This is a genomic window from Ancylobacter sp. Lp-2, assembly GCF_020523795.1.
Classification (GTDB): domain Bacteria; phylum Pseudomonadota; class Alphaproteobacteria; order Rhizobiales; family Xanthobacteraceae; genus Ancylobacter.
Genome location: NZ_JAJALI010000005.1, coordinates 55,522 through 285,640, shown reverse-complemented (window position 1 = coordinate 285,640; position 230,119 = coordinate 55,522). Strand labels below are relative to the sequence as shown.

The following is a 230,119-nucleotide window of genomic DNA, read 5'->3' as shown; positions in this document are numbered from 1 at the left end:
CCTCGGCTTCTGCCTCAACCGCTGGTTCGGCCGCCTGCCGGCGCAGCCGCGCCCGGCCGATGTGCCGCGCGGGCTGTTCTGGGGCACGCTGACCGGCTTCACCAGCTTCGTCACCCATGCCGGGGCGCCGCCCTACCAGACCTACGTGCTGCCGCAGCGCCTGCCGAAGATGGTGTTCGCCGGCACCTCGACGCTGCTTTTCGCGGCGCTCAACGCCATGAAGCTGGTGCCCTACTGGGCGCTGGGGCAGCTGAGCCTGTCCAACCTCACCGTCACGCTGGCGCTCACCCCGGTGGCGGTGGCCGGCACCCTCGCCGGGGTGAAGCTGACCCGGATCCTTCCTGAGAAGCTGTTCTTCCGCCTGGTGATCGGGGCGCTGTTCCTGTTGTCGCTGAAGCTGGTGATGGACGGCGTGGTCCATTACGCCCAGGCCGCCGCCGCCGTCGCGTGGTGAGGGCGGTGGTGAGGCCGTTGCGTCTCAGCCCGCCGGCGCCAGCAGGCGGTGTACCAGATTGACCCAGTAGGACGCGCCGACCGGCAGCAGCGCGTCGTTGAAGTCGTACTGGGCATTGTGCAGGTTCGGCCCCGGGCCGCTGGCGAGGCACAGATAGGCGCCGGGCACCTTCTCCAGCATGTAGGCGAAGTCCTCCGCCGCCATGATCGGAGGGAAATCGGTGACGACGTTCGCGTCCCCGCTGGTGGCGCGCGCGGCGGCGAAAGCCTCCTCGAGCTCGGCGCGGTGATTGACCATCGCGGGGTAGCGGCGCTGGTAGTTGATGGTGATCCCGGTTCCCGTCGCCGCGCCGATGCCGGCGCAGATCGCCTTGAAGCGGGTCTCGACCAGATCGCGTACCTCGCGGGTGAAGGTGCGCGCCGTGCCGCGCAGCACCACCTCGTCGGGGATGACGTTCCAGGTGTCGCCGCCATGGATCTGGGTGACGGTGACCACCGCCGCCTCCGCCGGGTCGACGCTGCGCGAGACGATGGATTGCAGCGCACCGACCAGCTGGGCAGCCGCCAGCACCGGATCGATGCCGCGATGCGGCATCGCCGCATGGGCGCCGCGCCCGCCGACCTTCACCTCGAAGATGTCGAAGGCGGCGAACATCGGCCCCGGCCGGCCGAGGAAGCTGCCGAATTCGGCATTCGGCCAGTTGTGCAGGCCGTAGACCGCCTGCATCGGGAACCGCTCGAACAGGCCCTCCTCGACCATCACCTTGCCGCCGCCCTCGTTCTCCTCCGCCGGCTGGAAGATGAAATGCACCGTGCCGGCGAAATCGGGATCGGCGGCGAGGTGCCGGGCGGCGCCGAGCAGCATGGTCATGTGGCCGTCATGGCCGCAGGCGTGCATCTTGCCGGGGGTGGTCGAGCGCCAGGGCAGGTTGGTGGCCTCGGTGATGTCGAGGGCGTCGATATCGGCGCGCAGGCCGATGGCGGGGCCCGGCCCGCGGCGCCCGTGCAGCGTAGCGACCAGCCCGGTGCCGGCGAGGCCGCGATGCGGCTCGAGCCCGAAATCCTGCAGCCGGGCGGCGAGGAAGTCGCTGGTGCGGTGCTCCTCGAAGGCGGTTTCGGGGAAGCTGTGCAACGCGCGCCGCCAGGCCGTCATCTCGTGGCGGCGGGCCGCCAGGGCCGGAATGATGCCGTCGCTCATGCGCGTCGTCCTTTTTCTTGCCATTCTGATCGCTAGTTTGGCCGCGTGGCTTATGGCACGGACGCCGGGGTTCGCACGAGGGCGGAACCCGGCACTGCGCCTCGCCGGAACAGTGGTATTGCGCGGTGGACCGCGCGCTGGTGGAATACCGGCTCTGCGTTTCACGTTTGCATTGCCGGCGGATATCAATAAATTGCTTACCAAGTTTCGCTATGGATTCACGCCCAGTAAGCCTGCCTCGTCAGAAGGTGGGAGCGTGATCGATCGATGCGGCGACGTCATTCGCAACGCATCGGCGGTGTGAATGTGGGTTTTGGGGAGTTATGGGCAGAAAAGCTCGCACCCGTGGTTTCGGCACGCGCGCGCCGGTGGCGCCGAAGCCTGTCCGTCCTCGCTGGCACTTCGTCACCGCGCTGATCATCGGCGCGGGCGGTGCTGCCGCGACCGCGGCCGTGTCGTTCGGCGCCGCCTGGGTGCCGTCCTCCACCTCTTCCTCTGAGCTGCGCGTGATCGAGGCGAGCGCCGTGGCCGGCTTGTCCGGCATCGGCCGCGCGCCGGTCAATCTTCCGCCGCCCATGCCGGAGGACACTCCGTTCGAAATGGCGGCGCCGCCGATGAAGATGGAGGCGAGCGTCCGCGAGATCCGCAATTTCCAGTCCTCCGGTATCGTCGCGCTGGCGCCGAACTGGATTTTCGGGACGGAGATGCAGATGCCGCAGCGCGCGCCCGGCCAGAGCGTGGCGAGCGCGGCGCTACCGGACGCTTCCGACCTCGCCGGCAGCGCGACGCCGAAGGGCGCGGTGGTGGCGATGGCCCATGCGGTGCCGTTGCCGACCTCCGATCCGCGTGGCGCCGGCCGCAGCAAGACCGCCGCCGTGCCGGCGGACGATGCCCCGGACGCGATGGCCTCCGGCGACCTCGCCGCCGAGATGCCGAAGCCGGAGAAGAACCCGCTCGCCCGCAAGGTGCGCCTCGCCTCGCTGTCGACCGGCGAAGGTGAGCTCGATCTCGGGCCGACCGAGCCGCCGCAGGTGACGCCGGAAGAGGCGAACACCATCCCGATGTCCAGCGCCGAGGTGCGTCTGCCCAGGTCCGGCGATCGCTTCGCCGTCTACGACATCGTCGGCCAGACCGTGTACATGCCGGATGGCACCAAGTTCGAGGCGCATTCGGGCTATGGCGACAAGTTCGACGACCCGCGCCACATCTCGGTGAAGATGCTCGGGCCGACGCCGCCCAACACCTACCGCCTGACCATGCGCGAATCGCTGTTCCACGGCGTCGAGGCGCTCCGGATGACGCCGGTCGGCAAGGAGCCGATGTATGGCCGTAACGGCATCCTGACCCACACCTATCTGCTGGGCGCGCGCGGCGATTCCAACGGCTGCATCTCGTTCAAGAACTACGAGGCGTTCCTCGCCCACTGGAAGAAGGGCAAGGTCGACCACATGGTGGTGGTGGCCCGCCTGCCCAACGACCTGAAGCCGAACAAGGGCGTCGGCTCCATGTTTGCCTGGCTGAAGCCGAAGAGCGCGCGCACCGACTAAGCACCGGGGGCGACGCGCGCCGGGAGAAGAATAAAGGGCACCGCCGCGGCGGTGCCCTTTTCGTTTGCACGGAGGGTGTCGGGCGCGGAGGCGCCCACCCGCCTCAGGCGGTGCCCATCTCGTCGAGCGCCATCGGCGATTCCGGCAGGATCTGCCCGCCATCGATGGAGAGCCCTTGCCCGGTGATGTAGCCGGCCTCCTCGGAGGCGAAGAACAGCGCGGCATTGGCGATGTCGAACACGCTGCCGAGCTTCTTCATCGGCACGCAGGCGGCGGTGGAGGCGATATAGGCCTCGCCCATGCCGTCCATGCCCTCGGTGTGGATGTTGCCGGGCATCACCGCGTTGACGGTGATGTTCCACGGCGCCAGCTCGATCGCCGCCGTGCGCATGAAGCCGAGCTGCCCGGCCTTGGAGGCGCCGTAATGCGACCAGCCCGGGAAGCCGGTGATCGGCCCGGTGATCGACGAGGTCAGCACGATGCGGCCCTGCTTCTGCGCCTTCATCTGCGGCAGCACCGCCGAGACCGACAGGAAGGTGCCCTTGAGGTTGGTGCCGATCACGTGGTCGAAGTCGGCCTCGGTCATCTCGCCGAGCTTGGCGGCGGGAAAGATGCCGGCATTGGCGCAGAGCACGTCGATGGAGCCGTAGCGGGCGACGGCGGTGGCGGCCATGGCGTCGCAATCCCCGACGCGGGTGACGTCGGCGGCAAAGCCGGAGGCGTTGGGGCCGATCTCGGCGGCGACCTTCTCGGCCTCGGCGAGCGAGCGGCTGACCACCAGCACATTGAGGCCGGCCTGACCGAAACGCAGCGCGATGCCGCGCCCGATTCCCTTGCTGGCGCCGGTGACGATGACCGTCTTGCCTGCGAGCGGCGTGAACATGTGACGTAAGTTCCCTTGGAAAATTAAGTGTTTTCAATCGATTGAAAGAACGTGGCGCAGGCCTGCGGCGCTCGGTGCCGAAAGTCTGCGCTGCCTGTCTTTTGATCAGGGTGCGATGCAAAATTGATGTTGTAAAGCCCAAATCGAGATGTTTAGGATCTCACAAACTCCAACATCAGAACCACATTCTCGCGGTTCCGATGCGGCACGGCTTGCGCGGCCGGACGAGGTTCGCGCCACCATAAAGAGGGGACTTCGAGATGGCAGGCAATTCGGCGGGCATTTCCAGAAGGTCGATGCTGCAGGGCATAGCGGCCGGCGCCGGCGCGCTGGCGGCGGGGCCGCTGCTCGGCACCGGCAGCGCGTGGGCGGCGCGCGAGAAGGAGCTGAACATCCTGTGCTGGGAGGGCTACAACTCCGCCCAGGTGCTGGATCCGTTCCGCTCCAAGACCGGCGCCACGGTGAAGGCCGAGAGCCTGACCAACGACCCGACCATGATCAACCGGCTGCGCGCCGGCGAGATCAACACCTGGGACCTGATCAACGTCAACAATCCCTGGGCGCGCAAGGTGATGCTACCCGAGAAGCTGATCAAGCCGCTGCCGAAGGCGGAGTTCGAGCCGTTCTTCGCCAAGATGCTCCCCGAGTTCAAATGGCCCTATAAGTGGGCGATGAGCGAGGATGGCAACGACCTGCTCGGCATGGTGCAGCGCTTCGGGCCCTACAGCTTCGTCGTCAACACCGACAAGGTCAGCCGCAAGACCGCCGAGGAGACCGGCTGGGACCTGTTCAACGACCCTGCGCTGGCCGGCAAATACGGCATCCTGGAATCCGACGACTGGAACGTGTTCAACATCTTCGTCGTCGCCGGCATCGACCCGTTCAAGGTCCACACGCCGGAGGAGATGACCAAGTTCGAGGAAACCGCCAAGCGGGTGTTCAAGGGCGCCAAGCTGATCGGCGACATCGCCTCGATGAACCAGGCGCTGATCTCCGGCGAGATCGACCTGCACCTCACCGGCGGCACCTATTCGGTCTCGCCGGCGCGCGCCGACGGCCATCCGAACCTGCGCGCCATCACCCCGCTGAAGGGGCCGCTGGCCGGAGGCAAGGGCGGCATCTCCTGGATCGAGGTGACCTCGACGGTCAACAACCCGAACCTGTCGCCGCTGGCGCTGGACTTCCTGAAATATGTGCAGGCGCCGGAAGTGGCGCACACCGTGGCCTTCGCCGAGGGCACCTTCAACCCGGTGGCGCAGATGGGCAACAAGGCCTGCTTCGACCTGTTCACCAAGGAGGAGCTCGACGCCATCCAGTGGGACAGCCTGGAGGAAGAGATGGCGCGCTCGGTCGAGTACGACATCGTGCCGGACTACGACAAGGCGCTCGACATCATGAACGCCGCCAAGCGGTTGAGGGGGTGAGCCTGCGCGGGGAGCTGGAAGGCATCCCCGCTTCGGCCGCTCGCTCTCCCGTCAAGGTCGGAGGTGTCCGACGTTGATCCTTCGCGAGAATCGAATGCGACTCCGGTCGCATTCGGGGAGAGGGGTCGGTGAGGGGCTTTCGACGTCCCGCAACGTCGTCGCCCCTCACCGACCCGCTTCTCAGCCCACCTCTCCGTCGAAACCGGATGTTTCCGGCTTCGACCTCGCCGGAACGGCACCCGGCAACGGCCGGGCGGCGGTGGGGAGAGGATAAGACAGGGAGGCGCGCAGGCGGCTCCCGCCCTGCCGCCGTCGCTCCTGCCTGCGGCCCGGCATCCATGATTTCACGCCCGCGGCGGCGCTCCCGCCGCCGGCCCAGCCTTGGAAGACCCCATGCTTCAGACCCTGCCCGCCGCCGCCGCCACCGACGAGGCCCCGTCGCGGCCGATCCTCCAGCTGGTCGGCGTGCGAAAAGTGTTCGGCGGCTTCGCGGCGGTGGAGGGCATCGACCTCGACGTGCGCGAGGGCGAGTTCCTCACCATCGTCGGCCCGTCCGGCTCCGGCAAGACCACGCTGCTGCGCATGCTCGCCGGCATGGACCAGCCGAGCGAGGGCAACATCACCCTGCGCGGCGAGCTGATCAACGACATGCCGCCGAACAAGCGGCCGACCTGCCTGGTCTTCCAGTCGCTCGCCCTGTTCCCGCACAAGAGCGTGGGCGAGAACATCGCCTTCGCGCTCAAGGTGAAGGGCGTCGATGCCGCCACGCGCAAGAAGCGGGCGCTGGAGCTGATGCGCATCGTTCGTTTGCCGGATAACTACCACGACAAGAACGTGATGAAGTGCTCGGGCGGCGAGCGCCAGCGCGTCGCGCTGGCCCGCGCCTTCGCCTATGACCCCGAGGTGCTGTTCTTCGACGAGCCGCTCTCTGCCCTCGACTACAAGCTGAAGAAGGCACTGGAGAAGGAGCTGAAGGACCTGCACCGGGAGACCGGCAAGACCTTCATCTACATCACCCATTCGCTGGAGGAGGCGATGGTGATGAGCGACCGCATCGGCGTGATGCGCGCCGGCAAGCTGGTGCAGGTCGGCACGCCGGAGGAGATTTACGGCGCCCCGGTCGACCGCTTCGTGTCGGAATTCGTCGGCGAGGTGAACACGCTGAAGATGAAGCGCGCCGGTGCCGAGTGGCACGGCGTCGACGTGCCCGGCACCTTCACGCTGAGCCCGCCGAAGGACGGCGCGAGCCTGGACGAGGCCTTCGTGGTGATCCGGCCGGAATATATGCGCTTCCTCGCCCCCGGCGAGCGGGCCGATAACCAGCTCACCGGCACGGTCTACAACGAATACTCGCTCGGCTCGCGCATCCAGTACCAGATCCGCGTTGGCGAGAAGGTGATGCTCGCCGAGCTGTCGCGCGCCCGCGCGCTCGCCCCCGGCGCCTCGTCCGAGGTGACGATCGGCTGGGACGCCGCCGACGCCTTCACGCTGGGCAGCTGAGGAGGAGACGATGGCCGACATCGCACTCGCCCACGCTCCCGAGACCGCCCGAGAGCTCCGCCACGCCCGCCGCCTCTCGGTCGGCGCGCGCTGCGCGCTGCCCGTCGCGGTGCTGCTCGCCATCGGCTTCCTGGCGCCGATGGTGGCGATCCTCGCCTATTCCTTCGCGACGCCGCGCAGCTTCGACGTGTTCCGCTCCTTCACGCTGGAGAACTTCGCCAGCCTGTTCGATCCGACCAATACGGTGTGGCTGTCCTTCGCCTGGTCGGTCGGCTTCGCGCTGTTCACCGTCGCCATCCTGGCGGTGATCGCCTACCCGATCGCCTATGGGCTGAACGCGGTGTTCGGCCGCTGGGCGGGCTTCGTCAGCGTGCTGTTCGTATTCCCGCTCTTCGTGTCGGAGAATGTGCGGCTCTATGGCTGGGTGCTGTTCTTCATCAAGAACGGTGTGCTCGACGGCACGCTGAAATGGCTGGGCTTTTCCGGCGGGCCGGAGGTGCTGTACACGCCGGGTGTCACCCTGTTCGGCATGGCCTACACCTATCTGCCCTTCATGCTGTTCCCGATGACGCTGGGCCTCGCCCTGGTGCCGCGCGACCTCGTGGATGCGGCGCGGGATCTGGGCGCCGGGCGGCTGTTCATCTGGCGCGAGATCGAATTGCCGCTGGCCATGCCCGGCATCCTCATCGGCATGCTGCTCACCTTCGTGCTGGCGGTGGGCGCCACGGCGGAGGCGAAGATCCTCGGCGGCCAGTCGATCATCGTGATCTCGCACGACATCGAGATTGCCTTCACCTATTCGCAGAACTGGCCGCTCGGCTCGGCGCTGGCCGTGGTGGTGAGCGTGTTCATCGCGGCGCTGACCCTCGTCGCGCTGTCGAAGCTCGATCTCGACCGCATGCTGGGGAGGCGCTGAGCCATGGCAACCACACCGGCGGTCGCCCGCAGGCGCACCAACACGCTGATCTGGATCTGGACGGTGTTCGTCCTGGTCGCCGTCTACCTGCCCATCGTCTGCGGCGCGCTGGCGAGCTTCAACAAGAGCCGCTATTTCGGCTTTCCGATCAAGGTCTACGCCACCGAGTGGTGGCAGAAGACCCTCGATTCCATCGAGATCGGCATGCTGGTGCGCAACTCCATTGCCATCGCCCTGCTGGTCACGGTGATCTCGGTGGTGATCGCCACCTTCGGCGCGCTGGCCTTCGCCCGCTACGACTGGAAGGGACGGCGGCTCTACCAGAAGCTGATCGTGCTGCCGATCTTCTTCCCGCAGCCGGTGCTCGGCCTCGCGCTGCTGCTCGGCTTCAACGCGGTGGGCATCCAGACCTCCTGGCTGACGGCGGTGTTCGCGCATCTGGTCTGGATCGTGCCGGTGGTGACGCTGGTCATCGCCATCCAGGTGTATGGCTTCGACCCGTCGCTGGAGGAGGCGGCCTACGACCTCGGCTGCACGCGCACGCAGGTGTTCCGCGAGGTGACGCTGCCGCTGCTGTGGCCGGGCATCTGGTCGGGCATGCTGTTCGCGTTCCTCCTGTCGTGGAGCAACTTCCCGCTGTCGCTCTACACGGCGGGTGCCGACAGCACGATCCCGAAATGGCTCTACGCCAAGATGGTGGCCGGCTACACGCCGATGGTGCCGGCGCTCGGCACCATGGCGACGCTGGGCGCGGCGAGCCTGCTGCTCGGCGGCGGACTGGTGATGCTGCTCCTGCGCAGGCGGCAACCGGCATGAGCGACGCGTCCGACACGCTAGGCGATCGCCGCCGGCCGCGCCTCGACAAGGCGGCGCGGCAGGAACGCATCCTCGCCGAGATGCGGGCCACCGCGACGCTGCGGGTCGGCGACCTCGCCGCCGACCTCGCCGTCTCCACCGAGACCATACGCCGCGACCTGTTCGAATTGCAGGAGCGCGGGCTGATCAACCGCACCTATGGCGGCGCGGTGCGCCCGCTCGGCGCCGAGGCGGCGGTGACCGAGCGCCACCGCATGATGGTGGAGGAGCGCGAGGCGATCGCGGCGCGGGCGGTGAAGTTCATCAAGCCGCAGGAGGTGATCGCCATTGGCGCCGGCGCCACCACCACCCATGTCGCCCGCCGCATGGCCGCCGAGTGCCGCGACCTCACGGTGATCACCCATTCCTTCTCGGTGGCCACCGTGTTGGCCGCCAACCCGACCATCGACGTCATCCTCTGCCCCGGCCACTACAACGGCCGCGAGGGCATGATGGTGGGGGTGGAGACCATCGAGTTCCTGCAGAGCTACAACGTCAACCGGGCGATCCTCGGCGTCTCCGGCATCACCCCGGAAGGCCTCGCCGATGCCGAGGCGCCGGCCGCCTGGGTCTACAAGGCGATGATGAACCGGGCGGAGGAGACCATCATCGTCTCCGATCACCAGAAATTCGACGTGCCCTCGCTCGCCATCTGGGCGCGGGTGCCGGACGTGCAGCGCCTCGTCACCGATCGGGCGCCGGACGGCGCGCTCGCCCGCGCGCTCGCCCGCGCCGGCGTCGAGGTCTCGGTGGCCGGAAAGTAGGGATCATGTGGCAGCAGAAGCCCGCCGATGAGCGGATCGAGATCACGGTCGACGGCCATAAGGTCGTCGCCTACAGCTATGGCGCCGGCGAGGAGGTCGTCTTCCTGTTGAACGGTGGGCCGGGCCTGCCCTGCGACTATCTGCGCGACGCGCATTCCTTCCTCGCCGATCACGGCTATCGCGTCGTCGCCTTCGACCAGCTCGGCTGCGGCGCCTCCGACAAGCCGGACGACGCCTCGCTGTGGCGCATCGAGCGCTATGTCGAGGAAGTCGAGACGGTGCGCACCACGCTCGGGCTCGGCCGGGTGCATCTCCTCGGCCATAGTTGGGGCGGCTGGCTCGCCATCGACTATGCGCTGGCCTATCCGCAGGTCTTGAAGACGCTGATCCTCGAGGACACCGCCGCCGACCTGCCGCATCTGATGGCTGAGATGCACCGTTTGCGCGCCGCGCTGGGACCGGAAACGGTGGAGATGCTGCTCGCCCATGAGGCGGACGGTTCCTATGACCACCCCGAATACCAGGCGGCGATCACGCTGCTGAACTACCGCCACGTGTGCCGGTTGCAGGAGTGGCCGGCGCCGCTGATGGCCTCGCTCTCCGACTGGAACATGGCGCCCTACATGGCGATGCAGGGGCCGAACGAATTCCTCTATATCGGCAACCTCAAGGACTGGAACCGCACGGCGGACCTCCACAAGATTGCCTGCCCGGCGCTGATCACCGTCGGCCGGCACGACGAGATCACCCCCGCCTGCGCGCTGCGCATGAAGCAGAACCTCACCCAGGCCGAGATGGCGGTGTTCGCCAATTCCAGCCACATGCCGTTCTACGAGGAGCCGGCCGCCTACGATGCGCGCCTGCTCGCCTTCCTCGGCAAGCACCGGGGAGGCGCCGCGTGAGCACCTCATCGAGCTGGCACACTGGGCTCCCTGCCGCCTTTGCCGTCCCGTGCATCCTGATGAAGCATGACCATGACCGATACCATGTATAGCGACGACTTCCTCGGCCGGCTCGAGGCGAGCCTGCGCGCCGCGCTGCCGCGCTGGGACCTGTCGCCGGCGAGCGACGTGAAGCTGCTCACCATCTCCGAGAACGCCACCTTCCGCGCCCGCGATGCCGCCAGCGGCCGCGAGCTGGTGCTGCGGGTGCACCGGCCCGGCTACCATTCGCGCGCCGAGATCGCTTCCGAGCTCGCCTGGCTGGGCGCGCTCGGCGGCGAGGGCGTGGTGGCGACGCTCACCCCGGTGCCGCTCGCCGACGGCACGCTGATCGCCGATCTCGACGATGGCGGCGTGACCCGGCACGCGGTGGCCTTCGAACTGGTCGCGGGCAAGGAGCCGGCCGAGGGCGAGGACCTGCCGCGCTGGTTCCACGAGCTTGGCGCCATCAATGCCCGGCTGCACGCCCATGCCAAGGGCTGGGCTCGGCCGGACGGCTTCGTGCGTAAGCGCTGGGACTATGACGCCATGCTCGGCGAGGTGCTGCTCTGGGGCGACTGGCGTGCCGGCCTCGGCCTCGATGCCGAGGGGCGGGCGGTGCTTGAAGACGTCGCGGCGCTCTTGAAGCAGAAGGTCGACGCCTACGGCACCGGCGAGGACCGCTTCGGCCTCGTCCATGCCGATATGCGGGTCGCCAATCTGCTGGTCGACGGCGATACGCTGTCGGTGATCGATTTCGACGATTGCGGCTTCTCCTGGTACCTCTACGACTTCGCCGCCGCCATCAGCTTCACCGAGCACGAGCCTTATATCCCCGAGCTGCAACGCGCCTGGATCGCCGGCTACCGCACCGTGGCGCCGCTGTCGGACGAGGAGTGCGCCATCCTGCCGGTGTTCATCATGCTCCGGCGCATGTTGCTCACCGCCTGGGTCGCCTCGCATGCGGAGACCCCGACCGCGCAGGCGATGGGCGAGGCTTATACGCACGGCACGGTGGCGCTTGGCCGCGCCTTCCTCGAAACCCATGGGAGGGCGGCCTCGTGACGAGCCCGATGAAGAAGAGTCCGGAACTGCAGATCCTGTCGCTCAACGCCTTTTCCGGCGAGGGCGCGGCGCTGCCGCCGGACATCGCGGCGCTGGTCGCGCGGCGCCAGCGTGCCTTCGGCGCTGGTTCGGTACTGTTCTACGACGTGCCGCTGAAGGTGGTGAAGGCGGAGGGGCCGTATCTCCACGCTTCCGACGGGCGGGCCTATCTCGATTTCTACAACAACGTGCCGACCGTCGGGCATTGCCATCCCAAGGTGGTGGAGGCGGTGCGCAAGCAGGTCGCCGAGTTCAACATCCACTCGCGCTACCTGTTCGATGTCTCGCACGACTATGCCGAGAAGCTGCTCGCCACCTTTCCGCAAGCGCTGTCGAACCTGGTGCTCACCTGCACGGGGAGCGAGAGCAACGACCTCGCGCTGCGCATCGCCCGGCGGGCGACCGGCGGTGCCGGCTTCGTGGTGACGCAGACCGCTTATCACGGCAACACGTCGGCGGTGACCGAGGTCTCGCCCTCCTCCTATCGCAACGGCACGCCGCCGCCGCATGTACGCATGGTGCCGCCGCCCGATCCGGCGGTGTTCGGCAACGATGTCGGGCGTGGCTTCGCCGAGGCGGTGGCCGGTGCCATCGCCGCCATGGAGGCGGACGGCATCCGCTTCGCCGGCCTGCTGGTCGATACGATCTTCTCCTCCGACGGCGTGTTCGCCGATCCGTCCGGCTTCCTCAAGGAGGCCGTCGAGGTGACGCGCAAGGCGGGCGGCCTGTTCATCGCCGACGAGGTGCAGCCCGGCTTCGGGCGCACCGGGGCGGGCATGTGGGGCTTTTCCCGTCACGGCGTCGAGCCGGACATCGTCACCATGGGCAAGCCGATGGGCAATGGCTACCCGGTGGCGGGGCTGGTGACGCGGCCGCAGCTGCTCGCCGATTTCTGCGCCGATTTTGGCTATTTCAACACCTTCGCCGCCAGCCCAGTGGCCGCCGCCGCCGCGCTCGCGGTGCTGGAGGCCATCGAGGAGGACGGGCTGATCGCCAATGCCGACCGCGTCGGCCGCCACCTCAAGGCGCGGCTGACGCATCTGATGGGCAAGACGCCGATCACCGCGGTGCGCGGGGCCGGGCTCTATCTCGGCGTCGCCTTCGGCGACGAGAGCGGGCCGCGCGCGGACATCGCCAAGGCGCTGATCAACGGGCTGAAGCAGAAGGGCATCCTGATCGGCGCTGCCGGCCAGTTCGGCAATGTCTTGAAGATCCGCCCGCCGCTCTGCGTTGGCATAGAGCATGCCGACCGGCTGGCCGACGCGCTCACGGAGCTGCTGGCCGCCGCCTGATCAGCCGCGCGCGGCGATCCAGTCGGCGACGGCGAGGCGGGTCGCTTCCTCGACGCAGGCGCCGATCGCCTCGCCGATGGCGGTGTGCATGCCGGCATAGGCCTGCGGCACGCCATCGAGCGGTGCCGCCATGACGATGCAGTCGGTGCCGGTGCCGGTGACCGCCTGCCGGCCGCCGGGACGGCGATAGCCGGCCTCGAGGATCGCCACGGTGCGCGCCTGCGCCACCAGCGAGGCGGCCTCCAGCAGCGCCGCGTCGGTCAGTGGCACCGAGGCGCGGCAGAAGATGTTGACGGTGCCGACCAGTGCCGGCGCCGCCGGATGCCGGGTGCCGACCCGCTCTCCATTGTTCAGCCCGGCGGTCACCACGCATTCGGCCCGCGCGCCGTCCACCTCCGCGCCGCAACGGACATAGGAGGCGACGTCGCGGGCGGTGAGCAGGCCGACCGCGCCGTGGAGCTTTGCGGCGTCGAGCGCATCGGCGAACCACGCCGCCGGATCGAGATCGGCGGTCAGCTCGTCCCGTCCCACCTGTCGCCAGGCGACGAGAGCGGCGTCCACCAGCCCCGGCCGGTTGAGTGACCAGCTCACCATGCGGTGCGGCCCCGGCAGGCGCAGCACCAGCCAGGGGGGATCGCAGCCTATGTCGAGCGTCGCGGTCATCTCTCCTGCGCTGTAGCAGCGCCGGCCGGCTCTGGCGAGGGCGTCGCCAACCGCCGGCCGGGCGGAACCGGTCGCCGCCGCGACCGTTGACGCAGGCGATCATCCGCAACTCATCCACCGATGGAGGGGCCGTCTGCCATGCTCGACTGCGTCCAGGATTTTTCGCTCGCGCCCCGAAGCGAGGCGCCCCCGGCGCCGCTGCTGCGCGAGGGCGAGAATGTCTGGCGCGTCGAGAGCGCGGCGCGGGCGGCGATGCTGGTCGACGGCGCCGCCTATTTCGGCGCGCTGCGTGCGGCGCTCCTTCACGCGCAGGACAGCGTGCTCATCGCCGGCTGGGACCTTGACAGCCGGATGCGGCTGGTGGGGTCGAGCGGGCGCGCCGAGGATGGTCTGCCCGAGACGCTAGCGGACTTCCTCACCGCGCTGGTGACGCGCCGGCCGCAGCTGCGCATCCGCCTGCTGTTATGGGACTATTCCATGGTCTTCGCCTTCGAGCGGGAGCTAATGCCGCTCTATTCCTTCCTGTGGAACACCCCGCCGCAGATCGAGATCTGCCTCGACGACGCGCTGCCCTTCGGCGCCTCGCATCACCAGAAGATCGTGGTGATCGACGACCGCGTCGCCTTCTCCGGCGGGCTCGACCTGACCGGCCGGCGCTGGGACACGCCCGAGCATTTGCCGGCGGACGAGCGGCGGGTCGATCCCTCCGGCACCGCCTATGGCGCCTTCCACGATGTGCAGATGCTGGTCGAGGGGCCGGCGGCCGCCGCGCTCGGCGACATGCTGCGCGAGCGCTGGCGCCGCGCCGCCTGCGAGCGGCTGGTCCCGCCGCGCGGCAATCCGGATGGTCCTTCCGCGCCTTCGCTCTGGCCGGACGGGGTGGAGCCGGACTTCGAGCACATCGCGGTCGGCATCGCCCGCACCCTGCCGGCGCATGATCGCGAGCCGAGCGTGCGCGAGGTCGAGGCGCTGTTCTTCGACATGATCGAGGCCGCCGAGCGCTTCATCTATATCGAGAACCAGTTCTTCACCTGCCGGCGCACCACCGAGCGGCTGATCGCCCGAATGCGGGCGCGCCCGCATCTGGAGGCGGTGGTGGCGATGCCGCGGGGCTACCGCTCCTGGTTCGAGCATCGCGCCATGGGCGTCGGTCGCGACCGGGTGATGGCCATGGTGGCGGACGCCGGGCTCTCTGATCGCCTGCGCTTCGTCTATCCCGAGGTCGGCCCCGAGGGTGCCGCCGGCCGGGTGATGGTGCATTCCAAGGTGCTGATCGTCGACGACCGGCTGATGCGCATCGGCTCGGCCAATCTGTGCAACCGCTCCATGGGCTTCGACAGCGAATGCGACCTCGCGGTGGAAGCGCGCGACGCGGCGGAGCGGGACGGCATCGCCCGGCTGCGCAACCGCCTGCTCGGCGAGCATCTCGGCCGCACTCCAGAGGAGGTCGGCGCCGCGCTGGCGCAAGGCGGTGTGGCGGAACTGCTGGATGCCCCCTCTCCGGATCGCCGTCTCGCCCCGGTACCCTATGAGCCGGAGGCCGCCGACCTGCCGCTGCCGATGATCGACGCGCTCGCCGACCCGGTCGAGCCGCTCTACGAGGAATCCGGCGTCGCCGTGCCAACCCCGCGCCGCTGGCGCATGGTGCTCGGCGTGCTGGCGGGGCTGGCGGTGATCGGCGGCCTCGCGCTGGCCTGGAGCTATTCGCCCTTCGCCGAGCCGGAGCGGCTGATGCAGGCGTTTTCCCGCCTCGCCGAGGCGCCCTGGGCGCCGCTGGCGGTGATTGTCGCCTTCGTGGTCGGCGGCTTCGTCGCCTTCCCGGTCACGCTGCTCATCGTCGCCACGGTGGCGGTGTATGGCGGCTGGGCCGGCGCGGTGCTGGCCGGCACCGGGGCGGTGGCCAGCGCGCTCGCCACCTATGCGGTGGGCCGCACGCTGGGCGCCCGGTTGGTGCGGCGCTTCATCGGCCCGCGCATCAACCGCATTCGCCGCCGCCTCGCCAATCGGGGCGTGCTGGCGGTGACCACGGTGCGGCTGGTGCCGGCGGCGCCGTTCAGCTTCGTCAATCTGGTGGCCGGCGCGGTCGGCATTCCCTTCACGGACTATCTCGCCGGCACCGTGCTCGGCCTGATGCCGGGGCTGATCGTGATGACGGCGCTCGGCCGGCAGGTGGTCGACATCCTCGTCGCCCCATCGGTGGGGGCGGTCGCGCTGCTGGTCGGCTTCCTCGCGCTGTGGATCGTGCTGTCGCTCAGCTTCCAGCTGCTGGTGAACCGCCTGCGGCCGGCCGGCTGACCGGACGGCGGGAGTTATGCACGACGTCATCCGGCTGATGAGCTGGAACATCCATGGCGGTATCGGTCCGGACCGGCGCTTCGATCTCGAACGCATCGCCGCGCTGATCGCCCGCCACAAGCCGGATATCGTCGCCTTGCAGGAGATCGACACCCGCGGGCGCGACGTCGATTGCCTCGCCCCGCTGCGCGGCCTGCGCGCGGGGTATTTCGCCGAAGCCCGCACCATCGTCGCGCCGGACGGGCATTACGGCCACGCGCTGTTCAGCCGCTGGGAGACCGCCGGGGTGGAACTGCACGACCTCTCGGTGCGCAGGCGCGAGCCGCGCTTCGCCATTTCGGCGCGCATCGCCACCGATTTCGGCGTGCTCAACGTGGTGGCGGTGCATCTCGGCCTCGCCATGGGCGAGCGGCTCGGGCAGGTGCGGGCGCTGGCGCGGCTGGGGGCGCGCCGCGGTGAGGAGCCGACGCTGATGCTCGGCGACTTCAACGACTGGGCGTCGTTCGGCGCGGTGCGCCGGCGGCTGGCGGCGGTGTTCGGCTGGCGCAGCCGCTTGCGCACCTTCCCCGCCCGCCGGCCGACGCTGCGGCTCGACCGGCTCTACTGCAATGACGGACTGGCGGTGCTGACCTGCTTCACCGATCCGGAGGCGGCGCGGGCCTCCGATCACCTGCCGGTGATCGCCGATGTGCGGTTGACGTCGGAGGGGAGGCCCGCACGGAACCGTGACGTGCCGCCATACATTGTCCCGCCGTGAGGCGGCCGCTCGCCGCCGATGCCGGAGGCCAGCCGTCCATGCTTGCGAAAATGTCGGCCGTTTCTCACCCCAAAGCGCCTGAACCAACCAGGTCCGGGCTGGACAAGCCCAAGCGCTCGGCCTTCACCCGCTTCGCCCAGAAGGTCGCGCACTGGACCGGCCAGCCGGCGACCTTCATCGTCGCGGTGGGGATCATCGTGCTGTGGGCCGTGACCGGGCCGTTCGTCGGCTTCAACGACACCTGGCAGCTGATCATCAACACATCGACCACGATCATCACGTTCCTGATGGTGTTCGTGATCCAGAACAGCCAGAACCGCGACACCACGGCGCTGCATATCAAGCTCGACGAGCTGATTTCCCGCCTCGAGGGGCCGCGTGAGAAGCTGATGGACCTCGAGGAACTGGACGAGGAGGAGCTGGAGCGCATCCGGGCCGAATTCGAGCAGCGGGCCTGTCGCAGCCGCGCGGCGAAGGATGAGGGCAGCGCCGCTGCCGGGGGAGACACAGCGGGCAAGGACGCGACGGAAAAGGAAGTGGTTCGCAAATCGCCGGGGCGGCGGAAGGTGGCGGCGAAGCCGGCAGGCGCCGCCCGGATCCCGGGCCGGCAGGCCTGATGCCCGCCGGCCGCGATGGCGTGGTTCGAGCGCCGAGACTCAGGCGAGGAAGCGCGAGCGCGGCTCGGTGCGCTCCAGCGCCGGAGTACGCGTGGTCAGCGGCGAGAAGCGCCAGCCGATCAGTTCGCAGGTGACGAGCCGGCCCTGGTCGTCGCGGACCTCCACCGGCTTCAGCTTGCCCTCCCGCTTCATTTCCAGCGCCCGGTCGACGGCATCGGGAATCGTGGAAAACCGCAGGCGCTTCATCGGTTGCAACGGGTCGTCGGCATAGGAGCCGGTGAAATACAGCGTGTAGGGGGTCGGAAGGTGGGGGGTGGGAGTGTTCGGGGGTACGGTCGACATATCGGCGATCCTCCTTGCATGCTCGCCTGTCCCGCGACGGGCGATATCGCCGCTTCGTGCGTCCTGTAGGCCTTGAATCGCCCGCATACCGACAACCCGCGATCGTCGAGATGCGGGGTGATCGGAGACGAGCAAGAAGTGATTCGGCCCGCGAGGATCGGCGCGAAGCTCTATTAAGGACGCGAAAAGAAACCAGATTGCGCGGCGCGTCAATCGACAAATTAGCGAGGAGGGGCGGAACCTTTTGCCGGCGGCAGTTTTGGGCTGCCCATATTACCACTGCGCAAACATTGTTTTGATTTATTGGGAATACAGCCTGTCATAATTCTGAAACGATTACATTTCGACTTGCTGCAACTGCGAAGGCGCCGTCGGTAACATCAGGACGGCGTTGGGTTTCCAGCCCCGCCGCAGCACGGAAGGCCGATCAGGCGTCGGCCTCCGGCGCGGGCCCCTTCGGCACCACGAGAATGTCGCACGGCACCTCGGCGAGGATGGAGGTGTCGGTGCTGCCGGCGAGCAGCCGATGCAGGAAGCCCTTCTCGCCGCTGCCGATCACCACGAGGTCGATGTCGCGCGCCTCGACATGCGCGGTGAGCACCGCCGGGGCGCTGCCGGGCTCCAGCACCACCTCCAGCCGGTCGCGGGTCAGCGGGGTGGTGGCGAGGAAGGCGTCGGCCTCCTTCGCCGCCACCGCGCGGTATTCCTCCTCATAGGTGGCGCGGTCGGCGGTCATGCCGGCGAAGGGCGGGTCATAGGCGTGCAGCAGCGCCAGCCGCGAGGTGGGAAACCAGGCGGCGGCGGTGACGAGCGGCGCCGCCGAGCCGTCGCTGAAGTCGCTGGCGACCACGACGCGCAGATAGGCGCCGCGCGGCCGGTCGCGCACGATCAGCAGCGGCAGGCGGGCCTCGTGCACCAGGGCGGCGACGCTGCGGCCGAGGGTGCGCCGGCCGAGCAGCTCGTCGCGGGCGACGCCGGTGACGACGAGCCCGGCGTCGCGGGCGCGCGCCACGCCGCTCACCACCACCTCGCATTCGCCCGTGGCCACCAGCACCTCGATGCCGTCGCTGGCCTCGCCGAGCCGGCGCCGCACTCGCAGGGCGTCGAGGCCGGGCAGGGCGGAGCCCTCGGGGTCGGTCGGCAGCGCGCCGGAGGTCCAGTGGCCGGTGTCGGCCGGCTCGATGGCATGCACGGCGATGAGCTGCGCCCGCCACTGCTCGGCAAGCTGCCGGGCGCGGTCGAGCGCCCGGTCGCAGCGCGGGCTGAGATCGGTGGCAAGCACCAATCGGCTCGGCGTCGCGGTGGCGGTGGCTTCGGGCGTCGTCGGCTGTTGCAATGTGGGCGTCATGGCTCAGATTTTCTCGGCGGCGAAGAGTCCAAGCCGGCGCAACACCAGCTTCTCGATTTCCAGCACGATCATCAATGCCACGCCGACCCCGACGATCAGGATGCCGTCGGGCAGGCTCACCGGACGCGTGGCGAAGATTTCCTGCAGCAGCGGCAGATAGGTGAAGGCGAACTGCGCCACCACCACGGCGGCGAGCGCGGCGATCACCGCCCTCGTGCCGACCACGCCGACGAGGGTCAGCGAGCTGCCGCGAATGTAGCGTACGTTGAACAGGTAGAAGATTTCCATCACCACGATGGCGTTGACCACGATGGTGCGTGCCATTTCGACATCGTCGCCGCGCGCCAGCGACCATTCGAACAGCCCGAGCACCGCGACGAGGAACAGCAGCGACACGAAGACGATCCGCCACAGCATGAAGGGCGAGAGCAGCCCGGCGCCCGGCGGGCGTGGCGGGCGCTTCATGATGCCCGGCTCGGTCGGCTCGAAGGCCAGCGCCAGCCCGAGCGTCGCCGACAGCACGAGGTTGATCCACAGGATCTGCGCCGGCGACATCGGCATGGTCAGCCCGGCGAGAATGGCGACGATGACGCACAATACCTCGCCGCCATTGGTCGGCAGCGTCCAGGCGATCATCTTGCGGATGTTGTCGTAGACCGTGCGGCCCTCGCGCACCGCCGCGACGATGGAGGCGAAATTGTCGTCGACCAGCACGATCTCGGCGGCCTGCTTGGCGGCCTCCGTGCCCTTGCGGCCCATGGCGATGCCGACATCGGCCTGCCGCAGCGAGGGGGCGTCGTTCACCCCGTCGCCGGTCATCGCCACCACGGCGCCGGTCGATTGCAGCGCGCGCACGATGCGCAGCTTGTTCTCCGGGCTGGTGCGGGCGAACACCGAGGTGCGCCGGGCGATGCCGACCAGTTCCTCGTCATCCGCCGCGTCGACCTCGGCGCCGGTGACTGCCAGCGGGTTCTCGGCGATGCCGAGCTGGCGGGCGATCGCCGCCGCGGTGGCGGCGTGGTCGCCGGTGATCATCTTCACGCCGATGCCGGCGGTGCGGCACTCCGCGATGGCGGCGACCGCCTCCGGGCGCGGCGGGTCGATGAAGCCGACGAGGCCGAGGAAGTCGAAACCCTCCCGCACATCGTCGAAGGAGAGCCGCTCCGGCAGCTGCGCCACGCGCTTGGCCGCGAAGCCGAGCACGCGCTCGCCATGTCCCGCCGCCGCCTCGACATGCGCCCCCCACCGCGCCGGATCGGCGCTACACAGCGGCAGCAGTGCCTCCGGCGCGCCCTTGACGAAGATCGCCGTCTCGCCGCCCGGTCCCTCATGCGCGGTCGCCATGAAGCGGTAGGCGGCGTCGAAGGGGATCTCGTCGCGCCGCACCCAGGCGCCGCGCTCGGCGGCCGGGTCCAGCCCGGCCTTCACCGCCAGCGCCACCAGCGCGCCTTCCATCGGATCGCCCTCGACGCTCCAGTGCCCGGCCTCGTGCCGCAGCTGCGCGTCGTTGCACAGCAGGCCGGCGCGCACCAGCGGCAGCGCCGCCGAAACCGCATCCTCGGCTGCATCCGTGCCCGTCGCCCAGCCGATGGCGCCTTCCGGCCGGTAGCCGCCGCCCTCCACCTCGATCTCGCCCGAGGGTACGAACAGCCGGCGGGCGGTCATCTCGTTGCGGGTGAGGGTGCCGGTCTTGTCGGAGCAGATCACCGAGGTCGCGCCCAGCGTCTCCACCGCCGGCAACAGGCGGATCACCGCGTTGCGCGCCGCCATGCGACGCACACCGATGGCCAGCGTGATGGTGATCACCGCCGGCAGCCCCTCCGGCACCACGCCGACCGCCAGCGCCACCACGGCGATCAGCGCATCTGCCCAGTCATAGTTGCGGAAGGCGACGGCGAAGACGAACAGCAGCGCCGCGCCGCCGAACGCCACCCAGGTGAAGCGCCGCGCGAAGCCGTCGATCTGCCGCAGCAGCGGCGTCGCCATCGGCTCGACCTCGGCCATCAGCGTGCCGATGCGGCCGATCTCGGTGTGGGTGCCGGTGGCCACCACCACGGCGGCGCCTTGTCCGGCCGCCACGGTGGTGCCGGAGAACGCCATGGAATGACGATCGCCCAGCGACGCGGCCTCCGGCGCCACGCCCTCATGCTTCTCGGCGGCGACGGATTCGCCGGTGAGCGCCGATTCGTCGATGCGCATGCCACGGGCGCGCATCAGCCGGGCATCGGCGGGCACGCGGTCGCCGGCCTCGATGACGATGACGTCGCCGGGCACCAGCTCATGCGCGCCGATGCTGGTGCGCTGCCCGTCGCGGATGACGTTGGCATGCGGGGAGATCATCTCGCGGATGGCGCGCAGCGCCTCCTCCGCCTTGCCTTCCTGCACATAGCCGATGATGGCGTTGGCCAGCACCACCGCCAGGATCACCCCGGCGTCGATGCCATGGCCGATCAGCGAGGCCGCTAGCGCGCCGGCCAGCAGGAAATAGATCAGCATGTTGTTGAACTGCGCCAGGAAGCGCAGCAGCGGGTGCCGGCGCGGCGGCTCGGGCAGGCGGTTGGGGCCGTGGCGGGCGAGGCGGGCGCTCGCCTCGGCGGCGGTGAGGCCGTCGGCGGTGACGTCGAGATGGCGGGCGACCTCGGCATGCGGCAGCGCGTGCCAGAAGCGCTCGACGGTTCCTGGGGCCGGCCCGACCGCCGGAGGCGCCACGGCGCGCTCCGGCAGGGTCGCGTTCGCCATCCGGTCCCCCGCCCCGTGTGCCGCCATGCCCCGTGCCCCCTTTCCGCTGCTCCATTCGTCCGGCCGTCGGGCCAGACTACCTCCGCAACGGCAGGCGACAAGCTACCCCATGGAGCGATGGACCCCCGGCGGGTTTTTGCGTATGGGGAATGACAATCGCGTCAGGGCGGCGATGGAGCCGTCCCGCCGACATCCCCTTGCAGGATCGGTCCGGCCTTGAAAAAGAGAAGCCGTGCGTCGCGGCGGCGGGCCAGGCGGCGGGTCAGGCGTCAGGCCCGTTGCCGGGCACTGTGACGGGCCAAATGGCGATCCGGCGGGGGCATATGACGACCCATGCGTCGGCGGCGTCGCCGGAGTGAGTGATGATCAAGGCCTTTTTTTCCTATTACCGCCCGTATTTGCATCTCTTCATCCTCGATTTCGGCTGTGCCGTGCTCTCGGGCGTGCTGGAACTCGGCTTTCCCATCGCGATGAAGCTGTTCGTCGACCGGCTGCTGCCGGGCGGCGACCTGCAGCTCGTCGTGCTGGCGGCGGTGGGGCTGCTGGCGATCTACGCCGTCAATAGCGGGCTGATGGCGATCGTCACCTATTGGGGGCACGTGCTCGGCATCAACATCGAGACCGAGATGCGCGCCCGCGCCTTCGAGCATCTGCAGAAGCTGTCCTTCCGCTTCTTCGACAATGTGAAGACCGGCCACCTGCTCGCCCGTGTCACCAAGGACCTCGAGGAGATCGGCGAGATCGCCCATCACGGGCCGGAGGACATGTTCATCGCGGTGATGACCTTCATCGGCGCCTTCCTGCTGATGCTCTGGGTGCATCCGCCGCTCGCCTTCCTCACCGCGCTGATCGTGCCGGTCACCGTGTTCCTGGTGGCGCGCTATGGCGGCCGCATGACCAAGAACTGGCAGGCGCAGTTCGGCCGCGTCGGGGCGTTCAACGTGCGGCTGGAGGAGAACATCGGCGGCATCCGCGTGGTGCAGGCCTTCGCCAACGAGGCGCATGAGCGCGACCTCTTCGCGCTCGACAACGCCAACTACCGCGCTACCAAGCTCGATGCCTACCGCGTCATGGCGGTGGGGCAGGCGCTGAACTACATGGCGATGCGCCTCGTCCAACTCGCCGTCATGCTGGCCGGCGCCTGGTATGTGGTGCAGGGCGAATTGTCGATCGGCGGCTTCGTCGGCTTCCTCCTGCTGGTCGGGGTGTTCTACCGCCCGCTCGACAAGATCGCCGCGGTGATGGAGACCTATCCCAAGGGGATCGCCGGCTTCCGCCGCTATCAGGAACTGCTGGCGACCGCGCCCGACATCGCCGACCGGCCGGGCGCGGTCGAGGTTGGGTCGCTCCGCGGCGACATCCGCTTCGAGAAGGTCAGCTTCGGCTACACCGCGGACCGGCCGGTGCTCTCCGGCATCGATCTGTCGGTGCGCGCCGGCGAGACCGTGGCCTTTGTCGGCCCGTCCGGCGCCGGCAAGACCACGCTTTTGTCGCTGGTGCCGCGCTTCTACGAGCCGACCGGCGGGCGCATCGCCATCGACGGCATCGACATCGCCGACATGACGCTGACCTCGCTCCGGCGCAATATCGGCATCGTGCAGCAGGACATCTTCCTGTTCGGCGGCACCATGCGCGAGAACATCGCCTATGGAAGGCTCGACGCCTCGGAGGCGGAGATCGCCGAGGCAGCGCGGCGCGCCCGGCTCGACGGGCTGCTCGCCAGCCTGCCGGAGGGGCTCGACACCGTGGTCGGCGAGCGCGGGGTGAAGCTGTCGGGCGGGCAGAAGCAGCGCCTCGCCATCGCCCGCATCTTCCTCAAGAACCCGCCGATCCTGATCCTCGACGAGGCGACCTCGGCGCTGGACACCCAGACCGAGCGGGAGATCCAGCTGTCGCTCGACGAGCTGTCGCAGGGGCGCACCACGCTGGTCATCGCCCACCGCCTCGCCACCATCCGCCATGCCGACCGCATCGTGGTGGTCACGCCCGAGGGCATCGCCGAGGACGGCCCGCATGACGAACTCGTCCAGCATGACGGCCTCTATCGCCGGCTGCACCTCGCGCAGACGCAGGGCATGGGAATGGACGAGGTGGCGCCCTGAGCGGGGCACCACAAAAAAAGAGGGCCGGCGCGAGCCGGCCCAGTGAGGGAACGTTGGTCTTGAGCAACCAACGCCGGGGGAAATGGGCGCGCGACTAGATCTCGTCGCTGCCGCCGAAGAAGTCGTCGAAGAAGCCGCCGCCATCGGAGGCGCCGAGATCGTCGGCCGGGCTCGGATCGTCGGCCGGGGCGTTGTCCGCCGCCGAATTGTCCGCCGCTGACGTGTCGGCCGCCGGGGTTTCTGCCGGCGGGGTGGCCGGCGCCGCATGCGCCTCGTTGCCGCCGAACATGCCGGCGATGGCGTTGCCGAGCAGCACGCCGCCGGCGACGCCCATCGCGGTCTGCGCCGCGCCGGCCAGGAAGCCGCCGCCGCCGAAGCCGCCGCGTCCCATCGCGCCGGGCGCCATGCCCTGCGGAGGTATGCCCTGCTGCCCCATACCCTGCTGCCCGCCCCAGGGCGAGCCGGCCGGTGCCTGCGGTGCGCCATAGGGCTGGGAGCCGTAGGGCGGCTGCTGCGTGTTCGCCGGGCTGCGCGGCACCGAGGGCACCGAGCCGCCGCGCGGGGCGGGGGCCTGCGAGGAGCCGAATAGTCCGCCGAGGAAGCCGCCGCCGGAGGCCGGACGGGAGGCCTGCGCCTCCTCCAGCTCGGCATTGCGCTGCTCCAGCTCGGCGATGCGGCTCTGCGCCTGTTGCATCGCGTAGTCCTGCATCACGATGGTCTGCGCCATGTAGTAGGGCGCACCCGGCTGGCGGGCGATCTCCTGCCCGATGAAGCCTTCCGCGCCGGCGTCGCGCGGCGCCGCGTTGCGCTCCACCTCGGCGAGGCGGGCGAACAATCCCTGGATGGTCTGGCGATCCTGCTCGTTCATCTCTCATCTCCTCGTCCGAGTGGCGCGAGCATGCCCGTGGCGGAGCGCGATGGCTTTCCCGCCCGAACGATGCCCGGCCTCCCGAAGCTAGATCACGTTCTTGTCGATCCGGTGTTCGGCGCGAACGGACCCGGCCGTGACGATCACTCGCGCTCGCCGGTGAGGTTGAGCAGCAGCTGGAAGATGTTGACGAAGTTCAGGTAGAGCGAGAACGCGCCGAACACCGCCAGCTTCTGCTGCGATTCCGCGTCGAAATTGTCGGCGTACTGCTCCTTGATCGACTGGGTGTCCCAGGCGGTCAGGCCGACGAACACCAGGATGCCGACCACCGAGACGATGAACTGCAGCATGGTCGAGCCGAGGAAGATGTTGACCAGGCTGGCGATCACCACGCCGATCAGGCCCATGATCAGGAACGAGCCGAACTGCGACAGGTCGCGCTTGGTCGTGTAGCCGTACAGGCTCGTCGCGCCGAACATGGTGGCGGCGATGAAGAAGGTGCGGGCGATCGAGGTGCCGGTGAACACCAGGAAGATCGAGGCCATCGACAGGCCCATCACGCCGCAGAACGCCCAGAACATGGTCTGCGCGCCTGAGGCCGACATCGTCTGCATGCGGAACGAGAAAAACAGCACGAAGGCGAGCGGAGCCAGCATCACCACCCATTTCAGCGGGGTGGAGAAGATCGGCACATAGAGCGCCGGCGTGGTGCCGACGATGAAGGCCACAGTGCCGGTCAGCACGAGGCCGAGCGCCATGTAGTTATAGATGCGCAGCATGTGGCGGCGCAGGCCCTCGTCATAGACAGCCTGGTCGACGCTGCGGGCGCTGGCGCCCCATTGGAAGCCGGAATTCGGCGGGTTCATCTGCTTTCTCCTTGAAGAAGCGGTATCTCGAAAACTCAGTAGAGCGACCGGGCCAGCCGGGATGCGACCTGGTCGAGCTGCCTGGCGTCGGTCTCGGCCACCAGCGCATAGGCGACCTCGCCGACCTGCCAGTAGGCGGCGTTGAACGTGTCCTTCATCGCCACCGTCGCCGGCACCACGTCGAAGCTGCCCGGCCGTACCGCGAACAGCGACGCCTTGCCGAGGCCTTCCGCCTCCAGCGCCAGCTCGACGCTGGGCCCGAAGCTGGAGGGGAACACCTGCACGTCGGTCACCGACCAGCCCTTGGGCAGCTCCGGCATGACGATGGCGGTGGCGGCGCGGATGTCGGCCGGGTCATAGGCGCCCGAGCCGGCCTGCGAGGGCATCGCGGCGCGCAGATGCGCGGTGCGATGCGCCATCACGGCGGCATCGACATAGGCGGGGGCGAGATCGGAGGCCACCACCTCGCTGACCCCGAGCGGGCCGAGGCGGGCATGGGCGAACCAGCCGGCGCCGACCAGCAGCGCCACCGCCGCCGCGACTCGCAGCTGCCGCCACACCCGCACCCGGCCGAGCGCCCGCTCCAGCCGGCGCGCCGCCTCGACGGTGGCGACCCGGGCCGGGGCGTTCATCACCGAGCGCGGCGTGTCGGCGAGGGCGAGCCGCAGCTCGTCGCGGATGCGCAGATCGGCCATCACCCGCGAGGCGGCTTCCGGCCGTTCGCTGAGATAGGCCTCGACATCGATGCGCCGGGCGACGTCGAGCTGGTCGTCGACATAGGCGGAGAGGTCGTCGTCGGACACGGGATCAACGGGACGGTTCATCCGAGCCTCCTACGATCTTGAGCTGCGGGCGGGTCGCCACCCCACCGTCCTCGATGGCGCGCAGGGCGCCGCGGGCGCGGGACAGGCGCGACATCAGCGTGCCCTGGGGAATGCCCAGCGCCGCGGCGGCCTCCGCATAGCCGAGGCCTTCTATCGCCACGAGATGCAGCGCGGCGCGCTGCTCCTCGGGCAGGCCCATGAAGGCGTCGCGGATCTGTGCGAGCCGCATATGGTGTTCCTGTGCCGGCTCGCCGGACACCGGGGCGATCTCGGCGAGGCGGCGCTCGCGCTCCGCCTCGGCGCGACGGGCACGCCGGCGGTCGACGAACACATTGTGCAGGACGGCGAACAGCCAGCCGCGCAATCCCTGCGCGGCGTCGCCGCGTTCCGGGTCGAAGCCGGCGCGATTCTCATAGGCGCGCAGCAGCGCGTCCTGCACCAGGTCTTCGGCGTCGGCCTCGTCGCGCGTCAGCGCCCGCGCATAGCGCCGGAGCGCCGCGAGCTGGCCGAGCACGTCGAAGGTCGAGCTTTTCCGCATCATGATCAATATACGGAGTCGTTGCTGCGGTTATTCCACCCCGAATGCACGAAATTTGCGCGACCGGCCGCCCGGCACCGGCGAGGCCGGCGCACGCCGGTAGCGAGCCGGCGTCTCGGATGGTCATTCGCCTGTAATCTTAACTGGATAGCGGGTTTGGATGCCGCCCGCCGGTCCGAAGGCCCCGACAGGGTGTCCCGCCTGCCGATGTTTGACGGGCGTGGGACTGTTACGGTATTCCAGACGTGTCGAGGATACGGAATTTTTTGGTTGAGCCATTGTATTCCGGCCGAGAACATTTGTTCGGAATTTGCAGAGATTTGGTTGCCATAAACAGCCCACAGGAACTGGATTTATGAAGATTGCAGTAGTCGGATCGGGTTATGTTGGTTTGGTTTCCGGCGCGTGTTTCGCCGATTTCGGTCACCAGGTCGTCTGTATCGACAAGGACCCCAAGCGCATCGAGGCGCTGAAGCAGAATATCATCCCGATTTACGAGCCCGGGCTCGATGATCTGGTGTCCTCCAATGTGAAGCAGAACCGGCTCTCCTTCACCACTTCGCTGCCCGAGGGCATCGAGGGCGCCGAGGCGATCTTCATCGCGGTCGGCACGCCGTCCCGTCGTGGCGACGGCCACGCCGATCTGCAATATGTCTATGCGGTCGCCCGCGAGATCGCCCAGGCGGTGAAGGGCTTCGCGGTGGTGGTCGACAAGTCGACCGTGCCGGTGGGCACCGCCGACGAGGTGGCGCGCATCATCCGCGAGACCAACCCGGACGCCGACGTCGCCGTCGCCTCGAACCCGGAATTCCTGCGCGAAGGCGCGGCGATCTCCGACTTCAAGAAGCCGGACCGCATCGTGGTCGGCATCAATGACGAGCGCGCCCGCGCGGTGATGACCGAGGTCTACCGCCCGCTCTATCTCAACGCCTCGCCGCTGCTGTTCACCGACACCCGCACCGCCGAGCTGATCAAATACGCCGCCAACGCCTTCCTGGCGATGAAGATCACCTTCATCAACGAAGTCGCCGACCTCTGCGAGAAGGTCGGCGCCGACGTGCAGCAGGTGTCGCGCGGCATCGGCATGGACGGGCGCATCGGCTCGAAGTTCCTGCATGCCGGTCCCGGCTATGGCGGCTCCTGCTTCCCGAAGGACACGCTCGCCCTCGTCAAGATCGCCCAGGACAATGACAGCCCGATCCGGCTGATCGAGACCACGGTGGCGGTCAACGACCAGCGCAAGCGCTCCATGGCCCGCAAGGTCGAGAAGGCGGTCGGTGGCAGCCTGCGCGGCAAGACGGTGGCGGTGCTCGGCCTCACCTTCAAGCCCAACACCGACGACATGCGCGAGGCGCCCGCCATTTCCATCGTGCAGGCGCTGCTCGATGCCGGCGCGGTGGTCAAGGCCTACGACCCGGTGGGCACCGAGCAGGCCAAGCTGGTCATGCCGTCGGGCATCACCTATTGCGCGGATCCCTACGAAGCGTCCGAGGGCGCGTCCAGCATCGTCATCGTGACGGAGTGGGACCAGTTCCGCGCGCTTGATTTCGGGCGGCTCAAGAGTATTGTCGCCGAGCCGATCCTGGTGGATCTGCGCAACGTGTACAACCCGGAAGAAATCACCCGGCACGGCTTCCAGTACAGCTCCATCGGCCGGCCGGGCTCGGAAGCCATCTGATACATGCGCATACTGATGACGGGTTCCGCCGGGTTCGTGGGGTTCCACCTCGCCCGGCGGCTGATCGACGAAGGTCATACCGTCATCGGTTTCGATGCCATGACCGACTACTATGACAGGCGTCTCAAGGACGCCCGTCATGCCATTCTCGGCAAGTCGAACCGCTTCACGCCGGTCGTCGCCCGCCTCGAGGACATGGATGCCCTCGACCGGGCGGCCGATCTGGCGGCGCCAGACATCATCATCCACCTCGCCGCCCAGGCCGGGGTGCGCTATTCGATCGAGGCGCCGCGCGCCTATGTCGAATCCAACCTCGTCGGCTCGTTCAACGTGCTCGAGGTCGCGCGGCGGACGCGGCCGTCGCATTTCCTGCTCGCCTCGACCAGTTCGGTCTATGGCGACAATTTCGACGTGCCGTTCCCCGAGGTCGCCTCGACCGACGCGCCGCTCAGCCTCTATGCCGCGACCAAGAAGGGCATGGAGGTGATGTCGCATTCCTATGCGCATCTGTGGAACCTGCCCACCACCTGCTTCCGCTTCTTCACCGGCTACGGCCCGTGGGGGCGGCCGGACATGGCGCTGTTCAAGTTCGTCCGCGCCATCGAGCGCGGCGAGCCGATCGAGATCTACGGCCGGGGCGCGATGCGCCGCGACTTCACCTATATCGACGACCTGGTGGAAGCGGTGATGCGGCTGATGGATCGCCCGCCGGTGGTCGGCGAGCCGGTGCATGTGCCGGACGCCGTCGACACGCTGTCGGCGGTGGCGCCGTGGCGGGTGGTGAACATCGCCGGCGGCACGCCGGTGGAGCTGTTGAATTTCGTCGAGGAGATCGAGCGCGCGGTCGGCAAGCCGGCGCGCAAGAAGTTCCTGCCCATGCAGCCGGGCGACGTCACCGAGACCTTCGCCGATCACCGGCTGCTGCAGGCGATCACCGGCTACCGGCCCTCGACGCCGCTCAACGAGGGCATTGCCGCCTTCGTCAGCTGGTTCCGCACCTACTACACCGAGGCGACCGTCTAGAGCACTTCCGGTGAACTCCGGTTCACCGGAAGTGCTCTAGGGCCTTGTTTGGACACGTTTTCTTCACGCGAACCGGATTCCGCTTCGCTCGAAAACGCTCTGGGACGGTCGCGCCGGCGCCGGTCTCAGCCGTTGCGGGCGGCTTCCTGCAGCACCCGGCGCAGATAGCCGCCATAGGAGCTCTTGCCGATCCGCGTGGCGAGCCGCTCCAGCTGCGCCACGTCGATCAGGCCGCGGCGGAAGGCGATCTCCTCCGGCGAGGCGATCTTGAAGCCCTGCCGCTTTTCCAGCGTGCGCACGAACTCGCCGGCCTCGAGCAGGCTGTCCGGCGTGCCGGTGTCGAGCCAGGCATAGCCGCGGCCCATCTTGGAGACGCGCAGGTCGCCGCGCTCGAGATAGGCGCGGTTGACGTCGGTGATCTCCAGTTCGCCGCGCGCCGAGGGCTTCAGCCCGGCGGCGATCTCCACCACCGAGGCGTCGTAGTAATAGAGCCCGGTCACCGCCCAGTTCGACTTCGGCTCCTCCGGCTTCTCCTCGATGGAGAGGGCGTTGAAATTCCTGTCGAATTCGACGACGCCGTACCGCTCCGGGTCCACCACGTGGTAGGCGAACACGGTGGCGCCGTGGGAGAACTCGCTGGCCGAGGTCAAAAGGCGCGGCAAAGCGTGGCCGTAGAAGATGTTGTCGCCGAGGATCAGCCAGGACGGCTGGCCGTCGATGAAGTCGGCGCCGATCACATAGGCCTGGGCGAGGCCGTCCGGCGAGGGCTGCACGGCATAGCTGATCTTGATGCCCCATTGCGTGCCGTCGCCGAGCAGGCGCTGGAACAGCGGGGTGTCGCTGGGCGTCGAGATGACGAGGATGTCGCGGCAGCCGGCGAGCAGCAGCGTCGATAGCGGGTAGTAAATCATCGGCTTGTCGTAGACCGGCATCAGCTGCTTGCTGACGACCAGCGTCATCGGATGCAGCCGCGTGCCGGAGCCGCCTGCCAGAATGATGCCCTTCATGCCGTCCTCTATCCTCCCGCGTCACCGCCGCGTGGCCTCGGCCTCGCGGACGGCGCGCTCCGCCCCATTCTTCGTTCGCCGCTCAGCGGCCCGCCGTGCTTCCGGCGAGAGCCGGAACGATTTCCGCGACCCTGCTGCGCCACTCCTGCGCGCGATAGCCGAAATCCTGCGCGAAGGCACCGGAATCGAGCTGCGAATTGGCCGGTCGCCGCGCCGGCGTCGGATAGTCGGCGGTGCCGATGGCCACGACGCGCGGATGTCGCCCGGTCAGCGGCGCGGCGGCGCTCACGATGGCGTCGGCGAAGCCGTGCCAGCTCGTCGTGCCGGTGCCGGCGAAATGATAGGTGCCCCATGGGGCGGTTCCGGCCGCCACGCGGGCGGTGACGGTAAGGATCGCCTCGGCGAGGTCGCGCGTCGCGGTCGGGTTGCCGGTCTGGTCGGCGACCACGCGCAGCTCGTCGCGCTCGGCGGCGAGCCGCAGCATGGTCTTGAGGAAGTTGTTGCCGTGCCGGCCATAGACCCAGGCGGTGCGCAGGATGATGTGGCGCTCGGCGGCCCGGCGGATCGCCTCCTCGCCCTCCAGCTTGGTGCGACCGTAGACGCCGAGCGGCGCCACCGGGTCGCTTTCCACATAGGCGCCGGTCTTGGTGCCGTCGAACACATAGTCGGTGGAGAGGTGCAGTAGCGGGATGCCGGCTTCTTCCGCCGCGGCGGCGAGCGCCGCCGGGCCCGCGGCATTGTCGCGCCGGGCGGCCTCCGGCTCGGTTTCCGCCTTGTCGACCTTGGTGTAGGCGGCGGCATTGACCAGCAGCGAGGCCGGGCCCGTCGCCAGCAGGCGCCGCAGCGCGTCGGCGTCGGCGATGTCGACGGCGCTGCGCTCGAAGCCCCGCGCGGCGATGCCCCGCGTCGCGGCGAGGTCCAGCAACTCGCGCCCGACCTGGCCGCCGGCGCCGAAGACGAAGATGGGGTCGGTCATGTCGCGTGTCCTGACGGCTGGCGAATCCGGGCGATCCGCCAGCTGCCATGCCTGCTACAGGATGCGGCCGGTGTCGAGGCCCGTATCGAGGCCTCGGGCACGGCGGTGAGGCCGCGCCCGCATGGCTCAGAGCGGCAGGAGGGGCTGGCCGTCATAGGCGAAGGGGCTGTCGAACGCGCTCAGCTGGGGCAGAACCCGGTCCTTGTCCGACAGGATCGCCTCGGCCCCCGGCGGCAGCGGCCAGTCGATGCCGATCTCCGGATCGTTCCAGGCGATGCCGCCGTCGCATTGCGGGGCGTAGATGTCCGACACCTTGTAGGCGACCTCGACATCCGGCTCCAGCGTCAGGAAGCCGTGGGCGAAACCCTCGGGAATGAACAGCTGCTCGCCGCCTTCCGCCGTCAGGCGGGTGGCGATGTAGTGACCATAGGTCGGCGAGCCCCGGCGCACGTCGACCGCATAGTCCATCACCGAGCCGCGCAGGCAGCGCACCAGCTTGGCCTGCGCATGCGGCGGCCGCTGGAAATGCAGGCCGCGTATCGTGCCGGCCTGTGCCGAATAGGACTGGTTGTCCTGCACGAAGCGCACGGTGATGCCTGCTGCTGCTGCTGCCGCTTCCGAATAGGTCTCGGTAAACCAGCCGCGAGCATCCCCGAAGCGGCGCGGCTTCAGCAGCGTGACGACATTGATACGTTGTGGCGGCGAGCGTCGCGCCGCCGATTCCGATGACATGCTTTCGTAGTCCGTCTCAAAGGCTCCCAATCTTCATCCATAGCATTTTGGCGACAGTGAGGGGAGCCGAAGATGATCCGACTTTGCAGCCTTTTTACCGCCTTTGTCGATCAAATGGACTGGTTGTAGGCCCCGACTTCCGGGTGGCTGCGCAGCACGTCGTCGACGAGCCGGAACATGTCCCGCATGCGGGCCTCGGAGACCGGACTCTCAACGACGACGACGAGTTCCGGCTTGTTGGAGGAGGCGCGCACCAGCCCCCAGGAGCCGTCCTCGACGGTGACGCGCACGCCGTTCACGGTGACGAGATCACGGATCTTCTGGCCGTCGATCGTGTCGCCGTGCGCGGCCATCGCCTCGAAATGCCGCACCACCGCGTCGACGACGCCGTATTTCGTCTCGTCGGCGCAGTGCGGCGACATGGTCAGCGAGGACCAGGTCTTCGGCAGCGCGTCCTTCAGTTCGGCGAGCGTGCGGCCGGGATTGCGGTCGAGCATGTCGAGAATGGCGATCGCCGAGACGAGGCCGTCATCGTAGCCGCGCCCGATCGGCGCGTTGAAGAAATAGTGGCCGGACTTCTCGAAGCCGGCGAGGGCGCCGCTCTGGCTCACCGGCCGCTTCATGTAGGAATGGCCGGTCTTCCAGTAGTCGGCCTTGGCGCCGTTGGCGACCAGCACCGGATCGGTGAGGAACAGGCCGGTGGACTTCACGTCGACCACGAAGGTGGCGCCGGGATGCAGCGTCGAGAGGTCGCGCGCCAGCAGCACCCCGACCTTGTCGGCGAAGATCTCCTCGCCGTGATTGTCGACGACGCCGCAGCGGTCGCCGTCGCCGTCGAAGCCGAGCCCGACATCGGCGCCCGACGCCAGCACCGCGTCGCGCATGGCGTGCAGCATGTCGAGGTCTTCCGGGTTCGGGTTGTAGTTCGGGAAGGTGTAGTCGAGCGCGCAGTCGAGCGGCACCACCTCAACGCCGAGCGCCTCCAGGATGCGCGGGGCGAAGGCGCCGGCGGTGCCGTTGCCGCAGGCGACCACCGCCTTGATACGGTTCCTGAAGCGCGGCCGGTCGGTAAGGTCCTTGCTGTAGGCCTCCGGGAAATCCGGCACGTAACGGTAGCCGCCGCCGTCGCGCCCGCGCCCGGCGCCGTCGAGCACGATCCGCTTCAGCCGGCCCATCTCGTCCGGGCCGAAGGTCAGCGGGCGGTCGACGCCCATCTTCACCCCGGTCCAGCCATTGTCGTTATGCGAGGCGGTGACCATGGCGACGCAGGGCACGTCGAGCGCGAACTGGGCGAAATAGGCCATGGGTGACAGAGCGAGGCCGATATCGTGCACCCGCACGCCGGCCGCCATCAGCCCGTTGGCGAGCGCCTGCTTGATCGAGGCGGAGTAGGCGCGGAAATCGTGGCCGACGACGATGTCCGGCGTGACGCCGAGCTCGTGGATCAGCGTGCCCAGCCCGAGGCCGAGCGCCTGCACGCCCATCAGGTTGATCTCGCTGCCGAACAGCCAGCGCGCGTCATATTCGCGAAAGCCGGTCGGCTTCACCAGCGGCTGCGTCTCATAGGCAAGGCTGTTGGGCGCAAGCGCCGGCTGGGGCGGGGGAAACATCGCGGATCCTGCGATCACGGGTTCTTGCACGGGCTCTGGCGTCGGCGGCACGCAAGGCGGCGATAAGACCGGCCGCGCCGCTGCCCGTCAATGCGCCGCGCGCCGCCGGCGGGAGCGCCCGGTCGGCATGTTGCACGCAAGGCGGTTGACATCGGCGGCGATCGATTATGTAATTCAACGGTTGGTTACTTAAGGCGACGCAGAGCGCCGAAGGATAACGATCAGGGAGATACGCCATGCCGTCGTCCTCGCGAGGTGAGGGCTCCGCGCGCGCATCCATTGGCGCGCGGTTCATCAATTCCCGCCTGCTCAATTCGCCCTGGGTGCGGCCGCTGGCGCTGCTGGCACTGATCATCGTCGGCTGGGACCTGGCGGTGCGGCTGTTCCACATCCCCGCCTATCTGATCCCGACGCCGTGGGACGTGATCCAGGCCTTCCGCACCGAAGGCGCGATGCTGCTGCGCGAGGCGGTGCCGACCACCATCGCCACGGTGTCCGGCTTCCTGCTCTCGGCGCTGATCGGCATTCCGCTCGCCATGCTGATCGCCGGCTCGAAGACGGTGGAATCCTATCTCTACCCGCTGCTCGTCTTCTCGCAGTCGATCCCCAAGGTCGCCATCGCGCCGCTCTTCGTGGTGTGGTTCGGCTTCGGCATGATGCCGAAGGTGATCGCCGCCTTCCTGCTCGGGGTGTTCCCGGTCATCGTCGCCGGCGTGCAGGGCTTCAAGTCGGTCGAGGGCGACATGCACGACCTCGCCCGCGCCATGAAAGCGACGCGGCTGCAGACCTTCGCCATGATCGGCCTGCCGCACGCCATGCCGGCCATCTTCGCCGGGCTGAAGGTCTCGGTGACGCTGGCGGTGGTCGGTGCGGTGGTCGGCGAGTTCGTCGGCGCCAATTCCGGCATCGGCTACGTGCTGCAGCGCTCCATCGGCAATTTCGAGCTGCCGACCATGTTCGCGGCGCTCATCATCCTCGCGATGATCGGCGTGATCCTGTTCTGGATCGTCGATCTCGTCGAGCGTTTCATGCTGCCCTGGCATGCGAGCCAGCGGCACGAGGTCCTCGTGACCACCTGACGCCCCGCGTTCCGTGCGGGCGCGTTCCGCACGCCACTGATCCGAAACCTGATCCGCGAGCCGATGGGGACCAAGCCTTCGCAGAAGGGCGCCCCGTTCCGCGACACATCCAAGGGAGGACGTGCACATGGTGTTTCGTAACAGCCTGAAGGCCGCGCTCATCGCCGCGGCGGCGCTTGTCCCGCTCGCCTCGGCGCAGGCGGCCGACAAGGTGACGCTGATGCTGAACTGGTACGTGTATGGCGAGCACGCGCCGTTCTTCTATGGCAAGGCCAAGGGCTTCTACCAGGCCGAGGGCATCGACCTCGACATCCAGGAAGGCCGCGGCTCGGCGGTGACCATCCAGGCGGCGGCCGCCGGCACGGTGGACTTCGCCTATGCCGACGTGCCGACCATGATCCGCGCCGCCGTGAAGGGCGCTCCGGTCACCGCGGTCGGCGTCGCGCTGCAGACCAGCCCGATGTCGGTGATGGGCTTCACCGACAAGAACATCGCCAAGCCGGAGGACATCAAGGGCAAGACGGTCGCCACCACGCCGGGCGATTCCATGTCGCAGATCTGGCCGCTGTTCCTCAAGCGCGCCGGGCTGAAGGAGAGCGACTTCCGCACTGTTTCCGGCGACGCCACCACCAAGCTCAACGCGGTGATCAACGGCCAGGCCGACCTCTTGCTCGGCTATTCCATGGACCAGTCCATGAAGATCAAGGACGCCACCGGCAAGGACGTCCACCCGATCATGTTCGCCGATTACGGCATTCACCTCGTCTCGTCCGGCATCATCGTCAACAAGGAGTTCCTGGCGAAGAACCCGGATCTGGTCCGCCGCTTCATGGCGGCGACGACGAAGAGCTTCGAGGAGGCCGAGAAGAACCCCGAGGGCGCGGTCGACGCCGTGCTCGCCGCGCTGCCCAAGGCCGGCCAGCGGCCGACGCTGCTGGAGGGCTTCCAGCTCACCATCCCGCTCTACCGCACCGCCGAGACCAAGAACCGCCGGCCGTTCCAGGTCACCGACGCCAACATGAAGGATTCGGTCGGGCTGCTGGTCGAATATGGCGGTGTCGCCGCCTCGGCCAAGGACGATCCCAAGGCCTTCTACACCCGCGACTATCTCCCCGCCGATCCGAGCAACTGAGGAGCACGGGCATGTCGTCGACGTCCCTTCGCATCGTCGCCCGCGAGGAGGCTCCCCAAAAGGATGCGCTCTCGCGCCAGCGCCTCATCGAAATCCGCGGCCTGTCCAAGACCTACCGGACCCGCGACGGCGACGTGTCCTCCCTGCGGCCGATCGACCTCGACATCCACGACGGCGAGTTCGTCGCCGTCGTGGGCCCCTCCGGCTGCGGCAAGTCCACCCTGCTCAAGTTGGTGGCCGGCCTGATCCCGCCCTCGCAGGGCGAGATCGTCATCGACGGCAAGCGCGTCGTCGAGCCGCCTGATGATGTCGGTATCGTGTTCCAGAGCCCGGTGTTGCTCGCCTGGCGCTCGGTGCTGCGCAACATCATGCTCCCCGTCGAGGTGCGCGGGCTCGACCGCGCCAGCCATCTCGAACGGGCGAAGAAGCTCATTGCCACGGCGGGGCTGTCGGGGTTCGAGAACAAGTACCCCTGGCAGCTCTCCGGCGGCATGCAGCAGCGCGCCTCGATCTGCCGGGCCCTCGTTCATGATCCGAAGATCGTGCTGATGGACGAGCCGTTCGGCGCGCTCGACGCCATGACCCGCGAGCGCATGAACCTCGAATTGCAGCGCATCCATTTCGAAACCGGCAAGACCATCCTGCTCATCACCCATTCCATTCCCGAGGCAGTGTTCCTCGCCGACCGGGTGGTGGTGATGAGTGAGCGGCCCGGCTCGGTGGCTGCCATCTACGACGTCGACCTGCCGCGCCCGCGCCGGCTGGAGATGATGGGCGAGCCCGCCTTCGCCGCGCTGGCGCGGCAGATACGCGGCCATTTCTACGCCCAGGGTCAATTGGACTGAAACGGCCAGCTGGACGGAACCGATGGCACCCTGCTTCACCATAGCCCGTATCGACGCCTTCGAGCGGATGATGCCCTTCGCCCACCCGTTCCGCTTCGGCGCGGTGGCGGTGGAGGCGGCGCCGCAGGCCTTCGTCCGGGTGATCATCGATCTGCCCGGCATCGGGCGGGTCGAGGGCGTGGCGGCCGAGATGATGATGCCGAAATGGTTCGACAAGGACCCGGCCAAGTCGCCGGCCCGGACCATCGACGATCTGCGCGCCAGCCTCAAAGCCGCTGCCGCGACCTTCACCACGCGCGGCGACGCCGACACCGCCTTCGGCCACCACGCCGTCGCGCTGGCCCGCCAGGGCCGGTGGGCGGACGAGCGCGGCATTGCCCGCCTCGCCGGCAATTTCGGTGTGGCGCTGGTCGACAAGGCGGTGCTGGACGCGCTCTTGAAGGGCCTCGGCATCGGCCTCGCGGAGGCGCTGCGCCGCAACGAGCCCGGACTCGACGCCCGGCTGACCCCGGATCTCGATGCCGCCGAGATCGAGGATTTCCTCGCCGCCCTCGCGCCGGTGGATCGGGTCGCGCTGCGCCATACCGTCGGGCTCGCCGATGCCATCGAGGGCCCGGACAGCCTTGCCGAGACGATCGCCGCCACGCCGCTCGCCTTCTTCAAGATCAAGATCGGCGGCGACGTCATCGGCGATCTCGAACGGCTGCGCGCCATCGCCGCGCTGCTGGACGCACGGGTCCCGCTCTATCGCGCCAGCCTCGATGCCAACGAGCAATACGACCCGGCGCGCCTTGCCCTGCTCGCCGCGACGCTACGCGACGACCCGGCGCTGGCGCGGTTCCATAGCCGGCTCATCTATATTGAGCAGCCCTTCGACCGTCGCACCACCTTCCAGACGCCGCTCGACGCCGCTGCCATCGGCGTGCCCGTCATCATCGACGAGGCCGACGACAGCTACGACGCCTTCCCCCGCGCGGTGGCACGCGGCTATCGCGGCGTGTCGTCGAAGTGCTGCAAGGGCCTCTACAAGGCGGTGCTCAATGCCGTCCGCGTTGCCCGGCTGAAGGCGCGGAATGGTGAGGACTACCTCATCACCGGCGAGGATCTCACCTGTCAGGCGGGCCTCGGCGTGCAGCAGGACACCGCGCTGGTCGCCGCGCTCGGGCTGACCCATGTCGAGCGCAACGGACACCATTACGTCGCCGGCTTCGGCCCGGCGCCGGCTGCGGAGGCGCAGGCCTTCGCCCGCGCTTTCCGCGAGCTTTACGAGGCCGGGCCGGACGGCCTGCGCCTCGCCACAGGCACCGCAACCCTTCCCGCCGCCCGGCTTCTCGCCGGTCCCGGCTTCGCCAGCGGCGCCGCGCCCGATTGGGACGCGCTGGCGCCTCTCACCCCGACATCCGCCTCACAGGAGATCTTCGCATGAGCGCGCACCCCCGCCGCCTCGGCATCGTCATGAACGGCATCACCGGCCGCATGGGCATGAACCAGCACCTCATCCGCTCCGTGGTGGCGATCCGCGCGCAGGGCGGCGTGACCCTCTCCGACGGCTCGAAGGTGCAGCTCGACCCGATCCTCGTCGGCCGCAACGAAGAGAAGATCGCTGGGCTGGCCAAGCAGTACGGCATCGAGCGCTGGACCACCGACCTCGACGCCGCCTTGGCCGACCCGAACAACGAGATCTTCTTCGACGCCGCCACCACCCAGATGCGCCCGGCGCTCTTGGAGAAGGCGATCCGCGCCGGCAAGCACGTCTATTGCGAGAAGCCGATCGCCACCAACCTCCCGGAGGCGGTGCGCATCTGCAAGCTGGCCGAGGACGCCGGGGTGAAGAACGGCGCGGTGCAGGACAAGCTGTTCCTGCCCGGCCTGCAGAAGCTGCAATTCCTGCGCGACTCGGGCTTCTTCGGCCGCATCCTCTCGGTGCGCGGCGAGTTCGGCTACTGGGTGTTCGAGGGCGATTGGGGCCAGCCGGCGCAGCGCCCGTCGTGGAACTACCGCAATGAGGACGGCGGCGGCATGATCCTCGACATGGTCTGCCACTGGCGCTACGTGCTCGACAATTGCTTCGGCGAGGTGAAGTCGGTGTCCTGCCTCGGCACCACCCACATTCTGAGCCGTGTCGACGAGGCGGGCAAGCCCTATGAGGCGACCGCCGACGACGCCGCCTATGCCACCTTCGAGCTGGAAGGCGGCGCCATCGCCCATATCAACATGTCCTGGGCGACCCGCGTCTATCGCGACGATCTCGTCACCTTCCAGGTCGACGGCACCCATGGCTCGGCGGTGGCCGGCCTGTCGGATTGCGTGATGCAGCCGCGCACCGCCACGCCGCGCCCGGTGTGGAACCCCGACCAGAAGCAGACCATGGACTTCTACGCCGACTGGCAGAAGGTTCCGGACAACGTCGTCTACGATAACGGCTTCAAGGTGCAGTGGGAGATGTTCGTCCGCCACATCGTGGAGGACGCGCCCTACAAGTACACGCTGCGCGAGGGAGCCAAGGGCGTGCAGCTGGTCGAATGCGCGCTGCAGAGCTGGCGCGAGCGCCGCTGGATCGACGTGCCCAGCCTGGAAGAGTCCGAACACGCCGTGCTTCGGGCCGCCGAGTGAGCGGGCAGGGGATCACGCGATGAACTCCATCGACCGCACGCTCACCGCCCTTTCCGTCACGCTGCCGCTCGCCGGCGGCGGGGTGGAGAACTTCCGCCTATCAGTGCCGCGCGATTTCCCCGATCGTCCGGCCGGCCCGATGAACCGCGTCGCCTTCTCGGCCGGCCATGTGGTGGCCGACCCGCTCGCCGATGTCGACCCGTGGCTGACGGCGGCGGTGGACTGGGACCGTACCATTGCCTTCCGCGAGCATCTGTGGGACCTCGGCCTCGGCGTCGCCGAAGCCATGGATACCGCCCAGCGCGGCATGGGGCTGGACTGGCCGACCTCGCTGGAGCTGATCCGCCGCTCGGTCGAGGCCTCGAAGGCGCGCGCCGAGCCCGGCCTCGTCTCCTCCGGCGCCGGCACCGACCATCTCGCCCCGGAAAACGCCAAAAGCCTCGACGACGTCATCCGCGCCTATGAAGAGCAGGTCGCGGCGGTGGAGGGCGTCGGCGGGCGCATCATCCTCATGGCCTCGCGGGCGCTGGCGAAGGTAGCAACCTCGCCGGACGACTATATCCGCGTCTACGACCGCATCCTCTCGCAGGTGGCCGAGCCGGTGATCATCCACTGGCTGGGCGACATGTTCGACCCGGCGCTGGCCGGCTATTGGGGCGATGCCGACGCCGACCGCGCCATGGACACAGCGGTCGCGGTGATCAACGCCCATGCCGCCAAGGTCGACGGCGTGAAGATCTCCCTGCTCGACAAGGACAAGGAGATCGCCATGCGCCGGCGCCTCGCGCCCGGCGTGCGCATGTATACCGGCGACGACTTCAACTATGCCGAACTCATCGCCGGCGACGATCACGGCCATTCCGACGCGCTGCTCGGCATCTTCGACGCCATCGCCCCGGCGGCCTCGGCGGCGCTGGTGGCGCTGGCGGCCGGCGACCGGGCGAGCTTCGACGACATATTGGAGCCGACCGTGCCGCTGTCGCGGCATATCTTCAGGGCGCCGACCCGCTTCTACAAGACCGGGGTGGTGTTCATGGCCTATCTCGCCGGCCATCAGGACCATTTCACCATGGTCGGCGGGCAGGAGAGCACCCGCTCGACGCTGCACCTCGCCGAGCTGTTCCGCCTCGCCGACCGCGCCGGCCTGCTCGCCGACCCGGACCTCGCGGCCGCGCGAATGCGTGCCGTGCTGGCGGTGCGCGGCGTGGAGGGGTGAGAGGGCGGACGGAGCCGCGCCCTTCCGGGCGCTGCCGGTGATCAGAGATCTGCATTGGGCGCGGCAGGCTCCCTCTCCCCGCACTGAACTCGGCTGTTGCCGAATTCAGCATCTGGCATGGCCAAGTTCGGGTGCCCTCTCTCCTCGTGGGGGAGAGGGGTGGGGTGAGGGGGCTCGACGCTTCCCGATGTAGCCGCCTCACCGACCCGCTTCGCGGCCACCTCTCCCCACTGGGGAGAGGACAAGAAAGAGGGAGTCTCCCAGCCACCGTCGTCCGCGAGGGGCTTCATAGCCATCCAATTCTAGAGGAGCCCCATATGGGCCAGCACACCTCTCCCGCCGCCGCCGCTCCGGTGCTGCGCGATTTCTCCGCCGATCACCGCCATCTCTCGATCAACACCGCGACGGTGCGCCGGCAGGGCGACCTCCTCGCCATCATCGAGGCCTGCGCCCGCGCGGAGATCCCGGCCATCTCGCCCTGGCGCGACCAGGTGGCGGGCGTCGGGCTCGACCGCGCGGTGCGGGCGGTGCGCGATACCGGGCTGAAGCTGTCCGGCTATTGCCGGGGCGGCATGTTCCCCACCGATCCCGCCCGCCTGCCCGAGGTGCAGGAGGACAACCGCCGCGCCGTCGACGAAGCCGCCGCCCTCGGCGCGCCCTGCCTGGTGCTGGTGGTGGGCGGCCTGCCGCAATTCTCCCGTCCCGGCTCGGCGCCGTCGAAGGATATCGGCGGCGCCCGCGCCATGGTGGAGGACGGCATCGGCGCGCTCATGGACTATGCCGCCAAGGCCGGCATGAAGCTCGCCATCGAGCCGCTGCACCCGATGTACGCCGCCGACCGCGCCTGCGTGAACACCACCTCCCAGGCGCTCGATATCTGCGACCGGCTCGATCCGTCCCGCACCGGCCGGCTCGGCGTGGCGCTCGACCTGTTCCATGTCTGGTGGGATCCCGAGCTCTCCGCCCAGATCGTCCGCTGCGGCCGCGACCGGCTGCTCGCCTATCATGTCTGCGACTGGCTGGTGCCGATGGCCGACATGCTGAACGACCGCGGCATGATGGGCGACGGCGTGATCGACCTGAAGGGCATCCGCGCGCAGGTGGAGGCGGTCGGCTATGCCGGCTTCAGCGAGGTGGAGATCTTCTCCGAGCGCTGGTGGGGCCTGCCGATGGACGAGGTGCTGTCCACCTGTATCGCCCGTCATCGCGCCGTCGTATAGGAAGGCCGGAGACCTTCCGGGCGGGAAAACGGGAGGCGGGGACGTGAACGAGATGGCAGCCGGCAGCAAGCTTCGTCCCGCCGGGGACGGGACGACGGATGCGCCGCGCGAGGTACGCGCGCGCGATCCCGAGCGCACCCGCGCCAGCATCCTCGCCGCCGCCACGGTGGAATTTTCCGCCCGCGGCTTCGCCGGGGCCGGCATCGACGCCATCGCCTCGCGCTCCGGCGCCAACCGGCGGATGATCTACCATTATTTCGGCTCCAAGCGCGGCCTGTGGCTGGCGGTGCTGGAAGGCGCCTATGAGCGGGCCCGCATGTCCGAGGTGGCGCTGCATCTCGACGAGCTGGCGCCGGAGGCGGCGATGCGGGCGCTGGTGACCTTCACCTTCGACAGCTTCATCGGCGACCGCACCTTCATCAACCTCCTGAACAGCGAGAACCTGCATCAGGCACGGCACCTGAAGGAATCCGCGCGGGTGAAGGGGCTGCATTCGCCGCTGATCGGCCTGTTGCAGGGCATCCTAAATCGCGGCATCGCCGCCGGGGTGTTCCGCACCGGGGTCGACCCGGCGCAGTTGTGGATCTCCATCGCCGGCCTGTCCTATTTCTACTTCTCCAACCAGTTCACCCTGTCGGTGATTCTCGACCGCAATCTGCAGAGCAAGGCCGAGCTCGACGAGCGCCGCGCCCATGTCGCCGACCTCATCGTCCACGCGCTGCTGGCCTGATCACGCAAATCGCGCCGGATCGGCCGCATCGTCCACCGCACCATACTGACGCGACAGCCGCGTCGCGGCCTCTGGCGGCGCGCGCGTGAAGCCGTTATTGTCAGCCCTATATTGTCTCGAATGTATGGGTTCTGTCGGAGGGGCCATGGCGAAGAGCGGGGCGATCCTGCCGTGGCTGCGGCGCTTCTCCGAGGCGGCGGGCCCGCGCTATCTCCAGATCGTGGCGATGATCGAGGAGGCGGTGCGCGCCGGCGGGTTGCGGCCGGGCGAGCGGCTGCCGCCGCAGCGCGATCTCGCCGCTCGCCTCGGCGTCGACCTCACCACGGTGACGCGGGCCTATAACGAGGCGCGCCATCGCGGCCTCGTCGACGCCGTCACCGGGCGCGGCTCCTTTGTCGCGGCGCGGCCGGAAGCCTCCGCCTTCCTGCTCGACCTGTCGATGAACATCCCGCCGCCGCCCAAGGGCGTGCGGCTCGCCGACAAATTGCAGGACGGCCTGTCTGAGGTGCTGCGGCGCTCCGATGTCGACCTGCTGATGAGCTATCACGTCGGCGCCGGCTCGCTGGCCGACCGCTCGGCCGGCTGCCTGTGGCTGCAACCGCTGCTTGGCGGCGTCGACCCGCAGCGGCTGATCGTGGCCCCCGGCGCCCAGTCGGCGCTGGCGGCGCTGCTCGGCCTGCTGGCGCGGCCGGGCGAGGCGGTGGTGGCGGACCGGCTCACCTATCCCGGCCTGCGCACGGCGGCACGGCAACTGGGCCTGCGCCTTCAGGTGGCGGAAGGCGATGAGGAGGGCATGTTGCCCGACGCGCTGGAGGCGGCGCTGGCCGCCAGCGGCGCCCGGCTGCTCTATCTCACGCCGACCATCCAGAACCCCACCGCCGTCACCCTCTCCGCCGCCCGCCGGGAGGCGATCGCCCGCATCGCGCGGCAGCGCGGCGTCGAGATCATCGAGGACGATCCCTATGGACGCCTCGCCGGAGATGCGCCGCCGCCGCTCGCCGCGCTGGCGCCGGAGCAGACCTATTACGTCGCCACCCTGTCCAAGACGCTGACGCCGGGCCTGCGCACCGCCTTCGTGGTGGCGCCGTCGGCGCGGCAGAGCGAGGCGCTGGTGACGGCGCTGCGGGGGCTGATCCTGATGCCGTCGCCGCTGATGACGGCGCTGGCGGTGCACTGGATCCGCCTCGGCGTGGCGGAGGAACTGCTCGGCGGTATCCGTCGCGAGGCGGCGGAGCGCCAGCGCGCGGCGGCGGAGATCATGCCGGTGCCGGGTCGGGCGCATCCGCATGGGCTGCATGTCTGGCTGCCGCTGCCGCCGCACTGGGACCGCCATCGCCTCATCGAGGCGGCGCGGCAGGAGGGGCTGGGCGTCACGCCGTCGGATGCCTTCTGCATCGAGGGACCGGCGCCCGACGCCGTGCGGCTGTCGCTCGGCGGCATTCCGGATCGGGCGCGGCTGCTGGCGGCGCTGCGCACGCTCGCCGGCATCCTGGCGGACCGGCCTGTCGCCGATCCGATGATCGTCTAGGGAGTTTTCCGGCGAGGTGGTGCCGGTTCGCGTGAAGAAAATGCGTGTTGACAAACACTTATAGAAATTCCGGCGAGCTGGCGTTCGCCGGAATTGCTTTAGGGCGCGGGCCCGGGGCGGGCGCGGCTCAGGCCGCCGGCCCGCTTTCCTGCGGCCGCACGAGGCGCCCTTCCTCCGCCTTGTAGAAATACTGCGCCGCGACCAGCCAGCCCTTCAGCGGGCGCAGCGGCGGAATGCAGGTGAGCAGGATCAGCGGCAGGCTGGTGGCGAGATGCACCCACCAGGCCGGCTGATAGGCGATCTCCAGCCACAGGCCGAAGATCACCGCCGGCACGCACAGGAACATCATCACGAAGAAGGCCGGCCCGTCGGCGGGATCGGCATAGGAATAATCGAGCCCGCAGACCTCGCAGCGCGGCTTCAGCTTCAGGAAGCCCTCGAACATGTGCCCCTGGCCGCAGCGCGGACACAGGCCACGCACACCGGTCCGGTACGGCGACAAGGGAGGCCACTGCACGTTGGACATGGGATTGTGAGGCATGACGCTCTCCTTCCGGCTGTTAACACCAGATAAGACCGCATGCGTACAATGTCAATATTGTATGTATCTAGGTCTTGTCGGCGAATCCGGCCGCGAAGGTCTCGGCGATAGCGAGGATCGCCGCATGCACCGGGCCGGAGGTGATGGAAGGAATCACTGACGCATCAACGACATAGAGCCCCTCGAATCCCCGCAACTTCAGCCCCGCGTCCACCACGCTCTCCGCATCCTTCCCCATGCGGCAGGTGCCGACCGGGTGATGGTGGGTAATGACCGCGCGGGCGAGGAAATCGTCGATCTCCGCCTCACTGCGGACGTCGATGCCCGGAAAGATTTCCGTTTCTTTCCAGTCACTTAGCGCCTCGCCGTGGCCGATCTCGCGCGCCAGCTCCAATGCCCGCCGAGCGAGGCGGCGGTCATGTTCGGTGGAGAGATAGGCGGGATCGATGCGCGGCGGCGCCTCAAGGTCGGGTCCGGTGACGGTGAGGCGGCCGCGGCTGGTCGGGTGGGTGACGCCGGAAAGGATTGTGTAAGCCGAGCCATAGGCCGGCGCGGCGAAGCCCTCCGAAACGCTGGGTGCCGCCACGCAGCCGAGCACCACGTCGGGCGGCCCGTCCGGCCGCGTCGGGTCTTCAGCATTGAGATACATGAGAGATTCGGAATGTTGCAGCCGCGACGGCGGCACCTCGCGGCGGGCGCGATAGACGTTTCCGGCGGTCAGCAAATGGTCGTGCAGATTGCCGCCGACCTCCTTGCGGTCGGCGAGGCAGGCGATGCCGGCGGCCTTGAGCTCCTCCGCCGGTCCGATCCCCGAGCGCATCAGCAAAAGCGGCGAGGCGATGGCGCCGGCGCACAGGCAGATACGTTCGGCGAAAAGCTGCTGCGGCTGCCCGTCGATCTCGGCGAGCACCCCGGTCACCCGGTCGCCGTTGAGGATCAGCCGGTGCACCCGGACGCCGGTGAGCAGTTCGAGATTGGGCCGGCCGAGAATCGGCATGAGATAGGCATCGGCGGCGCTGACCCTTCTGCCGTTGCGTATGGTCAGCGAGTTGGGCGCGACGCCGTTGAGCGGGCCGGCATTGTGGTCGCCGATGGCCGGCACGCCGCGCGCGAGGCCCGCCGCCATATAGGCGCGCACCACCGGGCTCAGTTCCTCGTCGGGCAGGTAGACGGTGAGCGGTCCGCTGCCGCCATGGACGGCGCTCTCGCCACCGGAAAAGCTCTCGCTGCGGCGGAAAGCCGGCAGCAGTCCTTCATAGGACCAGCGCGCGTCGCCGGTCGCCTCGGCCCAGGCGGCGAAATCCGCCGCGTGGCCGCGCACATGCGCCATGGCATGCAGGCAGCTCGACCCGCCGACGATGCGCCCGCGCGGCCAGGGATGCACCCGCCCGGCGGTGCCGGCCTGCGGCACGGTGCGGTAGGCCCAGTCATAGGGACGGTCCTGAAGGCTGGGCCATTTCTGCGGAATGGCGATATCGGGATCGGTTGGTTGCTCGCCGGCTTCGATGAGGCCGATCTTGAGGTCGGGATTCTCCGACAGCCGGGCGGCGAGAACGCTGCCGGCCGAGCCGGCGCCGATAATCAGCACATCGAAGGTCTTCATTGCATCGTCTCCGCGAGGCGTCAGGCAAGGAAAGGGCGTTTCCGCGAGCGAGGGCGCGCGGAGCGGGCAGGTCTCGGTCGGCGAGAAGTGCGAGCTGGGCCTAGGTCAGCCCGCCGGGCGCCAGCCGCCCGACGATCTTCTGCTGGAGGGTGGCGAGGTGCTGCCACATGCCGCGCTCGGCCGCCTCGGGATCGCGCGCGGCGATGGCCTCGGCGATCTGCCGGTGCTCGGCGTCGCGCAGCTTCACGCGCTCGGGCAACAGGGTGGCATCGCTGTCGGTGAAGCGCAGCCGGCCGTCGCTGGCCACCCGGTGCAGCAGCACATAGAGCTCGGAGGCGAGGGCGTTGCGCGCGCCCGCCGCGATCGCCTTGTGGAACACCATGTCGGCGCCGATCGGGTCGGCATCCGGGTCGGTGGTCGCCGCGCGCAGGATGCGGTCGATCTCCACCGGGCTGGCGCGCAGCGCCGCCAGCCGTGCCAGCGCCGGCTCCAGCATCAGGCGCAGTTCCATCACCTCCAGCGGATTGGTGGAGTTGATCAGGTTGCGGCTGCTGTCGAGGCCGGAGGAGGTCGAGGCGCGGCGGCCGGCGCGGGCCGGCTCCAGTTCGCCGCGGGCGCGCAGCACGCCGAGCGCCCGGCGCAGCGTGTGGCGCTTGACGTTGAGCTCCTCGGCGACGGCACGTTCCGGCGGCATGCTGCCGGTGCGGGCGATGATGCCGCGGATCGATTCCACCAGTTCCTCGATCCCGCCCGGCTCGCGGCCTTCCGCGCCGGAGCGGTTCTGGGCTCCGGACGGCCTGCGCGCCTTGCGCCCGGTCTTGTCCGCTATCGCGTCCATCGAGGTTACATCCGTTCTCGTGTGGGGGCCGCCGGCCGCGCATCGATCCGCTGATGGCGCGGCGATTGCCGATCCCGCCACCAAATGTACGAGCGGGACCGCCCAGTTACAATATTGGTTGCCATCTGGTCGAGACCAAAACGTTCTGTCGCGGCAATCCCCCGTTGTGGGGCACTTGCTTCCCTGTTGGAAGAGCGCCCCTGAAAAGCTCGAAAAACGTTGCGGAAACGTAGATCGGTCGATCCTTCCAGCCCACACGCAATCGCAGTTGCCCCAGAGCGCGGCTGGTGCCAATGTTGAACCATTGTGGCGAATTCGGTCGAATTTTGGTTGGACATCGTCTCCGCCGAACGACCGGATCTCCCGCGAACCCGCCAACGATCCAGAGCGAAGCCATGCGTTACGCCCCGTCCGATCTGCCGGTCTTCACCTTGACCACCGGTCCCGTCGACGCCTATCCCGCCGTGCTGCGCGGCCTCGCCGCCACCGTGCTCTATGACTACGATCCCGCCTTCCAGGCGACGTATCAGCGGGTGGCCGAGAAGCTCGCCACCGTGGTGAAGGCCGAGACCATGCCGGTCGTCCTGCAGGGCGAGCCGGTGCTCGGGCTGGAGGCGGCGGCCGCCTCGCTGCTCGGGCGCGGTGACGTGCTGCTCAACCTGGTGTCCGGTGTCTATTCCAAGGGCTTCGCGGGGTGGGCGGCTCGCTCGGGGGCCGAGATCGTCGAGCTGGCGGTGCCCTATGACCGCGTCATCGATCCCGCCGAGGTGGCCCGCGTGCTCGCCGAGCGGCCGGACATCACCGTCGTCGCGGCCTGCCACCACGATACCCCGTCCGGCACCGTCAATCCGGTAGCCGAGATCGGTGCCGTCGTGAGACGCCATGGCGCGCTGTTCCTGGTCGATGCGGTGTCGTCCTTCGGCGGCATGGCGGTCGATGCCGAATCGGCCGCCATCGACCTTCTCGTCGCCGGCCCGAACAAGTGCCTGGGCTGCCCGCCCGGGCTGACCATTCTCGGCGTGTCCAACCGTGCCTGGGCGAAGATGAAGGCCAATCCGCAGGCGCCGCGCGCGTCCATCCTGTCGATACTCGACTGGGAGGATGCCTGGCGCGCCGACCGGCCGTTCCCCTTCACCCCCTCGGTGGCGGAGATCAACGGGCTGGAGGCGGCCATCGACCTCTATCTGGCCGAGGGACCGGAAAAGGTCTGGGCGCGCCATGCGCTCACCGCCCGCGCCTGCCGGGCCGGCATTGCCGCCATGGGGCTGGCGATCTGGCCGGCGGAGGAGAGGTTCGCCTCGCCGACCTGCACCGCGGTGAAGACACCGGACGGCATCGACGAGGCGCAGCTCCGGGCGGAGATCCGCGCTCGCTACGGCGTCGTGCTGTCCTCCGGCCGTGGCGAGACGCTCGGCAAGCTGACCCGCATCGGCCATATGGGCCCGACCGCGCAGCCGCTCCATGCCGTCGTCGCGTTGACCGCGTTCGGCGGCGCGCTGAACGCCCTCGGCCACAAGGTGGATGTCGGGGCGGGCGTCGCGGCGGCGCTCGCCACTATCGACGCCGGCTGAGATGGGCTTGCGGGGCGCCATCATCGCGCGCCCCGCACATAATGGGTGCCGAGAGCCGGCGGCAGGCTGGCGCGGCGACCGAACAGCACGAGCACCATCAGCACCGCCGCGAAGGGCAGCATCTGGATCACGTCGGTCGGGATGCTCACCCCGGCGACCTGCAGCGCGGTGGTAGCCGACAGGCAGGCGCCGAACAGCAGCGCGCCGCAGAGCACCCACAGCGGGCGGCCGCGCGCCTGCATGGCCAGCACGATGCCGATGAAGCCGGCGCCATTGGTCATGAACGGGACGAAGATGCCGGCGCCGACCTGCGACATGAAGGCGCCGCCGATGCCGGCGAGGAAGCCGGTGATCAGCACGGCGCAGGTCCGCACCCGCGCCACGTCGACCCCGGCCGCGTCGAGTGCCGCCGGTTTGTCGCCCGCCGCCTGCAACGAGAGGCCGAACTGGGTCGAGCGGAAGACATAGGCGGTCACCGCCACCGCCAGCACCGCGAGATAGGCGATGGGCGGGCGGTCGAACAGCGCCGGCCCGATCACCGGGATCGCCGACAGGCCGGGAATCGCCAGCGTCGGCACCGCCGGCAGGCGGGGATAGCTCTGGGCGAACTGGAAGTGATGCAGCAGCGCCGTGAGCCCTTCGGCGCCCAGCGTCAAGGCGATGCCGATGACGATCTGGCTGAGCCCCATGCGGATGCAGAACAGCGCCATCGGCGCCGCCACCAGCACGCCGCCGAGCCCGCCGCCGAGAAAGCCTAGCCACACCGAGCCGGTATAGTAGGCGACGACGAAGCCGAGATAGGCGCCGAACAGCATCATGCCCTCGATGCCGATATTCAGCACGCCGGCCTTCTCGGAGATCTGCTCGCCGAGCCCGGCCAGCATCAAAGGCAGGCCGGCGGTGAGCGCGCCGAGCACCAGCGAGGTGAGGAAAGCTTCAGTGAACAGCCCGGACATGGTCGCCTCCGCTCACTTGCCGGCCGCGCGGCGGCGCTGGTCGAGATATTCGGTGATGCCGAGCATGATCAGTAGGATCGCCACCACCACGAGGGTGAAGAAGTTCGGCACCCCGGTGCGCCGCGCCGCGCTCTCGCCACCGATCGACAGCACCGAGAACAGGAACACGAAGGCGATGGAGGCGAAGCCGTTGAATCGCGCCAGGAACACCAGCGGCACCACGGTGAGGCTGTAGGCCGGGTTCCAGTCGGCGCGCACATTGCCCTGCACGCCCATGATCTCGACCGCCCCGGCGAGCCCGGCCAGCGCCGCCGAGAGGGCGAAGGTCGCCATGGTCAGCAGCGGTACGTTGAGCCCGGCATGAACAGCCGCGCGCGGATTGGCGCCGACGATGCGCAGCTTCAGCCCGAAGGCGGTGCGGGTCATCAGCAGGTGCACCGCGACGATGGCGACGAGGCCGATGATCAGCCCGCTCGACACGGTGGTGTCGAACAGGCGCGGCAGCCGGTCGGCGACGATCAGCGTGCGCGTCTGCGGCACGGTGGTGGCGGGATCGCGAAAGGCGAGCTTCACCAGCACATTGGCGAAGGACACGCCGAGAAAGGTCATCATCAGCGTGGTGATGATCTCGTTGACGCCCTGATAGGCCTTCAGCAGCGCCGGCAGCAGCGACCACACCGCCCCGACCATGGCGCCGACCGCAAGGCCGACCAGCAGCACCAGCCAGACCGGAAGATACGGCACCAGCAGCGGGCCGAGCGCGGCGACGATCACCGCCGAGAGCAGGAACTGGCCGTCGCCGCCGAGATTCCAGATGCCGGCCCGGAAGGCGACGATCAGCCCCGCCGCGATCAGCAGCAGCGGCCCCATGCGGGTCAGCGTCGCCTGCAGGCCATAGGGGTTGATCAGCCCGCGATCGACGACATAGCCATAATAGGCGATGGGGTCGACGCCGAGTGCCAGCAGGACGAGGCCGGACAGCACGATGGCGCCGAGAACCGGGCCGAGCGCCATGGCGACGAGGCGGAGACGCTCGCGCCAGGCGCCGCTGCGCCGGGCGAGGAGGGCGTCGCCGCCGATCTGTGTGGTTTCGCTCATGCCGTCACGCCGCTCATCAGTTCGCCGACCCGGTTGCGGGCGCCGGCATCGTTGTCGACCACCCCGACGATGTGCCCGCGCGACATCACCGCCACGCGGTCGGACAGTTCGAGCACCTCCTCGAGGTCGGTGGAGATCAGGATCACCGCCAGTCCGCGATCGGCCGCCTCGCGGATGCGCTGGCGGGTGGCGCGGATGTTCTGCACGTCGAGCCCGTAGGTCGGCTTGGCGAAGATCACCGCCCGCGTCGGCCCGGACAACTCGCGCGCCAGCAGCGCCTTCTGGATATTGCCGCCGGACAATTTGCCGATGGCGGTCTCGATGCCCGGCGTGCGCACGTCGAACTCGCTGACCAGCCGCCGCGCATGGTCGGCGATCGCCTCGGGCTGCTCGATGCCGCGCCGCCAGAACGGCGCCTCGCCCACCTGCTTGAGCAGCAGGTTGAGCGAGATGGGGAAGGAGCCGACCGTGCCCTCGCCGAGGCGGTCGTCGGTGACGTAGCGCAGGCCGCGCTGCCGGCGTCCGCCGACGTCGAGCCTCTCGATCGTCTCGCCGCCGAGGCGGATGCGGCCGGCGGCGAGGCGCCGCTGGCCGGCCAGCGCCTCGGCGAACTGCTTCTGGCCGTTGCCGTCGATGCCGGCGAGCCCGACGATCTCGCCGGGCGCCACGGAGAGGTCGATGCCGGCGACCGGCACCGACGGATCGTCGACCGCGAGGCCCTCGATCTCCAGCACCGGCGCGCCGTTCGGTCGCGTGCGGACCGTCGTGGCGACGGCCTCAGTGGCAGTGGCGCCGGTGCCGAACATCAGGCGGACGATTTCCGCCGTGGCGGCGGCGGGGCCGAGCGCGGCGAGCCGTTCCGGCGCGATCTCGCCCACCTTGCGGCCGAGCCGCAGCACGGTGATGCGGTGCCCGAAGGCCAGCGCCTCGTTGAGCTTGTGGGTGATGAACACCACGGCGATGCCGAGCTTCACCAGCCGGCCCATCAAGGCGCCGAGGTCGTCGGCCCCCTTGGGCGTCAGCATGGCGGTCGCTTCGTCGAGGATCAGCACGCGCGAGCCGCGCATCAGCGCCCGCACGATCTCCACCTGCTGCTGCTCGCCGAGCGACAGCGAGCCGACCTTGGCGTGCGGATCGATGGTCACGCCGATATCGGCGCAGACGGCCGCCATCTTGCGGGCGACGCCGTCGCGATCCGGCCGGGACCACCAACTGCCGCCGAGCGCCATGTTGTCGACGACGCTGAGCGAGGGCACCAGCATCGAGTGCTGGAACACCGTGCCGATGCCGAGCTCCAGCGCGCGGGCGGGTGAGGCGATGCGCACCTCGCGCCCCTCGACGAGGACGCCGCCCTCGTCCGGCAGTTGCAGGCCGGAGAGCATGCCGACCAGCGTCGACTTGCCGGCGCCGTTCTCGCCGAGCAGCACATGCACCTCGCCCGGCCAGAGGTCGAACGAGACGCGGTCATTCGCCACCACGCCGGGAAAGCGCTTGGTGACGTGATCGAGCGAGACGACCGGCCGGGCATCGGCCAATGGCTCTGAGGGACTGAGGGTCTGGGTCATGATCCGAACAGGGGACGGCCGCCGGCGCACGGGCGCCAGACGCCGTCGGAACAGGAGGCGACACAACGCGTCGCTGGGCATGTCGCGGGCGCCGCTGGCGGCACCCGCGACGATCCGGAGGTCACTGCGGCAGCTGCGACACCAGCTTGTGCACGCTGTCGGCGTCGTACTTCGCCGTCACCTTGATCTTGCCGTCGATGATATCCTTTTTCAGCGCCTCGATCTGCGCCCAGACGTCATCGGGAATGTGCTTGGTCTTCAGCAGCTTGACCGAGCCGTCCTTGAGGTTGATGTCGTAATTGTGCGAGCCGTAGGTGCCGGCCTTGAGGTCGGCGATCATCCCCGCATAGACCGGCTCCAGGTTCCACACCACCGAGGAGAGCAGATTGCCCTTGTCGATGGCGGTCTTGTCGCCGATCACGTCGATGAAATAGACCGGGCCGCCATTGGTCGCCTTGTTGGTCTCCACCGCCTGCAGCATGCCGAAGGACGAGCCGTTGCCCTGGCCGAAGATGATGTCGGCGCCGGCGGCGATCAGCGCCTCGGTGACGCGCTTGCCGCCCGCCGCGTCGGAATAGGCCGCCGGGCCGATCACCGCGTAGCGCACATTGATGCCGGCCTTCTCGGCCTTCGCCCCTTCCGCGAAGGCGGCGGACTGCGAGTTCCACGACGGCGGCTCGCCGGACACCACGATGCCGACCGTCCCGGTCTTGCTCGTCTTGGCGGCGAGGCGGCCGGCGAGATAGGCGCCCTCATGGCCGCTGGCGGTGTAGTCGGCGACCGCGCCGGCCTTCTTGGCGTCGGGGCGGTCGACGATAGCGACCGGCACCTTCATTTCCTCGCCGATTTCCGGGGCGGAGGTGTTGTAGCCGCTGGCATGGGCGATCAGCAGGCCGGCGCCGTCCTGCGCCATTTCGCGCAGCGTCGGGCGCACGTCGCCATAGCCGAGATTGTCGGCGACCAGTACCTCGACGCCGGCCGCCTTGCCGGCCGCCTTGGCGGCATCGATGCCCTGCTGATTCCAGCCGTAATCGGTGCCGGGCTCCGGCGTCAGGATGGCGATCGACTTCAGCTCGGCCGCGTGAGCGAAAGAAGCCGCACCGAGCAGCAGGGCAACCGCCATGCCGTGCAGAATGGTCTTTTTCATGGAAGGTCCTCTTTATGGTCCGCTGGAAATTTATATTCCATGCTTGGACATTTTATACTATTTCAGGGACATTAATGTTTGGAGTCACGTGGGTATGCTAAGAATTTTTGTTATTCTATGCTTATTGTCTTCTGCGGCTGCTTCGTCGGCGAAGGCCGAGGAGGCCCTCGTGGTCGAACGGGGCGTGGAAGGGCTCGTCGCCGTCACCTTCCACATCGAGAACGCGACGCGCCGGCCCGTCACCTGCTCGGCCGCCATCGCGCACTGGTATTCGGCCAAGATCGGCATGCTGTCGCCGGGCGGCCGCTTCGATGCGAAATTCTGGTCGAAGCCGGCGACCGGCGAGGTGTTCCTGCTCAACGACAAGCAGGACCGCATGCCGATCCAGCGTCTGTGGTGCGGTTTTGCCGGCGCCGATGTCTCGACGCGCAGCGAAATCGCGCTCGCCCGTCGTGCCGGTGCCGCCGAGCCGGCCATCGATCTGGTCTGCGCGTCCAAGGATGGCGAACGCGCGCTGGACTGCCGCCGGCGTGGGGGCGAATGATCGGTCGGGTCCTGGTCCGGGGCTCGGCATGCCGGATTCTCCCGCAATGGCGCTGACCGCGCCGACATGTCCGTCGTTCTCAACCAAAAAGCCAGAACCACGAGATTTGGTCAAGCGAAACGGTGCCGCATATGGTCGGATAAAATTGGTCGAGATAGTTGGCGCAGTTTGTTGTGGTCAATTTTTGAGCAGAATTTTCTCGCGATTCCCTTGATGATATGCACAATTTTCGCCATTTCTAGTCTGTGTATGGATAATAATATTCCAAATTCCTGAAGTCGGGCTGAATTTTGTGCGGTCGAATGGCACAGTGAGGGGTCTTGACCATTTCGGTCATTCAATGGTTGGATCGTGTCAGCCCGAGCCCGATGGCGAGGTCGATGCGGCGGTACCCCGCGCAGTGTCGTCTCGCCGACAGCTGCGACCAGGTCGATCAAGACGGCGTCCGGGAAACGGGTTCTTCAGAGGAGAGCGGACGATGAACGCGCAGACGGCGAAGCGGGAACTCCCGGGCGAACTTCCGGCCGGCCACAAGCTCAAGACCGGTGAGGAGTTCAAGGCCTCGCTCGACGACGGCCGCGCGCTGTGGGTCGGCGGCAAGCGCATCGCCAAGGTGTTCGACGATCCGGCGCTGTCGGCCGGCGTCGACCTCGTCGCCTCGATGTTCGACGACCAGTTCAAGCCGGAATTCGCCGAGGCGACGACCTATGTCGACGAGACCGGCGCGGTGGCGAGCCGCGCCTGGCAGGTGCCGCGCACCAAGGAAGACCTCGCCGCCCGCCGCAAGATGATCGAGTACACCAGCCTGAAGACCGCCGGCACCTTCGGCCGCCCGCCGGATCTGGCGCCCGCCATCGCGGTGGGCCTGCTCGCCTATCTCCCGACCTTCAAGGCGAAGAAGTCGCTGATCGACGGCTGTTCGCCGGACTTCGGCGAGAATATCGAGCGCTATGTCGCCTATGGCCGCGACAACAACCTCACTGCCTCGGAGAGCCTGACCGGCCCGCAGAACGACCGCTCCTCCCCCAAGGGCGCCGAGGCCTCGCTGCTCAAGGTGAAAAGCGTCGAGAAGGGCGGCATCCGCGTCTCCGGCGCCAAGACGGTGGGCTCGATCTCGGCGCAGGCCAACGAGATCTTCTTCACCAATCTCGGCGGCATCCGCGACACCCCGGCGGAAGCCTGCATCTGGGCCTCGGTGCCGATCAACGCCGAAGGCATCAAGCTGATCTCGCGCGAGATGGTGTCGCATCCCGGCGCCGACCCGTTCGACCATCCGGTCGCCCGCCTTGGCGAGGAAGCCGACCAGCTCATCATCTTCGACAATGTCTTCGTGCCGACGGATCGCATCTTCAATCTCGGCGACCCGACCGCCATGTCCTATTATGGGCCGGTCTGCGTGTTCGCCCACTGGCACGTGCTGACCCGCCTCGCGGTGAAGGCGGAGCTGTTCGTCGGCGCCGGCCAGTTGGTGCTGGACGTGCTCGGTACCGCCCACATCCCGGCGGTGCAGGGCATGCTGGGCGAGATCATCCAGTACGCCCAGACGCTGCGGGCCTTCATCACCGCCGCCGAGGCGCTGGCCAGGCCCACCGAGGGCGAGGTGATGGCCCCCGACGTCGGCATGCTGACCGCCGGCCGGCTCTACTCGATCGAGGAGTACCCGCGCATCATCCACATCCTGCAGGAACTGTGCGGGCAGGGCCTGGTGATGCGCTTCGGCAAGGCGGCGTTCGACAACCCGGAGATCGGCCATCACCTGCACGACCTCTTGCCGGGCAAGGGCGTCAGCGCCGAGGTGAAGGAACTGCTGATGAACTTCATCTGGGACATGACCTCCTCGTCGCTCGCGGGCCGTGTCGCCCTGTTCGAGAACGTCAATGCGAGCCCGGCGCCGCGCCTGCGCGAGCGTCTCTACAACGAGGTGAAGCGCGACGCCTTCATCGCGCAGGTGAAGACCCTCGCCGGCATGCCCTGAGCGGCCGTTCCGATCTCCCGGACCGCCGGCAGCGGCGGTCCGGCCCTCTCAAGCCCGCGATGCATGACCGGAGGCCCGGCATGGCCCAGCCAGCTGCCGACCCGTCCCGCCCCGCCGTCGATCCGGTCGAGGCCTTCTACGCCGCCTACAACGCCCATGACGCCGTTGCCGCCGCTGCGCTCTATACCGAGGATGGTTGGCACGAGGAGGCGCATAATGGTGCCCGTCGCGAGGGCCGCGAGGCGCTGAAGGCGGGTCTCGACCGCTTCTTCGGCTTCATCGTCGATGCGCACTGGCAGCCGCGCGAGCGGATCGATGCCGGCCCGCGCGTCGCCGTAGTCTATACGCTGACCGGCCGGCTTGGCGTCGACATCAAGGGCCGGCCGACCCGTGGGCTCGCCATCGAGCTCAAGGGCGCGCATCTCTTCGACATCGCCGATGGCCGCCTGCTCGGCACGTGCGACTATTGGGACCCGGCAATGTTCCAGCGTCAGATCGAGGCCGCAGCATGAGCGCCGACGCCGACACGCCCTGCCACGCCGGCTTCGCCGACTACGAGGCCCATGACGCCACCGGCCTCGCGGCGCTGGTGCGCGCCGGCGAGGTGACGCCGGACGAATTGCTCGACGCCGCCCTGTCGCGCATCGCGGCGCATGAGCCGCGCCTGCACGCGCTGGTGCATCGCTTCGAGGAGAAGGGGCGGCAGGCGATCGCCGCCGGCCTGCCGGATGGGCCGTTCACCGGCGTGCCGTTCCTGGTGAAGAACACCGGCTTCGAGATGGACGGGACGATCCTGTCCACCGGCTCCAATCTGTTCCGCGACGTAGTGTCGAGCCGCGATTCGACGCTGGTGGCACGCTACAAGGCGGCCGGCCTGGTCATCATCGCCAAGACGAACACCCCGGAATTCGCGCTGAGCTTCACCACCGAGCCGGATGCCTTCGGCCCGACGCGCAACCCGTGGAATCCCGCGCTCAGCCCCGGCGGTTCCTCGGGCGGCTCTACCGCCGCCATCGCCGCCGGCTATGTGCCGATGGCCAACACCTCGGACGGCGCCGGCTCCACCCGCCTGCCAGCCTCGCATTGCGGCCTGTTCGGCTTCAAGCCGAGCCGCATGGTCAATCCGCTCGGCCCGGTGGTGGTCGAAGCGATTGCCGGCATGTCGACTCCGCATGCCGCCAGCTGGAGCGTGCGCGACAACGCCGCGCTGCTCGACGCCAGCGGCGGGCCGGATATCGGTGACCCCTATCTCTCGCCGGTCGGGACAGAAAGCTACCTCTCGCAGCTCGAGCGCGACCCGCCGCCGCTGCGCATCGGCTTCACGCCGGAATCGCCGCTCGGCACTCCGGTCGATCCGGAATGCCGGAGGGTGGCGGAGGAGGCGGCGGCACTGTGCGCCGAGCTCGGCCATCATGTCGAGATCTGCGACGCCGGCTATGACGCCCATGCGCTGAAGGCGGCATGGCGTATCATCGTCGGCGTCAACATCACGCCGGCGGTGGAGATGCGCGGCCGGGCGCTCGGTCTCTCCGATCCGCTCGGCCATATCGAGCCGGTCAATGCCGAATGGGTGCGCGAGGCGCGGGCGCTGCCGGCGACTGCCTATCTCGGCGCGGTCAACATGCTGCACCAGACCGCCCGCTCGCTCGGCCGCTTCTTCCAGAAATACGACGTGCTGCTGTCGCCGACCGCCGGCGAATTGCCGCCGCCGCTCGGCAAGCTCGCCGGCGCCGGCAAGGGTCTCGACGATTTCTATGACGCCTTCTGGACGCATGCGCCGTTCACCTGCGCCTTCAACGCGTCGGGTTGCCCGGCGATGAGCGTGCCGCTCGGCATGTCGGCGAGCGGATTGCCAGTGGGCGCGCATTTCGGCGCCGGCTTCGGCAAGGACGGGCTGCTGTTCGCCTTGGCCGGGCAGCTGGAGCGGGCGCGCCCGTGGTTCGGCCGCCGGCCGTCGCTAGCCAGCCGATGAGGTCACCGATGAACGAGACGACGCCTTCTTCCCTGGTTGCCCTATCGGCACGCGAGGCGGCCGCGCGGGTCGCCGCCAACACCCTTGCCGCCGAGGCGGTGGCCGCCGCCTTCGCCGAGCGGATCGCCGCCCGCGAGCCGGTCGTGCAGGCCTGGGCGCATTTCGACCGCGACCGCGCGCTGGCCGAGGCGCTGGCCGCCCCGGCCGGGCCGCTGGCGGGCGTCACCTTCGGCGTCAAGGACGTGATCGACACCGTCGACATGCCGACCGGCTACGGCTCGTCCGTCTATGCCGGCTACCGGCCGGCCTGGGACGCGCCCATCGTGGCGCTCACCCGCCGGCTCGGCGGCGTGGTGCTTGGCAAGACGGTGTCGACCGAGTTCGCCATGTCGAGCCCGGGCAAGACCCGCAACCCGCACAATCCCGACCATACGCCGGGCGGCTCGTCGAGCGGCTCCTGCGCGGCGGTGGCCGCCGGCATGGCGCATGTCGCCTTCGGCACCCAGACCGCCGGCTCCATTGTGCGGCCGGCGAGCTATTGCGGCGTGGTCGGCTACAAGCCGAGCTTCGGCACGCTGAACCGCGCCGGCATGAAGCCGCTGTCCGACAGTCTCGACCATCTCGGATTGATCACCCGCGACGTGCGCGACGCCGCCTTCGCCGTCGCGGCGCTCGCCGAGCGTTCGGCGCTGGCGCAGGGGGCGATCACCGGCCCGCTGCGGGTGGGGCTGTTCCGCACCTCCCGCTGGGCCTCCGCCGAGCCCGCCACCCGCGCGGCGCTGGATCGGACGGTCGCGGCGATCGAGGCGGCTGGCGGTACGGTCCGCGAATTGCCGGTGCCGGACGTGTTCGAGCAGCTCTATGCGCTGTTCGACGCGGTGATGGGCTGGGAGACGCCGCACACGCTTGCCTATGAGCGTCGGGCACTGGGCGAGCGCATCTCGCCGATCACTCTCGGCTTCCTCGATACGCTGGCGAAGGCGACGCGCGACCAGTACGACGCCGCGCTTGCGGTGCTGAAGCGGCGCGACGCCATCGTCGAGGAACTGCTCGACGGCTGCGACGTGCTCATCACTCCGGCGGCGCCGGGCGAGGCGCCGGCCGGGCTCGGCGGCACTGGCGATCCGGTGTTCAACAAGCCCTGGACGCTGCTGCATGTCCCGGCGCTGACGGTGCCGGCCGGGGTGGGGCCGAACGGCCTGCCGGTCGGCGTGCAGGTGATCGGCCGCATCGGCGAGGACGCCTACACGCTGGCCGCCGCCGCCTCTATCGAAGACGCGTTGAAGGCCCGGCCGTCATGAGCGCGCGCGCGGCGCATGAAGGGGAGGCCGGTGCCATGGCGCCGAGCCTGTCGCATGCGGCCGATCCGGAGCTCACCAGCGCCTTCAAGCACGCCATGGGCCGTCTCGCCGGCGCGGTGTCGCTGATCACCGCCGGCCAGGGCAAGGAGGCGCGCGGCCTTACCGCGACGGCGGTGTGCAGCGTGTCGGTCGCGCCGCCGACGTTGCTGGTCTGCGTCAACCGCCATGGCGAGGCCCACCACGCCATCGCCCGGTCCGGAGCCTTCTGCGTCAATGTCCTCGCCGAGCACGACCGGCCGATCGCCGACCGCTTCGCCGGCCGACACGGCCATGCCGGCGCCGACAAGTTCGACGCCGCCGAATGGCTGTCGCTGGCGACCGGGGCGCCGGTGCTCGGCGATGCGCTGGTCAGCATCGACTGCACGCTGGTCGAGCATGTCGATGCCTACACCCACACGGTCTTCTTCGGCACGGTGCGGGCGGTGCGGCTCGGCGCGGCGGCGCCGCCGCTCGTCCATTTCGACCGCGCCTATCGCTCGCTGGCCTGAGCCGGCATCGACCTCACATTTCCGCGGGACCCCGGCAAGGGAAGGCAATCATGGCAATCAGTGATCTGGCGCTCATCGACGCCTGGAAGGACGTGCTGACGCTCTCGAAGCTCACGCCCGGCGAACAGGTGTCGCTGCTGGTCAGCGACGACAGCAACCCGCAGCTCGTCTCGACCGCCCGTACCGCGGTCGGCCAGCTTGGCGGCGTGCTCACCATCCTGCAGCTGCCGCCGCTCAATGGCGATGTGGCGCTGTCGCGCGATAAATCCGGCTATGTCGGCCATACCGCGCTGAAGGGCAACCGCCCGGCGCTGGAGGCGATGAAGCATTCCGATCTCGTCATCGACACCATGATGCTGCTGTTCTCCCCCGAGCAGGAGGAGATCCTGAAGACCGGCGCCCGCATGCTGCTCGCCTGCGAGCCGCCGGAGGTGATGCTGCGCATGAAGCCGACGCTCGACGACGCGCGCCGCGCGACCAATGCCGCCGCCCGCCTCGCCAAGGCGAAGACGCTGACCGTCACTTCGAGGGCGGGCACGGATTTCCGCTGCAAGATCGGGCAGTACCCGGTGCTGAAGCAGCAGGGCTTCGTCGATAAAAAGGGCGGCTGGGATCACTGGCCGAGCTGCTTCGTCGCCACCTGGCCGGACGAGGGCTCCTGCGAGGGAGTGATCGTCATTGATACCGGCGACATCCTGCTGCCGTTCAAGCGCTATGCCCGCGAGCCGATCCACATCTCCATTGAGGGCGGCTGGATCCGCAAGATCGAGGGCGGCTTTGAGGCGGAGTACCTGCGCAGCTACATGGACAGCTTCAACGACCTCGATGCCTACGCCATGGCGCATGTCGGCTGGGGCCTGCACAAGAAGGCTCATTGGACCACGCTCGGTCTCTATGACCGCGAGGCGGGGCTCTCCATGGACGCGCGCTCCTTCTACGGCAACTTCCTGTGGTCGAGCGGCCCGAATACCGAGGCCGGCGGCACCCGCGACACGCCCTGCCACATGGACATCCCGCTGCGCGGCCATTCGCTGTCGCTCGATGGCGAGCCGATGACCATCGACGGCAAGGTGATCCCGGAAGACCAGAACTGAGCGGCTTCCGGCGGCGGAGCGCCTCCGCCGCCGGAATGGCTGGCTGTCAGGCCTTCGCGGCGGCGGCCTTGGCGTCCTCTTCCGCGAACACTTCGCGGGCGACGCGGAAGCTGTCGAGCGCGGCCGGCACGCCGCAATAGATCGCGACCTGCAGCAGCAGCTCGCGGATTTCCTCGCGCGACAGCCCGTTATTGAGGGCGCCGCGCACATGGAGCTTGAGTTCATGCGGGCGATTGAGTGCCGCGATCATGCCGATGTTGAGGATGGAGCGCTCGCGGCGCGCCAGTCCTTCGCGGCCCCAGACCTCGCCCCAGCAATATTTGGTCACCAGCTCCTGCAGCGGACGGGTGAACTCGTCCATCTCGGCCAGCGATTTGTCGACATAGGCGGCGCCCACCACGGCGCGGCGGATCTCAAGTCCCTTTTCGAAGAGGTCGTCGGTCATTGATGGGTCTCCGGATCGTTGAGCGGGTTGGAAGGCGGAGGGTCGAGCGCGACGCGCGCGGCCGCTGCGACATGCCGTTCGGCGAGCGCGGCGGCGCGGTCGCCGTCGCGCCGGTGCAGCGCGTCGACGAGGGCGTCGATCTCCGAGCGGGAGGCCGACTTGCGGGCGGGATCGGCCAGCGAGCGGCTGCGCAGCAGGCTGATGCGGGCGTTCAGCCGGTCGAGGAGGTCGCCCGCCACCGGGTTGGCGGCGCCGGCGCACAGCGTACGGTAGAAGTCGAGCTTGGCGGCGAGCAGGTCGCTGAGCGACCCCACCTCGTAGACACGGCGCAGTTCGACATGCGCCGCCGCGAGCGCCGCCAGGGCCGCCTCGTCGGCGCGTTCGCAGAACTGGCGCGCCGTCAGCCCTTCGAGCACGGCGCGCACCGCATAGATGTTCTCCGCCTCCGCGCGGCTCAGCACGGCGACCGACAGGCCGCGCGCGCCGGCGACCAGCAGGCCGTCGACCTCCAGCTCGCGCAGTGCCTCGCGCAGCACGGTACGGCTGACGGCGAGCTCGGCGCACAGCTCCTTCTCGATCAGCCGCTGGCCGGCGGGGAGCCGGCCGGTCTCGATCAGCTGGCGCAGCGTCGCCACCAGCTTGCGGCGCAGCGGCGCGCTTTCCTGGCCGATTGGGCCGATGCCGAGCGAGGAGCCGGTCGGAGGGGAGCCGGTTGGAGGGGCGCTCATTCAGTCGGCCAGCAGGAACGGGTCGACCGCCGCATGGAAGCCGTCCGGCCGGTCGAGATTGGACAAATGCCGGGCGCCCTCGATCTCGACATAGTCGGCGCCGGGGATGAGGGCGGCGATCTCCTGCGACAGCTTCGGCGGGGTGCGGTTGTCGCGGGTGCCGACCACCACCCGGGTCGGCACCTTCACCGCCTTGTAGAGCTCGACCACATCGGCGGTGAACACCGAGCGCGCCGCCTCGACATAGGCGTCGGCCGACATGCCGGCGATGGAGGCGACGAGCTCACCGACATGGGCGGGATCGCCGTCCTCGACCAGCGTGTCGCCGGCATAGAAGCGGGCATAGGCCTCCATCGAGCCCTCGCGGATGGTCTTCTCGATGGTGGCCGCCCGGACCGCGCCCGCCTCGCCCTGGGTGGCGAAGCTGCCGGCGATGACGAGGCGCGACACCAACTGCGGCGCGAGGTCGATGAGATGCGCGGCGATCGGGCCGCCCATGGAGATCGCCACCACCCGGGCCGGCTGGCCGCCGAACGCATCGAGCAGCGCGGCGAGATCGCCGGCGACGTCGCGCACCGTGAAGCCGCCATTGCGGGTCGAGCGGCCATGGCCGCGCGCGTCGACGGCGATGACGTCGAACCGCGCCGACCAGCGGCGGATCTGCTCGCCCCACAACCAGGCGGCGGTGCCGAGGCTGTGGATCAGCAGCAGCTTCTCGCCGCTTCCGGCCCGGTCATAGCCGAGGCGTTCGCCGTTCAGGTCGATCAGTGCCATCGCGAAGGTTCCTCAGTGGGGCGGCCGGCTCCGGCTCCCTATCTTCGTCGTACCGTATTATTGTCGTACAATAAAAGTCAAACGGCGATGCCCCCGCGCCTGCCTTCCGGGCGGGGCGTCGAGCCGGCAGTCTCAAGGAGAGTGACATGAAGATCGAAGCGCATGGCGATGGCGTCTACGGGGTCGAGTACACCCGCCGGGCCGACGGCAACCACATCTCGTCGGCGCAGCTGGCCGAGTTCGCGACCACGCTCGACGAGGTGCTGGCGATGCCCGGCCTGCGCGCCGTGGTGCTGTCCGGCGAGGGCGAGCATTTCTGCGCTGGCCGCGTCGGCCTGCGGGGCCTGACCTCCGCCGCCGATGTGCGCGACGACCTCAACCTGATCCTCGAGGTGAACGACCGGCTGCGCCATTCGCCGGTGCCGTTCGTCGCGGCGGTGGAGGGCAAGGCGCTCGGCTTCGGCTGCGGCTTCACCACCCAGTGCGACATCGCCATTGCCGCCGAGGATGCGGTGTTCGCGCTGCCGGAAATGTCGCACAGGCTGCCGCCGCTGATCGTGCTGTCCTATTTCGCCAAGTTCGTGCCGTTCAAGAAGGCCTTCGAGCTGGCGCTGACCAGCCGGCATTTCGGCGCCGCCGAGGCGAAGGAGATCGGCATCGTCACCGAGGTGGTGCCGCCGGGCACGGCGCTGCGCCGCGCCGTCGAGTTCGCCCGCCTCATCGCCGGGCTCGATGCCGAATCGGTGACGATGCTGCGGGCGTTCTCACGCCGCGTCGCCGGCCTGTCGGACGCGACCGAGGCGAACAACGCCGTCGCCACTATGGCGATCGCGTTGGCCGCGCGCGCCCATTGAGATCGGGCCGAGCGGGGAGGCCGTGAGCATGGACAGTGTGCTTTTCATCGGCGCCGGGCGGATGGGTGGCCTGATGGCGGCCCGTCTCGCCGATAGCGGCGTGCCGCTCGCCGTCGCCGATCTTTCCGAGGAGGCGCTGGCCCCGTTCCGCGCGCGCGGCCTGCCGGTGGCGACGCGGGCGGCTGATCTGCCGGGCGCGATCGTCGTCACCATGCTGCCGACCGATCGGCACGTGCGCGAGGCCTTGCTCGGCGAGGGCGGTGCCTGCACCGGCCTGCCGCGAGAGATCGTCGTCGACATGTCGACCGCCGCGCCGGCCAGCACCATCACGCTGTCCGCCGATCTCGGCGGGCAGGGGGTGGCGGTGCTCGATGCTCCGGTGAGCGGCGGCATGGCGGGCGCCCGTGCCGGCACGCTGACCGCGATGGTCGGCGGCGCACCGGAGGCCTTCGCCCGCCTTCGCCCGCTGCTCGGGCTGATGTGCGGCGAGGTCATCCATGTCGGGCCGGTCGGTTCCGGCCATGTGATCAAGGCGCTCAACAACTACCTGTCGGCGGCGACGCTGTGGAGCGCTACCGAGGCGCTGATCGTCGGCGAGCGGCTCGGACTCGATCCGGCGGTGATGTTGAAAGTGTGGAGCGCGGGATCCGGCACCAGCCACGCCACGCAGGTGAAATTGCCCAACCACGTGCTCACCGGCACCTATGATTTCGGCCAGACGCTGGAGCTGTTCTGCAAGGACATCTCCATCGCCGTCGATCTCGCCCGGCGGGCCGATGCGGAGACACCGACCCTCGATGCGCTGCTCGCCTTCTGGTCGGCGGCGCGCGACCGGCTCGGCGGGCAGGAGGACATCACCGCCATCGCCCGGCTGATCGGCGGCAGCGGCGCGGCCGGCGGTCCCATGATGGCGACGGGGGGGCGTCCCGCGACTGATCCCTCTGGCGGGTGAGACAGGGGTGGCGGCGTGACCTGAGACGGCGCGCCTCTCAGCCTTGGGCGATGGCGGCCTGCGGGCCGGGACCCTCGATCTTCGAATCGCGGTCGCGCATTGCGTCCTCCGCGCGTTCGACGGCGTTGGAGAACTCCCGGTACAATTCGATGTCCGCTGCCAGCAATTCGCGGACGACCTCCTTGTCGTTCAGGCCTTCGGCGAGCTTGGTGACGCCCGGCGACGGCGCCGGGATTTCCCATGTCCCGAGGTCGTGCTCGAGCTGGGCACCGACCAGCAGCAGGAAATGCTCCAGATTGGAGCGCAACTGCACCGCTTTCATATTGGAGAGCGCATCGAGAGCGCTCGGCACGGCGACCAGCGATAGCTCCTCATCGCCGTTGTGGCAGGTCAGCAGGCGAGTGAGGGGATTCGACAACAGGCGGCGATCCCCCGGCGAGAGCCGCAGCAGCCACGCCCCGAAATCGTCGGCGTCCTTCAGTTCCTTCCCCTTCACCGCGTCCACCAGGCTGGCCAGCCCGATATTGCCGAGCTGCTTCACCGTGTCGTCGCTGTTGCGGGAGATCCATTCCAGCGTGAGCATCTGCTCGGCGAGTTCCTCGATCGGGTCGCGCAGGCAGGCGCAGATGTCGAAGCCGCTTCGCTGCAGGAACACTTCGAACTCGGCGAGATAGATGCGCCCGGATATGTAGATGGAGTTGCTGAAATTGATGTCGATGACGCTGCGCGTGGTGTCCGGCGGCAGCGCCTCGATGCGCGGATAGCTCATCTGGAACAGCGAATCGAACAGACGGTTGAGCCGCACATTCGGCAGTATCTGGGTCTCCAGGCGGAAGAGCTTGCGCTGGATCGTCGGGGTGCCGTAGCGCCGCCGATAGACGAGCGTCTGGGTATGCGCATCGTAGACGTCGAGTTGATGGCGCCGCGCCAGGCCTGACACCGCAGCCTCGTCGACGACGAAGCCGCACAGCCCGGTGTCGTGCAGGCCTTGTTCACGCAGCAGCGGGCGCGTGATCCGGGCCTGGACCTCGGCGAGCTTCTCGCTTCCCTCGAACACGGTGACGCTGGGCGTGTGCGATGGGTTGTCCGGCATGATCCAGCCCACGATCCGCGTGCCGGCATCCTCGTCGACGCTGAACAACATGTCGTCCGCTCCAGGTGAGAGCCGTCATGCCGGCTCTTCGAAAATGCGCTTAAAAGCGACTGTCGTGGTTCAATGTGGCGAAGGTTATCGCCCCCAGCCAGGCGATGAAGGCGAGGAAGGTGACGAGCACCCATTGCTGCATGCGCCACGCCTGCGAGGCCTCGACCGGCAGCGAGGGCGAGATGAACGTATAGATGAAATAGGAATGCTGGCGCATCAGCAGCGCCGCGCTTTCCACGGCCAGCGAGGCGACCTGCACCCGCGTCAGGGCGAAGCGCCGATTGAGGTCAAGCTCTTCATAGGCCGCCAGCGCGTTGACGGCGGCGCGTACATCCGCCTCATAGCCGGTAATGCGGTTGCGCAGGGTGTCGACCTCGGAGACGAGGGACTTGGCCCGCTGGCGCAAGGTGGCGGCCGAGGGGGAATTGGCGTTCTCGGCCGTCTTGAGCACCTCGAGCTCGCGCTGCATCAGGATCCGCTCGCCCTCGAAGCGGGTCATCGAGTTCTGGGCTTCGGTCGCCGCCTGCTTCGGATCGACGGTAGCCAGCATCTGGCGCATGTCGCTGATCTGCAGCAGCCGCTTCGCATATTCCTCGTTGGCGCGGTCCAGTTCGAATTGGGCCCGATCGAGCGCATCCTTGCGCCCGCGCGTTTCCATGTCGTTCAACAGCGCCTCGCTGCGCCGGATCATCAGCTCCACCGTCGCCTGCGCGTCCTCGGGGGTGAAGCCCCAGACCTTGATGACGATGGTGTTGGAGCGCCGGTCGACCGCCGCCATCGCGTGGCGCATCCAGAACCGCCAGGTCTCCTCGAGAGTGGCCTCGGCCGGCAGCCGCGACAGATAGTCTATGGAAGGCCGTGAAAAGCGCTGGAACCAGTCCTGCTGCCGGAGTTCCTGCACGAAGGCGCGGCTCATCAGGAAATTGGCGATGACGAAGGGATTCTGTTCGAAGTCCGCGTCGCCGCCGGAGCCTCCCGATATGTAAGACATGGCCTTGCGCGCCAGCGATGCCTCGTCGATCCCGGTCGTGCCCTTGCTGGTGTCTCCCAGCAGGTCGGTCGGCGAGTTCTGCTGGGAGAGCCGGAGGGCGAAGCGCGCTTCGGAGACGTAGAGATTGGAGGATACGCCAAAGACATAGAAGCCGTAGCCGACAGATATCGCCACCGCCAGCAACAGGGTCGCGGAGAGAAAACGGTGCTTCAGAACAAACTCGCGAAGAGCGTGTCCGAGGCCCCGTGATTCCGCCACCAGGGCACCGCCGGCCTGGGGGACCGGAACCGGCGCGAGGCCCTTTTTTGCCTTGGCAGGTGGTTTCTGCTTAACGGCTTGCGGCATGGGTGGCCTTCAGGACGACGATATCCTGGAAATCGTGAATCGCGCCCGATGCCACATCGACGACCTCGAACCAGCGACTCCAGACACTGCGTATGTAGCGTTCGGAGATGAAGGTGATCCCGTAGGGGTGTTCGTCGGTGGTCAAATGTCCGGCCTGCACCACGAAGCTGTAGCCCGAGCCATATTCGAAGACACGCCGCGCCCGTTCGATGTCCCAGGTCGGAATGCTGAGCATGTCGACGATCTTGGTCTCCGTCAACGCGCGGGTAAGGGCCCGCTGGCCGTGCACGGACAGGAAGAGATAGCCGCCGGGCCGGGTCAGTCGGGACAGGTCGGCGAGATGGATCAACTGGTCGGCCTCGCAGAGGTGGCTGAACACAGAAATGCTGACGACTGTGTCAAAGCTTTGGTCGGCGAGGGGAAGCGGAGCCGCCGGCTGCGTGTGGTACGCCTCGACGTGACGCAGGCTGGAGCCGATCCAGTTGACGTGGCGCCTGTCGATGTCGACGCCGACATAGCGGTGGTCGTAGCCGTGGAACAGCCGCGCGAGGCGGCCGACGCCCACACCGAAATCGAGCAGGTCGCCGAACTGCGCCGGGGGGCGCGGGCTGGCTTTCGCCAGGGCGCGCACGAGGTCGATGCCATGCCGGGCAAAGTCCTGCTCGCTCATCAGGCCGCTGGTGTTGTGCATCAGCTCGGCGGGCGGAAACGGCGCCAGCCGCGCGCGGTCGGCAGGCGTCTGCGTGGCGAGGTTCGACTGCAGCCACTCTTCCAGATCGCCGTTGATACCGGGCGTGGATGCGAGGGGCTCGGAAAATTCGGGCGTTGCGGACGGCGCGTCGAACCTTTGGGCCCAAACCGCAGCTTTCAATCCCTGAAAGCTGAATCCCTTCATGCGACTTCCTCATAGATGCGCAGCAGGTCGTCGACCATATGGCGCGTGGTCCTTTCGTAGCCGATCTGCTGGCTCATGGCACGCGCCAGCGCCGGGTCCTTCGCAAAATGCTCCATCGCTGCGGCGAGGGAGGTTGCGCTTCCCCGCGCAAAATATACGCCAGACGTCAGCGGAGGGACGAATTCGGTCATGCCGGCGACGTCGGCAATGATGACGGGCGTGTGCGTCGCCAGGGCCTGGAGCAGGATCAGCGGGCTGTTTTCATACCACAGGGAGGGAATGACCAGCACGTCGATCTCGGCCAGTCGCTGCGCCATCTCCTCGACGGGAAACGTGCCGCGGAAGCTGACGGGCAGCCAGGCGGCGCTCCGGCGCAGTTCGAGCGAATAGGCGGGATCCGACTGTTCGTCGCCCCATATGCTCAGCCGGGTGTTGTCGTGGGCGATGGCTCCCAGGGCCTCGACGAGCAGATGGACGCCCTTGTGCCGCGCCAATTGACCTATGAAGCCGAAATGGGTCTTGCCGTCCGACCGTTCCGGCTTGGGAGTGCGGTCGATATCGATGCCGAAATGGCTGATGTCGAGCCGCCCTTCGAAGCCGTTGCGGCGATAGGCGTCATACAGGAAACGGGTCGGGGCGACGGCGGCGTCGAACTTGCCATAGGCGTCGGCGAGGATGGCCGGGCGCTCGACGATCGCCTCTATGTCTTCCCGCCAGGCCGCCTTGAGAGCGGGCATGGCCAGGCGCGCGACGCGTGCCGACAGCGGACGCAGCGCCGGATGGCCGGCATAACGGGTCAGGCCGGCATTCGCATGCCCCGCCACTTCCTTGAGGAAGCAGTTCAGGCAGTTCGTCCGCTGCCGGTCGGGTCCGAGGCAAAGCGCCTCGTCATGGGTCTGCAACTTGTTGTTGAAGCAAATGCCATAAAAGTCGGTGAACGTGCCCACGGTTGGGATTCCGAGGCTATCTAGGACTTCGAGAAGGGCCGTGGTATGGTTGATCAGATGGCAGACGTGGACGACGTCCGGTTTTTCGCGTCGTAGGATGCGCTCCAACACGGTGCGCAGCTCCGGCATGTAATAGGTGTCGCGAACCACGCGGTTTGGAATGAGGTTGCGGTCGAAGCGCAGAACGCCGGTACCTTCCCACTCGTATTCCTCGATAAAGGCGGTCTGCGCGGTTTCTCCGGCGAATGTTGCGGTGACGATTTTTACAATGTGTCCAAGGTCTCGGAGGTTTCTAGCCACCACGCGCGTATAGCTTTCCGTGCCATAGAAATGGTCCGGGAAATAGCAGTGAACGAAAAGGACGATTTTCATCGTGCGGTTCCGGGTCGCCTTGTCGACTGATTGCATGTATCTTGCACTGCACACATTCTTCTGTACGAATTCGGGGTCCGCAACGGGATGGGCGATAAGGTCATTTTAATGCGGGTAGGGCAATCCGTGATCCTGAGAATCAGCTCAGTCGGCACATGACAGCTTTGGTCATTGGAGCGAGAGGCTTTCTTGGAACGGCGCTGTGTCGCGAGCTTGTGCGGCAGGGCGTGCCGCTGAAGGGTACTGTTTTTCGCGGACACTCCACCACTGACGGCCCCTTTCCCATTCATCGCGTGGATCTCGCCAAGACTTCCCATAAGGTGTTTTGCCGGCTCCTTGAGGACGTCGACACCGTTTACCATCTTGCTTGGTCGTCGATACCGCAAACCGCGACCGCCGATCCTCTTTCCGATTTGCGCAACAATGTCGTCGGACTGGTTAAGCTTCTGGAAGCGGTCCGCAAACGTCCGGACGTACGCGTGGTTTTCGCCTCGTCGGGCGGCGCTGTCTATGGGCCCGCCCGCTATCTGCCGATCGATGAGGGGCATCCCACCAGCCCGGTGAGCGCCTATGGCGCCTCCAAGCTCGCGGCGGAAAACTATCTCGCCTTCTATGCCGCTCAATATGAGGTCAACAGCGTCAGCCTCAGGATCAGCAACGCCTATGGCACCGGCCAGAACATCGCCAAGGGGCTGGGGGCGGTAACCGCCTTCACCCATGCCGCGATCGAGGGGCGTCCGATCACCATTTATGGCGATGGATCGACTTTGCGCGACTATGTGTGGGTCGACGATGTGGTGAGCGCGCTCATCGCCGCCGGCCGGCGGCGGGACGTGACGGGGCCGGTCAATGTCGGCTCCGGGGTGGGCTCCACGCTGCTCAGCATCATCGACGAGCTGGAGCATCATCTGAGGGCGCGCCCCAATGTGATCATGCGCGAGGCCCGGCGTTTCGACGTGCCGGCCTCCCAGCTCGACATTCGTCTGGCCGAGGATCGGTTGGGCTGGAAGCCTGCGGTCAACCTGCACTCTGGAATCGATTTCCTGTGCAGCCATTTCCAGAGTCTGCTGCCGCTGCGCGCGGCGCAGTGAGCGCTGGCGAGCGACGGTCATGAAGAGTGCTCCCGTACCGGCCGCCTCGGCCCTGACCGTCGCCGACACGCGGCGGGCGCTTGCCGAGCTCGACGCCGCCGCCCCGCGCTTCAATCAGAGGCTGCTGGCGCATTTCCGAGTCGTTCGGGCGGTTTTCCTGCGCGACATCCGAACACGCGTCGCCGGTAGCCGTTTCGGCTTTCTGCTGTCGCTCGGTCAGCCGCTCAGCCATATCGGCATCATGCTGTCGATTTACTACATATTGGGGCGTACCGGGCCGATGGGCACGGACACGACGATGTTTCTCGCGACGGGCGCGCTGCCCTTCGTCGTCTGGCTTTATGGATTCCGTCAGGTCAAGACCGGGCCGGTTTCAAACCGGAGGCTGCTTTCGTTTCCCGGGGTGACCCTGGTCGATCTTCTCGTGGCGCGCTCCATCGGCGAATTGCTCAGTTCGGCGTGCGTCGTCATCTTCACGCTGGCGGCACTTGCGCTTCTCGGCTTCGATGTCGTGGTTTTCAACGTGCCGCAATTCGTCTTCGTTATGTTTCAAGCCTATCTGCTCGGCGTGAGCATCGGGGTGTTCTTCGCCATCCTGGCTCTTCTGTCGCCATTTTTCTTGATTATCGCCAACCTGTTCGTGCCGCTGTCCTGGATCACCTGCGGCGTGATGTATCTGCCGTCCAGCTTGCCCGAGCAGCTTTCCTATTGGATCTGGTTCCTGCCGCTGACCCAGATCGTCGATGCGGCACGCACGGCCTATTACGGCTACTACATCAGCGATTTCTACAATGGTTACTACATAGCGGGGCTGATGCTGGCCTTTGTGACCGTTGCCGTCATCATGATGCATGCGCTCCGCACCAAGATAAGCGAAGCGCTCTAGCCTCATTCCATGGCGGGGGCGGCGCGCCTCCGCGCCGCGGCATGTCACCGACATATGCCTCTCGCGGGGCAGCCGTCGCCCCGGGCGCGCCGATGGCGGACCCCCGCGTGAGAGGGGCTCGGAAACGTCAGAGTTCCTTGATCAGAGTGGCAGAGAACCACGCGTCCTTCCCGGCCGTCCTGATCTGCGCGACGCCGGTGAGCGTCCTGCTGGCGAGCTTGGCGCCCTCGTCATTCCAGATGATCAGGTCGCGTTCGGCTGGCATGACGTTCCATTGGTGAAGTCCGCCATAGCCCTGTTTCAGCCCTTCATTGACCGAACCTTCGATGTGCACCATGCCGCCGGGGGTGCAGACGTCGAGCATCTGCTGGAGCGCGGTCCAGGGCGCGCGCATGTGGTCAAGCGCGTTGCGGCAATAGACGAGGTCGAAACGCTCATCCGTAAACTGCTGCGACAGGGTCTCGGCCTCGCCTTTGACGGTGCGGATGGCCGGCTCGATCCCGTATTTGTCGAGAAGCTCGTTATAGGGCTCGGCCAGCGGGTCGACGGCGACAATGTTGAGGCGGGTGCCGTAGAGTACCGGTCCGATGGTGGTGTGCGGCCCCGCGCCGACGTCGAGCAGCCGGGCGCGGACGATGTCGAGCCGCTGCAGCAGCGTCACCACGGAGGGCGGCACCGGATAGTGCCCGGCGGCGCGCTCGCGGAACTTCTTGACGGTTTCCGGCTTGCCGTGGCGGCCGGAAATCACGGTTTCCCAATAGGCGACTTCCGTGGGCAGCAGCGCGTGCCACGAGCCGCGCACCGGTGATTGCTCGATCGCGAGCGGGGCGGTCCTGGGCGAGGTGAGCCTCGACGCGGCGCGCATCTGCGGCGTGGCGAACCAGTCGGCTATCCGCTCCAGGTGATGCGCCCACAGCTCCGGCTTGACCGCCTTGTTGCTGGTCTGGTCGTCGACGTAATAGTCGACGATGAGGCCGTCGCCGCCATGGTCTTCCGTCGACGGCGGCGCCTTGGCCTTGATGCCGATCATGCCGGTCATGAAGGCCCTGAACTGCCGGACGTCCTGACGCGCATTCTGCAGGCAGTAGAGGCGCGGCGGCGTCGGATTGGCCTTGAGCGCCTCAATGGCGATGAACCGCTCGGGAAATGTCCGCGCGAGATCCACCAGCGACAGGTCGGGATAGCCGAGGCCGAGCACCTTGGAGAGGGCGCCCCGGCGCTCCTTCAGCAGATCGGTGTTCGGATTGTTGACGAAGCAGCTGGCCCCGGGAAAGTGCGACACCAGCACGAGGGAGGTGAAACCGCCGCCGCCAAACCCGACGAACACGATGTTCTCGTTGGCGATGCCCAGCTGGTCGCGGAGATTCGCCACCACATGGGCGATGTTCGGCAGCGTCCAGTGCTCCGCCGTTCCAAGGCCGAACCCCGATTGCACCATATCGCCCAGCGCGGCGGTCGGATCCTGCCACACCAGCGTGTTGTACGGCAGTTTCCGGAGCCAGTCGGCACGCAGGAAGCCGCGCGAGCCTTCCGCCGTCCTGTCCGCCCCGTGCGGGCTGAGCACGATCAGCGGCAGGCCCTTTCCCTTGGGAGAAAACAAAAACCCGTAGGGAAGCGGCTGCGATGTCACCTCATAGGTGCCGCCCTGCTCGAGGTCGAAATCGAAGTCGAACTCGGAGGAGGAAAAAACGTCCTGATGAGGCGCCTTGGCAGACGGGGCTGTGATCGTTTTCGACATTGGTCTCTTTGACGGGACAACGTTGCAATTTCGACCGCAGCGGAGGCCGTCGGCCGCCACGGCGTGATCAAGGGCACGAAACTATCGAACCCGAGCGCTTCAGTCCACGTAGCCCTCCGGGCCGGCAGTCAGAAGCGGTCGTCGAGGAAGTACCACTGGTCGGCATGCGCGCGGATGATCGGCTCGATCAGCCCGTTCAGATAGGCGATGTCGTCCAGAACGTCGGCCCGGGTTCCCACTGCGTCCGACAGCCGGAAGATGTCGCCGGCATGCAGTTCGAAGCGGCTCTTGTGGAGGCGGACGCAGTGGCAGATCACCAGCTCGGCGTCGCAGCTGCGGGCGAAGCGGGACACCAGGCCGAGATTGCCGCCCTCATGCGGTGGCCGGCCAAACAGCGGCGCCATGGTCTCGCCGCCGCGGGCATCGTCGCCGAAGATCGCGAACGGCCGAGCGCTCTTCAGCAGGCGCAGCGCGTCGCGCACGCCGCGCGGCCCCGGATGCAGCAGGGTAACGCCGAGCTCGGCCCGCACCTTCTGCACGATGGCATTGTGAACCGCCGGTTCCGGCGGCAGGTAGAAGCTGTTGATCGGCAGGCCAAGATGCGACAGCGCCGCCGGGAACACCTCCCAATTGCCGGTGTGCAGCATCACCATCACCATGGGGCGCGGCGGCGACCAGCCGGTGCGGAACTTGTCGGGGTCGAAGCTCACGCGTCCCTCGGCGATGAGGCGGTGCAGCAGCGAGAACTCGGCGTAGACGCGCCCGACATTGTCGAGGAAGCGCTGGACACCGGCCTCCACCTCGTCGTCGGACCAGTCCGGCTTGAGCCGCCGCAGATTGTGCCGGGCGCCGGTGATGATGTGCGGCAGGTTGCGCTTGACGTTGCGCCGCACCAGCAGGCTGCCGAGGTCGGACGCCGCGTCGATCGGCGCCCGGCGCAGCACCTGATGCAGGCCGAGATGCCAATAGTCTTCCAGCCGTTCGCGAAAGCCCTCGCGGATGACGTCGTTCGCGGTCATGTCAGCGCCGCCTTTCCAGGGTGACCGGCAGCCCGCCCTCCGGGCGCAGCGTCAGCCGGCAGATCGGCATCACCGGCGCGCCGGTCGGGCGGACGACGAAGCGCTGGGCTAGCATGGCGAGGCACAGCACCGCCTCGGTCAGGCCGAAGCTCGCCCCGGCGCAGACGCGCGGACCGACCGAGAACGGAATGTAGCTGAAGGGCGCTGGGCGGCCGGCCAGGAAGCGTTCCGGGCGGAACAGGTTCGGATCCTCCCAGAGATCGCGGGCGCGATGCAGCAGCCACGGGATCACCAGTACCATGGCCTGCGGCTCGACCTCGATGTCGCCGATCCGCGCCGCCTGGCTCGCCTGGCGGGAATAGATCGGAATCGGCGGGTAGAGCCGCATCGTCTCGTCGATCACCGCCCGGCACCAGCTGAGTTTCGGCACGTCGGCGAAACCGATCGGGCGGTCTCCGGCGACGCGGTCGATCTCCTCATGCAGTCGCTCCTCCACCCAGGGGGCGTTGGCCAGCAGGTACCACGCCCAGGTGAGGGTGGTGGCCGTGGTCTCGTGCCCCGCGAGGAACAGCGTGGCCGCCTCGTCGTGCAGCGCCTGCACGCCGAGCTTGCGATGGTGTTCGTCGTCGCGATGGCTGATGAGCCGGGAGAGCAGCGAATCCTCGCCGGAATCCGAGGCGAGATGGTCCGCGACCACCTGTTCGATGGTCCGGTGCAGGCCGGCGATGGCCCGGCGCACGCGCCAGCCGTGCCGCACGCGCAATCCTTCGTCGAGGCCGAGGAAGTAGCCGATGTTGAACGAATCGACCCGGTCCTGGAACTGGGTGAAGCCCTCGATCACCGCCCGGGCGGCCCCGGCGCGCAACTGGGCGCCGAACACGGCGCGGGTGATGATCTCGGCCGTCAGCGCCGCCATGTCCGCCTGCGCGTCGCGCGTCGTGCCGGGGGGCAGGGCGGCCCAGCGCTCGGCGAATTCGGCGGTCACGCTTTCCATCGGCGCGGCGAAGGCGGAAAGGCGGTTCTTGTGGACGGCGTCGGCGACCAGCGGCCGCCGCTCCGCCCAGAGCGGGCCATCGCTGATGAACAGGCCCTTGCCGATGACTCCTTCCAGCGCCCGCCGCACCGGCGGGCCCTTGCGCTCGAAGATGGCATTGTCGGTCACCAGTACCTGGCGGATGGCGTCGGGGCGATTGGCGATCACGATCTGCCGGCGCATGATGCGGAAGCTGTCGCAGCCGCTGGCGTAGGATTTCTCCATCCAGTTGGAGATCAGGCTGTGCCGCGCGCCGAGAATGGTCTCGACGAGGTTGGCGCGCTGGGTGCGTGGCTCGGGATGGGCCGGCTCGAAGAAGTCGGCGCCGCGGCGCTCGATCATCCGCGGTCGCTGATAGCCCCATCCACCCATGCCTACGCTCTCCGCCGCCTACGCTCGTTGCCGTCGTCGCGCCCGACAGCCACCGGAGCGTTCCCGACGGCGGCCCCGGCGACCCGTCGCCGGTCTTGTCTTCCTCTTAGGGAATCCATGTGCAATCTTGCACATATATCCTGATGGCGACTGAGTATGGAATTGCGAATGATCCGCGCCGAGCCTCCTGGAGAGAAGGAAGTCTCCGGCCGCTGGGAAGACATCCATGATCGGCTCGATCGGCTCGAAGCCCGGCAGGCCGAACTTCTCGAAGACATCAAGGGGGTTCGCGAGCAGCTTCTGGTCATCGGCGGCGTGCTCGAACAGGTGCGCGACAAGCGCCTGATCGGCTGGTCGCGGCCGCCGACCTCCGGCCCCGGCCTGCTGCTCTATCGCTTCTTCGAACTGATGCGCTCGCCGGGGGAGGCGCTGGCCTTCCTCGCGGAGCTGGAGCGCCATGCGCGCGAGGTCAGCCGGCGCACGCGCCGCGCCGGGCCGTCGGCGCCCTGGCAGCTGGAGTTCTCCACCGTCACCTATCTGCGTCGCCTCACCGGGGCGCTGAGGGAACTGCTGTTCGGCAAGGCGGCTCCGCATTACCGCATCGTCCATCGCGGCGGGCGGCGGCTGGCCGGGCGCCGTCGCAAGGTGCTGCACGTCATTCCCAACCTCAATATCGGCGGCTCGACGCAGCTGGTGATCGATCTCATCGAGTATCTCGGTCTCGAGAACGAGATGCAGATCCTGACGGCCAAGCTTCCCGCCGGCGGGGCGCCGGTGGGAGCGATCGTGCATCTGGTGCCCCTCGGCAGCCGGGCGCCGGCCTTCGCCCATGTGCTGGACGCCTTCTCGCCCGAGCTCGTCCATGTGCAGTATTGGGGCGGTTCCGACGACCCGTGGTATGCCGAGGCCTTCGCGGCCCTGCGCGGGCGCGGTCTGCCGATCATCGAGAACGTCAACACGCCGGTGCCGCCGCTGCTCGATCCGGGCGTGAACGCCTATGTGTTCGTCTCGGACTATGTGCGCACCCACTTCGCCGCCGATCTCGATCCGGCGCTGGCGCATGTGATCCATCCCGGGATCGACCGCAGCCTGTTCCGGTCCGTCCCCGCCGCCCGGGCGGGGGATGCCGACGTCGCCGACACCGTGGTCATGGTGTACCGCCTGGAGCGCGACAAGCTGGACGACGCCTCGATCGAGGTGCTGATCGAGATCGCCCGTCAGCGGCCGGCCACGCGCTTCCTGGTCGTCGGGGACGGGCCGTTGCTGGATCTGTTCATCCAGCGCACGGTCGAGAGGGGCGTGCGGGCGAATTTCGAGTTCACCGGCAGCGTTCCCTTCGGGGCCCTTCCGGAGCTTTATGGCCGGGCCGGCACCTTCATCGCGCCGGTGGTGCGCGAGAGCTTCGGCCAGGTCGTGCCCTTCGCGATGAATATGGGGTTGGCGGTTTGCGGCAATGATATCGGCGCGCTGTCGGAGATCCTCGACGGCGCCGAGACGCTCGGAGGCGATCCCGCCGACACCGCAGCAAAGGCGGTGGCGCTGCTGAACGACACCGAACGCCGCGCCGCGCTCGGCGAGCGCAACCGGGCCCGCAGCGCCATGTTCGGAGTCGAGGAGATGGTGGAGCGCTATGCGGCGCTCTACGAGCAGCTGGTTCCGGCACTCGACATGCCCGGCTTCCCGCCGGCGCAGATCTTTCGCTGATTCCGTCGCGCCAGCGTCACGGTGGCCCGAGTTCATCGGCCCGCATGCATTGCCCCCGAATTCGCCGTGGGCCCCGGCCCGCTCTGTGCGCGAGAGGTTGTCGCGGCCCGTCGCAGCGCCTGTCTTCAGCCGTGGTCGCGCAGGTTCTTGGCATAGGTCGCCCCCATGCACCAGAAGCCGAAGAACACCAGCAGCACGATGAATGTATCGATGAAGACACGCGGAAACGCGGCCAGATGCGGCAGGAAGGGCGGCTCGAAGATCATGACGAACGCCTGCTGACGCAGGCTGTCCGACAGCGCCATGGACTGCGCGGCCTCGGCGCGGGAGACGCGGTCGATCATCAGCTTGCGCCTGGTTTCCAGGTTCTCCTGCATCACCAGCGATTGCGGCACGCTCTTGCGGTCGCCGGCATGGGTGCTGCCACCGATCTGCGCGTCGAGGCCGGAGATTTCGTTGTCCAGCGAGTCGAGCCGATTGGACAGGTTGCGCGTCGGCGCCGTATCGTTGCTCATCGATGAGCGTGCGGTCGTCAGCTCGGCATTGAGCGCGACCCGTTGATCGCGCAGCATCGATGCCAGTCCCTGGAGGGCGAGCGCCGAATAGCTGGCGTCGACCGTTCCCTGCTCGTTGCGGAACGCCTCGAATTGCTTCAGCAGATTGGCGAGATCCGCACGCGCCAGATCGACTTCCTTGGTGGCGCGCTCGAGCCGATCCTGGCGCGCCCGGGCGGTGATCGCGTTTATCAGCGCGGTGGATTCGTCCAGTATGGCCTGCGACAGCGAGAGCGCATCCTGAGCCGTGTAGGCCTGCACGTTGAGGACCAGGATTCCCGTGATGGCGTCCACGGACAGATGGACCATGGAGTTCCATTGCGCCATCAGCCGATCGAAGGCGGGGTCCTGGGAGCGGGGGGACTCAGGAGTCTGACGCGCTATGTGGAACACCGCGTAGAGATCCATCTTGTCGAGAACCCGCTCGACCATGGCGCGGCTCATCACATTGTCGACCAGGATGTGCGATTCCTGGTTGTTGGTGGCGCCGGATAGCGCGGACAAGTCCCGTGAGAAGCGGCTGGATTCGCCCCCCAGCATTTCCACCGTGCCGCGCACGACGAATTTCGATTCCGCGAGGAAACGCGGTGTCGCGAAAAACGCCAGGTAGATGGCAGCGATCAGCGTGGGCACCAGGACGGCCAGGACGAAGCTGATGCCGAGCCGCCGCCGCGTGCGCTGCTCCCGGGCGGTCAGCAGCGCCGATATTTCCGCCTCGAGATTGGTCGCCGGCGCCCTCGCCGGGGCCTCGGTGGCCGGAGCCTGGGGGGCGGCGGGTACGTCCGGCGCCGCCGGGGCCGGCTTGGCGGCCGGAGCTGGTTTGGCGGCCGGAGCCGGCTTTGTGCCTGGTGCGGGCTTGGCTGCGGGCGGTTTGCCCGCCGGCGCCGTTTTGGCGATCGGCGCCGCCTGGGGGGGCGGAAGCTCCGAACTCGCGAGTGGAGGTGCCGTAACGAAAACCGGTTCTTTGGGCGCAACCTTCTTGGCGGCTGCCTTGGCCTGCGCTTGGCGCTTGGCCTTCATCGCCCTCTGCTTGCGCTCTTCGCGCTCCCGGTCTTCGTCCAGCTTCTCCAATCAGAACCCATCCGCAATATTTGTGGCTTGCGATATCGGCGAGGCCACGGTGCTGAACACCGACAATACCTTGTTCAGATCCGACAGCGGCGCGTTGGAAATATAGATCGCGTCCTTGTTGCGCATACGGAAGCCGCTGGCCAGCAGGATAGCATCCGCCTGATGCATGTTAAGCTGGTAGACCACCCGAACATAGCCATTTTGCGACGAAGCCGTGTGCTCCGGGTTCAGGGCTCGGGCCACCTTTTCCGTCTCGAAGCGCATCAGGTAGACGCCACGCGGGTCCGCGCGGTTGTCCATCGGGCCGCCGACCTGCGCCAGCGCTTCCGTCAGGCTGATGCCCGCGGTGCTGAAGGCCACCTGCGCGTTGCGCGCGGCGGCACCGAACACGGTGAAGGTCTGCGGCTCGCGGATGATGCTGATCGTGTCGTCCGGCATCACATAGACGTTCTCGGACGGCCGGCCCATGATCGTCTGCAGCGGCACGGCGGCATTGACGCCGCCGCGGGACATGACGACAAACGCCTCGTGCACGGGGATCTTGTTGCCGCCGGCGGTAGCGATCACGTCGAGGATGCGTTCGCCGCGCGGGGTGAGCATGATGCGCCCCGGGGCGTTCACCTCGCCGATCACCGTAGCGGTGTTGTTGACGCTCTTGGTGACCACGACCAGCGCCTGCGGCTCGATCGCCTTGCCGGTCAGGTTGGAGACGATGGTCTCCTCGACTTCCTCGGCCGTCTTGCCCGCCACCTTGATGCGGCCGGCGAACGGCACGGAGATGGTGCCGTCCTTAGTGACCTGCTGCTCCGGGATCGCCGCGGATTGCGAGCCGGTGCCGAGACCGTCCACCGCCGGGCGCGAGAACAGGCCGCCGGCGGCGCCTTCCCACACGGTCACGGTGACGGCGTCGCCGACGCCGATGACATATTTCGACGGCCGCTTCCGGTTGCTGAAACGACCTTCGAGCGTGGGGGGAGCGTACTGCGACAACGAGGTCAGGACATCCCTGTTGATGTCGACCAGCATGAAGTCGGAGATCTCGGGGTCTTTAGACTGGGAAGCTTCGGTAATCTGTTGACGGTTGGGGCCAGCACTCGGAACGATGCCGCAGCCGCTCAGAATGATCGCCGAAAGGAGCGTAGAAATAACGCCTACGCGGGGTAAAGTCTTCCAGACAATCATACTGCCTTCCTTATATTCGGCGGAGTTTATAGCCGCTCATTGGCGCCGAAGCGAGGCGACGACCTCGGTGCAACGCGGTTTTGGTTATTGAAATGCTACCTGTGGCCGGGGTGCCACATGCATCTAGCCACCCAATAATACCGGCAATTCGGCCGGCACTATGCCACAGGCGCGGTAGATTGCGAGCACGTCGCGGGCCATGTCGATGGAGGTGCGCGGATAATCGACGCCGCGGCTCATCCGGGCCGCCAGGCCGGGGTCGTCGATGAACGGGCGCAGGGCCGCCGCGAGACTGTCGGCGTCGCCGGCCGGAAAGGCGAACCCGCTGACGCCGGTCTCGATGAAATCCCGCATGCCCGGCACGTCGGACATGATGACGGGCGTATGGGTGGCAAGTGCCTGCAGCAGCGTCAGCGGGCTGTTCTCGTGCCAGATCGAGGGAATGACCAGCACGTCGATCCCGGCCATGATGCTAGCCATGTCGGCCGGGTCGAACAGCCCCGCAAACCTCACCTGCATCCCCTCCGCCATCGTCGCGATGCGCGCGGCATAGGCCGGGTGCTGGTCGAGCGGTCCCCACACGTCGACTTCCGGCGCCGGCTGTCCGGCGGCCGGCCTCAGCCCGCGCACCGCCTCGATCAGCACGTGCAGGCCCTTATGCGGCGCGATCTGGCCGATATAGCCGATGCGCAGCGGCCCCGGAGGCGGCGGTGGCTTCGGCGTCCGGTCGATGTCGACGCCGAAGCGCGACACCGTCATCGGCACCGTGATGGCGTTGTCGCGGTAGCGCTGGGCGGTGAACTCGGTCGGCACGATGGCGGCACGGTAGGTGTTCAGCGCCTCCTTGAGCACGGCCGGGCGGTCGCACACCGCGTCGATCTCCTCGCGCAGGGCGCGCGGCAGCACGGGGCGGTAGAGCAGCGCGGTCAGTGCCGACAGCTGGGGCATCGGCCAGCGGCCGAGCAACTTCCACCAGCTGTCGGCGGGGGCGGTGCGCTGCTTCTCGTGCACGCCGCAGGCGAGGCAGCCGAAGCGCAGATGGGAAGGGCCGGCGCAGGGCGTCCCGGAGGGCGTGCTCAGCAGGCCGGTGTGGCAGAAGCCGTGGAAGTCGGTGAAGGTGGCGACCAGCGGAATGTCGAGCTGCCGGGCCGCCTCATGCGCCGCCGTGGTGTGGTAGAGAAAATGGCAGACATGCACCACGTCCGGCTTCAGTTCCTCGAATAGCGACCGGTAGAGCGGCACCCGCGAGGGGTCGTCGAAGGTGGAGCGGGTGTCGGTGGCGAGCGCCGGCACGCGGATGACCGGCACGCCGTCCCAGTCCTCGCGCACGATCTCCGCCGGGCCGTGGCGCCGGGCGGCGATGACGGTCGGGCGATGGCCGAGCTGCTTCAGCGCCCGGCTCAGTTCGAGCGTGTAGATCTCGGTGCCGTAATTCTGGTCCGGCAGAAAGGCGTGCACCATCAGGGCGATGGAGAGGCCCGGCGGGAACTCTGGCGAGAGACCGGGCGTGAGGTCCGGCAGGGATTGCGACATGCCCCGGTTCCTCATGGCGCCAGCGGTTCCGCCTGCCGGGCCCAGTCGGCGACCGTGGCGCGCAGGGCGGCGGCATTGGCGGCGATGGCGGCGGGGTCGTCGAGCAGGCCGAGCAGCGCCGTCTCCCAGGCGGCGGGATCCTCCGGGATCAGCGGCACCGTGCCGGCCAGCGCTTGCGAGGCCGGACCGGCGCCGAACAGCGCGGCGGCGCCGAGCCGGGCGGCGTCGATCGCCTTGGTCGGCGCGCGCGCACGGTTGACGGCGGTGTCGCGCAGCGGCGCGATCAGGACGCCGCCGCCGCCGGTGGTGTGGTCGCGATAGGCGGGCCAGTCCATTTCGCCGATGAAGTGCACCTGCTCCGAGAACCCCCACAGCGGCGCGGCGGCGTCAGGGCCGATGACCTCGATGCGCGTGGCCGGGCGCTTCGCCAGCACCCGGCGGACGATGTCGGCGGCGAGGCCGTGATCGCCGAGATGGCTGAGCTGGGCATGATAGCGCACGAGGTCCGAGGGCGGCGGCAGCGGCGCGGCGAGGTCGTCGGCGCCTGGAAGCGGCGTGATAACCTTCGGTTGCCAGGCGGCGAGGCGGTGGGCCAGCGTCGGCGTGGAGACCCAGAGCCGGCAGCCGCGCGACCGCAGCAGCCGCAGCGGCAGCAGTCCCTGCAGCGCCACCAGCGCGCGGTAGCCGAGGGGCAGCCGGCGGTCGCGGAGCATCGCCTTGTAGTCGTCATCGACGAAGGCGGCAAGGCGCGCGCCCGGCGCGGCGCGCAGCGCCCGCAGCCAGCGCCAGGGCAGATAGCGGCAGATGATCACCAGGGCGTCGTCGAGCGCGACGTCGGCGGGGTGATGCAGGCGGGTGTCGATGGTCTCGACGCTCACATCCATCCTCGCCAGCCGTGGCATGAGGTAATAGTCGGAGCTGGGATTGGCCCCGCGCACCAGCACCAGCACACGCTGGCGCGGCGACCTCGCATTTCCAACCATACGCCCCGCCTCTCGGCCATCACGCACTCCACTCCTGCGTGTTTAACAGCAGCTTCGTGCCGGCGGAAAGCTCTTCCTTCGCACTGCGGCAATGGTGTAAGCCAGCCGTCATGTCCGCTCCAGCAGGCCCGAGGATGCAGCCGGACCGCGAGCCCGCTCAATCTGCACGTGAACCCGAGACGCGCGGAAGCGTTCCGTCGGGTGCCATCCGTCGCGATTCCCTCGCCATCGTGTCGGGCGGATCGAGCGGCATCGGCCTCGCCTGCGCCGCCGAGCTGGCGGCGAGGGGGCATCGCGTGGCGCTGCTCGCCCGTGACGAGGCGCGGCTTGCCCAAGCGATCGAGACGATCCGGCGCGATCATCCGGCGGCGCAGTTGGTCGCCCGTCCGCTCGATGTGAGCGACGCCAGCGCCTGCGAAGCGGCGGTGGCGGCACTGGTCGCCGAGCATGGTCCGCCGGCCTGGCTGGTCAACAGCGCGGGCATCGCCGAGCCCGGCCTGTTTCTCGACCAGCCGCTGGCCGCGCATGAGGCGCAGCTCGCCACCAATTATCTCGGCTCGCTCTATCTCTCGCACGCCGCGGCGCGCCACATGGCGGCGGCCGGGAGCGGCCGGCTGGTCTTCGTCTCTTCCGGGGCCGGCCTGTTCGGCATTTACGGCTATTCCGCCTATGCGCCGTCGAAATTCGCGGTGAGGGGGCTCGCCGAGGTGCTGCGCGTCGAGCTGGCGCCGCTGGGCATCGGCGTGACGGTGGCCTATCCGCCGGATACGCGCACGCCGCAGCTCGAAGCCGAGCGGCGCACCAAGCCGGCGGCGACGCGGCTGATCACCGCCGGCGGCGGCGAGTGGGAGGCCGAGGCGGTGGCGCGCAAGATCATTGCCGGCGCGCTCGCCGGTCGCTTCACCGTGGCGCCGGGCCTGCCGACCGCCTTCGTCAACCTGTTCCACAGCGTGATCGCGCCGCTGCTGCGGGCACGGCAGCGGCGGCTGATCCGGGCGGCGGAAGCCGGTCGACCTGAAGGCTGACCGGCGGCGCCTTCATCCCCGGATGGGGGAGGGGGCGGGCGCCTCGGCGGGCGTCTCCGCCGGTGCTGGCGCCTGTCGTGCGGTCGGGGTGAACAGCAGCCCCTGGGCGAGGCGCAGGATCGAGGCGACCTCGTTGCCGTGATGCTGGCGCACCAGCTCGCTGATGCGGGTGCGCGCGCCCCACAGATCGCCCTTGCGCCAGTTGGTCTGGTTGCGCCATGGCTCCGCCTTGTACCAGACCAGCGCCTCCGGGACCGTGCCGATGCGCAGGCCGGCGAGCTTGGCCTGCACCAGCGCCCGCCAGTCTTCCGCGTGGTAGAGGAAGCCGTCCTCGACGAAGCCGCCGGCGGCGAGGAATTTCTCGCGGTCGACGATGAAGTTGGTGTCGCCGATCACGTTGAAGACGTAGCAGGCGGCGCCGCCGTCGCCGAGGAACAGGAAGCGGCGATAGGCGCGCTCCTCCGCCATGTCGGCGTCGGAGGCCACGAAGTCGAGCGCACAGGTGACGAGGTCGAGATCCCCCGCTCTCAGGGCACGGGAGAACACCTCCAGTTCCTGCGGCTTGGAGACGTTGTCGTCGTCGTGGAACTTCACCCACTTGCCCTTGGCCGCCTTTGCCGCGGCATTGCGCGCCGCCGCCGGGAAGCGGGCGCCGTCCGAGCGCGCCACCCGCACCGGGAAGGGCAGGTCGCTGCGCCCCGGCAGGGCGGCGAGGAAGGCCTGCGCCTCCGGCGTCGCCGAATGGTCGTCGCCGACCACGATCTCCAGCGGCTTCAACGTCTGGCGGGCGAAGCCGTCAATGGCGCGGGCGAGGCCGGCGGGATTGTCGCGATGGGTGATGCAGACCGAGATGTCGGACGTCACCGGCGTCGCCGGCACCGAGGTCCGGCGACGCTCGGCGTCTTGTTCCAGCAGCTCGCGGGTGAACTCGGCATGCTGGCGCGCGGCGTCGGTGGCGGGAATGTTCCCGCGCTGCACCCCGCCGCCGGCCTCGACGAAGCGGATGAGCGCCGCGCCGACATCCCAGGCGGTCGGCGGCACGAAGCAGTTGGCGCGGTCCTGCGGCGCGACCAGCTCGGCGCCGCCGCCTACTTCCGTCGACAGGAAGGGAATGCCGCGCGCCAGGCATTCCTGGATGGTGCAGGGAATGTTGTCGCTGAGCGAGGGCATGACGGCGAGCGCGCCGGTGGATTGCAGCAGGTCCAGCGCCTCGTTGGCGTTGAGGTTGTCCAGCAGCTCCCATTCGATGTCGAGCCGCGACATGCGCAGGCCGAACATATCGGCTGAATAGGCGGGGTCGTTGATCTTGCCGAGCAGCAGTACCTTGAACGGCCGGCTCGCCCGCTGCTGCAGCATCTGCAGCGCGTCGATGAACAGGTTCAGGCCCTTGCGGTGCTCCAGCCGCCCGAAGAAGGCGAGGGTCGGCACCGCGCCGGCGGTCTGGGCGGCGCGGATATTGTGCCCGGCCTGGGCGTGCGCCTTCGGCAGGATGTTCTGGATCACCCGCACCGTCGGCGGCATCGTCCAGCCGTCATTGCGCAGGAAGGACAGCATGTACTCGCTGGGCGACAGGATGGCGTCGGCGTGCTGCACCGAGCCACGCTCCATCGCCTCGCGGAACAGCACGTTGGGGCTGATCACCGGCGCATTGCTCCAGCGCATCGACCAGGCGGTCGGGCCGTGCAGCTGCGCGACGATCGGGCCGCAGTCGAGCAGGCCGGCGCGCTTGGCCAGAGCCGGGTAGTAGCCGATGCCGAGATAGTCGGCGACATGGACGATGTCGTAATGCGTCTCGCGCAAATGCCGGTACACCGCATAGGAGCGCAGCGGGTCCGAGCCGCCGCCGGCCATGGCCGGGACGGCGACGTTCTCGAGGACCGACGGGTCCAGTTCCTGGAAGCCGATGCCGTCGCGCCCGAGCGATTCCCGCCACATGGCGGCGTCGCCGACCTCGTAATTCGGGTTGGCGTAGATCACCGTCACCTTGTGGCCGGCATCGACCAGGGTTTCGGCGAGGCCGCGCAGCGCCGTGCCGACCCCGCCATTGCGGACCGGCCCGGCGAAGTCCGCGGTGGCGATGGCGATCGAAGCGGACATCAGGCTTCCTCGGAGCTGGCGAGTGTGTGGACCTCCTCGCCGTCCCGGACCGACAGCGTCCACGGCGTGTCGGCGGGGATCATGCCGAGCGGCGCGGAAAAGGCGCAGAAACCGTCCATGCCGGTCTGCGCCGCGATGTCGCGGCGGTAGAGCGTCGTGTAGGCGGACCAGATCTCCTCCGCGCCGGCGCTCAGCACCACCTTGGGACGTCGGCCCGGCGCCAGCAAATTGACCGCCCAACCCTTGAGGAAATCGGGACGCAGCCCGGCGCGTAGCTGTTCCTCGATCGGCTGCTCGAGGAAGGTCACGACCTTGGGCGGGCTCAATTCGGCGAGGAGGGAGCGCCGCCCCCTCTGTTCGGCGAACAGCTGCAGCCGGCTCTGGCGCAGCAGGAAGCGCAGCGGCAGCGGCTCCCAGAACGCGCGGGCGTCGGCGTCGAGGTCGGCGCGCTCCATTCCCGGTGCGAAACGGTGTTCCTCGCCGCGCTCATTGACCGCGAGCAGCACGAGCGGGGTGGGATCGGACGAGGCGACCCAGCCGGTGACGTGGGTGCGGGCACAGGCTTCCACGTTGAAGCGGAACTGCGGCACCAGCAGGCTGCCGGGCGACATCTTGAAATTCGCCCGGTAGCAGGGCGTGCCGCCCTGCATCACCAGCAGCGTCACGGTTTCGTCAGTATCGTCCGGCTGAATGCCGAGACCGAGCCAATTGGTCAGCGGGAAACTGAAGCCGCAATGCAGTGTATCGTAGCCACCCATCACCACGTCGGGGCGCGGCAGCGTCGGCGTTCCGATGTCGAAGCTCCGCGGGGTGACGACATGTACCGCCAGCGGCCCCATGGACGGGTTCTTGGCGATCACCCATCCACCGACGCCGAAGGCGGAAAAGGATTCGAGGTTTCCGGTGACGAGTTGGGATTTGATGCCTTGGCCGACGGGCGGCCCCTTCAAGGCGGATTGGCCAGACAGCATCCGAAACCCGCTCCCCACCTGCTCGCCATGCTCCTGTCGATCATCGCTCGGGCCCACCTTGACGATTGGCCCTTGAGACCAGCTTTTATCCGGCACCCTATTTGGAGTAAAGTGCGTCAGTAGGTGTTCTTCCTACGGCATGCTCTTCAGTGGGTGGTGCGTGCGGCGGTTATGTATCGTGATGTATTTTTAAGTATTGTTTTATCCATGTGGACCATGTTTTGTTTTTCTCTGGTAGAAAGCCCTGAATCCAGATGAGTGTCGAGTCGGCCTCGCATCCCATGACTGACACGACTCGTCGCAACGAATTGCTGGCCTTCAGCTCCCGGTTGTCGGACGAGCTGCGGCGCACCGCGCGGCAGGCGCGCGTCCGCGGCATTGCCAAGGGACAGCGCCGGGCCGTTCATTTCGTTCGACGCGTGCCCTGGCTGGCGATACCCCTGCAGGTTGTGACGCGGCCGAGCTTCCTTCTCTGCGTCGTCGCGCCGTCTGTTCTGCTGATTTTCTATTTCGCCTTCATCGCCTCCGATCAGTTCGCCTCCGAGGCGCGCTTCGCGGTGCGCGCCGGCGACACCACCTCCATCGACACGGTGACGGCGCTCACCGGCCTGCCGTCGGTTACCCAGTACCAGGATACGACGATCGTCATCGAGTATCTGAAGAGCCGGGCCATCGTCGAGGCGCTCGAGCAGAAGATCCAACTCTCCAAGATGTTCGACAGGCCGGGCATCGACTGGTTCAGCCGGCTCGGCTCGTCGGCGTCGATCGAGGATGTGGTGAGCTACTGGCGCCGCCGCATCACGACGTCGATCGAGATGCCGTCGGGTATCATCACCTTGCGGGTCAACGCCTTCTCGCCGGAGGACGCCGTCACCATCAACAAGGCGGTAGTCGAGCTCAGCGAGCAGCTGGTCAACGGGCTGGGCGAGCGCGCCCGGCGCGATCTGATCACCTCGAGCGAGCAGGAGGTGGCGCGTGCCGAGGCCCGCCTGCGTGATGCGCGCGCCGCGCTCAAGGACTGGCGCAACGATGTCGGCATGCTCGACCCCACCAGCGCGGCGGAAGGCATCCAGCGGCTGATCGCCACGCTCAAGACCGAACAATTGCGCCTGCGCCAGGAGATCTCCACCGGCTCCAAGACGCTCAACAGCGCCGCCCCGCAGCTTCAGGTGCTGAAATGGCGCGAAGAGGCCACGCAGGAGCAGATCGACATATTGGAGCGCCAGCTCACCTCGCCGGCCGGACAGGGGCACGCCTCGATCTCGAACGTCATCTCCCGTTTCGAGGAAATCGAGCTGAACCGGACGCTGGCGGAAAGCCTCTACACGCTGGCATCGTCGAATTTCGAGCGCGCGCGCATCAACAGCGAGCGTCAGCAGCTCTACCTCAACACCTTCGTCCAACCGAACCTGCCGGACGAGCCTTCGGGCCCCAAGCGGCTGCGCGACGTCCTGCTCGGCATGCTCGTGCTGTTGTGCCTGTGGGGAGGCGGTACCGCCCTGCTTCGCTTCCGCCAGACGCTGCGCCCCACCAAGTGAGAGGAAGGCGACCATGGTCATCGTCGATCACGTCACCAAGTACTACACCGTCAACTTCCGCAAGAAGGTGGTGCTGAACGACGTCTCGGTGGTCTTCAATCCCCGCCGCAGCTACGGCCTGCTCGGGCAGAACGGCGCGGGAAAATCCACCTTCCTGCGGCTGATCGCCGGCGCCGAGGAGCCCAATAAGGGGCGGATCTGGCGCAATTCCCGCGTGTCCTGGTCGCTGGGCTTCTCGGGCGGCTTCCACGGCAAGATGACCGGACGGGAGAACGTGATGTTCCTCGCCCGCGTCTATGGTGCCGATCTCAAGAAGACGCTGGATTTCGTCTATGATTTCGCCGAGCTCGGTCCCGACATCGATGCGCCGGTGGAGACCTATTCCTCGGGTATGAACTCGCGCCTGGCCTTCGCCCTGTCCATGGCCATCGAGTTCGACTTCTACCTGGTGGACGAAACCACGGCGGTCGGCGACGATCGCTTCCAGCAGCGCTGCGCGGCGGCCTTTGCCGAGCGCCGTTCGCGGGCCGGCATCATCATGGTGTCCCACTCGGTGTCCACCATCAAGAATTACTGCGATACCGGCATGATCCTGTCCAATGGCCAGCTGACCATGTATGAGGACCTCAACGAGGCCATCGAGCGCTATCGTCAGATGATGCAGTAGCGGCCTAGTCTTTGGCGGCGATCCGCGCGCGCCGGCGGGCGTTGGCGGCCCGGGCCGCGGCGAGCCGCGGCGGCGGATCGACGAAGGCGCCGGCGCCGTTGACGCTGCCGCTCACGACCCGCTCGACGATGATCGCGCGGGCATGCGCGCTGCCTTCCGGGTTGTAGAACGAGCCGCGCAGCTGGATGGTGCCGGCGAGGCCGCGCACCAGGGCGTCGAGCAACTGCATGTCGACGCTGCCGGGATCGCTCCAGAACCGGTCGAGCGGCACATCCGAGGTCAGGCCCTCGATGTCGTAGAGCGCCACGCCCATCACCTTGGTCGGGCGCCCGACGCGCAGCGCGTGCAGGCCGACCGTCGAGTTGATGACGATCACCGAGGTGGCGCGCTCCAGCATGTCCGGCAGCGCGCCGCCGTCGATCGCGGTCACCCGGTCGGCGATACCGGCCTCGCGGGCCAGCCGCATCACCTCGGTGCACCAGTCGATCAGCCCGACGTCGAGCGGATGCTGCTTCACCACGATGCCGAGTTCCGGCGGCGCGTGGCGGGCAAAGGAACCGAAGATCTCCCGCAGCATCTGTCGCTGGTCGGAATAGGGCGAGTTGTCGCGGATCTGGTAGTCGCTCTGCAGCTGCAGCGGGATGAGCACGAACGGCTTCTCCATCCGCGCGGCGAGTGCGGCGGTGGCCGCCTTCTCGCGGCGTGCCTGCCGCCACCAGCGCAGCGGGGCGCTGGCATATTCGAGCAGCGGATTATAGAAGCGGTCCGCGTGATAGCGGGGAAAGAAGAAGAAATAGAAGTAGTTGACGAGGTGGTAGAAGACCTCGTTGAAGGCTTCCTGCGCGAAGGAATAGGGGAAGACCCGCTCCTCCGGCAGCTTGTCGACCTGTCCGGCGACGGCGCGGATGGTGGCGGGGTCGCTGGGAAAATGCGACCAGCCGCCCATGCCGCCGCGCTCCAGCGTGATCCAGGCCGGGCGCAGATAGCCGAATTCGATGACATGGGGCGTGGCGCCGAGCCTGGGGGCGATCTCGGCGGCGATGCGGTGATAAGGCTGCTGGTCGCCGTAATAGATGAGGTCGGTCACGCCTTCGCGGGCGATCAGCGCGGCGAGCCAGGCCCCCCAGTCGTCGAGCCGGCCGCGATAGGAGACCGCGCGCCGGCGCCCCCAATAGAGCCATTCGGCGGTCGAGCAATTGACCTTGATGACGCGATGGCCGGCGGCTTCGAACGAGCCGGCCAGATCACGCCAGAAATGCGACGGTGGCCCCTGGAGAAAGAGCAGCGTCCTCACCGGACCGGACATGCGGGACATTCCTAGCGCGCGCGGGCGGCACCGTTTCGCTGGGCCAGCAATTGCGTGAGATTGGCAATCGACAGGCCGGCTTCGGCGAGTGCCTGCTTTTCCTCGGCCAGCACGGCGACGGCGTGGTCGATGTCCTCGCGCGTGTGCTCGCTGGAGACGAAGAAGCGCAGTCGGGCCGAGTGGTTCGGCACGCCCGGCGGCAGCACCGGGAAGGCGTAGACGCCGCGCTCCAGCAGACGTTCCGCCAGCAGGATGGTCTGGAGCGCGTCGCCGATGATCACCGGCACGATGCCGTAGCCCCAGGCGGGCCCGTGGTCGAGGCCGTGCTCGGCGAGACGGGCGATCATGTGATGGCCGTTCGCCTTGAGCCGGGCGAGCCGTTCCGGCTCGCGCAGCATCACCGCCAGCGCGGCATTGGCGGCGGCGGCGGTGGCGGTGGGCATGCCGACGCTGTAGACGAGGCCTGCCGCGCCGAATTTCAAAAGGTCGACCAGTGCGCCCGAGCCGGCGACATAGCCGCCGCAGCTCGCCAGCGATTTCGACAGCGTGCCCAGCCAGATGTCGATGCGCCTGGGGTCGACACCGCACTGCTCGGCGATGCCGCGGCCGGTGGCGCCGAGCACGCCGAGCCCATGCGCGTCGTCCACCATCAGCCAGCAGCCATGGCGCTCCTTGAGCTCGACCAGCGCCGCGAGGTCGGGGCCGTCGCCGTCCATGGAGAACAGCCCCTCGGTGACGATCATCACATTGTCGAAGCGCCCGCGCTCGGCGGCCAGCATGGCGTCGAGCTCGGCGAGGTCGTTATGCGCGAAGCTGCGCCGCGCCGCGCCCGACAGCCGCCCGCCGACGACGATGCAGTTGTGGATCCAGGCGTCGTGCAGCAGGAGGTCGTTCGGTCCCAGCAGCGCGGCGATCGACGACACCGCCGTGGCGTGCCCGCTGACGAACACCACCGCGTCCTCGGCCTCGTAGAGCGCGGCGAGCGAGCGCTCCAGCGCCGCATGCACCGGCCGTTCGCCGGAGGTGATGCGGCTGCCCGACACCGAGGTGCCGAAGCGGGCGATGGCGTCGGCTGCGGCCTGCGACACCTCGGGATGGCCGTTCAGGCCGAGATAGTCGTAGGAGGTGAAGTTGAGCACCTCCCGGTCGTCGATGCGGGTGAAGCGCCCGGCCTTGGCTTCGTGGACGCGGTAATAGGGGCTCTTCACCCCCAGCATCTCGCTCACCGCCTTCTGCTGCGCCATGGTCTGGAAGGCGGCGAGCTGGCTGAAGCCCTTGGCCTTGGCACGCTGGGGCGCGGCGGCGGGCGCCTCCGCGGTCTTGACCGAGCGCATCTGGGCGATGAGTGCACCGACCTGGCCCTGCGAGAGCCGGCCCGGCGTGTCCCGCTCCGTCATGTCAGGCGTTCTCCGCTGTAATCGAGCTGGGCGATGGCGGCCGCGGTGCTCTCGGTCTCGCTCGGCGCCAGGCTGAAGGATTCCAGCTTGGCGGCCGCAATGGCATCGGCCTCGGAGGCAACCTCGGCGGCCTCCTGCCCGTCGCCCTGCAGCAGCGGCAAGGCCTGGACGACGATGTCCTCCACCGTGCGGTCGCTGATCGAGATGATCGGCAGCTCGATGCCGCAGCTCTGCTCCAAAGCGAGCCGCAGTTCCAGCGCCATCAGCGAATCCATGCCCATCTCGCCCAGCGGCCGCTTGATGTCGACCGCTTCCGGCGCCAGCCGCAGGATCTTGGCGATCTCGCGCCCGATGGCTTCGCCGAGGATCTGCTTGGCTTCCGCTTCCGACTTGCCGGCGAGCCGGCTGGCGAAATCGACCTCGCCTTCCTCGAAGTCCCGGCTTTCCCCGCCGAGCAGGCCGGCGAAGGTCGGGGAGGTGAGGATGGCGAGCTTCTCCGCCACCATGGAATGGCCGATATCGGCGAAGAAATGCACCGGCCCGGCCCTGTCCTGGTCGGCGAGCAGCCGGCCGAGCTGGGCGAGGCCGTCGGCCGAGGTGATGCCGTTGACGCCGGTGGTGCGCCGCAGCCGCTCGGCGAGTTCGGCGTCGCGGGCGATGACGCCGGTGTCGGAGATCGCGCCCCAGCCGATGGCGAGGCCCGGCAGGCCTTCCTGCCGGCGCCGGCGCGCCACGCCTTCGAGGAAGGCGTTGGCGGCGACATAGGCACCCTGTCCGGGGCTGCCGATCAGCGTCGTCGCCGAGGAATAGACGACGAAATAGTCGAGCGGTGCCGCCCGCGTCGCCTTGTCCAGCGCCAGCACACCGGCGACTTTCGGCTTCAGCACCGTGTCGAGGCTCGTCGGGGTGAGGCTGGACAGCATGCCGTCCTCCAGCACCAGCGCGGTGTGGACCACCCCGCGCAGCGTGCCGAAGCGCGCCCTGAGGTCGCCGACGAGCGCCTCCACGGCCGTGGCGTCGGTCGCGTCGAGCGTATAGGCCGAGAACGTCACGCCGCGCGCCGCAAAGGCGGCGACGGTGTCGGCGAAGGCCGGGTCGATCACCCCGCGCCGCGAGGCGACCGCGACATGGGTGGCACCGCGATCGGCGAGCCAGAAGGCGGTGGCGAGGCCGAAGCCCGCCGTGCCGCCGACCACCAGATGCACGCCATCGGCGGCGGCGCGGAATACGCCGGCATCCTCCGCGCCGGCCCGCGCCGGCTGGACGATCAGCTTGCCGAGGTGCTCGGCGCTGCGCATCAGGTGCAGCGCGTCCGCCACGTCGTCGGCGGCGAAGCGCCGATAGGGCAGCGGGCGCAGCGAGCCGTCGGCGAGATGGGTGCCGAGCGCGCCCATGATACGGGCGACGCTGTCGGTGTCGTGCTTCAGCAACTCGTCGAGGTCGATACCGAAATAGCTGAGATTGTGCACGAAGGGGCGCAATTGCAGCGTGGTGTTGTTGAGATAGTCGCGCTTGCCGAGTTCGAGGAAGCGGCCGAACGGACGCAGCACCCGGACGCCCTCGCGCATCGCCTCGCCCGACAGCGAGTTGAGCACCACGTCGACACCGCCGATCTGGGTCAGCGCGTCGACGAACTCCAGCGAGCGGGAATCGAAGGCCTTCTCGGCTCCCAGCGCGCAGGCGAGCGCGCGGCGCGCCGGCGTGCCGGCGGTGGCATAGACCGTGGCGCCGCGCCGGCGTGCGATCTGGATCGCCGCCATGCCCACCGCGCCGACGGCACCGTGGATCAGCACCCGGTCGCCGGTGCGGAGCCGTCCGGCTTCCTCCAGCGCGTACCAGGCGGTGGCGAAGGCCACCGGGATGGTGGCGGCTTCTTCCAGCGACAGGCCGTCCGGCACCTTCTGCACATGCGCCGGCGCCGCGACGACATGCGAGGCGAAGGCGCCGGAGGTGAAGGCCATCACCCGGTCGCCGGGCGCGAAGTCCCGGCAGTCCGGTCCGACCCTCGTCACCGTGCCCGAGCATTCGAAGCCGAAGGCCGCCCGCGTCAGTCCGCCGGAGAGCAGGTCCTCGTCGAGGATGCCGAAGGCGACCATCACGTCGCGGAAATTGAGGCCGGTATAGGCGACCTCGATCTCGACGGCGTCGCCTTCCGGCGTCGGCCGCGCCTCGAGGCTCCAGGCGACATCCTGCGTCGACAGGGCGTTCTTCGGCCGCAGCACCGCGCGCGCCGTGTCGGAGACCGGGCGGAGGCGCTGGCGGGTGCCGCGCCGCGCCCGCGGCACGTAGACGCCGGCATCGCCGATGCGCAGCTCGGTTTCCGGCGAGTTCTGCAGCAGCGTCGCGGCGAGGTCGAGAGCCACCGTCGCCGGCGCCACCCGCGTATCGAACTCGACGACGCGGATGTCGATCATCGGGAATTCGTTGCGGGCGACGCGGGCAAAGGCGCGCAGCGCATGCGCCGTCGCCAGCACCTCGCTCGCCGGTGGCTTGCTCGCCGCCCGCGGCTCCGTCGGCTTCGGCTCCTTGCCGGCGCCGACCGGCAGCGCCAGCCAGTAGCGCAGGCGTTCGGTCTTGGGGGCAACGGCGACGAGAGCGGCCACCAGGTCGAGCAGCCGCTGCCTCAGCGCGTCGCTGGCGCGGGTGGCGGGCAGGCTGGTGTCGATGAAGTGCAGCAGGTCGGTCGCGTCGCCGAGATCGGCGTCGTCGAGCCGCTCGCCGGCTACGCTCACCTCGGCGAGATCGGCGAGTTCGCGCAGCACCGCCTGCGCGGTGGCGCCGGTCGCGCCATGAACGAGGATCGCCACCGGGGCGGCCGGTTCGGCCTCCTTGGGCGCGATCCGGCCCGTGGTCAGCCGGGTGAAGCCGTCGCCCCATTCCGGCAGCGCGTCTTCGACGCGGAACTGGTCGCGCAGCAGCCCGATATGGAACGCCGCCCGCTCGCCGCCCGGCTCGCCGGGCCTTGGCTCGTCCAGCAGGCCGGCAAGGCCCAGCAGCAGCTCGGCCACCGGGTCCGGTGTCTGCGCCAGTTGCGCCACCAGGCCGCCGGCCTTCACGCGTCGGGCGGCGGCGCGGGTCGCACCGGCCTCGCCGCCGAGCAGCAGGTCGAAGCGGCCGCCATTGCCGTCCGTTTCGGTGAGGTCGACATGGCCGAGCGTCAGGCCACGGCCGTGATGGGCGAGGAAGGCGTCGAACGCCTCGCGCTTGTCGGTCGCCAGCGACAGCAGGATGGAATCGTTGCGCAGATACGGCACCAGCAGGCGCCAGGCGCCGAGATCCCAGGGCTGCGCCCACAGCACCGCGAGCGGCGCCGGCGCGCTGGCCTTCACCGCGGCGGCGAGGGTGGCGGCGAACCGCTCGCGGCCGGCGGCGAAGATGGACAGCTCCGCCTTCACCTGTTCCTTCTGCGAGGCGGTCAGCGTCGCGGCATGCGCGGTCGCCTGTCCGCTGCGGGCGGCCGGTTCCAGATGCGCCAGCGCGTGCGCGGCGAGGATGATCTCGGCCTGAGCCGAAGGCATGCCCTCGACCATGGCGGCGAGAATGGCTTCCGGCTCCGGCAGGTCGAGCCGGCCGTCGCGGGCCTCGAACTGCTCGACCAGCGCGGCGATGCGGCGGGCGAGCGGCGTGGCGGTGAGCTCGGCGACGCCGTGCGGCGCGGTGCCCTCGCGTTCCAGGAAGCGGCGCGCCAGCGACAGGGTGAAGGCCTGCAACAGCAGCCAGGCATCCGGCGCCGCCGCGTCCGTCGCGACGATGGGCAGCCCATGCGCGAGGTCGAGCACCGGCGGCGCGGCATGGGCGAGGCTCATCACCTCGTCGAGCCGCAGCACGCGCTGGTCAGCGCTGCGGCGCGACAGCACCACGGCGCGCAGATAGACGCCCTCCAGCAGCGCGACGATCTCGCCATCCGGCGCCAGCAGGGCGATGTCGACGGTGGTGGAGGTGCTGGTCTCCACCGTGCGCCGCACGATCGCCTTGCGGATCGGGCTGTGCGGCTTCAGCACGACGACCGAGCGCAGCCGCACCGGCAGGTCGCAGCGTACCTCGCCCTCGGCGGTGGCGGCGCGGGAGAGCAGCAGCCCGTGCAGGCTGGCGTCGAAGCCGGTCGGGTCGAGCACGTGCTCGGCGGCGAAGGCACCGAGCGGCAGCTCCCCTTCGTTCATGTCGACGATCTGGGCGTCGGCATCGCGGTCGAGGCGGATGACACGGGCGAAGCTGGGGCCGTAGTCCAGCCGGGCGGCGCGGGTGGCGTTATAGACTTCGCGCGCTCCCGAGAGCGGCTTGCGCGCCTCGCCGGGGCCTTCCGGCGGCAGCCCCGGCGTGCCGGTGAAGGCCAGAACCTGCCCATGCGCATGGCGCACCCAGTCGTCGGAGGAGAGCCGGCGGCGGCTCCAGATCTCCACCACCCCGCTCTCCGGCGTGTAGCGCATGGAGATTTCGCGCATCACCTCGGGCGGGAGGCTCATCGGGCGTTCGATGTCGAGGTCGCGCACCGCCAGCGGCACCGCGCCATACACGTCGCGGCCGACCGCGAGGATCATCTCCAGATAGCAGGCGGCGGCCATCAGCGGCGTGCCGTCGACCACATGGTCGGCGAGATAGGGCAGCATCTTGGTGTCGAGCGACTGGCGCCACTCATTGGCGCCCTCGGTGACGCGCGAGCCGATCAGCGGATGCCGCCGCTGGCCGACGGTGAAGTTGGCGCCGAAGAACTTCAGCCGCTCGGAGGTCTGCGGCAGCGAGTGGCGCGAGCGCTGCCAGGGATAGAGCGGCAACTCGGTGGTGTTGGCGGTCTCCTCGCCATAGAGCGCTGCGGTGTCGACCTCGGCGCCGCGGGCGACGAGGCGCGCGGTGATGTCCCAGATCGGGTCGGCGGCGCCCTCGTCGTCACTGAGCCCGGCGACGGCTTCGCCCGGCTTGTCGAGCGCCTTCAGCGTCTCGGAGATCGCGCCGGTGAGGATGGGGCGCGGCGACACTTCGAGGAAGAGCGAGGCGCCGAGCTCGGCGGCGCGTTCCACCGCGGCGGAGAACAGCACCGGCTGGCGGATGTTGCGCCACCAATAGCCGGCATCGCAGGCCGCGCCGTCCATCACGTCGCCGGTGACGGTGGAGATGAAGGGCAGCGTGCCGGAGAGGGCATGCAGGTCGCCGAGATCGGCGATCATCTCGGCCTCGAGCGGGTCGAGCAGCGCCGAATGGAAGGGGTAGTCGAGGTCCATCAGGATCACCGGGATGCGGTCCTGCCGCATCCGCTTCTGGGTCACCTTGATGTCCTCGGCCGGGCCGCTCAGCGTCACCGAGGCCGGCCCGTTCACCGCCGCGATGGCGACGCGGTCGAGCCCGTGGCGGTCGAGGAAGGCCTGCACGTCGGCAGCGCCGGCGGCGGCGACCGCCATGCGGCCCTGGCCCTTGATCCGCTCCTGGTGAAGGCTGCGCAGATGGATGAGGCGCACCGCCTCCGCGAGGTCGAGCGCGCCGGCCGCCCAGGCCGCCGCCACTTCGCCGACGCTGTGGCCGAGCACCATATGCGGGGCGATGCCCTGCGCGCCCAGCGCCGTCACCAGCGCCGACTGGATGGCGAACAGCAGCGGCTGCGCGGTCGAGGTTTCCTTCAGCTTGGCGGCGAGGTCGTCGGCGTCGAGACGCTCGGCGATCGACCAGCCGGCCAGCGGCGCGAACAGGGTATCGATCCGGTCGATATGGGCGCGGAACACCGCGTTGCGCGCATAGGCGCGTCGGCCCATGCCGGCCCATTGGCAGCCATTGCCGGAAAACACGAAGGCGGTCTTGCCGTCCGGCCTGGCATCGCTGCCCTTCGCCCCGGTCTTCACGGCGGTGCCCCGCGCGCCGAAGGCGGGTGCCCCGCCATTGCCGGCCTCGCGCAGCGACTGCACGACGTCATCCGTCGCGCCGAGCGGGATCGCCAGCCGGTGCTCCATGGCTTCGCGGCGATGCGCGGCCGCATTGGCGAGCGCCGACAGCGGCACGCTCTCGCGCTCCACCGCGTCGGCGTAGCGCAGCGCCAGCGCGGACAGCGCGTCCGGGGTCTGCGCGGAGATGGTGAGCATCTGCGCCGCCGGGGGCTGCGCGGCGCGCGCGCCCGCCGCTTCCTGCGGGGTGGGGCCGCGCAGCACGATATGGGCGTTGGTGCCGCCGAAGCCGAAATTGCACACGCCGGCCAGCAACGGCTCGTCGCCATCGTCGAGCGCGATCGGCTCGGTGGTCGGAGCGAGGTTCAGCGCCGCGAAATCGATGTTCGGGTTGAGCTCGTCGAGCATGGCGGTGCGCGGCAGCCAGCGCTTCTGCAGCGCCATCGACGCCTTCAGCAGGCCGACGAGGCCGGAGACTGGTTCGAGATGGCCGACATTCGACTTGGCCGAGCCTATGGGCAGCGGCCGCGAGCGCTTCTGTGCGATGCCGGCGCCGATGGCGCCCGCTTCCACCGGGTCGCCGACCGGCGTGCCGGTGCCGTGCGCCTCCATGAAGGCGAGGCGGTCGACGTCGATCCCGTGCTCCTCATAGACCGCTTCGAGCAGGGCCTGCTGGCCCCTGGCCGAGGGCAGCGAGATACCGGTGGTGCGGCCGTCGGAATTGATGCCGGAGGCGACGATCACCGAGCGCACCGCCTCGCCCTTGGCGCGGGCATCGGGAAGGCGGCGCAGCACGATGGCGGCGAAGCCCTCGGAGCGCACATAGCCGTCGCCCTTGGCGGAGAACGGCCGACAGCGGCCGGTCGGCGAGAGCATGCGCGCGGCGGAGAAGCCGATGAACGGCGCCGGGGAAAGCAGCAGGTTGGCACCGGCGACCACGGCGAGGTCGATCTCGTCGTCGCGCAGCGCCCGGAGCGCCTGGTGCAGCGCCACGAAGGACGAGGCGCAGGCCGCGTCGATGGTCATGCTGGGGCCGGACCAGTCGAAGGCGTAGGAGACCCGGTTGGCGATGATCGACAGCGAGTTGCCGGCGATGAAATGGCTCTGGATCGCCGCGAGGTCGACCGAGGTGTGGGTCTGGTAGTCGACATTGGAGGCGCCGACATAGACGCCGACGCCCTTGCCGCTCAGGCGCGAGGGCACCATGCCGGCGCTTTCCAGCGCCTCCCACACCACTTCGAGCAGCAGCCGCTGCTGCGGGTCGATCTGTGCCGCCTCGCGCGGGGAGACGCCGAACACGCCGGCGTCGAAGCCGAGCGGGTCATCGAGATAGCCGCCGGCGAAGGTGTAGCTGTAGCCGGGAGCCGGGCCGGGATGCAGGAAGCGGTCGACGTCCCAGCGGCCGACCGGCTTGTCGGAAACGGTGCACTCGCCCTTGGCCAGAACATTCCAGAATTCGTCCGGCGACTGCGCGCCCGGGAGCCGGCAGGCATATCCGAGGACTGCCACTTCAGGCTGAGATCGATTGACGCCACGAGCCATCCAGCCGCTCACTCTCTAGTACCGAACAACGGACGCTTCGCCGCGGAAGAACGTCTCCGGATCCCTCCCTGCCATCGAGCAGATCGCCCCCGCAACTTCACACCGCATTTCCGCGCCCCGTAGAGACCATATAACATCGACGGCAACGCACCAGTCTTCCGCGGCCTGAACCCGCGCCTCCTGTGTGCCGACAATCAAGATCCGTGCCGCTCGCCCGGCCTGTATCCATCCTTCGCAAGCCTGAAAAAGCCCCGCAACGCGTCTTCGGTGCGTCGATACCGGGTCGCTTCAGGTGGCAGGATCCGCCAGCAGCCGCCGCAATACCAGCGCGTTGATCGCCTTGAAGCGTTCCGGCGACAGCGCCTCGAACACCTCCGAACGCATGCGCCCGGACGGGAACAGCGTGTCGCGCGTGGGTGGATCGGTCATCATCGCGAAAATCTGCGCATTCGCTGCTGCAAAACAATTCATGAACGCCGCCATCTCCGAAGCCGGGATCCAATCGAGATCCGGGCGCCGCGGAAACTCATCAATATGCTGTCCAATATCCAACAAGACGCGTGCGATCGACGCCAATTCCCGCCTCGACAGCCCGGTCATGTTGAGCTGGCGCTTGAATTCGACCAGCTCAATAGGGAGGCTTTCGTTGAATTCCGCGATCTTGTCAATCTTGCCTATTTCGATACCAATATGATGGAAGAAATCGCGGACCAATTCCCCATCCTTGGCCAGATCCTCGAAAATAGCAATATCGACAATTTTAAAGTACTTTTTGAACAGATTGATCTGTTCGAGATATTGGAAAAACGGTAGTCGGGTCTTCAGGAACTGGCGGAAATCCTGCTTCAAGTGCTTGGCCTTGACGTTCTCCTGATACAGTGATCGGGAAAAATCATCCTGCCGCCGCAGCACGATCAGGATTTCCGGCTCCAGCGGCGCCGTCACTTCCGCCAGTCGCGCGATATAGGCTTCGCGTGCGGCCCAGTACTCGGCGCTTCCCTTGGGTTTCTCGGGAATGAGATGGCGATAGATTGGCTCGGCGCTGATCAGCACGTGGCTGGCGCCGTCCGCTTGCCGGCCGATCTCCGTCACGAACTCGCCCGCCTGCTCGAAGGAGAGCGAGGACAATGTTCCCGCCACCGCATGGGAAAAATCGTGATGGGCGGGCTGCCGCTTCAGGCCGATCAGGTCGAAGCCGGGATACCACAGGCCGATGGCCCGCAATTCGCGCGCCCGGCGGGCGGCGAAGTGCTGGATGGTGGTGGTCCCGGTCTTGTGGGTTCCCACGTGCAGGATGGTCCTCATCGCACGCTCCAGAAACGGGAAAGTCTCGACAAATCGTTGCCATTCCTGTCGGTGCGCCGGGAATTCCCCCGGAATGTCCCGCCGGTTGGGCGGGAGCGGGCGGGGATGCGAATGGCGCGCGCAAAATCACCAAGGATCGTCTGTAGGATACCGAGGCTGTTTAGAGAGGATGCGCGGATCCTGCAAGCCGAGCGTCCCGCAAGCCGAGCGCCCCATGGCTGGCGGCGGCGCGCCGGGCCACGCCGTCCAGCCAGGCCGTCTTAGCCGGGCGGTGCCGGCCGGGGCCGTGTCCGCTTCGCCGGCGGGTCGCGTTCGAACGCGACGAAGCTGGCAAAGGTGGTGTTCAGGTCGTTGAATTCGTCGAAAGGGTAGGGGTTGGCCGGACGGTCCACCACCCGCCAGGCCGGCCGTTCGCGGGCGACCCAGCCGCTGAACCAGCGGTGGCGGATATGCGGCACATGGCCGGGCCGCTCCCAATCCGACGCATAGACCAGCACGTGACGCCGCGCCGAATCGAACAGCCGGCGCATGTAGCCGTCATAGATGTCGTCCTCGACGAGGTGGTAGATCACGTCGAGCGACAGCGCCAGATCGTGCTCCGCCTTTGCCGGCGAGCCGGTCGCGTAGGTCTCGAAGCGCCAGCCCAGCCGCGTGGCGTAGCGCTCGCGGCAGAGGTCGACCGCGGTCGGCGAGACGTCGAGCCCGAGATAGCTGCGTACCCGCAACGGTTCGATCTGATAGCCGTCGCCGCAGCCCAGATCGATGACGCTGCGAACGGCATTCAGCCGGATGAAGCGGTTGATGAAGGCGGCCTTGTAGTTGGCGAGCAGGCCGCGTGAGCCGGCGCCGGAATGGCCGCCGGTGGCATAGCGCCGTTCCCAATAGGGCCCGGAGGAGAACGCTGCGGCGTCGTCGGCCATGATGCCTCCTGCGTTGCGTCTCGGCGTCGAAGAACGCGGCGCGGCCGGCGCGGTGCCCGGCTGCTTGGTTCTGTCGCTGGCTGTTGCTATAGCTGGCAGCGGCTTGCGGGGAGTTGTTCATGCTGATTAAGGGTGATGTCAACGGTGTCCGGCCCTCCGGCGAGATTTGGGGCTGGCTGCTCGACGCTGATTCTCCCGATACCACGCTGATCGTCCGCGTTTCGATCGCTGGCTACGAATTCGAGATCCCGGCGGACGTGCACCGCCCCGACATCGCCAAGGGCTTCGGCGGCCACGGCAATCACGGCTTCGTCTTCGTGCCGCCGCCGTCCATCCCTCCCGGCCAGCATGAGGTGGAGATCGCCGCCGCGGCCGACGGCTCCATCGTGCCGCGCGGCCAGTTCGCGCTCAATGTCGGCGAGCGCGACGGGCGCCTGCGGGCGCGAATCGCCACCTTCACCGCCGAGCGCATCACCGGCTGGGCCTATGATTCCGAGGACCTCGCCCAGTCGCTGGTCCTGCAGATGTTCGTCGACCATAAACCGGCAAAGGACGTCGCCTGCGACGTCGTGCGCAAGGATGTCGACGGCCAGGCGGGCAACGCGCTGCGCGTCGGCTTCCACACCGGTCTGCCGCTGGAGTTCTGGGACGGCGAGACGCACCGGCTGACGCTCAAGGAAAGCCGCACCGGCCGTCTCATCCACGATGGCTGGCTGCGCACCGATCCGACAAGGATTCTCGTGCAGGGCCGGGCCCTGCATGGCGAGGTCGCCGAATTCGCCGCCGCCGGCATCTCCGGCTGGGTGACCGACATGGGGCGCCCTTTGACCGTCGAACTGGAGATCGACGGCATTCTCGTCGCCCGGCAGGAGGCGGACCAGCCGGTGCAGCTCGACCGGCGGCGCAATGCCGGCTTCCGCTTCAACGCCCTGCCGGCCGCCATCTTCGACGATGCCGAGCATGCGGTCGCGGTCCATGTTCTGGCCGGCGAGCGGGCGGTGCTCGGCGCCCGCAAGGTGAAATTCGCCAAAGCCGACGCCCCCCGTCTCGTCGGCGAGGTCGAGACGGCCGATGCCGGCCGGCTGGCCGGCTGGGCCATCGAGGCGTCGGCGCCGGAACTGGCGCTGGAACTCAGCCTGGTCGTCGATGGCGTCGAGGTGCAGACGGTCGTCACCCGTCCCGGCGGCGAGCCGCGCGGGCGGTTCGAGTTCGCCCTGCCGGCGGGCGCTGCCGTCGACAACTGGCTGGCGTCGCGGATCGAGGTCGCCAATCTCGCCCGCGGCCTGACCTTGGCGCTCGATGGCCGCAATCCGGTGGTGGAGAGCCTGCGCGCCCGGCTGGAGCCGGCGGCGGGCGGCGGTCATGCTCTGGTGCTGACCTCCGGCGCGCCGATCCCCGCGCGGGTGAAGGTCGAGCTGCTCGAGGACCAGGCGGTCCGCCACAGCCTTGAACTCGCGGTGGCGGACGACCCGTTCGCCGCTCGCGGCGGTGTGGGCCGGCTCGACGCCGACAAGGTGCTGGCCCGGCTCACCCATGTGCGGATCGGCGGGCATGCGGTGCCGCTGGCCGGCGTCCCCGGCGTCGCCGAGACGGCAACCCCGGCGCAGGGATCGCCCGGCCGCTCGCCCGGCGCGGCGCTGCCGACGCTCGACCCGCGCGTGCGCCGGCGTCTCAGCGACCTCGCCCGTGGCGAGGTGGCGCCGGAAGGCGACGCGGCGCGGCCGGACTATGCCGGCGTCTGGCGTTTTGCGCCGCCCGCCATCGTCGAGGGCTGGGCGGTCGATCTCGCCAATCCGGCCGATCCGCTGGAAATCGAGCTGCTGATCGACGGCACGCCGGTGCTGCGCGGTTTCGCCAGCCAGCCGGTGCAGCCGCGCGAGGCGCAGTTCGGCTTCGAGCTGCCGGTCGGCTTCCGCTTCGACCTGTCCAGCCTGAACCTGCGCAAGGCGTCGCTGGCGCTGGTGGAGGCGCGGGTGGTCGGCGGCGGCACGCTGGTGCCCGGCCGGCCGCAGGTGGTGGATCTCGCCGGCATCCGCGTCGCCGTCGGCCGCGTCGGCGAGATCGATGCTCTCGTAGCCGCCGGCCGCGTTGCCGACGCCTATCTCGTCGCTCGCTCGATTGCCCGCGGCGGCGGCCGTGCCGCCCTGCACCGCTTCCTGGCGCTGGATTTCGCGCTGCGGGCGCGCTGGCACGATTACGAGGCCTTCCTCGCTTCCTGGGGCGAGGGCGCCTCGCGGGCCTTCCTTACCGTGCTGCAGGATGCCTGGCGGCTGCGGGTGGTGGAGGGCAAGCCCGATAGCGTCGATCTCGCCGCCCGTGGCGAACTGCCGGCGGCCTACGCGCCGCTGCTGGCGGCGGTCGCCCCCGCCGCGCCGCTCGATCCCGGCGTCGCCTTCGACGCGGCGGCGCTCTGGCTGACGCTGGAGCAGCTGTCTTCGGCGGAGGAGGGGCCGTCGGCTCCCGGCGAGGTCGCCGTGGTGGTGCCGCGCGCCGCCCTTGGCGAAGAGGAGCGGGCGCATCTCGTCGCGCTCGCCGGGCTCGGCTGTCGGGTGATCTCCGCCGCCGAGGCTCCGGCGCAGGATACCGCCGCGCTCGCCCGCTTCATCGAGGCCTCGGCGAAGGGCGCGCGTTGTTTCGTGGTGTTGCGCGAGCCGCGCCGCCTGCCGGCGTCGGCACTGGGCTACTGGCCGCGCCTCGCCGCCACCGGCGGGACGGGCATCGCTTCGCTCATGCGCTTTGCCGATGCGGCGGCCAATGCCGTGTCGACCGGGCTGCTGCCCCGCGAACCCGACGCGGCGGTGCGCATCTGCGCCGATTCCGCCACCGCCGCTGCGGCGCTGGTCGATGACGGCGCCGCCGCCGCGCCGGTCGAGGCATGGGACGGGCCGGAGTTCCCGGTCGGCCTCGCTCTCGCCGTCGAGGCTGCTTATGCCGAGCCGAGCTGCGTGGTCGTGCATGATGTCGGCCCGGAAGTCGCGCTGACGCTGCCGGCCGGCGCCCGTGTCGTCGCAGCGGGTGACGACGTCGCCGCCACTCTCGCCGGGCTCGCCGGGGATGGCCTGCCGCCGGCGACACCCGTCGTGGTGATGAGCCGCCAGTTCCAGTATCCGCCCGATTATGTGCCGCGCTGCCGGCGCGAGTTCATCATGGCGGGCGAGCGCTCTGTGGTGACCAGCGCGCTGCGCTACGCCCCGGCCTCCGGCGAGTTCACGCTGACCGCCAACTCGCCGGTGCCGACCGGCTTCCTCGGCCTGCGCGCGCGCGGCTGCTACCGGCTGTCCGATCTCGTCGCCACCGACCGGCGCTTTCCCGGCGCCGCGGCCGCCGGGCTGGTGATGGCGAGCGAGCACCCGTTCCGGCTGGTCGGCGAGGGCGATTCCGCGCTGGCGCTGGTCAATGACGCCACCGCCCGGCCGCTGTTGCGGCAGTTCGCGCAGGACGTCACGGCGCGGGAAATGGGCTTTGCCGCCCATGTGCTGGAGAACTGGGCCGGCGCGGCCGAATCCGTCGGCATGATGCAGCCGCCCAGCCCGGCCGATGATGTCGCGCTGGTCAGCGCGCTGGGGCTCGGCCTGGAGGCCACCGCCGAGCGGCGGCAGGCGGCGGGCTTCTTCCCCCGCCTCGAGGATTGCGCCCGGCGTGGTCATCTCGCGGTGGTCGAGGGCTATCTGCGCGCCTGCCTCGCCCAGCCGGCCGAGCTGCTGCGGCTCGACGACGAGGCCCTGCTCGGCCTCATCGGCTGCTGCAAGGCGCTCGGTCTGCAAGTGGAGGCCGGCCGGGCGCTGCATCTCAACGTCGCCGCGCTGGCGGCGCGGTCGCCGGATCTGGTGCTGCCGCTGTTCGAGATCGTGGCGACGGCGCTGCCGCCGGCCGACGTCACCGCGGTCTTGATGGCGGCGGCGTCCGACATCCTGCCGCAACCGCAGCCGCGCGCGGCTGCCCGGCTGGTCACCGCCTGCCGGCGCTACGCCTCGCCGCTCACCATGGCGCTGCTGGTCGGCATGATCGAGCGCTCCGGTCATCGCGACCTGCTCGGCGATGCCGATGTCGCTGCCACCGTCGGGGCGGCGCTGGCCGGCGGCGAGGACACGACGCTCGGCGCCCAAGACGAGGAGGGGGCGGCGGTACGCTTCACCCCGCCGCTGGTCGACCGGCTCATCGCCGCGCTGCTGGCCGGCGAGGCGGATCGCTTTGCCCGGCTGCTCAACATCTATTTCGCCGAGCGCCGCGATCCCGGCCGGCTGCTGGCGCAGCTGCGCACCTACACCTACGAGATCACCCGGCTCGGCGTTCCCGCCGGCGCGGTGCGCTACCCTCCCGACGCGGCGCCGGAGCAGATGCTGGCGCTCGCCATCCTGCTCGACGACCAGGTGGCGATCCGCCATCTCGACGGCGCCCGCCTCGACAGCCTCGAATCCACCAACGACCCGCACGGCATCGTCGCCGCCAGCTACCGCCACAACATGAAGCCGCTGGAGCGGGCCTTCGCGCGCTGGGGGCTCGACCACGGCGTCGCGCCGCTGTCCTTCGCCGGCGACAGCATCGGCGCGCTGTTCGAGAACTTCGCCGGTCAGCCGCTGCCGCCGGCCGCAGTGGTCGACCATGGCCGGGTCAGCGTCATCGTCACCGTCTACAATCCCGAGCTGCCGCTGCTCGCCGCCGCGCTGGAGTCGCTGACGCGGCAGACCTACCGCAACCTCGAGATCATCCTGGTCGACGACGCCAGCGACGAGGTGGCGTCGGCGGCGATCGAGGAGCTGGCGGCGCGCGATCCGCGCATCGTGTTCCTGCGCCAGTCGCGCAATGGCGGCCCCTATGCCGCCCGCAACCGCGCGCTGGAGGTCGCCATCGGCGACTTCATCGCCATCCATGACGGCGACGACTACGCCCATCCCCAGCGGCTGGAAGTGCAGGTCGGCGCGCTGGCGCGCTCGCCGATCCTCAAGCTGTGCACCACCGCGCATCTGCGCATCGACCGGCTCGCCCGCCTGCAATTCGAGCACACGCTCGACCTGCTCGGCGACGGCACCATGACCTCGCTGTTCCGCCGCGAGGTGTTCGAGGTGATCGGCGGCTTCGCGCCGGTGCGTTCGCGTGGCGACGTCGAGTTCCGCGAGCGGCTGGAGGCGGCCTATGGCGCGCATGTGCATGTGCAGGTCGGCTGCCCGCTCACCTTCTGCTACGCCACCCCGGTAAGCCTCTCCAACGCCGTGGCGCGCCGCCTGCCGGAATATCTCGCGCTGTTCCGCGAGGCGTTCGACCGGCGGGTGCGGGTGCCGGTGCTGGGCGGGCAGCGGGTGGCCGCGACGGCCGATGGCGTGCCGATCCCCTGGCCGCTGCGCGCGGAAAATCGGCTGGCGCAGGGTTAGCCCCGTGCGCGCCCCCGCCCGTTCAGCATGCCCCGGCTTGGAGTGAGAACATGGAAAAGGTCATCATTGGGCTCACCTCGATCCGGGCCCGCCAGGACAAACTGCACCTGACGCTGGCGAGCCTGCTGGAGCAGGACTACCCGGATTTCGAGATCCGCGTCTTCACCTCGCGCGAGCCCTATCTGCTCGACGAGGGGATAGAGGGCATCCCCCCGGCCTGCCGGGAGCTGGCGGCCGATCCGCGGCTGCGCTGGTTCCGGGTGCCGAACACCGGCCCCTATCGCAAGCTGCTGCCGATCCTCGCCGATCCGCTGGCGCAGGAAAGCCTGATCGCCACCGCCGACGACGACACCCTCTATCCCACGCACTGGCTGTCGACGCTGGTGCACTATTATCGCCGGCACCGCTGCATCATCGCGTTTCGCGGCCACCGCATGGTGAAGGGCGAAGGCAGCTTCCTGCCCTATCGCTACTGGACCAACCAGACCATCGCCGACAATCCCGGCGTGTTCCTGCTGCCGACCGGCAAGGACGGCGTGCTCTATCACCCGTCCTTCTTCCACCCCGGCGTGCTCGACATGGTCACGGCGATGAAGGCGGCGCCGACGGCGGACGATCTGTGGTTCAAGTGGCACAGCGCCGTGCATGGCGTGCCGGTCTTCGTGGTGCATCCCGACTACCGGCTGGGCAGCCTGCCGGACACCAATGAGGGCGCTTCGCTGTTCCGCGACTTCAACGATGGCGGTGCCAATGACGGCGCCATCGCCGCGCTGGAGAAATATGCCGACGGCCGGCTCGGCACGACGCTGGCCCGGCTCTAGCCCTTCGGCCGGTCCGCGGCGGGACCGGCGGGCATGTCAGAGCGAGGCGGCCAGCTGCTCGCAGGGCAGCGGATCGGTATAGGCCGCGGTCAGCTCGAGGGGAGGCTCCATCAGGTTCGCCGCCATGGTTGGTGCCGCGAAGGTCTCGGCGGTCGCCGCCTCCGCCGCGATCGTCAGCCGGTTATAGGAGCACAGCGCCTGAGCCAGCGAGGCGCCGCCCGACAGCATCAGCCCGATCATCAGGCAGGCGACGAAGCGTGCGCCGAGATCCACGGGGGCAGGGCGGCGCACCGCCGCCGTCTGGGCGACGTCGATCCGGTCGAAGGTGATGCTTTCCATGGCGGCTTCCCGCTGATGTCCGATATCCATGCCGCGCACCATAAGCCAGTTGCCGCGACGGCATTAGTCGGCCGGGGCGGCATGGATCTATATCCAGCGTTCATTAATTGGCGCGGATGTAGTCGTCTTGCGGTAATGCCCGCCTCCGGGTGGGCGCGCCGCTGGCTCCGAAGTGCGAGGAGAGCACCCATCCTTCTCGGCCACCCTTTCTCGCCCTCGTGACCGGGTGCCCGAGCGGAACGCCGCTTTCTCCGGCGGCAGTCGCGATGGCCGTGCATTGCGCGCAAAAGCGCGGTTTCCGGGAAGCCGGCATCGGCCCGTTTCGCTCAGCATGCCGGCAGTGGCCGGGTGCCGGCCGCTCATCCATGGAACGCGAGAAGCGGTGAGCCGTTAGCCGACATGGATCGAAGGAGGCCGATCCCATGACCACTGTCTCGATGCTGCAGGCCGAACGTCGGCGCCACGACCTCGGTGGCGGTCGCGGTGGCGACAAGGTGTCGTTTCCCGATCCGGCGACCGTGCCGCTTGGCACGGACGAGGAGGCTGCCGGCGCGGCTCCGTCCCCGGCGCCCGCGCGCGCCCGCGCGGCGGCGATCCGGCCGCGTGACGGGATGGCGGTGGCCGTGACGGACGCGGCCGCGCACGGCGACGGCAATGATCGCGACGGCGGGACGCCGCTGCCATTCATCGTGCGCGTCATCGTCTGGCTGGCCGCCCTCGTCGTGCTCGGCGGCCTGGTCGTGGCCTGGCTCCGGTGAGGTGATGGCGATGGCGCGGCGCAGTTTCTGGAAGGGGCATCTGAAATTGTCGCTGGTCACCTGCGCCGTCACCATGGCGCCGGCCACCGGCGAGGGCGAAAAGATCCGCTTCCATACCCTCAACCGCGTTACCGGCAACCGCGTCGAGGCGCGGTCCGTCGATGCCGAGACCGGCCGCGCCGTGCGGGAGGAGGACGAGGTGAAGGGCTACGAGCTCGAACCCGGCCGCACGGTGTTCCTGGACGATGACGAACTCGACGCGGTGGCGCTGGAAAGCACCCGCACCATCGACATCGACAGATTCGTGCCGGCCGATTCCGTTGCCTCCATCTGGTACGACACGCCGCATTTCCTCGCCCCGGCCGACAAGGTCGGCGCCGAGGCGTTCGCGGTGATTCGCGAGGCGATGGCGGCGTCGCGCATGCACGGCATCGCCCGGCTGGTGCTGTATCGCCGCGAGCGGGCGGTGATGCTGGAGCCGCGCGAGCGGGGCATCGTGCTGTGGACGCTGCATTACGGCGATGAGGTTCGTCCCGCCGCCGACTATTTCGACGCGCCCTCCGGCCAGCCCGATGCCGCCGCGCTGAAGCTCCTTACCGATCTGGTGGCGGCGCGCACGCGCGACTGGGATCCGTCCATGGTTCGCGATCCCGTGCAGGAAAATCTGCGCAAGCTCATCGCGGCTCGCAAGCGCAAGCGCCCGGCGGTGGCGAAACCGGCGGAGGCCCCGGCGCCCGAGCCGGCGGGCGGTAAGGTGATCAGCATCACCGAGGCGCTGAAACGCAGCCTCGCCGACGAAAAGGCCGCGCACCGCAGCTGAAGCACCGGCGGCGGCGGCGCCTAGAGTAGGTCCAGTGAATTCCAGTTCACCGGACGTACTCTAGGGTCTTGTTCGGGTGCGTTTTCTTCACGCGAACCGGACTCCGCTTCGCTCGAAAACGCTCTAGCGTTCCCGTCCCTTGCCCGCCGGCAGCGGCCGCGCCGCGGCGCGAAAATCCTCCCACGGATCGGCGGCGCGCCCGGCGAGCCGGGTCGGCGCGTTGTCCAGTGTGAACTGGGCGGGGCCGGTGATCGCGTCGAGTTCCTCCCAGCCGACCGGCATGGAGACGGCCGCGCCCGGCCGCGCGCGGGTGGAGTAGGGGGCGACGGCGGTGGCGCCGCGGGCATTGCGCAGATAGTCGATGAAGGTCCGCCCGCCGCGCTTGGCCTTGGTCGCCACGGCGAGGAAACGGTCGGGATCGTCGGCCGCCATGGCCGCCGCCATCGCCTTGGCATAGGCCTTCGCCGCCGGCCAGCCGGCCTTGGGCGCCAGCGGCGTCACCACATGCAGGCCCTTGCCGCCGGAGGTCTTCACGAAGGCCGCCAACCCGTCGGCCTCCAGTCGCTCGCGCACCGCCCGCGCACCGGCGATCACCTGCGGCCAGGTTACCCCGTCGCCGGGGTCGAGGTCGAAGATCAGCATGTCCGGCGTCTCCAGTCCGCCGAGCGGGGCGCCCCAGGGGTGGATCTCCAGCGTGCCGGCCTGCACCAGCGCGATCAGCCCGTCGAGATCGTCGATGGCCAGCAGCTTCTCGCCGCCCTTGTCCTTCGGATCGACGATCTGGCGGATCGCCCTGTTGATGCCGCGCCAGGCGTGCTTCTGGAAGAAGCAGGCCTCGACGATGCCGTCCGGACAGCGCAGCAGGGCGAGCGGCCGCGCCACCACGAAGGGGGCGATGAAGCGCCAGACCTGCGCGTAGTAATCGGCGAGCCCCCGCTTGCTGACGCCGTCTTCCGGCCAGTACAGCCGGTCGGGATGGGTCAGCGTCACCCGCGCGGTCGGCGTGTCGGTCATCGGTTCGTCCCCCTTGCCCGCATCCTCGCGCACCACCTCTGCCGCCGGCTTGTCCTCGCGCAGGCCGCGATAGGACGCGTGGCGCAGATGCCGCTCGCCGGTCCAGCCGCGAAACTCGACCTCCGCCACCAGCGAGGGCGCGACGAACGCCACGCCGCGCCGCGCCTCCGCCGACAGCCGGCCGGCGAAAGGACTGCCGTCGCGGACCAGCGGTTGCAGCGTGCGGAACAGTTCTTCCGCCACCCGTGCCGAATAGCCGGTGCCGACCCGCCCGACATGCCGCAGCTTGCCGCCGTCGAACACGCCGAGCACCAGCGAGCCGATGGCGCGCGGGGAGACCGAGGAGGGCACATAGCCGCCGATGACGAATTCCTGCCGCTCGGCGCATTTCGATTTCCGCCAGTCCGTCGAGCGGCCGGAGCGGTAGCGTCCGTCGCGCCGCTTGGAGACCAGGCCTTCGAGGCTGAGCCGGCAGGCGTGGCGCAGCAGGGTTGCGCCGTCTTCCTCGAAGGGCTCGCTGAGGCGCAGGGGATCGCCGGCCCCGTTCAGCAGCGCCGCGAGCGCCGCCTGGCGGTCGGTCAGCCTTTCGCCGGTGAGGTCGCGCCCGTCGAGATGCAGCAGGTCGAAGGCGTAGAAGCGCAGGCGGTCGCCGCGGCCCTCGGCGAGGTCCTGCTGCAGGGCGGAAAAGCTGGAGGCGCCGGCGCCCGTCTCCACCACCACCTCGCCGTCGACCAGCGCCGTCGTGCAGGGGAGCCGCGCCAGCGCCGTGGCGAGCGCCGGCCCGAAGCGGCCGGTCCAGTCGAGGCCGCTGCGGGTCAGCAGCGTCACCGCGCCCTGGTCGATCCGCGCCTGCAGCCGGTAGCCGTCGAACTTGATCTCATGCACCCAGCCGGCGCCGCCCGGCGCCTTGTCCACCAGCGTGGCGAGCTGCGGCGCGATGAAGTCCGGCAGCGGGGCAACGACCTTCGACCGGCGTGCGCCGCTCGCCGCCTTCGTCCCGGCCACCGCCTTCGTCCCGGTCGTCGCCTTCGGCTTGGCGACCGCCGTTTCCGGCTTGGCGGCCGGCGGACCCGCCGTTCGCCGGCCCGTCTTCGACGACCAGCCCGGCGCCTCGCGGGCGATGGCGTCGAGGTCACGGCCGGTCTTCACCGATTCCGGCCGCTCTTCCAGTATGTCCGGCGCGCCGGCGTCGCGGGCAGCGGCGTCCTCGCCCTTGATCAGCAGCCAGTTGTCGCGGCTCTCGCCGGTCTTCCTGTTGAGGCGCACCAGGTGCCAGCGGCCGTGCAGCTTGGTGCCGTCGAGCGTGAAGTCGAGATGACCCTTCTTCAATCCCTTGCGCGGATCGCCGAGCGGCACCCATGAGCCGGTGTCCCACAGCAGCACGGTGCCGCCGCCATATTCGCCCTTGGGGATGGTGCCCTCGAAGCTGCCATAGTCGAGCGGATGGTCTTCCACCTCGACCGCGAGGCGTTTCTCGCCGGGCACCAGGCTCGGCCCGCGCGTCACCGCCCAGCTCTTCAGCACCCCGTCGAGTTCGAGCCGCAGGTCGTAGTGGAGCCGGCGCGCGGCATGCTTCTGGATCAGATAGGCATGGCCGGCCTGCCGCGAGGGGCGCCCGCGCGGCTCGGGCGTGGCGTCAAAATTGCGCTTGCGGCGATAGATGTCGAGCGCCATGGCGGCCTAGCCCGCCTTCCTGCGCGGCGCCGGCGTGGCGCTTTTGCGCGTCCGGCCGCCCGCGCGCTTGCTGGCGCCGTCCAGGCCGGCACTGGCCCGTAGCGCCGCCATCAGGTCGACCACCTTTGCCGGCTTTTTCGCCCCGGACAGCTTCACCGGCCGTCCGGCCGCCTTGGCGCGCACCAGCTCCACCACCGCCGCCTCGTAGCGGTCCTCGAAGGCCGTGGGATCGAAGGTCCCGGTCTTGCTGGCGATGATGTGCCGCGCGAGCTCCAGCATCTCCTTGTCGATGCGGAGCGGCGCGATGTCGGCGAAAGCCTCGCTGGCGGCCCGTACTTCATAGTCGAAATTCAGCAGGGTTGCGGTCAGGCCGTCCTCATGGGCGCGGACGAGCAGCGTGCGGGCACGACGGAACAACACCGCTCCCGCCAGCGCCGCCACCTCGCGGCGTTTCAGCGCCGCGTGCAGCAGCCCGTAGCCTTCCTCCGCCTCCGGGCCGGCCGGGGTGAGATAATAGGGGCGGTCGAAATACAGGTCGTCAATGCCGGCGCAGGGCAGGAAGGCGCTCACCGCCAGCGTCTTGTCGCCTTCCGGCACCGCGGCGGCGATCTCTTCCGGCTCGAATACCACATAGCGGTCGGGGGCGACCTCGTAGCCCTTCACCTGCTCGTCGCGTCCGACCGGCTCGCCGGTGTCCCGGTCGACGAATTCGCGGCGCAGGCGGTTGCCGGTCGCGCGGTTGAAGCCGTGAAAGCTCACCCGCTCGCTGGTGGAGACGGCGGTGTGCAGCGCCACCGGAAAGCTCAGCTCGCCGATGCGCAGATACCCTTTCCACACCGCCCGGGGTGCCATCGACGCTTCTCCTGCCGGATCTCCCTCGCGCTCCTCAACGTGGGGAGCGCGCCGGTGTTCCGGGAGGATGGCGGATTTGCCCGCCGGCACGCGCGGGCTGCTGCCCGCTGCCCATCAGTCGAAGGCGCGGAAACGCACCAGCCCGTCGCGCTCGAGCTGCTGGGTGATGGTGTCGCCCCAGCGCACATAGGCCTCGAGGGTGACGCGCCGCTCCTCCAGCGTCGGCGCCTTGGGCAGCGCCTCCTCCGGCCGCAGCGCCGGCTGGTCGAGCCCGGTGCGGTAGGGCCGGCCGGCGTCGATCCAGCCTCCGGTGCCGCCGTCGAGCGCCACCACCCGCCGCGCCGTATGCTTTTCCAGTTCCGAGGCGGCGAGGGCGGCCAGCCGCCCGTCGGCGGAGGTGAGGACGATCGGCCCGGTGCCGGGCAGCGCGGCGAGGCTGTCGGCCAATGTCGAGCGCCGGGCGACCCGCGAGCCCGGCAGGTGCCGCCGCTCGCGGTAATAGGGCGGCGCCGGTTCGAGGTCGAGCACCACGGCACCCTCGCCGATCAGCGTCTCGGCCTGCGCCGGCGAGACTCTGGCGACCACCGGCGCGCCGCCGGCGATCGCGGGAGGCGCGACGCCTCGCTCGGTCTGTTCCGCCGCCGGCACCGCATGGACGAAGACATGCTCGAGGCCGAGCTGGATCAGCCAGGAGGCGGTCAGCGTGGCCCGCACGCCATCCTCGTCGTCGACCAGCACGATGCGTCCGTTGCGGCTGCCGACGAAGCTGTCGGTGGTCTGCACCAGCTGGCCGCCCGGGGCGGACACGGTGCCGGGCAGGTGGCCGGCGGCGTATTCCTCGGGGGTGCGGATGTCGAACAGGTAGAGCGTGTGCGTGCCGCTCTCGCCGCGTAGCGCCGCCAGCCCCTCGGCGTCGAGGCGCCGGACGCCGAAGCGTGCCGCCACCCGGCCGGCCGCCTCCTTGGCGCGCTCCAGCCCCTCCGGGCTCGGCGGCGGCAGCCGGGCCTCGGCGCCGCGCGCCGGCTCCAGCCCGGCGAGGAGCCAGGCGGCGGTACCGTTCTCCAGCGATACCACCGGATTGGGGAAGCCGGCGTTCTGCAGCGCCTGCGCGCCGATGATCGCCCGCGTGCGGCCGGCGCAGTTGATCACCACCGGAGTCTCGGGCGAGGGGACGGCGTCGAAGATGCGGTAGAGCAGCTCGACGCCGGGCGCCGCCACGCCGCCGGGAATGCTGATGTGGTGGAACTCCTCGATCGGCCTTGTGTCGAGCACCACCACGCCACCGGTCTCGATGCGCTCGCGCAGCTCGGTCGCGGAGATGCGCGGCGTGTGGTAGCGCCGCTCGACGAACTCGCCGAGCGCCTTGCTAAGCGAATATTGCCCGGTGATCGCCTCGAAGCCGGCGGCCTGCCAGCCCGCGAGCCCACCCGCCAGCAGTCGCACATCGGTATAGCCGAGCGCCGCCAGCCGGCGGGCGGCGCGCTCCCCGATCGCGCCGCCATCGTCGTCGGTGACGACCAGCCGGACCGACCGACGCGGCAGCAGCGCCTCGACCTTCAGCTCGATCTCGCTCAGCGGCAGCGGGACCGCTATCGAGACATGCCCGGCCTCGAAGCGGCCGCCCTCGCGCACGTCGATCACCGCGATCTCGTCGGGCGCCAGCGCCGCCGCGTGCAATTCCTCGGGGGAGAGCGTGGCGACGGGCGGTTCGGTGGCGCCGGCGAAAGTGGCGGCGGTGGAATGGACGGTCATGATCGTCTCCTGAGCGGATCGGGGCCGGCCACCTGCTGGCGGCACGGCGACAATGGGAGGCCCTTTCAGCCTAGGCGCGGATCGACAGAGACGTTTTCGCGGCGTGCGGCCGCATTTGGATCAGTCCGCCGAAAGCGCGGCGGCAGAGAGAGGAATTTTCTCCACGCTCCGGGGCACGCTGGTCGAGACGACGGGCGGCGGAGCGCGAGGATGGGTTTGAACAGGCATATGCGATGTTGGTTCGCGGCGGCGTTGCTGCTGGCGGCGGCGGGGGCCGCCGCCAGTGCGGAGCCGGCGCCGCTGCGGGTTGGGGTCGCCCATGTGCCGCCGACGGCCGACGTGCCGGCGGCGCGGCTCTACACGCAGGATGGCTTCGACCTCGACCTCGCCGCCGAGCTCGGCCGCCGCCTCGGTCGCAAGGTCGAGCTGGTCGCCATCGGCGAGGAGCCGGCCGCCGCGCTGGCTTCCGGGCGGGTCGACCTTGCGGTGGCGTCGCCGGAGGTGCCGGTCGCGAATGCCGAATGGCTGCCGAGCGGCTACCAGTCTGGCCTGACCGTCGCCATGCGCACCGATACCGACATCCGCTCCTGGGGCGATCTCGCCGGCCGCAAGGTCTGCGTGGTCGCCTCGAATGACCGCGCCCGCCGCCTCGTGCGGGAGAGCGGCGCGCTGGAGATCGTCCAGCCGGTGCCGGCGCTCGCCCTGATGAAGGTGCGCACCGGCGAATGCGACGCCACCATTCATGACGAGGTGGTGCTGCGCCGTCTGTTTGGAGAAGCCGAATGGAAGAAATTTTCTGCCACCCTGCCAGCGCGTGCGCCTATCTCGCTGGCGGTGGCGCTGCCGCCCGGCAGCCCGCTGGCCGGCGAGCTGCGCCCGCTCGTCGCCTCCTTCGCCGATTCGCCCTATTGGGACCGCAAGGCCGGCGAATGGGCGAGGAACATCGCGCTGGAGGTCTATCTCGAGCAGGACGCGCCGGATTGTCACTGATCCGGGCGCTGCTGTTCGGCCTTGTCGGGCTGGTCGTCGGCCTCTTCGCCGTCGTGCCGCTGGGCGAGGCGAGCGATGCTCCCTCGCGTTTCTCCCTGACCGCGCCGGACGGCCGGCGGCTCGACGAGAGCGCGCTGCGCGGCCGGCCCTATGTGCTGTTCTTCGGCTTCACCTCCTGTCCGGAGGTCTGCCCCACCGCGCTCTATGAGCTCTCCCAGGTGCTGGCCGAGCTCGGGCCGGAGGCGGAGCGGCTGAAGGTGCTGTTCGTCACCGTCGATCCGGCGCGCGACACGCCCGAGCAGCTCGCCACCTATCTCAGTGCCTTCGATCCGCGCATCGTCGGCCTCCACGGCAGCGAGGCGGAGACCGCCGCCGCTGCCGCCGCCTTCAAGGCGACCTATCGCCGGATCCCGCAGCCGGACGGCACTTACAGCATGGAGCACACCGCCGTGCTGTTCCTGGTCGATGGCGAGGGCCGCATCGCCGACGCCATCGACTACCGCGCCCCGCACGAGGCGCAGCTGGCGCGGCTGCGGCGTCTCATCGGCACTTCGTGAGGCCGCGTCGGGCGCTGGCGGCACTGCTGCTGCTCGGTGCCATCCCGCTCGGCGCCTCCCTTGCCGGCAGCCCATCCCCCGCCGGGCCGGACGCCGCCGCGCTGCGCGCCCTCTATGCCCGGCCGCCAGCGCAATGGCCGCCGCCCGAGCTGGAGCCGGGTGCCGTCTTCGTCGAATTCGCCGCGCCGCCTCCCATTCCCGCACCCGATCCGGCGCTGGCCCGGCTCGGCGCGGCTTTGTTCGCCGATCCGCGCCTGTCGGCCGCCGGCACGATGAGCTGCGCCAGCTGCCACGCGCCCGCCCATGGCTTCGCCGATCCGCGCCCGCTGCGGCCGGCGACCGGAGCCGCGCCGCCGCGCGATGCGCCCTCGCTGCTCGGCGTCGCCCGCCTGCCGGCCTTTGGCTGGGAGGGGATGGAGACCTCGCTCGCCGCCCAGGCCCTGCGTCCGCTCGCCCATCCCGACGAGATGGCGAACCGCGATCCCGCCGCGCTCGCCGCCCGGCTCGGCGAGCGGCCGGCCTATCGCCCGCTGGTCGCCGCCGCCTTCGGCAAGGCGAGCCTCGATCCGCCCCATCTCGATCCGCCGCGCCTCGGCGCCGCGCTTGCCGCCTATCTCGCGACGATCGACGAACCGACCCGCTTCGAGGCTTTCCTCGCCGGCGCGCCGGACGCCCTGAGCGACGAGGAGATCCGCGGCCTGCACCTGTTCCGCACCAAGGCGGGCTGCGCCAATTGCCATTCCGGTCCGCTGCTTGCCGATGGCGGCGCGCATAATCTCGGCCTGTCGGCCTTCGGCGAGCCGCGTGAGGATCTCGGCCGCTTCCGCGCCACCGGCCGCGTGGCGGACGCCGGCCGCTTCCGCACCCCGAGCCTGCGCCATGTCGGGCGCACCGCGCCCTATATGCATGCCGGCCTGTTCCCCAACCTCGAGGCGGTGGTGAACCTCTATGCCCGTGGCGGCGGCGAGGTGTGGCTGCGCAACGAGGCCGAGGCGAGCGATCCGCTACGCGCCGCCGCCGCCCGGCGCGACCCGCTGCTGCGCCCGCGCGCCCTCGATGAGGCCGAGCGCGCCGCCCTGGTGGCCTTTCTGCGCGCCCTATAGTAGATAAAAATGATAGAATATATTGACAATGGCCGCGCGCGGTGGCGAGCTAGGCGCAAACGCGGCCCGGACCGTCCATCGTCTCGCCGCCCATCGTCTCACAGGGTGAAGTGCCATGAGCCAGCGTCGCCAATTGTCCCTGAACCTGTTCGTCTATCCCGGCGGCCATCACGAGGCGGCCTGGCGCTACAAGGGCACCGACATCGCCCGCCTCAACGACATCGCCTATTATCAGGATCTCGCGAAGCGGGCCGAGGCGGCGACCATCGACTCGCTGTTCTTCGCCGATGGGCCGGTGCTGGCCGACAATATCCGCTACGCCGCCCGCTACCGGGTGGAGCCGATCACCTGGCTCGCCGCCATCGGCGCCGTCACCTCGCATATCGGGCTGATCGCCACCGCCTCCACCACCTATAACGAGCCTTACAACCTCGCCCGGCTATTCGCCTCGCTCGATCATCTCAGCCATGGCCGCGCCGGCTGGAACATCGTCACCACCTCGCAGGGGGCGGCGTCGCAGAATTTCGGCCTCGCCGAGCATCCGGTGCACGCCGAGCGCTACGAGAAGAGCCGGGAATTCGTCGAGGTCGTCACCAAGCTGTGGGACAGCTGGGAGGACGATGCCGTCATCGCCGATCAGGCCAGCGGCCTGTTCGCCGATACCGATCGCATCCACACCATCGATCACATCGGCAAGCACTTCAAGGTGAAGGGGCCGCTCAACGCCCCGCGCACGCCGCAGGGCCGCCCGGTCTATGTGCAGGCCGGCTCGTCGGAGGATGGCCGCTCCTTCGCCGCGCAATATGCCGAGGCGATCTTCACCGCGCACCAGACGCTCAAGAGCGCGCAGGGCTTCTACGCCGACATCAAGTCCCGCGCCGTGGCGCTGGGCCGGCGGCCCGAGCATATCAAGGTGCTGCCGGGCCTCAGCCCGTTCATCAGCTCGACCCAGCTTGAGGCCGACCGGCTGGAGGAAGAGTTCAACGATCTGGTGCAGCCGGAATATTCGCTGGCCCAGCTCAAGCGCATGACCGGTCTCGATCTGTCCGGCTACGATCTCGACGGCCCGTTCCCGCGCCATCTGCTGGATCTCAAGGGCTCGGTGGCGACCGCCAGCCGCTTCCAGCTGATCCTCGACGTCGTCGAGCGCGAGAACCCCACCATCCGCCAGCTGATCAACCGCCTCGCCGGGGCGCGCGGCCATTTCGTCATCGCCGGCACGCCGGAGCGCATCGCCGACGAGATCCAGCTGTGGTTCGAGAACGGTGCGGCGGATGGCTTCAACATCATGCCGCCCTGGCTCACCGGCGGCTTCGATGCCTTCGCGGAGGAAGTGGTGCCGATCCTGCGCAAGCGCGGCCTGTTCCGCACCGAATATGCCGGCACCACGCTGCGCGATCATTATGGCCTGCCGCGTCCCGAGAGCCGCTTTGCCGGCGCCTCGCTCCGCGCCAGCGCCTGAGCGGTCGGCATGACGCTTCCGCACACTCACGACGCCGCCCACGATATCGCCATCGTCGGCGGCGGCTTTGCCGGCGCGGTCACTGCGCTGCGCCTCGTCGAGGCGAGCACCGCGCCGCTCGACCTCGTCGTCGTCGAGCCGGCGGCTCTGCTCGGCCATGGCATCGCCTACGCCACTGCCGAGCCGGACCATACCGTCAACGGCTTCGCCGGCGGCTTCGTGCCGAGCGCGGGCGGGTCGGCTCAGCAGTTCCTCGACTGGTTGCGCACCGAGGCGGAGGCCGGGCGCTGGAGCCCGCCGGCCGGCGACCTCGCCCAGTCCTCGCCGCCGCGCGCGCTTTACGGCGCCTATCTCGAACGGCAGTTGGCCGAAGCGGTGCGTCGCACGCAGGGGCGGGTGCGCCTCGTCCACCGCCGCGACCGGGTGGTCGATCTCGACGGCCGCGTGCTGACGCTGGCCTCGGGCGAGACGCTCGCCGCCCGGCAGGTGGTGCTGGCCACCGGCCTGCACCGCCGCGCGCCGACGCTCGCGGCCGGGCTCGCCGATCATCCGGCCTATGTCGGCGACATCTTCACGCCCGACGCCTTCGAGCGGGCGGGCGATGTGGACCATGTGCTGCTGCTCGGCTCGGGCCTGTCGATGCTCGACGCGGTGGTCAGCCTGGAGAAGCGCGGCTTTCGCGGCCGCTATACCGTCGTCTCCCGGCGCGGCCTCATCGTGGCGCCGCGCCGGGAAGCGGCGCCGTGGCCGGGTAGCCCGCAGGCGGCCGAGCTGCCGCGCGAAGCGAAGGCGGTGCTGCGCTGGATCCGCCATGAGCGCCGCGCGGTCGCGCAAGCCGGGCAGGACTGGCAGAGCCTGCCGCCGCTGTTCCGCCAGCTGGCGGCGCCGATCTGGGCCGGGCTGGACATTCGCGCCCGCGACAAGCTGCTGCGCCGCCTGCTGCCGTTCTGGAACCTCGCCATGCATCGCGCGGCGGCGCCGTCCTATTCCTTCTTCTCCCGCGCGCAGGCGGCGGGGCGGGTGCGCAGCCTCGCCGGCACGCTCACCCGGCTCGACGACGCCGGTTCCGGCCTGCGGGCCACCCTGCGCCCGAAGGGCGGCGGCACGCCGCTCCATATCGATGCCGATCTCGTGGTGAGCACGCTCGGCTTCGAGTTCGACTGGACCCGCATCGACGACCCGCTGGTCCGCAACCTGCTGCGTCGCGGCCTTGCCGTGCCGCACCCGACCGGCGTCGGCGTGCGCGCCGATCCGGCGACGCAGGCGCTGGTCGACATTGAGGGGCGCATTTCCGACACGCTGTTCGCGGTCGGCCACCCCTTGCGCGGCGAGCTGTTCGAGGCAAGCTCGCTCAACGAGCAGATCCACCAGGCGGCCCGGCTGGCCGCCATTCTCGCCCCCTCGGCGGCCGCCTCGCCGGCCCGTCAGGTGGCCTGAAACCCGCATTTGGAGACCGATCGATGAACGAGATCACCCCCGCCACGCATTTCCGCGATGCCGAGACCGGTGCTCTCTCCATCTTGCCGGAAGCGGCACTGGAGAAGCGCTACCGCGAGCCGGTCGCCGCCGACGAGGTGCCGTGGAGCCCGGCTCTGTCGGTGCTGCTGGCCCACCGCTCCGTGCGCGCCTTCACTTCCGAGCCGCTCCCTGAGGGAACGCTGGACGTGTTGGTGGCGGCGGCGCAGTCGGCGCCGAGCTCCTCCAATGTGCAGGCCTGGAGCGTCGTCACCGTCGAGGACCCGGCGCTGCGCCGGCAGCTCGCCACGGTCGCCGGCAACCAGAAGCACATCGAGACCGCCGGGCTGTTCCTGGTCTTCGTCGCCGATCTCTCGCGCGTGCAGCGCATCGCCGAGCGCGAGGGGCTGACTACCGACGGCCTCGACTACACCGAGAGCTTCCTCATCGCCTCGCTCGATGCCGCCTTCGCGGCGCAGAACGCGCTGACGGCGGCGGAATCGCTCGGGCTCGGCGCGGTCTATATCGGCGCGCTGCGCAACGATGCCGCCGCCGTCGCGCATCTGCTCAAGCTGCCGCCGCGCGCCTATGCCGTGGTCGGCCTCGCCATCGGCCAGCCGGACCGCGCGGTGGAGACCGACGTCAAGCCGCGCATCCCGCAGCCCGGCATCGTGCACCGCGACGTCTATTCGACCGCCGGCGAGGAGGAGACGCTGGCCCGCGCCGACGCCCACGCGCTGGCCTTCCGTGCCGAGCAGGGGCTCGACGCCACGCCGTGGACGCGCCTCGCCTTGCAGCGCCTGCATTCCGTTGCCGCGTTGAAGGGGCGCCACGTGCTGCGGCGCCACCTCGAGACGCTGGGTTTTCCGTTCAAGTGAGACAACACCGCCCCTGCATCCCGCAGGGGCGGGTTAGAGGGGGCAGATGGACAAGATCGACCACAAGATCCTGCGCATTCTGCAGGCCGATGCCTCGAAGCCGATCGCCGAGATCGCCCGGCTGGTGAATCTGTCGCAGACGCCATGCTGGAACCGCATCCGCAAGATGGAGGCGGAAGGCATCATCAAGGGCCGGGTGGCGCTGGTGGATTCCCGCAAGCTCGGGCTCGGCCTCACCGCCTTCGTGGCGGTGGAGGCGGTCAACCACAGCCGCGAATGGGCGGCGAATTTCCGTCGCCTCGTGCAGTCCATGCCGGAGGTGATGGACTCCTACCGCATGGCCGGCGACGTCGACTATCTCCTGCGCGTCGTCGTGCCCGACATGCAGGCCTATGACGACTTCTATAATCGCCTCATCGAGGGCGCCTCGCCCAAGAACGTCACCTCTCGCTTTTCCATGGAGGTGCTGTCGTCGCGAACCGTGCTGCCGTTCTGACGTTCCGCCGATACCGGAACTCTACGGCATGCCGGCGGATGGAGAATCCTTTCTCGCCGGTGGATTGAGTATAAACTTCTCAATCCGCCGAAATCATTGGATGAACATCTGTTCCCGCTCCCCGTCTATCTCGTTACCGTCACGTCATCTTCTTGCAATTGACGTTGAAATACGGAGACGGGACGTGGAAAACGCAGTGGGTTCGGCCGCCAGGCATGGTATCGGCAGGGTATCGGCGGTGTGGGGTAAGGTTTCGAGCCGCGGTCTCGCGGCGGCGCTCGTCGCCGCGCTGGCCGTGGCCGCGCCGCTGGCGCCGGCCGCCGCCGGCGAGCAGCTCGACTTCATCAATCTGCAGCTGAACCCCTGGTCGGTGGTGGCGCAGGAGAAGGGCATCTTCAAGGAGGAGTTCGACAAGGTCGGCGTCAAGGAGGTCAACCTGATCGCCTCCGGCGCCGCCGAGCTGTCGGGCGCTGAGTCGGCGGGCCTCAACCGCGGCTCCATCGCCATCGCCCAGCGCATGCTCTATCCGGCCACCGCCCACCGGGCCAACGGGCTCGACGCCGTGGTGGTGTGGGTCTCCGAGGCGTCGAACAAGTACCGCACGCCGCTGCTCGCCCGCGCCGACAATAACGAGATCAACTCCATCGCCGACATGGAGGGCAAGGTTTACGGCTCGAACCGCGTCGGCTGCTCCTACACCTCGGTGTTCGAATCCTTCGAGGCGGCCGGCCTGCCGCTCGACACCCGCCTGAAGGCCGGCAAGATCCGCTATGAGGGCGTGGAGAACAACGGCGCCCGCAACGCCGCGCTGCTGTCGGGCGCGGTGGACGGCCTCGCCACCCATATCGGCAACAATTCCGGCGCCGCGCTCTATCTGTCCGGCAAGGTGAAGATCGTCGGCCGCACGGTGGAGAAGGGCGTCTACGAGAACGGCGCCGGCCGCGTCTCCTTCTTCGCCATGCGCGATTTCGCCGAGAAGTATCCCGACGCGGTGAAGGCGTTCCTGATCTCCTATCGCCGCGCCACCGCCTGGATCCAGGCCAATGTCGACGAGTCCGCACAGATCATCTCCAAGGGCACCCGCGTGCCGCTGGAGATCGCCAAGTTCCAGATCGTCGATCCGTCGGGCTACGAGTTCATCGCCGGCGATACCTCGGCCGACAATGTCCGCCACGCCATCACCGAGTTCCAGGACTGGTACATCGCCCATGGCGACGACGTGTTCACCGACCGCAAGCTGAGCCAGCAGGACATCACGGCTTTCGTGGACGGCAAGTTCTTCAAGGGCGGCCAGTACTCCATCTACTGACACAGCGCGGATCCGCCATGGCGGGGCTGCGTGCCCGCGCCGTGGCGGCCGCCAGAGGCGAGCCGGCATCATATGACCGACGCAACCAACTCCACCTTCGCCGTCCGCCGTCCCCTGGCCGGGGCGCGGACACCGTCCCCGGTTCGCGCGGCGCGCCGCCCCGCCGGCCGCCGCTATATCGGCATCATCCTGCCGCTCGGCCTCTTGATCGTCTGGTCGCTGGCGACCTGGCTCGCCTGGGTGCCGGCGGTGTTCCTGCCCTCGCCGCTGGCCACCGTGAAGGCGTTTGTCGCCATGGTGACGCGCCAGTCGCTGCATCAGGATTTCCTGCGCTCGATCAACATCGTCAGCCAGGCCTTCGTCTACGGCTCGGTCGCCGCGGTGGTGCTCGGCGTGGCGGCGGGGCTGTCGGCCAATGTCGAGCGCTTCTTCGGCCCCACCTTTGACAGCATCCGCCACATTCCCGGCGTCGCCTGGCTGCCGCTCATCGTGCTGTGGCTCGGCCTCGGCGCGCCCGCGCAGATCCTCGTCATCGGCAAGTCGGTGTTTTTCCCGGTGTTCCTCAACACGCTGCAAGGTATCCGCAATGTCGAGAAGAGCCATATCGAGCTCGCCAAGGTGCTTACCCTGACGCGCTCGCAGCTGATCCGCCGGGTGGTGATCCCGAGCGCGGTGCCCAGCATCATGGTCAGCCTGCGCTATGCCGCCGGCGTCGCCTGGGCGCTGGTGGTCACCGCCGAAGGCCTCAGCGGCCAGGAAGGCCTCGGCTACCTGATCTTCCGCGCCCAGAACCTTCTGATCACCGACCAGCTCATCGTCTGCATGGTCATCATCGGCCTCGTCGGCTTCGCCATCGATCGCCTGATGCTGCTGCTGCAACGCTTCGTCCTGCGCTGGAAACAGGGCTTCGAGGGCTGAGCCCTCCCGCAGGTTCTTCTTTCCTTTCCCTCTCCCCGCCCGAACCCGGCTGTTGCCGGGTTCGGTTCCGGCAAGGTCGAAACCGGAAACATCCGGTTTCGACGGAGAGGTGGCCCGCGCAGCGGGTCGGTGAGGGGGGACGCGGCTGCGGAGCCTGAGAGCGCCAGCCCCCTCAACCCACCCCTTTCCCCCTCGGGGAGAGGGAGCCACCCAACACCCATTCAGGATCCCCGCCATGACCATCGCCGTCGACCGCTCGATAGAGGCCAACGCCACCCCGGTGCTGCGCGAGCTCATCTACACCATCTGCCCGGTGCTGGTGGCGTCCAACGTGGCGCTGGAGCTCGGCTGGATCCATGACGAGCTCGCCCGCGTCGGGGCAAAGCTCACCTATCTGCGCTCGGCGGCGTCCGAGGTCGCCTGGCCGGCGCATTACAACCACGATTCCGACCGGCTGCTCCGCGACGGCGGCAACAGCCCGGCCATCTGGTCGAAGGCGGATCTGCGCCCCACCGTGCTGCTCGGCCTCACCCAGGCACAGCCGGCCGGCAAGGTGATCGTGCGCACCGATTCCGACATCCACCGCGTCGAGGACCTCAAGGGCCGCCGCTTCGGTCTCTACAAGAGCCAGCGCAACGAGAAGATCGACCACCGCCGCGCCACCGGCGAGCATGGCATCCTCGCCGCGCTTTCCCTGCACGGGCTCGACCGCAAGGACGTCGAGATCGTCGACATCGAGGATGCCGACGCCCACACCGAAGTCCCGGCGGAGACCCCGGCCGGCATCTGGGCGCAGCGTCGCGCCACCAAGCAGGACGAGCTGACGCTGGAGGCCCGCGCGCTCGACGCCGGCACCATCGACGCCATCTACGACTATTCGATCGGCGTCGATGTCCGCCTCTCCGCGACCGGCCGCTTCCGCGTCATCGAGGATCTCGACCGCTACCCGGACTGGACCCTGCGCATCGCCAACGCCCCGCGCACCCTCACGGTAAGCCGCGAATTCGCCGAGGCGAACCGCGACATCGTGGTGGCGTGGCTGCGCGCGTCGATCCGCGCCGGGCGCTGGATCAACGCCCATCCCGAGGCGGCGGCCGACATCTTCCACCGCACCACCATCTATGCCGACCGCGACGCCATCGCCCGCGCGCTGCCGGAATACGACCTGGTGCCGAACCTGTCGGCGCAGAACCTCGCCGGCCTGCGGCTGGAGAAGGATTTCCTGCGCGCCCACGGCTACATCGCCAATGATTTCGACGTGAACGACTGGGCCGATGCTTCCTATCTGGAAGAAGCCCTGTCGTCGCTGCGGCGCGGCTGATGAGGGGGACGGAAATCATGGTCGACGTTCTCGAACGCCATCCTGCGGCTGCTAACACTCCCTCCGCGCTCGTACCGGTCACGGTCGGCGCCCGCGAGGCCTACTACACCATCTGCCCCACCTTCGTGGCGTCCAACGTCGCGCAGGAATTCGGCTGGATCGAGGAAGAGCTGCGCCGGGTCGGCGCCTCGCTATCCTATCTGCGCGCGCTGCCGGTGGAGCAGGGCTATCTCCCACATTTCAGCCACCGCTTCGCGCATCTGTTCCGCGACGGTGGCAACATCCCCTCCATCTGGGCCAAGGCCGACAATGTCGACACCACGCTGATCGGTCTCACCGAGGCCCATCACGGCGGCACCATCGTGGTGCGGGTGGACGATGCCGCCCGCAGCCTCGCGGCGCTGAAGGGCCGGCGCTTCGGCCTGTCCAAGAGCGCCAACCCGGCCAAGATCGACTGGTGGCGGGCGACTTCCGAGCAGGGCATCCTGAAGGCGCTGGCGCTCGCCGGGCTGTCACGCGTCGATGTCGAGATCGTCGACATCGCCAATGAGGATCGCGGCTTCGGCGAGGCGGCTCGTCCCTCCGCGCTGTGGGCGAAGCGGCGCGGCGACCTCGTCTTCACCCCCGAGGCGCGGGCGCTGGAAGCCGGCGAGGTTGATGCCATCTTCGCCAGTCACGGGCGGGCGCTGGGGCTGGAGCGGACCGGCAAGTTCAAGCGGGTGGAGGATTTCGCCCGCCATCCCGACTGGTCGCTTCAGGTCTCCAACAGCCCCTATGCGCTGACGGTGAACACTGATTTCGCCCGGGCCAACCGCGATATCGTCGTCGCCTTCCTGCGCGCCACGGTGCGGGCGGCGCGCTGGCTCGACGCCAATCGTGCCGCCGGTGCGGCGATCCTGCACCGCGTCACCTATCACCCGAGCGTCGCCGACACCGAGGCCGCCATCGCCGGCACCGAATTCCTGCCGGCGCTGACGCCGCGCAAGCTCGCCGGCATCGACCTGCAGAAGCGTTTCCTCGTCGAGCACGGCTATATCCGTCGCGATTTCGACAGCCGCGCCTGGGCCGATGCCTCCTATCTCGACGAAGCGCTGGAGAGCCTCTCCTCATGACCCAACGCGGTACCCTCGAAATCCGTGGCGTCGAGAAGCATTACGACGTCGACGGCCGCCCGCTGAAGATCCTCGACCATATCGACATCGACGTCGCCGCTGGCGAGTTCGTGTCGATCGTCGGGCCGTCGGGCTGCGGCAAGTCCACCATATTGCGCCTCGTCGTCGGGCTCGACGACGACTATGCCGGTAGCATCCGGCTGGATGGCGAGCCGATCAAGGGCACCAGCCTCGATCGCGGCATCGTCTTCCAGGATCACCGCCTGCTGCCCTGGCTGACGCTGGAGCAGAATATCGGCCTCAGCCTGGAGAATTCCCGGCTGAGCGCTGAGGAGAAGCGACGCACCATCGCCGAGCACATCGCGCTGGTCGGGTTGCGCGGCTTCGAGAAGGTCTATCCCTATCAGCTGTCCGGCGGCATGGCGCAGCGCGCCGCCATCGCCCGCGGCCTCGTCAACCGGCCGGAGATCCTGCTGCTCGACGAGCCGCTCGGGGCGCTCGACGCCCTGACCCGGCTGCGGCTGCAGGAGGAACTGCTCAGCATCTGGCGGATCGAGAAGACCACCATGATCCTCGTCACCCACGACGTCGACGAGGCGATCTATCTCAGCGACCGGGTGCTGGTGATGACCGCCAATCCCGGCCGCATCGTGAAGGAGATCGTGGTCGACCTGCCGCATCAGCGCGACCGCGGCAGCCCCACCTTCGCGGCGATCAAGCGGGACATCCTGCGCGAGATGGGCGACTACGCCGTTCATGTGGCGGCGGCATGAGCCACCCGTTCATGCCACGGCACGCCTTTCGGCCTGATCGGTCATTCCAGCGCTGGTTTCGCTCTCATCGTACACCTCACCGTACTGGCGGCGGGGGGCTGTACGGGTGGGGACGGAGCGTCCTGCTCGCGCTGATGCTGGGCGTTGCCACCGCCGCCGGAGCGGTCGATACCCCGCCCTCCGACGCCCTGCCGGACCTCGCACCGATCCGGGCGCTAATCTATTCTGGTGACTACGAAAAAGCGGCCACCGAGCTGCAGGATCTCGCCACCCGGGTGCGCCATGCCGACGTGTTCAACCTGCTCGGCTTCAGCCTGCGCAACCTCAAGCGCTACGACGAGGCCGACCGCTGGTATCGCGAGGCACTGTATTTCGACCCGACCCACCGGCAGGCCATTGAATATCAAGGAGAATTGTTCATCGCCACCGGCAGGCTCGACAAGGCGCGGGAGAACATCGTCACCTTGAAGATCTTCTGCCGCAGCGGCTGTCCGGAACTCGACACGCTACGCAAGGCCTATGCCGAGGCGGGCGGCAAGGAGTAGTGGCGCCGGAAAAAGAGAGGCCGGGCAATGCCCGGCCTCTCGCGTCGGATCACTTGTTCACGTCGGTCCAGATGCGGGTGTAGAGCTCGCTTACTTCCGGCGGGCAGGCGGTGAGGAACTCGCCGGCCTTCTCATACTGCGCCGGCACCACCAGTTCGGGCGCGTCCTTCATCTCGGCGGGCATGAACTGCGCTGAGCCCTTGATTCCGTTCGCATATTTGGCGAAAGCGGAGATCAGAGCCGCGTTTTCCGGCTCCATGATGAAGTTCATGAACAGCTTGGCGTTCTCGACGTTCTTGGCGTCCTTGAGGATCGCCAGGCTGTCCATGAAGAACGGAAAGCCCTCCTTCGGATAGCCGAAGGCGACGTCGGGGTTCTTCATGCGGGCGCGCATCACCGCGCCGTTCCAGTAATACACGGCGGCATAGTCGCCGGAGGGCAGCTTCTCGGTGACGGAATAGTCCATCGCCAGCCATTTCGGCTTGGCGGCGACCAGCGTGTCGCGTACCTTCTTGAGCAGTTCCTTGTCGGCGGTGCACCAGTTGCCGCCGAGATACTTGATGGTGAGGAACAGAACGTCGTTCATTTCGGGGGCGACGTTGATCTTTCCGGCGAGTTCCGGCGGCGGGTCGAGAATGACCTTCGCGGTGTTGATGTCGCCGCTAAACATCTTCTTGTTGACGCCGATGCCGGTCAGGCCCCACTGCCACGGGGTGGTGTAGTGCCGACCCGGATCCCACGGAACGTTGACCCAGCGCTCGTCGACATTCTTGAAGTTCGACATCTGGTCGGGCCGCGCCTCGAGCAGCAGGCCTTCCTTCACCCAGATCGGCACGTAGTTGGCCGAGGGCACGACGATGTCGAAGCCATGACCACCGGCGCGCACCTTGGCGAGCGCGGTGTCGTTGGAATCGTAGTCGGTGACGGTAACCTTGACGTTGTACTTGTCTTCGAACTTCTTGATCAGTTCGGGGCTGGTATAGTCGCCCCAATTGTAGATGTTGAGCGCGCCTTCGGCCGCGGCGCTACCGGCGAAGCCGAGGATCGCGACCATCGCGCCCGCCGCCGTCATCTTCCAGTTCATGGTTCCCGTCTCCGTCAGGTTGTCGTTGGACCCGGCTTGCGTCAGGTCTTCTTGCGGTTGATGAAGAAGAAGGTCGTCACCAGCAATATGGACAGGGCCAGGAATGCGGTGGCGATGGCGTTGACCTCGGGTGTCACGGTGCGGCGGAGTTGGCCGAGCATGTAGGTCGGCAGCGTGTCCTGGCCGCCCGACTTGACGAATTCGGTGATGACGACATCGTCGAGCGAGATCACGAAGGCCAGCATGAAGCCGGCGATGATGCCCGGCCTGAGCAGCGGCAGCGTCACCCGGCGAAACACGTTCCACGGCGTCGCGTAGAGGTCGGCAGCCGCGCGCTCCAGCGCGGTGTCCATGCCTTCCAGCCGGGCGCGGATCGGCAGGTAGGCGAAGGGGATGCAGAAGGCGGTATGGGCGAGGATCAGGTAGCCGAGCCCGGAATAGCCGGTCCACACCTTGATGCGCGCGAACACGATGAGCAGCGCCACCGCGGTGACGATCTCCGGCACCATCAAGGGCAGGTTGATGAAGGCATATTTGGCACCGAGGCCGCGATAGGGCGCGGTGCGTGTGGTGGCGATCGCCGCCATGGTGGCGGCGGCGGTGGCGACGATCGCGGCGCTCAGCGCGATGATCAGCGAGCGCCAGGCCGCGTCCTGCACCGCCTGATTGGCGGCGGCGTCGCCGAACCAGCGCAGCGAGAAGCCACCCCAGGAGGTCAGCGATTCCGAGCCGTTGAAGGCATAGGCAACCAGCGTGACGATCGGCAGGTAGAGCACCGCGAAGGTGAAAAGCGCGAGGAAGGCAAAGCCGGGCTGGGCCTTTATGTCGAAGCTGCGCCTAGCCATGTCCGGCTCCCGAGCGCGACGCGTTGCGCACATAGAACAGCATGGCGACCATCACGAGGGCCATCAGGGTGATGGAAATGGCGGCGCCGAGCGGCCAGTTGCGGCCGGCGCCGAACTGCAGTTCGATGAGATTACCGAGCATCAGGTTCTTGCCACCGCCCAGCACGCGCGGAATGACATAGGCGCCGAGCGAGGGCACGAAGACGAGGATCGAGCCGGCGACGATGCCGGGTTTCACCAGCGGGATGATGATCCGCCGCAGCACCGCCCAGCGCCCCGCATAGAGGTCGTACCCCGCCTCGATCAGCCGGAAGTCGAGCTTCTCCATGCTGGCATAGAGCGGCAGCACCATCAGCGGCAGGTAGACATAGACCATGCCGAACAGGATGGCCCAGTCGGTGTACATGATCTGCAATGGCTGATCGATGATGCCGAGCGTCCGCAGCAGGGTGTTGAGGATGCCTTCGTTGCGGATGACCTGCTGCATGGCGAAGGTGCGGATGAGCAGGTTGGTCCAGAAGGGGATGGTGATGAGGAACACCCAGATTTCCCGGGTGTGGCGCGGCCGCGTGGCGATGAAATAGGCCGTGGGAAAGCCGAGCAGCAGCGTCAGCGCGGTGGTGATGATCGACAGCTTCAGCGAACGCCAGAAGATCGAGAGATGCGCATCGGCCAGTGTGACGGTGTCGTCGAACATGTCGCGCTGGAACAGCACGGAGAACCAGCCATCGAGCGAATACTGGCCGAATTTCACGTCGCCATAGTCGCCCTTCGCCATGAAGGAATAGGCGAGCATGACGAAGAGCGGCCCGATCGCGGCGACGAAGACGATGACCAGCGCCGGCGCCGACAGCCACCAGCGGCGGCGGATGCTCTCGCGTTCGGCGTGCTTGGCGATTTCTGCGGCGGTTGCCATCGTCAATCCCGCAGCACTTGCGCGGCGTCCGCCGCGATCTCGATGCCGACGCGGTCGCCGATCGCAAAGCCGCAGGACTGGGCGCGGCTGTTCTGCTGGCGCACGGTGAACAGGCCGTCCTCGGCAAGGCGGACATGGATGTGCGTGTCGGTGCCGAAATAGACGATGTTCTCCACCATGCCGGACAACTGGCCGCCCTGCGGCACCGCGCGGGCATGCTCCGGTCGCACCACGATGGTCGCCTCGTTCTTCGGCTGGAAGCCCTCGGCCACGGTGGCCACGATGTCGGCCCCCGATTTCAGCTTCACCTGGGCGACGCCGTTGGAGACGCCGGAGACGGCGGCGGTGAGGAAATTAGTCTCGCCGATGAAGTCGGCGACGAAGCGCTCGGCCGGCTTGTCGTAGATGTCCCACGGGGAGCCGACCTGCCGCACCTTGCCCTTCGACATCACCGCGATGCGGTCGGACATGGTCAGCGCTTCTTCCTGGTCGTGGGTCACGAACACGAAGGTGATGCCGGTCTCGTGCTGCAGGCGCTTCAGCTCGATCTGCATTTCCTTGCGCAGCTTGTAGTCGAGCGCCGAGAGCGGTTCGTCGAGCAGCAGCACCTTGGGTGCCGGGGCCAGCGCACGGGCGAGCGCGACGCGCTGGGCCTGGCCGCCGGAGATCTGGTCGGTGCGGCGCTGCGCCATCTCATCCAGGTGGACGAGCTTGAGCATTTCGCCGACGCGCGAGGAAATCTCGGCTTTCGGACGGCCGAGCATCTGCAGCCCGAAGGCGACGTTCTCCCACACGGTGAGGTGCGGAAAGAGGGCATAGCTCTGGAAGACCGTGTTGATCGGCCGCTTGAAGGGCGGCAATCCGGCGATGTCCTGGCCATCGAGCAGGATGGCGCCTTCGGTGGGGTACTCGAAGCCGGCGATCAGCCGAAGGAGGGTTGTCTTGCCGCAGCCGGACGGGCCGAGCAGGGTGAAGAACTCGTTCTCGCGGATGGAGATGGAGACGTTGTCGAGCGCGCGCAGCGCCCCCGAGCCTTCTCCGAACTGCTTGACGATGTTCCGTGCTTCAATTGCGACGCGCTTGTCCTGTGCCGCGGCAGGCTCCGGCATCAATCACCCTTTAAGTCTGTTGTCGTGCTCTGGAAGGCGGGAAAAAGCCGCATATCCGTTTCTTCTGGGAGTGAGCCTATGTGAGCGCTTGGCGGCGGGCAAGGAGGGCGGCTAAGAATGTGATCAAATTTTTAGCCAGCCAAATTGGGGAGCAACCCGTGTCGAGTGCCGACGTCATTATCGAGAACGCCCGTATCCTCACGATGGACCCCGCGCGGCCGTTCGCCGAGGCCATCGCGCTGAGGGGCGGCACCATTCTCGCCATCGGTTCGCGCGCCGAGGTGGCGGAGGCGGCGGGCCCGGCGGGCCGGCGGATCGATGCCGGCGGCGCCAGCGTGCTGCCCGGCCTCATCGACAGCCATATCCACTTGTTCACAGGCGGCGCCCAGCTCGCCAGCCTGTCGCTGGCCGGCCTTACCGGCTTCGAGCGGATCGCCGCCGCGATTCGCCAGCGGGCGCAGACCGACGCGTCCCGGGTGCTGATCGCCGAGCAGGCGGCCTACTTCATGTTCGGCGACGACCAGCCGATCACCCGCCAGCTGCTCGACCGCGTGCTGCCGGACCGTCCGCTCGCTTTGTTCGCCAGCGACCACCACACCATGTGGGCGAACACCAAGGCGCTGGAGGCGGCCGGCATCCTGCACGGCAAGGACGTGCCGCCCGGCAACGAGATCGTCATGGGCGCCGACGGGCTCGCCACCGGCGAGCTACGCGAGTTCGAGGCCATGGCACCGATCTCGTCGCTGACGCCGACCGGCGGGCGCGAAATGCTCGGCCTCGCCGGCCACGAGCCGAAGACGCCGCCCACCGCCGCCGACCGTGCCGTCGACAAGGAGATCATCAAGCAGGGGCTCGCCTATTGCGCCTCGCTCGGCATCACCAGCTTCCACAACATGGACGGCAATTTCTACCAGTTCGAGCTGCTCGGCGAGATCGAGGCCGCCGGCGAGCTGATCGTGCGCGGCCGGGTGCCGTTCCGCTTCACGCCGGGCATGGCGCTCGCCGAGCTGGAGAAGGCGGTGGAGATGCGCGCGCGCTGGCATTCCGACCGGCTCAAGGCGGATTTCGTGAAGATCTTCATGGACGGCGTGGTCGAATCCACCACCGCACACATGTTCGAGGACTATATCGGCTCGCCGGGCGTGCGCGGCGCCTCCTATTTCGAGCAGGACGAGTTCGACGCCATCTGCACCGAGATCGACCGCCTCGGTTTCCAGATCACTGTCCATGCCATTGGCGATCTGGCGGTGAACCGCACGCTGAACAGCTATGAGGCGGCGCGGCGCGCCAATGGCGCCCGCGACAGCCGCCACCGCATCGAGCATATCGAGGTACTGGCGCCGCGCGACCTCAACCGCTTCGCCGAGCTCGGCGTCCTCGCCTCGATGCAGCCGACCCATGCGCCGGGCGGCTACTATCCGCCGGAGCCGATCCTCTCCATGATCGGCCGCGAGCGGATGAGGCTGGCCTATCCCTGGCAGACCCTGCGCAATACCGGCGCCCGGCTGGTCTTCGCCAGCGACTGGCCGGTGGCGCCGCTCGATCCGCTGCTCGGCATCATGACGGCGATGACGCGGGGCCCGGTGTTCGAGGGCGCCCCGGATGAGCGCCAGAGCCTTGAGGATTCCATCGCCGGCTTCACCCGCGACGGCGCCTATGCCGAGTTCGCCGAGGCGGGCAAGGGCGTGCTGAAGCCGGGAGCTGTGGCCGACGTGGTCATTCTCGACGGTGACATCGAGAAGACCGAGCCGGGCGAGATCGAGGCGATGAAGGTGGCCGCTACGATTTGCGGCGGCCAGCTCACTTATGAGCGCGGCGCCGCGTAGCGCGCCCTCCGACCCGGCGAGGATACCGGGTCGGCCCGAGCGGGTCAGTCCCGTGGGAAACGTCAGTCCTTGCGGGACAGGCTGATCGGCGGGCGGCGCTGGAACCACGGGGCCGCTTCCTCGACGCGGGCGCACAGCCCGAGCAACTGCTCGTCACGCCCATAGCCGGCGGCGAGGTGGATGCCGACCGGCAGGCCATCCGGCGTCCAGTGCAGCGGCAGCGAGGCCGCCGGCTGGCCGGAGGCGTTGAACGCCGCCGTGAAGGGCGAATAGGCGAACACCATTCCTGGCCCCATCCGGTAGTCGACATACTCCTTGCCGGCATGGTTGAAGCGGCCGAGCTTCGCCGGCGGCTCGGCGAGCGTCGCCGTCAGCAGGATGTCGTAGTGCTGGAAGAAGCCGGCCATCTCGCGGCCATAGGCGTGCACCTTGTTGACCGCCTCGAGATAGTCGGCGCCGCTCACCGTGCGGGCATAGGCCATGGCGGTGCGGGCGACGTTCTCGATCTCGCCTTCCTCGAGCGGGCGGCCGCGCCGGCGCACCGCGCTCTCGACCGACAATGCCGTGCCGCACGCGACCACCTTGGTCCAGGCCGCCATCATGCCGGCGCTATCGGCCTTGGGGCGGGCCTCCTCGACCTGATGGCCGAGGCTCTCCAGCAGCCGCGCCGTCTGCTCGACCGCGGCGCGGCATTCGGGATGGATCGCCTCGCCGGTCAGCGTGGTGGTGATGAAGGCGATGCGCAGCGGCTTGTCCTGCCGCTTCAGCGCGGCGCCGAACGAGGCTTCCAGCGGCGGAGCCGCATAGGGTGCGCCGAGATCGATGCCGTGGGTGGCGTCGAGCAGCACGGCGGTATCGCGTACCGAGCGGGTGAGGAAGCCGTCGATCGCCATGCCGGCCCAGCCTTCGCCGACATAGGGGCCGTCCGGCAGGCGGGCGCGGGTCGCCTTGAAGCCGAACAGGCCGCAGCTCGAGGCGGGAATGCGCACCGAGCCGCCACCATCCGAGCCGTGCGCCACCGGCACCATGCCGGAGGCCACCGCCGCCGCCGCGCCACCGGAGGAGCCGCCGGTCGTGTGCTCCGGGTTCCACGGGTTGCGGGTCGGCCCGCCATAGACCGCGGCCTCGGTGGTCGGGCCGACGCCGCCTTCCGGCGAGGTGGTACGGCCGAAGGTGACGAGGCCGGCCATCTTCAGCCGGGCATAGATCGAGGAATCCTGGCCGTAGCGCGTGTTGGCGAACAGCCGCGAGCCATTATTGGACGGAAAGTCGATGGCTTCGGCGCCGAGGTCCTTCAGCAGGAACGGCACGCCCTTGAGCGGGCCATCCGGCAGCCCTTCGGCGATGAGGCGGCGCGCGACACCCTCTTGCTGCAGCACCACGGCATTGAGCTGCGGATTGAGCGCCTCGACCCGGCGCAGCGCCTCGTCGAGCAATTCGGTGGGTGTCACCTCCCGCCGGTGCACGAGCTCGGCCAGCGCGACGGCGTCGCAACTCTCGAACAGATCACTCACACTCACCTCGAACTCCCGATATCCGGCGTGTCGTCACGCCTAGGCGAAGGCTTACGGATCGGTGCGCAGCGTTGCCGACGGCGGCGGCGAACGGAGCACCAGCGCAGCACCGGCGAACAGGGCGCAGGCGAGCGCGACGAAGGCGACCAGTCCATGCGTCGTCACCTGCATGGCGACGCCGGCGAGGGTGGGGCCGACCAGCGCGCCCACGCCCCAGAACAGCCCCATGCCGGCATAGATGCCGACGATGTCGCTGCCGGAGAAGCGGCTGCCGATGATGGTGAGCATGATCGTGTAGATGCCGACGAACAGCCCGCCCCAGACGAAGAGCAGCGGGTAGATCGTCCATTCGGAGGCCAGCGCCCACGGCCAGGCGGCCGCCCCCAGGGCGGAAAGCAAAGCGAGCACGATGATGAGCTTCTGCCGGTCCATCTTGTCGCCCAGCCAGCCGATCGGCAGCTGCAGCACGATGGCGCCGAACATCATGCAGGTCATCAGCTGGGTCGCCTGCGCTTCCTGCCAGCCGACCGACATCGCGTAGAGCGTCAGGAAGGTGAGGCCGGCGGTCTCGACCGCGGCGTTCAGCGCGGTGGCCGCCATCGCGACCGGCGCAAGGCGGATATAGCGGAACGGGTTGCTGTGATGCGGCTGCTCGATCACCGGTGCCGAGATCGAGGGCGACACCACGAAGGCGGCCGCGCACAAAGCGAGGCCGGCGCCGATCGCGTAGGGCAGGAAGCCCTGCGAGCCGGCGACCGAGAGGATCAGCGGCCCGAGCGCGAAGCCGACCGACATCGCGGCGGTATAGGCGCCCATGGTGCGGGCGCGCGAGGATTCCGAGCTCAGCGCGTTCAGCCAGGTCTCCGACAGCACGAACAGCACCTCGGACGCGGCGCCGAGCAGGATGCGCAGCGGGAACCATAGCCAGACCAGCGGCATCGCGGGGAACAGGCAGAGCAGCAAGGCGGCCATCAGCAGCGAGCCGATCACCGAACGCCGCAGGCCGAAAAACGCAGTGAGGCGCGGCAGCAGGAAGGCCATCAGCAGCACGCCGATCGCATGCATGGCGGCATTGGCGCCGATCAGCGCCTCGCTCAGCCCTTTTTCGGCGAGATCCAGCGCGATCAGTGCCGCGCTCAGGCTGTAGGTCAGCCCGAAGACCGTCGCCGTGGCGATGATGGCGACGCGCGCCAATATGGTGTTGCCGGTTGCCGGCTGCATGATGGTCATTCCCCCTCCGGGCCGCGCCGCGCGGCGGCGGCCCGGATTCCCTAGATGGCTTGCGGTGTCCGGTTGCGCGGGGCCCCCCGACCCATGCGCTCCGGCAGTTCGACGATGGCGGACAGGGCGCGGGCATAGTCGAGCACCAGGCCGGGCGTCCAGGCCATCAGCTCGGCGCGGCGGCGAATGACGCCGGCGGCCCAGAATTCCGGCAGCATCAACAGCCGCACGAGAAACCAGGGGGAGCGGACCTCCTGCGCGAACAACCCTTCAATGGCGGCGTCGAGCGCTTTGGCCACCGAACTGGAGCAGTTGCGGTTGGTCAGGTTGTAGGTGGTGTTCTCGCGGTAGGACGCCCAGAAGGCACGCAGCGCCCCGACATCGAGGCCGGTAAGCTCGACCCGCCAGCTCGACGGGCACCATTCGGCGCTTTCAAACGCGTAGCTCGGCTGGAACTTGCCCGGCACGTCGTTTTCCCGCGTTGCGCGCAGCACGCGGGTGAATTGCGAGCCGTCGCGGTCGATCTCCACCGCCGGATAGTGGCTGATATAGACGTCCGGCCCCGCTTCCAGCGCCGCATGGCCGGTGGAGATCACGCCGTGCTCGTCCAGAGCCGCCACGTAGCGGGCGATGCCGCGGCCGAGCCCGACGAGATCGCCGGTCGGCGTCCAGACATGCACGGTGAGGGTGCCGACCATGGGAGCGGCCGGGTCCTGTTCCGGGACGGCGGGCGCGCGGCCGCGCGGCCAGCCCTCGCTGAGGATTCGCGCCACCGGCATGCCCTTGGGCAGGCGGCGGATGCGTCCGGCCGTGACCAGCAGTCCATAGGCGGTGACGATCAGCAGCGTGCCGACATCCTCGCCGACTTCGCCCCGCCAGCCGGTCGGCCAGGGCAGGAACGACCAGAGGCCGAGCAGGAACTCGATGCCGGCGGCGACCAGCGAGCGCCGCCAGCTGGGGAAACGTACCACCCAGGCGCTGGCCGCGCGGAAGCTCGCATCGGTGACGAGGAAGGTGCCGACGAGGAAGCCGATGAACATGTCGCTTCCCCACGGACGGATGATGATCAGCAAGGAGATGGCGACCATGATGCCGGCCTTGCTGAAGCGCAGCGCCCGCCGCGTGCCGGTGCTGCCGAAGCCGGCGGTCAGCGAGGCGGCGGCGTCAAGCAGCAGCGGCACGGTGAACCAGTGGGCCGGAATCCGCCATTCGTCGCTGAGCGCGTTGATGAGGATGGCGCTTCCCATCGCCAGCCAGACCAGACCGATGATGCCGACCACCCACCATTTGTCCCGAATCGCCCGGGCTCCGATCAGCAGCATCAGCACTTCGATCATGGGTCACCTTGCAGAAACGCGCCGTTTCGCGGTTGGCGGCCGCGACGAGCGATCTCCGGTAGCATGAAGGGGGGCGGCCGAGAACGAACGGCCGCCGAGGTGGCCGGAGCCTATCAATCCATGCTTCGGTTCGGCAAGCTTTCATAACGTTGTCAACGCTCTGGCGTTAGCAACCGATGAAGAGCGGTGCTTGTGCGGGGCGCAAGCCGGTTGCGGATCAGCCCTCCGCCATGCCGTGCGGGCGTACCAGATTGTCGTCCCATTCCGGCAGGATGTGAGGAAAGGCGAGCTCGGGCTGGCGCCCCAGCATCAAGGCGAGCACACGCGGCGGGGTCAGCGGCAGCTCCTGCACGCGCGTGCCGGTCGCGTTCGCCACCGCGCAGGCGATGCTGGCCCCGACATTGAGGATTGGTACCTCGCCGGCGCCCTTGATGCCCATCGGCCCGAGCGAAGGAGCCCCCTCGAACAGGTCGATCTCGACCGGCACCACGTCGGCGGCCAGCGGCACGCGATAGGTCTCGAAGCCGTTCTGGCAGATCCGGCCCCCGGCGTCGATCGACACCTCCTCGTGCAGCGCATAGCCGAGGCCCTGCACCACCCCGCCCTGGATCTGGCCGCATATGGCGCTGCGGTTGAGCGCCCGCCCGACATCCTGCACCACGCGATAGGCGAGCACCTCGACATGGCCGGTATCCGGGTCGACGGCCACCTCGCAGTCGTGGACGGCGAAGACCGGGATATCCAGCGCGTCGATGAAGTGCCCGGCGGCGCAGCCGGGGATGGCCGGCACGCCCTTGCGGGTGAAGGAGCCGGTGCCGGCGACCGGCCCGGTCAGCGCCTGCGCCTGCGCCGTCACCTCGGCGAGGGTGAAGCCGGCGCCGTTGGGGCCGGCGATCTCGATCCGGCCGTTCTGCACCATGAGGTCGTCGGGCGAGGCGTCCAGCATCTGCGCGGCGACCTGCATGAGCTTGCCGCGCACCTCCTGCGCCGCCTGGAGGCTGGCGGCGCCCAGCGAAACGGTCTGCCGGCCGCCGCCGACGCCGACATCGTAGCCGGCGGCGTCGGTATCGGCCTGGCGTACCACCACGTCTTCCGGCCGCATGCCGAGCGTGGCGGCGACGATCTGCGGCAGGCTCTGCATCATCGAGCCGGAGCCGATCTCGACCCCCGAAGTGACCAAGGTGGCGCTGCCGTCGGCGTTCATGTTTACCGTCGCCGCCGAGGGGCCGGTGAAGACGAACCAGGTGCCGACCGTGGTGGCGCGGCCGTAGAGCCGCCCGTCGTCGGCCTGATGCGGCGGCGCGGCGGCACGCAGCGCCTGCATGCGGTCCAGCATCGGGCGCAGCACGTCGCCCTCATAGACCTGTCCGGTGGCGCCGAGGTCGCCGTCGCCGAGCACGTTGCGCTGGCGGAATTCCAGCGGGTCCATGTCGATGGCGGCGGCGATCTCGTCGGTGTGCCGCTCCAGCGCGAAGGTGTTGTAGACGCCGTTGCAGGCGCGGAAGGCGCCGTTGGGGGCGGTGTGGGTGTAGACGGCGCGGGAGGCGAGGCGGGTGGCGCCGAGCCGATAATTGCCGCCCAGCGTGTGGGCGGTCATGGTGGTGAGGAAGATCTGCTCGCCGCCATAGGCGCCGCAATCCATCAGCACCACGGCTTCCCGGCCGGCGATCTCGCCCTCCCGCGTGACCGCCGAGCGGATGCGGATCTCGGCATTCTCGCGGAACAGGCAGGTGAGCATCTCCTCCTCGCGGGAATTGACCAGCCGCACCGACCGCCCGCTGAGCTTCGCCAGCAGCGCGGCGAAGGGCTCGATGGCGATGTCGAATTTCAGCCCGAAGGCGCCGCCGACCGGCGGCACCGTCACCCGCACCTGCGAGGCGGGAACGCCGAGGAAGCGGGCGGTGGCGTTGCGTACCGTCCAGGGCACCTGGGTGGAGGTCTCGATGTGGAAGCGGCCTTCCTCGTAATTCGCCACCGCCGCCCGCGGCTCGAACGCCATGTGGTTCTGCCGCCCGACGCGGAACGTGCTCTCGACCACCGTCACGTCCGGCCGGGCGAAAGCGGCATCGACGTCGCCGCGCACCACCGTCGCCTCCCAGGCGACGTTGCCGGCGCGCGCGCCGCCCTCCAGCAGTACCTCGTAGTCCCGCCAGCCGGCATGCACCAGCGGCGCGCCGGGCGCCAGCGCGGCCTCCATGGTGAAGAGCGCCGGCAGCGGCGCGATCTCGACCTCGATGGCGTCAAGCGCCGCCTGCGCCTGCTCCAGCGTCTCCGCCGCGACGGCGGCGAGCGGCTCGCCGACATAGCGGATGATGTCTTCGGCGAAGAGCGTGTGATCGGCGATGCCGATGCCGACGCGGCCGGGCGCATCGGCGGCGGTGGCGATCGCCCGCACGCCGGGCATCGCGGCGGCCTTGGTGACGTCGAGCCGCACGAGGCGCCCCGAGGGCACCTGCGCGCGCAGCACCGCCGCGTGCAGCATGCCCGGCGCGGCGCGGTCGATGGTGTAGCGGGTGCGTCCCATCAGCTTGTCGCCGGCGTCGCGGCGGCGGAACTCCATCACGGCGTCGACGGTCATCGCGGTCCTCCTCAGGCGCCGGCGGCGTCGAGCGCCGCCGCGACGATGCGCTCATAGCCGGTGCAGCGGCAGGCATTGCCGGCGAGGGCGGCCTGCACCTCGTCGCGGCTCGGGCGCGGCGTGTGGGCGAGAAAATGCGTCAACGTCACCACCATGCCGGGAAAGCACATGCCGCATTGCACCGCGTCGTGCTCGGCGAACTTGGCCTGGATCGGGTTGAGCCGGCCGCCGGCGGACAGTCCCTCGACGGTGCGGATATCATGCCCTTCCGCCAGTCCCGCCGGGGTGAGGCAGGACAGCACGGGTACGCCGTCCAGCTGCACGGTGCAGGCGCCGCAAAAGCCTTCGCGGCACACCGGCTTGGCGCCGGTCAAATGAAATTCGTCGCGCAGCACGTCGATCAGCGGCGTCATCGGCTCGGCAAGGGAGCGCCTCGGCTCGCCATTGACGGTCATCTCGATGGGCATGGGACCTCCTGTCGGGATCAGTGGAGCGCGGCGACGGCGCGCCGGACCAGCGCCGGCAACACCGCGACCCGGTACCAGCCCGGCGCTTCCACGCCGTCGCGGCCGGTGAAGTCGTCGGCAAGCTCGGTGGCGAGGCGATGGACGGTGCCGGCATCGAGCGGGACGCCGGCCAGCGCAGCCTCGAGACGGGTCCAGCGGCGCGCCACCGGCTCCACCGAACCGACGGCGATGCGGGCCTGCGCCACCCGTCCGTCCGCGTCGCGGGCGACCGACAGGCTGAGGATGGCGGTCGGGTAGTCGCCGGCCTTGCGCAGTGGCAGTCGGGCATGGGCGCTGCGGGCGGCGGTACGCGGGATCACGACGCGCGTCAGCAGCTGGCCGGGCTCAAGCGATTGGCGGATCGAGAGAAATTTCTCCAGCGGCATGCGCTCGACCGCACCGGGCGAGCGGATCTCCACCTCGGCATCGAGGCAGAGCAGCGCTGGCACGAGGTCGGCGGCGGCGAAGTCGGCGGTGCACAGATTGCCGCCGATTGTGGCGGCGCGGCGCACGGCGGGGTTCGCCGAGCGGCCGGCGGCCTGGGCGAGCACGCGCAGCTCCGGGGCCTCCGCCAGGGCGCCGGCGAGGCGGTCATGGGTGACGCCGGCGCCGATGGCGACGTGGTCGCTTTCGATCTCGACGCGCCCCAGCTCGGGCACCCGGCCGAGCCCGACATAGGCGCTCCGCAAGGGTTCGTGGCGGATCGGCGCCCGCATGATCCAGGTGCCGCCGGCCAGCGGCGCCCCCTCGCGACCGCGCTCCGCGAGGGCGTCGAGGGCGGTCGCGAGGGAGGGGGCGAGATAGAGCGAGGGGGTCAACGAGATACCTCCAAAGGCGGTCTCGGGGCGTGTCCGGTCAGGACGGTGAGGTGGACGATGCGGCCGATCTGTCCGGTGAGGCCGAAGCCGCGCATCAGCGGCGCTCCAGCCGCAGCCGGTCGAGCACCACGCCGGCGATGACGATGGCGCCGAGCACCACCATCTGCACATAGCCATCGATGCGGGCGAGGTTCATGCCGTTCGACAGGATGGTGACGAACAGCGCGCCGACGACGGCGGTGCCGACCCCACCGCGCCCGCCGGCGAGGCTGGTGCCGCCCACCACCGCCGCGGCGATGGCTTGTAGCGACAGCGAGCCGCCGAGGTTCGGTTCGCCGGAGCCGGTGCGCGCCGTCATCATCAGCGCCCCCAGAGCCGCGAGGCAGGAGCACAGCACATAGGTGGCGACCAGCAGCCGCTTCACCGGCAGGCCGGCCACCGCCGCCGCGCGGGGATTGGTGCCGATGACATAGAGCGCACGGCCATAGACGGTGCGGGTCAGCACGAGGTGCAGCCCGATGCCGACCAGCACCGCGATGACGATCGCGGCGGGCACGCCGAACACGCTGCCGCCATAGAGCAGCTGCGAGAACAGGTCCGGCACCCCCTGCACCGGCCGGCCGCCGGAGATGGTGGTGGCGATGCCGATGGCGATGTTATAGCTGCCCAGCGTCGCCACGAAGGGGCTGACCCCGAGATAGGCGACCACCACGCCGTTGAACACGCCGCAGGCGGCGCCGAGCGCGAAGCCGGCGGCGAGACCCATCACGAGCACGGTGAGCGGCTCCTGGCCGCCGGCGACCCCGGCGGCCATGGCGAGCGCGGCGCCGACGCTGACCATCGACACGGTCGGCCCGAGAGCGAGGTCGAAGCCGCGGGTGAGGATCACCACCGTCTGCGCCATGGCGAACAGAGCGAGGTAGCTCGCCTGCTGCACGATGTTGACGAGGTTGCCGGCGCTGAGCACGGCGGAATCCACCGTGGCGAAGCCGAGCAGCAGCAATACGAGAGCGATGGGCAGCGCCGCCTGCCACAGGAGCGACAGCAGGGCGGCGCGGCGCTCGGCCGGCGCCGGCGTGGTGGGAGAGGTGGAGAGGTCAGACACGGGACTTCCTCCGCCGGCCGAGTTCGTCCAGCGCCACCGCCGCCACCATGATGACGCCGAGGAACACCGGTTGCAGGCGCGAATCGATGTGGAGCAGGTTGAGGGCATTGCCGAGAATGGTGAGGAACAGCGCGCTGACCGCGACGATCTCCACCCGCCCGACGCCGCCGCGCAGGCTGACCCCGCCGATGACGGCGGCGGCGATGGATTGCAGCATCATGCGGTCGCCGCCGAAGCTCGCCTGCCCGGAGCCGACCTGGGCGGTGAGCAGGATGCCGGCCAGCGCGGCGAGCACGCCGGACAGCACGTAGGTGCCGACCAGATGCCGGCGGATGCCGACGCCGGAGACGATGGCGGCATCGGCATTGCCGCCGATGGCGTAGACATAGCGGCCGAACAAAGTGCGGCGCTGCACGAACACCATCACCGCCAGCACGATGAGCGCCACATAGATGGCGGTCGGCAGGCCGAGGAACTGGGCGCGGCCGAAATCGCGCACGAAGCTCTGCGGCATGCCGTAGACCGGGATGCCGGAGGTGATCATCAGCGCGACGCCGGCTGTCGCCGACATGGTGCCGAGCGTGACCACGAAGCCGGACACCTTCAGCCGGGCGACGCACAGCCCGTTGATAAGCCCGACCGCCGCGCCGCTGCCGAGCCCGGCGGCGACGCCGCAGGCGATGGCCATCAGGTCATTGCCGGGGAAGGCGGCGGCGGCGATGCCCATCACCTTGGCCGTCACCACGCTGGCCAGCGCCACCACCGCGCCGACCGACAGGTCGAAGCCACCGCCGATGATCACCAGCGCCTGCCCGCAGGCGACGATGGTGAGGAAGGCGGCGTTGCGCAGGATGTTGAGGATGTTGATCGGCCCGTAGAATTGCGGGTCCGCGGCGGACATGCCGACCACCACCAGGATCAGCAGCGCCGGCAGGAAGCCGATGCGCCCGATGAGGCCGCGCGCGGAGGCGGCGATGCCGGGACGGGCGGCGAGGGCGGGGGCGTGGGGCGTGGAGGCGTTGGGAACCGAGGCTTGCACGCTCATGCCGCCTCCGTCGTCGCCAGATGCTCCTTGAAGAAGGAGGCGAGCACGTTCTGCTCGGTCTTCTCCGTGCCGCTGAGCTCAGCGGCGATGCGGCCGTGATGCATGACATAGAGGCGGTTGGAGAGCGCCAGCACCTCCGGCAGTTCCGAGGAGACGACAATCACCGCCGCGCCCTCGCTCACCAGCTGCTTCATGAATTCATAGACCTCGAGCTTGGCGCCGACATCGATGCCGACACTCGGTTCGTCGAACAGGAAGACCTTGAGGTCGCGGGTCAGCGCCCGGCCGAGCATCACCTTCTGCCGGTTGCCGCCGGACAGCGCGCCGGCCGGCCGCTCGATATTGGGCGGGCGCAGCTTGAGCCGCTCCATGGCGGCGGCGACGAGGCCGCGCTCGCTGCCTTGCCGCAGCAGGCCGAAGCGGGCGAAGCCGGGCAGGTCGAGCGCGGTGAGCGAGGCGTTCTCGCGGATCGGCCGCGACAAAGCGAGGCCCTCCGCCACCCGGTTGGCCGGGAAATAGGCGACGCCGCGCTTCAGGCTCGCGCGCGGGGTCGGAGCGTCATAGGGCGTGCCGTCGATGCGGACCGTGCCGGCGGCCACCGGCTCCAGCCCGTAGATCGCGCGCACCAGCTCCGACTTGCCGCAGCCGACCAGCCCGGCAATGCCGGTGATCTCGCCGGCGCGGGCGTGGAAATTCACCTCCTGCACCGAGCCGTCGGCAAGCGTGAGGCCCTCGACATCGACAGCCACCTCGGCCGGGGCGTGCTCGATGGTCGGGAACAGCACGTCGATGCGGCGGCCGGTCATCAATTCGACCAGCTCGCCATCGGTGACCCTGGCCGCGTCGAGGGTGCGGATGTGGCGGCCGTCGCGCAGCACCGTCACCCGGTCGGCCAGCGCGCGGATCTCGCGCATGCGGTGCGAGACATAGATGAGGCCGACGCCCTGCGCCTTCAATTTGGCGATCAGTTCGAACAGGCGGCCAGTCTCGCGCTCGGTGAGCGAGGCGGTCGGCTCGTCGAGGATGAGCAGGCGGACCTTGCCGAGCAGGGCCTTGGCGATCTCCGCCATCTGCTGGTGGGCGCGCGAGAGATCGTCGACCCGCCGGCCGGGATCGAGGTCGAAGCCGAGCTCGTCGATCAGCGCGCGGGCCTTTTTGCGCATCGCCCCGGCGCGTAGCACGCCGCCGGCCGATATCTCGCGGCCGAGGAACAGGTTCTCTTCCACGGTGAGGCTCGGCACCAGCGAGAATTCCTGGAACACCGGGCTGATGCCGATGGCGCGCGCTCGCTGCGGCGAGAGATGGCGGATCTCCTCGCCGTCGAAGCGGAACGTGCCCTCGTCCGGCGGGAAGGTGCCGGAGATGACGTTGATCAGCGTCGACTTGCCGGCGCCGTTCTCACCGAACAGCACGTGCAGCTCGCCCGCCCGCACGTCGAGATCGACATGCTCGAGGGCGCGCACGCCGGTGAAGCGTTTCGATATGCCTTTCAGCTCCAGCAGGGGCGCGCCGGTGGGCGCCGCCTGCTCGTGCTCTGCGCTGGTGTTCATCCGATGTCCTACAGTCGCCGCTCGCCTTCGGTCCCGCGAGGGGATCGATGCAGTTCCCGGGCCACGCGAGGCTCCGTGCGCGGGGACACGCACGGAGCCTCGACGCGGTACCGGCGCCCGTGGGGGTCCTACTTCGCCTTGACGGAGTAGACCGGGCTCCAGCTGGCCGGGGCGAGCACGAGGTCCATCTGCAGGTTCGGCACGGTGGTCTTGTCGATCACCGCGGCGATCGGCTGCACCAGGCTGATCACCGGCTTCTTCTCGATCAGCCGGATCGCTTGGTCGATGGCGATGGCGCCCTCGCCGACCGGGTACTGGGTGGCGAAGGCGAGGATGTCGCCGCGGGTCAGCGCGTCGAGCATCGCCTGGTTCTCATAGGAGGAGATCACCTTGATGTCCGAGCGGCCGGCCTCGGCGACGGCGCCGATGGCGGCCTCGGCGGTGGGGGCGCTGCCCCAGATCACGTTCATCGACGGATAGGCCTGCAGCGCGTCCTGGATCAGCTGCAGCTGCACCGCGACGCCGGAATCGCCGAACTTCTCGCCGAGGATCTTGGCCTTCGGGTTCTTCGACACCGCCTTCTTGAAGCCGTCATTGAAGGCTTCCGCCCAGCCCGAGCCCGCCGGGCCGGGGAAGGTGACGATGTTGAGGTCCTCGTCGGGCTTGGACTGCGCGAGCAGGCCGTCGCCGGTGACCTCGCCCATGGCGAAGAAATCGACATAGTTGGCGGCCGGCAGCGCGTTGGGCGGCAGCGGATTGGTGACGCCGACCACCGGGATGCCCTTGGCCTTGGCCTCCTCGAACTTCTTCATCAGGCCGGCGCCGGAGATCGCGCCGACGATGATGGCGTCGGCCTTCGCCGCCATGCAGTCGTCGAACTGGGAGAGCTGCTTGGGCAGGTTCTCGTAGCCGCCGGCCTCGTAGAGGGTCATGTTGACGTTGGAGGTCTCGGCCTGCTTGACCACGCCATAGGCGACCGCGACCCAGAAGCTGTCCTTCATGTGCGGGAACAGCACGCAGATATTGTAGGGCTTCTCGGCCTTGGCGAGCGGGGTGTATTCCGCCGGCACCGGCTTGCCCGAGGAGCTGTCATAGATCTTCATCGGGAACCACTTCGTCTCCGCCGCGGCGGGCGACAGCGAGGCGGCGGCGAAAGCGAGGAGGGCGGCGCCGGCGAGGGCGCGGCGCTTCACGCGGGAGAGGGCGGTGGTCGGCATGTCTCTTCTTCCTCTGGTTGGTTTTTGGCGGGAGGAGACCGGCGGGATGACCCGTCGCCTCCTCTCCGAACGCACTGCGTCGCGCCGCCGGAGCGGCAAAGAATGTCGCGGCGAAAAGGTTGCGGCGACGAAGGCTCAGGCCCAGCCGGCGATCGAGCGGCGCTCGAACACCTCGCGGAACTGGCGGGTGGATTCCGGCAGCAATTCGCCGGTGCCCCAGTCGAGGATCACCGCGTGCTGGCGGATGGCGTCGAGGGCGTCGATCTCGCCGGCCTGGTAGCGCGCAGCGACCAGCGCCGGGTCGAGGCGGGCCTCGGTGACGCGGCGGGCACGGATGACCTCGCGCAGGGCTGCCGTGGCGGCGAGGTCGATGCGGTACTCGCACAGCTCGGCGTCGATGGTCTCGACGACCACGCCATAGTCCTTGGCGGCGCGCTCGACCGAGACGTAGTCGTCCTTCACGTCCTCCAGCACGAGGGCAGGGTCGCGCTCCAGCGGGTCGCCGAAGCCGCCGCCGCCGGCGGTGGGACGCGAGAACACGTCGCCCTCGCTGATCGGCACGTCGGAGAAGATCGAGCCGAGCCGCTCCTCCTCATCGGCGCCGGCGCGCTTGAGGGTGAGGCCGTGCGGCATGGAGGGCAGGCCGCCCTCGATGCCCCACACCACCGCGCGCTCGCGGTCGCAGATATAGGAGATGACCGTCTTCTCGGCCTCCAGCATCACCGAGGTCTTCACCACGCCGGCGCCGCCGCGCCAGCGGCCGGGACCGGGTGAGTCACGCAGGATCTCGCATTCGGTGGTGAGGATCGGGTTGGCGCGCTCCTGGCCCTCGACCGGCTGCGCCATCATGCCGGTGCCGAAGCAGGCGGTGGTGACGTTGGCGCCATCCTTGCCGTTGCGCCCGCCCCAGCCGCCGGGCAGCCAGTCGTAGAACATGAAGATCGGCTTGTCCGGGGTGCGGGCGTCGCGCCCGCCGGTGAGCAGATATTCGAGGTTGAAGGCGCAGGCGAGCGCCCGCTCCGGCATCAGCTTCGACCACATCTCGTAGATGGCGTTCATGATCTTCTCGAACGGCATCAGGAAGCCGGTCACCGCGACCGGCCACTGGGCGTCGACGATCGAGCCGGCCGGCTTGATGATCTCGAAGCAGCGGTAGAAGCCGGAATTGAGCGGCAAATCGGGGAAGAAGGTCTTCATGCCCGCCGCCACCGCCGAGAAGGTGGTGCCGAAGGCGGAATTGTAGATCGAGCCGATCACCGGGTGCGAGCCGGTGAAATCGTAGATCGCCTTGTCGCCCTTGATGGTGAGCTTGATGCGAATGGGGATCATGCCCTCGCCGCCGGCCGGGTCGCGGTCGATGAAGTCCACCGTCTCCCATTCGCCATCCGGCAGCGCGGCGATGCGCTGGCGTACCGAGCGCTCGACATAGTCCTGCACGGCGGACAGGCCGGTCTTCACCGTCTCGCGGCCATATTTGCCGACCAGCCGGTGGATCTCGCGCTCGCAGACGGCGGTGGCCTGCGCCTGCGCCTGGATGTCGCCGATGATCGAGGCGGGGTCGCGGGTGTTGGAGGCGATGAGGTGGGCGACGTCCTTGCAGAAGCGGCCCTTGTCGAACAGCCGCACCGGGGTGATGCGCAGGCCTTCCTTGAACATCTCCTTCGCCGAGACGTCGAACGAGCCCGGCACCGAGCCGCCGACATCCGACCAGTGGCCGTTGGACTGCGCGAAGGCGATGATCTTGCCCTCGGCGAACACCGGACGGATCAGTCGGACGTCGGAGAAATGCGTGCCGCCGGCATAGGGGTCGTTGATGGCGTAGACGTCGCCTTCATGCATGTCGCCCTCGAAGTGGCGCATCACTTCCTTGCAGGTGAAGTGCAGCGTGCCGACATGCACGGCGATGTCGGCATTGCCCTGGGCGGCGCATTCGCCGTCGGCGTCGTGCAGCGCGCTGGAGAAGTCGTGATTGTAGATCACGAAGGAATAGCAGGTCCGCAGGATCTGCTCGCCCATCTGGTCGACGCTGGTGATGAAGGAGTTCTTGAGGACCTCGAAGGTCACGGGGTCGAGCTCGGTCATCGGTCTCAGCCCTTCACGCGGATGATGATGTTGAGGAACTTGTCGACCTCGGCGCGGGCGCCGGGCGGCACGACGGTGGTGGAATCTAGCTGCTCGACGATCGCCGGGCCTTCGAAGACGAAGCCGCAGGGCAGGCTGTCGCGGGCATAGACGGGGGTATCGAGGCCCTCGCCGTCGAACCAGACGCGGCGGTGCGAGACCGGGTCCGGGGCGACGCCGGTCGGCGCGTGCACGGCGAATTCGGCCTTGGGCACCAGACCGATGGCCTTCAGGTTGAGGCGGAAGAAGCTGACCGGCGCGTCGTCGCGGCGGAAATTATATTCGCGCAGGTGCTCGGCGTGGAAGTGCTCGACCAGATCGGCGATCTTGCCGATCGGGCGCGGCGCGTTCACCGCCAGCGAGCGCCACTGGCCGCGATACATCATGTCGATGGAGCGCTGCAGCGCGATGTCGGCCTCCGCGACGCCCTCATGGGTGAGGCGGGCCAGCGCCTCCTTCTCCAGTTCGGCGAACAGCGCCTCGATCTCGGCCGGGTCGGCCTCGTCGGCACCGACCATGCAGCTCTGCGAGAAATCGTGCTGCATGTCGACCAAAAGGCAGCCGAGCGCCGAGGTGACGCCGGGATTGGGCGGTATGATCACCACCGGGATCGCCAGTTCGCGGGCGACGTCCACCCCGTGCAGCGCCCCGGCGCCGCCGAAGGCGACGAGGGCGAAGTCGCGCGGATCATAGCCGCGCGAGATGGAAATCAGCCGCACCGCGTCCGACATGTTGGCGTTGGCGACCTTGAGGATGGCGTCCGCCGCCTCGTGCAGGCCGAGGCCGAAGGGCTTGGCCACGCCTTCCTCCACCGCCTCGCGGGCGAGGTCGGGATCCAGCATCACCTTGCCGCCGGCCAGCGAGGTGCCCAGCCGGCCAAGGGTGACGTTGGCGTCGGTATTGGTCGGCTGGGTATTGCCGTTGCCGTAGCAGGCCGGGCCGGGATAGGCGCCGGCCGATTGCGGGCCGTTGCGCAGGCCGCCGGCCGGATCGGTCCAGGCGAGCGAGCCGCCGCCGGCGCCGATGGTCAACACCTCGATGGAGGAGAAGCGGATCGGGTAGCCGAACTCGATGTACCAGTCCTTGGTGACGCGCGACTGCCCCTCATAGGCGAGCGACACGTCGGTGGAGGTGCCGCCCATGTCGAGGCCGATGGAATTGGGGAAGCCGCACAGCGAGGCGATGGTGCGGCTGGCGATGGCGCCCGCGGCGATGCCCGAGCCGGCGAGGCGGGCGGCGAAGTCCTTGACACTCGCCGGGGTCATCACCCCGCCGCCGGTGTGCAGCAAGAGGAGGTCGCGGGTGTAGCCGCCTTCCGCCAGCCGGTCGCCGAGCCGCGTGGTGTAGTCGACCACCACCGGGCTCACCACCGCATTGGCCACCGTGGTGGAGAAACGCTCGTGCTCGAAGATCTCCGGCAGCACCTGCGAGGAGATCGACACTGGGATGTCCGGCATCGCCTCCTTGAGAATCTCGCGCATGCGCCGCTCGTTGGCGCCGTTGAGATAGGCGTTCATGAAGCAGACGGCGATGGCGGCGACGCCGCGCTTCTTGAGGATGCGGGCCACCTCGCGGGCGGCGTCCTCGTCCAGCGTCTCGACGACGCGGCCGGTGGAATCGATGCGCTCGGGCACGGTGAGCCGGTCGCGGCGCGGCACATAGGGCGGCACCACGTCCTTGTAGACGTCCCACAGATCTTCCTTGTTGGCGCGGCGGATCTCGATCACGTCGCGGAAGCCCTTGGTGGAGACCACGGCGGTGCGCGGCAGCCGGCGGGTGATCAGCGCGTTGGTCGCCACCGTGGTGCCGTGGGAGAACAGCGCCACCTTGGAGAGGTCGATGCCGGCCTTCTCGACGCCGCTGAGGATCCCGTCGATGGGGTCGCGGGTGGAGGAGGTCTTCTCGATCCGGATGAGGCCGCTGGCCTCGTCCATGATGCAGATGTCGGTGAAAGTGCCGCCCACATCGACGGCCACGCGGAGATTCTGCACGGCTGCGCTTCCTTGTCCCAGGTCCGCTCCGCCCGCCCCGGCCGCGCATGCGCACGGGTCGGCCGGAAGGGATCCGGCCGCCGGCGTCAGGGCGGCGGGGAGGCGATGTCGGAGGTGTCGGCAAGGATTAAACGTCGTTTCGCGGCGACGCTCTTGACGCTCCGCGCAGCAAGCTTTGCGTCTGAGAGCGATAATGGCCCGATTTGTGGGCTCGATCGTGCGCTGCCTGCAAAATGGTCAGTAGCGCTGCCCGGCCACGGCGGGTGCGGCATGGGGCGTGGCAGACGGCGTGGATCGGGCAAAGAAAATCCCGCCCCGGAAGCCGGGGCGGGATCGATGGTTCTTGCCGTGGAGAGGCGATCGATCAGGCGTCCGGCATGCCGGCGTTCACCCAGTCGGTGATCTCGTCCAGCGTCACCTTGAAGCGGCGCAGCATCTCGTCGATCTGCTCCTCGGTGATGATCATCGGCGGGCAGAAGGCGATGGAATCGCCGATGGCGCGGATGATCAGACCGTGATCGTGGGCGCGGTCGAACAGCTTGAGGCCGACCTTGCCGACCGGGTCGAAGCGGGCCTTGGTCTCCTTGTCCGCCACCAGCTCGACGGCGGCGATCAGGCCCATGCCGCGCACTTCGCCCACCAGCGGGTGATCGGCGAAGCGGGCGAGGCCGGCGCGCATGTACTCGCCCATGGCGGCGGCGCGGGCGACGAGGCCGCGCTCCTCGATGATGGCGAGGTTCTCCAGCGCCACCGCAGTGGCGACCGGGTGGGCGCCGGTGGTGTAGCCGTGGCCGAAGGTGCCGAGCTTCTCCGACTGGTCGGCGATCGCCTGGTAGATCTCGTCCTTGATCAGCACGGCGGCGAGCGGCTGGTAGGAGGAGGTGATCTGCTTCGAGCAGACCAGGATGTCCGGCTGGATGCCGAGCGTCTCCGAGCCGAACATGGTGCCGAGCCGGCCGAAGCCGTTGATCACCTCGTCGGCGATGACCAGCACGTCATACTTCCGGCAGATCTCCTGCACCTTCTGCCAGTAGCCCTTCGGCGGCACGATGACGCCGCCGGCGCCCATCAGCGGCTCGCCGATGAAGGCGGCGACCGTCTCCGGCCCCTCGGCCAGGATCAGGTCCTCGAGCTCCTTGCCGAGGCGCTCGACGAAATCCGCCTCGGTCTCGCCCGGCAGGGCGTTGCGATAGTAGTGCGGGCGCGAGACGTGGCGGGCGAAGGACAGCGGCAGGTCGAAGCCCTTCTGGTTGCCGGCGAGGCCGGTGAGGCTGCCCGCCGCGATGGTGATCCCGTGATAGGCGCCTTCGCGGGAGATGAACTTCTTCTTCTCGGTGCGGCCGAGCGCGTTGTTGTAGTACCAGACGAACTTGATGACGCTGTCGTTGGCCTCGGCGCCGGAATTGGTGAAGAAGACGTGGGTGAGCCCGGCCGGGGCCAGCTCGACCAGCTTGGCGGCGAGCAGCGCCGACGGCGCGTGCGCCTTCTGCGAGAACACATGGTAGTAGGGCAGCTTGGACAGCTGCTTGGTCGCCGCCTCGACGAGGCGCGGCTCGCCGAAGCCGACGCCGACGCTCCACAGCCCGGCCATCGCCTCGATATATTCGCGGCCCTCGTCGTCATAGACATAGATGCCGTCGCCGCGGTCGATAACGATCGGGCCCTGGCGCTCGTGGCGGCGCAGATTGGTGACGGGATGGAGGTGGTGGGCCACATCCAGGCTGTGGAGCGAATTGGCGGACATGCGGGGAAACCTTGAGGCGGGGAACCTGTAGCGGGGAGAACCCCCCGCGATCAGCTCGCGGGGGAACGGGAGACGGAGCGCGTCTCGCTCGGCGTGCAGCCGAAGCGGGCGCGGTAGTTGCGGCTGAACTGGGCCTGGTCGCCGAAGCCCCATTCATAGGCGATCTCGGAGATCGACTTGCGGCAAAGAGGATCGCGCAACATTGCCTCGCAGGCGAGCAACCTCTGGTTGCGTATGTAGGCGCAAACCGTAATACCTTCGGCTTCGAACAGCTGGTGCAGGTAGCGCACCGAAATGCCGCACCCCTCCGCCACCGCCTGCGGCGCCAGCCGGACATCGCCGAGCCGGGCGCGGATGAAGTGCTCGCAGCGGTGCAGATGCGCGTTGCGCACGCTGGAGGAATGGCCGGCCAGCACCCGCTCGTCGGCCTCGATCGCCATGGCGAGCAGGTCGACCAGCTGCTTGCCCATCAGGGCGCGCGCCGGCTCGTCCATCTCGTCGATGCGCGCGCCGGTGAGCCTGAGCATGTCGACGAACAGCGCGCCCACCGCGCGGGTGGCGTCGAATTGCAGCGTGGCGAGCCGCTCCGGCCGGGCGATATGGGCGCGCAGCACCGCGCTCGGCACCTTCATAACCCACAGCGCGGCGGGATCGCGGTGGCTGAACTCATAGGGCAGGTGGCTGCGCTCGATGAGGAAGGAGCCGGGGCGGCAGTGCACCTGCCGGCCATCCTGCTCGAAGCGGATCTCGGCGAGCTCGGGCACGGTGATGAGGTAGCATTCCTCGCGCTCAGCGACGAGATGACGCTGGTGGCGGCGGTACAGCAGTCCGTCCGACACGTTGCGCGATACCGCCACCGGGCCGAGCGACCACGCGCCGAGGCTGCCATTGAACTCGGTGCCGGCGCCGAAGCGCAGGTCGAGCGGGAAATAGGTCTTCGAGACGGCGTCCTGCCAGAACTGGCGCCGCTGGGCGGGCGCCGCCTGATCGGTCGAGTAGCTGGCACGCATGTCATGCTCCTCCGATCCAAGGAAGGGGCGGCCGCAGGGCGCCCCCGGAGCCGGTGCCGCCGCTGGATCGCGGCGCGCCGGGGCAGTTCGATCGGCACGTCAGATGACGGTCTTCAAACGACAGTCTTCGATGGGCACGTCTGCGATGGGGACGTCTGTAATGGCAACGTCCCGGGGGACGCATCCCCCATGATGGCACGTCGCGGGGCGAAGGCGAGGGCGCGTTCAGGCGTGCCAGGGCTGCACCGCTTCCTTCACGGCCCGGGCCAGCTCGACGGCGTTGGGGGTGTCGGAGTGGATGCAGATGGTCTCCGCCTTGAGGTCGAAGTCGCGGCCGTCAATGGTGGTGGCCTTGCCTTCGGTCAGCATGCGCACGGCGCGGCGCGCCGCCTCGACCGGGTCGCGGGCCGGGTGCTCGCGGGTGATGATCAGCGCGCCGGACGGGTCGTAGTCGAGGTCGGCGTAATATTCCGACACGAAGGTCAGGCCGCGGGCGCGATAGACCTCCTCGTGCAGCGTGCCGGCCATGCCGATCACCGGCAGGTCGTAGACCGAGGCGGCGTCGGCGATGGCCTGCGCCACCTCCTCGCGCCGCATCGCCGCGCCATAGAGGGCGCCGTGCGGCTTCAGATGGTTGAGCTTCAGCCCGGCGGCGTCGAGGAAGCCCTTCAGCGCGCCGATCTGGTAGAGCACGCAGGCAGCGAGCTCCTCGCGGCCCATCGCCATGTCGCGGCGCCCGAAGCCCTGCAGGTCCGGGAAGGACGGGTGGGCGCCGACCGCCACCCCCTGCGCGGCGGCGAGGCGCACCGTCTCGCGCATCACCACCGGATCGGCGGCGTGGAAGCCGCAGGCGACGTTGCCGATGTCGATATGCGGCATGATGCCGGCATCGTCGCCGCAGCGATACAGGCCGAAAGCCTCGCCCATGTCGCAATTGATGACGACGCCCATTGCCACGCTCCTTGATGCCCGTTCGAGGTCCATTCGATGGGTGCGAAGCGTGGCGAAGCCGGGCGGCCAGCGTCAAATCGTATTAAACGGAAGCCGATATCTCAATTTTCGATGTCTCCGGCGATGTCCGGCGCCATCTCGCCGGGCAGGTCGCCGGTCGCACCCCCGGCCATGTTTCCCGCCACGCCGCGCGGATCCGAGGAGGGCGCGGCGCGGCCGGCGCTGTCGCCCGCCACCGCGAAGCGCAGGAAGTCGCAGAAGGCCTGCGTCGCCGGGGTGAGCACGGCGTCGCGCCGCCAGGCGAGGCCGACATCCATGCTCGGCACCTCGTCGGCGACGTCGCGCAACTCGATGCGCTGGCCTTCCAGCGACCAGGGCCGGTAGACGAGATCGGACAGCACGGTGACGCCCATGCCGCCGCCGACCATGGAGCGCACCGCCTCCACCGAGGAGGTGCGGAAGATGGCGTTGGGCTCCAGCCCCTGCGCCGTCCAGTAGCGCAGCGCGGTGTGCTTGGCCTCGTCGACGGTGAGCATGACATAGGGGTAGCGGGCGATGTCGGCGAGCCGCACCCGCTCCGGCCGGGTCAGCGGATGCGACGGGGCGAGCCACAGCCGGCGCGCCGAGCGCAGCAGCAGCTGGCTGGCGAGATGCTCGTCGTCCTTCAGGTTCGACACCAGCAGCACCGCGACATCGAGCGCGCCGTCGACCAGCGCCTGCTCGACCACCGAGCGCGGCGCCTCGAACAGCTCGATGGTGATGCCGGGAAAGCTCGACTGGAAGCGGATGTGGTGGCGCGGCAGGAAATAGCCCGACACGGTGTAGGTGACGCCGACCCGCACCGTGCCGGCGATCGGCACGGTGGAATGGCGGGCGTCGCGCACCGCCTCCGCCACCTGGGTGAGGATCTGCCGGCCCTGCAGCAGGAAGCGGCTGCCCTCCAGCGTGACGCTTACCCCGGTGGGGGTGCGGTCGAGCAGCCGCGAGCCGAGCATCGCCTCCAGCTGCTGGATGGCGGCGGTGACCGCCGATTGCGAGACGTTGAGCTCCACCGCCGCCTGGCTGATCCGCCCGGTCTCGGCGGCGGCGACGAAATAGCGGATCTGCTTCAGAGAAATCGACATCAGTCCCTCGGAATGAGGCCGTTCCGGCCCTTTTCCGCCATGCTATCTGATTTTCTGATGTCCCGAATTCCTTATTGCTACTTCTCGGCCGGAACGTCTTTTGCAACTCTCCCCGCAGCTTTGGCCCACAGCTTCGATGGACGACACGCGATGGCGAAGACGATACAGGCACCGCTTCCGGGCACCTTCTACCGGGCTTCCGCGCCCGGCGAGCCGGTCTTCAAGTCGGAAGGCGACGCGGTGGCGGTGGGCGACACCATCGGCCTGATCGAGGTGATGAAGTCGTTCACCCCGGTGGTCGCCGAGGAAGCCGGCACGCTCGTCGCCTTCCATGTGGAGAACGAGGACGCCGTGATGGCCGGCCAGCCGCTCTACGACCTCGACGCCTGATCATGGGCGTGACGTCGATCTTCATCGCCAACCGCGGCGAGATCGCGGTGCGGGTGATCCGCGCCGCCCGCGAGCTGGGGCTGCGCACCGTGCAGGCGGTGAGCGCCGCCGATGGCGACATGCTGGCCGCCAGGCTCGCCGACGCTGTCGCCCCCGTTGGCCCGGCCCATGCCACCAAGTCCTATCTCAACAAGGAGGCGGTGGTGCGCGCGGCGCTGGAGGCCGGTTGCGACGCCGTGCATCCCGGCTACGGCTTCCTGTCGGAGAATGCCGAGTTCGCTGACATGGTGGAGAAGGCCGGCCTGGTCTTCATCGGGCCGAAGCCGGAGACCATCCGCCAGATGGGCGACAAGGCCCGCGCCCGCCAGGAGGCGCAGGCGGCGGGCGTGCCGACCGTGCCCGGCACCGAGGGCGTGGTTGCCGACCTCGACACCGCCAGGGTCGAGGCGGCGCGCATCGGCTATCCCGTGATGATCAAGGCATCCGCCGGCGGCGGCGGGCGCGGCATCCGCGTCGCCCGCGACGAGGCGGAACTCTCGACGCTGTTCCCGCAGGCGAGCGGGGAGGCGCGTGCCGCCTTCGGTGATGGTGGACTCTATCTCGAGCGCTTCATCGGCCGCGCCCGCCACATCGAGGTGCAGGTGCTCGGCGACGGGGAGCGGGCGGTGCACCTGTTCGAGCGCGAATGCTCGCTGCAGCGCCGCCGCCAGAAGGTGTGGGAGGAGGCGCCCGCCGCCTGCCTGACGAATGAGCAGCGCCTCGCCTTGTGTGCGTCCGCCGTGCGGCTCGCCGAGCGGGTCGCCTATCGTGGCGCCGGCACGCTGGAATATCTGTTCGACGACGTTACCGGCGAGTTCTTCTTCATCGAGATGAACACCCGCATCCAGGTGGAGCACCCGGTGACCGAAATGGTGACCGGGGTCGACCTGGTGCGGGCGATGATCAAGATCGCCATGGGCGAAAAACTGGCGCTGCGGCAGGAGGACATCGTGCTGCGCGGCCATGCGGTGGAGGCGCGCATCTGCGCCGAGGACCCGACCGCCGATTTCCGCCCGTCCCCCGGCACGGTGGCCGGGCTCGCTTTGCCGGGCGGCTTCGGGGTGCGCTTCGACACGCTGCTCTATGCCGGCTACACCGTGCCGCCCTTCTACGATTCGCTGCTCGGCAAGCTGATCGCCCATGACGACAGTCGCGCCGCCGCGATCGTCCGGCTCGACCGCGCGCTGGGCGAGCTCCGCGTCGAGGGGCTGCCGACCACCGCGCCGCTGCACCGCGCGCTCGCCGCCGACCCGGCGGTGTTGGCCGGCGCCGTGCATACGCGCTGGCTGGAGGAGTGGCTGGCCGCCGCGCCTCTCGCTGCTCCCGCTTCGCCCGTTCCCGCCACAACAGCCTGAGGACCGCCCGGAATGCAGACGCGCTATTCATTCGGCGGCGACGAGCACATCTTCGTCGAGGTCGACGAGGAAATGTCGCTGGAGGCCTTCTTCAAGAGCCTGTCCATGACCACGGCGGTGCGCGAGGCGGATATCGCCGGCGTCACCGAGATCTGCCCGGCCAACGCCTCGTTCCAGATCAAGTTCGACCCGGACGTGATCGCGCCGCAGGTGCTGATGGACCGGCTGAAGGGCTTCGAGGCGGCGGCGGAAAGCGCCGAGAAGACCATCGAGACCCGGATCATCGAGATCCCCGTGCTCTATGACGACCCGTGGACCCGCGAGACGCTGATGCGCTTCCGCGAGCGCCACCAGGACCCGGACGCCACCGACCTCGAATATGCGGCGCGGGTGAACAACTACCCGGACGTCGCCAGCTTCATCGCCGCGCATGCCGCCTCGCCCTGGTTCGTCTCCATGGTCGGTTTCGTCGCCGGCCTGCCCTTCACCTACCAGCTGGTGGAGCGCGAGAAGCAGATCGAGGTGCCGAAATATCTGCGCCCGCGCACCGACACGCCGCGCCTCACCATCGGCCATGGCGGCTGCTTCGGCTGCATCTACTCGGTGCGCGGCGCCGGCGGCTACCAGATGTTCGGCGTCACCCCGATGCCGATCTACGACCCGGCGGGAAAGATCAGCTATCTCAAGGAGCTGATGATCTTCCGCCCCGGCGACATCCTGAAGTTCCGCCCGATCGAGCGCGAGGAATACGACGCCACCGTCGCGGCGATCGAGGACGGGACCTTCGTGCCGAAGATCGTGCCGGTGACGTTCTCGCTCGACGCCTTCACCGCCGATCCCGCCGGCACCAACGCCAAGCTGCTGGAGGCCCTCAATGGCTGAGCGCTCCTTCGAGGTCGTCAAGCCCGGCCTCGCCACCACCGTGCAGGACCTTGGCCGTCCCGGCTACTACCATCTCGGCCTGCCGCTCTCCGGCGCCATGGACCGCTTCGCGCTGATCGCCGCCAACCGGCTGGTCGGCAATGCGGACGGCGCCGCCGGGCTGGAGGCGGTGTTCCTCGGCCCGGAACTGCGCTTTTCCGCCGACGCGCTGGTGGCGATCACCGGCGCCGAGCTGCCGCCCAAGCTCGACGGCGTCGAGCAGCCGCTGTGGACCGCCTTCGCGGTGAAGGCGGGGCAGGTGCTGTCCTTCGCCTTCCTGAAGGGCGGCGCGCGCGCCTATATCGCCATTGCCGGCGGCATCGACGTGCCGGAGGTGCTGGGCTCGCGCTCCACCTACGCGCTCGGCGCGCTGGGCGGCTTCGAGGGTCGGGCGCTGAAGGCCGGCGACGTGGTGCCGCTCGGCGCCCCGACCGGCCCTGGCCGCGAGGGCACGAGCCTGCCGAAGGAAGGCCGCCGCCCGGTGCAGGAGAGCGGGGTGGAGATCCGCGTGGTGCCGGGCCTCTACTGGCACCGCATCACGGAAGGTGCGCAGGCCGGCTTCTTCGAGGATACCTGGAAGGTGGCGCCGGAGGCCGACCGCATCGGCTATCGCTTCCGCGGCGGCAAGAAGCTCGACTTCGTGCCGCGCCAGCAGCCCTTCGGCGCCGGCTCCGACCCCTCCAACATCGTCGACAGCTGCTATCCCTATGGCTCGATCCAGGTGCCGGGCGGCACCGAGCCGATCGTGCTGCACCGCGACGCGGTGTCGGGCGGCGGCTATTTCATGATCGGCACGGTGATCTCCGCCGACATGGACCTGATCGGCCAGTTGCAGCCGCACCAGCCGGTGCGCTTCCAGTCGGTCACGCTGGAGGAGGCGCTCGCCGCCCGCGCGGTGGAGAAGGCGCGCCTCGCCCGGCTCGCCGAGCTGATCTGACGCCGGCGGGCGCGCGCTCGCCATTCTCACATCGTGCGAGAGGGCGGCCCCAGGGCCGCCCTTTTGCTTTTGCCGGCCGGTCGCAACCGAGGGCCGCGCCGCCTGTCGCGCTGGAGGACCGGCTGCGCAAAGACCCCGACTTCCAGCGCCGGGCGTCGTCATGCTATCGCAGCGCGCTGGTTCCGCTCGCGCGTTCCCCTGCCGCCGGGGCGCGTGGCGGCGGGACTAGCCGATGGTCGGTTGTGGGCAAGGGCGCCGCAACCTCGACAAATACGTCTATACAAATAAAATGGCGGCGCTCAGGGAGGTGGCAGCATGGCGCGCGCGGACAAGTTGAAGCTCGGGACCTTCGTCTACACCTTCGGCTACAACCCGGCCGGCTGGCTGCATCCCGGCAGCGACGTCAACGGCGCCAACGATTTCCGCCATCTGCACAAGGTGGCCGAGATCTCGGAAGCCGCGAAGTTCGACTTCATGTTCCTGGCGGATTCGCCGGCCGCCGCCATCGGCGACCCGGAGGCGCTGTGCCGCCTGCCGACCAAGATGAACCGCTTCGAGCCGCTCTCCCTGCTCTCGGCGCTGGCGGTCTCGACCTCGAAGCTCGGCCTCGTCGCCACCGCCTCGACCTCCTATTACGAGCCGTTCAACCTCGCCCGCATCTTCGCCTCCATCGACCATCTGTCGGGCGGGCGGGCCTGCTGGAACGTCGTCACCTCCGACCATGACGAGACCGGCTACAATTTCAACCGCGAGGGGCTCGACCCGCACGCGCTGCGCTACGAGCGCGGCAAGGAGTTCGTCGACGTGGTGTTCGGGCTGTGGGACAGCTACGAGGCCGACGCGCTCAAGCTCGACCGCGAGACCGGCGTCTATTACGACAAGGACAAGCTCCACACGCTCAACCACAAGGGCAAGCACTTCCAGGTGCGCGGCCCGCTGAACATCGCCGCCTCGCCGCAGGGCCGGCCGGTGATCGCCCAGGCCGGCGGCTCGGAGGCCGGCATCGAGCTGGCGGCGGAGACGGCGGAAGTGGTGTTCTCGCTGGCCTCCAACCTCAAGCGCAGCCAGGATTTCTACGCGACGCTGAAGGACCGCATGGGCGCCTTCGGCCGCCATCCCGACGAGCTGAAGGTGATGCCGGGCGTGGTGATCAATGTCGGGCGCACCGAGGCGGAAGCGCGCGAGAAGGTGGAGTATCTCGCCGACAAGCTGCACCCGGATGTCGGCCGGGCGATGCTGGCCGAATTCCTCGAGGCCGATCTCTCCGGCGTGCCGCTCGACGCGCCGTTCCCGAAGGACCGGCTGCCGGCGGCGCCAAAGGGTTCGAAGGCGCTGTTCGACGAACTGACCGACTTCGTGATGAAGGGCCACACGGTGGGCGAGCTGATCCGCCGGTTCAGCGAGAAGCACACCGGCAACGGCATCACCGGCACGCCGGCGGTGGTGGCCGACTTCATGGAGGAGTGGTTCCAGGGCCGCGCCGCCGACGGCTTCATCGTGATGTGCCCGACGCTGCCCGCCGCGCTGGAGGACTTCACCGAGCTGGTGGTGCCCGAGCTGCGCCGGCGCGGGCTGTTCCGCGACGAGTATGAGGGCGCCACGCTGCGCGCCAATCTCGGCCTGCCGGTGCCTGAGAACCGCTATGCGCGGGCCCGGCGCCAGCGCGGCGGCCCGGTGCCCGCGTGACGCGCGTGGCGGATACAAGGTTGGTCGATACAAGGTTGGCGGGCATCTTGCTACGCTGCGTCAGCTGGGGTGGCTGGTGCCGCCCGCTGCCCGCCCGTTCCTGTCCGAGAAACTGAATGTTCGATGTCAACCTGATCATCAAATCGCTGCCGATGCTGTTGCAGGCCTCGGTGTGGACGGTGATCTATTCGCTGAGCTCGGTGGCGATCGGCTTCTGCATCGGCACGCTGGTCTGCGCGGCCGGGCTGTCGTCCTCGCGGCTGGGGCGCGGCTTTTCCGCCTTCTATGTCAGCTTCTTCCGCGGCGTGCCGCTGCTGGTGCAGTTGCTGATCTCCTATTACTGCCTGCCGCTGATCGGGGTGAACGTGCCCTCCTCGGTGGCGGCGGTAGGCACGCTCGCTCTGTGCACCGGCGCCTATCTCGCCGAGATCCTGCGCGGCGGCTTCCTCGGCATCCCGCCCGGGCTGATCGAGGCGGCGCGCATGGTGGGCTTAGGCCGGGCGCGGATCCTCACCCGCATCGAGGTGCCGCTGGCGGTGCGCCTGACGCTGCCCTCGCTGGTCAACGAGACCACGATGATGGTGAAGGCCTCCTCGCTGATCTCGGTGGTCGGCGTGCTCGAGCTGACGCGGCTGGCGCAGAACATCGCCACCTCCACCTTCCAGCCGCTGGAGATCTACCTGACCGCCGGGGCGATCTATTTCGTCATCAACGGCGCCATCTCGCTTATCGGCAGATTCGCCGAGAGCCGCTTCCGGCTGGAGACGGCGCGATGAGCTTCAATCCTGCCATCCTCACCGACAATTGGCGCGAGATCCTCGACGGGATGGCGCTGACCATCCTGATCTGGGTCGCCGGCACCGCCATCGGCCTCGTCATCGGCCTCGCGGTGGCGGTGCTGCAGCTGTTCACCAATCGCTGGCTGGCGGCGCCGCTGACGCTCTATGTCGCGGTGATGCGCGGCACGCCGTTCCTGATCCAGCTATTCGTGATCTATTATGGCGGGCCGTTCTTCGGCCTCGACCTGACGCCGCTCACCGCCGGCATCGCCGGGCTGGCGCTCTATGGCGGCGCCTATTTCTCCGAGATCTTCCGCGCCGGCTTCCTCTCGGTGCCGCCCGGCCAGATCGAGGCGGCGCGGATGATGGGCATCGGCCGGCTCGACATCGTCCGCCACGTGCAGCTGCCGCAGATGCTGGTGATCATCCTGCCGGCGCTCGCCAACATGACGGTGCTGCTGTCGAAGGAGACGGCGGTCTTGTCGGTGATCACGGTGAACGAGCTCACCTCGGTGGTGCAGTCGATCGGCTCCACCACCTTCGCCTTCGCCGAGACGCTGCTGTTCCTGGCGCTGGTGTATTGGGCCTTCCTCGAAATCGTCACGGCGGCGGCGCGGCGGCTGGAGAAGCGGGTCGGCCGCTTCATGCTGCGCACCCCGAGCTGAAAGGGCGGACATGACCGCAACTCCCGACACCGGTTCCCGTCCGATCATCGACGTGCGCGGCGTGTGGAAGCGCTTCGGCACCGCCGAGGTGCTGAAGGGCATCGACCTCGCCATCCGCAAATCCGAGGTGACCTGCATCATCGGGCCGTCCGGCTCCGGCAAGTCGACTCTGCTGCGCTGCATCGCCTTCCTGGAGGAGTACAGCGAGGGCGAGATCTATATCGAGGGCGAGCTGCTCGGCTTTTCGCTGGAGAACGGCAAGCGTCGGCGGGTGTCCGACGCCGAGGTGGCGCGGGTGCGGCGCAATGTCGGCTTCGTGTTCCAGCAGTTCAATCTGTGGCCGCACATGACGGCGCTGGAAAACGTCGCCATGCCCCTGAAGCTCGCGCGGGGGATCGCGCGGGAGGATGCGGCCAAGCGCGCCCGGCGCATGCTGGAGAAGGTGGGGCTCGGCCACCGCGCCGAGGCCTATCCCAGCCAGCTTTCCGGCGGCCAGCAGCAGCGCGTCGGCATCGCCCGCGCGCTCGCCATGGAGCCGCACATCATGCTGTTCGACGAGCCGACCTCGGCGCTCGACCCCGAGCTGGTCGGCGAGGTGCTGCAGGTGATGCGCGACCTCGCGGCCGAGGGCATGACCATGGCAGTGGTGACGCACGAGATGGGGTTCGCCGCCCAGGTGGCCGACACGGTGGTGTTCATCGACCACGGGGTGATCGCCGCCTCCGGCTCGCCGCAGCAGGTGTTCCGCAAGGACGAGAACCCGCGGTTGCGGCAGTTTCTGCAAAACTACTTCGAGCGTAACGTGTTCTGGCAGGGCGCCGAGGGCGCCGGCGCGCCGTGACGTCGCGCGGTGAAGTGGTGTCCGCACCGCATTGCGGGCCGGAAATCGTTATGTCTATACTTTATCCATAAGGAAGACCGGCGGCGCGAGGCCGTCCGCAGCTTCCAGGGGAACAGGAGAAACCGATGAAGACGCTCACCCGGCGTTCCGCCGTCACCAACGCCCTGCGTGTCGCCGCGCTCGGCGCGGTCGCCTCGCTGGCGCTCTCGGGCGCCGCTCTCGCCGACGACCTGCTCGCCAAGGTCAAGGCCAAGGGCGAGCTTACGGTCGGCACCGAACTGCAGTTCGCGCCGTTCGACTTCGTCGAGGACGGCAAGCAGAGCGGCATGAACAAGGAGATCTTCGCCGAGATCGGCAAGGAACTCGGCGTGAAGATCACCTTCCTCGACCTGCCCTGGCCGAGCGTGCTGCCGGGCCTCGAGGCCGGCAAGTTCGACATGGTCGCCGGCCCCGCGACGATCACCAAGGCGCGCATGGAGCGCTACCGCTTCACTTCGCCGATCGCCAACGCCACCGTCGCCATCCTGAAGAAGAAGGGCGACGCCTCGATCACCAAGCCGGAGGACATCGCCGGCAAGAAGGTCGGTTCCGCCAAGGCGACTGCCCAGCTGGCGCAGCTGCAGGAATTCTCCAAGACCCTGCCGACGCCGCCGACCATCCAGGAATATGTCGACTTCAGCCAGTCCTATGCCGATCTCGGCGCCGGGCGCATCGTCGCGGTGGCGAATTCGCTGCCGAACATTGCCTATCTCGCCAAGACCAAGCCGGAGGTGTTCGAAGTGGTGGAGCCGCCGTTCGGCAAGCCGGTCTATTTCGGCTTCATCGGCTCCAAGAGCGAGGACGCCAAGTCGCTGATGGACGCGGTCGACGCCGTGCTCATCAAGATGAAGCATGACGGCCGCCTGCCGGCGCTGCAGAAGAAGTGGTTCGGCACGGAGATGCCGACCCCGGACCAGGTGACGGAAGCCAGCTTCTGACCGGCGAGCTTCTGACAGGCTTGCGCCTGTCGCGATGAGATCGATCCCGGATCGGCGCCGCCGGTCCGGGATTTTTCATGCGCCTCCGGTCGGGGACGGTATGGCGCGCAGCGTCAGCGCCCAGAAGGCGAGCGCGGCGAGCGCGATGCCGGCGCCCATGAGCGAGACGCCGGGCCAGCCGGCGCAGGCGTAGACCAGCGTCGACAGCGACGAGCCGAGCGCACTGCCGATCGCATAGAACACCATATAGGCGGCGGTCAGCCGGCTCTGCGCCTCCGGCCGGACGCGGTAGATCAGCCCCTGATTGGCGACATGCGTCGCCTGCAGGCCGAAATCGATCATCACCACGCCGACCACCAGCCAGAGCAGCGAGCGGTCGAGCAGCGAGATCGGCAGCCAGGCGAGCAGCATCAGCGAGAGGGCGACGCCGGTGACGCGCTGGCCATGGCCGCGATCGGTCCAGCGTCCCGCGCGCGCGGCCCCGAGCGCCCCGGCGGCGCCGGCAAGGCCGAACAGCCCGACCTCGGTATGCGACAGCGAGAAGGGCGGGGCACTGAGCGGCAGCACCAGCGGCGCCAGCAGCGTGGTGATGTCGGCGAAGATCAGCAGGGCGAGGATGCCGCGAATGCGCAGCGCCGGTTCCTCGACGACCAGCGTGACCAGCGAACCGATCAGCCGTGGATAGGACAGGGTCGCGCGCGGTGTCGCCCGGGCGGGCAGCGCCCGCCACAGCAGCGCCGCCACCGCGAGGCCGAGCAGCGCCGCGACGAGGTAGACCGCCCGCCAGCCGGCGAGATCGGTGAGTGCGCCGGCGACGCTGCGCGCCATGAGGATGCCGAGCACGATGCCGCTCGTCACCACGCCGACGACATGGCCGCGCTCGGCGGGGCGGGCCAGCCCGGCGGCATGGGCGACCAGCGCCTGCGTCACCACCGCCATCAGCCCGACCGCCGCCATCGACGCCAGCAGCATTGCCGCCGAGCGCGAGAACGCGACGGCGAACAGGGCCAGCGCCGAGAGGAGGAACTGGCCGACGATCAGCCGGCGCCGGTCGAGGAGGTCGCCGAGCGGCACCAGCAGGATCAGGCCGAGCCCGTAGCCGAGCTGGGTCGCCGCCACGATCAGCCCGGCGGTGGCGCGGGAGAGGCCGAGATCATCAGCCATCACGTCGAGCAGCGGATGGGCGAAATAGGCGCTGGCTACCGCAAGCCCGCTGGCGAAGGCGAACAGCGCCAGCACCGGACCGCCGAGCGGCGGCGCTGCCGGAGCGGCGGCCATCGCGACGGGCGCGCCCTGCGGGCGACGATCGCCGCCGTCGGCGAGGCCGCGCAGCTCCGCCTTCGCGGCGCCGAGGGGCGCCACGTCCTGATCGATTTCCATCGTCGCCTCCCGGATTTTGGTTTCATGATGAAACTTATGGCAGGGATAGTCAATTCGGTTTAATGATGCAACCTGAATTCGCCGCCGGACGGCAAGCTGACATCGCCGCGGGGCGGCATGCGGAGGGAAACGCGTGGTCGCGCGCAAGAGCCTGAAGGGCGATCACTGTCCCAGCGCGCGGGCGCTGGACGTGATCGGCGACTGGTGGTCGCTGATGATCGTGCGCGATGCCTTTGACGGCATGACGCGGTTCAGCGAGTTCCAGAAGAGCCTCGGCATCGCCCGCAACATCCTCGCCGAGCGGCTGCGCGCGCTGGTCGAGCACGGCATCCTGGTCGCGGTACCCGCCACGCCGGGCGGCACGCGGCAGGAATACCGCCTCACCGCCATGGGTAAGGACCTGTTCCCGGTGATGGTGGCGCTGCGGCAGTTCGGCGAGCGGCATCTGTTCGCGCCGCAGGAGCCGCGCTCGCGGCTGATCGACCGCGCCGACGGCCAGCCGGTTCGGCTCGACATCACGGCGCAGGACGGACGCGCCGTTGGCCCCGACGACACGGTGATCGTCAAGGTGCCGGAAGCGGAGTGAAGGGGCGGGTGGTCCCGCCCCGCGCCTCAGCGGAAGGCCGGCTCGTCGAAGGAGCGCAGCTTGCGCGAATGGATGCTGGCGCCGGCCTGCCGGAGCTTGTCCAGCGCCGCGAGGCCGATCTTCAGATGTTCGCTCACCGCGCGCTCATAGAAGGCGTTGGCGGCGCCGGGCAGCTTGATCTCGCCATGCAGCGGCTTGTCGGAGACGCAGAGCAGCGTGCCGTAGGGCACACGCAGCCGGTAGCCCTGCGCGGCGACGGTGCCGGATTCCATGTCCACCGCGATGGCGCGCGACAGGTTGATGCGCCGGCGTTCCTTGGCCCAGCGCAGTTCCCAGTTGCGGTCGTCCTGGGTGACGACGGTGCCGGTGCGCAGCCGCCGCTTGAGCTGGTCGCCTTGCTCGCCGGTGACTTCCGCCGCCGCCTGCTGCAGCGCCACCTGCACCTCGGCCAGCGCCGGGATCGGGATGTCCGGCGGCACCAGTTCGTCGAGGATGCCGTCCTGGCGCAGATAGGCGTGGGCGAGCACGTAGTCGCCGATGATCTGGGTGAGCCGCAGCCCGCCGCAATGGCCGACCATCAGCCAGCAATGCGGCCGCAGCACCGCCAGATGGTCGGTGATGGTCTTGGCGTTGGAGGGGCCGACGCCGATATTCACCAGCGTCACCCCGCCGCCCGGCCGCACCAGGTGATAGGCCGGCATCTGGAAGCGGTGCCACGGTGCCGCCATCACCCGTTCGACGGCGGCGACGTCGAAATTCTCGGCGTCGATGCGGATGCCGCCGGGGGTGATCAGCGCCGTGGCGGTGCCGGCCTCGATCTCGGCGAGGCCGAGCCGGACGAACTGGTCGACATAGCGGTGGTAGTTGGTCAGCAGGATCCAGGGCTGGAAGGCGCGCCAGTCGGTGCCGGTGTAGTGGACGAGGCGGCGCAGCGAATAGTCGGTGCGCACCGCGTCGAACAGCGAGAGCGGGCGCGGCTCGCCCTCGACGAGGTCGAAGGTGCCGTCGGCGATCTCGTCGCCGACCAGCGACAGGAGCGGGGTGGGGAAGTGCCGCGCCAGCTCGGAGGCGGTGACCTCGCCGCGCCCGAGCTCGTCGCCGCCCTCCAGCGCGTAGGGATAGGGGATTTCCTGCCCGCTGATGCCGGTCTCGATGCGGGCGCCGAACTCCTCCACCAGCGGGGTGAGCTGGTCGAGCAGATAGGAGCGGAACTCGGCGGGCTGGGTGATCGTGGTCTGGTGCACGCCGGGAACGGCGAATTTCGCGTAGCCGCGCTGGGTCCGCGCCCGCGACATCTTCGCCGGCTCGTACATCACGCGCAGCAGCGGATAGCGGTAGCGGGCGCGCTCCTCGGCATCCGGCGCCCGGCCGGTCTCGAAGAAGCGGTGGAGGTCGTGCCGCAGCGCCTCGCGGGCGGCGCCATAAAGGGATTCCAGCCGGTCTATCGCCGCTTCGGGGGTCGCTGCCGTCTCGAAACTCATCGGATCCGCCATCTCCACTTATACGCTGCTAGCGCGATTTGCGCCGCCCGTGAAGGCGGGTGACGGCGGGCAGGGGCGAGGAGCATGTTGAGGCCTGCCGGTGGCGCAGGGCTGCCCCGCACCGTGGGGAGCCTAGACGGCGGGCGCAAAAGCAGTAAGTTCCCGCCGCCCGCGGACGGCTTGCGCCGCGGGCGCAGAGGATCGCCGTGGGGCCGGGGCCCGGCGCGCCGGTCCGGCCCGACCACCTGTCGCCGAAGGATTCGAGACCGTGCCCGATCAACTCTCCCAATCGCCGCAGCTTTCGCTGGCCAAGGACAAGATCCGGGTGCTGCTGCTCGAAGGCGTGAACGACAGCGCCGTGCAGATCCTGAAGTCGGCCGGCTATTCCAACGTCACCCGCCTGACCAAGGCGCTGGACGGCGAGGCGCTCACCGACGCCATCAAGGGCGTGCACCTGCTCGGCATCCGCTCGCGCACCCAGATCACCGCCGAGGTGCTCGCGGCGGCCGACCGGCTGATCGGCATCGGCTGCTTCAGCGTCGGCACCAATCAGGTCGATCTCGACGCCTCGCGCATCCACGGCATCCCGGTGTTCAACGCGCCGTTCTCCAACACCCGCAGCGTGGCCGAGCTGGTGATCGGCGAGATCGTCATGCTGCTGCGCCGCATCCCCGAGCGCTCGCGCGCCGCCCATGAGGGCAAGTGGGACAAGTCGGCCAATAACAGCCTGGAAGTGCGCGGCAAGACGCTCGGCATCGTCGGCTACGGCAATATCGGCACGCAGCTCTCCAACCTCGCCGAGGCGATGGGCATGAAGGTGATCTACTACGATCACACCGACAAGCTGCGCCACGGTAACACCGAGCCGGTCGGTTCCCTGCACGAGCTGCTCTCGCAGAGCGACATCGTCAGCCTGCACGTGCCGGAGACGCCGGCGACCAACGGCATGATCGGCCGCGACGAGATCGCCGCGATGAAGACCGGCGCCTATCTCATCAACAACAGCCGGGGCACCGTGGTCGACCTCGGCGCGCTGGCCGACGCGCTGCGAAGCGGCAAGCTGCGCGGCGCGGCGGTCGACGTGTTCCCGGTCGAGCCCGGCTCCAACAATGAGCGCTTCGTCTCGCCGCTGCAGGGGCTCGACAACGTCATCCTGACCCCGCATGTCGGCGGTTCGACCGAGGAAGCGCAGGAGCGCATCGGCGCCGAGGTGGCGCGCAAGCTGGTCGAGTACAGCGACACCGGCTCCACCATGGGCGCGGTGAACTTCCCGCAGGTGCAGCTGCCGGCCCGTCCGCTCGGCACCCGCTTCATCCAGGTGCAGCGCAACCTGCCGGGCATGCTCGGCCGGCTCAACGAGGTGCTGGCGCGCCACCACGTCAACATCGCCGCGCAGTATTACGAGACCAGCGCCGATGTCGGCTATGTCGTGCTCGACGCCGATGCCTCGCAGGTCGACAGCCAGGCGGTGCTCGCCGACATCCGCGAGCTCGAGGGCACCATCCGGGCGCGGCTGCTCTACGAATACAGGGTGTGAGGCGGCGCGGCGGCATCGGGACGCGCCGAAGCGGGTCGCCCGCTGAAGGCCTTTGACCGTCGAAGACCTTCGCCGTCAAAAGACTATTCACCGTCGAAGACCCCTCACCCCAGCCCTCTCCCCGACGGGGAGAGGGAGCAGGGCGCGCTTCGGCTTTCCGTCCCTGTCGTGGGTGGGGATGAGGCAAGGGAGCCGCACTTCAGCATTCCGCCCTTGTCATCGACGGGGCGGGCGGGGGAGCCACATGCCGCCGGCCCGGGGCAGCGCGGTTTGAGCCCTTACCGATCAGGTAAATCAGCTGATCGGTAAGAAAGCGCTTTCGATTCACCAGCTCTGCACCGGCTTCTTCCCTATCCCCGTCCGAACTCGGCTGTTGCCGAGTGTGGATCTGGCAGGGTCGAAGCGGGAAGCCGCCGGCTTCGACGGAGAGATGGCCCGCGAACCGGGCCGGTGAGGGGCACGCGGGCGCGGAGGCGCAGAGCCCCCTTGCCGTCGATCCACCCATCATTGGATATCAACCGTCGGATTCGCGAGCGCGACACCCGGCGGTTGATATCCAATGCCGGGTGTCACGCACGTGACACCCGGCGGGCTTCAGGCGGCCGCGACAGCCGCCCTGCCGCGCCTCACTTCCGCTTCAGCGCGTCCAGCAGCGCGGCGCCGAGGGCGCCGGTGGGCTCGGGGCGGGATGGCTTCGCGGGGGCGCCGCGATGGGGGGCGCCCTTGTCGCGATGGTCACGGTTGTCGCGCGGGGCGCGCTCCGGCTGGGCCTTGTCCGCCGGCTTGCCAGCCCCGGCGCCGTCCTTGCGCATCGACAGCGAGATGCGCTTGCGCTTGAGGTCGATCTCCAGCACCCGCACCTTCACCACGTCGCCAACCTTCACCACCTCATGCGCGTCCTTCACGAAGCGGTCGGCGAGCTGCGAGACGTGCACCAGACCGTCCTGGTGCACGCCGATGTCGACGAAGGCGCCGAACGCCGCGACGTTGGTGACGGTGCCCTCCAGCTCCATGCCCGGCTTGAGGTCCTTCATCTCGTCGATGCCCTCCGCGAAGGTCGCGGTGCGGAAGGCGGGACGCGGGTCGCGGCCGGGCTTGTCGAGCTCGGCGATGATGTCGCGCACCGTCGGCAGGCCGAAGCGTTCGTCCACGAAGACACGCGGATCGAGCGCGCCGAGCGCCGCGCTGTCGCCCATCAGCGTGCGCAGGTCGCGGCCGCAGGCGGCGACGATCTTGCGGGCGACGCCATAGGCTTCCGGATGGACGGCGGAGGCGTCGAGCGGCTCCTTGCCGTCGCGGATGCGCAGGAAGCCGGCGCATTGCTCGAATGTGCGCGGGCCAAGCCGGGCGACATCCAATAGTTGCCGCCGGCTGCCGAACGCGCCGTTGGCGTCGCGATGGGCGACGATCGCCTCGGCGAGCGAGGTGCCGAGGCCGGACACCCGCGCCAGCAGCGAGGCGGAGGCGGTGTTGAGGTCGACGCCGACCGCGTTCACCGCGTCCTCCACCACCGCGTCGAGCGCGCGGGCGAGATGGTACTGGTCGACATCGTGCTGGTACTGGCCGACGCCGATCGACTTCGGCTCGATCTTCACCAGCTCGGCCAGCGGGTCCTGCAGCCGGCGGGCGATGGAGACCGCGCCGCGCAGCGACACGTCGAGGGTCGGGAACTCGGCGGCGGCCAGCTCCGAGGCGGAATAGACCGAGGCGCCGGCTTCCGACACCACCACCTTGATCGGCTTCGGCCGGCCCTCTTGTGCCGGCAGGTCGGCCAGCAGGTCGGCGACCAGCTTCTCGGTCTCGCGGCTGCCGGTGCCATTGCCGATGGCGATCAGCTCGACGCCGTGCTGGCGGATCAGCCGGGCGATTTCCGCCTGCGCGCCGCGCACGTCGTTCTTCGGCGGGAAGGGGTAGACGGTGCTGGTGGCGGTGAGCTTGCCGGTGGCATCGACCACCGCCACCTTGACGCCGGTGCGGATGCCGGGATCGAGCCCCATGGTGGCGCGGGTGCCCGCCGGGGCGGTGAGCAGCAGGTCCTTGAGGTTGCGGGCGAACACCTCGATGGCCTCGGTCTCGGCCCGGCTGCGCAGATCGGTCATCAGATCGAGCGAGAGATGCAGCGACAGCTTGACCCGCCAGGTCCAGCCGGCGACCTCCATCAGCCAGACATCGCCGGGAAGCCGGTCGCCGATGCCGTAGCCTTCCGCGATCATCGCCACCACCGGCTTCACCGGGCGCGGATCGTCGGCGTCGACCTCGATGTCGAGCGCCAGCACCTCCTCGTTGCGCCCGCGCAGCATGGCGAGCGCGCGGTGGCTCGGCACGGAGCCCCAGCGCTCGGCATGATCGAAATAGTCGGAGAACTTGGCGCCGGCTTCCTGCTTGCCGTCGACCAGCTTGGCGCGCAGATCGGCCTTGCCTTTCAGATAGCTGCGCAGGCGGCCGACGATCTCGGCATTCTGCGCGAAGGTCTCCGAGAGGATGTCGCGCGCGCCGTCGAGCGCCGCCTTCACGTCCGCCACCTCGCCGGCGACATAGGCCTTGGCGAGCTCGGCCGGCACGGCGGCGCGGTCCGTGAGGATGGCGTCGGCGAGCGGGCCGAGGCCGCGCTCGCGGGCGATGTCGGCGCGGTTGCGGCGCTTGGGCTTGTAGGGGAGGTAGATGTCCTCCAGCTCCGCCTTGGTGGCGGCGCCGGCGACGGCGGCCTCCAGCTCCGGCGTCAGCTTGCCCTGCTGGCGGATCGATTCGGCGATGGCGGCGCGGCGGGCCTCCAGCTCGCGCAGATAGCCGAGCCGCTCGTCGAGGCGGCGCAGCTGGGTGTCGTCGAGCCCGCCGGTGACTTCCTTGCGGTAGCGCGCGATGAAGGGGACGGTCGCGCCCTCGTCGAGCAGTGCGATGGCGGCGGCGGCCTGCTGCGGGCGGGCGCCGATCTCGCTGGCGATGCGGGCGGCGAGGGAGGTGATGTCGGCTGTCATGCGGGTCACGGATTCGCTTCGGAAGGGGCCGACCATAGTCAGCCACGCCGGCAAACGCCACGCCCGCTCCTCCACCGGGCGGGGAGGGCGCCGGCCGCGCTAGTGCAAACGGTGCCATGTCAGCGCTATCATGGCCAAAAGCCGGAGAGGGAATCGCAGATGCGCAAGAGACGGAGCGGCGGGCGCCCGACCATCGCCGACGTGGCCAAGCGCGCCGGCGTGAGCTCGATCACCGTGTCGCGGGCGCTGCGCGATCCCGAGCGGGTGTCGCCGCAGCTGCGCCAGCAGATCGAGGAGGCGGTGCGGGAGCTGGAATATGTGCCGGACCAGCACGCCCGCGCGCTCGCCTCGGCGCGCACCGACGTCATTGGCGTCATCATTCCCTCGTTCACCAACAACGTGTTCGCCGACGTGCTGCGCGGCATTTATGACGGGCTGGCGCAGACCCCCTACCAGGTGCAGCTCGGCAATAGCCGCTACTCGCCGATCGAGGAGGAGCGCCTGCTCGCTACCTTCCTCAGCCAGCGCCCGGCGGCGCTGATCGTCGCCGGCATCGACCAGACCGAGCGCGGGCGGGCGCTGCTCGCCGCCGCCGGCTGCCCGGTGGTGCAGGTGATGGATCTCGGCGACGACCCGGTCGACATGATGGTCGGTTTCTCGCACAAAGCGAGCGGGCATGCGGTTACCAGCCATCTTCTGGAGGCCGGCTACCGGCGGATCGGCTTTCTCGGCGCCCGCATGGACCCGCGTACCCAGCGCCGCCTCGAAGGCTATCGCGCCGCACTGGCCGAGGCCGGCCTCTACGATCCCGCGCGCATCACCACCACGCCGGCCTCGTCCAGCGTGTCGCTGGGGCGCGACCTGTTGCGCGACCTGCTCGCCCGCATGCCCGACACCGACGCGGTGTTCTGCAACAATGACGACCTCGCGCTCGGCGCGCTGTTCGAATGCCAGCGCGCGCTGCTGGCGGTGCCGGCGAGCATGGGGATCGCCGGCTTCAACGACCTCGAAATGATGGCGGCGGCCTGTCCCTCGCTCACCAGCGTGCGCACGCCGCGCTACGAGATCGGCTCGCGCGCGGTGCAGATGGCCCGCGCCGCCATTGCCGGCCGCCGCCCGGCCGAACGGGTGGTCGATACCGGCTTCGCGCTGCAGATCCGCGAGAGCACAAAGCGCCCGGAGACGGTGCGTCCCCAGCCGATGGGCGTGCTTTACAACAACGCATGACAGCGCTAACATAACTCATCTTCACAACAAGAGCAGATCATCTGCCGTCGTCTGGCCATCGCGCCGCGACCGATAGGGAGAACGGAACTGTGCCTGTTAGCGCTGTCTTCTCGGCGTACCCTTCCCCATGAGCTCGCCGATCTCGTCGCCCGCCCCCCTCGTGGTGGTGATGGGCGTGTGCGGCTGCGGCAAGTCGAGCGCCGGCGCGGCGCTGGCGGCGCGCAATGGCTGGGCCTTCGTCGAGGGTGACGACCTGCACCCGCCGGCCAATGTCGCGCGCATGGCGCAGGGCCAGCCGCTCACCGACGTGGACCGCCATGGCTGGCTCGCCACCATCGGTGAGCGCCTCGCCGAGGCGGCACGCGCCGGCGACGGGCTGGTGGTGTCCTGCTCGGCGCTGAAGCGCGCCTATCGCGACCAGCTCGCCGCCGCGAGCCCGCGGGTGATGTTCCTGCATCTCGCCGGCGACCGCGCGCTCATCGAAGCGCGCATGGCCGCCCGCGCCGGTCATTTCATGCCGCTCAGCCTCATCGACAGCCAGTTCGCCACGCTGGAGCCTCCCGGCGCCGACGAGCGGGCCGTCACCCTCTCCATCGACATGCCGCCCGAAGCGCTGGTCGAGGAAGCCGAACGGCGCCTCGCTGGCCTCGATCAACGGGAGCCGGCGCCATGAACGCGCTCTTCAATCGCATACAGACCCTCGTCGAGTGGGCCATCGGCGCCCTGCTGGTGCTGATGGTGGTCCTCGTCTTCACCAATGCCGCCGGCCGCTACCTGTTTGGCACCGGCATCGCCTCCTCGGAGGAGATCGCCCGCCTCGCCTTCGTGTGGCTGATCTTCCTCGGCGCCGTGCTCGCGGTGCGCGAGCGCACCCATGTCGGCGTCGACATGCTGGTGCAGCGCCTGCCGCGCGGCCTGCAGAAGCTCTGCCTGGTGGTGTGCAACCTGCTCATCCTCTACGCGCTGTGGCTGTTCGCGCAGGGCAGCTGGCAGCAGGTGATCGTCGGCTTCAACAGCCGCATGCCGGTGACCAACATCTCGCTGGCGAGCTTCGCCGCGGCCGGGCTGGTGGCCTCCGTCGCCATGGCGGTGCTGTTCGTCGTCGACCTCATCCGCCTGTTCATGGGGCGGATGTCGGATGCCGAGCTGGTGCAGGTGCGCGAGACCGCCGACGCCGAGGAAATCCGCGAATTCGAGCGCGAATTCGCGCCCGCCAGCAACCCGCCGCATTCGGGGAAGCCGTCATGACCATCGCCCTCTTCCTCGGCTCGCTGCTGGGCCTGATGGCCGTCGGCATGCCGATCGCCTTCGCGCTGATGCTGACCGGCGTCGCGCTGATGTACCAGCTCGACTTCTTCGACGCGCAGCTGCTCGCCCAGAACATGCTGGGCGGCGCCGACAACTACCCGCTGATGGCGGTGCCGTTCTTCCTGCTCGCCGGCGAATTAATGAATGCCGGCGGCCTGTCGCGGCGGATCGTCAACATCGCCGTCACCCTGTTCGGCCACATCAAGGGCGGGCTCGGCTATGTGGCGATCGGCACCGCGGTGGTGTTGGCCAGCCTGTCCGGCTCGGCCATCGCCGACACCGCCGCCGTCGCGGCGCTGCTGATCCCGATGATGCGTTCCAACGGCTACAACCTCGAGCGCTCCTCCGGCCTCATCGCCTCGGCGGGCATCATCGCGCCGATCCTGCCGCCGAGCATGTCGTTCATCATCTACGGCGTCGCCACCAACATCTCGATCACCAAGCTGTTCATGGCCGGCATCGCGCCCGGCCTGCTCATGGGCGTGACGCTGGTGCTGATCTGGATGTGGGTCGCCCGCAAGGAGAACGTCCCGGTGCAGCCGCGCCAGTCCTGGCGCGTGCGCTTCCAGGCGATGGTCGACGGCGTCTGGGCGCTGGTCATGCCGGTGATCATCATCGGCGGCATGCGCGCCGGCTTCTTCACCCCGACCGAGGCGGCGGTGGTGGCGGCGGTCTATGCGGCGCTGGTCGGCCTGTTCGTCTATCGCGAGATCTCGCTTGCCGACCTGCCGCGCCTCCTGGTCTCCGCCGCCAAGACCACGGCGGTGGTGATGTTCCTGGTCGCCGCCGCGATGGTCACCGCCTACATGATCACGCTGGCCGAGCTGCCGGGCCAGGTCATCGCGCTGCTCGAGCCGATGCTCGACCATCCCAAATGGCTGATGGCCGCCATCGTGGTGCTGCTGACCCTGGTCGGCACCGCGATGGACCTCACCCCGACCATCCTGATCCTCGCCCCGGTGCTGGTGCCGCTGATCACCAAGGCCGGCATCGACCCGGTCTATTTCGGGGTGATGTTCGTGATGGTCGGCGCGGTCGGCCTGCTCACCCCGCCGGTCGGCACCGTGCTGAACGTGGTGTGCGGCGTCGGCCGGGTCAGCATGGAAGGCATCATCCGCGGGGTCTGGCCCTATGTCGTCGCCTATACGGCGCTGATCGGCCTGTTCGTCGCCTTTCCCGAAATCATCACCGTGCCGGCGAGCTGGCTGCACTGACGCCAGTTTTTCGCCGCGCCACCAATTATCGAGAGGAGGAACACCCATGAAGAAGCTGCTGCTCACCGCCGCCGTCGCGGCGCTCGCCTTGTCGTTCGGCGCCGAGGCCTATGCGCAGAACATCCAGCCGCGGCTGATCCGCTTCGGCTACGGCCTCAACGAGGACAGCAACCAGGGCCGCGCCGCCCGTCTGTTCGCCGAGGAAGTCGCCAAGCGCTCCGGCAACAAGCTGAAGGTGCGCACCTTCGGCGCCGCCACGCTTGGCCCGGACCCGCAGATGCAGAACGCCCTGATCGGCGGCGCGCAGGAGATGATGGTCGGCTCCACCGCCACCCTCGTCGGCACGGTGAAGGAATTCGCCATCTGGGACGTGCCCTTCATGTTCGCCAACGAGAAGGAAGCCGACGCGGTGCTCGACGGCCCGGTCGGCCAGAAGCTGCTCGACAAGCTGCAGGAGAAGGGCCTCGTCGGGCTGGTCTACTGGGAGAACGGCTTCCGCAACCTCACCAATAGCCGCCACAAGATCGAGAAGGCCGAGGACCTCGCCGGCGTGAAGCTGCGGGTGATGCAGAACCCGGTGTTCATCGACACCTTCAAGGCCGCCGGCGCCAATGCCGTGCCGCTCGCCTTCGCCGAGCTGTTCACCGCGCTGGAGACCAAGGCGGTCGACGGCCAGGAGAACCCCTACACCACCATCGTCTCCTCGAAGTTCTACGAGGTGCAGAAGTACCTTACCGTCACCAACCACGTGTACAGCCCGTGGATCATGACGGCGAGCAAGGTGTGGTGGGACAAGCTGTCCGAGGACGAGCGCAAGATCCTGATCGAGGCCGCCATCGCCTCGCGCGACTTCGAGCGTACCGACACCCGCGCCGAGGCCACCAAGGCGCTCGACCAGCTCAAGGCCGACGGCATGGACGTCACCGTGATGCCGGCCGAGGAAGTCGCCAAGCTGCGCGAGAAGGCGGCGCCGGTGACCAAGACCGTCATCGACAATGTCGGCCAGCCGCTGTGGGACGAGGTGCAGGCCGAGCTGAAGAAGACGCGCGGCACCACCAACTGACCGCAGGGTTCGGCGCCTGCGTGGCGCCACACCCATCGCCGCCGGGGGCGTGCCCTCCGGCGGTCGTCCGTTCCGCCAAGGGGGGCCGCCGGTCCGGCAGCCCCGCAGGCCTCAGTGGTCGCCCCCCGCCGCCGGCGGGGTGCCGTGGGTGTGGAAGCTCTCGATGGTCTTCAGCCCCCAGGCCTGGCCCTTCTTCCGCTCGGTCTCGGTCCAGGTGACGGTCTGCCAGTCGGGATCGAGGATGAGCCGGGCGCCGGCATTGGCGACTTCCACCCGGTTGCCGGCCGGCTCGTAGACATAGAGGAAGAAGGTCTGCTGCACCGCGTGCTTGTGCGGCCCGGTCTCGATGAACACGCCGTTCTCGAGGAAGACGTCGGCCGCCTCCAGCACGTGCTCGCGCTGGTCCACCGCATAGGTCACGTGGTGGAAGCGCCCTTCGCTATTGGTGAAGTCGCGCGTATAGGCGATGTCGTAGCTCTTGTTGTTCACCGTGAACCAGCAGCCGGCCACCTCGCCGGAATCCAGCACGATCTGCTCGGTCACCCGGCTGCCCAGCGCCGCCGGCAGGAAGGCGCGCACCGCCGAGACATCGCGGGCGAGCAGGTTGACATGGTCGAGCCGGCGCACCGCGCAGCCGCGCCCGTGATTGCGCTGTGCCTGGTTCTTGAGCGCCGGGCGCTCCTCGGCCGGCGGCACATATTTGTGGGTGTCGAAATAGATCTCGAACACATGCTTGTCGGGGTCGTGGAAACGATAGGCGCGGCCATGGCCGAGATCGCCCTCGACCCAGCCGATGCCGGCGCCGAGCTTCTCGATGGCGGCGACGCGGCGCGCCAGCGCCTGCTCGCTGGTGGTGCGGTAGGCGACATGGCCGATGCCGGTGTGCGACGCGGCGGTCAGCTTGAGGGTGTGGAACTCGTAATCGTCCCAGGCGCGCAGAAACACGCTGTCGCCCTCGCGCCCGCTCTCGGTGAGGCCGAGAATATTGACGAAGAAATCGAGGCTTTCAGCCGGCTTGTCGGTCAAGAGCTCGACATGCGCGAGATGGGCGATGTCGTGGATCGGTTCGGGCGTCATTTCCTGCCTTTTTCCATTGGTTGGGCGGGTTCGAAGCCCGCCGTTTCTTATGCCGCCGCGCGCGCCACGCCGAGGAAGCCCTGCAGCGTGTCGGCGTCCTCGACCAGCGCGGCGCTTGCCGCCCTGTGCACCACCCGCCCGCGTTCGAGGATCAGCGCGTCGTCGGTGATCTTCAGGATCTTGCGGGCGTGCTGCTCGACGATGATGGCCGCCAGCCCCTCGGCGCGGAAGATGTCGCGCAGCGCCTTCAAGAGCTCCTCGACGATGATCGGCGCCAGCCCCTCGGTCGGCTCGTCGAGCAGCAGCAGCTTGGGGTTGAGCACCAGAGCGCGGCCGATGGCGAGCATCTGCTGCTCGCCGCCGGACAGCTGGTCACCCATATTGCCGCGCCGCTCGCCGAGCCGCGGGAACATGGTGAACACTCGCGCCGGCGTCCACGGGCCGGGCCGGGCGACGGCGGTGAGGTTCTCCAGCACGGTGAGCGAACGGAAGATGTTGCGCTCCTGCGGCACCCAGCCGATGCCGGCGCGCGCCCGCTTCTCCGGGCCGAAGCCGGTGACGTCGGCGCCGCCGAGCCGGATCGTGCCGGCGGTGCGGCGGGTGACGCCGATCAGGCTGTTCACCAGCGTGGTCTTGCCGACGCCGTTGCGCCCGAGCAGCGCGAGGCTGCGCCCCTCGCCGAGCGAGAAGCCGATATCGTGCAGCACCATGGCCTGGCCATAGCCGGCGCTGAGCTTTTCGACATGGAGGATCTCACGCATCCTCGCCCTCCCCGAGATAGGCCGCGCGCACCGCCGGATCGGCGGCGATGGCGGCGGGTTCGCCATCGGCGATCACCGTGCCGTTCACCAGCACGGTGATGCGGGTGGCGAAGCGGAAGACGAGGTCCATGTCGTGCTCGATCAGCAGCACGCTGACATCCTCGGGCAGGTCGGCGACGATGTTGAGCAGGTCCTGCCGCTCGGCCTCCGGCACGCCGGCGGCCGGCTCGTCGAGCAGCAGCACCCGCGGGCGGGCGGCGAAGGCGGCGGCGATCTCCAGCTGGCGCTGCTTGCCATAGGACAGGGTGGCGATGGTGGTGTCGATCGCGTCGTCGAGGCGGAAGCGGGCGGCGATCGCCGCCGCCTCGTCGACGAGGTCGCCGCGCGCGTCGAGCCGGCTCCAGAAGCGGAGCCCGCGTCCCTCGCGCTCGCCGAGCACCAGGAGCAGCATCTCCAGCGGCGTCATGGTGCGGAATAGCTGGTTGATCTGGAAGGTGCGGCTCATGCCGAGCCGCACCCGCGCCTCCGGCCGGCTGCCGGTGATGTCGCGCCCTTCGAGGCGGATCTGTCCCTCCGTGGGTTTCACCACGCCGGTCAACTGGTTGACGAAGGTGGTCTTGCCGGCGCCGTTCGGGCCGATCAGCGCATGGCGGGCGCCACGTTCGAGGCGGAACGACACGTTGTTGGTGGCCAGCAGCCCGCCGAAGCGCTTGACGAGGCCGATGGTCTCGAGAACCGGGGCGTTCATGGGCGGCGCCCTCCGAACAGCGCGGCGACCCGCTGGCGCAGCGCGGCGCCGGCCTTGTGTACCGCCTCGCGGCCGCCGGAGACGAAGACCACCAGCAATAGCCCGACCCAGAACTGCCAGTATTGCGGCGTGGCGGCGGAGACGACGTCCTGGAACAGCTCGAACAGCACGGCGCCGATCAGCCCGCCATAGAGCCAGCCGGTGCCGCCGATGATCAGCACCAGCATCAGGTCGGCCGAGCGGTGGAACTCCAGCACGTCGAGCGAGACGAACTGGGTGGTCTGGGCGAGCAGCCCCCCGGCGGCGCCGGCATAGGCGGCGGCGAGCGTGTAGACCAGCACCAGCCGGCCGTTGACCCCCACCCCCGAGGCGGAGGCGCGCAGCCGGTTGTCGCGCAGGGCGCGCAGCGACAGCCCGAAGGGCGAGCCCATCATCCGCCGCGCCGCCAGGAACAGCAGGAACAGCACGGCCAGCGAGTAGAAATAGGCGGTGCGCCCCTTGAGGTCGAAGTCGAACAGGCCGAGCACCGGGTCCATGGCGATGCCCTGCAGGCCGTCGGCGCCGCCGGTGAGCGAGCGCCAGCTATTGGCGGCCTCGAACAGCAGCAGCGCCACGCCGAGCGTCACCATCAGCCGGGTGAGATCGGTGCCGCGCAGCACCAGGAAGCTCGTCAGGAAGCCGAGCACCGAGGCGGCAAGCATCGCCACCACGAGGCCGGCGAGCGGATCGGCGCTGACATTGAGCGCGAACAGGCCGGCGGCATAGGCGCCGACGCCGAGGAAGGCGGCATGGCCGAGCGAGACGATGCCGGCATAGCCGAGGATGAGATCGAGCGACAGCGCGAACAGGCCGAGGATGGCGATCTCGTTCATCAGCAGCATGGAGCGCGGCAGCGCCAGCGGCGCCAGCAGCGCCGCGCCCCAGAACAGGAACTCGGCCGGCTTCCAGGCGCGGCGGCGGCGCAAGAGCGCGCGGGCCGGGCTGGCGGTGTCGGGGGCAGTCGCGGGCGATGCGACGTTTGCCGCGGTGCCGGCGGCGGTTGCCGCGTTTGCCGCCGTGCCGGCGGCGGGGAGGGGAGTGGTCGGGCTGGCCATGTTCATCGCGCCGCCGCGAACAGGCCCTGCGGCCGGATCAGCAGCACCAGGATCATCACCGCATAGATGATGAAGGCGCCGGCCTGCGGCAGGTAATATTTGCCGGCCACATCGGCGACGCCGATCAGCAGCGCGGCGAGGAAGGGGCCGATCAGCCCGGCGCGGCCGCCGACCGTCACCACGATGAGGAAGTAGATCATGAACTTCAGCGGGAAGGTCGGGTCGAGGCCGAGCATCTCGGCGCCGAGCGCGCCGCCGAGGCCGGCCAGGCCGGAGCCGATGGCGAAGGTGAGGGTGAACAGCGTGCCGACCTCAATGCCGAGCCCGCGCGCCACCCGCTGGTCGTCCACCGCCGCGCGCAACTGGCTGCCGAAGCGGGTGCGCGTCAGCACGAATTGCAGCAGCACCGCGATGACGATGCACACCGCGATGACGAAGCTGCGGTAGCGGCCGATGCCGACGCCGGCGACGTCGAACCGGCCCTGCAACCAGGACGGCACATGCACCAGCTGCTGCTGCGAGCCCATGAAGTAGTCGACCGCCGCCACCGACATGAACACCAGGCCGATGGAGAACAGCACCTGGTCGAGATGCGACTTGTCGTAGAGCGGCCGGTAGAGCGTGCGCTCCAGCACGGCGCCGATCAGCGCCGGCACCAGGAAGGCGACCGGCAGCGTCGCCAGGAAGCCCATGCCGTAGCGCTGCATCAGCACCACGGTGACGTATCCTCCCGCCATGGCGAAGGACCCGTGAGCGAGGTTCACGAAGTTCATCAGGCCCAGCGTGACGGCGAGGCCGGACGCCAGGATGAAGAGCAGCATCCCGTAGGCCACGCCGTCGAAGAGGATGGTCAGCATCGCGCTCAGCCTTCCGGGTCGTCGATATAGACGAGGCCGGCCTTGGCGAGCGGCTCGCGCATCGCATACATGTCGAGGCCGAGCACGCCGGAGGCGAGGCGCTGGCGCTTCTCCTCCTCATTGGCCTCGCGCTGGCGGGCGGCGGCAGCGACCGCGGCGGCCTCCAGGCGCGGCACCACGACGATGCCGTCGTCGTCGGCCACCACCACGTCGCCGGGATTGACCAGCACGCCGCCGCACACCACCGGCACGTTGACGCTGCCCGGCGTCGCCTTCACCGTGCCCTTGGCGGAGATCGCCTTGGCCCAGACCGGGAAGCCCATCTCCTTCAGCACCTTGACGTCGCGCACCCCGGCATCGGTGATGAGGCCGATGCCGCCGCGCGCTTTCAGCGAGGTGGCGAGCAGGTCGCCGAACATGCCGTCGGTGTTGTCGGCGGTGCAGCCGACCACCACGATGTCGCCCGGCTTCACCTGCTCGATGGCGACGTGCAGCATCCAGTTGTCGCCCGGCTGGGCGAGCACGGTCACGGCGGTGCCGGCGATCTGCGCGCCGGGATAGATCGGGCGCAGATAGGGCTTCATCAGGCCGAGCCGGCCGAACGCCTCATGGGTGGTGGAGACGCCGAGCTCGCCGAGCGTGGCGATGTCGGCGGCGTCGGCCCGCTTGTTGGTACGAACGACGACGGGCTTCATGCCAGCATCTCCACGGCTTCGGGGAACAGTCGCTGATAGGCCTCGCCATAGGTCATGGAGCGGCCGGAATTGCGCCCGCCCTGCATGCCGCGATTGAGCGCGACGCGGGTGTAGTACTCCCAGAGATGCTGCTGGGCGGCGAGCACCTCGAAGGCGCGGCGCTTCACTTCCCAAACTTCATCGATGTTGAGGATCAGCGTCGGCTTGTAGTTGCACTGCTCCGGCTGGTGCGGCTCGAACAGGAACACCGGCGGCGCCGCATAGGGGCGGTTCGGGTCCGGCTTGTGGCCGGCGGCCTGGGCGATAATGCGCGCCTCCTGGGCGAAGCGGGTCGCCTCGGGATGGTCGACGTTATAGGGGTCCTGCAGCGAGTGGGTGAGCACGAAGCTCGGGTTCAGCTCGTGGAAGATGTCGACGGCGCGCTCCAGCATCGCCTCGGTGGTGCGCAGCGGGTAGTCGCCGGCGTCCATGAACTCGATCTCGGCGCCGAGGATGGCGGCGGCGCGCTCGGCCTCGTCGCGGCGCTGCGCCTTGACGTCCTCCATCTTCACCCCGGCCTTCTTCCAGGCGAACTGGCTCTCGCCACGCTCGCCATAGGAGAGGCACAGGATCTTCACCTTGTAGCCGCGCTTGACGTGCAGCGCGACCGCGCCACCCGTCCGCCATACGAAGTCGCCGGGATGCGCGGTGACGACCAGACCTGTCTTCTGCAGGCTCGACATGCGAACTTGGTCCTTTCGGTTTTGCCTCTCGGCTTCGATCATTCGGCGGCGCGGAGCGCCTCGGTCGATGCCGAGGCGGCGCGGGCCGGGACATAGGCGTAGCCGTCCATCAGGATGCGGGCGGTGCGCAGCAGGCCGCCGCGCTCGATCACCGGGCGGTCCGGCGTGCCGCCGACCGTCAGGTGCACGGTGAACTCGCCGGTGGGATGCTCCACCGACACCGATTTCTCGCGCCCCGGCGGCAGCTGAGCGACCGAGGCGGCCGGCGAGCCGGGCAGGGCGGCGGCGGTGGCGACGGTGAGCGCGGCGAACACGCCGATCGAGGCGTGGCACTCATGCGGGATGAAGCTGCGCGTCGAGATGGCGCCGCCGGCCTGCGGCGGGGCGACCAGCGCGATCTTCGGCACCACCTTGCCGGAGACGTCGCCGAGATTCATCAGCGGCCCGGCGGCCAGCCGGATGCGCTCGATGCGCGCCTTCAGCTCGGTGTCCTTGTCGAGCGCCTCACGGCTCTCATAGCCGGTGCGCCCGACATCGGCGGCGCGCAGCACGATCACCGGCATGCCGTTGTCGATCAGCGTCACCTCGACGCCGTCGACCACGTCGACCGCATTGCCGGTCGGCAGCAGCGTGCCGCAGACCGAGCCCTCGGTGTCGCGGAAGCCGATCTGGATCGGCGCCGAGGTGCCGGGCACGCCGTCAATGCGTGCCGTGCCCTCGCTGCGGGCCTCGCCATCGGCGATCTCGACATTGAGGTCGGCGATGGTGCCGGTGTTGAGGGTGCGGACCCGCACCACCGTCACCGGCTCCTCGGCGGTCACCAGCCCGCGGGCGATGGCGAACGGGCCGACGCCGGCGAGGATGTTGCCGCAATTCGGCGTGGTGTCGACGTTCGCCGTGTCGACGCCGACCTGCGCGAACAGGAAGTCGACGTCGCAGTCCGGATCGGCGGAGGGCGAGACGATCGCCACCTTGCTGGTGAGCGGATGCGCCCCGCCCAGCCCGTCGATCTGCCGCTTGTCCGGCGAGCCCATCACCGCCAGCAGCAGGGCGTCGCGGGCCTCGCGCTTCTGCGGCAGCTCGGAGGCGAGGAAATAGGCGCCCTTGGAGGTTCCACCCCTCACCAGCATGCACCTTACGCGGTTCTGCACGGTCAACCTCCGGCTTTGATCTGGGCCTGGGTGATCACCTCGCGCCAGACCGGCAGTTCCGAGGCGATCAGTTCGCCGAAGGCCTCCGGCGAACGGGGAGTGGCGACGGCGCCGTCTCTTTCCAGCACGGCGGCGAATTCGGGCGTGGCGAGCTCGGCGTTGATCGCGCGGTTCAGCCGGTCGACGATGTCGCGCGGCGTGCCCTTCGGCGCGACGATGCCGTACCACTGCACCGCCTCGAAGCCGGGCAGCCCGCTCTCGGCGATGGTCGGCAGCTGCGGCGCGAAGGAGGCGCGCTCGGCGCTGGCGATGCCGAGCGCCCTGAGCTGGCCCTTGCTGGCGAAGGGCAGCACCGCCGGCCCGCCGGTGAGGGTGAACTGCACGACGCCGGCGACGAGGTCGACCACCGATGGCGCCGTACCCTTGTAGGGAATGTGCACCGCCTCGAAGCCGGCCTTGTAGGCGAGATAGGCGCCGGCGATGTGGGCGGCGCTGCCCTGGCCGCCGGAGCTGTAGTTGAGCTTGCCGGGATTGGCCCTGGCATAGGCGACGAATTCCTGGAAGTCCTTGGCCGGCACCTCCGGGTTGACCACCAGGATGTTCGGCACCGAGGCAACCAGCGCCACCGGCTCGAAGTCGCGGATCGGGTCGTAGGGCAGGTCGGGATACAGCGCCGGATTGAAGGCCAGCGTGCCGATATGGCCCATCATCAGCGTGTGGCCGTCCGGCGCCGCCTTCGCCACCTGCGCGGCGGCGATGGTGCCGCCGGCACCCGGCTTGTTGTCGACGATGAAGCCGGGTCCGCCGAGGACCGGGGCAATCTTGGCGGCAATCAGCCGGGCCAGCACGTCGGTGCTGCCGCCGGGCGTGAACGGCACCACGATCTTCACCACCTGCGAGGGCCAGTTCTGCGAGGATCCGGCCTGTGCGCGCAGGATGGTCGGTGCGCAGGCGCCGGCGAGACCGAGGCCGGCGATGAGCGAGCGTCGATTGAGCATGGCTTCCTCCCCTGTTTCCGTGTTCAGAGCCCGGCCTTGGACGGGTCCTTGACGTTGGGGATGGTGGCGAACTCGACATTGTAGAGCTCGCCATCCACGCGCTCGACGCGGCGGATATAGATGTTCTGGATCGGCTCGCGGGTGGCGGGGTCGATGGTGACCGGGCCGCGCGGGCTCTCCCAGGACTGGCCCTTCATGGCATCGACCAGCTGCTGGCCGTTGGTCGAGCCACCGGTCTTCTTCAGGGCCTCGTAGACGAGGCGCATGCCGTCATAGGCGTGCACGGCGATGTGGTTGGGCCGGTGGCCATAGGCCTTGCGGAACGCCTCGACGAAGGCGGCGTTCTCCGGGCTCTTGTGAGCCGCCGAATAATGATGCGCGGTGATCATGCCGAGGACGGAATCGTCCATCTGGGTGATGATGTCGTCCTCGGTGACGCTGCCTTCGCCGAGCACCTTGATGCCGGACTTGTCGAGGCCGCGCTCGACGAACTGCTTCATCAGCGCCGCGCCGAGGCCGGTCGGCACGAACACGAACAGCGCCTCCGGCTTGGCGTCGACCGCGCGCTGCAGGAAGGGGGCGAAGTCGCGCGTGCTCAGCGGCACGCGGATGGCTTCGAGCACCTCGCCGCCCTCCGCCTTGAAGCGGTTGTTGAAGCCGGCTTCGGAATCGAGGCCCGGCGCGTAGTCGGCGACGATGCTGACCACCTTGCGGATGCCGTTCTTATAGGCCCAGTCGGCCAGCGGCACGGTGGTCTGCGCCTGGGTGAAGGCCGGGCGGACGATGAAGGGCGAGCGCTCGGTCACCACCGAGGTCGCCGCCATCATCACGATCTCCGGCACCTTGGCCTGGGTCGCCAGCGGCGCGACGGCCAGTGCCAGCGGCGTCAGGCCGAAGCCGGTGAGGATGGTGACGCCGTCATTGGCGACCATTTCCTGGGCGATGCGCTTGGTGACGTCGGCGACGCCGGTGTCGTCGCGCACGATCAGCTCGATCTTCTTGCCGGCGACGGTGTCGCCCGCCTGCTTCATGTAGAGCTTCGCGCCCTCCTCCAGCATGCGGCCGGTGGAGGTGAACGGGCCGGTCATCGGGGCGATCAGCCCGATCTTCACGACATTGTCGTCCGCCAGCGCCGCGTGGGCGAAGGGGGAGACGGCGAACGCCAATCCGGCGCTCGCCAGAAGGGCGCGGCGATTGATGGCCATGATGCGTTTCCTCGGGCGTTGGTTTTGGCGTGTTGTTGTTTTGGCGGGCTGTTTTGTTGGCGTGGGGTCGGTCGACCGTGGCGGTACGTCGACCGCCGGGCTGGTTCCGTCCGGCCGGGATGCGTCGCCCTGTGGCGACGTCCACCCGGGCCGCGCGGACAGCTCCCGATTTTCTTGCCGCCAAGGTGCGAGGAAATTATTGCTGAATCAAATGAGAGTTTTGCAGCGATTGATGCAAGATATGCATCTCATGCTGGGTGATGCTCTCAATCGGCGATGCTTTCATGCAGCGCCGCGATCACCAGCTCGAGCAGGTCGCGCGCCGCCGGGGTCAGCGGCAGGCCCTTGCGGGTCACGATGCCGAGCGTGCGGGTCACGGCGGGAGCGCGGAGCGGGATCGCCACGATGTCGTCGCGCGGGACGATGTCGAGCGCCAGCTTCGGCACCACGGCGCAGCCGATGCCGGAACGCACCAGGCTGACGGCGGTGATCACCCGCTGCACCTCGTAGCGCCAGAGCAGCGTCTCGCTGCGCGCGCCGAGCGCGTCATCGATGAGGATGCGGTTGCCGGTCTCCGAGCTGATGCGCACCAGCGGCACGCCGTCGAGCTCGGCCCAGCTGATCGAGGACGCGCCGGCCATCGGCATGCTGCGGTGGCAGACGAGGACGAAGGGTTCCTGGACGATCGGCTTCAGTTCGAGGTCCCAGCGATTGGCCGACATGATGGTCACGCCGAATTCGGCCTCGCCCGACTGCACCTTGTCGGCGATCTCCAGCACCGAATTGTCGTGGACGGTGACCTGGACATCGCCGTAGCGGGCGATGAAGGCGGCGATCACCTCCGGCATGCAGCGCATCGCCACCGTCGGCAGGCAGCCCATCACCACCCGCTCCTCCGCCTCGCGGGCGGTGCTGCGCAGATCCTCCAGCGTGCTGCCGAGTTCCTCGAACACTTTTCGCGCCCGCGGCAGCAAGGCGGTACCGGCCGGGGTCAGCGTCACCTGCCGCGTGGTGCGCACCAGCAATTGCAGCGACAGCGATTCCTCCAGCTTGCGGATGCGGTGGCTGAGCGCGGTCTGCGACAGGTTGAGATGCGAGGCGGCGGCGCGGAAGCTGCCCCGCTCGGCGATGCTGACGAAGGCCTGAAGTCCCAGCACGTCGATTCGCATGGTGGCCTCCGATGCCGGGCAGGTGGATTCCGGCGCGTGGATTCTTGGTAGGTGGATTCTCGGCGGGTGGATTCCGCTCCCGTGCCTCCGACTGGCTTAGCCGATGAAGCTGCCGCCGAACAGCCGACCCCCGGGTCCGGGACGCCGGGTCCGGGACGCCGGGGCCCGGGATCCGGGGTGCATCGGGGTGCTGGACAAGCCGGGCGCCGCCGGGCATCCCTGTCGCGCGTGCCCGCCGCCGGCGGACGGACACGGCGGAGATCGCGTCATGCGCCAGAAGCTGAGCACCCGGCTGAAGCTGCGGCAGGTGGAGATCGTCATCGCCGTCGCCGAACAGGGCAGCTTCCTCGCCGCCTCGCACCAGCTGGGGCTGAGCCAGCCGGCGGTGTCCAAGGCGGTGCAGGAGGTCGAGACGATACTGGGCCAGCCGATTTTCGACCGGGTGCCGCGCGGCGTGCTGATCAACCCGTTCGGCCGGGCGGTGGTCGAGCGCGGGCGGGCCATGCTGTCGCTGGTCGACAGCCTGGGCGACGATATCGTGCTCATCGAGCAGGGGCTCGCCGGCACGCTGGTGATCGGCGCCCTGCCGACCGCGGCGTCGAGCGTGCTGCCTGCCGCGCTCGGCCGGCTCAGGGCGACCAATCCCGGCCTCAACATCCGCATCGTGCAGGGCCGCACGGTGGAGCTGATGCCGCAGCTGGAAAGCGGCAAGCTCGACCTCATCGTCGGGCGTCTCTACGAGGCGGAGACCTCGCAGGACGTGCAGCGCGAGACCCTCTATCACGAGCCGATCTCGATGATCGTGCGGGCCGAGCATCCGCTGCTGCAGGATGGCCGGGTCGATGTGGAGACCTTCGCCCGCTACGGGCTGGTGCTGCCCTCGCTGGAGCAGCGCCTCGGGCAGGAAGTGGATTCGGTGCTGGCCTATTCGAACCTGCTGCCGGGCACGCCGCCGCTGCGCTCGACCTCGATCTCGTTCATCCGCGAGCTCATCCTCTCCAGCGACTTCATCACCGTGCTGCCCCGGCTGATGCTGGCGGGCGACCTCACCCGTGGCGCGGTGCGCATCGTGCCGGTGGCGCTGGTCACGGTGAACCGGCCGGCCGGCATCGTCTCGTTGCGCCACCGCCGGCGGCCGGCCAGCGTCTCGGCGCTGCTGGCGGCGCTGCGCGGGCATTTGCGCGAGCTGCAGAAGACCGGCCTGCTCGAGTGAACCGGGAGGCGAAGAGCACGTATAACTTTTGGCTATAGATATTTTGCCGTTTGGCCGGACGACGACGCTTCGATTCTTGTGTCTATTTCCATCCAATAAAAGATGGAAACGACCATGGACGCCAAGACCGACGTGACGACCAGCGCGACGCGGCAGCATGTCGCCGACCGTAGTCTCGACCTGATTTTCCGTGACGCGCGAACCTATTATGGCTGGCTGCCGAAGCCGGTGGAGGAGGCGGATCTGCGCGCCCTCTACGAGCTCGCCAAGCTGCCGCCGACCAGCAGCAACATCTGCCCGCAGCGCATCGTGTTCGTGAAATCGCCCGAGGCGAAGGAACGGCTTCGGCCCTGCCTGAAGCCCGGCAATGTCGACAAGACCATGGCGGCGCCGGTGACGGCGGTGCTCGGCATCGACACCGCCTTCTACGAGCATCTGGAGACGCTGGCGCCGCATGCGGTCGGCCGGCGCGAGGTCTACATCGCCGATCCCGATCTCGCCTGGCGCGCTTCCTTCCGCAACGCCACGCTGCAGGGCGCCTACCTGATCCTGGCGGCGCGGGCGCTTGGCCTCGATTGCGGCCCGATGTCCGGCTTCCTGCACGACGCGGTGGACGAGACCTTCTTCCCCGGCGGGCGGGTCAAGTCGAACTTCCTCGTCAATATCGGTTATGGCGACCCGGCCAGCCTGCGCCCGCGCGGCGCCCGCTTCGGCTTCGACGACGTCTGCCAAATTCTCTGAACGCGGCAGCCACAGGTTTCGACGCGCCGAGTCCGTCTATCAGCCCCGCCTGCGCCTCGCGCGGCGCGGCTCCGGCGCGGAATGGAGGTGAACATGTCCCAACCCGATCCAGCTCCCGCGAAGGGCACCGCGCCGAGGCTCTGCTTCATCGGCTTCGGCGAGGCCGGGCAGGCGCTCGCGGGCGGCCTGATGGAGGCCGGCATCGGCGAGGTGTCGGCGTTCGACATCGCCGGGCACGAGGCGCGGGTGCGCGAGCCGGCCGAGCGGCTGGGCGTGCGTCTCGCCGCCGATCCCACTGCGGCGATCGAAGGGGTCGACTACGTGTTCGCCGCGGTCACCGCCGCCTCCAGCCTCGACGCTGCCCGCCGCGCCGCGCCGCTGCTGGCGCCCGGCCAGCTCTTCGTCGACGTGAACTCGGTGTCGCCGGGCCGCAAGCGGGCCGCCGCCGCCGCCATCGGCCGCACCGGCGGCTATCTCGACCTCGCCATCATGGCGCCGGTGCATCCGCGCCGGCACCAGACCCCGTGCCTCGCCGCCGGCCCGGCCGCTCCCGCCTTCGTCGAGACCTTCCGCGCCTTCGGCATGAACCTGTCGGTCGCCGGGGCGGAGATCGGCGCGGCGACGCAGATGAAGATGGTGCGCAGCGTGATGGTGAAGGGGCTGGAGGCGCTCAGCTACGAGTGCTTCGCCGCCGCGCGGGCGGCGGGGATCGAGGCGGAGATCCTCGACTCCTTGCAGCGCAGCTATCCCGGCATCGCCTGGCGCGACGCGGCTGCCTACAACGTCAGCCGCATGCTCGACCACGGCGTGCGCCGCGCCGCCGAAATGCGCGAGGTCGCCCTCACCCTGCGCGAGCTCGGCGTCGAGCCGGCGGTGACCGAGGGCACGGTGGCGCAGCAGGAGCGGCTCGGCCGCCTGGCGCTCGCCAGCTATCCGCCGGGGCTGGAGGAAATGCTCGATCTCGTCCGCCAGGAATTGCAGGACGCGAACGTGCCGGCTTGATCGGCCGGACAACACCGAGGTTTCCGGCGCGCCGGTCCGGCGCGGCAATGAGAGAAACCGGGACATTCAAGCGGGAACGCCGCAAGGCGCGAGGAACGACCCATGTATATCGACGGCATCAAGGCTCTGGATGTTCTGCCGAAGAACCGCGAGCTCTACTATGACGGCGCCTGGCGGGCGCCGGCGCGGCAGGGCCGCATCGAGCTGACCAACCCGGCCAAGGGCTCCTCGCTCGGCTTCGTGGCGCAGGCCGACGCCGCCGATGTCGACGCGGCGGTGACGGCGGCGAAGGCGGCCTATCGCGAGTGGCGCCGGGTGCGTCCGGCCGAGCGCGCCAAGATCCTCCGGCAGATCGCCCGCATCGTGCGCGAGAACGCCGACGAACTGGCGCTGATCGACGCCATCGACGGCGGCAACCCGGTGCACGAGATGGCCGGCGACGTCGCCAACGCCGCGGCGCAGCTCGAATTTTTCGCCGGCCTCGTCACCGAGATGAAGGGCCAGTCGGTGCCGCTCGGGCCGGATTCGGTGAACTTCTCGGTGCGCGAACCGCGCGGCGTCATCGGCCGCATCATCCCCTTCAACCATCCCTTCATGTTCTGCGCCGCCAAATCGGCCGCGCCGCTCGCCGCCGGCAATGTCGTGGTGGTGAAGCCGCCGGATCAGGCGCCGCTGAGCTCGCTGCGCTTCGCCGAACTCGTCGATGGGCTTCTGCCGCCGGGCGTGTTCAGCGTGCTGCCGGGCGGACGCGAGACCGGCGCGGCGCTCGCCTCGCACCCGGACGTGGCGATGATCTCGCTGATCGGCAGCGTGCAGGCCGGACGCGCGGTGATGAAGGCCGGCGCCGACACCATCAAGCCGGTGCTGCTGGAACTCGGCGGCAAGAACGCGCTGATCGCGCGTGCCGACGCCGATCCGGACGAGGTGGCGGCGGCGGTGGTCGCCGGCATGAACTTCACCTGGTGCGGCCAGTCCTGCGGCTCGACCAGCCGGGTGTTCCTGCACGAGGCGATCCACGACGCGGTGGTCGAGCGCATCGCCCGCAAGATCGGCCATTTCAAGCCCGGCGACCCGGCCGATCCGGCGACGACGATGGGCGCCATCATCAGCCGTGCCCAGTTCGACAAGGTGATGGGCTTCATCGCCGACACCAAGGCGGAGGGCGCCAGCCTGCTGTGCGGCGGCGGGGTGCCGGACGATCCGGCGCTGGCCGGCGGCAATTTCGTCCTGCCGACCATCTTCACCGAGGTGACGCCGCAGATGCGCCTCGCCCGCGAGGAGGTGTTCGGCCCGGTGCTGGCGGTGTTCCGCTGGTCCGACGAGGCGCGGATGCTGGAGACCGTCAACAGCGTCGAATACGGGCTGACCTGCTCGATCTGGACCGACGACGTGCGCGACGCGCATCGGCTCGCCGGCGAGGTCGAGGCCGGCTTCGTGTGGATCAACGAGGTCTCCCGGCATTTCCTCGGCACGCCGTTCGGCGGCTACAAGCAGTCCGGCCTCGGCCGCGAGGAATGCCTGGAAGAGTTGATCGCCTACACCCAGGAAAAGCACATCCACGTCAATCTGAAGCGCCCGGCCCGCTAGGCCGACGGTCTCCCTGACGAAACCCCCGCAGAGGGGTTCGCAAGCAAGACCCTACATGGAGAGGAAAATGAACGCCTTTCGTCGTCCGGTCGCGGCCGCCCTGTCCGCGGTCGCCATCGTGCTCAGCTGCACGGGTGTCGTCCGCGCGCAGGCCAGCTCCTACCCGCAGGATCGTGTCACCATGACCGTCGCCTTCGCGGCGGGCGGCTTCGTGGATTCCTTCGCGCGCATCATCGCGCAGGAGCTGAGCACGAAATGGGGCAAGCCGGTCACCGTGGAGAACAAGGCGGGCGCCGGCGGCAACACCGCCGCCTCGATCATCGCCAGCGCCGCGCCCGACGGGCTCAACCTGCTGGTCACCTCGACCGCGATCGCCATCAACGAGACGCTGTACAAGCAGCGCGACTATTCGCTCGACCAGCTGGTGCCGATCTCGATCTCGGTCTCCTCGCCGGAGACTATCGCGACCCATCCCTCCAACCCCGGCGACCTGAAGGACTACCTCGCCTGGGCCAAGGATCGCGAGATCACCTTCGCCACCGCCGGCGTCGGCAGCGGCTCGCACATCGCCGCCGAATACTTCCTGCGCAAGCTGGCCAAGACGCCGGCGACCCATGTGCCGTTCCGCGGCGGCGCGCTGTCGGTGCAGGCGGCGCTGGGCAACCAGGTCGACATGGTCGCCTCCTCCTTCGGCGTCATCCCGCAGGTCACGGAAGGCAAGCTCAAGGGCCTCGCCGTCGCCAGCGAGACCCGCGTCTCCGCCATGCCGGACGTGCCGACCTACACCGAGAAGGGCTTCCCCTTCGTGGCTGAATCCTGGGTCGCCGTGCTGGCGCCGGCCAAGACGCCGGCCGACATCGTCGGGAAGATCAACACCGACATCAACGAGATCCTGGCGCGCAAGGACGTGCAGGAGAAGCTCCTCGGCATGGGCTACCAGCTCCACAAGCGCGATGTCGCGGAGGTCTCGGTCTATCTGAAGGACGAGGTCAACAAGTGGGGCGAGATGGTCCGGACCATCGGCGTCAGCGTCGAGTGAGGGCGGCCTTGCCGGCCGCCCATCTCCGAACCGCGACAGGTTGATCGAGGAGGATCGCATGTCTTTGCTGAACCGGGACGCGCAGGGATCGCGTCCCGCCATCCGCTCGCCGCAGAACTTCGTCGCCGGCGCGTTCCTCATCTTCGCCGCCGCCTTCGTGGTGTTCATGCTGAGCGGCCTGCCGCAGGGCACGCTGCGCGCCATGGGGCCGGCGATGGTGCCGCGCTGGACGGCGATCGGCATCGGCCTCGGCGGTGCCGTGCTGGTGGTGCTGAGCTTCCTCAAGGAGGGCGAGGCGCTGGAGCGCTGGCAGCTGCGCGGCCCGATCTTCGTGCTGGCCTCGCTGATCCTGTTCGCCGTGACCATCCGCTCGGTGGGCTTCCTGGTGGCGGCGCCGCTGTCGATGTTCACCGCCGGCTTCGGATCGCGCGAGGTGCGGCCGGTCGAACTCGCCATCTTCACCGTGGCGATGACGGTGTTCTGCGCCGTGGTGTTCCGCTTCGTGCTGAACCAGCCGCTGCCGCTGCTGATCCTGCCTGCCTTTTCGATTCAGTTCTGAGTTTCCGATATGGATTTTCTCCAGAATCTCGCTCACGGCGTGGTCGTCGCGGTGTCGCCGATCAACGTGCTGCTGTGCTTCGCCGGCTGCATGCTCGGCACGCTGATCGGCGTGCTGCCCGGCATCGGCCCGATCGCCACCATCGCCATCCTGCTGCCGATGACCTTCGGCCTCGACCCGACGGCGGCGCTGATCATGCTCGCCGGCATCTATTACGGCGCGCAATATGGCGGCTCCACCGCCTCGATCCTGCTTAACATCCCCGGTGAATCCAGCGCCGTCGTCACCGCGCTCGACGGCCACGAGATGGCGCGTCAGGGGCGGGCGGGCGCGGCGCTGGGCATCTCGGCGATCGGCTCCTTCGTCGCCGGCTCCATCGCCACGGTGGTGATCGCCGCGCTGGCCTCGCCGCTCGCCAGCCTGGCGCTGGTGTTCGGCCCGGCGGAATATTTCGCGCTGATGCTCACCGGCCTCGCCTTCGCCGTGCTGCTCGCCCGCGGCTCGGTGTTCAAGGCGATCATCATGATCCTGATCGGCGTGCTCCTGTCGACGGTGGGACCGGACCTGACCACCGGCCAGCTGCGCCTCACCTTCGGCGCGGTGTGGCTCGCCGACGGCATCGAGATCGCGCTGCTCGGCATGGGCCTGTTCGGCATCGCCGAAGTGTTCCGCAGCCTCGAGCATGGCGAGGCGCGGCAGGTGAAGCAGACCCAGATCGGCAACCTGCTGCCGAGCCGCGAGGAGATGCGGGCCTCGGTCAAGCCGATCCTGCGCGGCACGCTGCTCGGCAGCATTCTCGGCATCCTGCCCGGCAATGGCGCCGTGCTGGCGCCCTATGCCTCCTACACGCTGGAGAAGAAGCTCGCCCGCCAGCCCGGCCGCTTCGGCCGCGGGGCGATCGAGGGCGTGGCCGGGCCGGAGAGCGCCAACAATGCCGGCGCGCAGACCTCGTTCATCCCGCTGCTCACCCTGGGCATTCCGCCCAATGCGGTGATGGCGCTGATGGTCGGCGCGATGACCATCCACGGCATCGTGCCCGGCCCGCAGATCATGACCAAGATGCCGGACCTGTTCTGGGGCCTGATCGCCTCGATGTGGATGGGCAATCTCATGCTGCTGGTGATCAACCTGCCGCTGGTCGGGCTGTGGGTGAAGCTGCTCAACGTGCCCTACCGGCTGATGTTCGTCGGCATCATCATCTTCTGCTGCATCGGCGTGTACTCGATCAATTCCGAGCCGGCCGACATCCTGATCATGGCTGCCCTCGCGGTGTTCGGCTACGCGCTGTCCAAGTTCAACTTCGAGCCGGCGCCGCTCACCCTCGGCTTCGTGCTCGGCCGGATGATGGAGGAGAACCTGCGGCAGGCGCTGATGATCTCGCGCGGCAGCTTCCTCACCTTCGTCGAGCGGCCGATCGCCGCCTTCTTCATCGTGCTCGCCATCGTCATGCTCGTCGTCGGCATCCTGCCGTCCATCCGGCGCGGGCGCGACGAGGTCTTCGTCGACTGACAGACCGGAACGGATCCATGAACACCACCATGAACACCACCGCGACGCTGACGGCGCCGAAGGAGCTCTGGGGCAGCGACGTGGTCGCCCAGACCGTGCGTGCGCTCGGCTACCGCTATATCGCGCTGGTGCCCGGCGCGAGCTTCCGCGGCCTGCATGACAGCCTGGTCAACCATCTCGGCAACCACGACCCCGAGATGATCGTCTGCCTGCACGAGGGCCACGCGGTCGCCATCGCCGACGGCTTCTCGCGCGTCGCCAACGAGCCGATGGCGGTGGCGCTGCATTCTAATGTCGGGCTGATGCACGCCACCATGTCGATCTTCAACGCCTGGTGCGACCGTCGGCCGATGCTGATCATCGGCGCCACAGGCCCGGTCGACGCCCATAGACGCCGGCCGTGGATCGACTGGATCCACACCGCGCGCGACCAGGGCGCGCTGGTGCGCCACTACACCAAGTGGGACGACCAGCCGGCCTCGGCCGAGGCGGCGGTGGAATCGGTGCTGCGCGCCGACCAGATCGCCCGCACCGCGCCCACCGGCCCGGTCTATGTCTGCCTCGACGCCGAGATGCAGGAGAGCCGGCTCGAGCGCGAGGTGAAGGTGCCGGATGTGCGCCGCTACGCCCCACCGCGCCCGCCGGCGGCCGCCGGCGAGGACATGGAGCGTATCGTCGGGCTGCTGCGCGCCGCCAAGGCGCCGGTGCTGCTGTTCGGGCGCGGCTCGCGTGCGACCGATGACTGGGACCGGCGCGTCGAACTCGCCGAGCGCCTCGGAGCGCTGGTGCTGACCACGCTGCACAATGCCTCGGTGTTCCCCACCGAGCACCGCCTGCACGCCCTCGCGCCGGTGGGCGAGCGCCCGACCGACGCCGAGGCGGAGGTGCTGGCCGCTGCCGACCTGATCGTCAGCTTTGACTGGCACGATCTCGCCGGCTTCCTCGCCGCCCGCTCCGGCGCTTCGCAGACGCAGGAGCCGGTGAAGGCGTCCATCGTCCACTGCTCGCTCGACAGCTATGTCCATAATGGCTGGAGCATGGACCATCAGGCGCTGCCGGCCGCCGATCTGCGGGTGCTCGCCGATCCCGACCGCTTCGTCGCGCAGCTGCTGGAATGGCTGCGCCTGGAGGACGACTGGCATCCGGCCGCGCCGCTGGTGGCGGCCGAGCGCCACTGGACGCTCACCGCGCCGAACGGGCCGGACGCGGCGGCGCCGTTCAATTCCGAGCAGCTCGCCTACACGCTGGCCGCCTTCGGTCGCGAGCGTCCGGTCACCTTCGCCCGGCTGGCCTTCGGCTGGCCGCGGCAGGCCTCGCGCTTCCGCACGCCGCTCGACTTCCTCGGCAAGGACGGTGGCGGCGCGGTCGGCACCGGGCCGGGCCACACCATCGGCGCCGCCATAGCCCTGCGCGGCAGCGGCCGGATGACCGTCGGCGTCATCGGCGACGGCGACTACCTGATGGGCGTCAACGCGCTGTGGACCGCCTCGCGCGGCGAGTTGCCGATGATGCTGGTGGTCTCCAACAACCGCTCCTACTTCAATGACGAGGTGCACCAGGAGCGGATGGCGCGCGAGCGCGGCCGGCCGGTTGAGAACAAGTGGATCGGCCAGCGGCTCGATGACCCGCCGCCGGACATCATCGCGCTGGCGCGGGCGCAGGGCTTTGACGGCGGGGTCTCCGTCTCCAGCGTCGCCGAGCTCGCCGCCGAGCTGGAAAAGGGCGCGGCCGTGGTGGAAGCCGGCGGCCGCTACATCATCGATGCGCTGATCGTGCCGGGTTATTCGAGCAAATGAGCGAGTTCCAGATTGCGCCGGCCGAGGCGCTCACCGTCGGCTGCGGCGCCTATGACCGTACCTGGCCGCTGATCGCCGGGGTGATCCGCCCGGCCGGCTTCCGGCTGGACTGGGCCATCCTGCCACCGGAGGAGGTGTTCCTGCGCGGCATGCTGGGCGGCGAGTTCGACATCACCGAGATGTCGCTCAGCACCTATGCGCTGCTGCGCGCGCGGGGCGTCTGCCGCTATGTCGGCCTGCCGGTCTTCGTGTCGCGCAAGTTCCGCCACAGCGCCATCTATATCCGCGCCGACGCCGGCATCGACCGGCCGGAGGATCTCGCCGGCCGGCGCATCGGCGTGCCGGAATATCAGCTGACCGCCAATGTCTGGGTGCGGGGCCTGCTCTCCGACGACTACGGGGTGAGCGCCGACAATGTGCAGTGGGTGATCGGCGGCATCGACGCGCCGGGGCGCGAGGAGAAGGTGCCGATCGAGCTGCCCGCCCGCTTCGCCGTCACCCGGCTCGGCGCCGGCGAGACGCTGTGGCAGCTGCTGCTGGAAGGGGAGATCGACGCCATCATCGCCCCGCGCGCGCCGCAGGCCTTCGCGCAGGGCCACCCGGCGATCCGCCGCCTGTTCGCCGACGTGCCGGCGGCGGAACAGGACTATTACCGCCGCACCGGGCTGTTCCCACTGATGCACGTCATCGGCATCCGCGAGGATGTGGCGGAGCGCCATCCCGGTCTGCCGGCGGCGCTTGCCGAGGCGTTCGGGGCGGCCAAGGCGTTCGCCGCCGGTGAGTTGCACCAATACGCCTACGACGCCGCCATGCTTCCCTGGCAGGAGGCGTCGCTGCGCGAGACCGAGGCGGCGATGGGCAGGGACTACTGGCCCTACGGGCTGGAGCCGAACCGGCGCGCCATCGACACCTTCGCCCGCTACCAGTTCGAGCAGGGCATCGTCGAGCGCTTGCAGTCGGCCGCCGACATCTTCCCGCTGGGCTAGGTCGTCCTCGGTCCCGCCGGCTCGGCTCACGCGGCGTTCAGCGGCGATACGGTCTCGTCGACGACGAGGCCGAGCAGGTGGTGCTGGCGCAGCAGCGTCTCATGCGCGGCGGGATCGCGCAGGGCGTCGCGCCAGCCGCTGGCCTGCGAACCGTTTGCCTGCGAACCGCTTGCGTACCCGGCGATCGGCTCCTTTCCCTGCGGCGCCGGGTTTCCGGTCGTGGCGGGAAACCCGGCCTCGTGCGGGACGGCGGTGCTCCATACCCGTGCGAGAAGCGGGGCCGACCGCTCCAGAAAGCGCCGGACCGCCAGTTGCATCCCGTCCCGGGGAGCCGCGGCGAGCACGTTGCGCAGCAGCAGCGCCTGCAGGATGCCGAGGGTCATCTCCTGCCCGGTCAGCGGGTCGAGCCGGCACATGGCGCCGCCGAGCGGCAGCAGTCCGGCGGGAAGGTGACGCGGATCGAAGCGGTACCAGGCATTCTCCCGTGCGCCGAAGCTGGAAAGCCGCTCGGGGCGACGGGCGCAGCGGAGAAAATCGCCGATCGAGGCGGTCGGCAGCGTCCGGGCGAATTCGCAGAAGGATGCCGCGTCGGCGACCGGCTGCTCGCCGGCGGCTCCGGCGAGCAGCACCTGCCAGCGCTCCGCCTCGACCCGCAGCACGAACCCGCCGCGGCGGAGGTGCGTGGCGTCCGGCAGCGTCACCAGACCGACGAAGCCCGGATTGAAGGTGGCCGGCAGCTGGAAGGTGGCCACCGCATAGCCTATGCCGGGACCGAAGAGAGGCTCGGGCAGGGCGAGGCCGCCGGCCCGGCCGCTGGCCAGAGTGAGATCGGGCCGGCCCGAGGCGTCGATGACCAGGCTGGCATCAAGCGTCTCCTGACTGCCGTCGGGAAGCCGGCAATGAACGCCGTCCACCCGGGGCGCACCGTCGGCCAGCCGCAGGCTCGTGGCCTGCCACCCATACCGGAAGGCGACGTTCGGCCATCGCGCGGTCCGCTGAGCGACGATCCTCTCCAGCGTCGGGCGGGCGACGCCATAGCTCGCCCACCCCATCCGGCGTTGCGGCAGGGCGCCCATCCCCGGCCTTTCGAGCCGGATGTCGTCACCGGCATCGAAGCGAACGCCGCCGGCGACGAGCAGGTCGGCGCCGATGCCGGGAAACAGCTCGGAGAGCGCGGCATAGCCGCCGCAGAGCAGGAAGCCGGGCTTGCGGGGCGCGCCGCCCGGCCGGACGCCGTTCAACCGGTCCGCGCCCTCCCGTTCCACCAGGACGACCTTCGGAAAGAACGGCGCCAGCACGCGCGCCGCGCACAGCCCGGCGATGCCGGCGCCGATCACGACGGCCTGTCCGCCCGATATTTTCTGCATGTGAAACCCCGCAAATCGTGTCGTGCGGGAACATTGGGCGGGCCGGCCTACACGCCGGTTTCCGGATCTGCCGTGCCGGTTGCAGACGTAGCGCCCCTGCATGCGGGCGAGGGAGACGGCCCGGCCGGGCCTCGGCGCCGGCCGCTCGCGGATGCCCGACCCCTGACGGAGGCCCGGCTCCTCGCGGATACATGGCGTTACGCGCTGTGCGGCCGGCCGACACAGCCGGGATACGTCGCCGCTATGTGATGCCGGGCTGCGAGGGTTGATTGCAGCTGTCACGCGGTCCGCCGGTTCGACATGGAGCTGAAATCCCGCCGCGCCACTGACGTTGCCGATGGCGGGGGCCGATGGCTCGGGTGGCGACCGGTTGCCGGCCGCTCGCCGACCCGGTGTCCGCTCCCGGTCGGCCGTGAGGCGGAGGCCGTCAGGAGGAAGCATGACGCGAAGGTTCATGTCGCCGGCACCTGCTGGAAGAGGGCGCGCCTGGGTTCTGCTGGCCGTGGCCCTGCCGGCGGCGGTGCTGGGGTTCGTCCCGGGTTCCCGCGCCGTTTCCGGTACGACGGCGGTTCCCGCCAACCGCCAGCCCTTCACGTCGCTCCAGGTGCCGGGCAACCTCGATCCGAAGAAGGTCGCGCTCGGCGAAAGGCTGTTCGCCGATCCCATCCTATCCAGCCAGCAGCGTCTCTCTTGCGCCAGTTGCCACGATCTGGCGCATGGCGGTGCCAATCCGATGAAGCGGACGGTCGGCTATGAGGGGCGGACGCACCGCTTCAACGCCCCGACCATCTTCAACGTCGGCAATAATTACCGGCTGGGATGGCGCGGCGGCTTCACCTCGCTGGAAGAGCAGAACGAAAACGTGCTCCTCGACCCCAACCTGATGGCGGCGACCTGGCCGATGGTCCTCAGCCGCCTGGAGGCGAGCCCGACCTATGCGCTGATGTTCGCGGGTGCCTTCGGCCGCCCGCCGGACCGCGCCGCCGTTCTCGACGCGCTGGCCACCTATCAGCGTTCGCTGGTCACGCCCAATTCGGCCTTCGACCGCTATCTCGCCGGCGACCGCTCCGCCCTCGGCGACGATGCGTTGCGCGGCTACCAGCTGTTTCGCGACTATGGCTGCGCGGCGTGCCATCAGGGAAGTAATCTCGGTGGCAACATGTTCCAGAAGTTCGGCATCTATGCGCCGCCGCCGCGCGCCGATCCTGACAATGACGGCGACCTCGGGCGCTTCACCCTCACCGGAAAGGAGGAGGACAAGGGCGTCTTCCGGGTGCCGAGCCTGCGCAATGTCGCGGTGACCGCTCCCTATTTCCACGACGGACGTGCGCCGACGCTGCCCGACGCGATCGCCATCATGGGCGCGAGCCAGCTCGGCCGTCGTCTGAGCCCGGCGGACATCCATTCGCTGGTGGCGTTTCTCGAGACATTGACCGGTGAGTACAATGGCAGGACGCTCGAAGCCCAGCCGGCGCTGGACGATCATTGAGCCGTGGCGCATCGTCCTGCTGCTGGTCGGCGCCATCCTCTTCGCCTTGCTGGCCGTCGGACGCATGCCCTCGCGCGAGCTCCATGAAGCGGTGCTGACGTCGCTCCGGGCCATCGACGGCGATCACGCCGCGCTTCAGCGCGACGTGCTGCAGGCACGCGCCGGCCTGCTGCTCAATTACGATCCTCTCGTCGATTCGATCGTCCGGCTCCGGGCATCGGTGGCCCGGCTTCACGCGCTGTTCGATGCGGCCGGGATGGGCGAGACCGTGCAGCTCGACCGGCAGCTGGCCGCCATATCCCGTTCCATCGACGCCGACGAGGCGCTGGTGGAAACCTTCAAGACCAGCAATGCGCTGCTGCAGAATTCGCTGTCCATCGCGGTCCAGCTGCTCGACCGGCTCGACCAGAGCCCGGATGCGCGGATACGCCAGGCGCTGGGCCAGACCGGCGATCTCGGCCTGCCGCTGATGCGCTTCACCGCCCAGCCGGATGGCGGGCTGGCCGGGTTCATCCGCCATCAGCTCGATGCCCTGCAGGCCTCGCCCGCCGGGGCCGATGCCGATATCAGGTCGTTCGCCGCCCATGTGCGCACGGTGCTGTCGACGCTGCCGCAGGTCGATGCGGTGATCGAGGCGATCCAGCTGTCGCACAGTTCCCGCGAGGCGCAGATCCTGCAACGCGACTATCTCGAGGCGTTCGGCGAGGTCAGTGCCCAGGCGGTCTGGAGCCGGGCCCTGCTCGGCGCGATCTCGGTGCTGCTCTGTGGCTATGTCGCCGTGCTGATCTACCGGCTGCGCGCCCAGACCCAGCGTCTGGCCCGACAGCTGGACTTCGAGAACATCGTCGCCGAGGTGCGCCGACGCTTCGTCGAGGGCGGCGAGGACATGCCGACCGCCTTCGCCCATTCGGTGGAGCTGTTCGGCTCGTTCTTCCAGGCGCGCTCCCATGCCTTCGCCGTGCTCAACAGCGACGACTTCCGGGTCGAGCATGCCTATGGAAACATCGACGGCCGGCGTCTTCAGTCCATCGCCAGCGAGTACGGCCCGCGCTTCGCCGCCACCGCGCATCGGGGCGGTTCCGACTATCTCGGCTTCCCCTACAATGAGCGCAGCGATCCTCACCGCGCCTGGGTCCACGGCGTCCGCGAGGGCAGCATCGTCATGGGGTGGTTCGGCGAGCGCTCGGTCAGCCTGTTCCTCGTCCGGAGGGGACTGCCCGGCAGAAGCGGCGATCACGAGCAGCGCATGTATGGCAACGCCGCGCTGGTGCTGGCACGCAGCCTCATGACCTATCACACGCGGGAGGAGAAGAAGGCGCTCGAGGCGCGTCTCGAGCATGCCCAGCGGCTGGAGGCGGTCGGCACGCTGGCCGGCGGCATTGCCCATGAGTTCAACAATTCGCTCGCCGCCATACTCGGCTATGCGGAGATGACCTTGCAGCTGAAGCGGGTCTCGACCCAGGGCCGGCAATATCTGCAGCAGATCGTTGCCAGCGCCCAGCGCGCCCGGCATGTGACCGACCAGATCCTGACCTTCGGCCGCAAGCGGGAGCGGGTCGCCAAGCCCTTCAACATGGCCGAGGCGGTGTCGGACATTCTGCCGCTGATCCGGTTGTCGGTGCCGGATGGCATCCGCTTCGACGTCGCTCTGGCGGAACACCTGCCGTCGGTTCTCGGCAATCCCATCGAGGTCCAGCAGGTGGTGATGAATCTGTGCACCAATGCCGTGCATGCCCTGTCCGACGATGGCGTGGTGCGGATCGGGGTGCGGGCGGTCGAGCGGCCGGCACGCGTGCCGCTGTCGCATGGGGAGCTGCCGGCCGGCCGCTATGTCGTGCTCAGCGTCGGCGACACCGGCAGCGGCATCGACGCCAATGTGCTGCCGCACATCTTCGAGCCGTTCTTCACCACCCGGGCGAACAAGGGCGGCACCGGCCTCGGGCTCGCCGCCGTGCACGGCATCGTCGCCGGCATGTCCGGCCATATTGACGTCGCCAGCCGGCCCGGCCGGGGCACGCGCTTCGACGTGCATTTTCCCGCCGCCGGCAACAGGGCCGCCGTGCCGCTGTCCGATTTTTTCCACGAGCGCTCGACGCCGCTGGGCCATGGGCAGACCGTGCTGCTGGTCCAGCGCGACGGGAAGCTGCGCCTCATGTACGAGGAGAAGATCGCCGCGCTGGGCTACGAGCCGGTCGGATTCGCCGATGGGCGCGGGCTGTGCGACTGGCTGGGGCGTGATCGCCGCGCGCCCGACCTGATCATGATGGACCTCGATACCGGTGAGCAGGCGCCGGATCTGTCCGCGCTCATGCAGCGGCTGGCGCCGGTTCCGCTGCTGCTGCTCGCCGAGCCGGCGCAGATCACGGCCGATTTGCGCACGACGCACGGTACCGCGCTGCTGCGAAAGCCGGTCAGCACCATGCATCTGGCGGCGGCGATCGCCAGCCGCATCGCCGCCGGGGGGCGCGGCTCTCCGGCGGGATCGGTCGGCGAACCCGCCTGACGGGAGCGGGATGCCACCGCGCCGTTCCTCACACCAGCGGGGAGTTCGGCGGCAGCCCGAACACCAGCCGCCCGAAGATCTCGAAGGTGGTGGTGGTGGACAATCCCGCGTGCAGCGTGGCGGCGCGCAGATCGTGCCAGTGCCGGTTCATCGGGCTGTCCGACCGCGCGAAGCCGCCGCCGGACACGCCGGCGAGGAGATCCACCGCCTCCCAGCACAGACGGGCCGCGAAGGTCGCGTCGCGCCAGATGCGCGCGCGCTGCTCGCGGGCGAGGGGCTGCCGGGAGGCGGCCGCCGCCTCCATATGGGCGATGGAGCGGCGAAGAATGGTCTCGGCGGCGTCGATCTTCACCGAGGCCTCGCCGATGTAGAGATGCGTCACCGTCGCCTCGCTCTGGGCCGGGTAGAAGGTGAGCGCAATGGGCCGGAAGGGCGCCCGGTCGACGAACAGGCCGAGGGCTTCGCGTGCCACCGCCAGGCAGGGAAAGGCGAGCTTGGTGGCCAGCATCGGCAGCACCGGCAGGTTGAAGCTCGGCCGGTCGCGCAGATGGCTGGAGGCGAAATCGTCGGCGAGCACCCGGCTGTAGGAGGCCAGGCGATCGTCGGGAACGAAGACGTTCTCCGCCGTCACGCTGACGCTGCCGGTGCCGCGCAGGCCGAACGTGTCCCAGTCGTCCAGCAGGGTGAGTTCCTCGACCGGCAGCAGTGCCGCGGCGAAGTCGACCTGGTTGCCGCCCTCGTCGAGGATAGGCACGCTGGCGACGTCCCATTGCGCATGGTGGATGCCGCTGTTGAAGGCCCACTGGCCCTCCTCGATGTGCAGGCCGCCCGCGACACGGCGGGTGCGGACCCGCGAGGGAGCCATCACCGAGGCGGTACGGAAGGGGCGGCCGCTGCCGAACACCTTGTCGGTGGTCTCTGGCGGATAGAGCGCGGCGGCCATCCAGATGCCGCCCGCGAGGATGGCGTGGGTCCAGGCCACCGAGCCGTCGGCGGCGCCGAGTTCCAGCGACACGTCCAGCAGCGTGTCGAGAGACGCTTCGTCGCCGCCATAGATCGCGGGCATGCAGAGCCTGAACAGGCCGGCCTGTTCGAGTTCCTCGATGGTCGCCGCCGGCAGGCGGCCGAGGCGGCTGGTTTCGGCGGCCCGCGCCCGCAGCGTCGGCGCGAGGCCGCGCGCGGCGGTGGCAGGCGAGGCGGTCGGGTTGGTGGCTGAAGGCGTGGTGATCCGGTTCATGGCGTACCTGATGAAGGTTGGGGCGGAAGGGGAGGCGCCCGGTGGCCGGGGGGCTCGACGCGGGGCCGGCCGGGCGCCGTGCCGGGGGCGAGGGGAGGGCGCCGCGCCGCGATGGCCGCGTCGTCGTCGTCGAAGGTCGGCGCGCGCTATGAAGCCCGCCACTCGGCGAGTGCGTGCTCCTCTGCCGCGCAGGAGCGTCCCGACGCCGCCGCATGCTCGATGCCCGATCGCGAAATGCCGATATCGGCAAGCGTTCGATCGTCCAGCGATGCCAGTCGCTGTGCTGCGGCCCGGGTCTGCCAGGCCTGCTCCAGTTCCATGAGCAGGCGGCGCGCCATGCCGGCCAATGAGCGGGCGAATGCACTGGCGAATGCCGGCGGCGCGGTATCCACCGGCGCGGCTGGCAGCTTCGTCGTTTCAAGCCGCAGAATGTTCATGATGACCTCCTGTGCGGGTGTGGCGACCCGTCGAAGATCGTTCGCTCGGCATGCCGGGTTGTTATCCGGGCGGGCTCTGTCGTTATGAATGTAGTGGCCGCGTGATATCTGTAACGCGGTCTCCCCGTGTCGCGGGGGAGCGCCTTCGCGGCGGCCGGATGTCTCTGGCCGGGCCGGACGGTTTCAAACCGAACGCTGACGCGGCATGTCGAAACGACCTTGAAAGATCGGCCCACGACCGTCGCCCGGGAGCGATGGCGTCGAGGTCGTCCGCTGCGCGGCGCGTCGCCGTGCGGGACCGCCGCCGCCGGTTTGGAAAGGCGACGGTTCGGCATGTGCGGAGGCATCCTCCTTGTTGGCAACGGGTCGGTCGACCCATTGGCCCTCTCCCGTCTCGACGATTTCGATCTGGTGGTCCGCTTCAACGACTGCCGCAATTTCGCGAGCGCGCCCGGCCGCACCGACGTCGTGGCGGTGTGCAACACCGGCCGCCCGGCGCGGCAGATGAGCGCCGCCACCGCGTGGCGCCGTCACCCAGCGGTGGTGGCGGCGCGGGAAATCTGGAGCGTGCGCCCGCCACGGCTGTTTGCCGCCGCAAGGCCCCGCATCGTCGCCGACCATCCCGAGCTCGCCGATCTCTGCGACGACTACACCGCGGCGTTCGTCGCGTTCTGCCGTGCCACCGGCAAGCGGCATCTCACGGTGGATGAGGAGGTGCATCGCGCGGCCGCCACGGCGCTGGCACCGCTGGCGCCGGATTCCTATGTGACGCCGAGCAGCGGCCTGATCGTCATCGAGCACCTGCTGCGCCGCCGCCGCGCGGCGCGGATCGTGCTGGCCGGCTTCGACCATGCGGGCTGGAGCGGTCATCCGTTCGCCGCCGAGGCGCGGCTGGTCGATTCCTATGTCCGGCAGGGGCTGATGAGCCGGCTGGAGCCGGTGGCGCGAGGAGCCGCATGAGCGGCGGAGGCACGCCGCAACCGCGCCGGTTGCGCGCGAAACCCGTCCGCTTTGTTTGTCATCGAGCGATGCGTGAACGACATGGTCGGAAAATGCCCCGGCCGCAGAACTCTCCGACAGAACAGGAGGGCTCCATGCCAGCAGAACTCATGCCGGACCGGCACGATCAGACGACGAGGGCGAACGGCCAGCCGTCTCCCAGGCTGATCCTCATCCGTGGAGCCGGTCACGATCACCGCTACTACCGGGGGCTGTTCGATGGCGGGGCCGGGCACCGTCCGCGCACCATGCGGGCGATGGAGCTCGGGCCGCTGGCCGGCGGCGGCTCCGATGCGGCCGATACCGGCTCGGCGATGCGCTATGCCTGGGACTATCTCGTGGAGAGTTTCGGGCAGTCGAGCGTGTGGTTCTTCGCGTCGGAACTCTCCTTCGCGGAAATGCCGCCCCGACGCGAGCTGCATCTGTCGCGGCTGGTGGAGCTCGCCGGCGCCGGGATCGTCCGGCAATGGCGACGCCTGAGACGGGAATTAGACATCCGGCAAACCATCGCGGTGCTGAGGGAGCTGGACCGCGCGACGCTCCGCGACATCGGCGTCGACTCGAGGGAGCTCATCGCACCGGCGGTGCGTGCGCGACACCCGCCGGGCTGACGGGAAAGGCCGGGACGTTACAGGAACATACAATCTCTGCGGTCGGTCGACACATGGCGACGACACGATCCGTGCAGCGTAGCGGGCGAATCCTTTCCGGTTGTGGCCACGTCGCTCGCGTCGTCGGCCGGCCGCGTTGTTCGAAGGCAGGATCGTGAAACATCTCGTTGTCGTCGATGACGATACCCGGTTGCGGGGTCTTCTGATCGACTACCTGTCCCAGCACGCCTTCCGGGTGACGGGAGTGAAGGACAGCCGCCAGCTCACGCAGGTGCTGGCCACCGATCAGGTCGATCTGGTGATCGTCGATCTCAATCTCGGTCATGAGGACGGCCTCGAGATCGTGCGCGCCCTGTCCTCGACGTCGGACGTGCCGATCATCGTGATCAGCGGCGATCGGCTGGAGGAGACCGACAAGGTGGTGGGGCTGGAACTCGGCGCCTCCGACTACGTCACCAAGCCGTTCGGATTGCGGGAGTTCCTGGCGCGCATCCGCGCCGCGCTGCGCATCAAGCCGATCTCGACCGAGCACAATGATCGCAAGATCTACGGCTTCGAGGGCTGGATGCTGAACGTCAAGCGGCGCCAGCTCGTGGCGGCGGACGGCCGCGAGATCAAGCTCACCGCCGCCGAGTTCAACCTGCTCGTCGCCTTCCTGCGCTCGCCGCGCCAGATCCTGTCGCGCGAGCAATTGCTGGCGGCGAGCCGGGTGCATGCGGAGGAGATCTTCGACCGCAGCATCGACGTGCTGATCCTGCGGCTGCGGCGCAAGATCGAGGTGGACGCCTCGGAGCCGAAGCTGATCCTGACCGAGCGGGGCGTCGGCTACATGTTCAACGCCGACGTCACCGTCGAGGAGCGCCGCCGCGCCCGGACCGGCGGCGCGGCCTGAGGCGTGAGGCGCGGTCTTGGCGAGATCGGTTGCGCCGGGGGCGGGGGGCGTGTTGACACGCTCCCGCCCGCCGCCTAAGGGAAAAGCGAACGCCAGTCGCACTGGCCGTAAGCGTTTGACGTCAAGCAACGCACTCAACGATCCTCGTCGATCGGAGTGCGTTTTTTTGCGCCCGTCACACGAGGAACAGCCTGGAGATCACCATGGCTTTCCAATCGATGCGCGATCCGGCGCAGGGCCGCCTGCTGCTGCTGACCGCCATTCTCTTCCTGTCCTATCTGTGCATCGGCGTCTCGCTGCCCATCGTGCCGGTTCATGTCACCGGGGCGCTCGGCCTCGGCAATGTCTGGGCCGGGCTCGGGGTTGGCATCGCCTTTCTCGCCACCATCGTCAGCCGTGGCTATGCCGGCAGCCTGTCGGACCGTCGCGGACCGAAGGGCGCGGTGGGCTGGGGGCTCGCCCTCTACGTCGCCGGGGCGCTCACCTCGCTGGCGGCCGGCCTGCCGCTGCCGGCTACCTCGCTGGCCTATCCGGTGCTCCTTGCCGGCCGGCTGCTGGTCGGGCTGGGCGAGAGCCTGGTCGCCGTCGGCATCATCGCCTGGGGCATCGGCCTGGTCGGGCCCGCCCGCTCGGGCAAGGTGCTGGCGCTGGTCGGCGCCGCCATCTATGGCGCGCTCGCCGTCGGCGGGCCGCTCGGCCTCCTGCTGCTCGACCGCGTCGGCTTCGCCGGCGCCATGGCGGTGAGCGCGCTGCTGCCATGCCTCGGCCTGCTGGCGATCTGGCGCCTTCCCGGCGTCGCCGCGCATCCCGGCGCCGAGCGCCCGTCCTTCTGGAGCGTGATCGGTCGGATCTGGGCGCATGGCTCGATCATCTGCCTGCAGGGCATCGGCTTCGCGGCCATCGGCGCCTTCTTCACCCTGTACTTCCTCGATCGCGGCTGGAGCCATGCCGGCCTCGGCCTCACCGCCTTCGGCGGCGGCTTCGTGCTGGTCCGCGTGCTGTTCGGCCATTTGCCGGACCGCATCGGCGGGTTGCCGGTGGCGACCGGCTCGCTCGCCGTCGAGGTCGTCGGCCAGGTGCTGATCTGGAGCGCGCCGACGCCGATGCTGGCGCTTCTCGGCGCCTTCCTGACCGGGCTCGGCTGTTCGATGATCTTCCCCGCCATGGGACGGGAAGTGGTGCGGCTGGTCGAGCCGCATCTGCGCGGCACCGCGCTTGGCGGCTTCTCCGCCTTCCAGGATCTCGCCTACGGCCTCACCGGGCCGCTGGCCGGGCTGATGGCCGACCGCGCCGGCTATGGCAGCGTGTTCCTCGTCGGCGCCGTGGCGGCGATGGCGGGTCTCGTCATCGCGCTCGGCCTGCGGCACAGGCGTCGGCTTGCCCTGTCGTGAGGCGACGCCTCAGGCCGCTGCGCCGCTCAGGCCGCTGCGCCGCTCAGGCGGCGCAGCGTGTCGTGCACCTGGCGATTGCCGGCCCAGATCGGGCCGGGATTGCCGAAATCGCCGTCGAACGTCGCCACGCCGCCGGCTTCGCGGATCAGCACGATGCCGGCCCAGCAGTCCCAGCAATGCAGCGTCGGATCGTAATAGCCGGCCAGCCGGTTGGCCGCGACATAGGCGAGCATGAGTGCCCCCGAGCCGACCCGGAACAGCACGCCGCCCTCGCGATACAGCGCCTCCACGAAGGCGCCGGCCTCCTGCGGCGACGCCTTCTGGGTGGCACCGAAGCCGATGGTGGTGGAGGCGACGTTCCAGTCCAGGTTCATGGCCAGTGGATGCCCGTTGAGCCGGGCACCGCCTCCCGCCGCCGCCGTGTAGGTCTCGCGCAGCATCGGCGCGTGGATGGCGCCGGCCACCGGCTCGCCGTCGCGCGCGAGACCGATGGAGACCGTCCAGTTCGGCTGGCCGACCAGGAAGGGCATGGTGCCGTCGATGGGATCGATCACCCAGACGAAGCCCGAGCTTCCCTCGGTGGTGGCTTCTTCCTCGCCGACAATGCCGTCCAGCGGGAATTGCCGGGCGATCTGCCGGCGCAGCCACGCCTCGATGCCGCGGTCCGCCTCGCTGACGAGATCCTGCGAGTCGGATTTCGAGATCGGATGCAGCGTGTCGCGATCGAGGAAAAAGGCGCGCGCCTTGGTGCCCGCCCGCCGCGCCAGCTTCTCGGCGGCGGCCAGCCGTGCCTGGAGCGGATCGGCCTCGCCGCGGTGTTCCGGTGCCATCCTACGCGTCTCCCCGCTCACAACGGTACAGGTGGATCATATCCCGTCGCGATGCTATTGCATATTTGAGATTACAAATGTATCGGTTTCATCGTCGCAAGACGGGCGCACCCGACATTGACGGCCGGGCTTTTCGAAGCGGTGGCAGCGGGATGGGGTGCGTCGCGCGGGATGCGGATGGGGAGGACAGCGCCCGGCGCTGCACCACTGTCCGCCACTAAGGAGAGACGGCCCGAGCCGTCCGCATGTCGGCCTCGCCCAGCACCCGGCGCTGCGCCATCTCAGGAGGAAAACAATGAAGCGTGCATTGAGAATCTGCGCCAGCGTCGTCGCCCTCGGGGCCGCGACCGCTGCCATGACCGCCGCGATCCCGGTCGCCGCCATGGCCGACTGGCTCGAAGACGCCGCCAAGCCGCTGAAGGGTACCGAGATCAACGGTATCTTCCTCGACCGCCCCGGCTACCGGGCCATCATCAAGCTGCTGCCCGAATTCGAGAAGAAGACCGGCATCAAGGTCAATTACGAGATCGTCCCCTACGAGAACGCCCGTGAGAAGGAAGTGCTGAACTTCACCTCGCGCGGCGACCTCACCATGGCGCTGGTCGATCTCGTCTGGATCGGCGAATTCGCCGAGAACGGCTGGCTGGTTCCGGTCGACGATCTCGCCAAGGACAAGGCGATCACCGATCCCGACCTCAACCTCAAGGGCTTCTTCCCGCTGCTGCTGGACGCGTTCGGCTCCTGGGGCGGCGTGACCTACGGCCTGCCCTTCGACAATTATTCCGGCCTGCTGTTCTACAATTCCTGCAAGCTGAAGGAGGCCGGCTTCGACAAGCCGCCGGCGACCTGGGCCGAGCTGAAGGACGTCTATGGTCCGAAGCTGACCGACGCTTCCAAGAACCAGTACGCCTATGCCCTGCAGTCGCGCCGCGGCGAGACGCAGTCGGCCGACAGCTTCATGCGCTTCCTGTGGCCGTTCGGCGGCTCGCTGCTGAACAAGGACTTCAAGTCCAACCTCAACAGCAAGGAAAGCCAGACCGGCCTCGCCTTCCGCCAGGACCTGATGAAGTACATGCCGCCCGGCGACGTGTCCTTCGATCACGCCGAGGCGGTGAACGCGCTGGCGCAGGGCCAGGTGGCGATGATCACCGAGTGGTCGGCCTTCTACTCGACCCTCGCCGATCCGGCGACCTCCAAGCTCGGCGACTGCCTCGCCGTGGCTCCCGAGCCCGCCGGCCCGGCCGGCCGCCTGCCGGCGCTGGGCGGCTTCTCGCTCGCCGTCGCCTCGCAGGCCTCGCCCGAGCAGCAGAAGGCGACCTGGCTGTTCATCCAGTGGGCCACCTCGGAGGCCATCGCCAAGGCCTATGTCGATGCCGGCGGCGTGTCGGGTCGCACGGCGGTCTATAACGACCCGGACGTGAAGGCGAAGTACAAGTTCGTCGAGCCGCTGGTCGCCTCCTGGCAGGCCGGCGTGCCCGAGTATCGTCCGCGCTTCCCGGCCTGGCCGGCGATCTCCGAGATCGTCGCCGAGTGGGGTTCCAAGATGATGCTGGGCGAAGTCACCGTCGAGGGCGGCGCCAAGGAGATCGGCACCCGCATGGAACAGATCCTCGGCAAGGAAGGCTATTACGACGGGAAGAAGAAGCTTCTCCAGTGACCGTCGCGACCTGAAGCCGGCGATGCCCGCGGTTCTCCCCCCGTGCATCGTCGACCTCGCTGGGCGGACGCCCTCTCCCGCGAAGCGGCGTCCGCCCCCTTCTTTCTGAAACCGTGCCGGGATCCGACGACATGACCACTCTCCATGGCCGGGCGCTGGACGAATTGCGCGGCTGCCTCGATGCGGTGCGTAGCGAGGAGTTCGACGCCGCCATCGCCGCCATCGCCGCCGCCGGGCGCATCGCGCTCTATGGCGTCGGCCGCGAGGGGCTGCAGATCAAGGGGCTGGCCATGCGGCTGTTCCATCTCGGCCTGAAGGTCGCGGTGGTCGGCGACATGACGACGCCGCCGGTCGGCACGGGCGACCTGCTCGTGGTCTCCGCCGGTCCGGGCGATTTCTCCACCGTCTCCGCGCTGATCGGTGTGGCGAAGGCTGCCGGCGCCCGGGTGCTGGTGGTCACCGCCGAGCCGGCGGGCGCCGCCGCGCAGCGGGCCGACCTTGTGCTTACCGTGCCCGCCCAGACCATGGCGAGCGACCAGGGCACCGCCGCCAATTCGGTGCTGCCGATGGGTTCGCTTTACGAGGGCGCGCTCTACATCCTGTTCGAGATCCTCGTCCTCAGCCTGCGCGAGCGGCTGGGCGTGTCGCCGGCGCAGATGCGCGCCAACCATACGAATCTGGAGTGATCCGTGCCGCCTCAGCGCGGCGCCTTTCCCCCGGTCCCTGCCATCGGGACGATGCCACCAGGACGATGCGATGAGTGAAGCCATGCGGGCAGCGCCCACCAAGCCCAATCGCGGTTACGGCCGCTGGACGCCGTTGTGGTTCCTGGCGCCAGCCGTGCTCACCCTGTTCCTGATCGGCATCTACCCGACGATCTTCGCGCTGGTTACCTCGTTCCGGCGCTACAACATCACCCGGCCGCGCGAGGGCTTTCCCTTCGTCGGCTTCGAGAACTATGTCTCGGTGCTGACCGACAGCACCTTCTGGTCGTCGCTGCTGCTCACCGCCAAGTTCTACGTCACCGTGTTGCCGATCCAGGTGGTGCTCGGCCTGATCATCGCGCTCCTGCTGCACAAGCCGGGCATGGGCCTTCTGAAATCGCTCGCCCGGGTGACGCTGGTGGTGCCGCTCGCCACCACCTATGCGGTGGTCGGCCTGATCGGCCGGCTGATCTTCAACCGCGATTTCGGCGTCGCCAACCAGTTCCTCTCCTTCGCCGGTTTCGGGCCGGTCGACTGGCTGTCGACGCCGGGCGGCGCCTTCGCCGCCATCGTCATCATGGACGTCTGGCAGTGGACGCCGTTCTGCGCGCTGATCTTCCTCGCCGGCCTGTCCATGGTGCCCGGCGAGATCGAGGAGGCGGCGCGGCTGGAGACCTCGTCCAAGCTCGCTTTGCTGCGCCATGTGCAGCTGCCCTACCTGCTGCCCGGCCTCACCGCGGTGATGATCCTGCGCTCGGCCGACGTGCTGAAGCTGTTCGACATGGTGTTCGTGATGACGCGCGGCGGGCCGGGCTCGGCCACGGACCTGATCTCGATCTACATCCAGCGCGTCGGCTTCCGCATCTTCGATCTCGGCACCGCCTCGGCGCAGGCCATCCTGTTGCTGATCATCACCATCGTCATCAGCCGGCTGTACATCCGCCTGCTCTACCGGGAGGTCCAGTGATGCGCGGCAAGATCCTTCACGCCATCGGGCTCACCGCCATCGTCGTCTTCACGCTGTTCCCGTTCGTGTGGATGGTGATGGCGAGCTTCAAGACGCAGTCCGACATCCTCGCCTCGCCGCCGGTGTGGTTCTTCACCCCGACGCTGCAGAACTATGTCGACATCTTCGCCGACACCAAGGTCTCCGGCGCCATCGTCAACTCGCTGATCGTGGCGACGCTGAGCACGCTTTTGTCGGTGGTGCTCGGCACGCCGGCGGCCTTCGCGCTCGCCCGCTACGACTTCCGCGGCAAGTCGGACCTGTGGTTCTGGTTCATCTCCAACCGCATGACGAGCCCGATCGTGCTGGCGCTGCCGGTCTACCTGCTCGCCATGTACGCCAATTTGCTCGACACCCATCTGGTGCTGATCCTGATCTACCTGACCTTCAACATCCCGATCGTGGTGTGGATCGTCACCGACCAGTTCAAGTCGATCCCGCCGGATCTGGAGCAGGCGGCCCGCCTCGACGGCGCCGACCAGTTCACCATCTTCCGCAAGATCTACCTGCCGCTCGGCGCGCCGGGCATCGCGGTCTCCGCGATCTTCTCCTTCATCTTCTCGTGGAACGAGCTGCTCTACGCGCTGGTGCTGACCCGCCGCAACGTGCAGACCGCCCCGGTGGTCGCCACCTCCTTCATGTCCGGCTACGAGCTGCCCTGGGGCAAGATCATGGCCACCGGCACCGTCATCGTGCTGCCGGTGACGATCTTCGCGCTCATCGTCTCCCGCCACATGGTGCGCGGCCTGACCATGGGAGCGACCAAGTGACGGACGGCGCTGTGAGCGACGTGCAGCCCATCCCCTTCGGCATCAACCTGTCCTTCTGCGTGAAGCGCTGGGTGACGCCGGAGCTGTGGGCGCCGCTGGTGCGCGAGCGCCTCGGCCTCGACCTGGTGCAGTTCTCCTACGACCTCGCCGACCCGATGTGGCCGGACGCCATCCTCGACCGCCATGCCGCCGATCTGCGGCGGCAGGCGCAGGCGAATGGCGTCACCGTGCACAGCGCCTTCATCGGCCTCGCCCACTACACCTTCAACCAGCTGCTGCATCCCGACCGCGAGGTGCGCGACTACGCGGAGGAGTGGCTCGGCCGCGCCTACCGCTTCGCGGCGCTGGCCGGCATTCCCCGCGTCGGCGGCCCGCTCGGCGCCATTCCCGCCCGGCTGGACGGCCGCGAGGCGGAGGCACTCGACGAGGCCGATTACACCGACCTGATCGCCCGCATGCACCGGCTCGGCGCCCGCGCCAAGGCCGAAGGCCTGAGCGAGCTCTATGTCGAGCCGACGCCGATGCGGCGCGAATGGCCGTGGACGGTGGCGCAGGCGCGGCGGATGATGGATGACGTGGCCGATAGCGCGGTGCCGTGGCGGCTGTGCCCGGATTGGGGGCACGGCACCATCGAGCCGCTTTACGGCCCGGATCACGGCGCCATGGAGCCGTGGTTCCGCGACCTCGCCGACGTGATCACCGCCGTCCACATCCAGCAGACAGACTTCCTCCTCGACCGTCACTGGGACTTCACCGTGCCCGGCAAGGTCGATCCTGTGGATGCCGCGGCGCTGCTGCGCCGGACCGGCATCGCCCCGGCTCCGGTCTTCCTCGAGGTGTTCTATGCCTTCGAGCAGGATAGCGGGTCGATCCTGACCGCGCTCGAGGCGACCTCGGCGCGGCTCAGGCAGGCCTTTGCCTGAGGGGGGCGGAATGAACGGCGGTGGACGCGAGCGCGGCAGGCTGGTGGCGGCACAGGAGATCGAGGCGGCGCAGATCCGCGCCCGCGTCGCCTGGCTGTACTTCATCGGCGGCCTGACGCAGCAGGACATCGCCGACCAGCTCGGGCTCACCCGCCTGCGCATCAACAAGATCCTCGGCCAGGTGCGTTCCGACGGCTCGGTCTTCATCGACATCCGCCTGCCGATGGCGGAATGCGTCGAGGCCGAGCAGCGGCTGAAGGAGAAATACGGGCTGGAGGGCGCCACGGTGGTGCCGAGCCTGCCGGACGAGGCCGAGCAGCAGCGCGTCATCGGCGAGGCCGCCGGCGCGCTGCTCGACGGCCTGTTCGAGAACGGCATGGGCCTCGGCGTCGGCTGGGGCAAGACGCTGGCCGCCGGTCTCAAGCGCGTCACCGTGCGGCCGATGCCGCAGAGCTGGGTGACCTCGGTGATGGGCGGGCTCACCCGCGGCTCCGGCGCCTCCACCTTCGAGGTGGCGACCGGCTATGCGCGCTCGATCTCGGCGGAATGCTACTATCTCGCCGCGCCGCTGTATTTCCCGACGCCGGAAAGCCGCACCATGCTGCTCTCGCATCACGGCATCAGCGAAACCATGCGCCGGGCCCGCACGGTGGACATGGCGCTGCTGTCCTGCGGCGACATGACGACCCGCTCGCTGCTGGTGCAGACCCAGACCGTCTCGGAAAGCCTGGCGAGCCTCGCCGCCGCCGGTGCCGTCGGCGACCTGCTCGGCGTGTTCCTCGCTGCCGACGGCCGGCCGGTCGACCACCCGCTCAACGAGCGCGTGCTGTCGCTGGCGCCGCACGAACTGAGCCCGGTGCGCCATTCGATCCTGGCGTCGGGCGGTCTCTACAAGGTGCCGATCGTCCGGGCGATCCTCCGGGCGGGATATGTGAAGCGACTGGTGACCGACGAACGCTGCGCCAGCGCGCTGCTGGAGAGCTGATGGACGGCGCCCCGCAGGCCGGGGCCGGCCCTATCTGGAGTTTGAGCTGATGACTTTCTTGCGACTGGACAACATCAAGAAGAATTATGGCGATGCCTCGGTCATCAAGGGCGTCAGCTTTGCCGCCAGCAAGGGCGAGTTCGTGGTGTTCGTCGGTCCCTCGGGCTGCGGCAAGTCCACGCTCCTGCGCATGATCGCCGGCCTCGAGGATGTCAGCGAGGGCCAGCTCTACATCGACGGCCGCGACGTCACCTATGAGGAGCCCGCCAAGCGCGAGGTCTCCATGGTGTTCCAGTCCTACGCGCTCTACCCGCACATGAACGTGTTCGAGAACATGGCGTTCGGCCTGCGCATGGCCAAGCGCCCGGAGGCGGAGATCCGCGCCCAGGTGATGGAGGCCGCGCGCATCCTGCAGCTGGAGGCGCTGCTGGAGCGCAAGCCGCGCGCTTTGTCCGGCGGCCAGCGCCAGCGCGTCGCCATCGGGCGCTCTATCGTCCGCCACCCCAAGCTGTTCCTGTTCGACGAGCCCTTGTCCAACCTCGATGCCGAGCTGCGCTCGCAGATGCGCGTCGAGATCGCCAAGCTGCATCGCAGCCTCGGCGCCACCATGGTCTACGTCACCCACGATCAGGTGGAGGCGATGACGCTGGCCGACCGCATCGTGGTGCTGCGCGCCGGCCTCGTCGAGCAGATCGGCTCGCCGACCGAGCTCTACGACAAGCCGGCCAACACCTTCGTCGCCGGCTTCATCGGCTCGCCGAAGATGAACTTCATCAGCGCCAAGGTGTCGTCCGTCTCCGGCACCGGCCTGCGGCTCGATCATCCGGCCTTTGCCGGCGGCTCGCTCGGCGTCGACACCCCCGCGGCCGCCCGCGCCAAGGTCGGCGACACCGTGACCGTCGGCCTGCGGCCGGAGCATCTCACGGTCGGCGCCGCCGATCCGGTGCTGTCGCTCACCCTCGACTTCGCCGAGAGCCTGGGCGGCTCGACCCAGCTTTATGCCCGCCAGTCGACGTCCGGCACTCCGGGCGAGCCGGTGATCGCGCTCACCCCCGGCCGGCCGGAGCTCAAGCCCGGCGATGCGCTGAAGCTCGGCATCGCGCCGGGCCACATCTATCTCTTCAACGCCGCCGGCCTCGCTCTCTAGAGCCCGCCGACGACGGCAACCCCAGCAGGAAAAGCCCATGGTGCAGGCACTGGTTCTCGAAAAGAAGGGCGAGCTTTCCCTTCGCGACATCGACCTCCCGCAGGAGGTCGGCCCCGACGACGTGAAGATCGCCATCGACACGGTCGGCGTCTGCGGCAGCGACGTGCATTACTACACCCATGGCGCCATCGGCTCCTTCGTGGTGCGCGAGCCGATGGTGCTCGGCCACGAGGCGGCCGGCACCATCATCGCGGTCGGCGCCAACGTGAAGAACCTCAAGGTCGGCGACCGGGTCTGCATGGAGCCGGGCGTGCCGAACATGAGTTCGCGCGCGACCAAGCTCGGCATCTACAATGTCGATCCCGATGTGCGCTTCTGGGCGACGCCGCCGATCCATGGCGTGCTGACCCCCGAGGTCGTGCATCCCGCCGCCTTCACCTACAAGCTGCCGAACAACGTCTCCTTCGCCGAAGGCGCGATGGTCGAGCCCTTCGCCGTCGGCCTGCAGGCGGCGACGCGGGCGCGCATCACCCCCGGCGACGTGGCGGTGGTGATCGGCTGCGGCCCGATCGGCATCATGACGGCGCTGGCCGCCCTCGCCGGTGGTTGCGCCCGGGTCTACATCTCCGACCTCTCGGCGCCGAAGCTCGCCATCGCCGGGCAATATGCCGGCATCCACCCGGTGAACATCACCGAGCGGGCGCTCAAGGACGTGATCGCCGAGGAGACCGAGGGCTGGGGCGCCGACGTGGTGTTCGAGGCCAGCGGCTCGCCGCGCGCCTATGACGGCATCTTCGACATCGTGCGACCGGGCGGCACGCTGGTGCTGATCGGCATGCCGGTCGAGCCGACCAGGTTCGACGTCGCGGCGGCGATCATCAAGGAAGCGCGCATCGAGACGGTGTTCCGCTACGCCAATAATTTCGACCGCGCGGTCAACCTCATCGCCTCCGGCAAGGTCGACCTGAAGCCGCTGATCTCCGAGACCTTCGACTTCGCCCGCAGCATCGAGGCCTTCGACCGCGCGGCCAAGGGCCTGCCGGACGACGTGAAGCTGCAGATCAAGCTGCGCGGCTGAGCCGCCGGCGCGCCTCATTCGGCCCGGCCGCCTTGCGCGGCCGGGCCTTGTCCATTTTCGAAGGAATCGGGGACTGACATGGGAAGCAGGCTTCAGGGCAAGGTTGCGGCCATCACCGGGGCAGCATCGGGCATCGGCCTCGAATGCGCCCGCGCGATGCTGGAGGAGGGCGCCACCGTCGCCCTCGTCGACCGCGCCGCGGACGCACTCGAATCCATCTGCGCCGAGCTCGGCCCGAAGGCCGTGCCGGTAGTGGTCGACCTCCTGGATCCGGCGAGCGTCGCCACCATGCTGCCGCAGATCCTCGACGCCTGCGGCCCGCTCGACATCTTCCACGCCAATGCCGGCGCCTATATCGGCGGCAACGTGGTGGAGGGCGACCCGGACGTATGGGACCGGGTGCTGAACCTCAACGTCAACGCCGCCTTCCGCACCGTGCAGGCGGTGCTGCCGCACATGGTCGAGCGCAAGACCGGCGACGTGATCTTCACCTCCTCGGTGGCCGGCGTGGTGCCGGTGGTGTGGGAGCCGGTCTACACGGCGTCGAAATTCGCCGTGCAGGCCTTTGTCCACACCGTGCGCCGGCAGATGGCCCCGCATGGCGTGCGCGTCGGCGCGGTGCTGCCCGGCCCGGTGGTCACCGCCCTGATCAAGGACTGGCCGCAGGCCAAGCTCGACGAGGCGCTTGCCTCGGGTGCCCTCATGGAGGCAAAGGAGGTGGCGGACTGCGTCATCTTCATGCTGACCCGTCCGCGTAACGTCACGGTTCGTGACCTCGTGATCCTGCCGAACGCAACGGACCTTTGAGCATGAGCGGATGTTTCGTTGGAATTGACGTCGGCACCGGCAGCGTGCGCGCCGGCATCTTCGACGCCGACGGCCGGCAGCTGGCCGTCGCCAAGCGGGACATCCGCATCTGGAAAGAGCATGGCGACGTCGTCGAGCAGTCCAGCGATGATATCTGGGCCTGCGTCTGCGCCAGCGTGAAGGAGGCGGTCGCCCGCGCCGGCATCGCGGCTGACGATGTCGAGGGCATCGGCTTCGACGCCACCTGCTCGCTGGTGGTGCTGGGCGCCGAGGGCCGGCCGCTGCCGGTCGGCCGCCACGGCGATCCCGCCCGCAACGTCATCGTGTGGATGGACCACCGCGCCACCGGGCAGGCCGACCGCATCAACGCGCTGGGCAGCCCGGTGCTGGACTATGTCGGCGGCATCATCTCGCCGGAGATGGAGACGCCCAAGCTGCTCTGGCTGAGCGAGAAGCTGCCGGAAACCTTCGCTGGCGCCTGGCAGTTCCTCGACCTCGCCGACTTCCTCACCTGGAAGGCGAGTGGCAGCCTCGCCCGCTCGGTGTGCACGCTCACCTGCAAATGGACCTATCTCGCGCATGAGCAGCGCTGGGATGCGGATTATTTCCGCAAGATCGGCCTCGGCGCGCTGGCGGACGAGGGCTTTGCCCGCATCGGCACCGAGGTGGTGGCCGCCGGCACCCCGCTCGGCACCGGCCTCACCGCGCAGGCGGCGGCGGAGCTCGGCCTCGCGCCGGGCACAGCGGTCGGCGCTGGGCTGATTGACGCCCATGCCGGCGGCATCGGCACGGTGGGCGCGCGCGGCGGCGACGGCAACGCGCTGAACCGCATGGCCTATGTGTTCGGCACCTCGGCCTGCACCCTGCTGACCACCACCGAGCCGGCCTTCGTGCCCGGCGTGTGGGGGCCGTATTTCTCGGCGATGGTGCCGGGCTTCTGGCTCAATGAGGGCGGCCAGTCGGCGGCCGGCGCCGCCATCGACCGGCTGGTGCGGCTGCACCCGGCGGCGCCGGAGGCGCTGGAGCTGGCGAAGGCCGAGGGACAGAATCTCAGCATCTGGCTGGCGCATCGCGCCGAGGCGGCCGGCGGCGCGGCGGCGATCGCCGAGCTCGCCGGCACGCTCTACGTGGTGCCGGAATTCCTCGGCAACCGGGCGCCCTTCGCCGACCATCTCGCCCGCGGCATCGTCGCCGGCCTCGGCATGGACGACGACCTCGACAGCCTGGTCGGGCTCTACATGGCCGGCATTGCCGGCATCGGCTACGGGCTGCGGCAGATCCTCGAGGCGCAGGCGGCCAAGGGCGCGCGCACCGGCACGGTGGTGGTGTCCGGCGGCGCCGGCCAGAGCCCGCTGGTGCGGCAGGTGCTGGCCGATGCCGCCGGCGTGAGCATCGCGGCGGTGCGCTCCGGCGAGCCGGTGCTGCTGGGAGCGGCGATGCTGGGGGCGGTGGCGGCCGGGCGCTATGAGGGCGTCGAGGCGGCGATGTCGGCCATGTCGGAGATCGAGGCGGAATACCCGCCGGACGCGGCGACGGCGGCGTGGCATGCGCGGCGCTTCCGCGGCTTCGAGGCGTTGCAGGGTGCCTATCGCGCGCTGCGCGACTGACCTCGCGAACGGCCGGGACCTCCGGCCGGGCACGATCCTTGCTGGGCGGGCGCCGCGTGCCTGAGGCGTGCCTGAGGAGGAGATTGCTTTGTCCATCGTCATCAAGGGCGGCACCGTCGTCGCCGCCGACCGTGCCTATGCGGCGGATGTGCTCATCGAGGGCGAGACCATCGCCGCCATCGGGCCGGACCTCGCCGGCGACACCGTGCTCGACGCCAGCGGTACCTATGTGATGCCGGGCGGCATCGACCCGCACACCCATCTCGAAATGCCGTTCATGGGCACCACGGCGGCGGAGACCTGGGAAAGCGGCACCTTCGCCGGGCTGGCCGGCGGCACCACCATGGTGGTCGACTTCGTCATTCCCGACGGCGAAAACCTGCTCGGCGCCCTCGACGCCTGGCAGGCGCGGGCCGCCCGCCAGGCCAGCGCCGACTATTCCTTCCACATGTGCGTCACCGGCTGGTCGCAGGCGATCTTCGACGCGATGGAGCAGGTGGTGGCGCGCGGCGTCAACAGCTTCAAGCACTTCATGGCCTATAAGGGCGCGCTGATGGTCGACGACGACCAGATGTTCGCCTCCTTCCAGCGCTGCGCCGCGCTCGGCGCGCTGCCGCTGGTGCATGCCGAGAACGGCGACATCGTCGCCGCGCTCCAGCAGAAATACCTCGCCGAGGGCGTGCGTGGCCCGGAGGCGCACGCTTTTTCCCGCCCGCCGGAGGTGGAGGGCGAGGCGGTCAACCGCGCCATCATGATCGCCGATGCCGCCGGGGTGCCGGTCTATATCGTGCACGTCTCCTGCGAGCAGGCGCATGAGGCGATCCGGCGGGCGCGGCAGAAGGGCATGCGGGTCTATGGCGAGCCGCTGATCCAGCATCTCACGCTCGACGAGAGCGTCTACCGGCATCCGGACTGGGATTATGCGGCGCAGCGGGTGATGTCGCCGCCCTTCCGCGACAAGGCGCATCAGGACAGCCTGTGGGCCGGGCTGTCGGCCGGATCGCTGCAGGTGGTGGCGACCGACCATTGCGCCTTCACCACCGTGCAGAAGCGCATGGGGCTCGACGACTTCACCCGCATTCCCAACGGCACCGGCGGGCTGGAGGACCGCATGCCAGTGCTGTGGACCAAGGGTGTGGAGACCGGCCGGCTGACGCCGAGCGAGTTCGTCGCCGCCACCTCGACCAACATCGCCCGCATCCTCAACCTCTATCCGAGGAAGGGCGCCATCGCGCCGGGCGCCGATGCCGACATCGTGGTGCTGGACCCCAAGGCGTCCAAGACCATCCGCGCGGGAACGCAGGCCTCGATCATCGACTACAACGTGTTCGAGGGCGTCGAGGTGCGCGGCCTGCCGCGCTTCACCCTGTCGCGCGGCGAGGTGGTGTTCTCACAAGGTCGCAACGACGCGCCGCGCCCCGGCCGGGGCCGCTTCGTGCCGCGCCCGGCCTTTCCGGCGCCGAACCGGGCGCTGTCGACCTGGAAGGCGCTGGTCGCCCCGCGCGCCGTCGAGCGCGACCCGGCGCGCATGCCGATCGGCGTGTGAGCCGCCGCCCGGCTTAAGCCAAGCAACGGCCTGGCCCAAGCCGCGGCATTAGCTCCTGCCGCGGCCTTAGTCCAAGCTGTGGCCCTAGCCCCTGCCGCCGGCGCGCGGCAGCACGAACTGCTCGATGGCGTGCGCTACCCCGTCCGCGTCATTGGCGGTGGTGACCACATGCGCCTGCGCCTTCACCTCCGGCGCGGCATTGCCCATGGCGATGGCGAGCCCGGCATTGGTGAACATCGGCAGGTCGTTGTGCATGTCGCCGATGACCGCGACCTCGTCGAGCGGCACCCCGTAATGCGCCGCGAAGGCGCGCACGGCATGGCCCTTGTCGGTGCCGGGCGGGGTGAGGTCGAGATATTTCGGCTGTGAGCGCTTCACCGTGGCGCCGCTGCCCAGCAAGGGCTGGAGTTCGGCCTCGCAGGCCTCCAGCATGGCGAAGTCGCTGGAGGCGCCGACGATCTTGCCCGCCCGCGCGACATGGTCGCCGAACGCGCTGACCACCGTCGGCTGGAAGGCCACGGTGCGAATCTCGCCGGCGACATACTGGTTGTCGGGATCGGTGAGGAACCACTCATTGTCGGCGAACACCCAGATGCCGGCGCCGCGCTGGCGCATCATCTCGATGCCGGTCTGCGCCGCCTCGCGGGCGATGAAATGCTGCTCGACCACCGAAAAGTCGCCGCGCAGGATCTCGCCGCCATTGAAGCCGCCGAACAGGTCGAGGCCGAGCGCCTCGACCAGGATCTTCATGCCGCGCGGTGGCCGGGCCGAGACGGCGCAGAAAGGCACGCCGGCCTCGCGCAGCCGGCTCACCGCCGCCGCCGTGGCGGGCGTCACCGCCTTCTGCTTGTCGACCAGCGTGCCGTCGACGTCGGAGACCATCAGCGAAATACGGCCGGAGGGGGTAGGGGAACTGTTCATCGTGCACGCATCTGATCGAGAGAGAGCCACTGGAAGCCGTCCTGCGCCAGCATGACGTCGGCCATGGCCGGGCCGCTGGAGCCGGCGGAATAGAACTGCACGTCGTCGTCGCCGCCGGCGACGGCGTCGATGATCGGCTCCACCGCCTCCCAGCCCGCCTCGATGGTGTCGGCGCGCTGGAACAGCGTCGGGTCGCCGCACAGGCAGTCATAGATCAGCGTCTCGTAGCCGGTGGACGGCGCCGCCTTGAAGTAGTCGGCATATTTGAAGTCCATCTCGACTTCCGACAGCTTCACCTTGCGGCCCGGCACCTTGGCGGCGAAGCGCAGCGAGACGCCCTCGTCCGGCTGCACGTGGATGACCATCAGGTTCGGCTTCAGCGCGGTGGGCAAATGGCGGAACAGCACGCCGGGCGCGCGCTTGAACTGGATGGCGATCTCGGTGCGCCGCACGGAGAGCGCCTTGCCGGTGCGCACATAGAAGGGCACGCCGTTCCAGCGCCAGCTATCGACGAAGCATTTCAGCGCCACATAGGTCTCGGTGCGGCTGTCGGGCGCGACGTCGTGCTCGGCGCGATAATCCTTCACCGGCTGGCCGTTGATGATGCCGGCGCGGTACTGGCCGCGCACCGCCGCGCCGATGGCGTCGCTCGGCTTCATGTGGCGGATCGCCTCGATCACCTTGGTCTTCTCGGTGCGCACCGCATCGGCGTCGAAGGAGTTCGGCGGCTCCATCGCCGTCATGGCGAGCAACTGGAACATGTGGTTCGGCACCATGTCGCGCAGCGCGCCGGTGGCGTCGTAGAAGCGCCCGCGCTGCTCGACCGTCACCGTCTCGGCGGCGGTGATCTGCACGTGGTCGATATATTCCTTGCTCCAGATCGGCTCGAAGATGCCGTTGCCGAAGCGCAGCGCCATCATGTTCTGCACGGTTTCCTTGCCGAGGAAATGGTCGATCCGGTAGATTTGCCGCTCGTCGGCCACCGCCAGCAGGCGCTTGTTGAGCGCCCGCGCCGAGGGCTGGTCGGAGCCGAAGGGCTTCTCCACCACGATGTGGCGGAAGGCTCCATCCTCCTCCTTGAGCAGCCCGGCGCCGCCGAGCTGCTCGGAGATGGCGGCGAAGAAGCGCGGGGCTACCGCGAGGTAGAACACCGCATTGCCGGTCTGCCCGGCCCGCCCGTCGAGCCGCTCGCGGATGCGGCCATAGGTGGCGGGGTCCTCGAAGTCGCCGGCGATGTAGCCGATGCGGCTGATCAGCCAGTTCCAGATATTGCCACCGACATCGCAGGAGCCGGGCAGCCCCTTGGTCGCCTCGGTGAGGTAGGCGCGATAGTCCTCCTCACTTTGCTCGATGTGGTCGACGCCGATGATGGCGAAGTCCTCCGGCAGCACCCCCTCATTGGCGAGGTTGTACAGCGAGGGCAGCAGCAGCCGCTTGGTGAGGTCGCCGGAGGCGCCGAAGATGAAGAAGGTGGAGGCGGGCGCGGGTGCCGTATCCGGCGCCAGCACCTTCTGCCCGAGAACGACGGTCTCGCCGGCCATGATCGATTACCTGTCCTGAAACGTTACTTCGCCTTGAATTCGGTGTGGCCGCCGAACTGGAAGCGCATCGCCGACAGCATCTTCTCGCCGAAGGTGTGGTCCTGGCGCGAGCGGAAGCGGGTGTAGAGCGCGGCGGTCAGTACCTCGGCCGACACCGCTTCCTCCACCGCCGCCATCACGGTCCAGCGCCCCTCGCCGGAATCGGCCACCTCGCCGGGGAATTCGGCGAGGTGCTCGTCCTGGGCGAGCGAGATCGCGGTGAGGTCGAGCAGCCAGGAGGACACCACGCTGCCGCGCCGCCACACCTCGGCGATGTCGGGCAGGTCGAGCGTGTAGCGCTCGTTCTCCGGCAGCGCGGCCGAGCTCTTGTTCTTCAGGATCTCGAAGCCCTCGGCATAGGCCTGCATCAGGCCGTATTCGATGCCGTTATGGATCATTTTGACGAAGTGGCCCGAGCCGGCCGGCCCGGCATGGATGTAGCCCTGCTCGGCGCGCGGATCGCGGCCCTCGCGGCCGGGCGTCTCCGGGATGCTGCCCTTGCCGGGGGCGAGGGCGGCGAGAATCGGGTCGATATGGTCCACCGCCACCTTGGCGCCGCCGACCATCATGCAATAGCCGCGCTCCAGGCCCCATACGCCGCCGGAGGTGCCGACGTCGACATAGTGGATGCCCTTGGGCTCCAGCGTCTCGGCGCGGCGGATGTCGTCTTTGTAGAAGCTGTTGCCGCCGTCGATGACGATGTCGCCGGGCGACATCAGGTCGGCGAGCGCGTTCACCGTCTCCTCGGTCGGCGCGCCGGCCGGCAGCATCACCCACACCGCGCGCGGCGCGTCGAGCTTGGCGACGAGGTCGGCGAGGTCGGCGGCGGCGGTCATGCCCTCGCCGGCGAGCGCGCCGGCAGCGGCGAGGTTGCGATCCCACACGACGCAGGCATGGCCGGCGCGGGCGAGGCGCCGCGCGATATTGCCACCCATCCGGCCGAGGCCGACGACACCGAGCTGCATGCTGCTCTCCCTGGTCCCATTCCGATTGCGGGTCTTCGCTCGCCCATTCGAGCCGAAAACCTCCTGTCGATCCCTTAAGAATCCTCGGATATCTGGCTTTAGCGCGCAAACACCACAACTCGATTACCGGAATAGCACGCCGGCTCGCCGTCCCCGATGGCACGGGCCGGCGTCATCGCGGCCGGTGGGCCGCCTGAAGGGATCGCCAGCCGAGGTGAAGCAGGCCGATGGCTGCCCAGGCGAGCAGCAGGATGCCGCCAGCGGGCAGGGTGGCGAGGCTGAGCCAGCCAAGCACACCCATAGTGTAGAGCGGTTCGCCGACATCACGGCCTGCGATGATGCAGGGATGCACGCTTCCCTCGTCCAGCCTGCAGCCGGCGAGGTTGGCGATGAGCCCGGCGAGCAGGGCGCTGAGCAGAGGGGCGAGGGCGAGGAAGACGATGACGAGCAGGCCGAGCGCGTAGAGCCGGCCCCACCGGCGCCGGCGGGCGGGAGGGGAGGCGTCGTCCGGCGGGCGGGTCGTCTCGGCGTCGCCGGGTGACTCGGGTGCCGCGTCGGTCATGTCCACACCGCTGAAATCGGACCATCGGGACAGAGTAGCGCGAAAGCGGCGCCGGCGGGACGGCGATGCGTGGAAGCCGCCGTCCCGCCGGTATCCCCCGCCCATCGGGCACGATTTGCCGCACATGCGATGGCCGCGACATGGCGGGCGTGCCGTGCGATGCTGGACGGATGGCGCGCGTCCCGATGCGTGCGCCGTCCGGCGCCGGCGCCGGATCGGGAGCCGTCGGAAGCAGGGCGTGGGAGCGGGACATGGGCGCGCGAGGCGGGGTCGTCGTGGCGGCAGGCCTGTTGTTTTCGGCCGTCCTTTTGTCCGCGCCCCCGGCGCTGCGCGCCGACGGGTCGGGCAATCCCGCCGCCACCGGGTCGGAGGACGGCAAGTACACCGACAAGGACGGCAATCCGACCTTCAAGATCGCGCCGGACGGCACCGTCGACTGGTACACCTCGGTCGGCTATCTCCGGTACACCGCCAATTGCATGCAGTGCCACGGCCCCGACGGTCTGGGGTCGAGCTTCGCCCCTTCGCTGGTCGACGCGCTGAAGACCATCGACTACGACCGTTTTGTCGACACCGTCACCAACGGCAAGAAGAACGTCGATGCCAGCCAGGAGCTGGTGATGCCGGCCTTCGGCGAGAACCCGAACGTCATGTGCTATCTCGACGCCATCTTCGTCTATCTGCGCGCCCGTTCCGACGGCGCCCTCGGCCGGGGGCGGCCGGGCAGCAGCGCCCCGCGCCCGCCCGGCTACAGCGCCGCCGAGAATGCCTGCATGGGCTGATGCCTGCATGGGCTGAGCGCTGCCGGCGCAAGATCGGCACAAGATCGGCGCCTCCGGCGTTCCCGTCGCCGGCGCGGATCGGCTAACCTGCCGGCGCGCCGCGCGACCGGCCGCGCGCCCGGCGATCTCCGCCGGCAACCGCTTGAGTGCATCCCCGATGGATACCCGACATCTCGAAGCCTTCCGCGCCGTCTATGAGAACGGCTCGATGAGCGCGGCGGCGGCGGTGCTGCGCAAGTCGCAGCCGGCGATCAGCAATCTCATCGCCCGGCTGGAGGACGAGATCGGCCTCAAGCTGTTCCACCGCGCCCATGGCCGGCTGGAGGCGACGCCGGAGGCGGAGACCTTCTTCGCCGCCATCGTGCGCACTCTGGACGCCATGGACCGCACGCTGGCGATCTCGCGCAACCTCAAGAGCCTGTCCTCGGCGACGCTGCTCATCGCCTCGCCGCCCGGCCTCGCCACCTATCTCTTGCCGCCGATCATCGCCGACGTGCTGCGCGAGAATGCCGGCGCCACCGCCCGCTTCATCACCCGCTCCTCCTATGCGGTGCGCGACCTCGGCACCGTCGGTGCCTTCGACGTCGGCTTCGCCGAGCTGCCGATCGACATCCACGTCGCCTCGCTGGAGCTGTTCGAGGTCGGCTGCATGTGCGTGATGCGCGCCGACCATCCGCTCGCCGGGGAGAAGGTGGTCGGGCCGGCCCAGCTCGATTCCATGCCCTTCGTCACCCTGTTCCCCGAGCACATCACCCATATCGCCGCCGCCGAGGCGTTCTTCGAGGCGCAGGCGCACTGGAACGTGGTAGCGGAGGTGGAGTTCTTCGGCACCGCCTGCGTGCTGGTGCGCGAGCTCGGCGCCGTCACCGTCGTCGACCCCGCCACCGCCCGCTTCTTCGAGGCGATGGGCCTCGTCGCGGTGCCGTTCCGCCCGGTGCTGCCCTATCGCTTCGGCATGTTCCGCCCGAGCACCCGCCCGCCCTCGCGGATTTCGGTCGCCTTCATGGACCGCTTCCGCCGCGCCATCGCCCCCGATCTGCTGTCGGTGCGCTGAAGTCGGGCGCTCCGGCCCGCCGGCGCCCAAAGTTGCAGCAGCCGCCAGCCGGTGGATCGCCGGCGGCACCGCCCGCTGCCGATCCGCCTGACATAGCCCCCGCGCCACCGCCCCGGAACCCTCGTGGCCGGGCAAGGCTATAACTTTGCTTTATGGACTATCGCCTATTTTACATTTGACGAAACAACGAAATCGAAGGGAGATCGGGTGCACAGCACGAGTGACTGAAGAGGTGCATGAATGAGCGTGTCGGCAATGCAGCGGGTGGCGGAGCTCGGTCTCGCCATACCCTCGGCCGGGGGCGGAACGGACTATTACGGCCAGCTCTACGGCAAGATGAAGCCGCATTATCTCAGCGACAAGCTGCTGTTCCTCTCCGGCCAGACCGCCGGCGTCGATGCCTCCGGCAAGGTGCTGTATCCCGGCCGCCTCGGCCGCGACGTCACCGTCGAGGAAGGCTACGCGGCCGCCCGGCTCACCGGCCTCAACTGCCTCGGCTGCATCCTCGACGCGGTGGGCGACCTCGACCGCGTCAAGGGATTGGTGCGCTCGCTCAACTTCATCGCCTGCGACCCGGCCTTCACCCAGCCGCATCTGGTGGCGAGCGGGCTGACGGACCTGTTCGAACAGGTGTTCGGCCCCGAGATCGGCGTCGGCGGCCGCGCCTCCATCGGCGTGATGTCGCTGGCCGACGACTACTGCTTCGAAACCTGGATGACGGTCGAGCTTCGCTGATCGCCCGCGCCCATCGACACTTCGCCCATCAAAACAAGGCAGCGTGCGGCAAACGCACGATCTTCCCCCAGAGGAGAACTCGCATGACGGTCTCGCGTATCGCCGCTGCCCTCATCGGCATCGGCCTCCTGGCCACGCCGGGCCTCGCCCGCGCGGAGGACATCACCATCGGCTTCACCGCCGCTTTGTCGGGCGACTTCGCCGCCTTCGGCCTCAACATGCGCAAGGGCCTCGACCTTGCGGTGACCGAGCTCAACAAGAAGGGCGGCGCCACCTTCAAGATCGACGCGGTGGACGATCGCGGCGAGGCGCGCGAGGGCGTGCTGATCGCCCAGCGCTTCTGCTCCGACAAGAATGTCGACGTGGTGATGGGCTATTCCTTCTCTTCCATCGCGCTGGCGGCGATCCCGGTGTTCACCGAGTGCAAGCTGCCGGTGCTCGCCTCGGCGGTCACCAGCCCGGCGCTGTCGAATGTCAGCCCGTATTTCCGCCGCAACGTGCTCACCGACGCGGTGCAGGGCGCCATGGCCGGCACCTATGCCGCCAAGACGCTGGGCGTGAAGTCGATCTATGTGCTGAACCAGCAGGACGATTACGGCATCGGCGTCGCCAAGGCGTTCTCCGAGGCCGCCGAGAAGGGCGGCGCCAAGATCGCCGGCACCGAATCCTACCTGCTCGGCGCCAAGGATTTCCGCACCCTGCTGACCAAGGTGCGCGCCGCCAAGCCGGACGCGATCTTCATCGGCGGCTTCTACACCGAGGCGGCGAAGATCGCCGAGCAGGCCCGCGCGCTCGGCATCAAGGCGCAACTCATCTCGACCGACGGCGCGCTCAACGTCGATCTGGTGAAGCTCGGCCGCGACGCCGTCGAGGGCATGATCGTCTACGGCATGTTCGACCCGGCGGTCGCCACCCCGGCGACGGCGGCCTTCCTCGCCGCCTACAAGGACGCCTACAAGGAAGACCCGAGCGCCTGGGCGGCGCTGGGCTACGACGCCGGCATGACCCTCGGTGCCGCCGCCGATCTCGCCGCCAAGGACGGCCCGGTGACGCGCGAGAGCCTCAACGCCGCCTTCGGCAAGCTGAAGGACGTGCCGGGCGTCACCGGCCCGACCACCTTCGACCCCAGCGGCGACCGCGCCGGCGCGCTTTATTTCCTCGCCGTCAAGGACGGTAAGTTCGGCTTGGCGCCGAAGCAGCCGTGAGGATGTGACGCCCGGGCGGCGGGTGGGGATCGGCAGTCAGCCGTCTCCACCGTGCCCTCCCGGGCCACGGTGGAGACAAGGGAGCCTCCCTCTCCCCGACGGGAAAAGGAACGGCCTGCCCGCTATTTCTACCGTTGCCCTCCCGGACAATGGGTGCAGGAGGAGATGCTCCCTCTCCCCGTCCGAACTCGGCAGTTGCCGAGTTCGGTCTTCGGCAAGGTCGACGTCGGATGTATCCGATGTCGACGGAGAGGGGTGAGGCGAGGGACCTCGGTGCTTTCCGACGTCGTCGCCTCTCATCGACCGGCTTTGCGGGCCACCTCTCCCCACGGGGAGAGGGAAGGAGCCGCCCGGCGGCTGCTTCCATCGTTGCCCTCCCGAGGCAACGGCGGGAACAAAGCAAGGAGCCTCCCCCTGTGAGGCTCCCCACCATCGACGGCGCCGGGCGTGACGCGCGGCGCCGAAGCTCCTGACGGGCAAGGGCCCCCCGGCGGGCAACGCGAAGAGGCATGATGGACTATTTCGGGCAGCTACTGGCGAACGGACTGGTGCTCGGGGCGATCTACGCCCTCACCGCGGTGGCGTTCACGCTGGTCTATGGCGTGGTGCGGCTGGTGAACTTCGCCTTCGGCGAACTGTTCATGCTCGGCGCCTTCCTCACCACCTCGCTGATGCTGCCGGAAGTGCGGCTGTTCGGCACCGTGGTGCCGATGCCCGGCTTCCCGCTGCCGATCGCCGCGCTCGGCGCCATCGTCATCACCGGGGTGATCGGCGTCGTCGTCGACCGCATCGCCTACCGGCCGCTGCGCAATGCCCCGCGCCTCGCCCCGCTCATCACCTCCATCGCCGTGTCCGTGGTGCTGCAGAGCCTCGCCCAGACCATCTGGGGCGCCGAGGAGTTGCGCTTCCCGCAATTCTACCTCG

194 protein-coding genes (2 of these 194 running past the window's edge) are annotated in these 230,119 nt (G+C 68.9%); 106 read left to right on the top strand and 88 right to left on the bottom strand.

Features of this window, described 5'->3' with window-relative positions:
• On the top strand, positions 1-454 hold the 3' portion of the coding sequence (locus tag LGR54_RS14815) for a sulfite exporter TauE/SafE family protein (RefSeq protein WP_230362763.1). The gene continues 326 nt to the left of window position 1, outside the view; 454 of the gene's 780 nt are visible here — the last part of the coding sequence; its start codon lies beyond the left edge, outside the window; it ends in the stop codon at positions 452-454.
• 24 nt (positions 455-478) lie between these two features.
• Here the strand turns inward: LGR54_RS14815 and LGR54_RS14810 are convergent, their stop codons facing one another.
• Positions 479-1,651 (bottom strand): M20 aminoacylase family protein, encoded by a 1,173-nt coding sequence (locus LGR54_RS14810; RefSeq protein WP_230362762.1) that lies wholly within the window; start codon positions 1,649-1,651, stop codon positions 479-481.
• 323 nt (positions 1,652-1,974) lie between these two features.
• On the opposite strand from LGR54_RS14810, the gene LGR54_RS14805 reads away from it, so the two are divergent.
• On the top strand, positions 1,975-3,198 hold the full coding sequence (locus LGR54_RS14805; RefSeq protein ID WP_230362761.1) for a DUF2778 domain-containing protein: 1,224 nt from the start codon (positions 1,975-1,977) through the stop codon (positions 3,196-3,198).
• 103 nt (positions 3,199-3,301) lie between these two features.
• Here LGR54_RS14805 and fabG read toward each other — a convergent pair whose 3' ends face one another.
• On the bottom strand, positions 3,302-4,081 hold the full coding sequence (gene fabG, locus LGR54_RS14800) for a 3-oxoacyl-ACP reductase FabG (protein ID WP_230362760.1): 780 nt from the start codon (positions 4,079-4,081) through the stop codon (positions 3,302-3,304).
• Positions 4,082-4,341: 260 nt separating this feature from the next.
• On the opposite strand from fabG, the gene LGR54_RS14795 reads away from it, so the two are divergent.
• The 8 genes from LGR54_RS14795 (at position 4,342) to LGR54_RS14760 (ending at position 12,856) form a co-directional block, all read left to right on the top strand.
• Positions 4,342-5,505 (top strand): PotD/PotF family extracellular solute-binding protein, encoded by a 1,164-nt coding sequence (locus LGR54_RS14795; protein ID WP_230362759.1) that lies wholly within the window; start codon positions 4,342-4,344, stop codon positions 5,503-5,505.
• A 393-nt stretch (positions 5,506-5,898) separates the two neighbouring features.
• Positions 5,899-7,005: an ABC transporter ATP-binding protein gene (locus LGR54_RS14790; protein ID WP_230362758.1), complete on the top strand. Its 1,107-nt coding sequence runs from the start codon at positions 5,899-5,901 to the stop codon at positions 7,003-7,005.
• 10 nt (positions 7,006-7,015) lie between these two features.
• Positions 7,016-7,921: an ABC transporter permease gene (locus LGR54_RS14785; protein ID WP_230362757.1), complete on the top strand. Its 906-nt coding sequence runs from the start codon at positions 7,016-7,018 to the stop codon at positions 7,919-7,921.
• Positions 7,922-7,924: 3 nt separating this feature from the next.
• A complete protein-coding gene (locus LGR54_RS14780; protein WP_230362756.1) occupies positions 7,925-8,737 on the top strand; it encodes an ABC transporter permease in 813 nt (270 codons plus the stop codon).
• Positions 8,734-9,540, top strand: a complete 807-nt coding sequence (locus LGR54_RS14775; RefSeq protein ID WP_214008583.1) for a DeoR/GlpR family DNA-binding transcription regulator — start codon at positions 8,734-8,736, stop codon at positions 9,538-9,540. The genes LGR54_RS14780 and LGR54_RS14775 overlap by 4 nt, the downstream gene beginning before the upstream one ends.
• A gap of 5 nt (positions 9,541-9,545) precedes the next feature.
• The gene (locus tag LGR54_RS14770; protein WP_230362755.1) at positions 9,546-10,442 is read left to right on the top strand and encodes a proline iminopeptidase-family hydrolase; all 897 of its coding nucleotides are present in this window, start codon (positions 9,546-9,548) and stop codon (positions 10,440-10,442) included.
• A gap of 72 nt (positions 10,443-10,514) precedes the next feature.
• Positions 10,515-11,525, top strand: coding sequence for a phosphotransferase enzyme family protein (locus LGR54_RS14765; RefSeq protein ID WP_230362754.1), 1,011 nt, complete (start codon positions 10,515-10,517; stop codon positions 11,523-11,525).
• A gap of 8 nt (positions 11,526-11,533) precedes the next feature.
• Positions 11,534-12,856 (top strand): aspartate aminotransferase family protein, encoded by a 1,323-nt coding sequence (locus LGR54_RS14760; RefSeq protein WP_230362753.1) that lies wholly within the window; start codon positions 11,534-11,536, stop codon positions 12,854-12,856.
• Here the strand turns inward: LGR54_RS14760 and LGR54_RS14755 are convergent, their stop codons facing one another.
• Positions 12,857-13,519 (bottom strand): adenosylcobinamide amidohydrolase, encoded by a 663-nt coding sequence (locus LGR54_RS14755; protein WP_230362752.1) that lies wholly within the window; start codon positions 13,517-13,519, stop codon positions 12,857-12,859.
• Between the two features lie 138 nt (positions 13,520-13,657).
• Here LGR54_RS14755 and LGR54_RS14750 point away from each other — a divergent pair, with 138 nt between their 5' ends.
• From LGR54_RS14750 to LGR54_RS14740, 3 genes are read left to right on the top strand one after another with little or no spacing between them, the layout of a single operon-like run.
• A complete protein-coding gene (locus LGR54_RS14750) occupies positions 13,658-15,814 on the top strand; it encodes a VTT domain-containing protein (protein ID WP_230362751.1) in 2,157 nt (718 codons plus the stop codon).
• 16 nt (positions 15,815-15,830) lie between these two features.
• Positions 15,831-16,571 (top strand): endonuclease/exonuclease/phosphatase family protein, encoded by a 741-nt coding sequence (locus LGR54_RS14745; protein ID WP_230362750.1) that lies wholly within the window; start codon positions 15,831-15,833, stop codon positions 16,569-16,571.
• Between the two features lie 38 nt (positions 16,572-16,609).
• The gene (locus LGR54_RS14740; protein ID WP_230362749.1) at positions 16,610-17,188 is read left to right on the top strand and encodes a low affinity iron permease family protein; all 579 of its coding nucleotides are present in this window, start codon (positions 16,610-16,612) and stop codon (positions 17,186-17,188) included.
• 39 nt (positions 17,189-17,227) lie between these two features.
• On the opposite strand, the gene LGR54_RS14735 is transcribed toward LGR54_RS14740, so the two are convergent.
• The 3 genes from LGR54_RS14735 to LGR54_RS14725 form a co-directional block, all read right to left on the bottom strand.
• Positions 17,228-17,530 carry a hypothetical protein gene (locus LGR54_RS14735; RefSeq protein ID WP_230362748.1) on the bottom strand — a complete coding sequence of 101 codons (303 nt, stop codon included), beginning with the start codon at positions 17,528-17,530 and terminating at the stop codon, positions 17,228-17,230.
• A gap of 427 nt (positions 17,531-17,957) precedes the next feature.
• On the bottom strand, positions 17,958-18,878 hold the full coding sequence (locus LGR54_RS14730; protein ID WP_230362747.1) for a universal stress protein: 921 nt from the start codon (positions 18,876-18,878) through the stop codon (positions 17,958-17,960).
• A gap of 3 nt (positions 18,879-18,881) precedes the next feature.
• On the bottom strand, positions 18,882-21,617 hold the full coding sequence (locus LGR54_RS14725; RefSeq protein ID WP_230362746.1) for an HAD-IC family P-type ATPase: 2,736 nt from the start codon (positions 21,615-21,617) through the stop codon (positions 18,882-18,884).
• 362 nt (positions 21,618-21,979) lie between these two features.
• Between LGR54_RS14725 and LGR54_RS14720 the strand changes: the two genes are divergently transcribed.
• Positions 21,980-23,719 carry an ABC transporter ATP-binding protein gene (locus LGR54_RS14720; protein ID WP_230362745.1) on the top strand — a complete coding sequence of 580 codons (1,740 nt, stop codon included), beginning with the start codon at positions 21,980-21,982 and terminating at the stop codon, positions 23,717-23,719.
• A gap of 94 nt (positions 23,720-23,813) precedes the next feature.
• Here LGR54_RS14720 and LGR54_RS14715 read toward each other — a convergent pair whose 3' ends face one another.
• The 4 genes from LGR54_RS14715 to LGR54_RS14700 all read right to left on the bottom strand — a co-directional run bounded on the left by LGR54_RS14715 (position 23,814) and on the right by LGR54_RS14700 (position 26,818).
• Positions 23,814-24,587, bottom strand: a complete 774-nt coding sequence (locus tag LGR54_RS14715) for a DUF2076 domain-containing protein (protein WP_230362744.1) — start codon at positions 24,585-24,587, stop codon at positions 23,814-23,816.
• 143 nt (positions 24,588-24,730) lie between these two features.
• Positions 24,731-25,453 (bottom strand): Bax inhibitor-1/YccA family protein, encoded by a 723-nt coding sequence (locus LGR54_RS14710; RefSeq protein WP_230362743.1) that lies wholly within the window; start codon positions 25,451-25,453, stop codon positions 24,731-24,733.
• Positions 25,454-25,488: 35 nt separating this feature from the next.
• Entirely contained in the window at positions 25,489-26,277 is a 789-nt protein-coding gene (locus LGR54_RS14705) for an anti-sigma factor (protein ID WP_230362742.1), read from the bottom strand.
• On the bottom strand, positions 26,261-26,818 hold the full coding sequence (locus LGR54_RS14700; RefSeq protein WP_230362741.1) for a sigma-70 family RNA polymerase sigma factor: 558 nt from the start codon (positions 26,816-26,818) through the stop codon (positions 26,261-26,263). Before LGR54_RS14700 ends, LGR54_RS14705 begins: the two co-directional genes overlap by 17 nt.
• A 352-nt stretch (positions 26,819-27,170) precedes the next feature.
• Here LGR54_RS14700 and LGR54_RS14695 point away from each other — a divergent pair, with 352 nt between their 5' ends.
• A complete protein-coding gene (locus tag LGR54_RS14695) occupies positions 27,171-28,493 on the top strand; it encodes a UDP-glucose/GDP-mannose dehydrogenase family protein (RefSeq protein WP_230362740.1) in 1,323 nt (440 codons plus the stop codon).
• Between the two features lie 3 nt (positions 28,494-28,496).
• Positions 28,497-29,516 (top strand): NAD-dependent epimerase/dehydratase family protein, encoded by a 1,020-nt coding sequence (locus tag LGR54_RS14690; RefSeq protein WP_230362739.1) that lies wholly within the window; start codon positions 28,497-28,499, stop codon positions 29,514-29,516.
• 125 nt (positions 29,517-29,641) lie between these two features.
• Here the strand turns inward: LGR54_RS14690 and rfbA are convergent, their stop codons facing one another.
• From rfbA to LGR54_RS14670, 4 genes are all read right to left on the bottom strand, one after another.
• The gene (gene rfbA, locus LGR54_RS14685; protein ID WP_230362738.1) at positions 29,642-30,523 is read right to left on the bottom strand and encodes a glucose-1-phosphate thymidylyltransferase RfbA; all 882 of its coding nucleotides are present in this window, start codon (positions 30,521-30,523) and stop codon (positions 29,642-29,644) included.
• Between the two features lie 82 nt (positions 30,524-30,605).
• Complete coding sequence (rfbD, locus tag LGR54_RS14680; protein ID WP_230362737.1) at positions 30,606-31,499, bottom strand: dTDP-4-dehydrorhamnose reductase; 894 nt, start codon at positions 31,497-31,499, stop codon at positions 30,606-30,608.
• A gap of 126 nt (positions 31,500-31,625) precedes the next feature.
• Positions 31,626-32,231, bottom strand: a complete 606-nt coding sequence (rfbC, locus tag LGR54_RS14675) for a dTDP-4-dehydrorhamnose 3,5-epimerase (protein WP_230362736.1) — start codon at positions 32,229-32,231, stop codon at positions 31,626-31,628.
• Positions 32,232-32,341: 110 nt separating this feature from the next.
• Positions 32,342-33,841, bottom strand: a complete 1,500-nt coding sequence (locus tag LGR54_RS14670; protein WP_230362735.1) for a phosphomannomutase/phosphoglucomutase — start codon at positions 33,839-33,841, stop codon at positions 32,342-32,344.
• A gap of 236 nt (positions 33,842-34,077) precedes the next feature.
• On the opposite strand from LGR54_RS14670, the gene LGR54_RS14665 reads away from it, so the two are divergent.
• The 9 genes from LGR54_RS14665 to LGR54_RS14620 all read left to right on the top strand — a co-directional run bounded on the left by LGR54_RS14665 (position 34,078) and on the right by LGR54_RS14620 (position 44,204).
• Positions 34,078-34,920, top strand: a complete 843-nt coding sequence (locus LGR54_RS14665) for an ABC transporter permease (RefSeq protein ID WP_230362734.1) — start codon at positions 34,078-34,080, stop codon at positions 34,918-34,920.
• A 127-nt stretch (positions 34,921-35,047) separates the two neighbouring features.
• Positions 35,048-36,052: an ABC transporter substrate-binding protein gene (locus LGR54_RS14660; protein WP_230362733.1), complete on the top strand. Its 1,005-nt coding sequence runs from the start codon at positions 35,048-35,050 to the stop codon at positions 36,050-36,052.
• An 11-nt stretch (positions 36,053-36,063) separates the two neighbouring features.
• Positions 36,064-36,897, top strand: coding sequence for an ABC transporter ATP-binding protein (locus LGR54_RS14655; protein WP_230362732.1), 834 nt, complete (start codon positions 36,064-36,066; stop codon positions 36,895-36,897).
• 22 nt (positions 36,898-36,919) lie between these two features.
• A complete protein-coding gene (locus tag LGR54_RS14650; protein WP_230362731.1) occupies positions 36,920-38,323 on the top strand; it encodes an enolase in 1,404 nt (467 codons plus the stop codon).
• Positions 38,320-39,510 carry a Gfo/Idh/MocA family protein gene (locus tag LGR54_RS14645; RefSeq protein WP_230362730.1) on the top strand — a complete coding sequence of 397 codons (1,191 nt, stop codon included), beginning with the start codon at positions 38,320-38,322 and terminating at the stop codon, positions 39,508-39,510. Before LGR54_RS14650 ends, LGR54_RS14645 begins: the two co-directional genes overlap by 4 nt.
• A gap of 19 nt (positions 39,511-39,529) precedes the next feature.
• A complete protein-coding gene (locus LGR54_RS14640; protein ID WP_230362729.1) occupies positions 39,530-40,726 on the top strand; it encodes a dihydrodipicolinate synthase family protein in 1,197 nt (398 codons plus the stop codon).
• Positions 40,727-41,082: 356 nt separating this feature from the next.
• Positions 41,083-41,946, top strand: coding sequence for a sugar phosphate isomerase/epimerase (locus LGR54_RS14635; RefSeq protein WP_230362883.1), 864 nt, complete (start codon positions 41,083-41,085; stop codon positions 41,944-41,946).
• 52 nt (positions 41,947-41,998) lie between these two features.
• Positions 41,999-42,676, top strand: a complete 678-nt coding sequence (locus LGR54_RS14625; protein WP_304512003.1) for a TetR/AcrR family transcriptional regulator — start codon at positions 41,999-42,001, stop codon at positions 42,674-42,676.
• Positions 42,677-42,821: 145 nt separating this feature from the next.
• On the top strand, positions 42,822-44,204 hold the full coding sequence (locus LGR54_RS14620) for a PLP-dependent aminotransferase family protein (protein ID WP_230362728.1): 1,383 nt from the start codon (positions 42,822-42,824) through the stop codon (positions 44,202-44,204).
• A 127-nt stretch (positions 44,205-44,331) separates the two neighbouring features.
• Here LGR54_RS14620 and LGR54_RS14615 read toward each other — a convergent pair whose 3' ends face one another.
• From LGR54_RS14615 to LGR54_RS14605, 3 genes are all read right to left on the bottom strand, one after another.
• Positions 44,332-44,730, bottom strand: a complete 399-nt coding sequence (locus LGR54_RS14615; RefSeq protein WP_230362881.1) for a DUF983 domain-containing protein — start codon at positions 44,728-44,730, stop codon at positions 44,332-44,334.
• An 82-nt stretch (positions 44,731-44,812) separates the two neighbouring features.
• Positions 44,813-46,348: a GMC family oxidoreductase gene (locus tag LGR54_RS14610; RefSeq protein ID WP_230362727.1), complete on the bottom strand. Its 1,536-nt coding sequence runs from the start codon at positions 46,346-46,348 to the stop codon at positions 44,813-44,815.
• 100 nt (positions 46,349-46,448) lie between these two features.
• The gene (locus tag LGR54_RS14605; protein WP_230362726.1) at positions 46,449-47,186 is read right to left on the bottom strand and encodes a FadR/GntR family transcriptional regulator; all 738 of its coding nucleotides are present in this window, start codon (positions 47,184-47,186) and stop codon (positions 46,449-46,451) included.
• Positions 47,187-47,581: 395 nt separating this feature from the next.
• Here LGR54_RS14605 and ppaT point away from each other — a divergent pair, with 395 nt between their 5' ends.
• Entirely contained in the window at positions 47,582-48,757 is a 1,176-nt protein-coding gene (gene ppaT / locus LGR54_RS14600) for a pyridoxamine--pyruvate transaminase (protein ID WP_230362725.1), read from the top strand.
• 20 nt (positions 48,758-48,777) lie between these two features.
• On the opposite strand, the gene LGR54_RS14595 is transcribed toward ppaT, so the two are convergent.
• From LGR54_RS14595 to LGR54_RS14580, 4 genes are all read right to left on the bottom strand, one after another.
• Positions 48,778-49,713: an ABC transporter permease gene (locus tag LGR54_RS14595; protein ID WP_230362724.1), complete on the bottom strand. Its 936-nt coding sequence runs from the start codon at positions 49,711-49,713 to the stop codon at positions 48,778-48,780.
• 12 nt (positions 49,714-49,725) lie between these two features.
• On the bottom strand, positions 49,726-50,811 hold the full coding sequence (locus LGR54_RS14590; RefSeq protein ID WP_230362723.1) for an ABC transporter permease: 1,086 nt from the start codon (positions 50,809-50,811) through the stop codon (positions 49,726-49,728).
• Positions 50,808-52,376 carry an ABC transporter ATP-binding protein gene (locus tag LGR54_RS14585; RefSeq protein WP_230362722.1) on the bottom strand — a complete coding sequence of 523 codons (1,569 nt, stop codon included), beginning with the start codon at positions 52,374-52,376 and terminating at the stop codon, positions 50,808-50,810. Before LGR54_RS14585 ends, LGR54_RS14590 begins: the two co-directional genes overlap by 4 nt.
• Before the next feature lie 121 nt (positions 52,377-52,497).
• Positions 52,498-53,523, bottom strand: coding sequence for a BMP family protein (locus LGR54_RS14580; RefSeq protein WP_230362721.1), 1,026 nt, complete (start codon positions 53,521-53,523; stop codon positions 52,498-52,500).
• Between the two features lie 169 nt (positions 53,524-53,692).
• Here LGR54_RS14580 and LGR54_RS14575 point away from each other — a divergent pair, with 169 nt between their 5' ends.
• From LGR54_RS14575 to LGR54_RS14545, 7 genes are all read left to right on the top strand, one after another.
• Positions 53,693-54,067 (top strand): hypothetical protein, encoded by a 375-nt coding sequence (locus LGR54_RS14575; protein ID WP_230362720.1) that lies wholly within the window; start codon positions 53,693-53,695, stop codon positions 54,065-54,067.
• Positions 54,068-54,545: 478 nt separating this feature from the next.
• Positions 54,546-56,042: a 4-hydroxyphenylacetate 3-hydroxylase N-terminal domain-containing protein gene (locus LGR54_RS14570; RefSeq protein WP_230362719.1), complete on the top strand. Its 1,497-nt coding sequence runs from the start codon at positions 54,546-54,548 to the stop codon at positions 56,040-56,042.
• An 80-nt stretch (positions 56,043-56,122) separates the two neighbouring features.
• Positions 56,123-56,554, top strand: a complete 432-nt coding sequence (locus tag LGR54_RS14565) for a nuclear transport factor 2 family protein (RefSeq protein ID WP_230362718.1) — start codon at positions 56,123-56,125, stop codon at positions 56,552-56,554.
• Positions 56,551-58,014 carry an amidase gene (locus LGR54_RS14560; RefSeq protein ID WP_230362717.1) on the top strand — a complete coding sequence of 488 codons (1,464 nt, stop codon included), beginning with the start codon at positions 56,551-56,553 and terminating at the stop codon, positions 58,012-58,014. The genes LGR54_RS14565 and LGR54_RS14560 overlap by 4 nt, the downstream gene beginning before the upstream one ends.
• Before the next feature lie 8 nt (positions 58,015-58,022).
• A complete protein-coding gene (locus LGR54_RS14555) occupies positions 58,023-59,315 on the top strand; it encodes an amidase (RefSeq protein ID WP_230362716.1) in 1,293 nt (430 codons plus the stop codon).
• Positions 59,312-59,863: a flavin reductase family protein gene (locus LGR54_RS14550; protein WP_230362715.1), complete on the top strand. Its 552-nt coding sequence runs from the start codon at positions 59,312-59,314 to the stop codon at positions 59,861-59,863. The genes LGR54_RS14555 and LGR54_RS14550 overlap by 4 nt, the downstream gene beginning before the upstream one ends.
• 50 nt (positions 59,864-59,913) lie before the next feature.
• Positions 59,914-60,957, top strand: a complete 1,044-nt coding sequence (locus LGR54_RS14545) for a 2,5-dihydroxypyridine 5,6-dioxygenase (protein ID WP_230362714.1) — start codon at positions 59,914-59,916, stop codon at positions 60,955-60,957.
• Positions 60,958-61,003: 46 nt separating this feature from the next.
• Here LGR54_RS14545 and pcaC read toward each other — a convergent pair whose 3' ends face one another.
• The 3 genes from pcaC to LGR54_RS14530 are packed head-to-tail and all read right to left on the bottom strand — an operon-like array spanning position 61,004 to position 62,904.
• Positions 61,004-61,402 (bottom strand): 4-carboxymuconolactone decarboxylase, encoded by a 399-nt coding sequence (gene pcaC, locus LGR54_RS14540; RefSeq protein WP_214008623.1) that lies wholly within the window; start codon positions 61,400-61,402, stop codon positions 61,004-61,006.
• The gene (locus LGR54_RS14535; protein ID WP_230362713.1) at positions 61,399-62,130 is read right to left on the bottom strand and encodes a GntR family transcriptional regulator; all 732 of its coding nucleotides are present in this window, start codon (positions 62,128-62,130) and stop codon (positions 61,399-61,401) included. The genes pcaC and LGR54_RS14535 overlap by 4 nt, the downstream gene beginning before the upstream one ends.
• Positions 62,131-62,904 carry an alpha/beta fold hydrolase gene (locus tag LGR54_RS14530; protein ID WP_230362712.1) on the bottom strand — a complete coding sequence of 258 codons (774 nt, stop codon included), beginning with the start codon at positions 62,902-62,904 and terminating at the stop codon, positions 62,131-62,133.
• 146 nt (positions 62,905-63,050) lie between these two features.
• Between LGR54_RS14530 and LGR54_RS14525 the strand changes: the two genes are divergently transcribed.
• Together LGR54_RS14525 and LGR54_RS14520 are read left to right on the top strand one after the other, a co-directional pair.
• Positions 63,051-63,758, top strand: coding sequence for an enoyl-CoA hydratase/isomerase family protein (locus LGR54_RS14525; RefSeq protein WP_230362711.1), 708 nt, complete (start codon positions 63,051-63,053; stop codon positions 63,756-63,758).
• A 28-nt stretch (positions 63,759-63,786) separates the two neighbouring features.
• Positions 63,787-64,710 carry an NAD(P)-dependent oxidoreductase gene (locus tag LGR54_RS14520; protein ID WP_230362710.1) on the top strand — a complete coding sequence of 308 codons (924 nt, stop codon included), beginning with the start codon at positions 63,787-63,789 and terminating at the stop codon, positions 64,708-64,710.
• Between the two features lie 37 nt (positions 64,711-64,747).
• On the opposite strand, the gene LGR54_RS14515 is transcribed toward LGR54_RS14520, so the two are convergent.
• From LGR54_RS14515 to LGR54_RS14500, 4 genes are all read right to left on the bottom strand, one after another.
• Complete coding sequence (locus tag LGR54_RS14515) at positions 64,748-65,854, bottom strand: hypothetical protein (protein ID WP_230362709.1); 1,107 nt, start codon at positions 65,852-65,854, stop codon at positions 64,748-64,750.
• 49 nt (positions 65,855-65,903) lie between these two features.
• Positions 65,904-67,019, bottom strand: a complete 1,116-nt coding sequence (locus LGR54_RS14510; RefSeq protein ID WP_230362708.1) for a hypothetical protein — start codon at positions 67,017-67,019, stop codon at positions 65,904-65,906.
• Between the two features lie 154 nt (positions 67,020-67,173).
• Positions 67,174-68,085 (bottom strand): class I SAM-dependent methyltransferase, encoded by a 912-nt coding sequence (locus LGR54_RS14505; protein ID WP_230362707.1) that lies wholly within the window; start codon positions 68,083-68,085, stop codon positions 67,174-67,176.
• A complete protein-coding gene (locus LGR54_RS14500; protein ID WP_230362706.1) occupies positions 68,082-69,404 on the bottom strand; it encodes a glycosyltransferase family 4 protein in 1,323 nt (440 codons plus the stop codon). Before LGR54_RS14500 ends, LGR54_RS14505 begins: the two co-directional genes overlap by 4 nt.
• 155 nt (positions 69,405-69,559) lie before the next feature.
• Between LGR54_RS14500 and LGR54_RS14495 the strand changes: the two genes are divergently transcribed.
• Together LGR54_RS14495 and LGR54_RS14490 are read left to right on the top strand one after the other, a co-directional pair.
• A complete protein-coding gene (locus tag LGR54_RS14495; RefSeq protein WP_230362705.1) occupies positions 69,560-70,495 on the top strand; it encodes an NAD-dependent epimerase/dehydratase family protein in 936 nt (311 codons plus the stop codon).
• 19 nt (positions 70,496-70,514) lie between these two features.
• Complete coding sequence (locus LGR54_RS14490) at positions 70,515-71,381, top strand: ABC transporter permease (protein ID WP_230362704.1); 867 nt, start codon at positions 70,515-70,517, stop codon at positions 71,379-71,381.
• Between the two features lie 127 nt (positions 71,382-71,508).
• Here the strand turns inward: LGR54_RS14490 and LGR54_RS26040 are convergent, their stop codons facing one another.
• From LGR54_RS26040 to LGR54_RS14475, 3 genes are all read right to left on the bottom strand, one after another.
• Positions 71,509-73,179, bottom strand: coding sequence for a methyltransferase domain-containing protein (locus LGR54_RS26040; protein ID WP_230362703.1), 1,671 nt, complete (start codon positions 73,177-73,179; stop codon positions 71,509-71,511).
• Between the two features lie 68 nt (positions 73,180-73,247).
• Entirely contained in the window at positions 73,248-74,138 is an 891-nt protein-coding gene (locus LGR54_RS14480) for a lysophospholipid acyltransferase family protein (RefSeq protein WP_230362702.1), read from the bottom strand.
• Position 74,139: 1 nt separating this feature from the next.
• Positions 74,140-75,543: a cytochrome P450 gene (locus LGR54_RS14475; protein WP_230362701.1), complete on the bottom strand. Its 1,404-nt coding sequence runs from the start codon at positions 75,541-75,543 to the stop codon at positions 74,140-74,142.
• Positions 75,544-75,711: 168 nt separating this feature from the next.
• On the opposite strand from LGR54_RS14475, the gene LGR54_RS14470 reads away from it, so the two are divergent.
• The gene (locus tag LGR54_RS14470) at positions 75,712-77,247 is read left to right on the top strand and encodes a glycosyltransferase family 4 protein (RefSeq protein WP_230362700.1); all 1,536 of its coding nucleotides are present in this window, start codon (positions 75,712-75,714) and stop codon (positions 77,245-77,247) included.
• Between the two features lie 125 nt (positions 77,248-77,372).
• On the opposite strand, the gene LGR54_RS14465 is transcribed toward LGR54_RS14470, so the two are convergent.
• The 4 genes from LGR54_RS14465 to LGR54_RS14450 form a co-directional block, all read right to left on the bottom strand.
• Positions 77,373-78,872: a hypothetical protein gene (locus LGR54_RS14465; protein WP_230362699.1), complete on the bottom strand. Its 1,500-nt coding sequence runs from the start codon at positions 78,870-78,872 to the stop codon at positions 77,373-77,375.
• The gene (locus LGR54_RS14460) at positions 78,873-80,054 is read right to left on the bottom strand and encodes a polysaccharide biosynthesis/export family protein (protein ID WP_230362698.1); all 1,182 of its coding nucleotides are present in this window, start codon (positions 80,052-80,054) and stop codon (positions 78,873-78,875) included.
• A gap of 123 nt (positions 80,055-80,177) precedes the next feature.
• Positions 80,178-81,587: a glycosyltransferase family 4 protein gene (locus tag LGR54_RS14455; RefSeq protein ID WP_230362697.1), complete on the bottom strand. Its 1,410-nt coding sequence runs from the start codon at positions 81,585-81,587 to the stop codon at positions 80,178-80,180.
• Between the two features lie 11 nt (positions 81,588-81,598).
• Positions 81,599-82,570 carry a hypothetical protein gene (locus tag LGR54_RS14450; RefSeq protein ID WP_230362696.1) on the bottom strand — a complete coding sequence of 324 codons (972 nt, stop codon included), beginning with the start codon at positions 82,568-82,570 and terminating at the stop codon, positions 81,599-81,601.
• A 230-nt stretch (positions 82,571-82,800) separates the two neighbouring features.
• Between LGR54_RS14450 and LGR54_RS14445 the strand changes: the two genes are divergently transcribed.
• Positions 82,801-83,595 carry an SDR family oxidoreductase gene (locus LGR54_RS14445; RefSeq protein ID WP_230362695.1) on the top strand — a complete coding sequence of 265 codons (795 nt, stop codon included), beginning with the start codon at positions 82,801-82,803 and terminating at the stop codon, positions 83,593-83,595.
• A gap of 12 nt (positions 83,596-83,607) precedes the next feature.
• Here the strand turns inward: LGR54_RS14445 and LGR54_RS14440 are convergent, their stop codons facing one another.
• Together LGR54_RS14440 and LGR54_RS14435 are read right to left on the bottom strand one after the other, a co-directional pair.
• The gene (locus LGR54_RS14440; RefSeq protein WP_230362694.1) at positions 83,608-85,692 is read right to left on the bottom strand and encodes a glycosyltransferase; all 2,085 of its coding nucleotides are present in this window, start codon (positions 85,690-85,692) and stop codon (positions 83,608-83,610) included.
• Positions 85,692-86,663, bottom strand: coding sequence for a hypothetical protein (locus tag LGR54_RS14435; protein ID WP_230362693.1), 972 nt, complete (start codon positions 86,661-86,663; stop codon positions 85,692-85,694). Before LGR54_RS14435 ends, LGR54_RS14440 begins: the two co-directional genes overlap by 1 nt.
• A gap of 281 nt (positions 86,664-86,944) precedes the next feature.
• Here LGR54_RS14435 and LGR54_RS14430 point away from each other — a divergent pair, with 281 nt between their 5' ends.
• Both LGR54_RS14430 and LGR54_RS14425 read left to right on the top strand, forming a co-directional pair.
• Positions 86,945-88,201 (top strand): hypothetical protein, encoded by a 1,257-nt coding sequence (locus tag LGR54_RS14430; protein WP_230362692.1) that lies wholly within the window; start codon positions 86,945-86,947, stop codon positions 88,199-88,201.
• A gap of 13 nt (positions 88,202-88,214) precedes the next feature.
• A complete protein-coding gene (locus tag LGR54_RS14425; protein ID WP_230362691.1) occupies positions 88,215-88,868 on the top strand; it encodes an ABC transporter ATP-binding protein in 654 nt (217 codons plus the stop codon).
• Between the two features lie 4 nt (positions 88,869-88,872).
• Here LGR54_RS14425 and LGR54_RS14420 read toward each other — a convergent pair whose 3' ends face one another.
• From LGR54_RS14420 to LGR54_RS14400, 5 genes are all read right to left on the bottom strand, one after another.
• Positions 88,873-90,174, bottom strand: a complete 1,302-nt coding sequence (locus LGR54_RS14420; RefSeq protein WP_230362690.1) for a capsule biosynthesis protein — start codon at positions 90,172-90,174, stop codon at positions 88,873-88,875.
• Between the two features lie 11 nt (positions 90,175-90,185).
• The gene (locus LGR54_RS14415) at positions 90,186-91,571 is read right to left on the bottom strand and encodes an aminotransferase class I/II-fold pyridoxal phosphate-dependent enzyme (RefSeq protein ID WP_230362689.1); all 1,386 of its coding nucleotides are present in this window, start codon (positions 91,569-91,571) and stop codon (positions 90,186-90,188) included.
• Positions 91,568-98,947, bottom strand: a complete 7,380-nt coding sequence (locus tag LGR54_RS14410) for a type I polyketide synthase (protein WP_230362688.1) — start codon at positions 98,945-98,947, stop codon at positions 91,568-91,570. Before LGR54_RS14410 ends, LGR54_RS14415 begins: the two co-directional genes overlap by 4 nt.
• A gap of 321 nt (positions 98,948-99,268) precedes the next feature.
• Entirely contained in the window at positions 99,269-100,285 is a 1,017-nt protein-coding gene (locus LGR54_RS14405) for a hypothetical protein (protein WP_230362687.1), read from the bottom strand.
• A 260-nt stretch (positions 100,286-100,545) separates the two neighbouring features.
• Positions 100,546-101,205, bottom strand: coding sequence for a class I SAM-dependent methyltransferase (locus LGR54_RS14400; protein WP_230362686.1), 660 nt, complete (start codon positions 101,203-101,205; stop codon positions 100,546-100,548).
• Between the two features lie 119 nt (positions 101,206-101,324).
• Between LGR54_RS14400 and LGR54_RS14395 the strand changes: the two genes are divergently transcribed.
• Both LGR54_RS14395 and LGR54_RS14390 read left to right on the top strand, forming a co-directional pair.
• Complete coding sequence (locus tag LGR54_RS14395; RefSeq protein ID WP_230362685.1) at positions 101,325-106,574, top strand: glycosyltransferase family A protein; 5,250 nt, start codon at positions 101,325-101,327, stop codon at positions 106,572-106,574.
• Positions 106,575-106,624: 50 nt separating this feature from the next.
• Complete coding sequence (locus tag LGR54_RS14390; RefSeq protein WP_230362684.1) at positions 106,625-107,395, top strand: glycosyltransferase family A protein; 771 nt, start codon at positions 106,625-106,627, stop codon at positions 107,393-107,395.
• Positions 107,396-107,431: 36 nt separating this feature from the next.
• On the opposite strand, the gene LGR54_RS14385 is transcribed toward LGR54_RS14390, so the two are convergent.
• Positions 107,432-107,734: a hypothetical protein gene (locus tag LGR54_RS14385; protein WP_230362683.1), complete on the bottom strand. Its 303-nt coding sequence runs from the start codon at positions 107,732-107,734 to the stop codon at positions 107,432-107,434.
• Positions 107,735-108,156: 422 nt separating this feature from the next.
• Here LGR54_RS14385 and LGR54_RS14380 point away from each other — a divergent pair, with 422 nt between their 5' ends.
• Entirely contained in the window at positions 108,157-108,492 is a 336-nt protein-coding gene (locus LGR54_RS14380) for a hypothetical protein (protein WP_230362682.1), read from the top strand.
• A 10-nt stretch (positions 108,493-108,502) separates the two neighbouring features.
• Complete coding sequence (locus tag LGR54_RS14375; RefSeq protein ID WP_230362681.1) at positions 108,503-109,312, top strand: Ku protein; 810 nt, start codon at positions 108,503-108,505, stop codon at positions 109,310-109,312.
• A gap of 123 nt (positions 109,313-109,435) precedes the next feature.
• Here the strand turns inward: LGR54_RS14375 and ligD are convergent, their stop codons facing one another.
• From ligD to LGR54_RS14360, 3 genes are all read right to left on the bottom strand, one after another.
• Positions 109,436-112,000: a DNA ligase D gene (ligD, locus tag LGR54_RS14370; RefSeq protein WP_230362680.1), complete on the bottom strand. Its 2,565-nt coding sequence runs from the start codon at positions 111,998-112,000 to the stop codon at positions 109,436-109,438.
• Between the two features lie 6 nt (positions 112,001-112,006).
• Complete coding sequence (locus LGR54_RS14365; RefSeq protein WP_230362679.1) at positions 112,007-112,852, bottom strand: Ku protein; 846 nt, start codon at positions 112,850-112,852, stop codon at positions 112,007-112,009.
• A 114-nt stretch (positions 112,853-112,966) separates the two neighbouring features.
• Positions 112,967-114,604: a rhodanese-like domain-containing protein gene (locus LGR54_RS14360; RefSeq protein ID WP_230362678.1), complete on the bottom strand. Its 1,638-nt coding sequence runs from the start codon at positions 114,602-114,604 to the stop codon at positions 112,967-112,969.
• A 228-nt stretch (positions 114,605-114,832) separates the two neighbouring features.
• On the opposite strand from LGR54_RS14360, the gene LGR54_RS14355 reads away from it, so the two are divergent.
• From LGR54_RS14355 to LGR54_RS14295, 13 genes are all read left to right on the top strand, one after another.
• Positions 114,833-115,594 (top strand): ABC transporter substrate-binding protein, encoded by a 762-nt coding sequence (locus LGR54_RS14355; protein ID WP_230362677.1) that lies wholly within the window; start codon positions 114,833-114,835, stop codon positions 115,592-115,594.
• Positions 115,585-116,151 (top strand): SCO family protein, encoded by a 567-nt coding sequence (locus tag LGR54_RS14350; RefSeq protein ID WP_230362676.1) that lies wholly within the window; start codon positions 115,585-115,587, stop codon positions 116,149-116,151. The genes LGR54_RS14355 and LGR54_RS14350 overlap by 10 nt, the downstream gene beginning before the upstream one ends.
• Positions 116,148-117,254, top strand: coding sequence for a cytochrome c peroxidase (locus LGR54_RS14345; protein WP_230362675.1), 1,107 nt, complete (start codon positions 116,148-116,150; stop codon positions 117,252-117,254). Before LGR54_RS14350 ends, LGR54_RS14345 begins: the two co-directional genes overlap by 4 nt.
• A 115-nt stretch (positions 117,255-117,369) precedes the next feature.
• Positions 117,370-118,716 (top strand): LLM class flavin-dependent oxidoreductase, encoded by a 1,347-nt coding sequence (locus tag LGR54_RS14340; RefSeq protein WP_230362674.1) that lies wholly within the window; start codon positions 117,370-117,372, stop codon positions 118,714-118,716.
• Positions 118,717-118,725: 9 nt separating this feature from the next.
• Positions 118,726-120,153, top strand: coding sequence for an FAD/NAD(P)-binding protein (locus tag LGR54_RS14335; RefSeq protein WP_230362673.1), 1,428 nt, complete (start codon positions 118,726-118,728; stop codon positions 120,151-120,153).
• Positions 120,154-120,176: 23 nt separating this feature from the next.
• Positions 120,177-121,049 (top strand): NADPH-dependent oxidoreductase, encoded by an 873-nt coding sequence (locus LGR54_RS14330; RefSeq protein ID WP_230362672.1) that lies wholly within the window; start codon positions 120,177-120,179, stop codon positions 121,047-121,049.
• Between the two features lie 46 nt (positions 121,050-121,095).
• The gene (locus LGR54_RS14325) at positions 121,096-121,545 is read left to right on the top strand and encodes an Lrp/AsnC family transcriptional regulator (protein WP_214008665.1); all 450 of its coding nucleotides are present in this window, start codon (positions 121,096-121,098) and stop codon (positions 121,543-121,545) included.
• 184 nt (positions 121,546-121,729) lie between these two features.
• Positions 121,730-122,854, top strand: a complete 1,125-nt coding sequence (locus LGR54_RS14320; RefSeq protein WP_230362671.1) for an ABC transporter substrate-binding protein — start codon at positions 121,730-121,732, stop codon at positions 122,852-122,854.
• Between the two features lie 72 nt (positions 122,855-122,926).
• On the top strand, positions 122,927-123,772 hold the full coding sequence (locus tag LGR54_RS14315) for an ABC transporter permease (protein WP_230362670.1): 846 nt from the start codon (positions 122,927-122,929) through the stop codon (positions 123,770-123,772).
• A 235-nt stretch (positions 123,773-124,007) separates the two neighbouring features.
• The gene (locus LGR54_RS14310; protein ID WP_230362669.1) at positions 124,008-125,093 is read left to right on the top strand and encodes an ABC transporter substrate-binding protein; all 1,086 of its coding nucleotides are present in this window, start codon (positions 124,008-124,010) and stop codon (positions 125,091-125,093) included.
• Between the two features lie 17 nt (positions 125,094-125,110).
• Positions 125,111-126,205, top strand: a complete 1,095-nt coding sequence (locus LGR54_RS14305) for an ABC transporter substrate-binding protein (RefSeq protein ID WP_230362668.1) — start codon at positions 125,111-125,113, stop codon at positions 126,203-126,205.
• Positions 126,202-126,978: an ABC transporter ATP-binding protein gene (locus tag LGR54_RS14300; protein WP_230362667.1), complete on the top strand. Its 777-nt coding sequence runs from the start codon at positions 126,202-126,204 to the stop codon at positions 126,976-126,978. The genes LGR54_RS14305 and LGR54_RS14300 overlap by 4 nt, the downstream gene beginning before the upstream one ends.
• Positions 126,975-127,523, top strand: coding sequence for a tetratricopeptide repeat protein (locus LGR54_RS14295; protein WP_230362666.1), 549 nt, complete (start codon positions 126,975-126,977; stop codon positions 127,521-127,523). Before LGR54_RS14300 ends, LGR54_RS14295 begins: the two co-directional genes overlap by 4 nt.
• A 49-nt stretch (positions 127,524-127,572) precedes the next feature.
• Here LGR54_RS14295 and LGR54_RS14290 read toward each other — a convergent pair whose 3' ends face one another.
• From LGR54_RS14290 to LGR54_RS14275, 4 genes are read right to left on the bottom strand one after another with little or no spacing between them, the layout of a single operon-like run.
• Positions 127,573-128,607, bottom strand: coding sequence for an extracellular solute-binding protein (locus LGR54_RS14290; RefSeq protein WP_230362665.1), 1,035 nt, complete (start codon positions 128,605-128,607; stop codon positions 127,573-127,575).
• A 41-nt stretch (positions 128,608-128,648) separates the two neighbouring features.
• Positions 128,649-129,452: an ABC transporter permease gene (locus LGR54_RS14285; protein WP_230362664.1), complete on the bottom strand. Its 804-nt coding sequence runs from the start codon at positions 129,450-129,452 to the stop codon at positions 128,649-128,651.
• Positions 129,445-130,368 carry an ABC transporter permease gene (locus LGR54_RS14280; RefSeq protein ID WP_230362663.1) on the bottom strand — a complete coding sequence of 308 codons (924 nt, stop codon included), beginning with the start codon at positions 130,366-130,368 and terminating at the stop codon, positions 129,445-129,447. The genes LGR54_RS14285 and LGR54_RS14280 overlap by 8 nt, the downstream gene beginning before the upstream one ends.
• A 2-nt stretch (positions 130,369-130,370) precedes the next feature.
• On the bottom strand, positions 130,371-131,477 hold the full coding sequence (locus LGR54_RS14275) for an ABC transporter ATP-binding protein (RefSeq protein ID WP_230362662.1): 1,107 nt from the start codon (positions 131,475-131,477) through the stop codon (positions 130,371-130,373).
• A gap of 158 nt (positions 131,478-131,635) precedes the next feature.
• On the opposite strand from LGR54_RS14275, the gene LGR54_RS14270 reads away from it, so the two are divergent.
• Positions 131,636-133,303, top strand: coding sequence for an amidohydrolase (locus LGR54_RS14270; protein WP_370638205.1), 1,668 nt, complete (start codon positions 131,636-131,638; stop codon positions 133,301-133,303).
• A 62-nt stretch (positions 133,304-133,365) separates the two neighbouring features.
• On the opposite strand, the gene LGR54_RS14265 is transcribed toward LGR54_RS14270, so the two are convergent.
• The 16 genes from LGR54_RS14265 to LGR54_RS14190 all read right to left on the bottom strand — a co-directional run bounded on the left by LGR54_RS14265 (position 133,366) and on the right by LGR54_RS14190 (position 155,135).
• Positions 133,366-134,823 carry an amidase gene (locus LGR54_RS14265; protein ID WP_230362661.1) on the bottom strand — a complete coding sequence of 486 codons (1,458 nt, stop codon included), beginning with the start codon at positions 134,821-134,823 and terminating at the stop codon, positions 133,366-133,368.
• A 45-nt stretch (positions 134,824-134,868) separates the two neighbouring features.
• Positions 134,869-136,047: an MFS transporter gene (locus LGR54_RS14260; protein WP_230362660.1), complete on the bottom strand. Its 1,179-nt coding sequence runs from the start codon at positions 136,045-136,047 to the stop codon at positions 134,869-134,871.
• A 41-nt stretch (positions 136,048-136,088) separates the two neighbouring features.
• Entirely contained in the window at positions 136,089-137,375 is a 1,287-nt protein-coding gene (locus tag LGR54_RS14255) for a protease (RefSeq protein ID WP_230362659.1), read from the bottom strand.
• Positions 137,376-137,592: 217 nt separating this feature from the next.
• Positions 137,593-139,953, bottom strand: a complete 2,361-nt coding sequence (locus tag LGR54_RS14250) for a xanthine dehydrogenase family protein molybdopterin-binding subunit (RefSeq protein ID WP_230362658.1) — start codon at positions 139,951-139,953, stop codon at positions 137,593-137,595.
• An 11-nt stretch (positions 139,954-139,964) separates the two neighbouring features.
• The gene (locus LGR54_RS14245) at positions 139,965-140,420 is read right to left on the bottom strand and encodes a (2Fe-2S)-binding protein (RefSeq protein WP_230362657.1); all 456 of its coding nucleotides are present in this window, start codon (positions 140,418-140,420) and stop codon (positions 139,965-139,967) included.
• 17 nt (positions 140,421-140,437) lie between these two features.
• On the bottom strand, positions 140,438-141,277 hold the full coding sequence (locus LGR54_RS14240; protein ID WP_255607629.1) for a xanthine dehydrogenase family protein subunit M: 840 nt from the start codon (positions 141,275-141,277) through the stop codon (positions 140,438-140,440).
• A gap of 94 nt (positions 141,278-141,371) precedes the next feature.
• Positions 141,372-142,382 (bottom strand): ABC transporter permease, encoded by a 1,011-nt coding sequence (locus LGR54_RS14235; protein ID WP_230362656.1) that lies wholly within the window; start codon positions 142,380-142,382, stop codon positions 141,372-141,374.
• Positions 142,375-143,427, bottom strand: a complete 1,053-nt coding sequence (locus LGR54_RS14230) for an ABC transporter permease (RefSeq protein WP_230362655.1) — start codon at positions 143,425-143,427, stop codon at positions 142,375-142,377. The genes LGR54_RS14235 and LGR54_RS14230 overlap by 8 nt, the downstream gene beginning before the upstream one ends.
• Complete coding sequence (locus LGR54_RS14225) at positions 143,424-144,977, bottom strand: sugar ABC transporter ATP-binding protein (protein ID WP_230362654.1); 1,554 nt, start codon at positions 144,975-144,977, stop codon at positions 143,424-143,426. Before LGR54_RS14225 ends, LGR54_RS14230 begins: the two co-directional genes overlap by 4 nt.
• Positions 144,978-145,105: 128 nt before the next feature.
• Positions 145,106-146,194, bottom strand: coding sequence for a TMAO reductase system periplasmic protein TorT (torT, locus tag LGR54_RS14220; RefSeq protein ID WP_230362653.1), 1,089 nt, complete (start codon positions 146,192-146,194; stop codon positions 145,106-145,108).
• 135 nt (positions 146,195-146,329) lie between these two features.
• Positions 146,330-148,276: a hydantoinase B/oxoprolinase family protein gene (locus LGR54_RS14215; protein ID WP_230362651.1), complete on the bottom strand. Its 1,947-nt coding sequence runs from the start codon at positions 148,274-148,276 to the stop codon at positions 146,330-146,332.
• Between the two features lie 5 nt (positions 148,277-148,281).
• Positions 148,282-150,306 carry a hydantoinase/oxoprolinase family protein gene (locus tag LGR54_RS14210; RefSeq protein WP_230362648.1) on the bottom strand — a complete coding sequence of 675 codons (2,025 nt, stop codon included), beginning with the start codon at positions 150,304-150,306 and terminating at the stop codon, positions 148,282-148,284.
• A 364-nt stretch (positions 150,307-150,670) separates the two neighbouring features.
• Positions 150,671-152,050: an aspartate aminotransferase family protein gene (locus LGR54_RS14205; RefSeq protein ID WP_230362647.1), complete on the bottom strand. Its 1,380-nt coding sequence runs from the start codon at positions 152,048-152,050 to the stop codon at positions 150,671-150,673.
• A gap of 50 nt (positions 152,051-152,100) precedes the next feature.
• Positions 152,101-153,060, bottom strand: coding sequence for a helix-turn-helix domain-containing protein (locus tag LGR54_RS14200; RefSeq protein ID WP_230362646.1), 960 nt, complete (start codon positions 153,058-153,060; stop codon positions 152,101-152,103).
• A gap of 225 nt (positions 153,061-153,285) precedes the next feature.
• Positions 153,286-154,011, bottom strand: a complete 726-nt coding sequence (gene pxpA / locus LGR54_RS14195; RefSeq protein WP_230362645.1) for a 5-oxoprolinase subunit PxpA — start codon at positions 154,009-154,011, stop codon at positions 153,286-153,288.
• A 101-nt stretch (positions 154,012-154,112) separates the two neighbouring features.
• Positions 154,113-155,135: a LysR family transcriptional regulator gene (locus tag LGR54_RS14190; protein WP_230362644.1), complete on the bottom strand. Its 1,023-nt coding sequence runs from the start codon at positions 155,133-155,135 to the stop codon at positions 154,113-154,115.
• Positions 155,136-155,285: 150 nt separating this feature from the next.
• On the opposite strand from LGR54_RS14190, the gene LGR54_RS14185 reads away from it, so the two are divergent.
• The 9 genes from LGR54_RS14185 to LGR54_RS14145 all read left to right on the top strand — a co-directional run bounded on the left by LGR54_RS14185 (position 155,286) and on the right by LGR54_RS14145 (position 163,725).
• A complete protein-coding gene (locus LGR54_RS14185; protein ID WP_230362643.1) occupies positions 155,286-155,525 on the top strand; it encodes an acetyl-CoA carboxylase in 240 nt (79 codons plus the stop codon).
• 2 nt (positions 155,526-155,527) lie between these two features.
• Entirely contained in the window at positions 155,528-156,919 is a 1,392-nt protein-coding gene (locus LGR54_RS14180; RefSeq protein ID WP_230362642.1) for an acetyl-CoA carboxylase biotin carboxylase subunit, read from the top strand.
• A gap of 12 nt (positions 156,920-156,931) precedes the next feature.
• A complete protein-coding gene (locus LGR54_RS14175; protein WP_230362641.1) occupies positions 156,932-157,801 on the top strand; it encodes an allophanate hydrolase subunit 1 in 870 nt (289 codons plus the stop codon).
• On the top strand, positions 157,794-158,777 hold the full coding sequence (locus LGR54_RS14170; RefSeq protein WP_230362640.1) for a biotin-dependent carboxyltransferase family protein: 984 nt from the start codon (positions 157,794-157,796) through the stop codon (positions 158,775-158,777). Before LGR54_RS14175 ends, LGR54_RS14170 begins: the two co-directional genes overlap by 8 nt.
• A 315-nt stretch (positions 158,778-159,092) precedes the next feature.
• Positions 159,093-160,463, top strand: coding sequence for an LLM class flavin-dependent oxidoreductase (locus tag LGR54_RS14165; protein ID WP_230362639.1), 1,371 nt, complete (start codon positions 159,093-159,095; stop codon positions 160,461-160,463).
• A 131-nt stretch (positions 160,464-160,594) separates the two neighbouring features.
• Positions 160,595-161,239 (top strand): amino acid ABC transporter permease, encoded by a 645-nt coding sequence (locus LGR54_RS14160; RefSeq protein ID WP_370638210.1) that lies wholly within the window; start codon positions 160,595-160,597, stop codon positions 161,237-161,239.
• Positions 161,236-161,907, top strand: coding sequence for an amino acid ABC transporter permease (locus LGR54_RS14155; protein ID WP_230362637.1), 672 nt, complete (start codon positions 161,236-161,238; stop codon positions 161,905-161,907). The genes LGR54_RS14160 and LGR54_RS14155 overlap by 4 nt, the downstream gene beginning before the upstream one ends.
• 10 nt (positions 161,908-161,917) lie before the next feature.
• Positions 161,918-162,748 (top strand): amino acid ABC transporter ATP-binding protein, encoded by an 831-nt coding sequence (locus LGR54_RS14150; protein ID WP_255607627.1) that lies wholly within the window; start codon positions 161,918-161,920, stop codon positions 162,746-162,748.
• A gap of 125 nt (positions 162,749-162,873) precedes the next feature.
• The gene (locus LGR54_RS14145) at positions 162,874-163,725 is read left to right on the top strand and encodes a transporter substrate-binding domain-containing protein (RefSeq protein WP_230362636.1); all 852 of its coding nucleotides are present in this window, start codon (positions 162,874-162,876) and stop codon (positions 163,723-163,725) included.
• A gap of 75 nt (positions 163,726-163,800) precedes the next feature.
• Here the strand turns inward: LGR54_RS14145 and LGR54_RS14140 are convergent, their stop codons facing one another.
• On the bottom strand, positions 163,801-165,003 hold the full coding sequence (locus LGR54_RS14140) for an MFS transporter (protein WP_230362877.1): 1,203 nt from the start codon (positions 165,001-165,003) through the stop codon (positions 163,801-163,803).
• A gap of 235 nt (positions 165,004-165,238) precedes the next feature.
• Here LGR54_RS14140 and LGR54_RS14135 point away from each other — a divergent pair, with 235 nt between their 5' ends.
• Complete coding sequence (locus LGR54_RS14135; protein WP_230362635.1) at positions 165,239-165,691, top strand: helix-turn-helix domain-containing protein; 453 nt, start codon at positions 165,239-165,241, stop codon at positions 165,689-165,691.
• Between the two features lie 26 nt (positions 165,692-165,717).
• Here the strand turns inward: LGR54_RS14135 and LGR54_RS14130 are convergent, their stop codons facing one another.
• Positions 165,718-167,172 carry an AMP nucleosidase gene (locus LGR54_RS14130; RefSeq protein ID WP_230362634.1) on the bottom strand — a complete coding sequence of 485 codons (1,455 nt, stop codon included), beginning with the start codon at positions 167,170-167,172 and terminating at the stop codon, positions 165,718-165,720.
• Between the two features lie 268 nt (positions 167,173-167,440).
• On the opposite strand from LGR54_RS14130, the gene serA reads away from it, so the two are divergent.
• Positions 167,441-168,709, top strand: a complete 1,269-nt coding sequence (gene serA, locus LGR54_RS14125; RefSeq protein WP_230362633.1) for a phosphoglycerate dehydrogenase — start codon at positions 167,441-167,443, stop codon at positions 168,707-168,709.
• A gap of 626 nt (positions 168,710-169,335) precedes the next feature.
• Here serA and LGR54_RS14120 read toward each other — a convergent pair.
• Positions 169,336-171,684 carry a Tex family protein gene (locus tag LGR54_RS14120; RefSeq protein ID WP_230362876.1) on the bottom strand — a complete coding sequence of 783 codons (2,349 nt, stop codon included), beginning with the start codon at positions 171,682-171,684 and terminating at the stop codon, positions 169,336-169,338.
• A 159-nt stretch (positions 171,685-171,843) separates the two neighbouring features.
• Here LGR54_RS14120 and LGR54_RS14115 point away from each other — a divergent pair, with 159 nt between their 5' ends.
• From LGR54_RS14115 to LGR54_RS14095, 5 genes are all read left to right on the top strand, one after another.
• Complete coding sequence (locus LGR54_RS14115) at positions 171,844-172,911, top strand: LacI family DNA-binding transcriptional regulator (protein WP_230362632.1); 1,068 nt, start codon at positions 171,844-171,846, stop codon at positions 172,909-172,911.
• Between the two features lie 127 nt (positions 172,912-173,038).
• Positions 173,039-173,584: a gluconokinase gene (locus tag LGR54_RS14110; protein WP_230362631.1), complete on the top strand. Its 546-nt coding sequence runs from the start codon at positions 173,039-173,041 to the stop codon at positions 173,582-173,584.
• Positions 173,581-174,159 (top strand): TRAP transporter small permease, encoded by a 579-nt coding sequence (locus LGR54_RS14105; protein WP_230362630.1) that lies wholly within the window; start codon positions 173,581-173,583, stop codon positions 174,157-174,159. The genes LGR54_RS14110 and LGR54_RS14105 overlap by 4 nt, the downstream gene beginning before the upstream one ends.
• On the top strand, positions 174,156-175,433 hold the full coding sequence (locus LGR54_RS14100) for a TRAP transporter large permease subunit (protein ID WP_230362629.1): 1,278 nt from the start codon (positions 174,156-174,158) through the stop codon (positions 175,431-175,433). Before LGR54_RS14105 ends, LGR54_RS14100 begins: the two co-directional genes overlap by 4 nt.
• A 46-nt stretch (positions 175,434-175,479) precedes the next feature.
• Positions 175,480-176,496, top strand: coding sequence for a TRAP transporter substrate-binding protein (locus LGR54_RS14095; protein ID WP_230362628.1), 1,017 nt, complete (start codon positions 175,480-175,482; stop codon positions 176,494-176,496).
• 111 nt (positions 176,497-176,607) lie between these two features.
• On the opposite strand, the gene LGR54_RS14090 is transcribed toward LGR54_RS14095, so the two are convergent.
• The 11 genes from LGR54_RS14090 to LGR54_RS14040 all read right to left on the bottom strand — a co-directional run bounded on the left by LGR54_RS14090 (position 176,608) and on the right by LGR54_RS14040 (position 186,973).
• Positions 176,608-177,573, bottom strand: a complete 966-nt coding sequence (locus LGR54_RS14090; protein ID WP_230362627.1) for a catechol 2,3-dioxygenase — start codon at positions 177,571-177,573, stop codon at positions 176,608-176,610.
• 47 nt (positions 177,574-177,620) lie between these two features.
• Entirely contained in the window at positions 177,621-178,334 is a 714-nt protein-coding gene (locus tag LGR54_RS14085; protein WP_230362626.1) for an ABC transporter ATP-binding protein, read from the bottom strand.
• Positions 178,327-179,082 (bottom strand): ABC transporter ATP-binding protein, encoded by a 756-nt coding sequence (locus tag LGR54_RS14080; RefSeq protein WP_214008711.1) that lies wholly within the window; start codon positions 179,080-179,082, stop codon positions 178,327-178,329. The genes LGR54_RS14085 and LGR54_RS14080 overlap by 8 nt, the downstream gene beginning before the upstream one ends.
• Positions 179,079-180,176, bottom strand: a complete 1,098-nt coding sequence (locus tag LGR54_RS14075; protein ID WP_230362625.1) for a branched-chain amino acid ABC transporter permease — start codon at positions 180,174-180,176, stop codon at positions 179,079-179,081. Before LGR54_RS14075 ends, LGR54_RS14080 begins: the two co-directional genes overlap by 4 nt.
• Before the next feature lie 2 nt (positions 180,177-180,178).
• Positions 180,179-181,033, bottom strand: a complete 855-nt coding sequence (locus LGR54_RS14070; protein WP_230362624.1) for a branched-chain amino acid ABC transporter permease — start codon at positions 181,031-181,033, stop codon at positions 180,179-180,181.
• Between the two features lie 5 nt (positions 181,034-181,038).
• Positions 181,039-181,728 carry a 4-carboxy-4-hydroxy-2-oxoadipate aldolase/oxaloacetate decarboxylase gene (locus LGR54_RS14065; protein ID WP_230362623.1) on the bottom strand — a complete coding sequence of 230 codons (690 nt, stop codon included), beginning with the start codon at positions 181,726-181,728 and terminating at the stop codon, positions 181,039-181,041.
• Positions 181,725-182,450 (bottom strand): PIG-L deacetylase family protein, encoded by a 726-nt coding sequence (locus tag LGR54_RS14060; protein WP_230362622.1) that lies wholly within the window; start codon positions 182,448-182,450, stop codon positions 181,725-181,727. The genes LGR54_RS14065 and LGR54_RS14060 overlap by 4 nt, the downstream gene beginning before the upstream one ends.
• Positions 182,451-182,488: 38 nt before the next feature.
• Positions 182,489-183,601, bottom strand: coding sequence for a 4-oxalomesaconate tautomerase (locus LGR54_RS14055; protein WP_370638204.1), 1,113 nt, complete (start codon positions 183,599-183,601; stop codon positions 182,489-182,491).
• Positions 183,602-183,603: 2 nt separating this feature from the next.
• Positions 183,604-184,599, bottom strand: a complete 996-nt coding sequence (locus LGR54_RS14050) for a tripartite tricarboxylate transporter substrate binding protein (RefSeq protein WP_230362621.1) — start codon at positions 184,597-184,599, stop codon at positions 183,604-183,606.
• Between the two features lie 23 nt (positions 184,600-184,622).
• Positions 184,623-185,804, bottom strand: a complete 1,182-nt coding sequence (locus LGR54_RS14045; RefSeq protein WP_230362620.1) for an ABC transporter substrate-binding protein — start codon at positions 185,802-185,804, stop codon at positions 184,623-184,625.
• Between the two features lie 266 nt (positions 185,805-186,070).
• Positions 186,071-186,973, bottom strand: coding sequence for a LysR family transcriptional regulator (locus tag LGR54_RS14040; RefSeq protein WP_230362619.1), 903 nt, complete (start codon positions 186,971-186,973; stop codon positions 186,071-186,073).
• A gap of 268 nt (positions 186,974-187,241) precedes the next feature.
• Here LGR54_RS14040 and LGR54_RS14035 point away from each other — a divergent pair, with 268 nt between their 5' ends.
• From LGR54_RS14035 to LGR54_RS13995, 9 genes are all read left to right on the top strand, one after another.
• A complete protein-coding gene (locus tag LGR54_RS14035) occupies positions 187,242-188,186 on the top strand; it encodes a LysR substrate-binding domain-containing protein (RefSeq protein ID WP_230362617.1) in 945 nt (314 codons plus the stop codon).
• A gap of 114 nt (positions 188,187-188,300) precedes the next feature.
• Complete coding sequence (locus LGR54_RS14030) at positions 188,301-188,927, top strand: malonic semialdehyde reductase (RefSeq protein WP_230362615.1); 627 nt, start codon at positions 188,301-188,303, stop codon at positions 188,925-188,927.
• A 93-nt stretch (positions 188,928-189,020) separates the two neighbouring features.
• Positions 189,021-189,929: an NAD(P)-dependent oxidoreductase gene (locus LGR54_RS14025; RefSeq protein ID WP_230362613.1), complete on the top strand. Its 909-nt coding sequence runs from the start codon at positions 189,021-189,023 to the stop codon at positions 189,927-189,929.
• 102 nt (positions 189,930-190,031) lie between these two features.
• A complete protein-coding gene (locus tag LGR54_RS14020) occupies positions 190,032-191,516 on the top strand; it encodes an aldehyde dehydrogenase family protein (RefSeq protein WP_230362611.1) in 1,485 nt (494 codons plus the stop codon).
• A gap of 67 nt (positions 191,517-191,583) precedes the next feature.
• Positions 191,584-192,555, top strand: coding sequence for a tripartite tricarboxylate transporter substrate binding protein (locus tag LGR54_RS14015; protein ID WP_230362603.1), 972 nt, complete (start codon positions 191,584-191,586; stop codon positions 192,553-192,555).
• A gap of 58 nt (positions 192,556-192,613) precedes the next feature.
• Positions 192,614-193,114, top strand: a complete 501-nt coding sequence (locus tag LGR54_RS14010) for a tripartite tricarboxylate transporter TctB family protein (RefSeq protein WP_230362601.1) — start codon at positions 192,614-192,616, stop codon at positions 193,112-193,114.
• Positions 193,115-193,123: 9 nt separating this feature from the next.
• Positions 193,124-194,623 carry a tripartite tricarboxylate transporter permease gene (locus tag LGR54_RS14005; RefSeq protein ID WP_230362600.1) on the top strand — a complete coding sequence of 500 codons (1,500 nt, stop codon included), beginning with the start codon at positions 193,124-193,126 and terminating at the stop codon, positions 194,621-194,623.
• A gap of 17 nt (positions 194,624-194,640) precedes the next feature.
• A complete protein-coding gene (locus tag LGR54_RS14000) occupies positions 194,641-196,419 on the top strand; it encodes a thiamine pyrophosphate-binding protein (RefSeq protein WP_230362599.1) in 1,779 nt (592 codons plus the stop codon).
• Complete coding sequence (locus LGR54_RS13995) at positions 196,416-197,405, top strand: ABC transporter substrate-binding protein (RefSeq protein ID WP_230362597.1); 990 nt, start codon at positions 196,416-196,418, stop codon at positions 197,403-197,405. Before LGR54_RS14000 ends, LGR54_RS13995 begins: the two co-directional genes overlap by 4 nt.
• 26 nt (positions 197,406-197,431) lie before the next feature.
• Here the strand turns inward: LGR54_RS13995 and LGR54_RS13990 are convergent, their stop codons facing one another.
• Positions 197,432-198,772, bottom strand: a complete 1,341-nt coding sequence (locus tag LGR54_RS13990; protein WP_230362596.1) for an NAD(P)/FAD-dependent oxidoreductase — start codon at positions 198,770-198,772, stop codon at positions 197,432-197,434.
• 439 nt (positions 198,773-199,211) lie between these two features.
• Here LGR54_RS13990 and LGR54_RS13985 point away from each other — a divergent pair, with 439 nt between their 5' ends.
• Both LGR54_RS13985 and LGR54_RS13980 read left to right on the top strand, forming a co-directional pair.
• Positions 199,212-200,261 carry a cytochrome-c peroxidase gene (locus LGR54_RS13985; protein WP_230362595.1) on the top strand — a complete coding sequence of 350 codons (1,050 nt, stop codon included), beginning with the start codon at positions 199,212-199,214 and terminating at the stop codon, positions 200,259-200,261.
• Complete coding sequence (locus LGR54_RS13980; RefSeq protein WP_230362593.1) at positions 200,218-202,764, top strand: two-component system VirA-like sensor kinase; 2,547 nt, start codon at positions 200,218-200,220, stop codon at positions 202,762-202,764. Before LGR54_RS13985 ends, LGR54_RS13980 begins: the two co-directional genes overlap by 44 nt.
• Positions 202,765-202,792: 28 nt before the next feature.
• On the opposite strand, the gene LGR54_RS13975 is transcribed toward LGR54_RS13980, so the two are convergent.
• Both LGR54_RS13975 and LGR54_RS13970 read right to left on the bottom strand, forming a co-directional pair.
• Entirely contained in the window at positions 202,793-204,001 is a 1,209-nt protein-coding gene (locus tag LGR54_RS13975; RefSeq protein ID WP_230362592.1) for an acyl-CoA dehydrogenase family protein, read from the bottom strand.
• Between the two features lie 146 nt (positions 204,002-204,147).
• Positions 204,148-204,438 carry a DUF1127 domain-containing protein gene (locus LGR54_RS13970; RefSeq protein ID WP_230362591.1) on the bottom strand — a complete coding sequence of 97 codons (291 nt, stop codon included), beginning with the start codon at positions 204,436-204,438 and terminating at the stop codon, positions 204,148-204,150.
• Between the two features lie 333 nt (positions 204,439-204,771).
• Between LGR54_RS13970 and LGR54_RS13965 the strand changes: the two genes are divergently transcribed.
• The 4 genes from LGR54_RS13965 to LGR54_RS13950 all read left to right on the top strand — a co-directional run bounded on the left by LGR54_RS13965 (position 204,772) and on the right by LGR54_RS13950 (position 208,331).
• On the top strand, positions 204,772-205,398 hold the full coding sequence (locus tag LGR54_RS13965; protein WP_230362590.1) for a Urease operon accessory protein: 627 nt from the start codon (positions 204,772-204,774) through the stop codon (positions 205,396-205,398).
• A gap of 134 nt (positions 205,399-205,532) precedes the next feature.
• Positions 205,533-206,048: a hypothetical protein gene (locus LGR54_RS13960; RefSeq protein WP_230362589.1), complete on the top strand. Its 516-nt coding sequence runs from the start codon at positions 205,533-205,535 to the stop codon at positions 206,046-206,048.
• Positions 206,049-206,202: 154 nt separating this feature from the next.
• Positions 206,203-206,940 (top strand): response regulator, encoded by a 738-nt coding sequence (locus LGR54_RS13955; RefSeq protein WP_230362588.1) that lies wholly within the window; start codon positions 206,203-206,205, stop codon positions 206,938-206,940.
• Between the two features lie 203 nt (positions 206,941-207,143).
• Entirely contained in the window at positions 207,144-208,331 is a 1,188-nt protein-coding gene (locus tag LGR54_RS13950) for an arabinose transporter (RefSeq protein ID WP_230362587.1), read from the top strand.
• Positions 208,332-208,357: 26 nt separating this feature from the next.
• On the opposite strand, the gene LGR54_RS13945 is transcribed toward LGR54_RS13950, so the two are convergent.
• Positions 208,358-209,161, bottom strand: a complete 804-nt coding sequence (locus tag LGR54_RS13945) for an inositol monophosphatase (RefSeq protein ID WP_230362586.1) — start codon at positions 209,159-209,161, stop codon at positions 208,358-208,360.
• Positions 209,162-209,456: 295 nt separating this feature from the next.
• Here LGR54_RS13945 and LGR54_RS13940 point away from each other — a divergent pair, with 295 nt between their 5' ends.
• The 11 genes from LGR54_RS13940 (at position 209,457) to hydA (ending at position 221,391) form a co-directional block, all read left to right on the top strand.
• Positions 209,457-210,818, top strand: coding sequence for a sugar ABC transporter substrate-binding protein (locus LGR54_RS13940; protein ID WP_230362585.1), 1,362 nt, complete (start codon positions 209,457-209,459; stop codon positions 210,816-210,818).
• Between the two features lie 131 nt (positions 210,819-210,949).
• Positions 210,950-211,504: an SIS domain-containing protein gene (locus LGR54_RS13935; protein WP_230362584.1), complete on the top strand. Its 555-nt coding sequence runs from the start codon at positions 210,950-210,952 to the stop codon at positions 211,502-211,504.
• 70 nt (positions 211,505-211,574) lie between these two features.
• Positions 211,575-212,489: a carbohydrate ABC transporter permease gene (locus LGR54_RS13930; protein ID WP_230362583.1), complete on the top strand. Its 915-nt coding sequence runs from the start codon at positions 211,575-211,577 to the stop codon at positions 212,487-212,489.
• Positions 212,489-213,298, top strand: coding sequence for a carbohydrate ABC transporter permease (locus LGR54_RS13925; protein ID WP_230362582.1), 810 nt, complete (start codon positions 212,489-212,491; stop codon positions 213,296-213,298). Before LGR54_RS13930 ends, LGR54_RS13925 begins: the two co-directional genes overlap by 1 nt.
• The gene (locus tag LGR54_RS13920; RefSeq protein WP_230362581.1) at positions 213,295-214,221 is read left to right on the top strand and encodes a TIM barrel protein; all 927 of its coding nucleotides are present in this window, start codon (positions 213,295-213,297) and stop codon (positions 214,219-214,221) included. Before LGR54_RS13925 ends, LGR54_RS13920 begins: the two co-directional genes overlap by 4 nt.
• Before the next feature lie 10 nt (positions 214,222-214,231).
• Positions 214,232-215,206, top strand: a complete 975-nt coding sequence (locus LGR54_RS13915) for a sugar-binding transcriptional regulator (protein WP_230362580.1) — start codon at positions 214,232-214,234, stop codon at positions 215,204-215,206.
• Between the two features lie 49 nt (positions 215,207-215,255).
• A complete protein-coding gene (locus LGR54_RS13910; RefSeq protein WP_230362579.1) occupies positions 215,256-216,353 on the top strand; it encodes an ABC transporter ATP-binding protein in 1,098 nt (365 codons plus the stop codon).
• 40 nt (positions 216,354-216,393) lie between these two features.
• Positions 216,394-217,431: an NAD(P)-dependent alcohol dehydrogenase gene (locus LGR54_RS13905; RefSeq protein ID WP_230362874.1), complete on the top strand. Its 1,038-nt coding sequence runs from the start codon at positions 216,394-216,396 to the stop codon at positions 217,429-217,431.
• Positions 217,432-217,509: 78 nt separating this feature from the next.
• Entirely contained in the window at positions 217,510-218,238 is a 729-nt protein-coding gene (locus LGR54_RS13900; RefSeq protein ID WP_230362578.1) for an SDR family oxidoreductase, read from the top strand.
• A gap of 2 nt (positions 218,239-218,240) precedes the next feature.
• Entirely contained in the window at positions 218,241-219,845 is a 1,605-nt protein-coding gene (locus tag LGR54_RS13895; RefSeq protein ID WP_230362577.1) for an FGGY-family carbohydrate kinase, read from the top strand.
• An 88-nt stretch (positions 219,846-219,933) separates the two neighbouring features.
• Entirely contained in the window at positions 219,934-221,391 is a 1,458-nt protein-coding gene (gene hydA, locus LGR54_RS13890; RefSeq protein ID WP_230362576.1) for a dihydropyrimidinase, read from the top strand.
• Between the two features lie 84 nt (positions 221,392-221,475).
• On the opposite strand, the gene LGR54_RS13885 is transcribed toward hydA, so the two are convergent.
• The 4 genes from LGR54_RS13885 to LGR54_RS13870 form a co-directional block, all read right to left on the bottom strand.
• Positions 221,476-222,312, bottom strand: coding sequence for an HAD family hydrolase (locus LGR54_RS13885; protein ID WP_230362575.1), 837 nt, complete (start codon positions 222,310-222,312; stop codon positions 221,476-221,478).
• Entirely contained in the window at positions 222,309-223,853 is a 1,545-nt protein-coding gene (gene zwf, locus LGR54_RS13880; RefSeq protein ID WP_230362574.1) for a glucose-6-phosphate dehydrogenase, read from the bottom strand. The genes LGR54_RS13885 and zwf overlap by 4 nt, the downstream gene beginning before the upstream one ends.
• Before the next feature lie 23 nt (positions 223,854-223,876).
• Positions 223,877-224,947 carry a phosphogluconate dehydrogenase (NAD(+)-dependent, decarboxylating) gene (gene gnd, locus LGR54_RS13875; protein WP_370638209.1) on the bottom strand — a complete coding sequence of 357 codons (1,071 nt, stop codon included), beginning with the start codon at positions 224,945-224,947 and terminating at the stop codon, positions 223,877-223,879.
• An 82-nt stretch (positions 224,948-225,029) separates the two neighbouring features.
• On the bottom strand, positions 225,030-225,419 hold the full coding sequence (locus LGR54_RS13870) for a hypothetical protein (RefSeq protein WP_230362572.1): 390 nt from the start codon (positions 225,417-225,419) through the stop codon (positions 225,030-225,032).
• Between the two features lie 251 nt (positions 225,420-225,670).
• On the opposite strand from LGR54_RS13870, the gene LGR54_RS13865 reads away from it, so the two are divergent.
• From LGR54_RS13865 to LGR54_RS13845, 5 genes are all read left to right on the top strand, one after another.
• A complete protein-coding gene (locus LGR54_RS13865) occupies positions 225,671-226,201 on the top strand; it encodes a c-type cytochrome, methanol metabolism-related (protein ID WP_230362571.1) in 531 nt (176 codons plus the stop codon).
• A 157-nt stretch (positions 226,202-226,358) separates the two neighbouring features.
• Positions 226,359-227,255 (top strand): LysR family transcriptional regulator, encoded by an 897-nt coding sequence (locus LGR54_RS13860; protein WP_230362570.1) that lies wholly within the window; start codon positions 226,359-226,361, stop codon positions 227,253-227,255.
• A 240-nt stretch (positions 227,256-227,495) separates the two neighbouring features.
• On the top strand, positions 227,496-227,990 hold the full coding sequence (locus LGR54_RS13855) for a RidA family protein (protein WP_230362569.1): 495 nt from the start codon (positions 227,496-227,498) through the stop codon (positions 227,988-227,990).
• Positions 227,991-228,073: 83 nt separating this feature from the next.
• Positions 228,074-229,195 (top strand): ABC transporter substrate-binding protein, encoded by a 1,122-nt coding sequence (locus tag LGR54_RS13850; protein ID WP_230362568.1) that lies wholly within the window; start codon positions 228,074-228,076, stop codon positions 229,193-229,195.
• A gap of 509 nt (positions 229,196-229,704) precedes the next feature.
• Positions 229,705-230,119, top strand: the beginning of a protein-coding gene (locus LGR54_RS13845) for an ABC transporter permease (protein WP_230362567.1). Its footprint extends 1,613 nt past the window's final position; the window shows 415 of its 2,028 coding nt (coding positions 1-415); its start codon is at positions 229,705-229,707; its stop codon lies beyond the right edge, outside the window.

Excerpts from the sequence above, each read along its gene's own strand:
- LGR54_RS14700 (WP_230362741.1), bottom strand. The coding sequence starts at position 26,818 with ATGATGCGGAAAAGCTCGACCTTCGACGTGCTCGGCCAGCTCGCGGCG.
- LGR54_RS13990 (WP_230362596.1), bottom strand. The coding sequence starts at position 198,772 with ATGCAGAAAATATCGGGCGGACAGGCCGTCGTGATCGGCGCCGGCATC.
- LGR54_RS14105 (WP_230362630.1), top strand. The coding sequence starts at position 173,581 with ATGAACGCGCTCTTCAATCGCATACAGACCCTCGTCGAGTGGGCCATC.
- LGR54_RS13915 (WP_230362580.1), top strand. The coding sequence starts at position 214,232 with ATGAACGGCGGTGGACGCGAGCGCGGCAGGCTGGTGGCGGCACAGGAG.
- LGR54_RS14460 (WP_230362698.1), bottom strand. The coding sequence starts at position 80,054 with ATGATTGTCTGGAAGACTTTACCCCGCGTAGGCGTTATTTCTACGCTC.
- LGR54_RS14025 (WP_230362613.1), top strand. The coding sequence starts at position 189,021 with ATGTCCCAACCCGATCCAGCTCCCGCGAAGGGCACCGCGCCGAGGCTC.
- LGR54_RS14395 (WP_230362685.1), top strand. The coding sequence starts at position 101,325 with ATGCTGATTAAGGGTGATGTCAACGGTGTCCGGCCCTCCGGCGAGATT.
- LGR54_RS14260 (WP_230362660.1), bottom strand. The coding sequence starts at position 136,047 with ATGACCATCATGCAGCCGGCAACCGGCAACACCATATTGGCGCGCGTC.
- LGR54_RS14170 (WP_230362640.1), top strand. The coding sequence starts at position 157,794 with ATGGCTGAGCGCTCCTTCGAGGTCGTCAAGCCCGGCCTCGCCACCACC.
- LGR54_RS14670 (WP_230362735.1), bottom strand. The coding sequence starts at position 33,841 with ATGTTTCCCCCGCCCCAGCCGGCGCTTGCGCCCAACAGCCTTGCCTAT.
- LGR54_RS14310 (WP_230362669.1), top strand. The coding sequence starts at position 124,008 with ATGACCATCGCCGTCGACCGCTCGATAGAGGCCAACGCCACCCCGGTG.
- LGR54_RS14560 (WP_230362717.1), top strand. The coding sequence starts at position 56,551 with ATGAGCGCCGACGCCGACACGCCCTGCCACGCCGGCTTCGCCGACTAC.
- LGR54_RS14360 (WP_230362678.1), bottom strand. The coding sequence starts at position 114,604 with ATGACCGTCCATTCCACCGCCGCCACTTTCGCCGGCGCCACCGAACCG.
- LGR54_RS14140 (WP_230362877.1), bottom strand. The coding sequence starts at position 165,003 with ATGGCCGCCGCTCCGGCAGCGCCGCCGCTCGGCGGTCCGGTGCTGGCG.
- LGR54_RS14070 (WP_230362624.1), bottom strand. The coding sequence starts at position 181,033 with ATGCTGACCATCCTCTTCGACGGCGTGGCCTACGGGATGCTGCTCTTC.
- LGR54_RS14490 (WP_230362704.1), top strand. The coding sequence starts at position 70,515 with ATGAAGAGTGCTCCCGTACCGGCCGCCTCGGCCCTGACCGTCGCCGAC.
- LGR54_RS13865 (WP_230362571.1), top strand. The coding sequence starts at position 225,671 with ATGGGCGCGCGAGGCGGGGTCGTCGTGGCGGCAGGCCTGTTGTTTTCG.
- LGR54_RS14330 (WP_230362672.1), top strand. The coding sequence starts at position 120,177 with ATGAACGAGATCACCCCCGCCACGCATTTCCGCGATGCCGAGACCGGT.
- LGR54_RS14550 (WP_230362715.1), top strand. The coding sequence starts at position 59,312 with ATGAGCGCGCGCGCGGCGCATGAAGGGGAGGCCGGTGCCATGGCGCCG.
- LGR54_RS14425 (WP_230362691.1), top strand. The coding sequence starts at position 88,215 with ATGGTCATCGTCGATCACGTCACCAAGTACTACACCGTCAACTTCCGC.
- fabG (WP_230362760.1), bottom strand. The coding sequence starts at position 4,081 with ATGTTCACGCCGCTCGCAGGCAAGACGGTCATCGTCACCGGCGCCAGC.
- LGR54_RS13970 (WP_230362591.1), bottom strand. The coding sequence starts at position 204,438 with ATGAACATTCTGCGGCTTGAAACGACGAAGCTGCCAGCCGCGCCGGTG.
- LGR54_RS14715 (WP_230362744.1), bottom strand. The coding sequence starts at position 24,587 with ATGAACGAGCAGGATCGCCAGACCATCCAGGGATTGTTCGCCCGCCTC.
- LGR54_RS14535 (WP_230362713.1), bottom strand. The coding sequence starts at position 62,130 with ATGAGCGCCCCTCCAACCGGCTCCCCTCCGACCGGCTCCTCGCTCGGC.
- LGR54_RS13900 (WP_230362578.1), top strand. The coding sequence starts at position 217,510 with ATGGGAAGCAGGCTTCAGGGCAAGGTTGCGGCCATCACCGGGGCAGCA.
- LGR54_RS14725 (WP_230362746.1), bottom strand. The coding sequence starts at position 21,617 with ATGGCGAACGCGACCCTGCCGGAGCGCGCCGTGGCGCCTCCGGCGGTC.
- LGR54_RS14420 (WP_230362690.1), bottom strand. The coding sequence starts at position 90,174 with ATGTCCGGTCCGGTGAGGACGCTGCTCTTTCTCCAGGGGCCACCGTCG.
- LGR54_RS13910 (WP_230362579.1), top strand. The coding sequence starts at position 215,256 with ATGACTTTCTTGCGACTGGACAACATCAAGAAGAATTATGGCGATGCC.
- LGR54_RS14120 (WP_230362876.1), bottom strand. The coding sequence starts at position 171,684 with ATGACAGCCGACATCACCTCCCTCGCCGCCCGCATCGCCAGCGAGATC.
- LGR54_RS14190 (WP_230362644.1), bottom strand. The coding sequence starts at position 155,135 with ATGTCGATTTCTCTGAAGCAGATCCGCTATTTCGTCGCCGCCGCCGAG.
- LGR54_RS14765 (WP_230362754.1), top strand. The coding sequence starts at position 10,515 with ATGACCGATACCATGTATAGCGACGACTTCCTCGGCCGGCTCGAGGCG.
- LGR54_RS14705 (WP_230362742.1), bottom strand. The coding sequence starts at position 26,277 with ATGAACCGTCCCGTTGATCCCGTGTCCGACGACGACCTCTCCGCCTAT.
- LGR54_RS14145 (WP_230362636.1), top strand. The coding sequence starts at position 162,874 with ATGAAGACGCTCACCCGGCGTTCCGCCGTCACCAACGCCCTGCGTGTC.
- LGR54_RS14475 (WP_230362701.1), bottom strand. The coding sequence starts at position 75,543 with ATGGGTGGATGGGGCTATCAGCGACCGCGGATGATCGAGCGCCGCGGC.
- LGR54_RS14480 (WP_230362702.1), bottom strand. The coding sequence starts at position 74,138 with ATGACCGCGAACGACGTCATCCGCGAGGGCTTTCGCGAACGGCTGGAA.
- LGR54_RS14100 (WP_230362629.1), top strand. The coding sequence starts at position 174,156 with ATGACCATCGCCCTCTTCCTCGGCTCGCTGCTGGGCCTGATGGCCGTC.
- LGR54_RS14325 (WP_214008665.1), top strand. The coding sequence starts at position 121,096 with ATGGACAAGATCGACCACAAGATCCTGCGCATTCTGCAGGCCGATGCC.
- LGR54_RS14565 (WP_230362718.1), top strand. The coding sequence starts at position 56,123 with ATGGCCCAGCCAGCTGCCGACCCGTCCCGCCCCGCCGTCGATCCGGTC.
- LGR54_RS14505 (WP_230362707.1), bottom strand. The coding sequence starts at position 68,085 with ATGAAGGGATTCAGCTTTCAGGGATTGAAAGCTGCGGTTTGGGCCCAA.
- LGR54_RS14430 (WP_230362692.1), top strand. The coding sequence starts at position 86,945 with ATGACTGACACGACTCGTCGCAACGAATTGCTGGCCTTCAGCTCCCGG.
- LGR54_RS14315 (WP_230362670.1), top strand. The coding sequence starts at position 122,927 with ATGACCGACGCAACCAACTCCACCTTCGCCGTCCGCCGTCCCCTGGCC.
- LGR54_RS14045 (WP_230362620.1), bottom strand. The coding sequence starts at position 185,804 with ATGGCCATCAATCGCCGCGCCCTTCTGGCGAGCGCCGGATTGGCGTTC.
- LGR54_RS14625 (WP_304512003.1), top strand. The coding sequence starts at position 41,999 with ATGGCAGCCGGCAGCAAGCTTCGTCCCGCCGGGGACGGGACGACGGAT.
- LGR54_RS14650 (WP_230362731.1), top strand. The coding sequence starts at position 36,920 with ATGGCACCCTGCTTCACCATAGCCCGTATCGACGCCTTCGAGCGGATG.
- LGR54_RS13965 (WP_230362590.1), top strand. The coding sequence starts at position 204,772 with ATGTGCGGAGGCATCCTCCTTGTTGGCAACGGGTCGGTCGACCCATTG.
- LGR54_RS14215 (WP_230362651.1), bottom strand. The coding sequence starts at position 148,276 with ATGACCGAGCTCGACCCCGTGACCTTCGAGGTCCTCAAGAACTCCTTC.
- LGR54_RS14020 (WP_230362611.1), top strand. The coding sequence starts at position 190,032 with ATGTATATCGACGGCATCAAGGCTCTGGATGTTCTGCCGAAGAACCGC.
- LGR54_RS14225 (WP_230362654.1), bottom strand. The coding sequence starts at position 144,977 with ATGAACACCAGCGCAGAGCACGAGCAGGCGGCGCCCACCGGCGCGCCC.
- LGR54_RS14050 (WP_230362621.1), bottom strand. The coding sequence starts at position 184,599 with ATGCTCAATCGACGCTCGCTCATCGCCGGCCTCGGTCTCGCCGGCGCC.
- LGR54_RS13985 (WP_230362595.1), top strand. The coding sequence starts at position 199,212 with ATGACGCGAAGGTTCATGTCGCCGGCACCTGCTGGAAGAGGGCGCGCC.
- LGR54_RS14130 (WP_230362634.1), bottom strand. The coding sequence starts at position 167,172 with ATGAGTTTCGAGACGGCAGCGACCCCCGAAGCGGCGATAGACCGGCTG.
- LGR54_RS14610 (WP_230362727.1), bottom strand. The coding sequence starts at position 46,348 with ATGAAGACCTTCGATGTGCTGATTATCGGCGCCGGCTCGGCCGGCAGC.
- LGR54_RS13850 (WP_230362568.1), top strand. The coding sequence starts at position 228,074 with ATGACGGTCTCGCGTATCGCCGCTGCCCTCATCGGCATCGGCCTCCTG.
- LGR54_RS13950 (WP_230362587.1), top strand. The coding sequence starts at position 207,144 with ATGGCTTTCCAATCGATGCGCGATCCGGCGCAGGGCCGCCTGCTGCTG.
- LGR54_RS14165 (WP_230362639.1), top strand. The coding sequence starts at position 159,093 with ATGGCGCGCGCGGACAAGTTGAAGCTCGGGACCTTCGTCTACACCTTC.
- LGR54_RS14770 (WP_230362755.1), top strand. The coding sequence starts at position 9,546 with ATGTGGCAGCAGAAGCCCGCCGATGAGCGGATCGAGATCACGGTCGAC.
- LGR54_RS14435 (WP_230362693.1), bottom strand. The coding sequence starts at position 86,663 with ATGCTGTCTGGCCAATCCGCCTTGAAGGGGCCGCCCGTCGGCCAAGGC.
- LGR54_RS14080 (WP_214008711.1), bottom strand. The coding sequence starts at position 179,082 with ATGAACGCCCCGGTTCTCGAGACCATCGGCCTCGTCAAGCGCTTCGGC.
- rfbD (WP_230362737.1), bottom strand. The coding sequence starts at position 31,499 with ATGACCGACCCCATCTTCGTCTTCGGCGCCGGCGGCCAGGTCGGGCGC.
- LGR54_RS14645 (WP_230362730.1), top strand. The coding sequence starts at position 38,320 with ATGAGCGCGCACCCCCGCCGCCTCGGCATCGTCATGAACGGCATCACC.
- LGR54_RS14720 (WP_230362745.1), top strand. The coding sequence starts at position 21,980 with ATGATCAAGGCCTTTTTTTCCTATTACCGCCCGTATTTGCATCTCTTC.
- rfbA (WP_230362738.1), bottom strand. The coding sequence starts at position 30,523 with ATGAAGGGCATCATTCTGGCAGGCGGCTCCGGCACGCGGCTGCATCCG.
- LGR54_RS14180 (WP_230362642.1), top strand. The coding sequence starts at position 155,528 with ATGGGCGTGACGTCGATCTTCATCGCCAACCGCGGCGAGATCGCGGTG.
- LGR54_RS14665 (WP_230362734.1), top strand. The coding sequence starts at position 34,078 with ATGCCGTCGTCCTCGCGAGGTGAGGGCTCCGCGCGCGCATCCATTGGC.
- LGR54_RS14175 (WP_230362641.1), top strand. The coding sequence starts at position 156,932 with ATGCAGACGCGCTATTCATTCGGCGGCGACGAGCACATCTTCGTCGAG.
- zwf (WP_230362574.1), bottom strand. The coding sequence starts at position 223,853 with ATGGCCGGCGAGACCGTCGTTCTCGGGCAGAAGGTGCTGGCGCCGGAT.
- rfbC (WP_230362736.1), bottom strand. The coding sequence starts at position 32,231 with ATGTCATCGGAATCGGCGGCGCGACGCTCGCCGCCACAACGTATCAAT.
- LGR54_RS14035 (WP_230362617.1), top strand. The coding sequence starts at position 187,242 with ATGCGCCAGAAGCTGAGCACCCGGCTGAAGCTGCGGCAGGTGGAGATC.
- LGR54_RS14620 (WP_230362728.1), top strand. The coding sequence starts at position 42,822 with ATGGCGAAGAGCGGGGCGATCCTGCCGTGGCTGCGGCGCTTCTCCGAG.
- torT (WP_230362653.1), bottom strand. The coding sequence starts at position 146,194 with ATGCCGACCACCGCCCTCTCCCGCGTGAAGCGCCGCGCCCTCGCCGGC.
- LGR54_RS13980 (WP_230362593.1), top strand. The coding sequence starts at position 200,218 with ATGGCAGGACGCTCGAAGCCCAGCCGGCGCTGGACGATCATTGAGCCG.
- LGR54_RS14755 (WP_230362752.1), bottom strand. The coding sequence starts at position 13,519 with ATGACCGCGACGCTCGACATAGGCTGCGATCCCCCCTGGCTGGTGCTG.
- LGR54_RS14785 (WP_230362757.1), top strand. The coding sequence starts at position 7,016 with ATGGCCGACATCGCACTCGCCCACGCTCCCGAGACCGCCCGAGAGCTC.
- LGR54_RS13975 (WP_230362592.1), bottom strand. The coding sequence starts at position 204,001 with ATGAACCGGATCACCACGCCTTCAGCCACCAACCCGACCGCCTCGCCT.
- LGR54_RS14340 (WP_230362674.1), top strand. The coding sequence starts at position 117,370 with ATGAGCCAGCGTCGCCAATTGTCCCTGAACCTGTTCGTCTATCCCGGC.
- LGR54_RS14570 (WP_230362719.1), top strand. The coding sequence starts at position 54,546 with ATGAACGCGCAGACGGCGAAGCGGGAACTCCCGGGCGAACTTCCGGCC.
- LGR54_RS14605 (WP_230362726.1), bottom strand. The coding sequence starts at position 47,186 with ATGGACGCGATAGCGGACAAGACCGGGCGCAAGGCGCGCAGGCCGTCC.
- ppaT (WP_230362725.1), top strand. The coding sequence starts at position 47,582 with ATGCGTTACGCCCCGTCCGATCTGCCGGTCTTCACCTTGACCACCGGT.
- LGR54_RS14290 (WP_230362665.1), bottom strand. The coding sequence starts at position 128,607 with ATGAACTGGAAGATGACGGCGGCGGGCGCGATGGTCGCGATCCTCGGC.
- LGR54_RS13860 (WP_230362570.1), top strand. The coding sequence starts at position 226,359 with ATGGATACCCGACATCTCGAAGCCTTCCGCGCCGTCTATGAGAACGGC.
- LGR54_RS14255 (WP_230362659.1), bottom strand. The coding sequence starts at position 137,375 with ATGATCGAAGTGCTGATGCTGCTGATCGGAGCCCGGGCGATTCGGGAC.
- LGR54_RS14375 (WP_230362681.1), top strand. The coding sequence starts at position 108,503 with ATGGCGCGGCGCAGTTTCTGGAAGGGGCATCTGAAATTGTCGCTGGTC.
- LGR54_RS14695 (WP_230362740.1), top strand. The coding sequence starts at position 27,171 with ATGAAGATTGCAGTAGTCGGATCGGGTTATGTTGGTTTGGTTTCCGGC.
- LGR54_RS13940 (WP_230362585.1), top strand. The coding sequence starts at position 209,457 with ATGAAGCGTGCATTGAGAATCTGCGCCAGCGTCGTCGCCCTCGGGGCC.
- LGR54_RS14805 (WP_230362761.1), top strand. The coding sequence starts at position 1,975 with ATGGGCAGAAAAGCTCGCACCCGTGGTTTCGGCACGCGCGCGCCGGTG.
- LGR54_RS14495 (WP_230362705.1), top strand. The coding sequence starts at position 69,560 with ATGACAGCTTTGGTCATTGGAGCGAGAGGCTTTCTTGGAACGGCGCTG.
- LGR54_RS14590 (WP_230362723.1), bottom strand. The coding sequence starts at position 50,811 with ATGAGCGAAACCACACAGATCGGCGGCGACGCCCTCCTCGCCCGGCGC.
- LGR54_RS14400 (WP_230362686.1), bottom strand. The coding sequence starts at position 101,205 with ATGGCCGACGACGCCGCAGCGTTCTCCTCCGGGCCCTATTGGGAACGG.
- LGR54_RS14250 (WP_230362658.1), bottom strand. The coding sequence starts at position 139,953 with ATGACCGTCGACGCCGTGATGGAGTTCCGCCGCCGCGACGCCGGCGAC.
- LGR54_RS14545 (WP_230362714.1), top strand. The coding sequence starts at position 59,914 with ATGGCAATCAGTGATCTGGCGCTCATCGACGCCTGGAAGGACGTGCTG.
- LGR54_RS14795 (WP_230362759.1), top strand. The coding sequence starts at position 4,342 with ATGGCAGGCAATTCGGCGGGCATTTCCAGAAGGTCGATGCTGCAGGGC.
- LGR54_RS14655 (WP_230362732.1), top strand. The coding sequence starts at position 36,064 with ATGTCGTCGACGTCCCTTCGCATCGTCGCCCGCGAGGAGGCTCCCCAA.
- LGR54_RS14595 (WP_230362724.1), bottom strand. The coding sequence starts at position 49,713 with ATGTCCGGGCTGTTCACTGAAGCTTTCCTCACCTCGCTGGTGCTCGGC.
- LGR54_RS14640 (WP_230362729.1), top strand. The coding sequence starts at position 39,530 with ATGAACTCCATCGACCGCACGCTCACCGCCCTTTCCGTCACGCTGCCG.
- LGR54_RS14015 (WP_230362603.1), top strand. The coding sequence starts at position 191,584 with ATGAACGCCTTTCGTCGTCCGGTCGCGGCCGCCCTGTCCGCGGTCGCC.
- LGR54_RS14780 (WP_230362756.1), top strand. The coding sequence starts at position 7,925 with ATGGCAACCACACCGGCGGTCGCCCGCAGGCGCACCAACACGCTGATC.
- LGR54_RS13870 (WP_230362572.1), bottom strand. The coding sequence starts at position 225,419 with ATGACCGACGCGGCACCCGAGTCACCCGGCGACGCCGAGACGACCCGC.
- LGR54_RS14710 (WP_230362743.1), bottom strand. The coding sequence starts at position 25,453 with ATGAACCCGCCGAATTCCGGCTTCCAATGGGGCGCCAGCGCCCGCAGC.
- LGR54_RS14530 (WP_230362712.1), bottom strand. The coding sequence starts at position 62,904 with ATGGCACTGATCGACCTGAACGGCGAACGCCTCGGCTATGACCGGGCC.
- LGR54_RS14730 (WP_230362747.1), bottom strand. The coding sequence starts at position 18,878 with ATGACGCCCACATTGCAACAGCCGACGACGCCCGAAGCCACCGCCACC.
- LGR54_RS14335 (WP_230362673.1), top strand. The coding sequence starts at position 118,726 with ATGACGCTTCCGCACACTCACGACGCCGCCCACGATATCGCCATCGTC.
- LGR54_RS14095 (WP_230362628.1), top strand. The coding sequence starts at position 175,480 with ATGAAGAAGCTGCTGCTCACCGCCGCCGTCGCGGCGCTCGCCTTGTCG.
- LGR54_RS14455 (WP_230362697.1), bottom strand. The coding sequence starts at position 81,587 with ATGTCGCAATCCCTGCCGGACCTCACGCCCGGTCTCTCGCCAGAGTTC.
- pxpA (WP_230362645.1), bottom strand. The coding sequence starts at position 154,011 with ATGGGCGTCGTCATCAATTGCGACATGGGCGAGGCTTTCGGCCTGTAT.
- LGR54_RS14090 (WP_230362627.1), bottom strand. The coding sequence starts at position 177,573 with ATGACGCCCGAACCGATCCACGACATCGCCCATCTCGCGCATGTCGAG.
- LGR54_RS13885 (WP_230362575.1), bottom strand. The coding sequence starts at position 222,312 with ATGAACAGTTCCCCTACCCCCTCCGGCCGTATTTCGCTGATGGTCTCC.
- LGR54_RS14230 (WP_230362655.1), bottom strand. The coding sequence starts at position 143,427 with ATGAGCGTGCAAGCCTCGGTTCCCAACGCCTCCACGCCCCACGCCCCC.
- LGR54_RS13945 (WP_230362586.1), bottom strand. The coding sequence starts at position 209,161 with ATGGCACCGGAACACCGCGGCGAGGCCGATCCGCTCCAGGCACGGCTG.
- LGR54_RS14520 (WP_230362710.1), top strand. The coding sequence starts at position 63,787 with ATGGACAGTGTGCTTTTCATCGGCGCCGGGCGGATGGGTGGCCTGATG.
- LGR54_RS14735 (WP_230362748.1), bottom strand. The coding sequence starts at position 17,530 with ATGTCGACCGTACCCCCGAACACTCCCACCCCCCACCTTCCGACCCCC.
- ligD (WP_230362680.1), bottom strand. The coding sequence starts at position 112,000 with ATGGCGCTCGACATCTATCGCCGCAAGCGCAATTTTGACGCCACGCCC.
- LGR54_RS14355 (WP_230362677.1), top strand. The coding sequence starts at position 114,833 with ATGCGATGTTGGTTCGCGGCGGCGTTGCTGCTGGCGGCGGCGGGGGCC.
- LGR54_RS14040 (WP_230362619.1), bottom strand. The coding sequence starts at position 186,973 with ATGCGAATCGACGTGCTGGGACTTCAGGCCTTCGTCAGCATCGCCGAG.
- LGR54_RS13930 (WP_230362583.1), top strand. The coding sequence starts at position 211,575 with ATGAGTGAAGCCATGCGGGCAGCGCCCACCAAGCCCAATCGCGGTTAC.
- LGR54_RS13925 (WP_230362582.1), top strand. The coding sequence starts at position 212,489 with ATGCGCGGCAAGATCCTTCACGCCATCGGGCTCACCGCCATCGTCGTC.
- LGR54_RS14775 (WP_214008583.1), top strand. The coding sequence starts at position 8,734 with ATGAGCGACGCGTCCGACACGCTAGGCGATCGCCGCCGGCCGCGCCTC.
- LGR54_RS14205 (WP_230362647.1), bottom strand. The coding sequence starts at position 152,050 with ATGTCCGCCAATTCGCTCCACAGCCTGGATGTGGCCCACCACCTCCAT.
- LGR54_RS14525 (WP_230362711.1), top strand. The coding sequence starts at position 63,051 with ATGAAGATCGAAGCGCATGGCGATGGCGTCTACGGGGTCGAGTACACC.
- LGR54_RS14745 (WP_230362750.1), top strand. The coding sequence starts at position 15,831 with ATGCACGACGTCATCCGGCTGATGAGCTGGAACATCCATGGCGGTATC.
- LGR54_RS14075 (WP_230362625.1), bottom strand. The coding sequence starts at position 180,176 with ATGGCCAGCCCGACCACTCCCCTCCCCGCCGCCGGCACGGCGGCAAAC.
- LGR54_RS14000 (WP_230362599.1), top strand. The coding sequence starts at position 194,641 with ATGAACACCACCATGAACACCACCGCGACGCTGACGGCGCCGAAGGAG.
- pcaC (WP_214008623.1), bottom strand. The coding sequence starts at position 61,402 with ATGACCGACGACCTCTTCGAAAAGGGACTTGAGATCCGCCGCGCCGTG.
- LGR54_RS14555 (WP_230362716.1), top strand. The coding sequence starts at position 58,023 with ATGAACGAGACGACGCCTTCTTCCCTGGTTGCCCTATCGGCACGCGAG.
- LGR54_RS14200 (WP_230362646.1), bottom strand. The coding sequence starts at position 153,060 with ATGCGTGCCAGCTACTCGACCGATCAGGCGGCGCCCGCCCAGCGGCGC.
- LGR54_RS14010 (WP_230362601.1), top strand. The coding sequence starts at position 192,614 with ATGTCTTTGCTGAACCGGGACGCGCAGGGATCGCGTCCCGCCATCCGC.
- LGR54_RS14580 (WP_230362721.1), bottom strand. The coding sequence starts at position 53,523 with ATGAAAAAGACCATTCTGCACGGCATGGCGGTTGCCCTGCTGCTCGGT.
- LGR54_RS14690 (WP_230362739.1), top strand. The coding sequence starts at position 28,497 with ATGCGCATACTGATGACGGGTTCCGCCGGGTTCGTGGGGTTCCACCTC.
- LGR54_RS14285 (WP_230362664.1), bottom strand. The coding sequence starts at position 129,452 with ATGGCTAGGCGCAGCTTCGACATAAAGGCCCAGCCCGGCTTTGCCTTC.
- LGR54_RS13935 (WP_230362584.1), top strand. The coding sequence starts at position 210,950 with ATGACCACTCTCCATGGCCGGGCGCTGGACGAATTGCGCGGCTGCCTC.
- LGR54_RS14295 (WP_230362666.1), top strand. The coding sequence starts at position 126,975 with ATGAGCCACCCGTTCATGCCACGGCACGCCTTTCGGCCTGATCGGTCA.
- LGR54_RS14440 (WP_230362694.1), bottom strand. The coding sequence starts at position 85,692 with ATGTCCGCTTCGATCGCCATCGCCACCGCGGACTTCGCCGGGCCGGTC.
- LGR54_RS14515 (WP_230362709.1), bottom strand. The coding sequence starts at position 65,854 with ATGTTGTTCAGCGTCGACGAGGATGCCGGCACGCGGATCGTGGGCTGG.
- LGR54_RS14030 (WP_230362615.1), top strand. The coding sequence starts at position 188,301 with ATGGACGCCAAGACCGACGTGACGACCAGCGCGACGCGGCAGCATGTC.
- LGR54_RS14760 (WP_230362753.1), top strand. The coding sequence starts at position 11,534 with ATGAAGAAGAGTCCGGAACTGCAGATCCTGTCGCTCAACGCCTTTTCC.
- LGR54_RS14150 (WP_255607627.1), top strand. The coding sequence starts at position 161,918 with ATGACCGCAACTCCCGACACCGGTTCCCGTCCGATCATCGACGTGCGC.
- LGR54_RS14065 (WP_230362623.1), bottom strand. The coding sequence starts at position 181,728 with ATGAAGCCCGTCGTCGTTCGTACCAACAAGCGGGCCGACGCCGCCGAC.
- LGR54_RS14750 (WP_230362751.1), top strand. The coding sequence starts at position 13,658 with ATGCTCGACTGCGTCCAGGATTTTTCGCTCGCGCCCCGAAGCGAGGCG.
- LGR54_RS14115 (WP_230362632.1), top strand. The coding sequence starts at position 171,844 with ATGCGCAAGAGACGGAGCGGCGGGCGCCCGACCATCGCCGACGTGGCC.
- LGR54_RS14450 (WP_230362696.1), bottom strand. The coding sequence starts at position 82,570 with ATGGTTGGAAATGCGAGGTCGCCGCGCCAGCGTGTGCTGGTGCTGGTG.
- LGR54_RS14275 (WP_230362662.1), bottom strand. The coding sequence starts at position 131,477 with ATGCCGGAGCCTGCCGCGGCACAGGACAAGCGCGTCGCAATTGAAGCA.
- LGR54_RS14385 (WP_230362683.1), bottom strand. The coding sequence starts at position 107,734 with ATGGAAAGCATCACCTTCGACCGGATCGACGTCGCCCAGACGGCGGCG.
- LGR54_RS14415 (WP_230362689.1), bottom strand. The coding sequence starts at position 91,571 with ATGACGGAGCGGGACACGCCGGGCCGGCTCTCGCAGGGCCAGGTCGGT.
- LGR54_RS14615 (WP_230362881.1), bottom strand. The coding sequence starts at position 44,730 with ATGTCCAACGTGCAGTGGCCTCCCTTGTCGCCGTACCGGACCGGTGTG.
- LGR54_RS14060 (WP_230362622.1), bottom strand. The coding sequence starts at position 182,450 with ATGTCGAGCCTGCAGAAGACAGGTCTGGTCGTCACCGCGCATCCCGGC.
- LGR54_RS14405 (WP_230362687.1), bottom strand. The coding sequence starts at position 100,285 with ATGAGGACCATCCTGCACGTGGGAACCCACAAGACCGGGACCACCACC.
- LGR54_RS14005 (WP_230362600.1), top strand. The coding sequence starts at position 193,124 with ATGGATTTTCTCCAGAATCTCGCTCACGGCGTGGTCGTCGCGGTGTCG.
- LGR54_RS13960 (WP_230362589.1), top strand. The coding sequence starts at position 205,533 with ATGCCAGCAGAACTCATGCCGGACCGGCACGATCAGACGACGAGGGCG.
- LGR54_RS14365 (WP_230362679.1), bottom strand. The coding sequence starts at position 112,852 with ATGGCACCCCGGGCGGTGTGGAAAGGGTATCTGCGCATCGGCGAGCTG.
- LGR54_RS14300 (WP_230362667.1), top strand. The coding sequence starts at position 126,202 with ATGACCCAACGCGGTACCCTCGAAATCCGTGGCGTCGAGAAGCATTAC.
- LGR54_RS14500 (WP_230362706.1), bottom strand. The coding sequence starts at position 69,404 with ATGAAAATCGTCCTTTTCGTTCACTGCTATTTCCCGGACCATTTCTAT.
- LGR54_RS14110 (WP_230362631.1), top strand. The coding sequence starts at position 173,039 with ATGAGCTCGCCGATCTCGTCGCCCGCCCCCCTCGTGGTGGTGATGGGC.
- LGR54_RS13855 (WP_230362569.1), top strand. The coding sequence starts at position 227,496 with ATGAGCGTGTCGGCAATGCAGCGGGTGGCGGAGCTCGGTCTCGCCATA.
- LGR54_RS14185 (WP_230362643.1), top strand. The coding sequence starts at position 155,286 with ATGGCGAAGACGATACAGGCACCGCTTCCGGGCACCTTCTACCGGGCT.
- LGR54_RS14740 (WP_230362749.1), top strand. The coding sequence starts at position 16,610 with ATGCTTGCGAAAATGTCGGCCGTTTCTCACCCCAAAGCGCCTGAACCA.
- LGR54_RS13995 (WP_230362597.1), top strand. The coding sequence starts at position 196,416 with ATGAGCGAGTTCCAGATTGCGCCGGCCGAGGCGCTCACCGTCGGCTGC.
- LGR54_RS14380 (WP_230362682.1), top strand. The coding sequence starts at position 108,157 with ATGACCACTGTCTCGATGCTGCAGGCCGAACGTCGGCGCCACGACCTC.
- LGR54_RS14155 (WP_230362637.1), top strand. The coding sequence starts at position 161,236 with ATGAGCTTCAATCCTGCCATCCTCACCGACAATTGGCGCGAGATCCTC.
- LGR54_RS14810 (WP_230362762.1), bottom strand. The coding sequence starts at position 1,651 with ATGAGCGACGGCATCATTCCGGCCCTGGCGGCCCGCCGCCACGAGATG.
- LGR54_RS14470 (WP_230362700.1), top strand. The coding sequence starts at position 75,712 with ATGATCCGCGCCGAGCCTCCTGGAGAGAAGGAAGTCTCCGGCCGCTGG.
- LGR54_RS14245 (WP_230362657.1), bottom strand. The coding sequence starts at position 140,420 with ATGCCCATCGAGATGACCGTCAATGGCGAGCCGAGGCGCTCCCTTGCC.
- LGR54_RS14585 (WP_230362722.1), bottom strand. The coding sequence starts at position 52,376 with ATGACCCAGACCCTCAGTCCCTCAGAGCCATTGGCCGATGCCCGGCCG.
- LGR54_RS14660 (WP_230362733.1), top strand. The coding sequence starts at position 35,048 with ATGGTGTTTCGTAACAGCCTGAAGGCCGCGCTCATCGCCGCGGCGGCG.
- LGR54_RS14085 (WP_230362626.1), bottom strand. The coding sequence starts at position 178,334 with ATGCGTGAGATCCTCCATGTCGAAAAGCTCAGCGCCGGCTATGGCCAG.
- LGR54_RS13895 (WP_230362577.1), top strand. The coding sequence starts at position 218,241 with ATGAGCGGATGTTTCGTTGGAATTGACGTCGGCACCGGCAGCGTGCGC.
- LGR54_RS14790 (WP_230362758.1), top strand. The coding sequence starts at position 5,899 with ATGCTTCAGACCCTGCCCGCCGCCGCCGCCACCGACGAGGCCCCGTCG.
- LGR54_RS14280 (WP_230362663.1), bottom strand. The coding sequence starts at position 130,368 with ATGGCAACCGCCGCAGAAATCGCCAAGCACGCCGAACGCGAGAGCATC.
- LGR54_RS14305 (WP_230362668.1), top strand. The coding sequence starts at position 125,111 with ATGGTCGACGTTCTCGAACGCCATCCTGCGGCTGCTAACACTCCCTCC.
- LGR54_RS14390 (WP_230362684.1), top strand. The coding sequence starts at position 106,625 with ATGGAAAAGGTCATCATTGGGCTCACCTCGATCCGGGCCCGCCAGGAC.